A 198,124-nucleotide genomic window follows, 5' to 3' on the forward strand; every position below is an offset into this window, starting at 1 on the left:
AGCATGCGCGTGCCGTCATCGTGCGGCCCGCCGAGCCCGCCGACAAAGGCGATATCGAACTGCTTCTCGGCCGGCGCGAGGTGCTGCAGCACGCGCGGCTCGAACGCCAGCCGCACGAATTCACTTCGCAGGCCCTGGGCGCGGAAGTGATCCACGAGGTTCGGCAGCGACGAGAGCATGAGGTCGTATGCGCCGAGGTCATGCGTGGGCAGCGGCGCGGCATGCTGACCGATGACCAGCCGGCAATAGCGTTTGGCGACGCGCACGAAGTCGCTGCCCAACGCCTCAATCGCCATGCTGTAGAGCACGTCGGGCCGGTAGTGCTTGAGCTGGGCTTCGAGAATGTCGTACAGCCAGCGCCGGTTGACCGCACGCGTCGGCCAGGGGACGAAGCCGCGCCGCCAGCGCAGTTGCCACTGCGTGTCGCGTGCGCAGCGCAGACCTTGCTCGCGGGCCCACTGCTTCTGCATGGGCTCGGCGTTGATGATGACGTCCCAGGCCTCATGGTCGAGTTCGCGCAGGTGCGTCGAGTAGAAGTCGGCTACGCCGAAGAGGCTGTCAACGCGGGACTGCCACTGCTCGGCGTAGCTCCGCCGGGCCAACGTCTCGTCCGCCGCGTACAGTTGCCGGAGGAAATCCGGGTAGTCGGTATTGACGATCAGCCACCTCATGACGGCGCACCCGCGGCGGTGGCGAACGGCTGGGTCCAGGGCAGCCACTGATCGACGAGTCGGCGACTGGCGTCTGAACGCAAGTCCGGCAGTTCCCCGCCCAGCACACCCAGGGCCGTCGCGATGAGATCGCGATGCGTGAGGCAGCCGAACAGGTGGTGCCAGAGGAGGTAGTCTTGGCGGGAGGCGCGCGGGCTGGGCCGTGCGCCGCACCACATCTGGCGCCAGAGGCTGGTCACGGGAGCGGCTGTCGGTTTGCCGCTGGCACGTTCCGGCGGCAGGCCGAGGTAGCCGCGGTAGTACTCGCGATAAGCCCGGACGGCGACGTCCTGCCAGAGCGCCGTCAGCAGCTTTCGGTCCACGAGCGGGCGGTTGCAGTCGGCCAGGTAGGCGGCATGCTCCGCCGATTCGCGGGCGGTGATCGCAAGCCGCTCGCCGCTGGCGGTGAGGTTGATCTCCAGTGCCCGCCATTGGAGCGGCCGGCGGCCAAGCTGGATGTCCACACCGAGAGACCAGAGCGCGTTGGGGTAGGCCTGCCACTCATGCGGGTTCACCGCGAGGTTGCCCAGGCCGTAAAAGATGAGCCCGTCATGGTACTCCTCGAGTCCCTGCGGCACGTGCGGATGGTGGCCGTGAACAACCGCCGCACCCGCGTCGATCCATGAGCGGTACAGGTCTTGGATAGCCGGCGCGGGCCAAGGCGAAACCTCCGCGCCGGCGTGCACCGAGACGATCACTGCGTCGGCCTGGGCTGCGCACGCGCGAATCGCCGCATAGACCCAGGGGCCGAAGGCGGCTACGCCGGGCTGCGCGGCGACGGCGACGCCGAACTGGGCCTCGCAACAGGCGAGGATGGCGACGCGCGTGCCGGCGTCGTCGAGGAAGAGCGGCTGGCGGGCAACGTCCAGCGTGTCGCCGGCGCCGACCGCGTGGATGCCGGCCGCCAGGAGTGCGGACAGCGTCTCCGCCAGACCGGCCGGGCCGAAGTCCATGATGTGGTTGTTTGCCAGCGCGCAGACCAGCGGTCGCGCGGGCGGCGGGGGCGCGACCGTGTGCAAGTGCGGCCCGGCCTTCGGTGCCGGTGGCAACTGATGGCCTGCTGGCAGGAGCGGCCCTTCAAGATTCAGCAGTGCGCAGCCGGCAGGCCACGACACATCGCAGTGCAGAGAGCCGGGGGCCCAGTCGCCGAGCAGGATCATGGTTGTGCCACTATGCCGGCGCGCCTGCGCCGCTCAAGTTCCATCGGTCATCACAGCGGGCCTGCGCTTGTCGCCGGAGGAGATTGTCGATCGGACGCAACGTCAGGTACGCGCAATAGGCCTCCATCTGGCGGTCGACGAATCCGCGGCGGCGCAAGGGTCGTCCCCAGCGTCGCTGGCGCACCAGGCACCACCAGAGGTCGGCGAGCGCGCCATGGTCCCGAGCCGTGTCGTTGATCCATTGAACATAATCTGGGCGGACGAGGGCGCTGAGGAGCTGCGTGTCCAGCGGGCGCAGGGGCCGCCGCTTTAGCGCCTGCTGGTTGAGCGTGTTTCGCCGGTCCGCGGAGAGATCCGTGGATTCGAAATCCAGCCTGTGGCGGGCGAAGAAGTCGCGTTGCCAGCGGCGCTCGGCCCGGCGTTCATCCGGCAGCGTCAGCATCGCGAGGGCGAGTTCGGGCACCAGGAACGGCGACCAGGGTCGAAAGCCGAGTGTGGCGGGCACACGCAGCAGATAGTTGAGTAGGATGATCTTGAAGCGCATGGCCTCGACGACGCGGAAGCGTGCAGCGCGGAGCCGGTCGCGGTGCTGCTCGAAGTAGGCGCCGGCCAGTGTGCCATCGTCGCGCAGCAGGCTCATACGGGCGTCCGCGTGCATGCCGTGGGCGTACCCGAGTCGGGTCAGGTCGGCCGGGCGTTCGAGCGGCTCGATCTCGACGTCTCCAGCCCAGGCGTCGCCGATGATGCCGCTGAGCAGCGCATGCGGGCCGGAGTGCACGGCGGCAATCCGACGATAGAACTCGATCTGGTACATGCCGTGCGCGTGCGTGGCGGGACCGAACAGCGCGTCCCAGTCGTCGAAGTAGCGGTGGAAGTCACCGAGTGGAACCTGCTCCCAGCGTGTGCCGAGGCGCTCGGCCAGCCGGCGGGCGTAGACCACCTCACTGGACTCGGCCTGGCGTGCGGCGAGCCCATAGGTGAAGGAGCGAATGCGGCGCTTGTCGCGCAGCAGGACGTTCAACAGGCGCGAGTCATAGCCGCCGCTGGTGGGGACGATGATGACCCCGTCGACGTTGTGCTCCCATTCACGGACCGCGGCTGTGAGCGCCTCGATGACCTGGTGCTCGTCGCTCGTCCGGCCGAGCCAGCGCTCGACGGGGTCGGGCAGGGCGCACACGTGAAATCGGCCGGATGCATCGAGCGTGAGCCGGCTGGACGCGGGCAGGACCTTCACGTGGCGGATGGGCGTCTGGCCGAACACGGAGTAGCCGAAGCGTAGATAGTTGTTGAAGCCCTCGGGGTGAAACTGCAGGTCGTCGAGGTCGATGACGTCATGAATGTTGTGGCTGGCGCGGGCGGTGCGCTCGTTGTAGAACACGGGTTGTGAGCCGAGCCAGTCGGTTTCGTAAAGCGTAGTCGTGCGTTCGGTGGTGAGTGTCGCGGTCATGGTTTTTCACCCCCGACGCCTACGCACTCCGCGGCCTGGGCGATCGACGCGGGGCTGTGGCGCGGCGCTGCCGGGCGCACGAAGCGTTCATGCCAGAGGAAGATGTTGAGCGCTTCCCAGATACGCGTGGTGTCGTGCCAGGTGAAGCCGTCGCGGGCGCAGCGCTCGACGCCGGCGGATAGCGCCGCTGCGTCGATGAAGCCGCATTCCCGCATGGACCGGCTGCCGCAAACATCGCGGAGGTAATCGCGCACAATCGGGGCGTCGAACCACTCGCGTTCGGCGATGGAGAAGCCGAGCTTGGCTCGCCGGCGGCGGACGGCGTGCGGCACGACATCGGCCGTCGCGGCCCGCAGGATGTGCTTCGTCTCGCGGGCGACCTTGTCCTCGTCGGGCAGCGAGAATGCGAATTGGACGAGGCGGTGGTCGAGCAGGGGGGCGCGCGATTCGACACTGTACGCCATCGTCGCGCGGTCCACGACCCGCAGCACGATTGGCAGGACGCGCTGTGTGAAGGCGGTATGAAGCTCCGTGCCCAGCGGACTTAGACCGTCCAGCGTGGGGACGCGCATGGGCGGGCAGGCGGAACGGATGTCCGGTGTGACGTACGATGTCGTCTGTACCGGTGATGGTGCAGTGCGTTCACCCACGACGCGTCGCGATTGCCACTTCAGCCAGCGCCGCAGGTACGGCGCGCGGGGCAGCTTCGCGAGAAAGATGCGCCACGCAGGTGACCCGACTTCGTCGATGTCCGGGTTGCGCGTGTCGGCGAGGCAGCGCGCGGCCTGCCAGGTGCGCCGCCAGTCGCCGCGGGCAGCATACGTATCCACGGCCGCCTGGGCGAAATACGGGTAGCCGCCCAGCAGCTCATCGCCGCCGTGACCTTCGAGGATGACGCGCGTGCCCTGGCTGGCCACGTGCGCGTACATGATGTGCAGCGCGAGCACGGAGGACGACCAGACCGGCGCCTCCTGGTGCCAGATCAGGTCATCGACGAGCGCCGGCAGGCGGTCCGGCTGCGGGCGGACGATGGACACCTGCTCATCGTCGTGCCAGAAGCGCACACACCGCTCGACCCACGGGTACTCATCCACCGGGCTGCCGGGGTGTGAGAGCGAGAAGACGCGGAAGTCCTTGGCCGCGCCGGACGTCGCACTGCGCACCTGGCCGGCGGCCCGCAAGGCGCGCGCGACGCCATACACGGCGGACGAATCCATGCCACCGCTCAGACATACGCCGGTCGGGACGTCGTTACGCAGGCGGAGCCGCACGGCGTCGGTCAGCAGGTTGCGGAACTCGGCGACGCGATCCTCGAACCGGCGGGGTACGTCGATGCGCTGCTCCAGCACGTCCCACCAGCGTGTCAGACGCACGTGCCGGCCGTGGACTTCGACGTAGTGACCGGCGGGTACGCTGGCCACGCCGGTGTAAACCGTCGCGCTGTCCGCGTCGCAGCCCCAGCCTTGCAGGTAGCGGCCGACCTGTGGCCAGTGGGGTTGGGCGGCCGCACCAAGTGCGAGCAGGGCTTTCATCTCGGAGGCGAAGGTGAAGCCCCCGTCGGCCTGCGCGTAATAGAGCGGCTTCACGCCGTAGCGGTCGCGGGCGGCGAACAGGCGGTGCTCACGTGCGTCGTAGAGCGCGAAGGCGAACATCCCGTTGAAGCGCTGCAGGCACGCCGGCCCCCAGCGCTGATACGCGGCCAGGATGACTTCGGTGTCTGAGTCGGTGCGGAACACGTCGCCGGCGGTGGCCAGCTCGCGGCGCAGCTCGAGATAGTTGTAGATCTCGCCGTTGAAGACGAGGTGGTAGCGGCCGGTGGCGTCCGCCATCGGCTGGTCGGCCGCGTCGGACAGGTCGACGATGGCGAGCCGCGTGTGGCCGAGGATGATGCGGCCGTCATGCCAGCAACGGGTGCGGTCGGGGCCGCGATGGGTGAGCAGTGCGAGCGCGCGGCGGAAGTCCTCGACGTATTCCGTCGTCACGACACGTTCGTACGTACCCAGGATGCCGCACATACCGGTACTCGCTGGCGCGCGCTCAGCCAAGCGCGATGCGCGTCAAAGGCAGCCAGAGCTGGTGGTTGCGGCGCCAATGCGCACGCAGCCGTCCCCAGAATTGCCGCAGGCCCGCGGCGCAGAGGTTCAGCGGCACGTGATGTACGTGGGCCGGCGTCCGGTCGACGTAGCCCAGCAGCCGCATCAGCTCCGCGACGCCGCGATGAGCCACATGCAGGCGGCGCCGGCCCCAGTGTGAGAGGCGCAGGCGCCAGAACAGGGCCTCGACCGCGGGTGTGAGTTCGGTCTTGTAGCGCCCGATGGACTGGGCCGACACGCCGCCGCTGAGCGGGCTGTTGCTCCAGGTGGCGTGGATGCTGACGGGCGCGCAGTTTTTCCAGTAATCATCCTGCGACGCGGCGAGCATCTGCGGCTCGAACGCGACGTCCAGGTGCTGGCAAATGCGCTCGAGCGTGGCCTGCGGCTGCACAGCGAGGGCCTCGTATTTCACTTCCAGGTACGCCGGATGGTCGCGCCACGCGATCGCCGCCGACACGTTGTAGAGCCAGTGGCTGACGGCGTGGTAGGGGCGCGGGTCGCGCTTGAGCAGCGAGCAGACGACGTCGCGGCCGTCGCGGACCAGGTGGATGACGCGGGCGTCAGGGTACAGTTCGAGGATGTGGCCCAGGTAATAACCGTTCGAGCCGGTCTTCTCGACCCAGCGCGACTTGCCCCGCTTCTGCAAATAGTTCGTGAAGAACGCGTCAAAGAAACCGCGCAGGCCCGTGGCCTCCTGCGCCAGGCGGACCAGCATCTCGGCGTCGCAGAAATAGGCGTCCCGGCTGTGGAAGAAATCCGGCGTGTCGATCTGGCCGTCGGAGAGCAGCCCACGGCGCAGCCAGCGGCCGATGTTCCGCTGCACGTGGGGCCACGGCGCGTACAACTGCCGCTTGTCGAACGCGTAGACCTCCGGACCGCAGGCGAACTGCGCGTGCCGGTCCAGCATCACGCCCAGCAGCGTGGTCCCCGAACTGGCGGAGCCGACGATGAAGACCGGCCGATCGACGCGCAGGACGCTCATGGGGCGGCCTCGCGGCGGGCCAGCGCCAGGTTCGGGTCGGGTGTCTCGACCGGGCCGAAACCGCCCAGCTCTTGCACGCTGTCGTCCACGGCCCGCTTGACCTCGGGCCAGTCGTAATCGTGAATCGCGATCACCCCGCCGGGCGTGACCCAGCGGCCCCACCTCAGAATGTCGTGTCGGCAGGCGTCGTAGTCGTGCCAGCCGTCGATGAAGAGCAGCCGGATCGGCGTGCCGGGCCAACTGGCGGCGGCCGCCTGACTGGTGACGGTGAGCGGGACGACGACGTCGTCCAGCTTGAAGCGGGCGATGTTCTGCATGAACGCCCGGAGCGACGAGAACGCCGCGGCGAGGGCGCCATATTCCTCGACCAGGCCGATGCCGCCCGTGTGCGGATCGACGGCGTACACGCGACCGGCGCCGCGCATCCGCGTGCCCAGCGCCAGGCAGACAGTGCTGCGGCCGAAGGCGCTGCCGATTTCGACTACGTCGCCAGCGGCGTCGGTGTTGCGCGCGAGGTCAAATAGGCGCGCCCCCTGAGACGGTGGCAGCCAGCCGGTGATCCCGTTCCAGCGCGGCAGATAGCGCTCGAAGCGCCCGGGCGGGTAGCGCCAGCGGGCGACGAGGGCGGCGACGTGCTCGGCGGCGGAAAGGTGAAAGCCGTCAATGACGAGTTGCTGCCCGCCGGTCTGGCGATCCGTGATGACGTGCGTGCGCGTGCGGACGTCCATGTCGGCTCATCCCGCGGTGGCGGGCTCCATCGTCGGGTGCGGTTCGGCGTTGGGTAGCGGCTCCGGATTCAGGTCCCAGCGGGCGTCGGGGACGACGTAGCCCTGGCTGTTCGGGTCCGGCAGCGCGCCCGTGCCGTAGACGTCGCGCGGCAGGATCGTCAGCGTGCGGCAGTCGGTCAGCGTCTCGACGTCGCTGGTGCGGCCCCACAGCGCCACGTCCACGCGATAGCGGTACGGCGCGAGGCGCGCATTGTGCCAGACGGCCCGGATCGTGCGCCGTCCTTCCACCGCCCAGCGAGAGTTCTGCTGTATGTCGGTGTGAATGGTAACCAGACGCTGGCCGGCGGCGTTGTGGATACCGATGCCGACGCGCGGGTGTTCGAGCACGGGCTCGTGGAACAGGTCCAACTCGAACACGATGTCCGCGCCGATCGGAAAGGCGTCACTGGCGCGGCCGTCGGGGGTCATCATCCGCACGGCGCGAATGTGGCGGGTCCGGCCGGCGTCGAGGGCACCGCGCGACTGGGCGAGCAGGCTCGACATGTAGCCGGCGACGACCTGCGCGGCGGGTCCGATGTCCACGATCCGCCCAGCGTTGAGCATAACGGCACGCTGGCACAGCGCCTCAATGGCCAGCGTATTGTGGCTTACGAACAGGACCGTGCGGCCCTGCTTCGCGACCGTGCCCATCTTGCCGAGGCACTTCTGCTGGAAGCCGGCGTCGCCCACGGCAAGCACTTCGTCCACGATCAGGATTTCCGGGTCGAGGTGCGCGGCGACCGCAAAGGCCAGCCGGACGTACATGCCGCTGGAGTAGCGTTTCACCGGCGTATCGAGGAAGCGCTCGACCTCGGAGAACGCGACGATCTCGTCGAACTTGCGGCGGATTTCGGCGCGGGTCATGCCGAGGATAGCGCCGTTCAGGTAGATGTTTTCGCGGCCGGTAAGCTCGGGGTGAAAGCCGGTGCCGACCTCGAGCAGGCTGCCGACGCGGCCGCGGATGGTGGCCCGGCCGCTGGTCGGGCAGACCACGCGGGAGAGAATCTTCAGCAGCGTGCTCTTGCCGGAGCCGTTGCGGCCGATGATGCCGACCACCTCGCCGGGCTGGACGCTGAAACTTACATCGCGCAACGCCCAGATGAACTCGTCCTCACTGCCGGTCTCGCTGAGCAGGCGCAGGCGGCGCAGGTGCGACTGAAAGGCCGCCGCAAGGGCTGCCGTCCAGGTGCGGGCCGGCGGCGCGGGGCGGCCGATCTTGTAGCGCTTCGCGAGGTTCTCGATGACGATCGCCGGCTGACTCATTCGCGCACTTTCTGCACTCCGGGTGGGCGGCGCGCAGCGTCGCTTCCGGTTGTTCTTGGATATCGGGTCTGGGTGGAGGTGCTCTGAACCGCACGGGGGCCGCGCAAGACTTGCCGCCCCGTCGCCTGCGGACACCGGCTCGCGAGCGTCAATTGGGTGCTACTCGGACCCGATAGAAGTAATGGAGTATCACAATGAACTTGCCATCGGGTTCGACCGCCGCGGCCCGAGCCGAGGGTCTGTCTGTGCCCTCGACGGCCGCCTGGCGGGCGCGATATTGGCAATTGCGCGGGCGCGGGCGCAAGGCGCTGCGCGCGCTGGTAATGGCGCGCCGCCTGGCGCAGTTGCGCCGCCGGGCGCTGGCGGCCGAGCGCTACCGGCCGGGCTGCCTGACCCTGGACGGCTGCCGCGTGCACTACGACGACCTGTTGTCGCTGTACATGGAATACAAGCACATCTTCGCGTGGGGCATCTACGACTTTCAGCCGACGGGGCCCCGGCCGCGCGTGCTCGATTGCGGCAGCCACGTCGGCCTGAGCGTGCTGCGCTTCAAGCGGATCGCCCCGGATTGCCGAGTGACCGCCTTCGAGCCGGACGCAACCGTGCTGGAGCTGCTCACCCGGAACATCCAGGAGAACCGGCTGACGGACGTGGAGGTCGTGCCGGCGGCGCTGGCCGGCGTGGGCGGCACGGCCCGGTTCGTCGCCGACGGCGCGGACGGTGGAGCGCTCGCGCACGGCGACTATGCACCGCCCTCGGCCGCGGTCGTGCCGACAGTGCGGCTGGCGGACTACCTGGGTGAGCCGGTCGACCTGCTGAAGATGAACATCGAGGGGGCGGAGTGGGACGTGCTGCAGGCCGCCGCCGACCGCCTGCAAAACGTCCGCCAAATGGTCATCGAGTACCACGGATTTCCGGAGTGCGGGCAAAAACTGCACGCCATCCTGCGCCTGCTGGATGAGTGTGGGTTCCGATACCTGCTCAACCATTTCGACTATGAAACGAACGGCCAGGTGGCGCCGCCGTTCCGGGTGGGCGCAACAACGCGGTTCTTCCAGCTCATCGCGGCGACGCGGCTGTGGGAGCGACGATCAGCGCGCGTGGCCGCGCCCGCCGCGCCACGCGTGACGGAGAGCGTCGCAACGCCGGAGCCGGCGAGTCGCGTGTTCGGCCTCGACCGCGGAATGCCGATCGACCGGCACTACATCGACGCGTTCTTGCATGCGCAGCGTGTAGACGTACATGGCCGGGTGCTCGAAGTGGGCGGCAACGAGTACACGCGCCGGTTTGGGGGGACGCGCGTCGCTGTGCGCGACGTGCTGAACCTGCATGATTCGCCAGGCACGACGGTCGTGGCAGACCTGACCCATGCCGACCACGTCGCGGACGACACCTACGATTGCTTCATCCTGACGCAGACGCTGCCGTTTATCTTCGACGTGCCGGCGGCGCTGCGCCACGCGTGGCGGATTCTCAAGCCCGGGGGCGTCCTGCTGCTGACCGTACCGGGCATCAGCCAGCGTTCGCGCTACGACGCCGAGCGCTGGGGCGACTATTGGCGGTTCACGCCGCAATCGGTGCGGCGGCTGCTGGCCCGGTGTTTCGACGCGGCGGATGTGACGGTGCGCAACTACGGCAATGTGCGGTCGGCGACGGCCCTGCTTGACGGTCGCGCGGCCCAGGAGCTGACGCCGGGCGAACTGGACTCGGTTGACGACGATTACCCCGTGCTTATCGCGGCGCGGGCGGTGAAGCGGGTGACGGTGGATGACTGAAGTGCTGGCGCCAGCCTGGGATGTGGCGGCAACGCGGCTCGACGAGTATCCGGTCGCGACCGAGCGCATGCGCTACGCCGTCGGGATTCAGCCGCTGCTGCGTCTGCCGCGGACGGCGGCGATCCTGGAAGCCGGCTGCGGCAGCGGGCGGGTGCTGCGCACGCTGGCGGCGCTGGGCTTCACGCGTCTCACGGGCTTGGAGATCAGCGCGCAACGCCTGGAGTACGTCCGGGCGCGCGGCCCGTACAACGCGGAACTGGTGTGCGGTGCGGACGTCCCGTTCGAGGACGCGCGGTTTGACGCCGTGATTTCGACCGGCGTGATCGAGCATGTGGAGAACCCGCGCGCCTGGCTGCGTGACCTGGCGCGCGTGGTGCGCCCCGGCGGCGTGGTGTCGCTAACCTCCGACACGTATATGTGGCGCTGGCTGCAGCACCTCGGGCTCTACCAGACGATTCAACCGCTCGACCGGGCGATCTGGCCGCCGACGCTCATTCGCTGGGCCCGGGCCGCGGGGCTGCGTTTGGAGGCCTACGGCGGTTTCTGCAACACGCCGGACCAGCGCAGGTTCTTCCTGAAACAACTGGCGCGCCTGCGGCCGGGGTGGAGGCGGCTGCGCTGGTATTTGTCGCGTGGCGACGCGGTGCCGCGCGGGCCGGCCGACGAGACCGTCGCCATTCGGGAGGCGTTCGACCTGCTGCCGCGGCACGTGCGCTACGGCCTGTGGGCGAGCGTGTGGTCGTATGAGAGTTTCTACTGGTTCAACACAGAGGGAGCCGCGCGATGACGCCTGCGCCGGACAAAGACCTGATGGCCTCGTTGCCGGAAAAGATGCGCGCGGCGCTGCGCCGGCGCGTGGCCCCGCCGACGATCGTGCTGCTGTATCACCGCGTGCTGCCGACGGTCGGCCGCGACGTGAACGAGCTGGTGACGAGCGTGGACCATTTTGCCGCGCACCTGAAATGGCTGGCGGAGAACACGCGCCCGCTGCGGCCGCGCGAGTTTCTGAAGGCGGCGTGCCAGACGACGCGCTCCACGCTGAACCTCGACGGCAAGCCGCGCGCGGTCATCACCTTTGACGACGGCTACGCGGACAATTTCCACCACGCGCTGCCGGTGCTGGTGGACGCCGGCTTCAGCGCGGCGGTCTTCGCCGTTACCGGGGCGATCAGCACGGGCGCGCCATTCTGGTGGGATGCGCTCGAGACGATCGTCTTTGACGGCAAACCCGACGGCGATGCCTGGCGGATGCCCGACGGCACGGTGGTCGCGCACGGGGCAGACCGCGCCGCGACGTACCGCACCATGCACGCGGTGCTCAAGCCGATGGCGGAGGAAACGCGGGCCAACGTACTGACGGACCTGGCGTGGCAGGGCGGAGTGGCACCGCCCGCGGCCGACGAGGACTCGCGGCCGATGAGCTGGGAAGAACTGCGCGCGTGGGCGGCGGCCGGCATGACGGTCGGGGCGCACACGCGCTCGCACGCGCCGCTGGCGGGTCTGGCGCCGGATGCACTGCGCGACGAGTTGATGCTCAGCAAACGCGACCTCGAGAAACACCTGGGTATTCCGGTGGAGATGCTGGCGTATCCCTACGGCGGACGGAACGACGTGGGGGCGCAGGGCGAGGAGGCGGCCCGCGCGGCCGGCTTCCGCTGCGCATTCGCGAACCGCATCGGCAACGCGCGCTGGGCGCGCAGCCCGTTCGCGGTGCCGCGCTGCCTGGTGCGCAACTGGTCGGTGGACCAATTCCGCGCGCGCTTCCAGGGCTGGTGCGACGAATGAGGCACCCCGCGTTGCCCGATGACCGGCTCCACGTGCTGATGGTGAACACCCACCAGACCGGGGGCGGCGCCGGACGTGTCGGCGAGCTGCTGGCCGAGGGCCTGCGGCGGGCCGGCGACGACGTGCGGGCGTTCGTGCGGGCGTCCGTCACCGGGCACCCGTGTCAGTGTGCGGCCGGATCGTGGCGCGAGACGCGTGCGGCGGCGTGGCTGGCGCGCCAGGGCTTCACGGACCTGGGACACGTCAGCTCCTTTTGCTGGCGAAGCCGCCCTGACTTTGCGGCGGCGGACGTGGTTCACCTGCACAACCTGCATGGCGACTTCGTGTCGCTCGCGGCGCTGCCGCTCTGGGGCTGGCAGAAGCCGCTGGTCTGGACGCTGCACGACTGCTGGCCGCTGACGGGCGGCTGCGCGGCGCCGGCGACGTGCACCCGCTGGCGGCGTGTGTGCGGGCGCTGCCCGCAGACGGGCGTGTACCCGGTGAGCGGCGTGGACCGCACCGGCATCTATCGTCGGGTCAAGCCGTGGCTCTGGCGCTGGGCGCGGCCGCGGGTTGTCACGCCTTCACACTGGCTCGGGCGACGTGTCGCGGAAATCCCGGCGTTGCAGTCGTTGCCGCGCCGCGTCATCCGGCCGCCGATCGACTGTGATACGTTTGCGCCGCGTTCCGACCGCGCGGAATTGCGTCGTCGGCTCGGCCTGACACCGGAGCGGCCTACGGTCGTGCTCGCCGGCAACAACTGGAGCGACGCGCTCAAGGGCGGCCCGGACGGCATTGTAGCGCTGCGGGGGGCGGCGGCGGCCGTGCCCGATCTGCAGGTGCTGGCGATTGGCCGGGGCAGCGCGGCACTGCTAGCCGCGACGCGTCTGACGGGGCGCGCCCTGGCGTTCCAGCACGGGCGGCAACCGCTGGCGGCCGCATACGCCTGTGCCGACGTCTGCCTGTTCCCGTCGCGCGCGGAGAACTACCCGCTGACGGTGCTGGAAGCGCTGGCCTGCGAGACGCCGGTGGTGGCGTACGACGTGGGCGGCGTGCCGGAGCAGATCGAGCATTCGCAGACCGGATACCTCGCGCATGATGGGCAGCCGGCGGAACTTGCCGCGGGGTTGGTATGCCTGCTGCGCGCACCGAACAACCTGCGGGCGATGGGCCGCCGGGGGCGCGCATTCGTGCTGCGCACGTCGTCGATTCCGGCGGTAGTGGCCGAGTATCGCGACGAATACCGCCGGGCGATCGCGTCGTGGTGCCGGCGACGCGGCCGGAGCGTGTCCCGCAGCAGTGTTGGGTGGTGGGGACAGCGTTTGGCTCGGGTGTTGGGCTGGGAAGCGACTGAACGTGAATCGCCAGCCGGGATGCCGGCGCACCGCGAGTGCGCGATGGTCGAGGTGTCGTGAGCATGGCGCGCGTTCTGTTTGTGTTCTCGATTGACGGACACCGGCGGTTTGATCGCCGGCCACTCTCGGCCGCCGCCGTGCAGCTCGGCATTTCGTACATCTCCGCGCTGCTGAAAGCGCACGGGCACGAGACGCGCCTGGTCGTGCTGGAGAGTCGCCGCGGCGCGGCCGAGTTCCCACTCGTCACGGAGCGGCTGCGCGCGTTCGAGCCTACGCTCGTGTGCCACACCGCGGTCGCGACGCAGTACCCGTTCATCGTCCGCGTGGCGGAGCACGTGCGTGCGCTGCGGCCGAATCTGCCGCAATTGATCGGCGGCGTCCACGTGTCGCTGAATCCGGAGCAGGCGCTGCGCGACGGTTTCGACGCGGTGTGCGTCGGCGAAGGCGAGCACCCGACCCTGGAACTGGCCGCCGCCCTCGACGCCGGGCTGGTGCCGACCGGCATCGCGAACCTCTGGCTGCGACGCGGCGGCGACGTGCAGCGCAACGCGACGCGCCCGTTCGTGCGACCGCTCGATTCACTGCCCCCGCCGGATCGTCGCATGTGGGACGAGTGGCTGGACCACTCCAGGCCGCCGGTGCACACGGTGCTGCTCGGCCGCGGCTGCCCATACCAGTGTGCGTACTGCTGCAATCACGCGCTGAAAAAGCTCGCGGCGGGGCCGTATGTGCGGATGCGGACGCCGGAGGCCGTGGTGCGCGAGATCGAATCGCTCGCGGCGCCGTCCGACGCCGCGCAGAGCATGTACCTCGAGGTCGAGACGTTCATGCTCGATTCGGACTGGACCGAGAGCTTCTGCGACCGGCTGGCGGCGTTCAACGCCCGGCGCCGGCGGCCAATCCGGTTTGGCGCGAACGTGCGCGTGACGCCCCATATTGAAGTTGAACGGTTCTTCGCGGCGTTCGCGCAGGCGAACATCCAGTCGGTGAATATCGGCCTGGAGTCCGGCAGCGAGCGCATTCGGCGCGACGTACTGCGGCGCTACTACAGCAACGACGACGTGCTGCGGACGGTGCGGGCGGCACGGACCCACGGCATGCAGGTGGCGCTGTACAACCTGATCGGGCTGCCGGGCGAGACCTGGCGGGATTTCCTCGAGACAGCCCGCATGAACCGTCTGTGCCGGCCCGATGCGCACCGCACGTCGATCTTCTATCCCTATCCCGGCACCGCGTTGCACGGCGTGTGCCGGGAGCAGGGATTGCTCGGGGCGGGGCTGCCGACGGATCGCGAGCGCAAGCAGGCGGCACTGGATTTGCCCGGTTTCCCCCGCCGGCGGATCCAGGAGTGCCACGACTACTTTGACGTCTACGTGGCGCATGCCAACCCGATGTGGTGTCGGCTCCACGTTCTGTGGCGGCGCTGCACGGAGTGGGTCGACCGGCACACGCGCGGCCTGCCCGGGTACTGGCGCGTGCGGCGCGGCATCGCCGCCGGGCAGCGGCTGGTACGCGGTGGTGTGCGGGCGACGGTGGATGCGGTGGCGTCCCATGTGCGGACGCCGCGGGAGCTGGGCGGATGAGCGTTTCGCCGGGCACGTTACTGCGACCGCCAGCCGTGCACCGCGCAGAGCCGCGTGCCGCCGCGCTGCCGCTCATCTCGGTGGTGACACCGTCGTTCAACCAGGGGCGGTTCATCGAGCGCTGCATCCGGAGCGTACTGGCGCAGAACTACCCGCGCTGCGAGCACATCGTTCAGGACAACTGTTCGACCGACGAGACGCTGGCGGTGCTGCGCCGCTATCCGCACGTGCAGTGGGTGAGCGCGCCGGACCGCGGGCAGAGCGATGCCTTGAACCGCGCGCTGGCCCGGGCGCGGGGCGAGATCATCGCCTGGATCAACGCGGACGACTATTACGAGCCCGGCGCGTTCACGCTGGTGGCCCGCGAACTGCGGCGCGAAACGGGCCTGATGGTGTTGTTGGGGCGGCTGCACGTGGTGGACGCGGAAGGACGCCTGTTGCAGACCACGTCACCGCGCTATCACGGGCACGAGTATCTCGTGGACGTGTGGACGCACGATCATGGCCTGTCGCAGCCCGGCATGTTCTTCCGCCGCGAGGCGTTGGAGCGCGTCGGCCCGCTCGACCCGCGCCTGCACTACGCCATGGATTACGACCTGTGGCTGCGGCTCACGCGGCACTTCCCGATCAAGGTCGTTGACGATGTGCTGGCCGGCTTCGTGCTGCACCCGCAGTCCAAGACGGGGCAGACGCGCTACCTCGCCGGCTTCATGCGCGAGAAGGAGCAGGTGTCGCGCCGCTACTGGGGTTCGGTCTTCACGCCGCGCTATTGGCGCCTGCGGCAGGCGTGCAACCGGAGCCTGGCGACGGTGTTGACGCACGCCATCCTCGACTCACACAAGCACGACACCGACTTCAAGTGGCGACTGGTGGCGGAGCTGCTCTGGCGCTGGCCGCCCGCGCTCGCGAACCGGTACATCTTGGCGGCGCTGGCGGAGCGCATCGCCGGAAGGGGCGTGCCGCGCGCGGCGAAACAACTTTCCACGCTGCTGCGGCCGGCGCCCGCGCCCGTGGCCAATACGCCGCCCTGCAAGGGCCGCGTCACGGTCGTAATCCCGACCTACAACCGCGCCGCGCTAGTCGAGCGCGCGATCCAGAGCGTCCTCCGGCAAACGGCCCGCGAGCGCTGCGACATCGTCGTGGTCGACGACGGGAGCACCGATCACACGCCGCAAGTGCTGCAGCGCTATGCCGGGGAGATTCGATACATCCGACAGGCGAACGCGGGCGTGGCGGCGGCGCGAAACGCTGCCATTCGCGGCCAGCGCAACGAGTACGTGGCGTTTCTGGATTCCGACGACGAGTGGCTGCCGACGAAGATCGAGCGTCAGCTCGCGATGCTGGAGCGCTATCCGGAGGCCGTACTTGTGGCCTGCGACGGCCGGCGGCGCGCGGTGGACGGTCAGGAATGGCGCTCGGAACTCACGGGGATCGAGTTTGGCCGGCCGATTGACCTGGCCCCGCACCTGTTCAACGGGCTGTTCCTGTTGACGCCGGGGATCGTAGTGCGGGCTCGCCATCTGCCGCCGGCCGGGCCGTTCTGCCGGAGCGTGGATTCGTGCGAGGACTACCTGCTCTGGGTGCAGATGGCATGTCGCGGGCCGGGCATCGTGCTGAACGAGGAGCTCGTTCGCTGCGGTTGGCACGCGCCCCACAGCCTGACGGACAACGTGGCCCACGTGGCACGCACACAAATCCTGGCGCGCCACCTGGCGTGGCGCGCGCTGCGGCACCGGCCGGATTGCCGCGCGGCCTGGCGCCAGGGGCTGGCGCGCATGCTGGCGATGCAGCGCGACGCGGCGTACCGCGCCGGCCGTTTCGGGCTCGCGGCGCGGCTGGGCTTTCGTTCGTTGATGCTGGTGCCGCGCGGGCGGCCACGCTGGGAGTGGGGCCGGCTGGTCACGTCCCTGCTGCGCTGCGTGAAGAGGTGAGGACAAGCGTGGCGGACGAGCCGCTCATTTCCGTAGTGACGCCCTCCTTCAACCAGGGGCGCTACATCGAGCGCTGCATCCGCAGTGTGCTCGCGCAGGACTATCCGCAGTTTGAGCACATCGTGTTCGACAATTGCTCGACGGACGACACACCTGCCATTCTGCGGCGCTATCCGCACGTGCAGTGGGTCAGCGAGCCGGACCGCGGGCAGAGCCACGCGCTGAACAAGGGCCTCCGCCGGGCGCGCGGCGACATCATCGCCTGGATCAACGCGGACGACGCCTACGAACCGGGCGCCTTCCGCGTCGCGGCCCGGGAGCTGGCGAACGGGACCGGCGTGCGTGCCATCGCCGGCCGCGTGCACTTCGTCGATGAGCAGGATCGCATCCTGCGCACGGGGACGCCGAACATCGCCACGCTCGACCAGATGATCGCCTTCTGGACGCTCGGCTTCAGCCTGGAGCAGTGCGGCGTGCTGTTCCGGCGCGAAGTGCTCGACGAGATCGGGCTGCTGGACGAACGATTGCACTACGCGATGGATTACGAATTCTTCCTGCGACTCGTGGCTCGGCAGCCGCTCAAGCTCGTGGACGACGTGCTGGCGCGGTTCACATTGCAGGCGGACAGCAAGACGGGGCGGCTGCGGCGCGGGCCGGCGTTTGTGTACGAGCGGCGGCGCGTGTCCGCGGCGTACTGGGGGTCGCCGGCGAGTCGCGGTTACTGGCGCCGCCGCTGGGCGTGCGACCGCCATCTTGCGGACCACTTCGCGAACACGGTTCTGCGGGCGCACCAGGACGAGGACCGCCTGGACTGGCGGGCGCTGGGGCGAATGGTACGGTGGTGGCCGACGCGCTTGCTCGAGCGGCACGTACTCGGCGTCTTGGCTGAGCGAGTGCTGGGACGGCGGATGGCCGCCGCGATGCGCGGGGCCGTACTTCGTAGCACATGAGGGGCGCGGTCAGTTCGTTCCCGACAACACAGGTGCCGCACCCGCGTCCGCGGCGGCCCCCGGCTGTTGACGTTGCCACGTCTTGAGCGGTCGTGCCAGGCGGAAGAAGACGCCGTCTACCTGGAGCAGTTGGCCGGTCCGGTCGTTAGCGAAGCCCGGTTCGAGCGACATGAGCGTGAAGCCGTGGTCGGCGATCAGCTCGCAGAGTTGCGGAAAGAGCATCTGGCCACCGTAGAGCTCGACCAGTGACATTTCCAGTTGCAGCCCGGCGATCTGGGGTAGGGTCCGGGCGGCGCCCGCCAGCACGTCCTGCTCGTAACCCTGCGTATCGATCTTCATGAACACGTTGGCGGCGTCGCGGCGATATTCATCGAACAGCGCGTCGAGGCGACGCACGGTCACCGTTTCGGTGCCGACGTACGCCGAATGCGGGGCGGCTTCCAGGTGCGCCGGCTGCATGTCGCGCAGTGAGCTGCTGTGCATGTTGCCGGCCACGTGCATGACCGCGCGGCCGTCGCGGTCACCCAGCGCGACGTTCACCGTCTCCCACCGCGGGTCGTCGGCCGCGCTTTCCCGCAGCTTCGCAAACGACGCGGACAGGGGCTCGAAGGATACGACTCGCCCCGTGTATCCCCGCGCGCGCAGCGTCTGCACGTACTCACCCGTGTCGGCGCCCACGTCCAGCAGCAGGTCGATCTCGAAATTCGCCAGCAGCCGCGCCCGCCGGCGGATCGTCAGCGGCGGATACTCGACGAGGTCGTAACCCTGTCGGCGAGCGAAGCGACGAACCAGGTGTCGAAGCGGTGTCTTCCAACTCACGTTCGCGCACTCCCGACGACGCATTCTGGCCGGCGGTCCGCCGCGCTGTCCGCGCTTGACCTCCGTGCCATGCCGTCGCCGGGCGACGCTTCCTGTAAGTCGGGCCAGATGCTGTCAATGTCCACGCGCGTCCGCGCGCGGCGCTCGCAGATTTCCGCAGCCTCGCGGCCCCACGCCAGCCGCGCGGATGAATCATCGATCAGTCGGTTCATCGCCGCGGCCAGGGCGCCCGGCCGGCTGCGGTCGAAGAGCACCCCGCCCCCCTCGGCCGCCACGATCTCGGCGAAGCCAGCGTAAACCTCCGGCGGCGCGTGCCGGGGAACCAGCGCCGGTCGTCCGCAGCTCAACCCCTCCTGCAGCACATTGGGGAACGTGTCGTAGTGACTGGTCGAGAGCACGCAATCCGCCGCGGCGTACCACGGGGCCATGTCGCGCTGCGCGCCGACCAGGTGCACGCGACCCGCCACGCCGAGCGCATCGGCCAGCCGCGCCAGCCGCATGCGTTCCGGCCCGTCGCCGGCGATGACCAGGTGGCCGCGGCCGTGCACGGACGGCAGGGCGCGAATCGCGAGGTCAAACGCCTTGTTCAGATCGCACACGCCGGCGGCCAGGAAGGCGAGGACATTGTCATTCAGGCCGAGGGTGCGGCGCTGCGCGGCGCGCCGGGCCGGATCCACGGGCTGGGGTCCGGGGCCGTAGGGCAGCACTGCCACCCGCGCGCGTGCGGACGGGTGAAACGTGAGCACCTCATCGCGCGTGGATTCTGTCGGTGTGAGAACCAGGTTGGCCAGCGCGAAGGCCAGGTGCTCGGCGTGGGTGATGCCCGCGAAATCGACCCGCCGCCAGAACGTCGGCGGCCGGTGTAACAGCCAGGTGAACGGCAGGCAGTTGTGCAGGAGGCAGGGCAGCTTGTAGATCACTGGCACGTCGGGCCAGGCGCGCTTCGCGGCGATGACCCAGTGCGGGCTCAGCGCCAGGAACGCGACCCGCGGCGCGGGCAGACGTCGTAACTGCCGCAGAAGTTGCGCTCCCACCCGCCAATGGCGCACCCGCCACAGCAGGGGCTCAACCGGCACCGGCACGTTGAATTCCCGAGCGTCGTCCGGCACGGCCGCGGGCGCGTCGGGTGCCGTCGTGGTCCCCAGCAGGAGCGTGCTGCGGCGAGGCTCCGAGGCCGCGATGACGCGGCGGGCGAACGCAAGGGCGCCGCCCCAGCCGTCCACGTCGGTGAAACAGCCGACGTAGAGGTCTCTGGGCGTCATGGTGCCGGGGGACCGCATCGAGCTCGCTTGCCCTCTTGGGTGCCGCGGTTCGGTGTAGAGTACATCCGCTATATCGACCCGCCCGGCATGCGAGTTCGTTTGGCGGAGCGGATCAGGTGCGGTCGCCAGCCGCCGCGCTGCGGGCCCGATATAATGTGCTCTGACGCGGCGCCGACGGAGTGCCGCCGTCGTCCGCGCCGCCAGTTGTGCGCAGGCGTCGCCGTGGTGCGCGGTCCGCCGCGGCCAATGTCGCTCGCGAGCTTGGAATCCCCGCATTATCCTCCGCCCGAGAGGTGCATGACCAAGCCCATCACAGTTCGACCCGGCCCGACCCTGCAAGCGGGCGAAATGCCGGTCGTGTCGCCGGTCCCGGCGGCGCCGGACCGGCCGTCGCGCCTGCCGGCGGAGTTGGTTCGCGCGAGCCTGCGCAATTCGATCAAGGACGCGGTGGCGTGGTCGGTCATGTACGGCGCGGGCACGAGTTACGTGACACCCTATATCGTGTTGGGCGGCAAGGACCTCCTGTACATCGCAGCGTTTGCCGGACTGCCCGCGCTGGCGGGGGCGCTGCTGCAGTGGCTGTCCGCCAACGTGACCGACATGGTCGGGCACCGCAACCGCATCATCGTTCCCACCGCGTTCCTGCAGGCGCTCACCTGGCTGCCGATGTGCATGGCGATCTTCCTGCCGTTCGACGCCGTGGGCTACTGGGTTGTGCTGGCGGCGTTCGTGGTCAATATTGCGCTGGCGAACTTCGCCGGTCCGCCGTGGCAGAGCATCATGGGGGACCTGGTGCCGCCCGAGCGGCGGGGGCGCTATTTCGGGATCCGTACGGCGTTGTCCGGCGCCGTGCAGGTGGGCGCGTTTTTCGGGGCGGGCGCCTGGCTGACCTGGTGCACGGAGCGCGGCGGGTGGGCCCCGTGGGGGCTCAGCGGCCGTAATTTCGGCTTTCTGGTGCTGTTTGCGATCGCCGGCGTGGCGCGCTTTGTCTCGGCGTGGTACTTGAGCCGCGTGCACGAGCCGGAGTACCGGCAGGTGGCGACCGATCGCTTCAGCCTGCTGGATTTCATCCGCCGGGCACCGCGGGCACACTTCGGGCGGTTCGTGTTCTACTGCATGATCATCAACGCCGGACTCGGCGCGGTCGTACCGTTCCTCGGCTGGTACCTGCTCGGGCAGTTGCAGTTCACGCCGGCGGCGTTCGCGGCCGTGCTGGCGATGAGCCAGCTCTCCGGCGTGCTCACGCAGCCGCTGTGGGGGCGATTGGTGGACCGGCTTGGCAGCAAGCGCGTGCTGGCCATCGGCGGGATCGGTCTGGTTTTCGTGCCGCTGCTGCTGCTGGTTTGCCGCGACTTCTGGGCATTCATGGTCGTGATGGCGTACGAGGGGGTGCTGAACGCGGCCTTCTCGAATGCGGTGGGTAACTACCTGTATGACGTGGTCACGCCGCCGAAACGGGCGCGGTGTGCGGCGTACTACAGCATGTTCGTCGCCCTGGGGACGCTGGTTGGGAGCTTCGGCGCGGCGCTGCTGGGGACATATGCGCCGGTGCCGCTCGACGTGGGCGGATTTGGCATTGTGCAGCCGTTCACGTGGCTGCTGCTGTGTTCCGCATTGCTGCGTCTGGCCGCGAACGTACTGCTGCTGGGCACGTTCGAGGAATTCCGGCTGCGGCGGCCGGCGTTTGAGACGTGATCGGAGCAAAGCGGCGTGCGCGCGCACGGCATGGGTCGCGTCAGAAGTTGTCGCGCACGGGCGGCGGAGCGGCTTGCGGGCGTGTCTGAGCGGATAGTATGGTGCAGGGCGTGTGCGGCGACGCGGTGCGGGCCGCGCGGGATGAATTGCGCAGCAGCCAAGGAGAAAACATGAGCGCGTTGCGTGGTGGTCTGGTGGCATTGGTGGCGGTGGGGATTCTGGCGGCGCCAGCCATGGCGTTGGACCTGGGGGACGCGGCTCCGCCGCTGAAGGTGGAGAAGTGGGTGAAGGGTGGGCCCATCGATCTGAAGGACGGCAAGGACAAGTCGATCTATCTGATTGAGTTCTGGGCGACGTGGTGCGGACCGTGCCGGGCCACCATCCCGTACATGGCTGAATTGCAGAAGAAGTACAAGGACAAGGGCCTGGTGGTGATCGGCGTGAGCGTGGACAACGAGAAGACGCGCGACAACGTCAAGCCGTTCGTGGACGACATGGGCGACAAGATGGGCTACGCCGTCGCACTGGACCAGAAAGAAGACGGCACGAGCACTGCCTACATGAAGCCCTTCGAACTGGACGGCATCCCGAGCGCGTTCCTGGTCGACAAGGCGGGCAAGCTCGTGTGGCTCGGGCAGGGCTATCCGCTGGTCGGCGTGGAGGAGGCGATCGATCAGATCCTGGCCGGTAAGTACGACCTGAAGGCTGCCCAGCAGGCGGAGAAGACCCGGCGCGCCGAGGCCGGGAAGCGGCGCCAGCTCATGGAGGAGATTCAGAAGTACTTCGAGCTGGTCAGCGAGAGCGAGAAGCCCGAGGGCGCCGACAAGCTGGGTCGGGAGGTCTTCGCGGCGCTTGGCAAGGACGCGATGCTGCTGAACGAGTTTTCCTGGGAGATTCTGACGGGCGAGGAGATCAAGTATCGCGACCTCAAGCTGGCGCTGGATGTCGGCAAGGCGGCGTACGACGCGTGCGAGGGCAAGGAGGCGGCCATCGTCGATACCTACGCCCGTGCGCTGTTCGACAACGGTAACGTCAAGGACGCGATCGAGTACCAGAGGAAGGCCGTGCAACTCGCCGGGGACAGTCCCGAGATGAAGAAAGAGCTCGAGGCCACCCTGAATAAGTATGAGGACGCGGCCAAGAACAAGAAGTAGCGCGCCCGTGCCGCGCGAAGCTGGCGAACACCTGCCCCGGCCGCTCGTGCCGGCCTGGAAAGACGTGCGGTGGCCGGTCATCGGCATGCTGCACCTGCCGGCGTTGCCCGGTGCGCCGCGCAACCGGCACGATCTCGCGGCGATCAGCGCACACGTGCTGCGCGATGCCGATGTCCTGGTCGGCGGCGGCGCGCAGGGATTGCTGCTCGAGAACTTCGGCGACAGTCCGTTCTATCCAGACCGCGTGCCGGCGAGCGTCGTCGCCCAGATGACGGTGCTCGCCGGCGCTGTTTTGCGCCGGTTCGACGTGCCGCTCGGGATCAACGTGCTGCGCAACGACGGCAGCAGTGCACTGGCGGTTGCGCACGCCGCCGGTGCGCAGTTCATCCGCGTGAACGTGCTCTGCGGGGCGCGCGTCACGGATCAGGGCGTGATCGAAGGCCGCGCGCATGAAATCCTGCGCGCGCGCCGGCTCTTAGGTGCGGACGACGTACGCATTCTGGCTGACGTGGACGTGAAACACTCGGCGCCGCTGGGCACGCCGCGGCCGATCGAGGACGAGGTCGCGGACCTGCTCGAACGCGGCGGGGCGGATGCGATCGTGGTTTCGGGCAGCGCCACCGGCCGGCCGACCGACCTGGAACAACTGCTGCGGGTGCACGCGGCGGCCTGCGGCGCACCCGTCTTCGTCGGCAGCGGTGTAACGCCGGAGTCGATCGGCACGTTGGCCGCACACGCCGATGGCTTCATCGTCGGAACGGCGCTCAAGATGGACGGCGTCGCGACCAATCCTGTGGACCCGGCGCGCGTCCGGGCCTTATTGAGCGCGCTCGGCTGACCTCGCCGCGGCGGCGACTACGTGTCGAACAGGCCGCCATCGCGCGGCGAACGGGCGAGGGCGGCCAGCCGCGGGTAGGCGTCCAGCAACTCGCGCGGCGCTGCCACGGGTGCGTTCTCGAGCATGGCGCGCAATTCGAGGGCATTCACCGCCCCCTGCCCGCGATAGTGGTTGTTCGCGAAGACGTACATGTTCTCCGTCTCGGTGCACATGGCATCCAGCCGTGCGACCCACTCGCGCAGCTCATCCGGGCTGTACAGGTAGTTGTAGCGCTCGAACGCCGGCACACCCTCGGCGAACCAGTTGCGTGCGTTGCGCCCATGCAGCCGGACGTACGCGTTGCGACCGAACGCATGCTGCGTCGGCCCCAGGCAATCCCGCAGGGCCGGCTGATCAATATTGCAGTAGCCCCCCACCTTCCGCAGCTCGGCAAGCGCTTCCGGCGCCGCCCACGACGCGTGCCGCACCTCGATGAAACGATCGTACGCCGCGAAACTCTCCGCCAGGCGGTGCAGCCACGCGATCGCGTCCGGCGTATACCGGAACGACCAGGGGAACTGCACGAGCAGCGGCCCGAGCAGATCGGCCTCGCGCAGCGGCGCGATGCCCGCGTTGAATTCGTCCACGGTGGCCGGCGACGGAAACGTGCCGCGCTCATGCGTGAACACCTGCGTGAGCTTGACCGCGAAGCGGAAGTCCCGCGGCACGAGCCTGGGCCACGCGGCGGTCATGCGGGCCGTGGGGATGCGGTAGAAGCTGGTATTGACCTCGACCGCATTGAAGTAGCGCGCCAGGTACGCCAGCGGCTTGAACCCCCGGGGTGGCTTGGCAGGGTAGACGATGCCCGCCCAGTCCGCATAACTCCACCCGGATGGGCCGATCCAGAGCTTGGCTCGTGGCGCGGTGCTCATACCCCTGGTGTAGCCAAACGCGGGTCGCACGACAAGATCCGACCGCCCCAGCCGCGCGGGCTGCGTTGTGGGGGCTGGTTTGCCGTTCTAAGATATATGGGGCCGTGGTTGTCCCGGCCGCCCGGGAGGTGTGTATGTCCGCGCTCGACCGACAGATTCAGACCGCTCGCCGCCGGCTCATGACCGATGTGTTCGCGCAGCGGCTGAGCGTCGGCGTGCTGGTGGCGGCGGGGTTGTGGACCGCGGTGATCCTTGTCACGCGGGCATTCGCGCTACCGCTTCCACTTGGGCACGGGGCTTGGATCGCTGCGATCCTGGCAGCGCTCGTTGGCGGGATCGGCACGGCGCTGTCGCGGCCGAGCCTGCTGCGGGCGGCAGTCGCGCTCGATACGGCCGCCGGGTTGAAGGAGCGATTGAGCACCGCGCTGACCGTGCGGCAGTCGCCGGACGAGTTCGCGCGGGCGGCCGTGCGGGACGCGGAGGGTGTGGCGGCGAAGGTGCACGTGCCAACGCACCTGCCGCACCGGGCGCCGGTGTTGTGGCCGTGGTCGGCGGCGACGGTAGCGGTGGCACTCGTCCTGCTCCGTTTCATGCCCACGCTGGACCTGCTGGCTGGGCAGAAGAAGCCGGAGCCGATCGTGCCGCTCGCGGAAGTGCAGGCGGAGCAGCGCGCGATCCAGACCGAATTCGAGGAGCGCGCGGCGAAGCTGCGCGAGCTGGCCAAGGAAAACCCGAACCTGAAAGACATCAGCGAGGCGCTCGAGCCGCTTGAATTGCCCGAGACGCCGGGCGTGACGCCGGAGGACGTGCGGCGTGAGGCGGTGAAGCGGATCGACGACGTGGGGGACCGGTTGAAGCGCGAGCTGGCGGCGACCGAGCACAACGCACTGGGCGAGATGAAGCGCCTGTTGAATCAGCTCCAGCCGCAGGGCGGCGACCGCGCCGAGGCGAAGCTGTCGCAGGCGCTGGCGGCGGGCGATTTCGAGGGCGCCAAGCAGGCGATGCAGAAGCTGCGCGACGAGTTGCAGCAGGCCGCTCAGCAGGCCCCCGACCCCGAGACGCAGCAGAAGCTTGCCGAAATGAGCGAACAACTTACCAAGCTCGCGGACCAGGTCGCGAAGCTCAGCGACACGACGCAGTTGCAGAAGGAGCTGCAGAACAAGGGCGGTCTGTCGGAGGAGGACGCGAAGAAGCTGCTCGACCAGTTGTCAAAGATGGACCCGAAGCAGCTTCAGAAGGAACTTCAGAAACAGCTCGGCGGCAAGGGACTGAGCGAGAAGCAACTGCAGCAGATTGCGCAGAAGATCCAGCAGAGCAAGCAGGCACGCCAGGCGTGTCAGAAGCTTGCGCAATCGCTTGCCAAGGCCGCGCAGGCGGCCCAACAGTGCAACAATCCGGGCAGCGCCAACTCCAGCGCATCGCAGGCCAGCAACGCCCTCTCGGACGCGGCCGGCCAGCTTTCCGACATGGAAATGGCCGAGCAGATGATGAACGAGCTGCAGGCCCAGCTCTCCGACCTGGACAACCTGCGCGACAGCGTGTGCCAGGGGAACTGCCGGCGTCCCGGCGACGGACAGGCGCGTGGTATCGGGCAGCAAGGCCCCAACTACGGCCGTGGGCTTGGCGAGCGGATCGGCAAGGAGAAAGTCGCGTACGACGTCGATCCAACCAAGGCCAAGACGCGCTTTCAGGGCGGCACGATCACGGGGCAGATGCTGGTCGATGGGCCGCAAGTGCGGGGCGCTGCGTCGGCCGAAGTGCTGACCGCGGCCGAGTCGCAGGTCCGCGACGCACTCGATGCGATCGAGCACGAGGAAGTGCCGCGGCAGTATCGCAAGGTCCTGCAGGAGTATTTTGAGCGACTGGCCGGTCTCGTGCGCGATAAGCAGGATGCCGAACCAGGGGAGACCGCCGCACCGGCGGAGAAGAAGGCTCCGGAATCGGAAGACTGATCCGGGGGAGTGTGAAGCTCCGCTATTGCAGTAGCAAACCAGGGGAGTGCAAAGCTCCGCTTTTGCAGTAGCAAACCGGGGGAGTGCAAAGCTCCGCTTTTGCAGTAGCAAACCGGGGGAGCGCAAAGCTCCGCTTTGCAGAAGCAAACCAGAGGTTTGCTCTCCCCAGAAGATGGGAGGGGTGTGCCCCCGCCTAGAAGCTGCTCTCGCGCAGCACGACGCCTTGCACGTACCGCCACAGATCAGCCAGACGCGAGCGCGGCGACGTGCGGAGCCAGAGTGCGCCGGTCTGACCGACGCGCAGCTCAGGCGGCGGGGCATCCAGCGCGACTTCCACCTTGTAGTAGCTGTCGAGCATCTCGAGTCGGCCGCGCGCATCGGGCACGACCGCAATGTCGCCGCGCGCCACGGAGGCGAGACCGCGTTGCTCCAACACCGTGCTGCGCACCGGCTCCACGAAGGTCACGGTGCCGGCGAGGCGGCCCGGCTCGGCGTCGGAGCAGAAAGCCAGCCGCGTCCCCAGCGTTACGTCGCCCGCCAGATCGTCACGCACGTAGCCGACGATGCGCGGTGCGCGGCCGTCGACGATGCGCCCCAGCACCTGGTCGGCGCTGATGGGTGTGCCCTCGCGTACGCTGTCGTCCCATTCCATCACCACGCCGTCCACCTGCGCGACGCAGCGATTCCGCTCGATGGCGGCCCGCAGCGAGTCGAGCCGGGCTTGTGCGCGCGCCAGCTCCTCGGTCTTCTGCGGCAGCAGCGCCCGCTGCCGGGCATCGCTCTTGATCACCGCCAGCTCTACGTCCAGCCGCTCGATGTCGAGCCGGGCGATCTCCGCCTGCGCGTTGAGGTCCGCGGATTCGACGACGAAGAGCGTCTGACCGGCCTTGACCTGATCATTGAGCGCCACGTGCAACTCACGCAGAACGCCGGCGCCCGGCGCATAGAGCACCTGCGTGTCGCCGGCCACCGTCGTCGCCGGCACACTCTGCCGGCGGGGCAGCGGCAACGCGGCCCAGAGCAGGATCAGGAGCACGAGCGCCGCGACCAGCGGAGCCCGCCAATTCCAGCGCCAGAGCGGTCGCAGCCGCCAGAGCTGCACAGTCTCGTGCACAATCGGCCGGATGATGAACGTGTAGAGCGCGGCGCAGAAGACGATGACGCCGAGCGCTTTGGCAAGCCAGTGATAGAGCATGAGCGCAATCGCGGCGTAGAGCACGGCGCGGTACGCCGACGCGCCGAGCGCGTACGCCACGAGCGTCACCAGCCGGCGGCGCGGCAGGGGGGCTTCAGGCGGCGGCAACGGCAGCCCAAGGAGGTGCCGGCGCGCCAGCCACCGAAGCACGGCGAGCGCGCGGCTCTGCAGGTTGTCGATGCCGAGCAGGTCGCTGAGCACATAGTAGCCGTCATAACGCCGGGCGGGATTCAGGTTCAGCACCAGCGTTGAGACCAGCGTGACGGATGACACGACGAAGCACAGGCTCTTCAGGGTGCCGGGCGGGCTGATGCCCCAGATGAACAACGCCAGGCCGGCCAGCACCAGCTCGGCCAGCACGCCCGCCAGCGCGATTGGCAGGCGTCGCCGGCGGCTGCGCATGCGCCAACTGTCGGTGACATCGGCGTACGCGACCGGGAACAGGAAGATCAGGGCCACGCCCATCGATGGCACGCGGTTACCGAGCGCCTTGGCGACGTAGGCGTGACTGAATTCGTGGATCGTCTTGATGGCGATGATGGCCAGCGTGAACGTGGCGGCCCCGGCGGCGTTGAAGAAATACGGAAACGTCGCCAGGTACGCGTCGAAGCGCTGCACCAGCCAGATCAGCCCCGCGAGCGTGAACGCGAGGTACAGCGTCAGGGCCGCTGGCGACGCCAGGTGCCGCACGGTGCCCACCGTGCGCGCGAGGAACGCGTCCGGCCGGCACAGCGGCACACGCAGGTAGACGAGCCGGCGAAACAGCGTGGCGATTCCGCCCAGCGACGTACGGCGTGGCGTGGCCAGTTGGCCGCAGGTCAGCCCGCGACCGGCGGCGTCGGCACATAACCGGGTGATATCGTCGGCGGACACGCGGATGGTGGATTCGCTGCGCAGGTGCGCAAGCAGGCGGTCGAGCGTCCAGGGAACGCGCAGCCGCCTCAGAATCTCGGCCTGCACCCAGGTGAGTTTCTCGAACGTCCCGCGCAGAGGATCATGGAGGACGTAGGTCGGTGCGCCGTCGCATTCAGCGGGGCCAAGGTGAAACTCGATGTCCGGTCGCAGTACGGGCAGCGTCGTGGGCAGGGCGTTCGGGCTCATGGCTCGTTACACCCCGCTCCAGCGGCGCACCGCGGCGAGCGGTCGGCGCAAGAGCCAGTAGCCCAGCGGCACGTTATCGCCGTAGAGCACGGCGGTGCCTTGCAGGCCGGTCTTCACGTTCGGGGCCGAGGTGGCCCATTCGGCCTCGGCGCGGAAGCAGACCTGCCCGGTGCTGGTCGTCTGGCTGTGATTCGCGAGGAACCGCAGCGTGGCCGGGTGGCTGGTCCGCGGGTCGGCGTCGAGAATCACGTGCAGCGGACGCTGCTCGTTGAAGCGCAGATTGTCTTTCTCCGGCAGCCAGATGCGGAGCCGGGTCTGCTGCGGGTCGACGACCATCATGAGGCGCTCGCCGACCTGCACGGGGCGACCGCGCCACTCGTGCGGATCGGTGAGCATGACCGTGCCAGACACGGGCGCGCGGATTTCGAGTTGATCGACGTGGTGCTGCGCCAGGCCCAGCCGCGTACGTTCCTGGGCGAGGCGGTTTTCGAGCAACGCAACGGTGGAACGAGCGGTCGCATCCTGGAACGCCTGGACGCGAGCACGCTGCAGGTCGGATTCGACGATCTGCACCTGCTGCTGTGCGACCTTGAGTTCTTCTTCCGCCACGCGCTTGTCGTAGACTGCCAGCAACGTGCCGGACTCGACCGTGCGCCCAGGCAGGACGACGACCTCGGCGATGACGCCGGCGAGCGGGGCGGTGATTGCCACCGGGTCTTTCGGCACGACCTCGCACTGCGCGACGATCCGCAACGGGACGGACACGAAGACGAGTGTGCCGAGCAAAGTAATCAGGACGCCCGCGGTCACCATGCGCGGACGCGTCGCCAGCGCTCTCCGCCACCAGGCCGGCCGCGGTGCGACGCTGCGCCACGCAACGGCGTACGCCAGTGCGAGCGCGTCCAGGCACTTGCGATCCGACTCGGTGAACCGGCCCCCGGCCCAGCGTTCCAGCCACAGCGCTGCGACCGGGCGGTTATCGACGACGATCGGCAGCCACAGCGCTGCCAGGCCGCCGGTGCGCCGCATCAGGCATTGCCACGCTCCTGCGCCGCCGTCCGGCACCTGCGGGCCAAGCTGCATCGTTTCGCGCCTCGGCAAACCGGCGACCACGCGCTGCCATTCGTCGACCAGCGGACCGTGTGCCTGTACGTCCGCCTGGCCAGAAACACCGAGCAGCCGCGGTTGCCGCCCACGCAGGTCCCAGAGCGTGGCGCGGTCGTAGCGGCAGTAAGCGACTGAGCGATTCAGCATGCGGAACTGCAACTGCTTGAGGTCTTCGCTCAGGCCGGCCTCCAGCGTGAGCTGCTGGAGCGTGGCCAGCGACTCGAACGCCTCGACGGGCACCGCGGTGGGAGGGGCCTGCGTGCTCATACTAGGGGGTCCGCAGCTCCGACAGTTGCAGCGTGCCGTTCATGCCGGCCCGCAGTTCGCCGGCCGCGTTGTCCAGCTCGGCGTAGACCTCGAACGTCTCGCTGGCGGCGTCGAGCACGGCGGCGATGTGTGAAATGCGCACCACGACGGTAGCGCCGGTCTCGCGGACGTCCAGATGCAGCTCCTGCCCGAGGCGCACGCCGCGAAACAGCGTGGACGGCAGCAGGAATTTGGCCCGCAGGACGCGGTCATCGACGATTTCGATCGCCGGCGTGCCGCGCTCCACCAGCTCATTCTCATTGATGAGCACCCGCGCGACGCGTCCGGCGTACGGCGCCTTCAGCGTGCAGCCGCGCAGCTCGCCCTGCGCGAGGTCACACCTGGCCTGAGCCACGGCGACATCGCGCTCGGCCTTGCTCAGTTCCTTCGCGGCACTGGCGGACACCAGCTCGCACTCGGCTTGCGCGGTTTGCACATCGCGACGGGCATTCTCGAGGTCGACCAGCGAAGCGTGCCCGTCGTCGTGCAGGCGCTGGGTGGCGTTCAGGTTCGCCTTGGCCGCGGCCAGGACGGCATCGGCATGGCGTTGTCGCGTGTTGGCCTCGGTCAGCTTGCGGGCCTGGACAAGGTCCTGTTGGGCACCGGCCAGCTCCGCCTGTGCAATCTGCAGGTTGACGCGGTACGTCAGGTCTTCGAGTTGTACGAGGACTTCGTCGGCCTCGAAGCGCTCACCCAGTTCCTTCTTCACGGCGGCCACGCGCGCGGAGACCTCGGCGGAGAGAATCGCCTGGTGTTGGGGCGTGAGGATCGCCGTGACGATCCGCGCTGCGTCGGCGTGTGACGCGGCGCGCATCGTCGATGCGTCTTGACCGCGCGCTTGCACGGATTGTGCAGCGGACGGGACCAAGAGGGCCGCCAGGATTGCCGCGCTGCATATCAACGCCCACCCGAACCGTGCCCTGAGCGGGCGAGTGGCTTGCGACATTGCTGTCATGACGCGCCTCCCTCAGCCGGCGGTGACAGCTGGAGCGCGTCCGGCAGCAGCGGCGGATTGAACTCGTCATCTCCCAGGTCATCGCCGGGGTCGCGGCCGAGCGTGTTGCGCAGCCGCGCCTGGGCAATGCGAAACTCGGCGTAGGCGGTCAGGTAGCGTGCGCGGGCCTTGAGGTAGCGCATGCGCTGATCCACCGTCTCGCCATCGTGTGACTTGCCCTCGCTGGCGGTGGACTCCACGGCCGCGAGCAGGGCGCGGTGTTTGGCGGCGATGACGCCGGCGAGGCGGCATTGCGCGGCGGCTTCCGCGCAGTCGATGAGCGTCAGGTGCAGTTGCGTGAGGATGCCGACGGCCAGCGCCGTCCGCCGGCGCGCGACGAGCTCGGTCTGGAGGGTCAGCGCATGGTGCTGCATGAGGTGCTGCGGGATGGCCAGCAGGTCCCACGCGGCGCGGAGGCCGAGCGTGTGCCACTGGTTGAAGACCAGGAAGCGATTGTCGTCGATGTCGAAGCGCCACGAGAGGTTGAGGTTCGGGAACAGCTGCGCGATGGCCACGTGGGCGTCCGCCCGGCTGATTTCCTCTTCGCGGTCCTTCTCGTAGAGCTCGGGCCGGTTGCGCAGGGCCTCGTCTTCCAGCGCGGCCACGTCCGTGTCGGGCGGGACCAGCGGCTGGTCGAGGTCGATCTCGGCCAGTTCGACGGTCGTCCCCGGCGCCAGGCCCATCAACGTGGCCAGCTCGGTGAGCGCCACCCGGTGAGCGCGCTGGTAGCGGCGCAGCTCTTCCTGCTGCTCCAGGAGCTTGGTCTCGTTCCGCAAACCGTCGATTTGCGAGATGGCCTGCTCCGCAATCTCTGCGCTGCTCAGCGCGATGCGAGTCTCGACTTCGGCGCCGATGCGTTCGGCCTCGCGCGCCGACTCGCGGGCGGTGACTGCCTGCCAGTACGCGCGCGTGACCTGCAGGGCGAGGTCCTGCTTCACCCGCCGGACGCGCTGCGCGGCGATCCACGCGCGGTCGGCCTGCTGCCGGGCGCGGAAGTACGAGATGCCGAAGTCCAGCAGGCTCCAGGTCATGGAGATATCGAAGGTGCGGGCGCTCTGGTCCGCCGAGAAGGACGGCTCCAGCGACTGCTTGTGCCGCCGCAGGCTTTCCGAGCTGGCCGCGTCCAGCTCGGAGCGCCAACTGGACTCAGCGCCGGCGAGCAAAGACGGCAGGAGCTTCAGGAGCGATTGCGTGGAAAGCTCGTGCTGGAACTGACGCTCGTGCTCGGCGATCCACACCTCGATGTTGTGATTCAGCGCGCACTCCAGTGCACTGCGCAGCGTGACCGATGGCGCGCTCTGCGGTGCGCGGGCCTGGTAGGCGGCGAGGTCCAGCGCGGCGTGGCGGGCGCGCAGTTCCTCGTGGCCGGGTTGCGTCGCGCAACCGGCCAGGACGGCCAGCGCCACCAGCGCTGCCAGACGTTGGCGGTGCGTGCTGCGGGTACGGGAATCAGACGTCACGTTGATGCTTTCAGTCCATGCTACCGATCTTGCATTGCTCCACGAGGCAACCGCCACGCCCCCAAGTCAAAGCGTTTATCGGCACTGGCCGCGCGCATGGTGAACGCCGGCCCAGCGGATGGCCGGCGGGGCGGGGGCGGGCGAAACATTACCGGAACCAACGGCCGGAATTGCCAGTGGCGCGCAAGGTTGGGCGTGGGCCGCCGGAGTACGCACCCGCCGGTCAGCCTCACAGCGCAAATGCACGATGAAGAAGGTAGCGGGCTTCGCGCGGGGCCAGTGGTCCGATAAGTCATCCGCCCCAGTTTGCGCGATCCCGAACGCGATGAAGTGGCACAACCCGCCAGCCGCGAACCCTACCCCGCCAGAGGGCCGGTCCATCCTGCCGTGGACGCTCATGCGCCTGGAAGAGCGGATCGTGCTCGAGGGCAGCGGTGCCCCCGAGGGCGCGTGTGCTGCGCACATCGACGCTGTTGCTGAGCCCGCCGATGCGGTTCCACCAGATGCCTTGCACGCCGTGCAGCATGCCATCGAGCACGCCCTGGGGGTCGCCCTGGACACGGATGGCCGCGCCTGCGGGGCGGAGCGCGTGTTGGCGGTCTCATCGGATGTCGAGGACGCGCACACGTTGCTCACCGCCGCTACCCCCGATGTGCACGGGGTCGTCTTCGATGCGCAGGCCACGACGCTCGCGGGGCTGCTCGCGCGAATCCGCGCGGAACTAAATGGGCAGGCCGCGGACAGTATTGCCCTCGCCACCCATGGGGACGTGGTGGGCGGCTTCCAATTGGTCGCGGGCCACCCGGTGAACCTCGAGACGATTCACCACCCGGAGATGCGGGCATTCTGGGAGGGGCTGGCTGAGCTGGTTCACCCGGGCGGCCGGATCGACGTGCTGGCGTGCGACGCGGCGGCGGGGCTGCACGGGCAGGTGTTGATGGCGGCGCTGGAGCAGGTGACCGGCGTAGATATCGCGGCGTCCGTGGATGCGACGGGGGCGCCGGGGCGCGGCGGCGACTGGGTGCTCGAAACCGACGGCGTGGACGTCGGGTGCCTGTACTTCGTCCCAACGCACTTGGCGAGGTTCACGGAGCTGCTCGCGGGTCCCACGATCGCGGACACGAACCCCAGTCACACGGTCGTCGGCGGTTCTGGCCCCGTGGTGCTGGACCCGGGCATTACCGTAGGCGACGGTGGGGGCGGCCTGCTGCTGGGTGCCGCCGTGCGCATCAAGAGTGGGTTTGTGCCGGGCGAGGACTGGCTGTCGCTGGACGCCGATCTGGCTTCGAGCTCGATGGTCACCTGGTCCTACGACGCGGCGACCGGCGTGCTGACGATCGCGGGAGACAACTCGGCCACGGCGTACCAGGCGCTGCTGCGGACGGTCACGTACGAGAACACGAGCACGACGCCGAGCACGACGCCGCGCGAGTTCATGTTCGTGATCGGCGACACGTTCGACACGTACCGGTACCTGACTTCCAACGGCCACTACTACCAGTTGGGCGATCCGCCCGGGCCGGCGACGATCACGTGGGCGGCCGCGCAGGCGGACGCCGGCGCACGAACGCTGTTTGGCCTGCAGGGGTACCTGGCGACGATCACATCGGGCGCCGAGAACTCACTGGCCGCGATACTGGTGCCGGCGATGCCGGTGAACAAGGAAGCGTGGCTGGGCGGTAGCGACGTGGCTGCGGATGGGGTGTGGACCTGGGTCACGGGTCCGGAGGCCGGCACGCAGTTCTGGCAGGGCGACGGCACTGGTTCGGCCGTCAACGGCATGTACACGCACTGGAACGTACCGACGTACCCAAACGTGGCCGGCGCCAGCCAATTGACGATTGTGCGTTCGAGCGCATGGTGGCACGACGCGGCGGACGGCATGGCCCACGACTATTTCATCGTCGAATATGGCGGGCTGGCATCAGACACCGAGGGGCAGCTCGCGGCGTGCATCACCGTCGATGTCGTTGCGCCCAATCACGCACCGGTGCTCGACAACACCGGGCTGATGCGCCTGACCGCAATCAACGAGGACCACGTCACCAACGCCGGCACCAGTGTGGCGAGCATCATCGCATCCGCCGGCGGCGACCGGATCACGGACTACAACGTCGATCCGGAGGGCATCGCGTTGACGGGGATCGACACGACGCACGGGAGCTGGCAGTACTCGATCGATGGTGGCGCGACCTGGCACACGGTCGGTGCCGTGGGCGAGGACCATGCACTCTTGTTGCGCTCGACCGACCTGCTGCGCTTTCGGCCTCATGCGGACTGGAACGGCACGGTTGCCGCCGGAGTGGCGTTCCGTGCCTGGGATCAGTCCGCCGGCTCAGCGGGCGGTTTTTCCGATGTGACCACGAACGGCGGCCAGACGGCCTTCAGCACGGCCAGCGAGACGGCCAGTATCGCGGTGAACGCGGTCAATGATGCGCCGGTGCTGGATAGCTCCAGCCCGCTGCACCTGACCGACCTGGATGAGGACGCGGTCGGCAACGGCGGCATGACCGTCGCCGACTTGCTGAATTCCACGGGCGGCAACCGGATCACCGACGTGGACGCGGGCGCGCTGCGCGGCATCGCGGTGATCGGTCTGGATGCCGCGTACGGCACATGGCAGTATTCGCTCGACGGGGGTCTGACGTGGCTGAACATCGGCGCTGTGTCGTCGAACCACGCGCTGTTGCTGCGCACGACCGACCTGCTGCGCTTCCAGCCGGCAGCCGACTGGAACGGGGTGCTCGATCCGGCGCTGGCGCTGCGGGCCTGGGACCAGACCAGCGGCGTCGCGGGCGGCTACGCGGATGCGAGCATCACCGGCGGCACCACCCCGTTCAGCGCCGCCGCGGTTGGGGCTGACCTGCTCGTGCACGCGGTGAACGACGCGCCGCACGTCGCGCATCCGCTGGTCGATCAGCACGTCGGTGATGACGCCGCGTTCAGTTTTGGTTTGGCCGTCGATGCGTTCCGCGATGTGGACGCCGGCGACATTCTGACCTATACCGCGACGCTGGCCGACGGCAGCGCGCTGCCCGAATGGTTGACGTTCGATTCCGCGACGCGCACGTTCTCCGGGCAGCCTGGCCCGGGGGCAGTTGGCATCTGGAGCGTCCGGGTGATCGCCACGGACGGGCATGGCGAATCCGCGGCCGATGTCTTCGACATCGTGGTGGCCCACGTCAATCATGCCCCGACGCTGGTCCAGCCACTCGTGGACCAGAGCGTGACGGCGGGAACGCCGCTGGCGTACCAGCTACCGCCCGATGCGTTCCACGACGTGGACGCGGGCGACACGCTGACGTATCGCGCGACGCTGACGGACGGAGGCGCGTTGCCGGCGTGGCTGGTGTTCGACAGCACGACACGTACGTTCCAAGGTACGCCGCACGCGATGGATGCCGGCGTGTACCAGGTGCTCGTGACCGTGGAGGACGGGCAGGGCGGGGCGGTTACAGGTGCGTTTGTCATCACGGTGGCGCGAACCGCGCCGGTGGAGCCGTTCGACCCGACTGATCCGCCGGGGGCGGACACGCCGGTCAAGCCGCCGGCGCACAACTCCGGCGGCCGTGACACGACTCCGCGCGGGTCGAATTCGTCCGGACCGTCTGGAGGCACAACGACGGCGGGTGGGACGACGAGCGGTGCGGAGCATGCGGGCGGCGGTCCGGCGGCCGCGGACCCCGGCGGCGCCGGCGACGCGACCAGTACTTGGGACGCTGACGCGCCGGCCGCGAGTGGTGACAGCGCACCCGGAAGCGCGGGCGATGGTCCGCATGCCGTTGGCGCGGCCCCGGTCGCGGACATGCCGGCCGCCGGGGCATCGGGGACGGCCGCGGCCGGCCGCGTGGACGATGAGCACGAGGCTGACGACGCGTGGTATCGGCGTCGGCTGGAAGAACCGGAGTGGGCCAGCGCGCAGCAGGCCGCGGACATGCAAAGTGCCATTCTGAGCGGCGAGCTGTTCGACGATGCCGCGCAGCCGGCAGAGTTCCGCGCGGCCTGGGACACGATCCTGGGTGCCTTGGCGGACAGCAGCGTGGAATTGACCGCGTACCTCCAGTCGGCGTTTCGCACGGTAACCGAGGCGGCGCATCTGTATCAGGCGTCCGAGCAGGCGCTGGCCACCCTGATGGACGAGCTGGCGCTGGCGGATGGGATGAACGCGCGCGGCCACCTGGACGAGTTGCTGGCCGCCGCCGGTGAGGCCCGCACGCTGGTGCGCGTGACCAGCAGCGAGCTGCAGGCGGTGATCATGGCGGCGGCGGAGGCGGGGCGGCAGGGCAGCTTCGACCGTGTGCTCGATGACGTCATCGGCGCGGCGCTGCACCGCCTGATCACGGCGAACGAGCGGCTGTTCATCGAAACACAGGCGGTCGCCGCGGCGACGGCAGTGCTGCACGAAGCCCGCGTGCACGGTGAACGGGAGATCGATGCCGACGTACTGCCGATCGAGCTGGCCGAATCGCGCGTGGCGGCCGAGTCCGCGTTCAGAGAGATTCGCAAGAGCTGGGACCGGGTGGCGGAAGACGCGTTCGCCGCATTCGTGGCGCAGCTCGTCGCCCAGCACGGCACGCAGGCCCAGGGTCCCGCGGCGCAGTGAAGGGCGGAAAGGGAACAGGGAACAGGGAACGGGGAACAGAGAAGGCACGGAGGCACGCAGGCACGAAGGTAGGAAGGGGGAACGGAGAAGGTGCCACGGCGCGGACGGGAGCCGACGCAGCCGGGCAGTCAGAACCCCGGGCGCGAGCGAGGGCCGCGCGCAGCGCGCTCCCAGTCAGGCCCCGAGCGCGGGTCAGGGCCGCGCGCAGCGCGCCGCGAATCAGAGCCCCGAGCGCGAGCGAGCGGGTCCGCAGCCCCGCAGGGGCGTCTGTCGGTAGCCCAGGGCGCAGCCATGGGACCGCGGCGACACCCAGCTACCTCTTCTCTTCCTGAGCCCCGCAGGGGCGCTGGAGCATCGCAGGGCATGGCTGCGTCCCAACGCCGGGCCGTTCGATAGTCGGCGGCGTGTTGTGATCCGGCGGCGGCCGCGGGAGGATGGCGATATATATCCGTGGCACGCCGGCGGTTGAACTCGGGTCCAACGCGGCATTTTGTGGAAGTTCTACAGCGCGTGGTTGTTCCGGTGCCGCACTGGCCTCAGTGACTTGACGAACCGGAACTGTGGCGCGGAGCGCCGGCAGGCCGCATCGGAGCGAATGCAATGTCCAGGCCATCGTACAAGAGCGAGTGGACGGAACACGATTTCGACAGCCTGTCGTGGCACGACAACCGTGTTCATGGGATGCGCATCTGCAATCCGAAGGATGCGTATGACTTCGATCTGCTGCTCGACATCGATTACATTCTCGACTGGATCAAAACGGGAGACGGCCGACTTCTTCAGTTCGTGGTGGCACCCGCGGTACTGACCTTTCACGGAGTGGACAAGCTGCTGATTGATGTCAGTCTGTCGTACAAGGAGGAGTTTACAATCGATGAGATTCGGCGGTCAGACGTCGGAGCAGGGTCAAAACACAAGGCGGGTTCACGCGGTTGGCACATCGCCCTGCAATCCATCGTCGGCCGCCGAAACAGAATCTGCTTCGAGGCACAGGGATTCACGCAGCGACTCACGAAGGGACCCAGGGGTCCGAGCACGAACCAGTCGCTTGAAGACGAGGTGCGCTGACCCGCGCTGGATAGTGGACAGGACGGGACAGCCGCTGATATAGACGATCTATACCGGGCCGTGCCATCAGCCCACCGGCGGGACGCCGGTGCCACAGGGAGCGAAGCTGGAGCTTCGCTCTCCCCAGCTCAGCGGGAGCTTTGCCCTCTCGAGTGCGTGCTTCCTCTTGTGGGCGGCGGCCGCGCTAGTCCCCGCAGCGGGGGACGAGGGCCGGGCGCACGCCGACGAACTCGTAGCGATTCTTCTGGTACATGTAGCTGCGGAACGCCGAGCGGCATTGCTCCGCCGTGTTCAGCACGCTGCCGCCGCGGACGACGGCGAACTCGCTGGGGTCCGGGCCGGTGGGGTCGTCGATCGGCGACACGAGATAGTAGTTCGCGTCGTAGGCATCGGCACACAGCTCGCTGGCGTTGCCGTGCATGTCGTAAAGTCCGAAAGCGTTCGGTGCCTGCACGCCGACTGGCTGCACCTGCCGCCCGCTGTTGGCGAGATACCAGCCGGTGGTCGCGAGAGTCTCCGGCTCGTCGCCCATGTAATACGCCGTCGTGGTCCCGGCGCGGCAGGCGTACTCCCATTGCGCTTCAGTCGGCAGGCGGAACTCTAAGCCGGTGGGGGCGTAGGGCTGTAACGCGGGCAGAAGTTGCGTCATGATTTCGTCGTAAGTGAGGCCCGTGGCGGGCAGATCGGCGTTGTTCGGTCCGGTTGTCGCGGTGCCGCCGAGCGCGTGCCACTGTGCCTGCGTCAGCTCGCACCGGGCAAGGTAGAAGGCCGCGGTGTGCTGGACGCGGTGCAGGTGCTCGTCGGCCGAGCGGCGTTCTTCCTTGGGCGGGCTGCCCATCACAAAATCGCCGGGCGGGATCAACACCAGGTCAAGGGGCGTAGTGCCGGCGAGCATGATCGTGATCTGCGCCGGCAGCGCCAGGGCTGCGGCCGCTTCCGCTTGTCGCCGCTGGGCCTCGGCCGCGTCGAACGCCCACCACGAGTTGTCCAGCAGCATGCCCGAGCGGGCCAGCTCGTCCCGCGTTTGTACGGCGACGAGATCGGCGGCCTGGGCGCGGGCGACGGCGCGCTCTTCCTGGGTCTGGGCGGCGATCATGGCCGCGACGGCCTTTTCGAGATCGGCGAACGCCTGCACCGCGCGGGCTTCCTCTTCCTGTGCGCGGGCACGTTCCAGGTCGGCCAGCCGCCGCTGCTCGGCTTCGGCGAGTTGGGCCGCGACGGCGGCTTCCTTCGCGCGAACCGCCTGCCGCTTTGCCGCCGCGATCCAGATGGCCGCGACGGTCAGGATGACGATGACGGCGGCGGTGAGCGCGATGGCCGTGGTGCGGAAGATGCGGAGGCGGCGGCGGGCCTGGTCGCGTCGCTGGATGGCGCGGCGAATGTCGGCCGCCAGCTCCAGGTGCGCCGGCCAATCCGGATCGAGCATGGTGCCCGCGAGGTCGAGATCGCCTTTCTCGAACGCGCAGCGCGCGTACTCCAGTTGTGTCTGCCGCAGCCCGGCCTGCGCGTCGGCGTTGTCGGCCCAGCGCGTCAGGGCAGCACGGAAGCCGAACAGCGCCTGGGCGAACAGGTCATAGTCGCGGCGTGCGATGGCCTGGCTCAGGTGGCCGCGCGACTGCTCGGCCAGATTGATGCTCTCGGCGTGAGTCTGGTAGTCGCGGAGCGCTTCGTTGAACGCGGCTACCGTGGGATAGCGGTCCGTTGGCAGCGTTTGCATCGCGCGGCGGGCGATGTCCACGAGCACGTCCTGCCGGTCCGTCGGCTCGATGATGTTGAACAGCGCGTTCTGCAGGCAGTCGAGCACGCGCTGTCCGCCGTGCGGCGGCTTGCCGGTGACGATCTCGTAGAGGATGGCGCCGAGCAGGTACACGTCGCTGTGGACGCCGACCGGGCCGTCCTCGCCGGTCACCATCTCGGGGGCCATGTACGCCGGCGTGCCACCGGCGGCCTGGGTCTTGGAGATGTCCGCGACGCGGCCGTCCGTGGAGAGCAGGGCCCCGAGTCCCCAGTCCATGACCTGGACTTCGCCGAACTCGCCCAGCATGACGTTCTCGGGCTTCAGGTCGCGGTGGATGACGCCGCGGGCATGGGCGAAGCTGACGGCGTCGCACACGGCAATCAGGATGTGGAGGTTTTCGGCGAGGGAGAGCGCGCGGATCTTCTCGCTCCACGGGGTGCCGCGCACCATTTTCATGGTGTAAAAGGGCTGGCCGTCGGTGGTCGTGCCGAGGTCATGGATCGGGACGATGTTGGGGTGGTCGAGCTTGCCGGTGACGACCGCCTCGGTGAGGAACTTAGCGCGTTCCCGGTCGCCGGGGCCGATGTCCGGCTTGATCATTTTCACGGCGATCGTGCGGTCGATCGATTTCTGAATGGCCTGGTAGACGACGCCGACGCCGCCTTCGCCGAGCACGCGCAGCAATTCGTAGCCGTCCAGGGTCACGTCGGGAAGTGGCGCGCTGGTGAGCGGGCGCTGGGCCCCGTCCGGGGGGAGCTGGGTCTGGCCCGGGCCCTTGAGCGTCATGCCGGGCGTGAACTTGTCGAGATCGGTGCCCCAGACGTCGGCGACAATGTGCGTGCCACTGTCGTCCGGGGCGCGCGGTGGGTCATCCGTGGGGCTGGGGCGCACGGTCGTGTCGGGCGTCGGCTGCAGGCGCCGGGGGGCGGGTGGAGTCGCGGTGCCGTGTCGAGTGGAGCTCATCGCGTTATCGCGCCTGTCAGCGTGCTCGCGGCGCCGTCTGTAGGCGGGCGCCTACTGCACGACCTGCCTCCCTTGGCCGATCAAGGCAACGGAGGTGTGTTCCTCGAAGCTTATCGTCAGCGGACCGAGCCCTGCTCAGTACAAGTAGTGACGGACGTTGGACGCGGAGGAGCCATGAACCCCACCAAGCCGAACGCGGTTTCGCCAGGGTTGCCGGCGGATGCCACCACGCCGCAGGCCCTGGTCGCCGATGAGGCCCGCCCGTTGGAGACGCGCCCCTATTTGCGGATTTTTGGTCCGGATACCGGGGTCAATGAAGTTTATCTGACCAACCAGACGCTCACGATCGGACGGTCCGATCACGCGGACATCCAGCTCCGGCACCACACGGTCTCGCGCATTCACGCCACGATCGCGCTGTGCGACGGCGAGTACGTGATCGAGGATGCGGATTCGAATTTCGGTGTGCTGGTGAACTCACGGCGCGTGGAGCGCAGCGTGCTGCGGCACGGCGACACGATTCAGATCTCGCTGTACGTCGTGCAGTTCCGCACGCATCCGGCGCCGCCCGGGGCCGCCGCCGCCGCCGCCCGCGCGAAATTCCTGCTGCGCAGCGATTTCTGCATGCTGCCTTCGACCATGCGGTTGCGGTTTCGGATGCTGCACGTGGAGCCGCGGGAGATCTTCCGGCGCGGCGACACGCTACGCGTCGGCCACGGCGGGCTGCTGGTGCCGACCGACGGTGTCTGGGACGACACGCCGTGCACAGAACTTGAGCTCTGCTGGCCGACGGGACAGACCAAGCGCTACCTGGGGGAGGTGCTGGGGCTGATCGAGGAGGGCGCGCTGCACTGGGGCTGCATCAAGCTGCACATCGTCCCACGGGAAATCCACGACGCGACGGTCGAGGCCGGCGAGCCCGGGCCCTGGATCGATGTGACGGCGACTTGAGACCGGCGCGCGGGGTGCCGCCGACTGGACCGGCACCCGTCGCTGGCCGATGTAACGAGGGGCCCGCGGTCCGGGCCGGGGGGCCTGCCGGGGCAGCCCGGTCCGGACGGCGATTTTCGGACGCACCCGGCGCGCCGTTTTGAAGGACTGGCCAGATGAACCAGGGTCTGCCGCCCGACAGTGCCAGCGCCCAGCCGGACTATGTGCCGGGCGCCGAGATCATGGTCGACGGGGAGCTGCATCCGCCCCGTTGCCCCCATCTGCAGATTTTCGGTCCTGGGACGGGGCCGTTCCAGTTCAAGCTGCCGGCCGGCAGCGTGACGATCGGGCGTTCGCAGCACGCGGACATTCATCTGCCGCACCAGACCGTGTCTCGGGTCCACGCTACGCTTTCCCCGTGTAACGGCGGACATGTGCTCGAAGACGCGAACTCGCGCGCGGGCACGACGGTGAACAGTCAACGCATCGACACGCACCGGCTGCGCCACGGGGACAGCATCCAGATCACGCTTTACGTGCTGGAGTACCGCACGCACGCCGCGCTGCCCGGGGCGGCCGCGGCCACGGCGCGGGCCAAGTTCCTGCTCCGCACGGATTTCTGCCTGTTGCCCTCCACGATGCGGCTGCGGATTCGGACGCTGAAGGTGTCGCCCCGGGACGTGTTTCGCCCGGGCGATACGCTCAAGGTCGGCAACGGCGGCCTGCTGATTCCGACGCCGACGCCGCCTCCGGACGCGGTTTGCCTCGAGCTGCGCATGTTCTGGCCGAACGACCATAACAAGCGTTACCTCGGGGAGATCATGGGCGTGATCCCGGACGAGCATCTGCACTGGATGTGCGTGAAGCTGCACACCGTGCCGAAGGACACGCACCGCCTGGTGGTCGCCGCGTCGAGCCCGGGGGCGTGGACCGATATCCCGGCGACGTAACGCGGGCCGATCTCCGCGACGCGTCCGGGAATAGATCACAGCGCACGTCGGGGCCTGGGGCACACAGGCTATGCGCCGTTTCCGGCGCTCAGCGCGCCCGTTTATTTCGCATTATTTACTGTGAGGGATGGTGCCGTCGTGCGCGGTCGTGGCCGCGCACGCCGCCGGCAGGGAGAGAGGAGCGCCCCGTGTCCCCCCGATGGCTGGTTCAATTGACCGTGCCGCTGCTGCTGTGCGTGCTGTGCAGTTGCCTGCCGGACGGCGGTGACGGCATGTCGTTTATCGATCTGCTACAGCAACTGCTCGAGGCCACCCAACATCAGCACGGCTCCGACCCGAACGATGCCGAACCGGCGGCCGACTGTGACGGTGACGGCATCTCCGATGAGGAGAGCATCGCCGACGGTACTGTGGCGGACTGCAACGGGAACGGCGTGCCGGATCTCTGCGATCTCAGCGCGGCGACGAGCGTGGACGCAAATGCGAACGGCGTGCCGGACGAGTGTGAAGGGGACTGCAACGACAACGGTGTGCCGGATGATCTTGACCTGAGCGCCGGCACCAGCGCGGATTGCGACACCAACGGGATTCCGGACGAGTGCGAGCTCGACAACGACGGGGACGGCGTGATCGATGCGTGTGATGACTGTCCGGCGGACCCGGCGAAGACCGCGCCGGGCGCGTGCGGTTGCGGCGTGTCGGATGTCGATTCGGACGCCGACGGGACGCCCGATTGCCAGGAAGTGCCTGAGACGCAACCGGTGGACTGCAACGGCAATGGCACGCCGGATTCGTTGGACGTGGGCAGTGGGGCCAGCGCTGATTGCGATACGAACGGCGTGCCCGATGAATGCCAGACCGACGGCGACGCGGACGGCGTGATCGACCCATGCGACGGTTGCCCGGACGACCCGGACAAGCAGGCATCGGGCGCCTGTGGCTGCAGCGTGACTGACGCGGACAGCGACGGCGACGGCGAGCCCGATTGCCGGGACGATTGTCCGGACGATCCGATGAAGACCGCCGCGGGCGCGTGTGGCTGCGGCGTGCCCGATGCAGACGCCAACGGCAACGGAACGGCGGATTGCCTCGATCCGCCGGTGCCGTCCGTAACGGAATGCACGGTGACGTACTTCGCGCACGATGGGCATGCCGCGCGCGACTTCGAGCGCTGCTTCACGGCGGAGGGGCGCATCGGCGACGCGGCGGCCGGTCATCCGCACACGTACGAGCTGGCGGTGAGCACGAACGCCAACCAGCCGGAGAACGAGCACGACTTTGACTGGCAATGCAACACGGCCTACGACTTCACGCTGACGTGGGACGGACAGGCGGCTGTTTTCCAGGTCGGCGACGTGGTCATAGCGCAGGATTTCGCCTGTGGCACGCTTCTGAATGCGCTGCAGGTCCGCTGCCGGGCAGTTCAGGGCCGCGTCCAGGTGTATGACCTCGAAATCAACGCCCAGCCCTTGACGCAGGAGGTTTCGGCGTCGTGGCGTGAACCGCACGACCCGCTCAACATCCTGCAACTGGCGTGCAACTTCGACGATGCGTTTGTGCTGGCCGGCAAGGCGCGTTTCTTCTGGAGCGGCCCGCCTCTGCCGCGCAATTCGCAGCTCGGGTTCCAAGTTACGGCGGGGCGCGTCGACCAGGAGCATCCACCGACCGACTGCAATGCAAACGGCGTTCCGGATGACCAGGACATCGCCGCCGGCACGAGCACGGACTGTGACGCCAGCGGCGTGCCCGACGAGTGTCAGCCCGATGGCGACGGCGACGGCGCGATCGATGCATGCGACGGTTGCCCGGACGACCCGAACAAGGTCGAGCCGGGTTGGTGCGGCTGCGGCGTGTCGGACGCGGATAGTGACGGTGACGGAACGCCGGATTGTGACGACGGATGTCCGGATGACCCGGAGAAGGTCGTGCCGGGTTTGTGTGGCTGCGGCGTGGTGGACACGGATAGTGATGGCGACGGCACGTCGGACTGTGACGACGGATGTCCGGATGACCCGGAGAAGGTCGAGCCGGGTTGGTGTGGCTGCGGAATCGCGGACACGGATAGTGACGGCGACGGCACGCCGGACTGCGACGACGAATGCCCGGAAGATCCAAACAAGGTCGCGTTCGGTGTGTGTGGTTGCGGCGTGGCCGATGTCGACAGCGACGGCGACGCGACGCCGGACTGCAGCGACGGATGTCCGGATGACCCGGAGAAGGTCGTGCCGGGTTTGTGTGGCTGCGGCGCGGCGGACACGGATAGTGACAGCGACGGCACGGCGGACTGCAACGACGAATGCCCGGAAGATCCAAACAAGGTCGCGCCCGGTGTGTGTGGCTGCGGCGTGGCGGACACGGATGGTGATGGCGACGGCACCCCGGACTGCAACGACGGCTGTCCGGACGACCCCGACAAGGTCGCGCCGGGGCTGTGTGGCTGCGGCTTGGCGGATACCGACAGTGATGGGGATGGCACCCCGAACTGCAATGACCAGTGTCCCGACGATCCGAACAAGATCGAGCCGGGTGGTTGCGGTTGCGGCATGCCGGACACGGACTCCGACGGTGATAGCACGCCGGATTGCAACGATGGCTGTCCGGGTGACCCGGCCAAGGTCGAGCCCGGCGTCTGCGGGTGCGGCGCGCCGGAAACCGACACGGATGGCGATGGTACGCCGGATTGCGCGGACCAGTGCGTGGACGATCCGGGCAAGGTGGAGCCGGGCGTGTGCGGCTGCGGCATGCCGGACACGGACGGCGACGGCGACGGGCTGCCGGATTGCGTGGATGCGTGCCTGAACTCGACGCCCGGCGCGGTCGTCGATGAGTACGGCTGTGAGGACGTGGTGGCGGACGCCGGCCCGGACGTGACGCGGACGGAGGTCGGCCTCGTCACGCTGCACGGTTCGGCGACGGGCGGCACGGCCGGCTACGGCTATGTATGGACGGCGCCGGGCTGGGCCGGTTCGACGGACCAGGAGCCCGTGGTAATGCCGACGCAGACGACGACGTACACGCTGACCGTGACGGACGACTCGCCGCTGGCACGGGTCGGCGTGGACACGGTGACGATCACGATCGAGCCGCAGTTGCGGCAGTACACGATCATCAACCTGGACGCGGGCCGGAGCGACACGAGCTATCCGTACGGCATCAACGACGCGGGCGTGGTGGTGGGCTACTACTACACGCCGACGTTGGAGCAGCGCGCGTTCCTGTACGACGGCGGCACGCGTGTGGACCTGGGGTCGCTGGGCGGCAATGTCGCGGTGGCGCACGGCGTGAACAACCTGGGCCAGGTGGTTGGCGAATCCATGAACGCCAGCGGTGACCTGCGGGCGTTCGTCTGGGAGAGCAGCACCGGGATGCGGGACCTGGGCACGCTGGGCGGACCGTCGAGCGCGGGCTATGCCATCAATGAGTCCGGCGAGGTCGTAGGCTATTCGGACTTCGCGGCGAGCTATCATGCGTTCGTGTATTGGGGCGGCGTGATGTCGCAACTCGGTACGCTCGGGTACGCGTACAGCGGGGCGTTTGACATCAACGAGAGCAGCCAGATCGTCGGCGTGCTCGTTGACCACATGGGCGATGCCACGGCGTTCCTCTACGAGAACGGCACGCTTTACGACTTGGGCGCGCCGCTGCTCAGCCAGAGCCAAGCCTGGGTGATCAATGACGAGGGGCTGGTGGCGGGTTCCGCGTGGGGGCCGGGCGAGGACCAGTCATTCCTGTGCGCGGGAGGCCTGGTGGTGAACCTCGGCGCGCTCGCCGGCCTGCCGAAGACCTACGCGGTGGGCATCAACAATGCCGGCCAGGTCGTCGGGACCTCGCGCGACGCCACGAACACGGTGTCGCACGCGTTCATCTACACGGGTGGCCAGCTCCACGATCTGAACACGCTGTTGGTGCCGGGCCACGGCTGGGACCATCTGGCTGAGGCGTACGATATCAACGAGCAGGGTCAGATCGTCGGGTACGGTGTCTTGAACGGCCAATACCGCGGGTTCATCCTGACGCCGGTGCCGTAGAGACGCACGCGAGACCGGGGCCCCCTTCCGCGATGGAAGGGGGTCGCGGGGGCGGGGGTTCGGCACGCACGGGCAGCCACTGCGGCGGGCCACGGCGGTGCGGGCGGCGTAGACCGTCTGCGCCGGGCGGTGTATGCTTCTGAAGCGCCGGTGGCATGTCCACCCGCGGCGCGACAGTGGCGCACGACGAGCATCCCAGACAGCCAGCCGTCGGCAAGACACCCGAGCCTGTGTCTGCGCGCCAGCACCGACGGCACCAGGAGACGCACAGCGTGAGTACTACGACCCGGTCGCGGGCGACGCAGCCGACGCCGCCCCCCAGCACCGCCCCCACGGCAGGCCCGACGAGCCGTGTCGAGCAGGTCGCGCTCGAACGCAGCGGTTACGAGTTCATCTACGGTCCGGAGGAGAAGATCCCGTCCATTGTCGTGCCGAATTTCCCGGCGCTGGGGCGGCTGACGGCGGTGCGCTTCCTCGAATGGGTGCAGGACAATCCGGAGGGCGTCATCTCGCTGCCCACCGGCAAGACCCCGGAATATTTCATCAAGTTCGTGCAGTACTACCTGCGCACATGGACCCGCAAGGAGACGGCCGCGGCGCTGGCCGACCTGGGGCTGGACACGACCCGCAAGCCGGACCTGTCGGGCCTGCGTTTCGTGCAGATCGACGAGTTCTACCCGATTGATACAAAGCAGCACAACAGCTTCTACTACTACGTCCACAAGTACTACATCAAGGGCTTCGGGCTCAGCCGGGCGCGCGCGCTGCTGATCGACCCGCTGCACATCGGCCTGCCGAAGGGCATGACGCTGACCGACGTGTTCCCGGATCTGACCGTGGACCTGGCCCTGCGGATTCGCCGGCCCGCGACGCTGCTCGAACGCCGGCAGCAGGCTGTGCTCCGCGCGGTCGATGCGTTCTGCACGGAGTACGAGCGTCGCATCCGCGAGCTGGGCGGGATCGGCTTCTTCCTCGGCGGAATCGGTCCCGATGGCCACATTGCCTTCAACATCCGCGGCTCGGACGTGTTCTCCACGACCCGCCTGCTCGACCCGAACTACGAAACCAAGGCCGCCGCCGCCACCGACCTCGGCGGCATGGAGGTGGCTCGCCACAAGAGCGTGATCACGATCGGCCTGGCCACCATCACGCTGAACCGCAACGGCGTCGCGCTGATCATCGCGGCCGGGGAAGCCAAGGCGAAGATCGTCGCGAAGACCATCCACAGCGAGATCTCGAACGAGTTCCCCGGCTCGGTCCTGGGCCTGCTGCCCAACGCGCGGTTCTACTTGACGACCGGGGCGGCCTGCCGGCTGTGCAACCGCATCCTCGTCGACCTGGTGCGGCGCGAGGGGGTGAGCGACGAGCAGAAACATCGCATCGTCATGGATCTGTCGCTGTCCACCGGCAAGCCGATCCGGCACCTGACCGAAGTCGACTTCCAGCAGGACCGCTTTGGCGCCGAGCTGCTGCGCAAGACGCAGCTCGACTGCCAGACGCTGAAGGAGCAGGCCGAGCGGCGCATCCTCGAGAACATCCACCGCGGCCACGCACCGGTGGAGAACAAGACGCTGCTGCACACGTCGCCGCACCACGACGACATCATCCTGGCATACCTGCCGTACGTCACGAACGCGGTCCGGCGGCGCAGCACGAAGCACTGTTTCGCGTACCTGACGTCGGGCTTCAACGCGGTCACGAATGATTACATGCTGCACGCCGTGACGGACCTGCTGGAGCGGCTGGACGACGCCGAGTTCTGCACGCGTTTCCGGCCAGAGATCTTCGAGACGGACAGCGCCCTGGCGCGGCGGAGGGACACGTCGCACTACTTCCAGGGGGTGGCGCGTTACCACGAGGAGATGAAGCAGGAGGCCGCGGCCCTGCGTCTGCTGCGCAACCTGACCGAAGTCTACGAGGATGACAACCTCGACAACGTCAAGCAGCGTCTGCACGAGCTGATCAACTACTTCCGGACGCAGTACCCCGGCAAGAAGGACATGACGGTCGTGCAGCAGCTCAAGGGCCGGGTGCGCGAGTGGGAGTCGGACCTGAAGTGGGCCTACTACGGGTTCACCGGCGAGGCCGTGCGGCACCTGCGGCTGGGGTTCTACAAGGGCGACATCTTCACGGAAGTGCCCACCGTGGACCGCGACGTGATGCCGATCCGCGATCTGCTCATGGAGATCAACCCGGACATCATCACGGTGGCCTTCGATCCCGAGGGCAGCGGGCCCGACACCCACTACAAGGTCCTGCAGGCGGTCTCGCACGCCGCCCGGCTCTACGAGGAAGCGACCGGCCGGCACGATGTCCGCGTGCTCGGCTACCGCAACGTGTGGTTCACGTTCCACCCGGCGGAAGCCAACCTGTACGTGCCGACTTCGCTCACGCACATGAACGACCTGGAGGTGTGCTTCGACACCTGCTTCGCGACGCAGCGCACCGCGTCGTTCCCCAGCCACGAGTACGACGGCCCGTTCTCCAAGCTGGCCCGCCGAATCCAGGCCCGCCAGTTTGAGCAGGTCAAGACGTTCCTGGGCGAGGACTTCTTCGTCTACAACGCCGACCACGGCCTGCGGGCCTGCTGCGGCATGGTCTACCTGCGCGAGATGGAACTGGCGGAGTTCTACACGAAGTCGGCCGAGCTGAAGCAACTGGCCGAGGCGCTGTAGCGTCAGGCCCCCGCGCCCGCCGCGGCGGGCAGCAGTTGCACGATCCGCATGATCAGCCAGTACACGCCCGCGGCGATCGCCGCCGACACGGGCAGGGTGAGCACCCACGCCATGGCGATCTCATAGCCCACGCCCCAGCGCACGGCGGACAGCCGCCGGATCGCGCCGACGCCGAAGATCGAGCCGGTAATCGTGTGCGTGGTGCTGACGGGGATGCCGAAGTGCGAGAGCGCCAGGATCGTCACGCCGCCGCCGGTCTCGGCGCAGAACCCGTCTACCGGCGTCAGCCGCGTCACCCGGTTGCCCAGCGTGTGCACGACGCGCCAGCCGCCGAGGTAGGTGCCCAGGGCGATGGCCGCGTGACAACTGAGGATAATCCACCACGCTAACTTCCCGTCGGGAGTACCGTCGTGGGTCGCCCAGCTTTGCAGCGCCGGCACGCTGATCAGCAGCGCAAAGATGATGCCCATCGTTTTCTGCGCGTCGTTGAGCCCGTGGCTCAGGCTGTAGACGGCTGCCGAAAGCAGTTGGAGCACGCGGAAGGTGCGGTCGACCCCGCGGGGCGTGCGCCGCCGGCAGATCCACATCGTCGCCGTCATCAGCAGCGCCCCGAGCACCAGTCCGATGATCGGCGAAAACACGATGAACAGGGCGATGATCCCGATCTGTCGCCAGACGAGCGCCGTGCTGCCGCCCCCCACGAGGGCGGCGCCGGCCAGCGCCCCAATCAGCGCGTGCGACACGCTGATCGGCAGACCTTGCCAGGTGCAGACCACCGTCCAGAGGATTGCGGACAGCAGCGCGGCCAGGATGAGATGGGGCGAGACGATCTGCGGATCGATCAGACCCTTGCCGATGGTCGCGGCCACGTGCGTTTCGAATCCGAACGCCGCGACGAAGTTGAAGAACGCCGCCCACAGCACCGCGGCGCGCGGCGAAAGCACGCGCGTGGCGACGACCGTGGCGATCGAGTTGGCGGCGTCGTTCAGGCCGTTGCTGAAGTCGAACAGCAGGGCGACGGCGATGATGCAGATGACGTAGATGGTCATGGGCGCCGGCGGGTCAGGCGTTCTTGAGCAGGATGCCGTGGATCACGTTGGCGATGTCCTCGCAGCGGTCGATGGCCCGTTCAGTGAGGTCGTAGATCTCTTTCCACTTCAGCACCAGCAAGGGGTCGCCACCGCGTTCGAACAGGTCCGCCAGGGCTGCGTGGTTATTGTCGTCGCCCACGTTTTCCAGGAAGTGGATCTCGACCAGCTCCTCGTGCAGGCCGTTGGGCTTCTTCAGGTTGCGGAGCCGGCCGACGGCCTGCTGCACCAGGCGGGTGGCTTTGACCAGGACTTCGGTCTGCTTGGCCAGCCACGGCGTCGGCTCCGGGATGCGATAGAGCGTTAGCCGCTTCGCCGCCGCGTCGATCTCGTCAATCACGTCGTCCATCCGCAGGATCAGCGTCTCGATGTCCTCGCGGTCGAAGGGCGTGATGAACGTCTGGTCGAGCCGGTCGAAGGTCCGGTGCGCGACTTCGTCGCCGTCGTGCTCGAGCTGCCGAATGCGGGCCACGTGATCCGTGCGGTGCTCCCAGTCGGTCGCGAGGGCGGCGTACGCCTCGGCGGCCCGGACGATGATCCCAGCGCCCTTCTCGAACTGATCGAAAAACGTCCGATCGCGGGGGATGATACTGAACATCGGGTCTCCTCCGGATCCTGCGCCGTTATCCACCTTCCCGAAAGCGCGCGTATCCTAGAGGCGTCGCCCGGGCTCGCCAAGGGCCTGCGCGGGAGTTCTGCCCCGCCGGCCAGGTAACGTCAAGTCTTGTGTGTAATGGTTGGCGGTCAAGGAGCGTACCTCAGGCCACGTGACGCTTTTTGCGGAAGGCCGGGCAGATACGGGCGGCGTACTTGCGATTGAAGTACGCCACCAGCCCATACATGATCCGCTCAATACTCGCATCATTGACGAACGTCCCGATCGAACGCGTCCGCCGCCGCACCTCCCGGAACGTTCGCTCGATCGGGTTCGTCGTCCGCACCATCCGCCGATGCGCCGCCGGCAGGTCGAACACCGCCAACAGCTCCGGCAGGTCGCGCTCCACGCAGCGCACCGCCGCGGGATAGCGGGCCTGCCAACGGCGACCCCAGGCCGTGTAGGCCGCCAAGGCCGCACGCCGGTTCGGGGCGCTGTACACGGCCCGCAAGCCCTGTAAGACTTCCTCCTGATCACCCCGCCGCACTTGGTTGGCCACGTTCTGCATCTTGTGGAACCAGCAGCGTTGCCGCGCCACGTGCGGGTAGACCAGCTCCACCGCCGCCTGCACGCCGCCACCGCCGTCGGTGGTAATCAGACTCAGCGACTGGCCCTGCAACCCCCGCCGGTACAGGCCCTGCAGAAAAGATTCCCAGGCCCGCGTGGTCTCGCCGTTGGCGACCCGGAAGTCGACGATCTCCTTATGCCCGTCGACCGTCACGCCCAGGGCCACCCGCAGCACACGTTTGCGGCTGCGCCGCAGGCCGGTTTGAAACAAGCGCGGCGTGCCACGGGCCTTCAGGTGAATGCCGTCCAACAGCAGATAGCGATAACGATCCGCCAGCGGTCGCAGGTGATAGGCCCGCACGTCGGCGTCCAGACGCTTGGCAATCCGGCTGACCTGGCCGGCCGAGACGGGCAGGTCCAGGATCTGGTCGAGCAGCTCACCGACACGGCGGGTGCTAACGCCGGCCAGCAGCATGTCGAGCGCCGACTGGCTGAGCGCCGCGTCGTGCCCAGCCAGGCGTTGGAACATGTGGGCGGTCAGGCCCGGGTCCCGGCAGCGGGGCACGCGGAGGTTTTCCAGCGGTCCCAACGTGGTGGCCCAGCGTTTGCGGCGGTAGTAGCCATTGCGGGACGTCTGGCGGTCGGGCGCGGGCTGATGCCAGGCGACTTCGACCCACTGGTCGCGCCAGGCCTCCAGCGTGCCCTCCAGGAGGGTTTTGAGCAGTTGCCGGCCATGGCGGGCCAGGTCGCCCCAGAATTCTTCGGGCTCCTTGACCAACGACCACAGGTTGGGCACGGTAGTGCGAACCTGATCCAAGTCGGCTTCCACGAATCTCATGGGCGTGTCCTCCTTGCTCGTTCCAATCTCAACCTGAGCCGGAGGATACGCTCTTCTTTTCCGCCGAACAGAGATTACACACGACAGGATACGTCACCGCCGGCCAGCGGCCGTTGCAGAGCGTCCCGCCGTATGCGACAATTGTCCAATCGCGCGCGGTTCGCGCGAGTGCATCACCGGCCCGGCGGGCGGCGCCCGCACAGTGAGATTGACATCATGAGCAACCCAACCCCTGCACGTAATGAGACCACCCGTCGCACGTTCATCAAGGGCGCGCTGAGTGCCGGCGCCGCGTTCGCCGCCGCCGGCCCACTCGGCTGTGCCCAGACCGGAACCACCCCGCAGGTGGAACCGACGCCGGCCCCCGCGGAGCCCGGCCAGCCCAAGCCCGTGGTGCACCAGCCCAAGTCCGCCACGCCCTACAACCAGATCAACGTCGCGTTCATCGGCACCGGCGGGATCGGCAAGATGCATCTCGAGCATGCCGCCGAGCTGGGCTTCGGCTGCCAGTGCTTCTGCGACGTCGATACTGCGCAGCACGCGACTGCCGCCGAGATGTACCCGCACGCTCGGCGCTACCAGGACTACCGCGAGATGTTCGACAAGGAAGCGAAGAACATCGACGCGGTGATGATCGGCACGCCGGACCACCATCACTACCCGGCGACGATCATTGCCATGCAGCTTGGCAAGCACGTCTACACGCAGAAGCCGCTGACGCACACGCCGTGGGAGGCCCGGCAACTGACCGAGGCGGCGAAGAAGTACAAGGTCGTCACGCAGATGGGCAACCAGGGGCACGCGATGGAGGGCTGGCGGCTGGTGTACGAGTGGATCCGCAGCGGCGCGCTCGGCCAGATCCGCGAAGTGCACACCTGGACCGACCGGCCCATCTGGCCGCAGGGGATGGAACGGCCCGAGGGCTCGGACCCGATTCCCTCGACGCTGAACTGGGACATCTGGCTCGGCCCCGCCCCGGAGCGCCCCTTCAAGAAGGACGTGTATCACCGGTTCGCCTGGCGCGGCTGGTGGGATTTCGGTGCCGGCGCCCTCGGCGACATGGCCTGCCACACGATGGACGGCGTCTTCTGGGCCCTCGATCCCGGCTACCCGACCTCGGTCGAGCCGATCGCGGCCACGCCCATCACGGCGGACGCCTTTCCGAAGAGCGCGGTGATCAAGTGGGAGTACCCGGCCAAGGGTGACCGGGCGGCGTTCGTCTCGTACTGGTACGATGGCGGCCTCATGCCCCCGTTCCCGCCGGAGTTGGAAATCGGGCGTAAGATGAGCCCGACGGGCAACCTGTTCCTGGGCACGAAGGCGTCCATGCTGGTGCAGGGCGACTACGGCGACAGCCCGCGGATTATCCCGGAAGCGAAGATGAAGGAGATCGGCAAGCCGGCGCAGCTGCTCGAGCGCTCGCCGGGGCAGATCCAGGAGTGGATCATGGCGGTGGCGGGCGAGAAGCCGCAGGACTTCACGAAGTCGAACTTCGGCTACGCGGGTCCGTTCACCGAGAGCATTCTGCTGGGGAACATCGCGTTGCGTGTCGGCCGGCGACTGGAATGGGACGGCGCGAACATGAAGTTCACGAACGTGCCGGAAGCGAACCAGTTTGTAAGCAAGGAATACCGGTCCGGCTGGAAGTTCTAGGAAGCCCGGACGGTACCCGTTGCGGCAATGGCAGACGATGTGGCCGCGCTTGGATGGCCGGGGTCGCCTTGTCTCTGTAGCTACGCCGGCGGACGCTCGCCCATCGGCCCGCAGAACGCGTAGCCTTCGTCCGCGACCGCCTGGATGTAGCCGGCCGCCGGGCCCATCTTCCGCCGCAGGCCCTCGACGTGGCCCGCGATGCTGCACTCGCTGGGTGGCGGCTGCTTGCCGTAGACGACCGACTGCAACTGGTCGCAAGCCAGCACATGCCCGCGGGCCGCGATCAAAGTTGCCAGGATCTTGTACTCCGTCGTCGTCAGCTTCACCGGCGTCTTGTCGACGTAGACCTGCGGCTGGCGGCGATCCAGCATGATCGTTGCCGTCGCGGGCGCCTCGCCATGCTGCTCGAGCACTTCCTGCCGGCGGAGCTGGGCCGCGATCCGGGCCAGGAGCAGCTTGGTTGAGAACGGCTTGGCGATGTAATCATCGGCCCCCAGCGCCAGCCCGACCAGTTCGTCACTTTCCTCCGCTTTGCCGGTCAGCATGATCACCGGGATGGCCCGGGTGCGGGGGTCAGCCTTCAGGCGGCGGACCACCTCGTCGCCGGTCATGCCCGGCAGTACGCGGTCGAGGAGTATGAGGCTCGGCGCATGCTCGCGGATGCTGGCCAGCGCCTTCTCCCCACTGATCACGACCTGGCAGTAGTAACCCTCGCGCTCCAGATGCTTCTGCAGCACGTCCCCCACGCCCGCGTCGTCCTCGACGACGAGTATGAATTGTCCGGCTGACATATGCGTCTCCCAAACCCTGTCAGCGCAGATGGAAGCCGCCTGAAACCAAACCGCATTCGCTGGCTTATTCTATCGACGTCCGAGCGGGGCAAGTTAGGTTGGAAACCGCTCCCAGCCAGAAATGCCCCCGCCGGTGGGCGGCGCGCGCACGGACCAGACGCGCCCAATCCTAAAACGCCACGCCGCCGGCCCGCAACAGCCACAGCGCCGCCCCGGTCGACAGCGGCACCGTCAGGTTGTCGTTCATTTCGAGGCGCCCCACTCGCAGCGATGGCACAGCCTCGGCCAGCGTGCCGACCAGCGCGACGAACAGACCCCACGCCCCGATGCCCGGGGTACGCAGCCACACGATGGCCAACGCCGTCACGAAGAACGCGCCGCTGCCGGCGAAGCTCTTGCCCAGGAAGCGCCGCCGGCCGAAGTGCAGGCCGATGAGCGAGGCGGCGGAGTCGGAGATGGCCTGGATCAGCAGGGCGGTGATGGCGTCGGTTTTCGGAAACAGGGCGACGGCGAGAAGCGCCCCGACGAGCACGTAGGTGGCGCCGGTCACGCGATGCCACTCGCTTGCCCGCACCATGAACCCCACATATTGGCGGAAGAACTTTCGAAACGGGGGGCTCAGGTAGCGCGCGGCCTCGACGAGAATCGCGAACGTCACGCAGCCGACCAGCAGGCGGAGCATGAACGGGCGCTGGACGAACATGTAGAACACGGGCAGGGCGGCGGCGAGCACGTGGAGCACCTTGCGGCTGATCTCCGCGCGCTGCCCGGGTACATACCGCATCCGAGACTCCCGAGGGTGTAGAAATAACGCCGGAGCATATAACGGCAAAATCGCGCTCGCCAGAAGACGTTATGCGTATACCGGAGTATCCTGCTGGCGTCGTATGTCGGATGGCGGAGTTTTTCTGATGTGTCCGCAATGTCGCCAACCGCTGATCGTCCTGGAATTGCGGGGCGTGGAAGTGGACTACTGTCTCGAGTGCCACGGCACCTGGCTCGACGCCGGCGAGTTGGAGCTGCTGGTCGAGTTGGCGGGCGGGAGAGTGGGAGCGCTCCCGGACGCGATCCGAGAAGCCGGCGCGGGGCGCGCAGGCGGGCGTCGTTGCCCGCGCTGCCGGCGAAAAATGCGCTGCGTCGTTTTCCCGGGGTCGCCGGCGGTGGAGATCGATCATTGTCCCGGCGGGCATGGTATCTGGCTGGACGCGGGTGAATTGGCGGCGATTGTCAGGACGCACGCCGGTCAGGATGACCTGGGCGTGGCGGAATTTCTTGGCGAGTTGTTTCATGACCGGTTGGCTGGACCAACGGAGGCGAGTTGATCATGGGAACGACGACGATCGGGCTGTTGATCGCGCTGGGTGTGCTGCTGGTGGTGCTGTTCTGGCTGATCGGCATCTACAACGGGCTCGTGCGGCTGCGCAACGAGGTCAAGAATGCGTGGTCGCAAATTGACGTGCAGCTCAAGCGGCGGCACGACCTGATTCCCAATCTCGTGGAGACGGTGAAGGGTTACGCCGGTCACGAAAAGGGCACGCTCGAAGCGGTGGTGGCCGCGCGGTCGCGCGCGGTCGGGGCGCAGGGGATATCGAACCAGGTGGTCGCGGAAGGGGAGCTGTCGCAGGCGCTGGGCCGCCTGATGATGCTGGTCGAAAGCTATCCGGACCTGAAGGCGAACCAGAATTTCCTGGCGCTGCAGGAGGAGCTGAGTTCCACGGAGAACCGGATCGGCTTCGCGCGGCAGCACTACAACGACTCGGTGATGACCTACAACACGCGCATCCAGTCGTTCCCGCCCAACGTGGTCGCGGGCATGTTTAACTTCACCGAGTCGCCGTTCTTCGAGCTGGAGCAGCCGGCGGAGCGGGCGGTGCCGCAGGTGAAGTTCTAGTCGCGCGCCATGTGGGAGGCGATTGCCAGCAACGCACGGCGTTCGTGGGTGCTGGTCACCCTGATGGGTGTCCTGCTCATCGCGCTGGGCGGCACGATCGGTCTGGCTATCGAGCCACAGGTCGGCGGGTACTTCGGCATCAGTGCGGCCGTGCTGGTGTGGCTGGTGTTGTGGGCCACAGCGGCGGGGGCCGGCGACAGCATCCTGCTCAGCACAGCCAAGGCGCGCGAAATCCAGAAAGAGGATGCACCGCAGCTCTGGAACGTCGTGGAGGAAATGACAATCGCGTCGGGCCTGGGGCGCATGCCGCGCGTCTTCATCATCGACGACGCCGCGCTCAATGCGTTCGCCGTGGGGTACCGGCCCCAGAAGGCGGCGGTGGCGGTCACGGCCGGGTTGCTGAAGCGGCTGAACCGGGACGAACTGCAGGGGGTGATTGCGCACGAGCTGGGCCACATCCGCAACCAGGACGTGCGCTTCATGACGCTGGCGTCGGTAATGGTCGGGGCGATCGTGCTTATCTCGCACGGCTTCTTGCGGGGGATTCTCTACGGCGGCGGGCGGCGGTCGTCGTCGCGCGGCAGCGGCGGCGGCCAGGCGCAGCTCATCTTTCTCGCGGTCGCGCTGGTGCTGGCGATTCTGGCGCCGCTGGCGGCACAGGTACTGTATTTCGCGTGCTCACGCCGGCGGGAGTTTCTGGCGGATGCCTCGGCGGCCCGCTTCACGCGGTATCCCGAGGGGCTCGCCGCGGCGCTGGAGAAGATCGCCGGCCAGGCTGCTCCGCAGACCGAGATCAGCCGGGTCGTCGCGCCCCTGTGCATCGTCAATCCCCTGCAGGGCCGGGCTCTGGTCAGCCTGTTCGCGACGCATCCGTCCACGGAGGAGCGCATCCAGGTGCTGCGGCGGATGGGGGGAGCGAGCTTCGCGGCGTACCAGGCGGCGTTTCAGAAGGTGCACGGCGGCCGCGCGCGGTGCATCGACGCGCGGACGCTGGCGGAAGATGCCGACGTCGCGGTGCGCGCCGCTAGTGCGGAACCCGCCGGGCACGAGGCCGCAGTCGTGCGAGCCCGCGAGGTCGGCGAATTGCTGGACCGTGTGGCCAGTTTCGTTGTCATTCCCTGTGCCTGTGGCGTACGTTTGAAGCTGCCGCCGGGCTTCCCGCGCGACACCTTGAAATGCCCGCGTTGTGGAACGCAACACGCCGTGCCGAGGCCCGCCGCGGCGCCGCCCGAGCCCCGGCAACCGGCCCGGCCGCTGCGCTATCGGCGCCGCACGGGCGGCTGGGAGTCGTTCCAGTGCACCTGCGGCCAAACGGTCCAGCTTAGCCCGACCTTCGGGGCACCGGACGTTGCCTGTCCGAAGTGCCGGCAGCGGATCGAGGTGGTGCCGGCGGGGCCGGCGTAGTTCGTGCCCCCGGCCTGCAAAGATCGCGCGCGGCCGCGCTTTCACTGGACCCGCTGGTCCGCTAGAATGCGGGCAGTCCCGGCACGTGCTCTGCGTGCCCAAGTCCGAATCGCCAAACACAACTGCACGGGTCGTCGCTATGGATTTTAAGCTATCCGAGGAGATTTCCGCCCTCCGCGAGGTGGTACGCAAGTTCGCCGCCGAACGGTTGCGGCCGAACTCACGCGCTTGGGATCGCGACCAGACGCTGCCGGACGAATTGATCTTCGAGCTAGGTGAGCTGGGCCTGCTCGGCATCCTGACGCCGGAGGAATACGGCGGTGCGGGCCTACCCTACCTGGCGAACGCGGTGGTGATGGAGGAGATCGCGCGGCAGGATGGCGGCGTGGCGCTGCTGCTGGCGGCGCACAATGGCCTGTGCCTGTCGCATCTGAACATGGCGGCGAGTCCGGGACAGATGCAGAAATACTTGCCCAAGCTCGTCACGGGCGAGTGGATCGGGGCGTGGGGACTGACCGAGCCGTGCAGCGGTTCGGACGCCGCCGCGCTGGAAACGCGCGCCGAGCGGGACGGCGAGGGCTGGCGGCTGACCGGGCACAAGATGTTCATCACGAACGGCGCGCGGGCACAGGTCTTCGTCATCATGGCCCGCACGGACCCGAGCAAGGGTGCAAAGGGTATCTCGGCATTCATCGTCGAGCGTGGTCGGCCGGGGTTCACCGTCGGTCCCAAGGAGGACAAGCTGGGGATTCGCGCGAGCGACACGGTGCCGCTCGACCTGGACGGCGTGTATTGCGGCCCCGAGGACCTCGTCGGCGAGATAAACATGGGCTACATCGACGCCCTGCGCGTGCTGGAGCGCGGCCGCGTGGGCATCGGGGCGTTGTCGCTGGGCCTGGCGCGCGGGTCGCTCGAAGAGTCGATCGCCTACGCCAACGCGCGGATCGCCTTTGGCAAGCCGATCGCGGCGCAGCAGGCGATCCAGTTCATGTTGGCGGACATGGCGACGGAGCTGGAGGCGGCCCGGCTGCTGGTGTGGGACGCGGCGCAAACGCTGGACCGCGGCGAGGACGCGCGCCAGAAAGCGTCGATCGCCAAGCTGTTCGCAAGCGAGATGGCGACGCGGGCCGGTTTGAAGGCGATCCAGATCCACGGCGGGTACGGCTACACGAAGGACATGCCGGTGGAGCGCTACATGCGCGACGCGAAGCTGTGCGAGATCGGCGAGGGCAGCAGCGAGATCCAGCGCATCGTGATTGCCCGGCAGTTGTTGGAGCAGAAGTAATTGCCCAAGCCGGCCCGGCGCTTGCGCGGGGCGGCCAGCACGAGGGTTGCAGACGTGGACTTCCGATTCGACGACGATCAGCGGCAGCTACGCGACGCACTGCGCGACTTCTGCGACAACGAGATCGCTCCCAAGGCCGCCAAACGCGACGAGGAGGGGCGGTTCGAGGAGGGGCTCATCGAGCAGCTTGGCCGGATGGGACTGTTCGGGATGTACGTGCCCGCGGAGTACGGCGGTACGGGCCTGGACTGCGTCTCGTACGCGATGGCGGTCGAGGAGTTGTCGCGGGCTTGCGGCGCCACGGGCATCCTGGTGTCGGCGCACCACTCGCTGTGCGTGGATCCCATTTTGAATTTCGGCACCGAGGCGCAGAAGCAGAAGTACCTGCCGAAACTCTCCACCGGCGAGTGGATCGGCTGTTTCTCGCTTACCGAGCCCGGCAGCGGCAGTGACGCCGGTGCGGCCCGCTGCATGGCGACCGAGACGGCGGACGGGTGGGTGATCAACGGCACCAAGAACTTCGTCACGAACGGCGGCGAGGCCAGTGTCGTCGTGCTCTTCGCGGTGACGGATGCGGACAACCCGAAGCATCGGATGTCCGCGTTCATCGTGGACAAGCGCACGCCGGGCTGCACGGTGGGGAAGCTGGAGAAGAAGCTGGGGATCAAGGCGAGCAGCACGGCCGAGTTGATCTTCGAGGACTGCCATTTACCCAAGGACGCGCTGCTGGGCGAGCGCGGCAAGGGGTTCAACATTGCCCTGGCGACGCTTGACGGCGGGCGCATCGGCGTGGCGGCGCAAGCGGTGGGCATTTCGCAGGCCGCGCTCGATTGCAGCGTGCAGTACGCCAACACGCGCGTGCAGTTCAACCAGCCGATCGGCAAGTTCCAGGCCATCCAGTGGAAGTTGGCGGATATGGCGACGGGGATTGCGGCGGCGCGGCTGCTCATGTATCGGGCGGCGGCGCTGAAGCAGGCGAAGGAGCCGTACTCGGCCGAGGCCGCGATGGCCAAGCTGTTCGCCAGCGAGATGTCGAGCCGCGTGACCGGCATGGCGATCCAGGTCTACGGCGGCTATGGCTATTGTGCGGACTATCCGGCGGAGCGCTTGTTGCGCGACGCCCGCATCACCGAGCTCTACGAGGGCACCAGCGAAGTGCAGCGGCTGGTGATTGCCCGCAAGCTGATTCAGGAACCCGCCTGGGTAACGAGAGGGTGACTCATGGCAGACAAGCACGCATACCTGATGGCCGGCAAACGCAGTCCCGTTGGCAAATACCTTGGCATGCTCTCCAAGCTCAGCGCCGTGGAGATCGGTGCACAGGTGGGCAAGGCCGTATTGGCGGAGGCGCGTGCGGAGCTCGCGGCGTTCAACGAGGTCTTCGTCGGGCAGGTGCTGCAGGCGGGGTGCGGGCAGAACCCCGCACGACAGGTCGCGCTGGGCGCGGGGCTGCCGGACACGATCTCATGCTGCACGGTCAACAAGGTGTGCGGCAGCGGGCTGCAGGCCGTGATGTTCGCCGACCAGGTGATTCGCGCCGGCGATGCCGATCTGATCCTTGCCGGCGGGATCGAGTCGATGAGCCAGGCGCCGTACTTGGTGCGGACGCTGCGGGCCGGGAGCAAGTTCGGCCACACGGAGCTGGTCGACGAGATGCTCTACGACGGCCTGACGAACGTCTACACCAACGAGCTGATGGGTGAGCTGGCCGAGTACACGGCGGACAAGGCGGGCATCACGCGGCAGCAGCAGGACGAGTGGGCGGTGCGCAGTCAGCAGCGCGCGGCGCAAGCGACGCAGGAAGGCAGGTTCAAAGCGGAGATCGTGCCGATCACCGTGCCGAAGACGAAAGAGCCGTTCGCGGCGGACGAGACCTTCCGCGCGGACACGACGCTGGCGTCGCTCGCGGGGCTGAAGCCGGCGTTCAAGAAGGACGGTACGGTCACGGCCGGCAACGCGTCGCAGCTTTCCGACGGCGCGGCGCTGGTCGTCGTCGCGAGCGAGAAGGGGCTGGGCAAGTGCGGGGCCAAGCCGCTGGCCCGGGTCGTGGCGACGGCGACCGCGGGCGGCCCGCCGCGCGAGCTGTTCTTCACGCCGCCGAAGGCCGCGCAGATGGTCTGCCAAAAGGCCGGCTGGAACGTGCGCGACGTCGAGATGTGGGAGCTGAACGAGGCGTTCGCGTCGCAGACGCTGGCCGGGCTGAAGGCCCTGGAGATCGATACCGAGCGGGTGAACGTGAACGGCGGGGCGATTGCCCTGGGACACCCGATCGGCGCGAGCGGGGCCCGCGTGCTGGTCACGCTGCTGCACGTGATGAAGGAGCGGGGGGCCAAGCGGGGCGTGACCGCGGTGTGCCTGGGCGGCGGGAATGCGGTGGCGATGGCCGTCGAGACCGTGTAACGAAAGAACACCACAGAGACACAGAGGACACTAAGGAAGTCAGAAGTGTTAGGTCAGAAGTCGGGCCGGACTGCCGAGCGTCGTTCCCGGGCGGCACGTTTGGACGCTCCTTCACACATCCCGCTGTGTGCTTCCGTGAGCTCTGTGCCTCTATGGTGATCAGTTCAGCGGAGGCGCGTGATGAACATTCGGACGAATATCAAGACCGTGGGCGTCATCGGGACCGGCACGATGGGCGCGGGCATCGCCCAGACGTTTGCCCAGGCCGGGCGGACGGTGCTCATGCACGATAGCATCCCAGGCGCGGTGGAGCGCGCGTTGGGCACGATCAAGAAGTCGCTTGACAAGCTGGTTGAGAAGCAGAAGCTCGCGGCCGACGTCGCACAGGCGGCCCGCGCCGGGCTGAGGCCGGCCGCCTTGTCGGACATGGCCGGCGTCGATCTGATCGTCGAGGCCGTGTTCGAGGACGTCGGGGTCAAGCGCGACCTGTACACCGAGCTGGCCAAGAGCGTGGCCCCGGAGGTGATCTTCGCCAGCAACACGAGCAGCATCTCGATCAGCCAGCTCGGCGCGGTCAGCGGGCGGCCGGAGCAGTTCATCGGCATGCACTTTTTCAACCCGGTGCCCATGATGAAGCTCGTGGAGGTCGTCGTCGGGCTGCGCACCGCGGAGCCGGTGGTGGCCGCAATCAGCGCGCTGGCCAAGGAGCTCGGCAAGACGCCGTTGCGGGTCAAGGACCATCCGGGCTTTGTCAGCAACCGCGTGCTGATGCCGCTGATCAACGAGGCGATCGCGTGTTTCGCGGACGGGGTGGCGGATGCGGCGACGATCGACGAGGTGATGAAGCTGGGCTGCGCCCACACGATGGGGCCGCTGGCGACGGCGGACCTGATCGGGCTGGACGTGTGCCTGAACATCATGGAGGTGCTGCACCGGGACCTGGGCGAGGACCGCTACCGGCCGACGCCCCTGCTGCGCACAATGGTGCGGGCGGGCGTGCTGGGGCGCAAGTCAGGAAAAGGATTCTTCGACTATGGCCAATGAGAAATCACAGACCGAAGTCCAGCTTACCAAAGAGGGCGCGGTCGCGACGATTCGGTTCGTGCCGGCGGCGGGCGTGAACATCTTCTCGTCGCGCGTGATCGGCACGCTGGGGACGGTGGTGGAGAAGGTATCGGCCGATCCGCACGTGCGCTTCGTGGTGTTCCGCGGCGACGGGCGCGTGTTCCTGGCCGGCGCGGACATCAGCGAGATGCTGACCTTCACCGAGGACCAGGGGCGGGCATTCGCGAAGAACGGCCACAACGTATTCAACGCGATCGAGGCGTTGCCGCAGATCACGATCGCGGCGCTCAACGGGCACGCGATGGGTGGCGGCTGCGAGCTGGCGATGGCCTGCGACTTCCGCGTGATGGTGAAGGAAGGCAAGATTGGCCAGCCGGAGACGCGCCTGGGCCTGATCCCGGGCTGGGGCGGCACGCAGCGCATCACGCGTTACGTCGGGCTGGGCTGGGCCCGGCGGCTGCTGTTCTCCGGCGAAGCCATCTCCGCGGACGAAGCGCTGCGGATCGGGCTCGTGGACGAGGTGGTGCCGTCGGCCGAGGAGCTGGACGCGGCGCTGGCGCGCTGGTTCAAGCTGCTCGCGCCGGGTTCGCCGGCCGCGATCACGCGCGTGAAGCGGGCACTGCTGCAGCGCGACGAGATCCAGGAATTCGGCAAGTGCTTCTGCTGCTCGGACGCGAAGGAAGGCATGACGGCGTTCCACGAGAAGCGCAAGCCAGGCTGGGCGACATAGGAGTGTTCAGACTGCCGTGCGCGGCTCCGGACGTGTACGCTAGGCGCGCATGAAACGCAAGGACCGCAAGCAGGCGAAAGCCGGCGAGTCGCGACCCGCGGCACAAGGTGTCCCATGGCCGGCCCGGGTGTCGCTGCTGGCGCTCGGTGCGGGTTTCGCGCTCGTGCTCCTCGTCGTCATCTTCTACCTGCCGGCTACACGATGCGGCTACATCTGGGACGATGACACCTATGTCCGTGACAACCCGGTGCTGCGCTCGGTGAGCGGGCTGGGGAAGATCTGGTTCGACCTGACCGCGTCGCCGCAGTACTACCCGCTGGTGTATTCCAGCTATTGGCTGGAGTTCCGGCTGTGGGGGGCCGCGCCGCGCGGGTATCACGTTGTCAATATCCTGCTGCACGCCGGCGTCGCGGTCCTGCTGTGGCGCGTGCTGCGGTACGTCCGGGTGCCCGGGGCGTGGGCGGCGGCGGCGCTGTTCGCGCTGCACCCGGTGCATGTCGAGTCCGTCACGTGGATCACGGAGCGGAAGAACGTGCTGTCCGGCGTGCTGTATCTTGGCGCGGCGCTGGCGTACCTGCATTACGCGCTGCCGGGCGAAGGTCGCGTGGCGCGTGGGCGCGGCAGGTGGCTGTACGCGCTGGCGCTGGTCTTGTTCATCGGTGCGCTACTGAGCAAGACGGTGACGTGCACGCTACCGGCAGTGCTTGTCCTGGTGCTGTGGTGGCGTCGCGGCCGTCTGCGGTGGCGCGATTGGCTGGCGCTGGCACCGTTCTTCGTGCTCGGGATCGCGGCGGGGCTGCTGACGCGCTGGGTCGAGAAGTACTACACCGGGGCGGCCGGCGCGGAGTGGACGTTCAGCTTCGTGGAGCGCTGCCTGATCGCGGGCCGGGCGTTATGGTTTTACGCCGGGAAGCTGCTCTGGCCGCACCCGCTGATCTTCATCTATCCGCGCTGGGCGATCGACGCCGGTGCGTGGGTGCAGTACGTGTTTCCGATTGCCGCGGTGGCGGTGCTGGTCGCGCTGTGGCTGCTGCGGGGACGTTTCGGGCGCGGGCCGCTGGTGGGGGCGCTGTGCTTCGCGGGGACGCTCTTCCCGGCGTTGGGTTTCTTCGACGTCTACTTCATGCGGTATTCGTTCGTCGCCGATCATTGGCAGTACCTGGCCAGCGCAGCGCTGCTGGCGGTGTGGGCTGGAGCGGGCGCGACGCTGGCGGCGCGCTATGGCGTGCGCGGCCGCACGCTTGCCGGCGGCGTGCTGGCGGTCTTGCTGGCGCTGCTGGGCGGGCTGACGTGGGTGCAGAGCTGGGTGTACACCGACTTGCAGGGGCTGTGGCGCGACACGTTGCGCAAGAACCCGGACGCATGGATGGCCCACAACAACCTCGGCTCCGTGCTGCAGCGCAGCGGCCGGCTGGACGAGGCACGGGCGGCGTACACGCGGGCGCTGGAACTCAACCCGCACTTTGCGCAGGCGCACGCGAACCTGGGTGCGCTCGCGCGCCTGACAGGGCAGCTTGACGAGGCACGCCAGCACTACGAGGAGGCCCTGCGGATCGATCCGCAGTACCCGACGGCGCATTACAACCTCGGTAATCTCTACAAGGACCAGGGCCGCTACGCCGAAGCCCAGGAGGCCTATCGGCGGGCGCTGGTGGCCGCGCCGGCGGACGCGCAGGCGCACGTCAATCTCGGCTGGGTGCTGATGACGCTCAACGATAACGATGCGGCCGCGGAGCACTTTCGGGCGGCGCTGCGCATCCAGCCGCAGCTCGCGCCGGCCCATCTGAATTTGGGCATCATCCAGGAGAACCGCGGCGACGCGGCGGCGGCGCTGGCCAGTTACACGGCCGCGGTGCGCAGTGATCCCAACATGGCGCAGGCGCACTACCGGCGGGGCGTCGCGCTGCTGCGACAGAACCAGCTTGAGGCGGCGGGAGCGGCTTTGCGCACAGCCCTGCGCCTGCAGCCTAATTACCTCGAAGCGCAGGCGGCGTTGAAGTCGGTGGAGCTGCAACAAGGGCAGCGGCCGCAGTGAGGTGCGGCGCTGCGCGTGGCGGTCAGCGGGCCGTCAAAACGGGCGTGGTCGGCGGGCGGGCAGCAGTCATGACGCGGCGCTCGAGATCGAGCAGGAATCGCTTGCGCCACAGGCCGCCGCCGTAGCCGCCGAGCTGGCCGCTCTTGTTCACCACCCGGTGGCAGGGGATGACGATGCCGATGCGATTGCGGCCGTTGGCGAGACCGACGGCGCGCTGGGCACCGGGCCGACCGACGCGGCGGGCGAGCTCCTCGTAGGAGATCGTCTCGCCGTAGGGGATCTTCAGGAGTTGTGACCAGACGGCGCGCTGGAACGGCGTGCCGGGATAATCGAGCGGCACTGAGAACGCGCGGCGCCGGCCGGCAAAGTACTCGGCCAGTTCGCTGCGCAGTTGCTCGACGAGCGCGTTGCGCCCGGGCACCACCGCGCAGCCGAAGCGTTCGCGGAGGGCTTTGAGCTGGGTCTGAAACGCGCGGCGATCGGTGAATTCGAGCAGGCAGAGCGCGGCGGGCGTGGCGCAGATGAGCAGGGGGCCGAGCGGGCTTTCGGCGAGGTCGGTCACGATGCAGTTCGCAGCGCGGCTGCGGCCCGGGGTTTTGCCAAAGACACGCTCGAAGGCGTCGCGGAAGCCGCTGTTGGACTCGTAGCCATGGTCGAACGCGACGCCGGTGAGATCAACGCCGTCGCGAATCTGGTGCAGCGCGACGCCGAGCCGGGCGGCGCGCTGGTAGGCTTGGAAGGTCATGCCGTAGTGCTCCTGGAAGTAGCGGCGGGCGCGGGCCGGGTTGATCGCACGCGTCCGCAGGTCGGTGTCGCGCAGCGGTGACTCAGGTGATTGCTCTATATGGGTGAGCAGGCCGCGGACCCACGCGGGCGGGCGTCCGTCGGTGTCGAGCGGCCGGCAGCGGCGGCAGGCGCGGTAGCCGGCGCGGAGGGCGTCGGCCGGTGTCGCGTAGTATTCGACGTTGGCGGGTAAGGGTTTCCGCGCGGGGCACGATGGCCGGCAGAAGATGCCGGTGGTGCGTACCGCGAGGAAGAAGACGCCGTCGTAGGAGGCGTCGCTGTGCAGGTACGCGCGCTGCATTTCACGGCGCGTGGGCAACGTGGTCGTGGTCATGTCCACATGCTAACTGGATGCGTGGGTGGTCTCTACCGATTTTTGAGCGCCGAAGTCGAGTTCGGGCATTGGAAGTGGTCACGCCGACGCACTGTCCGCAGTGAGAGGAAGGTGGAAGGGAGCAGGTCGGTTGAGATTCGACGCGACTCGTTGTACAAGTGGCGGCACGCACAATCACGCGCCCGGGCGCGCCATCGCGGCGCTCGAGATGGTGAGAGGAGCCAAGCAACATGTCATCCAACTGGATGCCGTATCTGTCGCACGTTGGCAACCAGCCCGCCACGATCGTCGTGGATCTCGGCGTGGAGGAGGCAGACATCAGCCGCTTGCCCTATCTGGTTCGCGTGCGTGTCGCCGTTCGAGAATGGGGCGACACAGGTCTTCCTTCCCGCGAAGACAGCGATGAAGTGAACGCACTCGACGATAGTCTCAATGCCGCCTTGACCTCGGACGAACGCTACGTGGGCCGAGTCACGACGCACGACGCATACTTCCTGCACATCTACACGTGCCGACCGGAGCAATGTGAGGCCATTGTGCGTGAAGTCGCAGGCGGTTTCAAAGGCCGATCCGTCGAAACACGTGTCGTAAACGACGAAGGCTGGAGCGTGTACTTCAAGCAGCTTTATCCGGGCCGCGTTGAACTGCAGGCGTTCCAGGACGACGCGGTCCTGCGTACACTTCAGGAGCACGGTGACAGCCTCTCCAAGCTGCGGCCAGTAGATCACTGGTTCTATCTCCCAAACACAGCCGCGCGCGCGAAGCTCGCCGAGCGTCTGTGCAAGTCGGGCTTCAGCGTGCTGAGTCAGCCGGATTCGGACTCGCCGAGCACGCCGTTCGGGCTGCACGTTGTGCGCGAGGAATCCGTGCAGCCCGAGCGGATCAAGCCAGTCACAGCCTGGCTGTTGCAGCTCGCCGAGGAGCACGGCGGAGAGTACGACGGCTGGGAGACGTCGATCGAGAAATGAGTTCGGATCATCCTGCAGACTGCCCAAGCTGGAGCTTGCCACCGTGCGCGGCGGGATCGTTACTGCAAGGAGATTGAGATTGCGCACGCCTCGCCCGGTGACCAGGCGCACTTCGTTGTCCAGGGTGATCACGGTTTCCCGGTCCCAGGGTCGGGTACGTAAGCCATGACCCTGCTCGTGGTGTCCGGGGAGTGCCGTGGCGGTGTTGGTGCCGGAGAGCTTCGTGCGGCGCGTGGCCGGTCGCGACCCGGACTGAGTGCGGCAGCCGGTGCGGGCTATTTACAGGCCGCCGCTGTAATAGGCCGCCGTCGGCGGCGTTCTGCCCTAGGCGGGCACAGTGATCTCCGAGCGCGCTCGGTCGATCGTGCATGCGCAGGAGGCTCGGCACCATCATGCGACGTCAGGTACTGAACTTCGTGATCGACGCCGCCGCACTGCTCGTGATGCTGGCGATGGTCGCGACCGGTTTTCTGCTGAAGTGGATACTCCCGCCGGGCAGTCGTGGCGGCCAGGGCCTGCAACTCTGGGGCCTGACGCGCCACGACTGGGGCGACGTTCACTTCTGGCTGGCCATCGCGCTGCTGGTGCTGGCCCTGGTGCACGTGGCCCTGCACTGGGCCTGGGTCTGTGCGCTCGTGGCCCGCTGGCTGGGTCGGCTGACCCCGGGCAGTCCACCGATCACCGACGCCAAGTTGTGGCTGTTCGGGATCGGGTTCCTGCTGGCGTGCGCCCTGCTCGTCGCTGGGTTCCTGTGGGCGGCCCGCGCACAGACCGAAGCCGGTACGGGCAACGAAGAGCGTGGCCGCGGAGGTTACCGCGGCGGGCGTGGCGCGGCGGTCATGGTCGTGCCGCAGCGGCAGGACCGGCGTTGAGCCGTTGTAGCAGTTGCCCGTCGGACGCGATCTCGCCCACCTCGTCACGCGCGCCTTGCCGCACGAAGGTCAGCACGAGCTGAGCCTCCGCCAGGTCATCCGCGCTGACGAGTCCCGCGAAGTGTGAGCCGTGATACACGGCCGCCACCCGACTCTGCGCCTCGCGCATCTGCTCCATTACCGCGTGCAGCGGCATGCTGGCTGGCACACGCGGCACATCCCGCAACATCAGCCGGTCGACCGTCGCGTGCACCGGGAGGGTGCGCAACGCTTCGAGCACTTTCTCGCGGAGCACGACACCTACCAGCTCACGTCCGCGCAGCACCGCGAAGTCCGGCTGGTAGCTCGTCAGCAGGTAGTCCACGACGCGGCCGAGGTTGTCATGCTCCGTCAGCGTGAGCGCGTGCTTGTTGTACGCGTCGCCCACGCGCCAGGTCGAGAGCACGGAGCGGGCCTGCTCCTCAGCATAGGTTGAGCCGGCGGCCAGGAAGATGAACGCCGCGATGATCCCGAGCATGACCTGCCCGCCGAAGATCGCCAGCAGGAACATGCCGATCGCAATGACCTGGCCCGTGACCGCGGCGATCCGGGTGGCGCGGCCCCAGTCGGTCACCAGTCCGAGCAGACCGCGCAGAATCCGCCCGCCGTCCATCGGAAAGGCCGGGATCAGGTTGAACAGCACCAGGAAGATGTTGGCGTTCAGCAGCCAGATCAGCGCGGTCGCCAGCGACGGGCCGGCCCCGAATGCCTTCAGCAGGTGTTCGGGGGACAGCTCCCGCCAGGCGACGTGCAGACCCAGTGCCAGCGTCAGGACCGCCGCCAGCACGACGTTCGCCGCCGGTCCGGCCGCGGCGATCAGCAGCTCGTGCCGTGGCTTGGAGGGGTTGCGCGCGAGCGCCGCCACGCCGCCGATCGGCAGCAGCACGATCTCGCGCACCGGGATGCCGAAGCGCTGCGCGACCAGGCCATGGCCGAACTCGTGCAGCGTGACACAGGCAAACAGCGCCAGCATGAGCAAGGCGCCAAACGCCATGCCGGGCAGGCCCCAATGGCTCCACTGCATGGCGCCGAGCACCACGATCAGCAGGAACGTGGCGTGAATCTTCACGTCGATCCCCGCCAGCCGCGCGATAGTCCAACTCCACTTCATGTCGTCAGGTCCTCTGTCCGGTTTCCAACTGCTTCCGGCGGACAATGCCCGCCATGCACCTGGAGTATGCGCGCGCGGCGACATTAACACAAATAGAATCCGCGGCATATCTATATAGGTTTTGTTTATATGGCGCGGGGTGCCCGTTCCGGGCGGGGCTAGCGGAACAACTCGCGTTTGGCGGCGCCGGAAATGGCCATCACCGCGGGATGCCGGACCCGGCGCTCGACCGAGATCGCGTAGAAGCGCTCGCGGACCTGGTTTACCACTCCGACCTGCTCGACACCGTACTGCTGCTCGATTTCGCTGGCGATGGCCGCCGGGGCGAAAAACAGGCCGCGGCCCGCCTGCCCGAAGGCCTTCAGTAGCGCACTGTCGTCGAACTGTCCCACGACCCGCGGCATGAGGTCCTGGGCGAAGAACCACTGGTTGAGGGCCCGGCGCGTCGTGCAAACCTCGGATGGCAGGAGCAGCGGTGCGTCCCGCAGTGAGCGGGGGAATTCCTTGCGGTACTTGCGGGCCAGCGCGGCCACGCCGAACACGATCAGGCCGCACTCCCCCAGCAGGTGACTGAACGCCCGGATGTTCGCGTTGGGCCCGAGGGGCGCATCGGTGAGGACGACATCCAGATCGTGGACCGCGAGGGCCGCCAGCAGTTGCTCGGACTTGCCCTCCCGGCAGAGCAGCTCGACCGGTTCCGGCAGCTCCAGCGCCGGCTCGAGCAAGCGATACGCGATCAACTTCGGTACCACGTCGGCCACGCCCACGACGAAGCGCAGGGCGCGCCCCGCCGGTCGCCCGCGGACCGTCTCCGCCAGCTCACGCCCGAGCGTGAAGATCTCATCGGCGTAGCGCAGCACGACGTGGCCCAGTTCCGTCAGCTCGAGGCGTCGGCCCCGGCGCGTGAAGAGCGGCTGGCCGAAGGAGCGCTCCAGGGCCTTGATTTGCGCGGAGATGGTCGGCTGCGAGACGTAGAGCTTGGTGCTAGCCGCCAGGATGCTGCCCTCGCGGGCCACGGTCCAGAAGTACAGCAAGTGGTGGAAGTTGGGCCATTCCATGCCGCACAGTGTATATCGACCGAATCTATAAGCAAGCGTCTCTCTTTCTATTTGTCTATGAATCGCGGCGCGGCAATACTCGAAGTGCGATGCCCGGGGAGGCGACCCCGGGCCGTTCAAGGAGCTGACCGATGCGACTGCACCTGAAGAGCTTCGGGACGAAGCTGACCCCGGTGGAGACTAACGCCATCGAGCGGCGTGTCCACTTTGCGCTCGGGCGCTTCGGCCACCGCATTCGTCGGACCGAGATTCTGCTGGTTGACACGAATGGGCCGCGCGGCGGTCGGGATCAGCATTGCACGATTCACGTGGTGCTGGGCGGGCTGCCGCCGGTGGTCGCGGAGGTCGTGGATGTCGAGCCGCTCGCCGCCGTCAGCCGCGGGCTGGAGCGCGCCGCGCGCCGCATCCGTGACGCGGCCAATCGGCAGCGCGAGCTTGGGCGCCGCGGCGGCGGCGACCACACGGACGCCGCGTGACTGGAACCGCAAACAAACGAGGGAGTGCGACATGAGCACGCTTAATCAGATGAAGACCGCTGTACTGCTCGCTGCATTGATTGGCCTGTGCATGCTGGTGGGACACGTTTTGGGTGGCCCGCAGGGGCTCCTGCTGGGGCTGGTCTTCGGCGGCCTCGGGAACCTCGTCGCGTACTGGTTCTCTGACCGCATCGCGCTGACCGCCATGCAGGCCCAGCCGGTCAGCCGCGCCGAAGCGCCGTGGCTGGTCGATGCCGTCGAGCGTTTGGCGCTGCGGGCCGGAATCCCGACCCCGCGTGTGTACGTGTGCCCGCAACCGGCCCCGAACGCGTTTGCGACCGGTCGCAACCCGCAGAACTCGGCCGTGGCGATCACGGCCGGCATGCTGCGGGGTTTCCCGCAACGGGAAATCGAGGCGGTGCTGGCGCATGAGATCGCCCACATCCGGAATCGCGACGTGCTGATCACGACGGTCGCGGCGGTGTTGGGCGGGCTGATTAGCTATGCGGGCTATTCGCTGATGTTCCTCGGCGGCGGCCGCGAGCACCAGAGCCCGCTGGGTGCGGTGGGTGCGCTGGCGGCCGTACTACTGGCCCCGGTCGCTGCTTTGTTGATCCAGCTCGCGATCTCGCGGCAGCGGGAGTATGCGGCGGATGCCCTGGGCGCCGAACTCTGTGGCGATCCGCGCAAGCTGGCCGACGCGCTCCAGCGGCTAAGCACCGCCAACCAGCGCGTGCCCACCGACGTGAACCCGGCGTTCAACAGTCTCTTCATTGTCCAGCCGCTGTCGGCGCGCGGCATGGCGTCGTTGTTCAGCACGCACCCCGCACCGGAAAAGCGGATCGCCGCCCTGCTGAAGCAGGCCGAGGAAATGGGTTTCCACGGCCGCCGTGCCGCTTGATGAGGTGCGGCGATCGGCCTCGTGACCGTAATGACCAGATGAAATGGAGCGAATGACGACCATGACCCAGCTTCAGAACCTACCGAACATCGCGGACCGGTCCGGCCGGTCCGCTCCCGAGTTGGCCGAGCCGCTCGCTGGCGTGTTGAAGGATGCGGTTGCGCAGGACGCGACCGACGTTCACGTCGATACGTGGGGCGAGTACGCCGCCGTCAGATACCGTGTCGATGGCGTGATCCGTCAGCCCATGACGCTGGATTCTGAGCAGGCCCGGCGGCTGCTGAACCAGTTGAAGATCGCCGCCAGCCTGGATTTTGAGGCGACTCGGCGTCCCCAGGAAGGGCAGTTCCGCTGGAGTGACGGGCAGCGCGTGCGGGACATCCGCGTGACGCTGATCCCGGAGGCGCCGCGGAACGAGTCGGCCCACCTGCGCGTGCTGACCCGGCCCGAGGACTGGCGGCACATGGAACACTTGGGCTTGCGTCCTGCGCAACTGGAGGCCGTGCGCAAGGTGATGCGCTGGCCGCACGGTCTCATTCTCATCGCCGGTCCGACCGGCTCCGGCAAGACAACGACGCTCTACGCCCTGACGGATCTGGAGGATCTGCGCGGCCAGGTCGCGGCCTCCATTGAGGATCCGATCGAGTTTGATCTGCCCCTGGTGCGACAGCTCGAAGTCGACGAGAAACGTGGCATCACCATGAAAGAAGGACTGCGCACCCTGCTGCGCATGGATGCGGATGTGCTCATGATCGGCGAGATCCGAGACGCCGAGTCAGCCATCGTCGCGGCGCGCGCGGCACTCGCGGGACGTCTCGTGCTCGCCACGATCCATGCCCGGGACGCGGCTGCGGCGGTGGCGGCCATGCGCTACCTCGGTGTGCCGGCCTACGTGCTGGCGTCGTCGCTGCGGATGGTGCTCGCGCAGAATCTGGTGCGCAAGGTGTGTGTGCACTGTGCGGAAACGCGCGCCCCCGGCGCGGCGGAACGGCGCCGGTACGAGCAGGCGGGCTTGCCTGTTCCCCAGACAGTCCGCGTTGAGCAGGGCTGTGTGCAGTGCGGTCAGTCGGGCTTCCGTGGTCGTACGGGCGTCTTCCAGGTCGGCGTCTTCGATCAGTCCCACAGCGAATGGCTGGCTGGGGACCCACCCGAGCACGTGATTCGCGAGCGCCTCAGTAGTGAAGGAATGGAACCGTTGGCGTCCGAAGTCTTGCGGCGCGTGGCCGACGGCACGACCTCGCTACGGGAAGCACTGCGCGTGGCCGGCTTCGACGACGCGGAGCTCGAAAACGAACCGACGTCGGAGCGTTCAGGGCCGAGTTAGTGTGAACGGTGGCGAACACCAGGGACGACTGCACGTGGTCGTGATTCACTCCTGGGGTCTCGCGCTGTCGCGGCCGGCCAGCAGCACGACAAACGGATTGATGTCGCTGAATGACGGGAACAGGCCATCGCCGTTGATGTCGCCGACCGTGGGTGGGCAGTCCGCGTACGCTGTCCGCCAGGCCGAGATGTTCGACAGGTAGAGCACGAACGGGTTGATGTCGGCGAAGTTGACCGCACCGTCACAGTTCAGATCGCCTGGCAACGCGACGCGCGCCCCGCTGAGCGCGAAGATGCCCGTGGTCCGGCCCGAGTCGTTTCCACTGGCCAACTGGAACGTGAGGCTCCGGACCGGTTTCGTGTGCAGGCCCAGCGCTGCCAGGTCCAGCGTTGTCTGGTAAATCCGCGGGTTGCCGTTGGAATCGTCCTCGAAGCTGGCGCTGGCCAGTCGCACGCGGCCGAGATCGTACAGGCCGTTGCTGCTGATGACAAAGAACCAGTCATAGCCCTTGTACGTCAACGCGTCGGACGCGGTGTTGTCGGTGAACGTGATCGTCACCGTCCCGACGGAGCTCGATGACGCGTTCGTCGAGGCCGCGAAGATGGCCAGCCGCTCATACGGCCGCTGGGCTGCGGCGTCCAGCGTGAGCGTGCCGGTCGGCGTGGCCGCATCCAGCATGAGCACGTTCGGCGCGTCGTATGACTGCAATTGCCCCTGCGTAGTCCCGTCCACGCGGCTGACGAAATCTCCGCCCTGCGGCAGACCCTTCACGGAGCCGGGCAGACCCCGCTCGTAATAGGCGTATCCGTTGCGCACGTCGAAGGACGCCGCGAAGTTGCCCAGCGGCGGGACGGCGGTGCGCTCGACGATGACGTCGCGGTTCCAACCGGTCGCGGCCAGCGGCGTCATGATCGGTTTTGCCGCGACGTTGCGCTGCAGCTCATCCAGCAGCGGTTGAGCCGGGAAGGTGCCGGTCGCGGGGTCGTACGCCGCGGTCGCCGCCAGGATCTGAACGTGGTCGTCCATCGGCAGCGTCAACGTGGTCGCGCCGGGCGGCAGGTCCAGTGTATAGCCGAAGAGATAGCAGTAAGTGTATACCTCGTTCACGCCGGCAGGCGTGTGGCGATGCGAGCAGAACCACGCCACGGGATCGGGCCGGATGTACGCCGGATCGAGGCCCACATAGGGCCACGGCCACGAGAAAGCGACTTCCTGGACACCGCCGTCCCAGAGGCGGTTGTCCCACTGCCCAATGTAGCCGCTCCAATCCTGGATCGTCAGGTGCATGGGAGTGCCGTTAACAGCGAATGTTGCGGTCCGATCGCCGTTGGTCGCGGCTGCGAGCAGGTAGAGTCGGTTGTACGTGCCGGTCGGCAGGGTGATGCTCTGCCCGGCGCACGTCACCGCATTCAACTGGCCGCCGGCGACCGGACCGAGCGCGAACGTAATGCCGCGATAGTCGATTTCGTCGGCGAGCATTTCAGCGGGGAGGCAGCGTCCGCCGTCGTCGAAACCGTCCGTGGCCGACTGGCCGTCGCTGCTGGTCACGGCACGGTTGTAGGGCAGCGCTACCACCTGTTGCTCAATAGCCGGCAATTGCGTCGGCGGGGCACCGGGCGTCAGCGCGAAGGCGCGGAGCTGGTAGGGATTCAGGTTTGTGACGAGCGCACCATTCATCACGGTCGCTGCGCCGACTGGCTGTTCCTGGCCATCGACCTCGCGTGCCGCGGCGATGGCCGTGGGCAGCGAGACGTGCACGTTGGTGGCCGGCTGGCCGCTGAGCTCGACGAGCCGCACGATCACTTCGTCGCTGTCCTCAGCCCTCTTGACGGCCATGACGCGCACCCGGGAATGATTGACAGTCAGCAGCGAAAGCCAGCGTCCGAGGGCCCCACTATGCGCTGTAGTCTGGAAGGCGATCAGCGGCTGACTCAGGCGCAAGGCTTGCCAATCGGTTTGGCTCGCGCGCCAGTCGCCGACGTGCCCGGTGAGCCCGTAGAGGATTTCGTGCCGACCCCAGTCCTGCGTGGCCTGGTCCTCGTAGCCGCCGGCCGCGCCCGGCGTGCGGACCAGCGTGAGTCGGAGCGTGTGGTCGTCGGGCTTGTCCGAGCCGTACTTGCAGTCGCTCAGCACCGTGACGCCGTAGGTCCCGTTCGCGGCGGTCAGGTCGAACCACTGGTGCGCGGGCACTTCGTACTTGCTGGCGTTGTTGTTGCCGCGCTGGAGTGTGCCCACTTCCCAGTTGTACGTGGCATTGGGGTTGGCGACGGTGAGCGGAAAGACGGCTTTGAGGTTGCAGATCGAGCTCATCCAGTCGATCGTGTTGGCGAACTCGACGCGGTTGGCCGCGCCGCCGGCCGCCAGTCGGATCGTCTGGACGAAATGCGAGCCCTGGCTGTCGCGCGTCACCTGCAGGGCGACGCGGGCCGCGCCGTTCTCGATGATCTGCACGGTCGCCGGCCCGGAGACGTACGCCTGTGGCGGCTGCTGCGCGTCTTCCCAATCAATGTTCCAGGCGGGCCACGCCGCGGGGAAGTCGTGCGAGAACGCCTGGCGCGCCGGTGCCGTCAGCAGTTCGCGCCCCGCCGTCTTGTCGTAGATGTTCGCCACGTCGCCGTTGCCGTCCAGCGTGATGATGTAGCGCGCATTCTCGAGCGACGATGTGGTGACGGAGAGCGTTGACGTCGCGGCAGTGGCTGCGGCTTGCACGTCGTATACGGCGAGGCCGACCGACGGCACGGTCGCCAGGAAAAGGATTCTCAGTTCGCCGTCAGCCGCGCTCACGATCTGCGACGGCACCTCTACGCCGGACGGGTTGAGCACGCGCACCGCGGTTGGCAAGACGCCGGGCCAGGCGATGCGCGCTTCGACCACATCTTCGCGCGTGATGGACAGCGGGTTGTAGACGACCAGCGGCACGCCGGTGGCCTCCGTGTCCAGGCCGGTGGCGATGGCCCCGATCGAGCTGTCCACGACGCACGCGAACTGGTTGAGGGCGATGATTTCATCGTTCCACGAGTACTCGTACGCCTTCGGGTGGCTCGTTCCGGGCAGAATGTCGTGGAATTGCCCGCCAAGGACCAGCGTCCAGGCGTCGTTCAGCCGCTTCTGCGGATAGGCGGGGCCGCCCAGCCAGTCGGCGAAGACCGCGGCCCGTTCGGCCGCGTCGGCCAGCCGCTCGTTCTTGAAGTTCCAGCGCTTCATGTAGCACTGCGACGTGATCGAGCCGGCGGAGTGCTCAGTGAGCAGCAAATCGCCCTGGTAGTGCGGCAGCGTGGCCATGTAGGCGGGCGGAATGTCGAGGAACATCTGCTCGGCGGTGGATGAGATCACGTCTACCGGCCCCGTGCCGTTTGCGCTCGTCTCGACCCACTGCACACAATCCGCGCTCGGCGCCCCGCCTACGTCGCCCACGCCGAAGTAGTGGTAGTCGGCGTAAACACCGGACGCCGCCCCGTTGGCGTTGATCCGCGCGAGCCAGCCTGCATCGTAGCTCAGATCGTGGTCGACGCAGGCGCTGTAGCTGCCGGGGTTGAAAGCAGCGATGATCGGCGTACCGTCCAGACCGTCCCATACGCCCACGTTGAAGGGGATACCGACGGCCGAACCCCACGACAGCTTCTGCGTCGAAAAGCCGATCAGACCGCAGTGGCCCAGCAGACTCGGCAGCGACGCCGGAAAGCCGAAGCAGTCCGGCAACATGAATTCAGAGCTGGCCGTGCCCAGTTCGCTGCGGAAGAAGTGATTCCCGTAGAGCACCTGGCGGATGATGGACTCGGCCCCCGTGACGTTGACGTCGCACTCTTCCATCGAGGACCCGGCCGGGAACCAGCGGCCGGCGGCGACGTACTGCTGGACGGTCGCGAACGCGGCCGGGTAGTACTCCTTCATCATGCGATAGCGGTTGGCCCCGCTGAAGTTGAAAATGTAGTCCGCATAGTCCTCGATAAGGTCGAAGTTGTCGTACATCGTGTTGGGGATGTACTCGCCGATAGTGGCGGCGTAAGTCCAGCGCCACTGCGTATCGAGATGCGCGTAGCCCACAACGTAAAGTGTCGGGTTGCTGGTCAGGTCCCGCGGTTCATCGCCCACCGCATTGGCCGGCGGCAGGAGCAGCAGCAGCGCGAGCAGCAAACCACGGCGTGAACTCATCCCGCGCATCCTCAACCTCCTTGGCAGGCACCGACGACGGGGCGGTTCCGAGTTGCCGCGGGAGCAGCGGCGGCGTCAGAACCGCCGGTGCCATGGCGAGCACGGCGCGGTGGTCCCGTGCACAGGCACATTCAGCCGCACGAGTCGGCGGTGCGCAAGCCACTGTGTCGCGCGTGGATCGGAAAGGCAATCAGAATGTCATTGAATGTTACAATAGTGCAATGAATGCCACGCGCGCACCCGTGGCGACCGACTCTCGCCGGCCTCGGGCGCGCCGGTTCACCCGGGACGGTAGGGCAGTGGTTCGCACAGGGCGCGGAGGTTCTCGGGCGGTGTGCCACTGGGGATCTCACAGCCGGCGTTCACCAAGTAAGGGTTGCCGACCTGGTCATAGGCGGCAGCGAGGGTCTGGCGGATCGTGGCGGGAGTGCCGCGCAGGACACCCGCCGCCGGATCGATGTTGCCTGTCAGAGCGGTGCGCGGGCCGACGTGGGTGCGGACGGTTGCCAGGTCCACCAGGTGGTCCACGTCGAGGATGTCGACGCCGAGGTTGGCGATGCCGGGCAGCAGGTGCGTGATGTCGCCACAGATGTGCAGCTTGACGAAGGCGCCGAACTGCTGAATGGCGGATACCAGGCGTTTCTCGCGGGGTTGGATCAGCGTTTCGTACACGCGCGGCGAAACCTGGCTGGCGATGGCGTCGCCGATGCCGATGGTGTCGGCACCGGCATCGACCTGGACACGGGCGAACGCGACGGCGACTTCGACGCACCGGTCCAGCAGCGCGGCGGCGAAGGGGGGATCCTTCAGGAGGTCGACCAGGAACGCCGTGACGCCGCGCAGGTCAGCCGCCTCGGCGGCCGGCCCTTCGATCCAGCCGAGGATCGAGTACTGGTCACCGAATTGTGACCGGTACGCGCGGACGGCCTCGATGCGGTCGCGCATGCGCGTGGAAGTCAGCGGGTCCGGGCGGCTCAGGCGCGCGAGGTCTTTTGAGTCTGCCAGCGGCTGCGTGGCGCGTGGCACGCCGTCGCGGACGAAGGTGATGCGGGCACCAAACCCCGCGGTCTCCCGATACGGATCGGAAATGCAGCTCAACTGGTCGAAGCCGAAGTCACGCGCGCATGCGGCGTTGGCGCGCACGAGCGTGCGATAGTCGGACGCAAAGGCACCGTAGTTCGACCCGATGTACTCGGCCGCAAACCGCATCAGGATCGGTGTGCGCGGCACACAATCCGGCACGCCGCCGCGGAGCATCGCCAGATATCGTTCCAGGCTGTTCATGGCTGTGGGGCGCGCTCGTCAGAGGCTGCGGGCCGCGCGACCGGAGCTGCGCAGCGCTTACTCCGCGGGTGGATACAGCTCGATCTCGCTGATCTGCGCCGCATTGGGCAGCGCCGGGTTGGCCGAACTGCGGATCACGAGTCGGAACGTGTCGGTCACGACCGGTGCGATCTGCGCACGATACACGCCGGGCTCCGCGTTTTCCGGCACGTTGAACACCTCCTGCAGCTCGGTTGCACCGACCGGCAGCACGAAGCCCTGGAAACTGGTCGGGTAATCCGCGGGATCGGCGAAGCGAATGACGACGCGGCCGAGCGCGGCGGCTTGCGGCAGCTTGATTTGCAGCCAGTGCGGGTGTGGCGTCGTCAGCGAAGAATGCCAGCGGTTGGAGAAGTCCTCGGGCGTGGCCTTCAGACCGTCAATGACTTTGTGAGCGCACGGCGCTTCGGCTGCGTACTCACTGTTGCAGGTCACCTGTGCGCCCTTGGATGCCAGCGCCAGGTCGTCCGGCCCGATCTCGTCCGGGCGGATGAGGGTGACCGGGATGCTGACTCGGCCGTTGGTGTCACCGATCTCCAGCTTCATCGGATAGGCACGCAACTCGGGCGCCGGGGCCGTAAACGTCAGCGTGAAATCGGCGGATGCGCCCGGCCCGACGGCCAGCGCGCGCTGCGGGAGGCCCGTGAGGGTCCAATCCGCTGGCAGATCGCGCAGCGCGACGTTCAACGCCCGGGGCTCACGGCTCCGGTTGTGAACGCTGACCCGCAGCGGACGCGCGTTTGCGGGCGCGATCACTGGCGCGCTGATGTAATCCACGACCACCCCCAGATCCGGCTCGCTCCACACCACCTGGTAGGGCGACAGTTCCCAGAGCGACTTGGCGGCGACCGGATCCCGGAGCGTCAACTCAGCGACGCGGCGCATGTCCGTGGGACCCTCGGTGAGCGCCACGGGAGCATGGTGGTGCGCCAGCACGACCTTGGTCATCGCCACGGTCTGGTCGGTCAGCGTGTTGATGTCCTCCGGGTGCCGGAAACCGCTGATGGCGACCGTCTTGATCTTCAGGCCCACCGGCTCACTCCAGCGTTCCGGGATGCCCCTGGTGCCTTCGAGGATACCGAAGAGCGCACCCAGGGTCGCACCCGTGCAGTCCGTGTCATCGCCGCAGTTCACCGCGCGGCACAGGCTCCGGCCGAAATCTCCCTCCCCGTAAAGCCAGCCCAGAACCACGTATCCCAGGTTGCGCGGTGCCTGGAACCACCCCGTCGCCTCGCTGGCGTCGATCACGTCCTGCCGCGCCGCCTGCCAGTCCTTGCCGGCCTGCCGGGCTGCGATGGCCGCGCGAATCGCGCTGGCGACCTGGCTCTCGCGCGGGATCATTGCGAGCCCGATGTCCAGGAGCTTGTCGCGGTCGCGCTCGACGAACGCCGCGCTTTCCACGGCGGCGGTGAAGATCTCGGCGAGCGTGCCTTCCGCAGCCCCGTGGTCGACGCAAGCATCCTCGCGGGCGAGCTGAGCGGCGAGCACCGGGCAGCCCGGTGCCAGGCACGCCCAGAGCTCGGAACGAATCCACGCGCCGTTGCTGTGCTTCCAGCGCGCGTTGTCGTACTCCCCGGACAGCGGCGGCAGCAGCCCCAGGCGCATGTTCCGCTTGCCCACGCCGTACTCGTTCCAGTCCACCGGCACGTACTTCAGCCAGTATTCGCCGAGAATGCGCGCGTCGACCCGACCGGCGTGGTCCTGCATGGCGCGCAGCCAGAGCAACTGCAGGTCGAGATCGTCGTTGGCGGCGGGCTCGCCGGGTTTGAGGTCGGTATAGAAGGTAATGCTGCGCGGCCCGCGTTGGCCCTCGAAGGGCATGCCCAACGTGCCGCCGATGTTCTTGCCAAGCCAGCAGGCGAAGACGCGATCGCGAAACTCACCCTCGTTGAGCAGCACCTTGGGCTCGTCCGCCGCCCAGGTTGTGCCGACCAACAGCGTGCTCACGAGGCTGATCCAGCCGTGACGAAGCCGACGTGTCATATGCGCCCAGCCTGGTTCCGTTTGACCACCTGACCGTCGAGGCGCAGCAACTGCCCGACGTCGAACGGCGGCATTGTAGCGTGTTGGGGCTGCGTGTGCCTGGCGCGACCGGCGAGCGCGGCGGGCCGTTGGCTGGCTTTTGACCCGGAGGGCCCAGGTGCGTCGTCAGGGTGCGGGGAACGACTCGATCAGAAACTCGGCGGAGTCCGCGCCGAAGTACTTCTTCGGCAGCTTCCAACGCGTGCACGTGACGTGGACGAAGCAGCGCCGGCCGGGAAAGACCAGCGTCTCGTCGACGGCGGGTCGGTACTCGATGCCGTCGACTTCGTAACGAACCTGGCAGTCGCCGACCTTATGATCCTTGAGCACGAGCAACCGGCCGTTGGGCAGGCGAAACGGCCGCTTTTCCGCGAGGATCACGAAGTGGGGCGCGGGCAGGGCACGCGGTTCGACGGGAGGCCGAGGGCGGTACCGCGGCCGGACCACCGCCGTGCGGGGTGGTTGCGGGACGGAGGCCGGCGGCGGCGCCACGGCATCCGACTCGGACGGCAACGGGCGTGCTTCGGAAGTCGGCGAATGCGGCCTGGCATCGGCGGGTCCCGCCGGGGCGGGCCGCGGCACGCACTCAATCTGGAACTCCGCCGAGTCACGACCGTAGTGTTTCTTCGGCAGTTTCGATCGTGTGCAGGTGACCAGCACCACGAAGTCGCGACCGGGGAGGGCGACGGTCGTGCCCACGCGGGGCTTGTACTCGATGCCGTCCACCTTGTACCGGACTCTGTGGTCACCGCTCTTGTGGTCCAACAGAACGAGTGTCTGAGCGTTGGGCAGCTCCAACGGCACTTTCTCGGCGATCAGGATGCACTCGGCCGGCGCCGGCCACTCGGCTTCGACGGGCGGAATGTCGCGGACGGTTACGGACGGGTCTTGCGTGTTCTGATCGTCGGGATTGACCGTGGCGGGAGCAGCCGGGCCGATCAGCGCGGCGCAGAGTACCAGGGCTGCGAGGCGTGGCATGGCAGCACTCCTGATTGCGTGTCAGGTGCGGCGACGCGGCCGGGTCGCCATGTCGCACGCGGATTCTCAGACCGGTGTCACGGCGGACGGCGCCGCGCCGCAATGCAACTTACCCGAACAACGCTCGGGCATCTGCATAGATAGACAGCCAGGGTCGTCGGGCGTTAGCGGCACTGAGGGTCCGTGCCGTACGGCAGATGGCGGTGGGGCGGCGGTTCACGCGGGGCGTGGAGGTTCACGTGCCGGCGGCCGCGTGCGGGGACAACGGAAAGGCGGGTGTAAGCCCATGACCAGCAATGTGTTGGGCATCGTCGGGCGTGAAAAGCGCGCGCTGCGGCTCGTGTGATGCGTGTGCCGACGTTGGTGATCGGGGACCGGGTCGGAATCTGTAACTGCCGCTGGCGTGGGGCGTTGCATGGACCGTGTTCGTGTGAAGGGCGTCTCGCGGCGGCCTGGCACACCGCGCTTCTGTTATACCGACGCGACAGGACTGCAATGTGAAAGTTCCGGATGCCGAGATGAAGAAGCAGATCGAAACTCAGGCCGTGGAGCAGATTCAGGCCGTGGTGTGCACCGAGCTGGCCTGCCAGGTCACTCGCTCGGACGGCGATAGCACCTGGGTCTTCCAGGCGAACGGCCCGGAGATCAGCTCGGCGACGCTCAAGCTGAGCGGGGAGCGCCTGGAACTCGTCGTCACACTGGCGAGTACGGCCGGTGTGACCAGGGCCGCGGCGGTCGAGCTGTGGCGTATTGTTGCCGGCTTGCAGACGGGCACGGACCGGGCCGGCACGGTCTTCGGGCCGATCGAGGCGCGGAACGGCTGCTTCGAGCTGCCGGTGAAGCTGGAGCTGCATAATGCTCCGCTCGATCTGCCGCGTCTCACCAAGCTGCGGCAGGCGCTGCGCGCCGTCCGCGAGGCGGGGGCCGCGCTGCGGGCGCTGCCGGGTTTTGGCAATCCATCGCCGCAGGCGCAGATCCCGCCGGAGCTGGCCGACTACCTCGTGCCGTTGGAAGCCCGCGCCTACCCGGACACCGGAACCGGCAGTTGTGCTGATGTCATCGGCCGGCGTTTGGGCGCGGGGCTGCCGCTGGCGCTGGTGGCGCCGCCGCTGCGCGTCCAGCTCGAGCTCGACCGGATCGTAGCGCGGACTCCCGCAGCACTCACCATGCCCAAGGGAGTCGTGCGTGTGGACGAATTGCCGCGGCTGCTGTGCGCCATGCGCCCATACGATCTCGTGCTGGCGATGCACAGTTCTCTGTTGCGGGCGTCCATGTCGGTATACGAAATGGGCCGCGACCTCGACGCGCTCTTTCACCAGCTCAGGGGCTTGGATGTGGGGCTCATTCTTCACGGGACCCGCGAGGAACTCGAGAGCGCGTTGGGCGTCGGCCAGGGCCGCACGTTCTCGCCGCTGTACCCGTTGCTGGAGACGCTCGCGCCGGCGGCGCCCGTCGATCTGGCGTGGTGCGCCCTCGGACGGCACGGCATCGCCCGACAGAACCGGGGTCCGGACCTCGGGGCCCTGCTCGTCGATGTGATCACCGCCGAGGCCGACGGCACTTTCGACGAGCGGTACGTGACGCCGCTCGCGGCGACGGCGGCGAAGCTCGGGCCGGGTCACGCGGAGCTCGCGGACCGCCTGCACGGGCAGATGTGCGATCTCACGGGCTCGCGCGACACTCTCGGGACCGTGGGTGACGGCTCGGCGACGCCGCGCCCGCCGTGGCTGCAGGAGCGGCTGCACGACCGGCTGCGGGGCAACGCGTTTGAGCAGTTCCTCAAGCGGGCGCTGGTGGGTCAGGACCGGGCGGTGGCGGAATTCGCGGCGCGCGTCTTTCAGGAGACGGTGAGCCGGCCGCCGACGGCGCCGCTGCGCGTGCTCCAGGCGGGGCCACCCGGGACTGGCAAGAGTCTTGGCGCCAAGTTGCTGGCCGAGTATCTCGACCTCGCGTACCACTACATCGACGCCGCGGGCTACAGCAGCTCACACTCCGTGATGGCGAGCCTCACGGGTGCGGCGCCGGGGCTGGTCTCGTCGTACCAGGACGGCACGCTGGCGCGGATTGCGCGGCGCCCCGCGGTGCTGGAAATCGCGGACCTGGATCACGCGCCGCCGGACGTGCGCCAGGCCCTGACGGACTGCTCGCTGCGGCTGCTGCAGGAGGGGACCTTGCAGGCCGGCTCAGGGGCCACGATCCGCAGCCTGAGCAGCGTGATCTTCATCTACACCTCCAACATCGCCTACGCCGACCAGGGCGGGCCGGTGCGGCAGTTCGGGTTCGGCCAGCGCGCGCCCAGCCCGGCGGAAGTCTGCGAGCGCGTCCGCGAGCGGATGATCCGCGAACTCGGCTACGCGTTCGTGAGTCGCGTGGGAGAGCCGATCGTGTATGTCGAGTTCACGCCGGAGTCGGCCGCCGCGCTGGCGCAGCGCGAGATCCGGCAACTGGTCGCGCGGACGACGCGTGCCGCCAGCGTGGAGGTTCCGGACGAGGCGGCGGCGCTGGTTGTGGAGAGCATGCCGAACTTTGCGGGTGGCGCGCGGCGGATCATGGACGAGGTTCACAAGTGGATTGTGCCGGCGCTGGGCGAATTGAACGACGAACGCGGGCAAGCGCTCGAAGTCGTGCGCGCCGGGCGCGCCCAGCTGATTGTGCGCAGGAAGGAAGGTTGAGCGATGCGTCCCATCGTGAGTGTCACTGACATTGCCAGGGCGTCGAGCGGCTCGCTGGTCAAGCTGGGCGGGCGCCGGGCGTACTATTGCGAGTACGACACCCTGGTCTCGGTCGTGGATGCGATCCAGAACCGCACCCCCGTGCACATCAGCTCGGAATCCGGCTCGGGCAAGACCCACCTGCTCAACGCGCTGCTGTTCGAGGAGCACGGCGCCAACTTCACCGCGGTCGTGCGCGGGCTGCGGCAACGTCCGTGGCCCGGGCTCAAGTGCTTCCGGATCTTCGCCAGTGAGCACGAGCTGCCCCGCGACCTGTGGTACAAGACCGAGGTGCGCAGTTTCACCACGATCGAGGTGGCCCAATCGATCCTGGCGATTCTCGCGGAGGCCGAGCAGCAACCCGACACGCTGTTCGTGATCTGGATCGTCGAGGCGGGGCGCGGAGTCTCGGACAAGATCCAGGGCGCCTGGCTCGAAGTCATCGGTCAACACCCGATCCGTGAGCCGCGCGGCCGCGAATTCGAGCTCGATAACCTGACGTTCGTGACCGACTCGAACCACGTGGCGAACCAGGCCGGGCAGTTCGCGATCTGGGACTTGGACCATGCGTACGGCCGGCGCTTTCTGCGCCGCATTCACCTGCGGCCGCTGTTGCCCGAACAGGAAGCGGCCATCCTGCGGGAGCTGGCGCCGCAGGCCAAGGACCGGCACATCGAGCAGGTCGTGAATCTGGCCGCTGCCGTCCGGCACCGGCAGCGTGAGGGCGCGCTGGCCAGCATTCTGCCCCCGACTCTGGATCTCGAGCTCGATCTGCTCGGGTGCCTGCAGCGGCTGAACAAGGTCAATTCGCGGCGACTCGTCTTCGACACTCTGCTGGGACACTGCTCAGACCAGGACCTGGATGACGCGGAGAGCGTTTACGCGCAGGTGTTCGGCGTCAAAGTCACCAGTTCCACGCCCGCCGGGGAAGCCGTGGGCATTCTGTGAGGAGCGACCGTCGTGGCGAAGTTCGACTCCGCTGACAACGAAGGGTTCAGCCGGTGGGACTACGACGACCGGGAACCGTTTCTCCGACCCTGGCGCAAAATCTCGATCGCGGATGCGCGGCGCTGCACGGCGTCCTGGAAGAAACGCGTGGATGCGGAAGAAATGCTGGACAATCAGATCCATGAGGCCCAGCTCCTGGCCGCGAGCTGCGCGCTCGGTCGTCCGGCCCAGGCGGCGGACCTGAAAGCCAAGCCACAGAAAGGGCCGCTCTACACGCAGTATCCGGGCTATCCCGCCGCCCGCGCCTGCATCGGACACACGGCCATTGCCGAGACGCTGGCGCAACTGCAGGCCGGCGCGCTGCCGCCGGTGGATTCAGCCACGCTCGGCCCGAGAGCGGCCCGGGTCGACCCGACGGCCCTCGCGCGTACGGCTCAGTATGTGCAGGAGCAGGTCGGCTACCGGCAGGTGCTCGACCATCTGACACATTTCCGAAACCTGACCGCGGCCGAATCGTACCGCCTGTTTGCCTGCGCCATGAACGACTTCAGCTTTCCCCTGCTGCGCGACGTCATCTGCGCGGCGGTCAATCTCGGTGAGTGCCTCGCCGGGTGGGTGAGCCGTCCCGCCGTGCGGGCGCAACTGCACCCCCTGACCGTCCGGGTCTTTGACGCCCTGACGCCGGTGGTCGCCGAATACACGGCCGCGCTCAACCATTGTGAAGCCCACGAACTTCCCGCCCGCGGCGCGGCGCTCCAACGGGCCCTGCTCACGGCGTTGCTGCCGCTGCTGCCGCCGCCCGCAGCACCGACCGACGAAAAGCACCCGGCTACGGCGGCGCCCCAGGATGTGAACCGGGTTCCGCTGGCACGGGAGGGCCGGCCGCTGCAAATTTCCGCGGCGGACCCGCTGCGCGGGCTCGATGAGCTTGGCCCGCCGCTGATCGATCAGCCTGCGAATCCCCTGGCACTGCTCTGTGCGCGTGCGGGCGGGGAGGCGGTACTCCCGTCCGGGGTCGACGCCGGCCACTCCGATCTCCAGATGCTGCTGCAGGCTTTGGGCCAGTCGTTGTCCGCGGCGACGCAGGATGACGCCTGGGGGACGCCGCGCACGGACGCGGTCAGCCGGACCATTCAAACCAGCCTGTTCAGGCCGGGGGTGATGGAGGACAAGCTGGCGACGGAGAAGCACCGCGTGAAGCTGTTCGGCACCAACCGCGAGGAGCTGATTGCCGAGGAGATTCTGCCGCGCGCCCGGGATGCCGCGATTGTGGACCGCGTCCGGCGGGGCGCCGCGCCGATCGAACGCAAGCTGCGCCGCTTCCAATGGTTCGGGAATCGCAAGGAGCTTGCCGTCGACCGGCACCACAGCCAGGGCAGTCTGGACGCCCGGCGGCTCCATCGAATCGGCACTTCCGCGCTGCTGTACCGTCAGTGGCACGAGCACGTGGTCACCGACTATCACGGTGAGCCGCTGGTCGTGCTGGCCATGGATGGCAGCAGCTCGAATACCGTCCATACGAGCTTTGCCGGGCAGATCGTGACGGCGGCGTTCCTGAAGATCGCGCGGCTGGCGCGCATCCGCGTCTTGGCGGCCGAGTACTCGTCAGGGTCCGGGGGGGCCCTGGTGCGCTGGCTGCATCATCCGCGCAAGACGGCGGGCGCACGCGGTGAGGACGCGCTGGAGGTGATCGCCAGCCTCCCGCTCGGCGGACAGGGCTGCAATCACGATGTGGGGAGCATTTCCTACATCATCCGGGTAGCGCTGCCGCTGCTGGCGCCCGGCCAGGTCGTCTACGTCGTCAACATTACGGATGGTCAATACAACAGCCCGCTGCCCGAAGTCCGCGCGATGATCCGGGCACTGCGCGAGCAACTCCGGCTGGTCTACACGGTGGTCGTGCTGGGCGAGCACGTCGTGGACCTCCCGGAAGCCCACCACGTGGTTCACGTGCCCGCGGCCGAGTTGCAGGACGCACACGCGATCGCGGAACGGATCGGGATACACGTGCACGGCCTCGTACAGAACATGCGCACGAAAGGAAAACGCGGCCATGTGGCGCAAAGACTCCGACGACGAGCCCCGGTGGGATGATACTTACTGGAGCAGGCGCCGCCGTCGCAGCCAGTCCGAGCTGCTGGCGCTGCTGGCCCCGCTGATCCGCCAGCTCGAGCGCGTCGATGGACTGACAGCCCGGTTCAGAAGCGGCGCGGCGTGTGTCGCGGACCTGGGGCGGCTGAATGACCTCCTGGCGCAGGAGTTCACGCTGCTCGAGGACGGGCGTCCGCGCAAGGTGTCGCTGGTCAAACCGGCGGAGCTGCGCGACGCGTTGCACTGGATCAGCACGGATCTCCACCTGGAGATCCACCAGTACAAGGACCTGTTGCCCTGCTACTTGCTCGGCCGCGTGCGCCGGCACTGGAGCGCCGATCACCTGCTGGATGAAATGTACGTGTCGCCGCGCAATGATTTCTTCCTCGATGCCTGCTTCGTGACGCTCAAGCAGGGCGGCCATCCGCAGGTGGCGCTGCGGCTGTCCGGGCTGCGGGCCCGGACGCTGGCGCTGCTCGGCGCGGACGGCGGCGGACGTGACCCCGAAGCCGACTGCGACGAGGTGCTCGAGGCGGTTGGTAACCTCGTGTTCAACGCGGCCTGGTACGAGGACCAGCGTCTGGCACTGCGGGTCGCGGAGGTTTTTTCGCTCGGCCATTTCCGGTCGACGCTGGAACTGGTCGCCTACACGCTGGGGGCCGATCTGCATCGTGTCGCCGCGGACCTGGGTACCGCTCCGGCGCTGACCGCGCGCTTTTTCGACGAGGTCTACGAGAATGCGTATCTGTCGCGGGTGCTCGCGCACCTCCGCGCGCGAAACGTACCCGACCTCAGCCGCCTGGAGGACGTTGCGCGCGCCGAGTTCGAACGGCTGAACGCGCTCTTCGGCGTGTTCCTGGGCACGCGAAACGCCATCCGGGACCTGGAGCGCGTGCCGCTGTATCACTGCGTCCTGGGCTTCTACTTCAACCTGCCCGAGGTGGCGAGCCCGGCGTACTGGACGCCCGCGTGCCGGCGGGCGGTGGCACGCGTCGAGGCGGGCGCCGCGCAGTGCGCGGAGCGCATCGTCCAGGTCTTCGAATGAGACGGCGTCACGCGGGCTCGTCGCCGTCAATGATCCGGCCCATGGATGTCAGCGCGAAGCGCGCCACTTGCTCCCGTCTGTCGGTCTGGACCAGGTACTTATTACTGTCGCCCCGCACCAGCGCGCGCCGGAGGCGGCAGATGTTGTTGCTCAGGACATGGATGGACGGCCGTCTGCCGGTGCGTGCCTGGATCGACCAGGCGAGTTCTTCGTATGGTTTCCACGGCACCAGCCCGTCGCTGGTCGTGGCTGCCCCCGGGTTGGCGGCGAGGGCGCGCAGCGTCTCCGCCACGGCGCGTCCGACGGTGAACTCGGGGAACTTGCCGATCGTCACGGCCACCCTGCGCTTGCCGAGGGCGCGCAGGACAATGCAATCGACGCCGAGGCGTGCGTGGTTCTGCGCGGCTTGTTCGGCCTCCGTCGGCACGTGCGGCGCCGACGGGTCCGCGGCGGGGCAATGCTCCACTGCGGGGACCGCCGGCGTTTCCGTGATCTGGTATTGCAGGGTGCTCAGGAATTCGTCGATCGTATCGATGCACTCCACGGAACGCTTGAGTTGCCGCTGGTCGACGGGCGTGATGACGCAGGTACGGTGTTTGGCGGCTGGGGCTGATGGACGACGTGGGCTGCGGTGTCGGTTCGCTTCCATGTGTTCGACCTCGCGCTCAGGGAGGGGACCTGGTTCCGGTCGGCGCTGGCATCCGACGTGGAAGCCCAGCGCCACGCGTGCGTCGGGAACGTGGACCTGCCGTCGGAGGAGTGCGCTGGGCAACGCTTGACGCGCGTGCTCCGCCGGTGTAAGCGGGCTGACTGCGTACCCTGCTTCTCCCGGTGGCGTGAGTGCAACGGACTGGCGTGCATGCTTCCCTGCTCCTGTACGCGGCCGGCGCTGCCACCGCGGGCGCCGCGCCGGTGGCGCGGCCGCTGGGTTACCGGGTCATTCGCCGGGCGCTGCGTGGCCGAATTGTGCTAAAGTGTGCAAAAATAACTGTAACTCTCACAGACAGTGTTTCCGGTCGCGGTGGCACTCCCGGCTAGTTTCAGCATAGAGCTTAACGGCGACCAGGGGGGCTTGTCAAGATGGAGTCTTGTAACCGTCTGTCAAATAAGATATTACAGCACAGTTTTGCGCGGCGCGCGTCCCGCTGTCTGGGTGGCCACTGCAGTTTCCCGCCGCCAGCCTAGAGGTGTGCCCGCGGCAACACGGAATGGTCGGTTTTGCCTCAAAGTGTGGTGACCAATCGACCCATGTTGACGTTTCTGTATCAAATGGTATGATGGTTAACATCCGGGCCCAGGGCGGCCTGGTCCCGCTGGGCCGCGGATCAGCCGCGTCTGGCCGGATGCCGGCGGCCGCCGGATGTTCCGGAAAGGAGGCGCAACTCATGGCGCGAAAACGCAGGACGGCGACGAAGGGGGGCGATGAGTCGATCCGGCCACCGCCGCCGCGGCGCGGACGCAAGCGCGCGGAGCGCCATCCCGGCGGCCTTACCGAGACGGAACTCATGTCTCTGGTCTGCGGCTACTTCTCACAGGGGTACACCGCGTCGGACATCAAGCGCCTGCTCGCCGAGCGGGACGGCATCATGGTCAACCGCGAGGTGCCGCATCAGCTCTTCAACAAGGCCGCCGCGCGCGGTTGGATTCAGTTCACGCCGCCGCGCGAGCATGTGCTTGGCGAGGCGCTGGCGGCGAAGTACGCCTGGCTGCAGGACCTGCGGGTGGTGGAGAGTCCGCTGGTCCCGGACGTGGCCCGCGTCGGCGCCAAGGCGCTTTACCAGTTGCTGCAGCAGAAATTTGCCGGCCAGGAGGTGCACCTCGGCTTTTCTGGCGGACACTGCATGCGTGATCTGGCCAGAGCCCTCGCCAGCTTGCTGCACGCGCCGACGCCAGATCTACCTCGGCGGATCGTCTTTCACGCGCTGGTGGCGGGCTTTGACATCGAGGACCCGACGACGGATCCAAACACGTTCTTCGCCTATCTCGTGAAGGATGCGGCGATGATGGTGGAGACGGGTTTCGTCGGTCTGCGGACACCACCGGTGGTCACGCGTGCCCAGTTCGACCAGCTGCGCACGCTGGAGGGCGTGAGCGAGTCGTTCGATCGCGCGCGGCAAGTGTCGGTCATCGTGACGTCGGCGCGCGACTGGCGCGACGCGCACAGCACGCTGCCCAAGTGGGTACGGGGCTCAACCGCCGACATCAGGAAACTGGAACAGTCGGGAGTGGTGGGTGACATCTTGTGGCGACCGCTGACGATGACGGGGCCGGCCGAGTGCGACACGGAGCGGCGCGCCATGACCATCATGGAACTGGCCGACCTGAGCCGGTTTGTCCGGGACGGCAAAGAAGTCCTGCTGGTGGTGGGGCCGTGCGCCGAACCGAAGTGCATGGCGCCCCAGAGCCGGATTGTGCGGGCGGTTCTGAACCAGGACCCGCGGCTGATCACGCGCCTGGTGGTTGACAGCCGCTGCGCGCGCGAACTGCTCGACGGCAGTCCGCAGTCCGCGCTGGGATGGTCCGGGCACCACCCGCGCGGCCACGCGAACTGACCGGTGCGGCCATCCGCTGAGGCGGCGGTGCGGTGCGTGCCGTGGCCGCAGGAGGCGCGTTTTCGGTCCTACGTATCGTGCCCGAGGAAGTGAGCAACAGCATGGGCCGCCGCCGCAGCTTGCTTGTCTTTGCTGGATCTGCCAGTCCGGCCCTGACGTGTGCCATCTGCCGCGCGCTGGGTGTGCGGCCCGGCGCGTGTGACACGCGGCATTTCTCCGAGGGCAACACGTTCGTCCGCGTACTCGAAAATGTGCGCGGCAAGGACGTGTACGTCGTGCAGTCTCTGACGCAGCCGGTGAATGACCACTTCATGGAGCTGCTGTTCTACGTGGATGCCCTGAAGCGGGCCTCCGCCGACAGCGTTACGGCGGTGATTCCCTTTTTCAGCTATGGCAAGGGCGACAAGAAGGACGAGCCCCGCGTCAGCCTGCGCGCCCGGGTGTGCGCCGACTGCCTCGAGACCGCCGGGGTGGATCGCGTGGTCACGCTCGATCTCCATGCACCGCAGATCCAGGGCTTCTTCCGCGTGCCGGTCGACCACCTCTACGCGCTGCCGGCGTTCGTCGCGCGCCTGCGCCGAAAGGTGACGCGCGACTGGGTCGTCGTGGCGCCGGACGCTGGCGCAATCCACATGGCCAACAGCTACGCCCGCGTGCTGGGCACGGAGACGGCGGTCGCCGAGAAGCGCCGCAGCGCCCACGATGAGCAGGCCGCCGTGCGACGCATTATCGGTGACGTGCGCGGCCGGGACGCGCTGATCGTCGATGATTTCACCACCAGCGGCGGGACGCTGGTCGCCACGGCCGTGCACCTGAAGGCGCAGCGCGCCAAGCGCGTTTGCGCGCTGGTCACCCACGGGGTCTTGGCTCCAGGGGCCGCGGCCCGGATCGACGCGAGCCCTATTGACCGCCTGCTGCTGACGGACACCGTGGCGGTGCCGCCGGAGCGGCTACCCCGCAACGCGCACGTCGTCACGGTGGCGCCGCTGCTGGCGCGCGCGCTCCGCAACATCCACGACCGCACGAGTATCTCGGTGTTGTTCCAGTCCTGACGCCCGCTGCCGGACACGAGCACGCGGTGTCAGGCGCGCATGGTCCGGCCCGGCTGTACGGAGCGATTACGGTCCGGGGTGGGCTGGGACTGCGAGCGGGTCTCGCCCTCGGCCGTGACATAGATCCCGCGACGATCCCCGACCACCGGGCAGGCGCGCTCACAGAGGCCACAGCCGATGCACAGATCGATGTCCACCCGCGGCGTCGGCACGCCCGACTCGGTCTCGGATTCATCCAACCACGGTTCGCCTTCCAGACGGCTGGCGCGTGCCTCGCGCCCCTGTCCGCGGCGGCCGCCTCCGCCGCCCCCTCCGCCTCCGCCGCGCCCCCGGCGCTGCCGTTGCCGCCCGACGTGAATCGCCTTGGGGCTTGTCGGGCAGACTTCTTCGCAGACCTGGCAGGCGATGCCAGCACTATGCGGCAAACAGCGATCGAGATCGATGTGGGCCGTGCCCAGGCGCACCGGGCCGCAGTCCGCGAATTCGGCGTGACCGAGCTTCTCGGCCACGGAGATCGGCTGAATGGCCGCGGTGGGGCAGACTTGCCCGCACGCGGTGCAATGCAACTGGCAATGCCCGATGCGGAAGTTGAGCACGGGGGTCCACAGCCCTTCCAGCCCCGCTTCGAACCACGCTGGCTGGATGACGTTGGTCGGGCACACGCGGGCGCACTGCTCGCATCGCAGGCAGCGGGCGAGGAAGTCCAGCTCTTCCAGGGCTCCGGGCGGGCGGATCAGGCTGCTGGCGAAGTCGCGCGTGGCGCGGCCGGTGGTGCGCACGAAGGGGTAGAACAGCAGGCCGGCCAGCGCGCCGACGACCAGTTGCCGGCGCGACGCGTCAGGGCCGGTCACCTCGTGGGCCCTCGGTGCGAAGGCGGCGAAGCGCAGCGCGCCTTCCGGACATTCCTCGATGCAGTTGAAGCACACCAGGCACTCCGCTTTGCGGAGCTTCGCGTGCGGGTCACTGGCGCCCTCGCAGTGCAGGCGACAGCGGTTGCAGCCGCGACATTTGTCCGGATCGCGCTCGATGCGCCACCAAGACCAGCGGCTGAGGACGCCCAGCAAAGCCCCCAGCGGACAGAGAACGCGGCAGAAGAAGCGCGGATACGCGAGGTTGGCGACGACCAACCCCAGGAGCATGAACCCGAGCAGCTCCGCCCCGCGATAGAAGCGTGGTTCACCCCGCCAGCCCGCCACGGGTAGCTCAACCGCCGGCAGCACCGCTCCCGTGACGGAGCGGTACAGCAGGCACAGCGGGTCGAGCAGGCCGATCTGCAGCGTGCCCCAGGCGGCGGCGAGCAGCAGGCCGGCCAGCACCGCATACTTGAGGCGCTGACTGGCGCGGTAGTCGTTGGGATGCGGACGGTCCGCCGGCGTCGTGGCGGCACGTCTCCGCGAACGTGACAACCAGCCGACGAAATGATGCAGGGTGCCGTAGGGACAGATCCACCCGCAGAAGAAGCGGCCGAGAAACAGCGTCGGAATCAGAACCACGAGCGACCACAGCAAGCCGGGGTAGATCGCGTGCGTCGTGAGCGCGGTCGCCAGGGCAATGAGCGGATCGATCTCCAGGAACTTGCCGAGCCAGAACCGCAGGCCGGGCAGGCGCTCCAATTGCGCGAACGTCGTCAGGACAACAAACGCGATGAACAGGGCGAACATGACGGCTTGCACGCCGATCCGTACCGTCGTGATGCGCAGGAGGTTCGACCCGGTGCGGCGCTGCGTGCCGTGTTCGAGTCGGGGTGTCTGGTTCATCGTGTTGCCCATGTTGTCACACGTCCGTCGTCACAATCCGGCCATCCGTCGCATACCGCCGCCAGTCGCGCTCGCCATGGCGCCGCACTCCAGCGGCTGTTTCCGCGGCAATCTTGGCGTGCGCCAGCTCCAGGTAGCGCAGCGTACCCGGGTTGCGGCCGAGCAGATTCTCGTAGCACCACGCATCGCAGGCCACGGGATCGACGGACGCGACCACCGCCGGCCGATTGAGCACGCCGCCGGGTTGCACATCGCTGAGGCGCCCGCCCGTCGGTCCGCTGCGCAGCATGACGCGCGTGCCGTCGGCGATGACCAGCGTCGGGCTGAACAGGAGGGCCACGTCGCTGATGACCTCGTGGATGGCCTGGTGGAGCTGGTTACGCCGGCCGCCGAGCAATCCGTACCAGTTCTTGAGCTGCATCGAGCCGCCCGCCAGGTTGTGATCCTTGACGGGGGCGATGCCGATGAGCTTGGTCGCCTGCCGCAGCGGTCGGGTGAAGATCGGCCAGCGTTCCAGGGCCTCGCCACGGTCCCGCGTCGCGCGCGCGCGCACCGTCAACAGCTCGAACATGCCGGGTGACGGCCAAACCAGGTCGGCGCCTTCGGCGGTGGCGACCGCCCCTAGGCCCGAGCGGGCAAAGCAGGCCTCCGGGGATTCAATCGGATAGTCGGTCACGATCACGCGCCGGGCACCGGCCTCGCGGCACAGCCGGATCACCGTCCGCAGCACCTCGGGGTGCGTTGTCGCGCCGAGGCTCGGCGGGCGGTCGAAGCCGGCGTTTGGCTTGATGACCACGGTGTCGTTCGCCGTGATGAAACGGCGCATGCCGAGCTGCGCGTCCAGACCACCGACCGCGGCACGGACCATGGCGTCAATGCGGGCTTCATCGCCCGTAGCGATGCTGAGGCGCGGACTTGCGTCAGGCAGGTCAATACTCGCGAAGTAGTTGGGCAGGCGCGGCGCCGCGGACGGCCGAGCAACCCCGCTGCGATGGGACAGCCAGTATGCACCGGTCGCCGCCAGCCCGGTCGCCACCACGGCGCCGGCCCCGCGTGCGAGGGCTTCGCGGCGTGTCAGGCCATCACTGCTCATGCGACGCTCGCTCTGTGCGGCCCGTGGGCACCGGCTGTGCGATGCTGGCGGCCAGACGCTCGGCGATCTGGCGGGCGACCTCCGCGTCGGCGGACTGTGCCGGCAACACCTGCACATAGTGGCGACCCACGCGGAAGAACGCCGCGCCGGCGCTTACGTAGGCAGCGTCGCCGATCGCAACGACCGTTCGGTCGGGCGGTTGGTCCTGCTGGAAAATTCTCCCCGCACTCTCCGGCGAGCCCATGTCGTACCAGTAAACGTCGATGGTCCGCGTGTCATCGTCGCGGCGGGAATACGTGCCGAAGTTGAGACCCACCACGCCGAGCGACAGGTATGCCTCGGCCTGGCCGTCGATCTTGACGTATAGCTCGTCAGCCGAAAAACGCTCAATGCCGGTTGGCGATCGCCAATCCGCGAAATCCAGCGCGGGGAAGGCGTGCGAGTCGGCGACTGTCTTGCGCGCCTGGGCATCCGACATGGTTGACGCCTGGAGTCGCGGCGCAGACCTGCGCGTAACGTCAGTGATGAAGGTAGCCACGAGGCCCACGACCAGCACTAAGATGACCACGCCGACGGTCTTTTCAGTCCGGCTGATCGCCGCGGCCGGGCGGGCGTAACGTCGGCCGAAAAGCGTGCTCATGGCGGCTACTCCATCGAGGCACGCGACAGTCTATCATGTGGGCGGTCCGTTCTGACAGAGGGCGGCGCGAATGACCGCTGTACAGCCGAGCGACGTGTCCGGCACTGGCGACAGCGGCGCGCGCGCCGGGCTGGGGGTGCTGGTATTCGCGTGGGGGGCGCAAGCGATCGTAGCCCAGTCGCTGCTGCTGCGCGAAGCGCTCGTGCTGATGTATGGCAGCGAGCTGGCCTGGGGCATCGTACTGTTCGCGTGGCTGCTGGGGGTCGCGCTCGGCGCGGTCCTTGGGGGGCGCATGGCCGAGACCCAGTGTGGGCGGACCCACGCGGCCGGCCTGCTGCTCGCGGTGCTGCTTGGCCTCAGCGCTGCAACCTGCGCGGACTTGTGGATCTTTCGCGGCGCACGCGCGTGGCTGGGTGCCGGGGTGGGCGAGTTGCTGCCGCTACCGAGGGCGGCGTGGGCGGCGCTGCTTTTCATCACACCCGTCGGCGCGCTGGTTGGGGCGGCGTTTCCGTTGGCGTGCCGTGTCGGCCAGCGGCTGGGCGCGGCAGCCGTTGCGCGCGGCGGTGGCGCGTCGTCGGACCGCGGCGCCCCGTATCTGTCCTTCGCGCGGGTGTATGGGCTGGAGTCCGCCGGCAGCCTCGCGGGCGGTGCGGCCTTCAGCTTCTGGGCCGTCGAGCACCTGGCCCCGGTGCAGACGGCGCTGGTCAGCGCGGGCGTCACGGTACTCGCCTGCGGCGCGCTGTTGGCAACCATTAATCGGGTCGGGCGGCGATGCGTGCTCGCCGGATTGTCCGGCGTCCTGGCGACCGGCGTGTTCCTGGTTGCAGCGCTCGGTGGCGACCGGCTCAACCGGCAACTGGTGGCCCGTCGTTGGCAGACAGTTGCGCCGGGTTACGACCTGGTGGCCGAAGCGGAATCGAAGTACCAGAATCTGGCGGTCGGCCAGCGCGCGGGACAATACACGCTGTATTGCGACGGGCATGTGGCGGCGAATTTCCCGGATCCATACACGTCTGCACCGCTCGCGCACTTCTGGCTGTGTCAGCACCCCGCGCCGCGCAGTGTGCTGGTGCTGGGCGGCGCCGCCGAGGGCCTGCTGGCAGAAATCCTCCGGTACCCGGTGGCGCACGTGGATTATGTCGAGCCCGACGCGCTGCTGATCGGATTGCTTACCCCGCTGCTGACCGACACGGACCGCGCGGCCCTCACCGACCCGCGTGTGTCCGTGCATTATGCCGACGCGCGCTACTACATTAAGACGCAGCGCGCACGGTTCGACCTGGTCATCGCCCGCCTGCCGGAGCCGACCGCGGCACAGCGCGCCCGTTTCTATACGGATGAGTTCTTCGCCGAGCTGCGCCGCGCCATGACGCCGCACGCCGTGCTGGGCACCACGGCAGCCGCGACACCGACCGAGCTGTCTGGTGCGTCGCGCGAGTACCTCTCTGGGCTGCGGGCTACGTTGCGGCGACACTTCGCGCACGTGGTGATTGGATGGGGTGATCCGGCGCAGGTGCTGGCGGCGACCGCAGACGGCCTCATCACGACGGATCCTGCGGAACTGGCCGCCCGCTATCGCGCGCGACAGGTGGCAGCGCGGCTGTTCGATCCGGCGTGGTTCGCCGGCGCCACAGACTGGCTGGATGCGCGCAAGCTCGCACGCCGGTCGGCGGACCTCGACGCCGCCGGCCCGGTCACGCTCAGCACCGACTTGCACCCGGCCATCTACCTGCAGCGTTTGGCGCTGTGGGAGAGCTTGGCCGGCGGTGCTGCCGGCGGCGGACGACAATTTGTCGCCTGGCTGCGGACGTTGCGATTCGGGCCGGTCGCCGGCGGACTGGCTGTCCTCGGTCTCGTTACGCTTACAAGTGTCCGATTACGTCATCGCAACCGGCAGGGTTGGGTCGCCGGAGCCATCATGCTCACGGTGGCGACAACCGGCTTCGTGACGATGGCGTTGAGCATCGTGCTGTTGTTTGCTTTCCAGAACTTGTACGGGTACGTCTACCAGCGCATCGGCTGGATTGTGGCGCTGTTCATGGGCGGGTTGGTCGTGGGGTGCGTGTGGGCTGGCCGGCGCGCGGCGCGGCGCAATTCGAGCGTGCATGTCTGGCGCTCGCTCATTGCCGTGGATGTGCTGCTCGCCATCCTGGCGCTGGCGACTCCACCCGTGCTGCACGCGCTCGCGACACTTCAGCACGCGGCTGCTGTGGAATGGTCCATCTCCATGTTGGTGGCCGTGACGGGTTTGTTCGGCGGGGCGACGTTCGCGCTGGCCGGCCACCTGCAACTCACACTGTCCGGCCGGGCCGGCGGCGCCGCCGGCAGCGTCGTCGGCGCGGATCACGCCGGCGCATGCCTGGGCGCGCTACTCTGCGGCGTGCTGCTGGTACCGGTGTTTGGGACCGTGATGACCGCGTGGTTGCTCGCGGCGCTGAAGCTCAGCTCGGCTGCGACGCTGGCGGCGCTGCGGCGGCCGGCTCCGCGGGCTTGAACGCCAGCGCCTGCTCCTGCGTCCACACCCCCGGAATCGCCACCCCGCATTTCGGGCACCTTCCGTCCTTGAGCTCGTTCGCCGCCACCTGAAAGCCGATCCGCCGAATCAGCAGCCGCTGACAGCCGTGGCAGTAGGTGTTTTCGCCGGGGTGGTTGGGAACGTTACCCGCGTACACGTACCGCACGCCGGCATCCAGCGCCACCCGGCGGCAATTCTCCAGTGTCGTCACCGGCGTCGGCGGCAGGTTCGTCACGCGATACGTGGGATGAAACCGCGTGAAGTGCATCGGCACGTCCGGCCCGAGGTGCTGCACGACCCACTTCGCCATCTGCTCGATTTCTGCCGGTGAGTCGTTGAGTGTCGGGATGATGAGCACGACCAGCTCGAGCCAGATGCCGGTGCTCTTCAGCACTTCCAGCGCGCCGAGCACCGGCTTCAGCTCGCCGGCGCACATGTCCTGGTAGAACTTCTCGGTGAACGCCTTCAGGTCGATCTTGACGCCGGTGAGCTGCCGGCACAGCTCGCGCAGCGGCTTCTCCTGCATGTACCCGTTGGAGATCATGACGCTGCCGAGGCCCTGCTGGCGGCCGGCGGCGGCCACGTCGTGCATATACTCGTAGCACACCGTCGGCTCGGAATAGGTGTAGGCGATCGTTGGGGCGCGCCGCGCCCGGCACGTCTTCACCAGCTCCTCGGGCGTCACCACGATGCTCTCGACCTGCTCCGGCCGATACTGGCTGATCTCCCAGTTCTGGCAGAATTTGCACTCGATGTTGCAGCCGGCGGTGGCGATTGAGAACGCGGTCGTGCCCGGCAAATAGTGAAACAACGGCTTCTTCTCAATGGGATCAACGTTGGCAGAGCATACCGCGCCGTACACGAGCGTCTGGTACTGGCCGCCCTGATTCTCACGTACGCCGCAGTAACCGCGCTCGACGTCCGCGACTTCGCAGCCACGCGGGCAGAGCGTGCACTTGATCCGCTTGTCGGGCAGCGCCTGCCAGTGCCGTGCCGGATGACGGGCGACGCCCTTGAGCTTGGGTCCGGAAAGCTCGCTCGTGCCGGGAGTGTCCTGCGCGAGCACGCGCGCGGCCGGTCCGAACGCACATGCGGCGCCGCACGCGAGGCCCAGACGCAGCACGTCGCGGCGCGTCGGGCAACGGAACACGTTGGTGAGGTCGTCCATCCTATACCTCGACCAGCTCGATCCGGCTCAGCGTGCCTTCGCCCAGGCCGCGTGCCGTTGCCGTGGCGATGTATTTCGCCGGACGATCTTCATCCGCGAGCGTCTTCAGCCCCTGCGCGACGCGCTGCTTGTCGAGCAGGTCGGCCGCTACCGCGTCAGCCGCGACCACGTCGTTGCTCACGATCAGCCCGCCGAACGGCCACGCGAAGCCCGGGTGCTGTCCCGGGCCGGCGTTGTATTGGGCACGCACGCCGTCGCAGATGGTCAACCGCCACTTGGCGCGGATGTGCGGATGCGCCACGACGTCGACGATGTAGGGGTCGCAGTTGTGGTCGTGATACTTGTTCGGGTTGTGGATGGCGCCGTAGAAGTTCTTCATGCCCAGCGTCGCGCCGGCGAGGTTGTGGTCCTTGAGAACCGGCACGGAAATCAGCACGTTGACATCTTCGGTCACGATGCGGGAGTACGCCGAGCCGATCTGACCGCTGGTTTCGATCCGGGCGTCGTAGCCGCGCCCGGGACCGTCGGCCGCGGCGCGCCGGCCGGCGTGCTCGGCGTCGGTGCCCCGGCACTGCACGCCGCTGCCCGAATGGTTGAGCTTGAAGCCGGCCTTGACCAGTTCGGCATCGAGGCGGTCCCAGACGATGATCTGTTCGGCGGGGACCCCGGCCTGGCGCAGCCCGGTGATGATGGCGTCGACGACCGCCGGTTGCGTCGACAGCCCGAGCGCGTTGACCTTGATGCCGACGCGATCCTTTGGGCCGAAGAACTTGCGCCAAGCGGCGGTCGCATCCGGCGCGTCCGTGAGCTTCTGGATGGTAGCGTTGAGGAGCTTGACCAGCAGGTCGCGGTGGTCGTCCGGCTGGCCCTGAGTCAGCGCTTCATCGCGCGCCACCACGACGCGCGCGCGACCGCGGTTCGGCTCTGCACTCTGGCCGAAGAGCCGCGCCCCGGGCAGCGTTATCCCGGCGGCAAGCGCTCCGGCCTGGGCAAGAAAGCGCCGGCGGGTCGTCCGCGACCAACTCTGCCGCCGTTCAACCGTGGTGTCGCTGTCGCGCGATGCGTGCATGGTTGTGCTCATTTCTGCCCTTCCGGCTCGCCAAACACCTCCGCCTCGAACACGTCCAACCGGGCTTCCGGCCGCTGCCACGCGTCCGGCGGCAGGCCGGCCTTGCGGCAGGTCTGTGCCAGGAACTCCGCCCGCGTCCAGCCGCGTTCGTAGGCGACCTGCGGCAGCAGCACGCCGCGGTCATTGCCCAGCGTGATCAGCAGGCCATGCCGGCCGACCACGATCTCATTGGGATTGCCGATCCGCTTCATGGGCGTTAGGTAGCTGATCTCGATATGGAGCTCGTCGACCTCATCCGGCCGCACGGGCTGGAAGCGCGGGTCCGCGCGGGCTGCGCTGATGGCATTGCGGACGACCGCCTCGTGCAGTGGCCCGTCGGCCACCATGTTGCCGATGCAGCCGCGGAGGTCGCCGTGTTTTTCGAGTGTGACGAAGCAGGCGCCGTCGGCCCGCAACGCCGGGGGGAGCTTGTCTGCGTCCACCGGGGGCAGCTTTTCGCCCTTCGCGGTGGCCGTCACCGTCTGCCGCGCGAGCCGCAGCAGTTCCGCGCGCTCGGTGGGGTTCAGCGTCCCGGAGCGGCGCGTGAAGACGAAGGACTGGTACGTCACGCTGTTACGATAGTCGTTGAGCTGGCGACCGGACGTGTCGTACGCGGCCCGCACACCTGTCGCGCCACCCTGCGCCGAGAGGACGCGCAGGAGCAAGAGCACCGGGTTGCGCCCGCAGATCGTGTCGCCGGTCTTGTCCAGGTGCTCGGCGAAACCGTCGAAGTCGCAGCGGATCAGCGGTGCGGCGGCCTTTTCCGCCAGCTCCCGGAGCTTGTCGGGTACGTCTTCCTGGAACGGTACGTAACCGTAATCGGGGCCGAAGTGCGTGCAGTCCGTGCTTGCGACGAGCAGCGTGTTGGCGTCGACCAGCGGCAGGAGCGCTTGCGCGGCCTGGGCGTATTCCGCGGCGCGCAGCTGCCCGATCAGCAGCGGCACGAGCTTGAAGTCGATCAGTGTGCGCTGCAGGAACGGCAGTTGCAGTTCCAGCGAGTGCTCGCCTGCATCCACCGCGGGATTCGACGTGAACAGGGCGTTGCCGAGCAGCCGGGCACACGCCGCGCGGTCGATTGGGACCTCGCCCAGCGGGGTGCGGTAAGCGGTCAGTTCCCCCGGAACTTCGATGCCATGATAGCGGTTGGCGTGGCGGTGGCTGAACGCGAGCACGATGACGCGCTTGAATCCGTGGCCGCGCACCGTTGCGTACGCGGCCGCGGCCGTCGGCGCGCTGAAGCGATAGCCCGCATGCGGGCAGATGAGCGCCACCGGCGGACCGTCAATCGCGGGCGGCTTGGCTTGTGCCAGCAGTTCGTCGAGGAATTTCGCGAGTTCGCCCGCATCCGCGGGATACCAGGTCCCGGCACAGGCCGGGGCCCGCACCTTCGGATCATCGGCGCCGCGCGCGGGCAGCGCGCTCGGCCACGACCCCGTGATCCCCGCGACGAGTGCCAGGAGCAGTACACGTGGTGCGCGCATGTCGGCGTCTCCAGCGTGGTGTGAGCCGGGATTGTACCACACCACAGCCGGGTGCGCCCCGCTGCAAGTTGTGTTTGCCGCGTCTGGCGCGGCTGTGGCGCGGCAGGCTGGATCAGCCTCACCCGCCCGCCCTGGCGGTGGTATAATGGGATCTCAGAGTCGAACGCGCAGCGGTCCGGGCTGGCCGGCGCGGAGTGGAGGAAGTCCGCATGTCTGGAAGATCATCTTGCCTGGCGGTCTTGATGCTCGTTGCCGGCGTTCACGTCGCCGCGGCACAGCCGGAATGTGCCGGCCTGGGTGACCTGGACGCCAACGGTCTCGTCGGGTTCACGGACCTCGGGGCCTTTGCCGCTTGCATGGCTGGGCCGGGCGTGACGCCGGCCTGCGATCCGGTCGTGGCGGAGCGCGCCGATTTCGGCCCCGACGGCGACGTGGACCTCGGTGACTTCGCCACTTTGAGTCCGCTCGTCGGCCGCCAGTACTTCGACTACGGTCCGCACCGCGCGAGTCTCGAAGCGGAAATGCTGGCCATGCAACTCACCGGTCAGTTGCGGGCGCCGGACGCGCAGTACGACCGCATACTTGGTGACCTGGCGAGGATCCGCGCGGCGTACCCGGTGCTGGTCACCGTGACCGATGATCCGGACTACGTTCCGAACGAGCTCATCGTCAAGCTGGTCGCGGGTCAGCCGCTGGACGAATACAACGCGTTGAATGCGTACTACCTGCTGACGGGCCAGGAGCTGATCTTCGGCACCTGGTGGACGCTCTCGTTTTGCGACAACCTGAATGCGAACGCCCTCGGACCGATCTACGCCGCGCTGGCCGCCGTCGAGTTCGCGGAACCGAACTACCTGATCGGCATGGACGATCAGATCACGGTTGCCGCTTTGGGCGGGACGTATCGCTACACGATCGACGACGGCTTCCTGGACTGCTTCGACGGCTGTGACTGTCACCGCGTGTGGGTCTTCGACGTCTCGCTCTTCGGCTCTGTGACGCTGGTATCGTACCAGGAATATGGCCAGCCTTGGTGCGAGTTCCGGTGAAGCGGAACGCCGCCGGTGCCCGCGGCAGGCTGCTCACGACACCCGCGGATCTCTGCGGGCGGGGTCGCCCCGGCTCCGTGAGTCCGTGTCTTCAGGTGTGACACGTGGCCGGCGTCGGAGTTCAGGTTTCCTTCACGTCCAGCGGCTCGAAGCGCCCCTGCAGTTTGGTCATGACCAGTGGCAGCGTGGTGTACTCCATCTGGTCCAGCGGGAGACGATGCGGCTCAAAGGGCCCCATGCGGCGCATGTAGTCGCCGACGAAGTTGGCCAGCCGCCGCGTCTCGTCAAATGACACGTCCTTGAACATGTCACGCGGCCCGATGAGTTGGCCGTTCGAGACCTGGAACCCGGCCGCGATCACGCGTGGCGGCCCGTCGAACCGGGTCGGCTGCGCGTCCTCGAAGCTCACCGGCATCAGCGGCCCGCCGTGGCTTCCGCGCATCCAGCCCTCCACGAGGTGCGGCAGGGCGAAGGCTTCCAGCACCTCGCCCACCGCCGGGAACCCGCTCTGGGTGCGCACGATCATCACCGGGTCGTCCTTGCCCACGTAGCGCCCGGCGATGTAACCGAGGCGCTGCACCGATGCCACGCCGGCGATTTCGTCGTCCTTCTTCCGATAGACTTCCTTGACGGCGTAGCGCGACGGCGAGCCGATGAAGACCAGCATGTCGTACAGCTCTTCCGGGCACAGGAAAGTGACGGCGGCGTTCTCCTTCAGGTTCAGGATGCGGAACTTGAAACCATCGTGCAGCGCCGGATCGATGACCAGCCCGGCGGTGTTGAACGGATCGGCGAAGATCTTGTAGAAGGGCAGGTTCCAGGCCCCCGGTGATGTCTTGTCGGCCATGAAGATAATGACCGGCTCGGACTTCCGCTCCTCGAACGTCATCTCCGCGACGCCGGGGCCCATCCCTTTGACGTTTCCCGCGAACGCGTCCGCCAGCAAGTCCTGGCCAGCGCCGTATAGCTTCATGCTGGCGGCCGTCTTCGTGGTCGCGACGAACACGTCCCAGGCCAGCCGGTGGACGTCCATGCTCTCCACGCCCTGCTGGTGGGTCATGATGAGTTCCAGGTCGTCGCCACAGTGCATGACGCGGAAGTCGATGAGCTGGCCCTTGTCGCGGGCCGCGCTCAAGTGCCGCTCCGCTTCTTCCATGAGCTGGGGGTGCATGCTGGAGTGTCCGACGTAGCCACCCACATCCGCTTTGATGACGCTCACCGTGATCTTCGACATGGCACAGGTCTCCTTTGCAACGTCGCCTACCTGGCTTCGCAGCGGGATGCGGAGACCGCGCGGCAATGTGTGCGGTGAAGGGCCCAAGGACCATGAAAGCACGTCACCCCCTGAGTGTCAACAAAAACCTGCCCGCCGGGCGTCGAAGCGCTCGTAATTCGCTCGCCCGTCGGCGCGCGGGGTCTGAGTCCCTGCGGCCGGGTCCGGGCACAGTGGCCACTACGCGCGTCCACGCTGTGCTGAGCTGCGATGGCGGCCTGGCGGACGGCGTTGTGACCGAAGCCGTGCCGAAGCCGATCGACGCCATGCGCGACGACACGAAGCGGGCAGGGGCGCTGTTGCTGGCCGCTGGCCGGGATAGAATGAGCCCGCCTCGGGCGGGTCGGTTTTGTCGGCCCGGCTGCCCCTGTGCGGTCCCGTCGTCGCAGCAGGCGGCGCCTCTCCAAGGGAGTTGGCATGCACCCAGTCGACTGGGCCGTGGTCGCGCTGCTGTGTGCGATCTCGCTGGCCGTCGGGCTCTATTTCACTCGCCAGGCCTCGCGGCACGGAGCCGAGGGGTACTTCACAACCGGTCGCAAGCTGCCCTGGTGGTCGATCGCCGTATCCAACACCGCCACGTACCAGTCGGGCAACGGTGGGTTCGTGATGCTCGTGCTGGTCTACGGCCTGGTCGGCAACTGGCTCTGGTGGGGGGCCTGGATCATCTGGATGCCGCTGGTGGCGGTAATCTGGGCACGGCTCTGGCGCCGCATGCAGGTCATGACCACTGCCGAGTTGATTTCACTGCGCTACGGCGGTCGGCCGGCGCGGTTTGCCCGCACGGCTTACGCGGCGGTGTGCTGCTTTGGCTTCTCGGTGATCCAGATCGGTTACATCACCGGCTTCTTCGTGAAGACCATCGCGCCGGTGGTGGGCCTGTCACCGACGGTGATCCTGCTGCTGTTCGGCGGCGTCACGGCCATCTACACCATGTTTGGCGGTCTGGCCGGCGTGGTCTACACGGACGTGGTGCAGTTCCTGATTCTTATCCTGGGCAACAGCCTGTTCCTGCTACTGGCCGTGCCGCAGTTCGGGGGCTGGGGCCACATTCTGGAGACCGTGGCCGCGGTGCGGCCGGCCGGACTCGTGCAGACGCCGCCAACCGCGGGTGTTGATCAGTGGACACTGCTGACACTCATGGTGTGCGGGCTGTTTCTGGCCGGGTCGCCGACCGCTGGCGAGGGGATGACGGCGCAGCGCTTCATGGCGGCCAGGAGCGAGCGGCATGCGGTTGCGGGCCAGCTCTTCAACGCGTTTCTGGCCCTGACGCTGCGCACGTTGCCGCTGATCGGCCTGGGTGTGATCGCGATGTCGCTGTTCTGGTCGCCGGATGTAAAGGGCGCGGCGCCGGCGGGCGTGCAGATGCTCGACGATTCCGCACACGCGTGGGGCGCGGTGGTGCGTGCCTGCCGCCTGCCACTGGGCCTGGTCGGCATCCTCATCGCGGCGGAGGCCGCGGCCTACATGTCCACGCTCAGTTCGCTGATCAACTGGGGCAGCAGCTTCGTGGTGAACGATCTCGCGCCGCAGTTGCGGACCAGCCCGACGCGGCAGGTCTGGATCAGCCGCCTGACCACGGTCGTCCTGTTTGGGCTGGCGGCGGGCCTGACGGTGCTGTACGTGGACAACATGGTCAGTTGGTTTATGTATATCAACAATGCCATGGTGATCTTCCTGCTGCCGCTAGCCTGGTTGCGGTTCTTCTGGTGGCGGTTCAACGTGTGGGGCGAGTTGGCGGCGGTCTTGCTTACACTGCCCGCCTCGTGGATCGTGTGGTTCAACCTGGGTTTCGGGGACCCCGGCCGGCATCCGTTCTGGCAGGGGTTGGCGCTGCTCTTCGGTCTGGCTGCGGTGATCCAGATCGGCGTGACGCTGCTTACGCCGCCCGAGTCGCTTGAGACCCTGAAGCGCTTCTACGCACGCTGCCGGCCGCCCGGCTGCTGGGGTCCGGTCCGTGCTGGCGTAGGGCGCGCAGCGGGCGAGGCGTCGGTCGGGCGCCTGATCTGCGATGCGATCCTGGGGATCCTGGCGTGCCTGGGGCTGGTACTGGCCACGAACGCCACCTTCGCTCGAGATTGGACCACGGCAGCGCTTGGCGCCGCTGCCGCTCTGGCTCTAGGCCTCTGGGTGATCGCGCGGGTGGTAACGGCGGAGCCGCCGGTGGCCAGGGAGGAAGTGACATGCGACCGTTCTATCTCGGATTGCTTGCCACGGTGACGGTGCTGCCGGTGCCGCGTCCGGCTGCCGCGCAGGCGCAGGCTGCGCCGGCGTCCAGGCCGGACATCACCAGCGACTTTCAGGTGATCCTGACTGAGACGGTCCGGCCGCTGCCGGAGCCACTGGCCGAGGGACAGTCGCCGGGCTTCCGTATCCGCGGCATCAAGGGCTGGATGTGGCGGCCGGAACAGTACCTGGCCGAAATCCCGGTGCTGGTAGAATACAAGCTGAATTTCCTGATGAACTGCTACGGGAGCATGTGGGACCTGGAGCACTTCGCCGCCGGCGACCCGCGTGTGAACCGCTGGTGGGAGCCGCTGCCGCCGGCCAAACGCGACGCCTACGAGCGGATCGTGCGCGCCTGTCAGCAGGCCGGCCTCCAATTCTGTTTCAGCCTGAACCCCGGTCTGTCTTCCAGCCGCCCGGTGAAGTACGACGACCCCCAGGATCTCGAAGCGTTGTGGCAGCACTATGCCTGGATGCAGGGTCTCGGCGTCCAATGGTTCAATGTCGCCCTGGACGATATCACCCAGGGCATTGACGCCAGCGGGCAGGTGCGGTTGGTCAACGCAGTCTTCCGGCGGCTGCGCGCGGCCGACCGGGAGGCCAAACTGATCTTCTGCCCGACTTGGTACTGGGGCGATGGGACCGGTGCGCAACAGCGCCCATACCTGGAAATCCTGGCGCGCGAGCTGCACCCGGACATATACGTGTTCTGGACGGGCGATCAGGTGGTGGGCCGCGTGACGCGCAAGGCCGCCGAGTCATATCGTGAGATTGTCAAGCACCGGCTGTTTCTCTGGGATAATTACCCGGTGAACGACAACCAGCCGACGATGCACCTGGGTCCGGTCGTCGGCCGCGATCGGGATGTCTGCGAGGTCGTCGACGGATACATGAGCAACCCCCTGTGCACTCAGAACGAGGCTAACCGAATTCCGCTGCTGACCTGCGCCGACTACGCCTACAACCCGCGCGCTTATGATCCGGCGCGGTCGATCAGCCAGGCCATCCTGCACCTCGGGCAGTCGGAGGCGCAGCGCCGCGCCTTGAAGGACCTGGTCGAAGCCTATCCCGGCATGTTGCTTCATGGGGGCGGCACGGGATACAACCCCGTCCGGGAACAATTCAACCGGCTGATCGCCGCGCCGCACGCGCGCTACATCGGTGAACTGTACATTCGGCACCTGGAGGACCTGCAGGCGCGCCTGGAGCAGGCCTTTCCCGATCGCTACGCGGCCACGCGCAGGACCCTCGGCGATGATATCGCATACCTCCGGCGTGGGCTGGCGGACAAGTATGGTCAGGTGGAAGCACGATGATCGTCGGTGCCGCGCAGGTTGAAATCACCCCGGCGCCGGGGCGCGAGCTGTCCGGGTTCGCCGCACGCACCCAGCCGGCCGTGGGCGTGCTCGATCCGCTGTTGGCCCGGGCGCTGTACCTGGCCGACGGGCCGGAACGCCTGCTGTGGGTGCATGTCGATCTGATCGGGCTGGAACGCGACTTTGTTACTGAATTCCGCCAGTGGGCCGCGGCGCGCCATGGGCTGGCACCTGCCCAGGTGATGTTGTCGGCGACGCACACGCACTCGGGGCCGCCAACGATCCATCTCCAGGAAGCTGGCACGTATGACGCGTCCTACGTCACGTCGCTGTCGACCAGGCTTCAGCAGGTGGCCAGCGCGGCGCTGGCTCAGCCGGAGGAATGCCAGGTGATCCGGGTGGAGGGCCATTGCGATCTGGCGATCGATCGACGGCGGCGGCCATCGGCCCACACCGATCCACGCGTGGCCGCGGTGGGCTGGCGCCGCGCTGACGGGACGTTCGCAGCCGTGCTGACCAACTACGCCATGCATGGCGTCGCCCTGGGCGCCGGCAACCGTCAGATCAGCGCCGATGTGCCCGGCCAGGTGGCGCACGCCGTGACGCGGCAACTGCCGGGGCGGCCGGTCGCGCTGGTCACGAACGGGGCCTGCGCCAATCTCAACCCGCCCGCCGAGAATGTGCCGTTCAGCCAGATTCAGGCCTGGGGGGAACAGATCGCGGGCGCAGTCGTGCCAGCCTTGCGGCGTGCCGCGCCAGAGCCGGGTGCCGGTTTGCGCGTGCGTGCGCGGATCGTGCCGTTGCCAATCGAACGCCTGAGCCTGGAAGAAATCGAGGCGGCGGCGCGACGGGCGCTCGACGAGGAGAGTGCTTTCCCGGAGTGGGGCGCACGCTACCGGCGCGCCGTCGAGAACTGGCGGCAGACCATGAGTCAGGCTGTTCGCGATGGGACCGCGAGCGACACCCGGGAGGTCGAACTGAGCGCGGTGCGTATCGGCGGCGCGCTCTTCCTGGGATTGAACGCGGAGATCTTTTCGACGTTCACGGATCAGGTCCGCAGCGCGGCGGGCGGCGCGGCGTACACGGTCGGCTATGCCAACGGCCTGCTTGGCTATCTGCCGACCGCCGCGGCGTACGATGAGGGCGGGTATGAAGTGGAGACCGCGCACTACTTCTACAACAGCTTTCGCGTACGGCGCGCCGGCTTTGAGCTGGTGGTGCAGCACGCGGCGGCGCTGGCGCGCGAAATGGTGCCGTAGGCCGCCATGAGCAGCGGCAGGGTTGCAGGCACGGACCGGAGGTGTATGCAATGGCCAGAATCTACTACGTGGGCGACTGGGCTGTCCTGACCGGACCGGTATTCGCGGAGACACCGTTCCACCACTCGCCCAAGGGCCTGGAGATCTTCAACTACGGCGTCTGGCTCAAGGATGCGCTGGAATCCACCGGCCGGCACACGGTTGAGTCCGTGCCGGCCTGGGATTTCTACAACAAGCTGGGCCCGGGGGACTACGAGCGGGTTCTGGACCAGTACGACGTGCTGATCTTCAGCGACGTCGATGCCAAGCTGTTCCAGTTGGCGCCCAGCTTCTTTGATCGCCGGCAATTCGGCCGCCAGGTGCTCACATTCCCCGACCGCATCCGTCTCACGGTGGAGGCGGTGCGCGCCGGCAAGGGGGCGATGTTCCTGGGCGGCTGGTATTCGTTCACCGGCGAGCTGGGCAAGGGGGGGTGGGGCCGCACGCAGCTCCGCGAGCTCCTGCCCGTAACGTGCCTCGAACACGAGGACTTGATCGAGAGCACGGAGGGATTCACGGGGGAGGCTACTGCCAGCGGCCGGCAATGCCTCCCGACGATCGACTTTGCCCGCCTTCCGCCCGTCCTCGGCTACAACCGGACGCTGCCGAGCCCGGAGGGCGAGGTGCTGGCGTGCTGGCGCGAGACCGGCGATCCGCTGCTGGCGGTGCGGCAATGCGGCCGGGGCCGGGTGCTCGCGTATACGTCCGACCCGGCGCCCCACTGGGGATGCAATTTCGTGTTCTGGGATCAGTACCCGGCGTTTTGGCTGGCGTGCCTCGACTGGATCAGCGGCGCGGAGGAACCGTTGGGGGGCGGCTGACCCCAGCCTGCTTGGGTGCAAGCGGGGGGGTGATCCGCCGGGGCGGACCACGCCCGGCCGATAGCGGGGCGTAGCGCCCGCCTGTCGCCCGATTCTGGAATGTCCTTGACTATATGTGAACCAGTGTTCATAATATGAATATCGCGCCCGCGACCGGCACGCGCGTGCCGGGTTCTGCGGTGGGCGCGTGTCCGTGCGCGACTCGCGCGGCGCTCCGGCCGTAGCCGGCCGCGAGACCTGCGCGGTGTTCGCGAAAGGAGTCCAATCAGCATGAAGTCCAAGAGACTGCGTGGTCGTGCCGCTCTTGCGCTGGCGTTCCTGATGGGAGTCCCCGTCGTGGCGCAAGCGGGCTGGGACGGCCTCAGCGGCATCATCGGCAGCGCGCTCGCCCTCGCGTTCGGGATCGTGGACATCGCCGGCGACAGCTAGTGCGACGGGGGGCGCGCTCAGGGTTCGCCCGCGGGTTGGTCGCTGGGCTTCGGCCGCCCGCGGGTGTGTGCCCAGAGGTATTGCGTCGGGTCGCCGAGCACGAGCTGTTCCAGGGCGGCCACGTACCGCTGCGTGATGTACGTGACCGGGTCAGCGACGTGACTCCACGCGCTCGGTTCGAAGAAGTCGACGACGGCGAGTTCAAACCGGAACGGCGTTGCCTGCCGTCGAATTCCGGCCACGGTCACCACGGCTCCGTAGCGTGCCGCCAGCAGTCCCACGGTGCGCGGCACGGCCGTTGGCAGACCGAGGAACGTGACCGGCACGCCATGCACGGCGGCGTGGTCGGCGAGGATCGCCACTGTGCCGCCCGCGCCGAGTATCTCCGGCAGCCGGACGAGCGCCTGGCTCACCGGGATCAGCTCGCAACCGCTGGCTGCACGAATGCTGCGACGGTAGGCGTCAAAATCGGGGTTGGCGTGTGGACGATACACCACGCCGGCGCGGAGACCGTTGCAGCCCAGGAACAACGGCAGCAGGTCGAACGGCCCGTAGTAGGCAGTCAGGAGCATGACCGGGTGCCGCTGCCGCTGGGCGGCGAGCAGGAGCCCGAGGTAGGGTTCAGGAATCACGCCCCCGTAGCGTGGCAGCGTGGCGGGGCGGATGCGACGCCTGGCGAGCATCAGGTCGGTGAGATTCCAGGCGCGATGGATAAATGCGCGCTGCGCGATACGGCAAATTTCGGTCGCCGGATAGCGCGCCCCCAGCGCCGCGTGGCATTGCGCCTCGCTACGAGCACGCAGCGGATCGTGGAGCTGGTACACGCGCCGGGCGAGCATGGCCACGAAGGCGTAGGCCGCCCGGGGGCCGAGCGCATTCAGCAGCGCGGTCAGCCCGCGCCGATAGGTGTCGGCGAGCCACAAGAGCACGCGCGCGGATGCCGGGCTCACGAATGAACCCGTTGCGGCGCCAGGCCGAAGCAGGGCAAGGTCATCGACGGTGCTTCCCTGAAGGCGCGACTGCGGACGCGGGCCGGGTACGGCTGACATCGGGTGGTGCTGCGACAGCCCGATTCCTGATAGCGCGGGTTGTCACCTGCGAATTGCACGTATAAAACATGAGCCTAGGTTCTCAGTCTGTCAATTGACTTATCAGATCGTGCCGGCCGCGTCGGCGCGCCGCGAACAGGAAAATGGCCAGCAACAAACGCCGCGACCGGGAGCGAGAGCGTCATCGCCGCGAGATTCTCGCGGCGGCGCTCGACCTCTTCTCCCGCAAGGGCTTTGCGGACACGAGCATGGCCGAGATCGCTGCGCAGGCGGAGTTCGCGGTCGGCACGCTGTACCGCTTCTTCCGGGACAAGGAGGCACTGTACCAGGCCCTGATCGCCGAAACGGTCCGGGAGTTCGCGCAGGCGGCGTCGGCAGCGCTCGACGCGCCCGGCACGGAGATCGAGAAGCTCGAACGCTATATCGAAACGAAGGCCCGACTGTTTGTGCAGCACATACCGGCCGCCCGCCTGTACTTTGCGCAGACCGCGCTCGCCGCGTACTCGCCGGCACTGGGGCTGAATCGCGAAGTCCGCGCGATCTACGACGGGGTCGTAAACCGCCTGGAATCGCTCATCCGCGGCGCGGTGCGCAAGAAGCTGCTGGTTGACATCGAGCCCCGGCTGCTCTTTCTGGGCCTGGAGGGGGTCAGCAACGCCTTCCTGCCCGCGCTGGTGGAACGCCCTGAGGATTTCACCGCCGAGGACATGGCGCAGGCGACCAAGCGCATCTACTTTGAGCGCGTCAGGCTGCGCCCGCCCCCGGCCGAATGAGCACCTCCGCTGCGCGCCGCGTCCAGTCACGCACTTGCCGGGCTGCCTGCCGTACTGAAGAACAAGCCGGAGAAGTACAAGTAGGCCGCCAAAATGATCGCGAGGACGATGCCGGTGTGGATCACGTCCCATTTGGTCCAGGACCGGCCCGCGGCGCGATCCGTCGGGTGCCGGTGCGTCATGGTCAGCCCGAGCGTCTTCTCGACCGGCGGCGGGGCGGTCACCAGGCTTACGACCACCATGATCGCCGCGCTGACCAGGAACAGGTACACCGCGAACAGCAGGAAGTTGATGTTGCCGAACATGACGAGTGGGTGCGTGGCCCACGTCGCGGCGGCAACGATGTCCTTGTCAAGACCTCCGGCGTAGACCTGGCAGCCAAGCTTGGCGAGCCCCAGCATGAAACCGACAATGAGCGACGCCAGCGCTCCGTGGGCGTTGATACGCCGGATGAACACACCGAGGAAGAAGATCGCCGTGAGCGGCGGCGCGAGATAGGCCTGCACGCTCTGGAGGTATTCGTAGAGGCCGGAACTGATGTTCTGCATCACGGGGATCCAGGCGATCCCGGCGAGCACGACGACGCTGGTGGCGAGACGGCCGACGGTCACCAGTTCGCGTTCCGGCCGATTCGGCCGTAGTTTCTCGTAGATGTCGACCGTGAACAGGGTGGAGCACGAGTTGAAGACGGATGCCAGCGAGCTCATCAGCGCAGCGAGCAGGCCCGCGACAACCAGTCCGCGGAGGCCGATCGGCAGGAGCGTTCCGACCATCGCCGGAAACACGGAGTTGGTGTTGGCGTAGCTTAGCAGGCCCTTCTGCCGCAACGCCGCCCCGATCATGCCCGGCACGATGAAGATGAATACCGGCGTCAGCTTGAGGTAGGCGCCGAAAATCGTGCCGCGCCGCGATTGCTTCAGATCCTTGCCGGCGAGGGTGCGCTGCACGATGTACTGGTCCGTGCACCAATACCACAGGCCGACGATGGGGGCCGCGAAGAGCATGCCCGGCCAGGGAAACCGCGGATCGTTTGCCGGCTTCCAGAGATTGAACATCTCGGCGTCGAGTGTGCTGGTCAGGACGCCCCACCCGCCGAGCTTGACCAGCCCGATGATCGTCAGCGTCAACGATCCGCCAATGAGCACGATCGCCTGGGCTGCCTCGGTGTATACGACGGCCCGCATACCGCCGACGATGGTGTAGATTCCGGTCAGCACGACGGTCGACAGGGCCCCGACCCAGAACGGCCCCATCTCGCCGATGTGCAGGTCGGGCAACAATGTGGCGACGACCGTGCCGCCGGCGAAGACCGTCACGCTCACCTTGGTGAATACGTAGGCGACGAGACTGACCAGCGACACCACCCAGCGCGACGCGGGGCTGAAGCGCTTCTCGAGAAACTCGGGCAGTGTGAACACGCGGCTGCGCACGTAAAACGGCAGCAACACCCAGCCGAGCACGAGCAGACACCAGGCGTGCAGCTCGTAGTGGGCCATGGCGACGCCGCTGTCAGCCCCGGCGCCGGCGAGTCCGACCAGGTGCTCAGACCCGATGTTGGATGCGAAGAGCGAACAGCCGATGACAAACCACCCGACGTTGCGCCCTGCCAGGAAGTAGTCTTCGCTCGTCCGCTGCCGCCGGCTGGACCAGAACGCGATCCCGGCCACCAGCGAGAAGTACAGCGCCACCCCGACCCAGTCGAACGCACTCAAGCCCGGTAACGCGGCCTGCGCCAGTACCTGGAGCCCCCCGCACGTCGCGAAGTCCATCATGTGGTCACTCCACCGAAGCGTGGCGCCAGCTCACGCCGCAGCCGTTCCAGATCCGTCGCTCCGTCGATTACGCAGCACTCGATGCCGGTCATCTCCGCGAAGTCGCGGAGCATCTCAGCGGTGACGGCATAGCTGTACGCCGTGTGGTGGGCGCCGCCGGCATAGATCCACGCGGCGATGCCGGCTTCGAAGCTCGGCCGCGGCACCCACACGGCCCGCGCCACCGGCAGCCTTGGCAGCGGCGCGTCCGGCGCCACCGCGTCGACCTCGTTCACGGTCAGGCGCAGCCGCCCGCCCAGGTCGACGAGCGACGCGTTGAGGGCCGGGCCCGGGGGCGCATCGAACACCAGCCGGACCGGGTCGTCGCGCCCGCCGATGCCCAGGGGATGCACTTCGCACGACGGGCGCCCCGCGGCGATCGACGGGCAGACCTCCAGCATGTGCGCGCCCAGCACGCGCTCACGTCCGGGTTCCAGGTGGTACGTGTAGTCTTCCATGAAACTCGTGCCGCCGGGGAGGCCCGCGGCCATGACCTTCAGGGCGCGCACCAGGGCCGCGGTCTTCCAGTCGCCCTCGGCGCCGAAGCCGAAACCGTCCGCCATGAGCCGTTGCCCGGCGAGGCCGGGAAGCTGCGGGAGGCCGTGCAGATTCTCGAACGTATCGGTGAACGCCTCCGCCCCGAGCTCGGCCAGGAACGCCCGCAGGCCCAGCTCGATCCGCGCGGCAGCACGCAGGGCCTGGCGGCGCCGGCCGTCCGCCCGGAGTTCCGGCGCGAGCGTGTACTCCTCGCCGTAGCGCGCGCACAGCGCGTCTACGTCCTGATCGCTGGCGGCCGCGACATGCCTGGCCAGATCGCCCAGCCCCCACCCGTCCACGCGATATCCGAAGGCGCACTCGGCTGCAACCTTGTCGCCATCGGTCACTGCGACACGTCGCATGTTGTCGCCGAGGCGCGCCACGAGCAGCGTCCGTTGGTCGTGCAGCGCGCGGGCCGCCCGCTGCCAGGCGTCGAGGCGTGCGTGCGTGGCCTCGGCCTGCCAGTGCCCGACGACGACCTTCCGACGGAGTCCGAGCCGCGTGCAGATGTACCCGAACTCGCGGTCGCCGTGCGCCGACTGGTGCAGGTTCATGTAGTCCATGTCGATGGACGCCCACGGCAGGTCGCGCTGCATTTGCGTGTGCAGGTGCAGCAGCGGCCGGCGCAGCGCCCGCAGCCCCCCGATCCACATCTTCGCGGGGCTGAACGTGTGCATCCACGCGATCACGCCGGCGCACTGCGGGGCCGCGTTGGCCTCGGCGATGATCTGCTCGATCGCCTCCGCGCTAGTCAGCACCGGCTTGGCGACCACCGGCAGCGCCAGCCGTCCTGACCCGTTCAGCCCGGCCGCGACCGTGCGGCTGTTTTCCGCAACACTGCGCAGCGTGGCCTCCCCATAGAGATGCTGGCTGCCGGTCAGCAGCCACGTCTCCGCCGCTTTTCCCCGCGGGATACTTGTGCTCACGTGCCTCTCCTGCGCGCTCGTGATCCTGCCGCGCTACTGTCCCTGCCCGTAATACGCGCTCTTCCCGTGCCTGCGCTCGTGGTGCTTGTGGAGCAGGTACGGCTCCAGCGGCGGCGGTGCACCGGTCTGTATTCCGGCCAGAAGTGCCAGGCGGGCACAGGCCTCGAGCGCCACCGCGTTCTCCACGGAATCCGCCGCGTCACGCCCCCAGCAGAATGGCCCGTGCCCGGCCACTAGCACCGCCGGCACCTGCATGGGATCGACCGGTGGCGACCCCGCGGCAGTTCGCGTGAACGCCTCGACGATCACCGCGCCGGTGTTCGCCTCGTAGTCCGCCGCCACCTCCTCTGGCGTGAGCTGTCGCGTCACGGGCACGGTGCCCATGAAATGATCCGCATGCGTCGTGCCGAGGCAGGGCAGCGCGCGGCGGCACTGGCACAGCACCGTGGCGTGAGGACTGTGCGTGTGCGTGATCCCGCCGATCTGGGCGAGCGCGCGGTACAGCGCGAGGTGGGTCGGCGTGTCGCTGCTCGGCCGCAGTGTGCCCTCGGCGACCGTGCCAGCCAGATCCACGAGCACGATGTCGGCGGCCCGGAGCCGGTCGTAGGCAACACCGCTGGGCTTGATCGCGACGAGGCCCGCGGCGCGATCAATGCCGCTGACATTTCCCCACGTGAGCGTGACGAGCCCGTGCGTGACCAGCGCGCGGTTCGCGTCACACACGGCCTGCCGCAACTCGCGCAGCTTCACTTCGCCGCTCCCGTCACCCGCTCGCGCAGCGCCAGCAGTGCCGGCATCACGCGTCCGACCGTCCGCAGTGCCGCGCCCTCGTCATGGCCCGGCACGCCGCCGCAGGCGTCATGCAGCACGCGATACAGTGCGAACAGCTCGTCGTACACGCGCTGCTCTGCCGGGCGCGGCTTGAACGTCAAATCCTTGAAGCCCACCATGGCCCTCTGCGCGGCCGTCACCGTCGGGTGCGCTCCGCCCACCACCGCCCCGAAAATGGCGGCGCCGAGCGCGCAGGATTGCGAGGACCGGCTGATGCGGATTGGCCGGCCCAACACGTCCGCGTAGATCTGGTTCACAAGATCGTTCTTCTCGCCGATGCCGCCGCAGTGCGTGATCTTTTCGATCCGCACGCCGTACTCCTCGTAGCGCTCGACGATAATGCGCGCCCCGAATGCGGTTGCCTCGATGGCCGAGCGGTACAGGTCCGCGAGCGTCGTGCGCAGCGTCTGCCCGACGACAAGGCCGGACAGGCGCGGGTTCACCAGGACCGTGCGGTTGCCGTTGTGCCAATCGAGCGTGAGCAGGCCGCACTGGCCCGCCCGCAGGCGCGCTGCCGCGGCCGTCAGCTCGGCGTGCCGGGCGCGGCCGCCGGCCAGTGTGGCGACCCAGTTGAAGATGTCGCCGACCGCGGACTGCCCCGCCTCCAGCCCGTACATGCCCGGGATCACCGAGCCGGGCACGATGCCGCACAGACCCGGGATGTCCGGCAGCGGCTCATCCGCCGGCCACACCGTGATGTCGCAGGTGCTGGTTCCGATGATCTTGACGAGCGTACCCGGTGCGACCCCGCTGCCCACCGCGCCGTGATGCGCGTCGAACGCCCCCGTCGCCACCGGCAAGCCGGCCGGCAGCCCGACGCGGCGCGCGATGTCGGCCGTCAAGCGTCCGGCCGGCACGCTCGACGGCGCCGCCCGGTCATACAGTCGTCCGCGCAGGTCTGCGAGGTCGGGATGAAGGGCCCGCAGAAAATCCGCGCTCGGCAGTCCGCCCCAGGCGGAATTGTACATGGCCTTGTGTCCCGCGGCACACACGCTGCGCACGATGTCGCGTGGCGCCATGTTGCCGGTGATGTACGCCGGCACGAAGTCGGCCAGCTCCACCCACGACGCGGCGTGCTTGAACACCGCCGGAGCCACGCGCCGGCAGTGCAGCACCTTTGACCAGAACCACTCCGAGGAGTACACGCCGCCGCACTTCGCGAGGTATGGTTCCCCGCGCCGACGGGCCAGTTCGGTAATTTCGGTGGCCTCCGCATGCGACGTGTGGTCTTTCCAGAGCCAGGCCTGCGCGTCCGGGTGCTTCGCGAACTTCGCCGTCAGGGCCAGCGGGACCCCATCCGCACCGATCGGCAGGGGGGTCGACCCGGTCGTGTCGATGCCGATCCCGACGACGCGGTCCGGCGAAAAGCCCTTCACGCGGGTAGCCGCCCGCACCGCGCGCCGCACGCTCCGCACCAGGCTGGGTACATAGTCGCCGGGATGCTGTCGCGCGAGGTGGGGCTGGGCCGCATCCATGATCACGCCGCGCTCGCCGCTCGGGTAGTGAACCACCGTCCCGGCGATCTCGGCGCCGGTGCGGCAGTCGACGACCAGGGTCCGCACGGAATTGGTGCCGAAGTCGACGCCGAGTGAGAATGACGGAATGCTCAAGTCTGAACTCCTCAACCCAAAGACGCCGGACGAGTTGTGCGCGACCGAAACGCTGCGCCGGCGCCCGCGCGTAGCAGGCTCGGCGGGGTGCAGGGCAATGTAACGGGCGGCGCGCGTTTGATCCAGTGCGGCTGCTATTCTCGCAACGCCCTGCAGCACGCGGTGGCGGCTGCGCGGTGCGACGGGGGCCCGCGCGGTGGACGCGCCGCACGGGGCCCGTTAGAGTTTCGCCCGTGGACCATCATGTCCGCAGGATTCACAGGCGGTACGTGTGATCCGCCGCTCGACATTGAAGGAGTCGCTCGCATGAAAGTCCGCGCTGCAATCATGAGTTGGAAAGGCGCTCACGTCGCAATGGCACTGACGCTGCTCGTTTTCAGCACGCAGTTGCTCGGCTGCGCGCTCGCGGGGCCCGTGCCCGGCACGACCGTCGAACCGTGGGGCACGATCGACGGCCGGCCGGTGCGCCTCTACACGCTGAAAAATGACCACGGGCTCATGATGCGCGTCACCAACTACGGCGCGACGATCACCGAGCTGCACGCGCCCGACCGTAACGGCCAGCTCGCCGACATCGTGCTCGGCTACGACTCCCTGGCGGGCTACATCGCCTCCTCACCTTACTTCGGCTGCATCGCCGGCCGCTGCGCGAACCGCATCGCGGACGGGCGGTTCAACCTGGACGGCACGGCGGTGCAGCTCGCCCGCAACGACGGCCCGCACCACCTGCACGGCGGTGTCAAGGGCTTTGACAAGCACGTTTGGGAAGCGCGGCTGCTGCCGACCGCCGACGGGCCGGCGCTGCGCCTCGCGCGCACTTCCCCCGTGGGCGAAGAGAACTACCCGGGCGAGCTGCGTGTCGTCGTCACGTATACACTCACGCAGGGTAATGAGCTGATCACCGACATCGAAGCACACGCGAACGCGCCCACCCTCTGCAACCTCGCGCAGCACACTTACTGGAATCTCGCCGGTCATGCCAGCGGCCCGGTCGACAACCAAATCCTCACGTTGCATGCCACCCATTACACGCCCGTCAGCGCTGCGCTCATCCCCACCGGCGAGCGCGCCCCCGTCGCCGGTACGCCGTTCGATTTCACCCAGCCCAAGCCGATCGGCCGCGACCGCGCGGCCGTCGGCGGCAATCCCGTCGGCTATGACCACAATTTCGTGGTCAACGGATCGCCGCGCGAAATGCGCCCCGTTGCCCGCGTGCTCGATCCGGCCTCCGGCCGCGTCATGGAGCTGTCGGCGAATCAGCCCGGCGTGCAGTTCTACGGCGGCAACTTCCTCGATGGATCTCTGGTTGGCAAGGGTGGCGTGAAGTACCCGCAATACGGCGGCTTCTGCCTGGAAACGCAGTGCTTCCCCAACGCCATCAACACGCCGGCGTGGGTGCAGCCAGTCCTGCGGCCGGGCGAGACGTACCACCACCGCATGGTGACGCGCTTCACGACGGACAAGGCGGCGCAGTAGCGCGGCGCCGCATCCGTTCCGACATCGCCGCCGCTGAGGCGGCCACAAGACCGACGGTGGACTTGCGGGTGACGGCGCGGCCGCCGCGCGGGCTACATGTGCGCCGCTGACCTGTAGCGCGCGGAGGAGCCAAGTCATGAGCGGGATGTACGTCGGACGTTGCGGTCAACCGGGAATTGCCTGGGTCATGGTGCTGTCGCTCGCGGCGGCGGCGTTGGCCAACGAAAACCTGCTCGACAACGCGGACTTCGAGGCGCTGGCAAACGGGCAGCCGCGGGGCTGGACACCGCATACGTGGGCCGGCGCCGGCGAGTACACAGTCGTGGAGCCGGGGCGCGCGGGCGGGCACGCGCTCCAGATCTCCGCGGCGTCAGGCGGTGACCTGTCGTGGCAGGCGCAGGTCACGGTGAAGCCGGCCGGCGTGTATCGCCTGAGTGGGTGGATTCGCACGGCAGATGTGAACGCCGGCAGCGGGCGCGGAGCGCTGCTGAACGTGCACGAGCTGCCGGGGGCGGCAACGCGGGCCGTGACGGGAACGCAGGACTGGACACACGTTGAGAGCATTGTCCGGGTCGGGGACCGTGAGCAGATCACGGTGCATTGCCTCTTCGGCGGCTGGGGGCAGTCCACCGGGACGGCGGCCTATGACGACCTGCGGCTTGAAGAGCTTGACCTCCGTGACGTGCAGCCGCACGTGACCGTCTTCGCACAGCGCAAACGCGCGCCGATCGACCCATTCATCTACGGGCAGTTCATCGAGCACCTCGGGCGGTGCATCTACGGCGGGATCTGGGCGGAGATGCTGGAGGACCGCAAGTTCTACTTCCCGATCGAGGTGGAGTACCGGCCGTACCGCGCCGAGCCGCACGACCGGGTCATGTTGTTTCCCGTGGTGGCGCGGTCGCCGTGGCAGATCATCGGACCGGCCGCGGGGGTGACGATGGAGCGCGCCGGCGCATTCGTCGGTGAGCACACGCCGCTGCTGCAGCCGGGGGCGGCGATTCAGCAGAATGATCTCAACCTGGTCGCCGGGCGGCAGTACGCCGGGTACGTCTGGCTCAAGTCGACCGGCACGGCCCGGGTGACGGTGACATTGTCAGGGGCGGACGGTGTGGTGGAGATTCCTGGGGTAGCCGGCAATTACGCCCGGCATCCGTTTGCGTTCACCGCGCGGGAGACGACGGACACGGCGAGCTTGCGGATCGCCGTGGCAGAGGCGCCGGCATACGTCGGCACCGTGTCGCTCATGCCGGCGGACAACGTGCAAGGACTGCGGAAAGACACGCTGGAGCTGATCCGGCAGCTCAATGCGCCCATCTATCGCTGGCCCGGCGGGAATTTCGTCAGCGGCTACGACTGGCGCGACGGAATCGGCGACCGCGATCGCCGGTCGCCGCGGAAGAATCCGGCCTGGAGCGGGGTCGAGCACAACGACTTCGGCATCGACGAGTTCATGGTCTTCTGCCGCCTGGCCGGGACGGAGCCGCTCATCGCAGTGAACACCGGCTTCGGTGACGCGTACTCGGCGGCGCAGGAGGTCGAATACTGCAACGGCGGCGTGGATACGCTCGGCGGGCAGTGGCGGGCGGCGAACGGGCACGCCGAGCCGTACGGCGTGCGGTGGTGGTGCATCGGCAACGAGATGTACGGCGACTGGCAACTCGGCCACATGCGCCTGGAGCACTACGTGCTCAAGCACAATGCCGTGGTCGACCGGATGCGGGCGGTCGATTCCGGGCTGCAACTGGTGGGCGTGGGTGCGGTGGGGGACTGGTCGCGCGGGATGCTGCGCGCGTGCGCCGGGCACATGGACTTCCTCAGTGAGCATTTCTACTGCGGCGTCATGGACGACGTGGTCAGCCATGTGCAGCAGATTCCGTTGAACATCCGGCGGATCGCCGACGCCCACCGCGCGTACCGGCGGGAGATCCCCGGGCTGGTGGAGCGAAACATCCGCATCGCGCTGGACGAGTGGAACTACTGGTCCGACCGCGACGGATACGTGTATGGCGACCTCGGGGCGCGCTACCGGCAGCGCGACGCGCTGGGCGTGGCGGCGGGCCTCCACGAGTACTTCCGGCAGTCCGACGTCTTCAAGATGGCGAACTATGCCCAGACAGTAAACGTCATCGGGTGCATCAAGACCACGAAGACCGCGGCGTTCCTGGACACCACCGCGCTGCCGCTGATGCTCTACCGCGCACAGTTCGGGACAGTGCCGCTCGAGATCGAGGGCAATGCCGAGCTGCTGGCGCTCGACGTCGCCGCGGCGTGGACGGAGGCCAGCGACGCGCTGACGATCGCGGTGGTGAATCCCAACGCCACGGCGGTGGCGCTGCGCGTCGATGTGGACGGGGCGAACCCGGACGGTGCGGGTGCGATGTGGCAGATTGCCCACGATGACCCAAACGCATACAACGATGCCCAGAACCAGCGTGTGAAAATCGTGCCGGGGCCGTTCACGTTTGATGGCCAACTGCGCGTACCGGCGTATGGCGTCGCGCTGTACCGCGTCAACGCGAAGTGACTTGCGGCTTGATTTCGCGGCGCGTGGGTTGCGCTCTGACACATCTTCGGCACCGCGCCGCGCGCATCGTGCGCCGGTGACCACGGACCCTAGCATGGAGAGACGGAACGGGTGATGCGCCAGGCAATGGACCGGGTTGCGCGCCAGCCTCCGTCCACAAGTGGGAGCCGCGGTGATGCGGCTGCCTGGCGCGCCCCGCCAGCGGAGTCAGGCCGAGCGGCGCGCGACGTTGGACGTCTCAGCGCGCGCCGTGGTCACCGGAGTCGGCCAGGCACGTGCTTGACCTGCCGGCGCGGTTTCATAAGATCGTCGCAACCACGGGCAGGCTGCGCCACGAGTTCGACGACCACGGTGACCGCGCGTACAACCCGACCGGGTGGCTCCACGTCGTGCGCGGCGCGCTCAGGACGTTGCGGAGGTAGCCGCAGGATGAAACGTGCCGCCTGGACGATGAGCACGCTGGCGTCGGTTGGCATGGCGCTGTGCGGACTGGCGGCGCGGGCCGGGACGGACACCGCCAATGATGGTCCGGCCGGCGAGAGCTTTCGCCGCTTCACGCACGACGGGGCCTGGTGCTGGTTTGCCGACCCGCGGGCGGTGCATCACTCCGGCCCGCCCGCGCACACGTACGTCGGCTGGGTGAACAGCCAGGGCGACATCGTCGTCGGCGCGCTGGATCTCACGACGCAGGCGATCGACACCGTGATTCTCCAGCGGAAGTTTGAGTGCGACGACCACGCGGCGCCCGCGCTGGTGGTCCTGCCGGACGGGCGGCTGCGGGTGTTCTATTCCAAGCACGCGGATACGGTCATGCGGACGCGCATCACGGAGCGTGCGATGGACATCAGCGCGTGGGAGCCGGAGCAGACACTCGCATTGAACAACCCCGCCGAGCTGAAACCTGAACATCCCAACGCGGTGTGCTACCCGAATCCGGTCATGCGTGCCGACGGTACGCTGTTGCTGTTCTGGCGCGGTACGAACGGGCGACCCTGCTTCGCCGTGTCGACCGACGGTGGGGCCACCTTCGGGCTGGGCCGCATCGTGTTCCAGGCGCCGCAGGCCGACGCCCATAACCGCCCGTACCTGAAGGTGGCGAGCCGCGATGGCCAGATAGTGCACCTGGCGTTCACAACCGGGCATCCCCGTGACGAGGAGACCAACAGCGTCTTTTATTGTTCGTTTGACGGACAGGTGTTTCGCCGTGCTGATGGAAGTGTGATCGGCAGCGTCGACACGCTGCCCATTGACCCGTCGGCGTGCGACGTCATCCACGACGGGCCGGCGACGGGCGTGCGTGCATGGCTGTGGGATATTGCCGCGGATGCGGTGGGCCGCCCGGCGATTGCGTACACGCGTCTCCCGGCCGAGACACGCCACGTGTACTACTACGCGTGCTGGGATGGAGCCGGGTGGAGACAGACACCCGTCGCGGATGCCGGCGCCTGGTTCCCGCGATCGGCCCGCGCCGGGGTGGAGCGCGAGCCGCACTATTCCGCCGGAATCGTGCTGGATCATGCTGACCCGCGCCGCCTCTACCTGGCCCGGCCGCGGCAGGGCGTGTTCGAGCTCGAGCGCTGGGAGCTGTCCGCGCAGAACGGCCAGTGGCAGCACGCGGCGCTGACCGCGGGTTCGCAGTACGACAACGTGCGCCCGGTCGCAATCCGCCAAGCGCACGCCGACGGTCCCCGCGTCTTGTGGATGTGTGTCGATCGCAGCTACGAACACTACACGCAGTACGCCTGCTCATTGCGGATGGACCGCCCCGAGCCGCCGCGCACCACGAACGCGCTCGACCCGGACACGATCGTGCGGACGATGGAGCGGGTGGGGCGCTGGCAACTCGCGAATCCGGCGGTGCATCCGGCGTGGGATTGGACGCACGGAGCGTTTTACGCGGGGTTGATGGCCCTGGTGCGCACCACGGCCGACCCGGCGTTCGAGCGGGCGGCGCTGGAGATCGGGCGGGCAGCCGAATGGAAGCCGGGCCCGCGCAAGTACTTCGCCGACGACCACTGCGTCGGGCAGATGTACATCGAGCTGTACCTGCGGCACCGCGACGAGGCGATGCTGGCGCCGATCCGCGCCGCGCTCGACGACTTCGCCGCTCAACCCGCGGATGAGCCCCTGGACTGGCGCAACGAAATCCACCTGCGCGAGTGGGCCTGGTGTGACGCGCTGTTCATGGGGCCGCCGACACTGGCACTGCTCTACGAGGCCACTCGCGACGCGCGCTACTTGCGAGAGCTCGACCGGCGGTGGTGGAAGACAACCGATTTCCTGTATGATCCGGGCGAGCATCTGTACTTCCGCGACGGCCGTTTCATCGCGAAGCGCGAGTCCAACGGCCAGAAGGTCTTCTGGAGCCGCGGCAATGGCTGGGTGCTCGCGGGTCTGGCACGCGTGTTGCAACACCTGCCGGCCGAGCATCCGACGCGCCCGCGCTACGAGCAGCTCTTCCGGAAAATGAGCGCGCGGATCGCGGCCCTGCAACAGGCGGACGGGCTTTGGCGCGCGAGCCTGCTGAATCCGGCCGGCTATCCGTACGCCGAAACGAGCGGCTCTGGCTTCTACTGCTTCGCGCTCGCGTGGGGCGTGAACGCCGGCCTCCTGGAGCAACAGCAGTACCGGCCGGTGGTCGAGCGAGCGTGGAGCGCGCTGGTCCGTTGCGTCGATTCGAACGGAATGCTCGAATGGGTGCAGCCGGTCGGCGACGACCCGCGGCGCGTCCGAGCAGCGCACACCGATGTCTACGGCGTCGGCGCGTTGCTGCTGGCGGGCGAACAGGTGCGGCGGCTGGTGCAAGAGTCACCGTAGCGGCAACGGATGATCACGACGCCGCGGGCGGTGCCCGCGCCAATTCCGCGACAGGACGTTCCGGAACAACTAGTGAGTGAGTAGCGAGGACATGTGATGGCACTGCGTGCGGCAGCAGACGTGAAGGCGGATTTTGAGCGGCGCATGGGGCGACCGGCGACGGTGGTAGCGCGAGCCCCGGGCCGCGTCAACATCATCGGCGAGCACACGGACTACAACGAAGGTTTTGTGTTCCCGATGGCACTCGAGCAGTGCACGTGGGTGGCCGCTGCGCCCCGGACGGACGGACAGGTTCGGGTGGTCGCCGCGGAACTCAATGACGAGCAGCAATGGCCGCGCGGCGGGTGGTCCAAACAGGGCTTTCCGGGATGGACGAACTACGTCGCGGGTGTGGAAACGCTGGTCGGCGCCCTGCGCCCCGGCGCGCCCGGCGCCGACGTGCTTATCGCGAGTGACGTGCCTGTCGGCAGCGGCCTTTCCAGCTCCGCCGCGCTCGAAGTATCCACGGCCCTCGCCTTCGCGGCGCTCGGCGGCGTGACGCTGGAAGGGCAGCCGCTCGCCGACCTGGCCCGCCGCGCGGAGCACGAGTACGCACACGTGCCGTGCGGCATCATGGACCAGTATGTCAGCGTGCTGGCCCGGCGTGCGCATGCGTTTCTGCTCGACTGTCGCAGCCGGACGTGGGAACACGTGCCGCTGCAGCTTGGCGACGCGGTGGTGCTGGTCGTGAATTCCGGCGTACGGCACGCACTGGCGTCGGGCGAGTACGCCGTGCGCCAGAAGCAGTGCCAGGCCGCGGTCGCGTATTTCCGCCAGCGCAACCCGGCCGTGCGGGCGCTGCGCGACGTGACGTCGGCGGACGTCGAGGCGCACCGGCGGCAGCTCGAGTCGCTTGTGGCCGCCCGGGCACGGCACGTGACGACCGAGGATGAGCGGACGCGGGCGGCGGCGGCCGCGCTGCGCAAAGGTGATCTCGAGACCCTCGGCCGGCTGCTGTACGCGTCGCACGAATCCCTGCGCCGGGATTACGAGGTGTCGTGCCCCGAGCTGGACCTGCTTGTCGACATCGTCCGCGGCGTGCCGGGTGCTTACGGCGCGCGCATGACCGGCGGCGGGTTCGGCGGCTGCATCGTGGCGATCGTCAAGCAGACGGCCGTGCCAGCGGTGACCGAGGCGGTGCGGGCGCGCTATGACGCTGCGGGCCACGGGCCCTCGTACGCGATCGTCACGCAGCCGGGCCCGGGCGCCGCGCTGGAGTTTCGCGCGTAGCGTCGCGCCGCCGGCAGGGCGTTGTGCCGGTCACCAGAACACGATGTACAGCACGACCGTGAGGATGCAGACTCCCACGCCGAAAACGACCGCCGAGCGCGACGGCGACACGTCCATCTTCGCGTTGACCGGCAGCACCACGGGTTGCTTGAGCGGCGCCGCGAGCGTGATCACCGTCAGCACCGCCATCACGATGCCAAAGCAAAGGGCCATGCGGTCGAGGAAAGACCAGCCGGCGATCACCCGCAGCACGCTGGGCGTGCCGTCGCCGAACAGCGTGGTGCTGTACTTGAAGAGGCCATAGAGCACCGGATTCAGCAGGAGACCGACGGTGCCGACCGAGCGCGGGGCGCGGTGCACCAGGACGCCGAAGAGGAAGATCGCCAGGATGCCCGGCGAGATGAAGCCCTGGAATTCCTGGATGAACGTGAAGATCCCGCCGAACATCGGGCTGCCGAGGAACGGGGCGATCGACATGGCGATGAGCACGAACAGCACGACAAACACGCGTCCGGCCGTCACGAGCTCGAAGGAGGACGCGTTCTTGCGCAGCTTGTGATAAATGTCCATCGTGGCGATGGTCGACGCGGAGTTCAGCATCGAGGCCAGCGTGCTCACGACCGCGCCGAAGATCGCGACCAGCACGAAACCCTTGAGGCCGACGTTGACCGGCAGCAGCCGGCGGATAAGCGTGGGAAACGCATTGTCGTAGTCATACGCGGGCAGCGTCTCGACCGCGAGGCCCGCGGGGCCGGCTTTCAGCAGGCGGTCGTTTGCGGCCGCCAGCGCCGCACCCTGGGCCGTCGCGTCCAGCGTGCCGCCGACGAGGCGGGCGTTGTGTGCGGCGATCCGGGCGGCGTCCGCGGGGTGCAGCGCGGCGAAACGGTCGTTGAACCGGTACGCGCGCGCCGTGGCCGGTGCCGTCGCTCGCAGGTTTGCCTCGATCTGGGCGATAATGCGCGCGTTGCGCTTGTCGGCCGCGGGCTTCAGCCCGTCGGACAGTTCCGCGTACAGTTCCGGCGAGCTGGCCGAGACCACCAGGGCATTCCGGTTCACCGCGTCGCTTTGCAGGTCGGTGCAGAAGAGGTTGAAGGCCAGGATGCCGGGAATCACGACGATGAAGGGGATGATCAGCTTCAGGAACGCGGCGAAGACGATGCCCTTCTGGCCCTCGCGCAGGCTCTTGCTGCCCAGCGTGCGCTGCGTGATGTACTGGTTGAGTCCCCAGTAGAAGAAGTTCGGAATCCAGAGGCCCACGACGAGGGCCGTCCACGGCACCTCCGGATCGCGCGCGTCGCGGACCATGTGCAGCTTGCCTGCCGGCAGCGGCCCGGAGTTGAGCTGCCAGAACCGCGACCAGCCGCTGCTGCCCTGCAGGTCGCTGGGCTGCACGCCGTCCGTGACCGCGGTGACCGCCAGGGCCGCCGGGTCCGCGCTGCCGAGCGCCCGCAGCGCCAGGTAGGCGATGATCGCGCCGCCGATGATGAGGCCGGAGCCCCACAGCAGGTCCGTCCAGGCGCAGGCCTTCAGGCCGCCGGCGAAGACGTAGATGGCGGCGACGATACCGATGATCCAACAGCCGACGGTGATGTTGCCGAAATCCAGCGGGCCGAGGATGGCGCCCTGGAAGTTGCCCGTGACCACTTTTGCGCCGGAGAAGATGACGGACGCCGTCGGCACGCCCACCAGGATGATCAGCGTGGCCACGGCCATGACGGTGCGCGCGAAGGTGTTGTAACGGTACTCGAGAAACTCGGGAATGGTATAGATGCCGCTCTGCAGGAAGCGCGGCAGGAAGATGAACGCCACCACGACGAGCGTGATCGCGGCCATCCACTCGTAGCTCGCGATGGCCATCCCGAGCCACGCCGCCGCCTTGCCGCTCATGCCGACGAACTGCTCCGTCGAGATGTTGGCCGCGATGAGGCTGAAGCCGACGAGCCACCAGGTCAAGCCGCGACCGGCGAGAAAGTAATCCTGGGCACCCTGCTCGCTGCGGGTCTTCTCGCTGCGGCCGGCCCACATGCCGATGCCGATCACGATCAGCGCCAGCACCACGAAGACGATGATGTCCACCAAGCCGATGAATTCCATGAATCTTCCTTTCGCGCCGCGGTTCTACTCACACTGCCGGGAGGCCTGGGACGCTAGTCGGCCCCCGTGGTTGGGTCGTCCGGTTGAAGTCGCGCCGGCTCCGGGAGCCGCGCGCGCCAGTGCGGCCGGCGTATCGACCGCGGGGTCAAACGTGCGCAGCCGAAACGAGTACACATACGCCTGGGCGGGCAGGCGGAATTCCGGGTGGGGCAGCGCGCCCCAGCTGTCATCGCCGCCCACGCCCATCTGCCGCAGGTCCAGGTTGAGTGTCACGAAGTCGCGCACCGCCAGCTCGTGTGGATGCTTGGGGCCCTCGAGGTCGGCCGTCGTGAACGGCAGGGCGTTCACGCTCAACAGCGGCTGGCCGACCGCCAGCAGCCCTGCGTGGCCGGCACCGTGCAGCGCCACCCAGCGCACGTCCACCTTGTTGCCGGTTTCGCCGGGCTCGCTGTAGTCCACGCAGAACTGGGCGGCCACCGCGCCGGTGTACTGACCGATGCGCGCGTCGCTCCGGTCGCAGTACGTCTCATGTGGGCCGCGACCGAACCAGGTGAGCTGGTCCAGTGCGCCGGCGACGCTGGCCTGCATTCCCACACGCGGCAGGTCCGGCAGACCCTCGGCACGTGGCTCACAGCGCAGTTCGACCACCGCGTCGCCCGTGCCGTAGAACCGGTAGGTCAGCGCGAGCTCGATCGCGGGGGACGCGAGCGCGCCGCGCGCCTGCACCGTGACACACCGCGGGGCGGCGCGGTCGACGAGCACCGTCTCCGCCTGCCAGCGTGCGCCGGCGTCGCGCCAAACGCCCAGCCGACCGGCCATCTGGCTCCCGCGATCGTTGTCGATCGGCGCCCGCCAGAAATGCGGCCGCAGCGGGGCGACGAGCAACTCGGTCCCGTCCCGCCGGCAGGACGTCAGCAGGCCGGTGGTAGCGCTGACCGTCCAGGTGGTTTCGCCGGCGCGCAGGACCACGCTGGCGTCATCGGTTGTGAGCTCGACCGCGGGAATGTCCGCGAGTGGGCGCGGCGGCGCGGGCCTCTCAATGGGCAGATTGAACTGCTCCCAGGCGACTTCGTAGCCGCGCGGGGCCCACCACGCGTCGTGCTTGAGGCGGAACGAGAGATCGAGGAAGTACTCGACGCCGGGTTCGGGTGTCACCGGCGTGAAGGGCACCGTGATATCGCGTGTGACGCGCGGCGCGAGGTCGAGTTCAGGCAGACGACCCCGCTGGATCACCTGGTTGTCCTCCCGGACCTCCCAGTAGCCTTCAACGACGTCGCTGAGCGTCGTGAAGTCGTGCCAGTTGGTCACCTGGACGGTCCCCTGCGCCAGATCGACCGGACGGGCGTGCACGTACTGGTAGACCTTCTTGAGTTCATACAGTCCCGGGTGCGGCACGCGGTCCGGACTGACGAGCCCGTTGCAGCAGAAATTGTCGTCGCTGGGCGTGCCCGGCGGACCGAGATCGCCGCCGTAGGCCCAGTACCACCCCTGGCCCGGCGACGGCCCGGTCCACGCACCGTGCTGCACCGCCAGCGCGGCGGACGCGAAGTCCAGGACGACGCCGGCTTCGGGCCGGGTCGGGGCGGCGACTTCCGGGGCGCTCAAGGCCCGATCGTAGACGCGGGCCGCCCGAATCAGACCATTGGAACTGCGATTCGGGTTCTCGGCGTCGGCGCCGACCGCGACGGGGGCGCTGTTCGAGTGCGGTCGCCCAACCATCGGCTCCGCGGCCTGCTCCTGGCCGTTGATATAAAGGCGGAGCATCTGGCCGTCGAAGACGCCGGTCAGGCGCTGCCAGTGGCCGAACCAGTCGACGGGCAGCGGCGCGCGGGCGCTGATCCAGCGGCGGTCGCTGTCAATGGTATAGATGAAGAACTCCAGGTGGTCGCGCGTCTGCTTGAGTGCATACTGCGTGTCGCCCTTGGTAATGTAGGGCGCGTGCTCCGCAGGCTGCAGTGGCTTGACAACCGCTTCGAGCGTCAGCGGTCCGGTGAGGTCGAGCGCGGGTGCGGGCGCAAAGACGACGCTGCCGGCGAGCGCGTCGTCGCTCAATACCCCGCGCAGCTCGGCCACCGCGGGCCGCACGCGGGCCTCGTCGCTGATTACCAGCGTGGTGCGCGGCGGGATCGGCTGGCGCAGCCCTTGGTCGACCCAGTCCCAGATGAAGCCGCCTTGCAGGTGCTTCTGGCTGTAGATCAGCTCCCAGTACTTCCACAAGTTGCCATTCGAGTTGCCCATCGCGTGTGAATACTCGCACAGGATGAAAGGTCGCGTCTGGGGTTCGCGCGCGTACTCGGCGAGCTGCGCCGGGGCCGCGTACATCGGGCAGACAATATCGGTCGCCGGGTCGAGTCCGGCGCGCTCGTAGTGCACGGGACGCGTCGGATCGCGGCCGCGGATCCACTGCGCGGTCGCGACGAAGTTCGGCCCGAAGCCCGCTTCGTTGCCGAGTGACCAGATGATGACCGATGCGTGGTTCTTGTCCCGCTCCACCATCCGCACCGTACGGTCCAAGTGGGCGGCGGCCCACTCCGGGCGCTTGGCGAGCGTGCGCTCCCCGTAGCCCATGCCATGCGATTCGATATTGGCCTCGTCAATCAGGTAGAGGCCGTATTCGTCGCAGAGGTCATACCAGATCGGCTGGTTCGGATAGTGGCACGTGCGGACGGCGTTGATGTTGTGCTGCTTCATCAGGCGAATGTCTGCGATCATCGAGGCGCGGGTGATGGCCTGACCGAGATCGGGGTCGTGCTCGTGGCGGTTGACGCCCTTGAGCAGCACGGCGCGGCCGTTCACAAGCAACTCGCCATCGACAATCGCGACGTTCCGGAAGCCGATCCGGACTGGAATCACCTCGGTCGCCATGCCTGTGTGGTCGTGCAGGGTCAGCAGCAGCGTGTACAGGTTGGGCGTTTCGGCGGTCCATTTCACTGGCGCCGCCAGCGCGCCGCGGAGCACAAACGTCGACGTTTCGCCGGCCGCGACGGCCTGGTCTTCCGCGTGCAGTGCGAGCACGTGCTGGCCGGCCGGGTCGAGCAGCTTCGCGGTCACGGTGGCTTTCTGCACCGCGGACCCGAAATTGCGCACGCTGGCGTCGATTTCGAGCGTGCCGTCTTCCAGCGAGTCGTCGAGCCGGGGGCGCGCGTCCACGTCCCACACATGTAGGTCGCCCACCGCGAGCAGATAGACGTCACGGAATATGCCGCTCAGCCGCCAGAAATCCTGGTCCTCGAGGTATGAACCGTCGCTCCAGCGATACACCTCGACCGCGAGGAGGTTCTTCCCGGCGTGCACGTACGGCGTAATGTCGAATTCGGCGTCGGTGCGGCTGCCCTTGCTGAAGCCGACGCGCGTGCCGTTCACCCACACGTAGAACGCCGAAGCCACGCCTTCGAACCGCAGGAGAATGTGCCGCCCCGCCCACGCCTTCGGTAGCTCGAACCATCGCCGATACGAGCTCACCGGGTTGTTGTCCGCGGGAATGTGCGGCGGGTCGGGCGGGGTGCCCCACGGATACGTGATGTTCGTGTAGATCGGAATCCCGTAGCCGTGCAACTCGACGTTCGCCGGCACCGGGATCGTTGCCCAGGTGCTGTCGTCGAACTCCCGGCGGAAAAAGTCCAGCGGACGGTCGGCTGGCTTGGGGACCCAGTGGAACTTCCAGGTGCCATTGAGCAATTCGAAGTACGGGGAGCGCAGCGGGTCACGGCTGCGGGCCGCCTCCGCGTCCGGGAAGGTGCAGCGCACGGCGCGCGGACCCAGCCGGTTTACGTGCGTGCACGTCGGGTCCTGCCATTCGAGCGGTGTCTGTCCGGACGCACACGGCGCCAGGGCGAGCGCGAGCATCAGCGGCAGGACGCCGCGCGGATGTCCGCAGTCCGCCGCGCCGGCCCCCCTGCGGCGGTACGGCGTGCTGCAATGCGGCGATCGACCATGCACGAGGTGCACCTTCGCTCTATCGGGTGGAGAACCGGTACACCGCCGTGTGCCGGTACTGCTGCCCGGGCCGCAAAACCGTCGACGGAAAGTGCGCGTGGTTCGGCGAGTCCGGGTAGTGCTGCGTTTCGAGGCACAGGCCGGCCCGGCGCTGGTACGGATGCCCGCCTTTGCCTATGTGACTGGAATCGAGAAAGTTGCCGCTATAGAACTGCAGCCCGGGGGTCGTCGCGAAGAGCTCGAGCCGCCGGCCGCTCGTCGGATCGCACAGCGTAGCGGCTGGTTGGCGTTGTATGTCGCGCTGGTCGAGTACGAAATTGAGATCGTAGCCCCCGCCATACTGCAACTGGGCGTGCTCGGCATCGATCCGCAGCCCGACGACGGTCGGCGTCCGGAAGTCGAATGGCGTGCCGGCGACCGGCACATACTCGCCGGTAGGGATCAGGCCGGCGTTCACCGGCGTCAGCCGCTCCGCGGCGATCATCAGCTCGTGGTCGAGAATCGTCCCGCGGTCGTGTCCGCCAAGATTGAAGTACATGTGCTGCGTGAGGTTGACGACGGTGGGCGCGTCACAGGTCGCGTCGTACTCCACGCGCAGCTCGTTGCGGTCCGTAAGCCAGTATTCAACGGTCACATCGAGGTTGCCGGGGTAGCCCTCTTCGCCGTCCGGGCTGCGCCGGTGAAACCGGACGCCGGCGGCGCCCGCCTCGGTAACCGGCTCGGACTCCCAAAGCCGCTTATCGAAGCCCAGCCGGCCGCCGTGCAGGTGGCACGGCAGCCCCCCCGATGCGCTGTTGGTGGCCAGCGTGTATGTCCGGCCGTCCAGCGTGAAACGGCCGGCGGCGATGCGATTGGCGTAGCGTCCAACCACGCAGCCCATGTAGGCCGAGTTCGCCATGTAGTCAGCCAGACGATCGTAGCCGAGCACAACGTCGGTCGGTTGTCCGTCACGATCGGGCGCCGTCAACGACACGATCGTGCAGCCGTAGTCCGTCGCGCACACCTGCAGACCCGCGCGATTGGCCAGTGTGTAGAGGCGCACCGGACGGCCATCACGCATCTGGTCCCACGCAGCCGCCGAGACACTGACCTGGTCGCGCTGCATGTCTGTTCATCTCCTCGATTCGCGGGTCGCGGTGGACGGTGCTGGGCAGCGGTCGCGCGCGTCACCGGCGCCGGCTTAATCCAGGTGAAACACCTCTTCGAGTCGCAGCAGGGCCCGGTCGGCCGCGCGCCCGCCGGTATGCTCGAACAACGGCGCCATCTCCGCCTGCCAGCGCGTGTTGACGTCGGTCCGCGCCATGCCCGCCAGAGCGGCGGCAAAATTGTCCGTCTCCAGGTATCCGAAAAGCAGCCCGTCCTCGCGCAGAAACAGGGAGTAATTGTGCCAGCCCGTGCTCCGCAGCGCAGCGCGCATCTCCGGCCATACTTCGCGATGACGCCGCTTGTATTCGTCGAGGCACTCGGGCCGGACCTTCAGGACGAACCCAACGCGTTCCATGCGCATCCTCCTGGGACATCGCGCATCCGTGCCCTGCGTGCGTCGCTCGGCAGCGTCCAGGCTGCCCGGCACGTCAACCGCACCGGGCCGGCGGGAAGTCCCGGCGACCCGCGGGACGCTTCGTCGTGCACCCGCCGCGGGTCCGCTGTCATGATGCAGGGCCTAGTCTAATGAGTCGTCCGCGTGTGGTCGACCCCCGTCCGGCAGAGTGCGCGCCGCACTGCGAGCCCACACGCCACGGCGCGCCTCGCGGTGGTGGTCAACGCGCGCATCCTGATTGGTCACGCGCTGCGACGCTTTCGAGAGAGTGGGCCGGCGCCGGGTTCGGCGCCGAGTGTCAGCAGTTCGTCCGCCGCCTCGCGACGTTCAACGGCGGCCTCGTCGTCGTCCTCCGCCTCCCGCAGCCAGCGGATGACGTCATCCTCGGTCGGAGGATGCGGAACGCGCTCGCCAACGCGGAAGGTAGTCCCGCAAGCGCGGCACCGGGCCTGGCGCCCGAGCGCCTTGGCCGGGATGTGGTAGGCCGTGTGACAAGCCGGGCAAACACATTTGATTCTTTCGGGCCACATCGTCCACCGCCTTTCCGGTCGGATGAGGGCACCGGGCTTGCGCGCCATCGCGCCCACATCCTGACCAGCCGCAAGCGTTGCGTTCCTGCACCCTGGTAGACACGTGCGAACCGGTTACGTTGGGGACGAATCGAGTTGCGCGAGAACCCGGCAGCGCTGCGGACTCAGTGTGGGCGCCAGTGTTGGCGCTCAACGCATCGCGCGGCCGCGCTGCTGATGACGCCGCGCGGCGCACGCGCGCCGCTTTGGCACTTGCTGATAGGCGCCCGTCGGTGGTAAGGAATACCCTTCAGTGCCGCCGATCCCGCTTGTTCCGTGCGAGCCGAGAAGTAGCGCTCGCCTCCCCGGCCACGAGGTGCATGCATGGCCAGCCGTGTCAGCCGCATCTTCCTGCCCGCCCGCGAGCACCTGGGCAACACCAATATCATGCGCTGCCAACCCATCGACGCCGCCGCGTGGATCTGGCACGGACAGGTCCCCGACGACGAGCCGGTGTTCCTCCGTTTCCGGTGCGTGTTCGCGGCGGCCGATCTGCCGCTGCTGCTGCACGTCAGCGCCGACGAACGCTATGTGCTGCTGCTCGATGGCCAGCGCATCAGCCGGGGCCCGGATCGCGGAGATCTTGACCACTGGCATTACGCGACCTACCGCGTCGCGCTCGATCCCGGCCCGCACACGCTGGAGGCCTGGTGCTGGCGGCTGCTGAACGCTGCGCCCCTCGCGCAACTTTCGTGGCGCGGCGGGTTCATCCTCGCGGCCGAAGGACCGTACGACGCCGCTCTGACGACGGGCAAGGCCCCGTGGCAGGTCGTCCGGCTGGTCGGCCAGCGGCCCGTGGACGCGGGCAATCCGGACTGCTTCGGGGTCGGCGCAGCCCTGGAGTGGGACGCGCGTATGTACCCGTGGACCAATGACGGCGCGGTTGCGGCGGTCGTCGTCCGCGAGCCGGTGCGCGACAAGCCGTGGGGTGTGGTCACGCCCGGCTGGCGCTTGACGCCGTCGGCCTTGCCGGACCAGTTGGATCGTGGCATCCGGGCCGGCCGAATAGTGGCGGGCGGGGCGGGAATTCTGGACCGTGACACCCCCGTGTCGGCGGAGGCGTTGCAGTGGTCGGAGCGGGCCGCCTGGCAGGCGGTGGTCGCGGGCACGCACCCGGTCACTGTGCCGCCGCACACGACGCTCTACGTGATCTGGGACCTTGACGAGTACTACTGCGCGTATCCGTGTCTCGAAGTCGATGGTGGGCGCGACGCGCGGATTACCTGGGGCTGGAGCGAAGCGCCCTATGCGGCTGACGGCCGGTCGAAAGGACACCGCGGCGAAATTGCGGGGAAGCGCTTTGTCTGCTTCGCCGACCATTTCATCGCGGACGGCGGCACGCGTCGCTTCACGACCCACTGGTGGCGGTGTGGGCGCTACTGCGTGATCACTGTCGTCACCGCGGCGGCACCCCTCACCATCAAGAGCCTGTCGCTCGATGAAACCCGTTATCCGCTGGAAATGACCGGCCGGCTCGAGACGCCCGACGCGGGCCTGCCAGCCGTGGTCGCGCTGTGCGTGCGCGGCCTGCAGATGTGTAGTCACGAGACGTACCTGGACTGTCCATACTACGAGCAGCTCATGTACGTCGGCGACACGCGGCTCGAATTGCTCACCACGTACGTAACGACTGACGACGACCGGCTGGCGCGACAGGCGCTTCGTTTGCTGGATGCGTCGCGTGTGAACTGGGGCTTCGTCAACGAGCGGTATCCCTGTCGCGAGCCGCAACACAGCGTCACGTTCGCGCTGCTCTGGGCTCTCGTGCTGCGCGACTACGCCTGGTGGCGCAACGACCCGGCGTTTGTCTGCGACCGGCTGATCGGGTTGCGCAGCATGCTGGAGCACTGCGCGCCGTACCGCAACAGCGATGGACTGCTGGAAGGTCTACCCGGCTGGTCGTTCATCGACTGGGTGCCTGAATGGGAGATGGGTTGCGCGCCCGACGGCCAGCCGGGCGTATCGTCGTTGAACAACCTGCTGTACGTGCTGGCCTTGCAGGCTGCGACCGACCTCGAGGCGCTCGCAGGCGAGCCGCTGCTGGCCCGGCGCTACACCCAGCAGGCGCGCGTGACCGGCCGTGCCATCGTCGCACGCTTCTGGGACCGCCGCCGCGGCCTGGTTGCCAACGAGCTGGCGCATGCGACCTTCAGCGAGCATGGTCAGGCGCTGGCGCTGCTGAGCGGCGTCGTCACGGGGGCGCGGGCGTGGCGCGTGCTGCGCGGGTTGCTGGAAGCGTCGGATCTGCACCGCGCCAGCCACTACTTCAGCTTCTATGTGTTCGAGGCCCTGCGTGCGACGGGACAGGGGCAGCGCATCCTGCCGCAACTCGCGCGCTGGAAAGCGATGGTTGCCCAAGGCTGCCGGACGCCACTCGAGACGTACGAACCCAGCCGCAGCGATTGCCATGCGTGGTCGAGCCAGCCGCTGTTCCACCTCTACGCCACGGTCGCCGGCATTCGGCCGGCGTCGCCCGGGTTCCGCACCGTGCGAATTGAGCCCCAGCTCGGCGACTGGCCGCGCATCGCCGGGGCCCTCCCGCACCCCAACGGGGCCATCGAGTTTGATTTCGATGCCCGCCGCTGCCGCGCGAGGGTGACTCTGCCGGCCGGCATTCATGGGACGCTGCTGTGGCAGGCCTGCGAGGTTCCGCTGACGCCGGGACGCCAGGAAATTGACCTGTAACGGGCGAGCCGGCGGCCCACGCGGCTAACCGGGCGAATCAGCGACCGCCTGGCTTGCCGCGGGGCTGAGGGTGCGGGAGAATCGCGCGCGGCGCGGCGGGTGTCGGGTTGTCCGCTGGCCCGGACCCGGTACGGCGCACCGTGAGAGTAAAACCGTGGATTCACGCACACGCACACTCGACGCCCTCAACCACCAGCAACCCGACTGCTGCCCGATCTGGGAGACGACGATCTGGCCCGAGACGATCGTCCGCTGGCACAGCGAGGGGTTGCCCGCGGACATCACCGGCACCGATCAGCGGCAGATCGAGGACTTTTTCGGCTTGGATCATCTGGCCTGCGTGAACGACCTCTTCGACCCGTCGTTCGGCTTTCCGGGCGGAACGTTGGAGGAGTCGGCCCAGCACCGCATCGTCCGCGACGGCTACGGCAAGGTCGTCAGGGAATGGACGGACCGCAGCAGCGCGCCGCACGTGGTCGAGCCGGCGCTGCGGACGCACGGCGACTGGGAGCGGCTGCGCGCGCGGCTGAACGTGAGCGACGATCGTTTCCGCAATCCCGCCGCGGAAGCGTTCTATCGCGCCGCCAGCGCGGCCGGGCACTTCACTGCGATCACGCCCGTGGATCCGGTCTGGTTCGTGCTCTATCAGACGCTGGGCTTCGAGCTGGCCCTGCGGGCGATGGCCAAGGAGCCGGACTTCGTCGCGGAATTGACGACGGCGTACACGGACTTCCTGCTGGCGATGCTGGACCGCACGTTTGCCCGCGGATACCGCTTCGATGCGATCTGGTTCTGGAGCGACATCTGCTACAAGGGGGGGCTGCTGTTCTCGCCGCGCGCGGCGCGGCACTGGGCCGTCCCGCAGTGGCGGCGGATCGGGGAGTACGCGCGGGCGCACGGGCTGAAGTTCATGTGGCACTGCGACGGCGACGTGTCGCCGCTGATCCCGCTGCTGCTGGAGGCGGGCGTGGACGCGATTCATCCGCTGGAGGCGCGGGCCGGCAACGATGTGCGGGCGTACAAGTCGAAGTGGGGCGACCGGCTGACCCTGATCGGCAACATCGACGCCGACGTGCTGGCGACCAACGACCGGACCCTGATCGAGGCGGAGATCGCCGCCAAGGTGCCCGTCGCGGCGCGCGGTGGCGGCTACATCTATCACAGCGACCACTCGATTCCGCCCACGGTGTCCCTGGAAACGTTCCGGTTCGCGATCGAGTGCGCGCGGATATACGGGCGTGGGTAGGGGGTGGGTGCAGCGGGGAGCGCGTCGCGGCGGGGCCAGCCGGTGCCCGCGCATTGCGCTGAAATTCCGCTAAACACGCCGGACGGGACGCGCATATACGAGGATAGGTCGCAGCGGGAGCGGCCCGTGAGTTGCCGGCCGAACTCCCGGCGTAGGTGCCGGTGCCACGGTGGGCAACGTGACGGCCGGTGTTGCGCACGCGGAGGCGGCGTGCCGCGCGGGTGCGACGCGCGTGCCCTCGCGCAACTGTTGGAATCAGAGTAGCGACCAGCCGCACATTGCCCCGGTGGCCGGGCAGACGCTACGATATGCGCGCACGCAGGCGGCCACGCGCTGACGCGCGACGGAGGACCCGCATGAGCGCCGCGCCCAAGCTCCTGATCCAGCAGATGTGGGACGTAACCGTGGTGGATATTCAGGAGCCCCGGCTCCTGGAGGCCCAGCAGATCGACGCCGTCGGCCGCGAGCTCTTCCGGCTGGTGGACGAGATGGACCGCAAGAAGCTGATCCTCGATCTCACCAAGGTGCAACTGCTCGCGTCGGCGGCGATCGGCATGCTGATGACCCTGCACAAGAAATCCGTCGCGATCAAAGGCAACCTCATCATCTGCGGCCTGCGGCGTGAACTCATGCGGCTGTTCGAGATCATGAAGCTGACGAAGGCCTTCCAGTTCGCGGCCACCGAGGGCGAAGCCCTGGAAAAGATGGGCTACAAGGCCGCACACTGACCCGGGGCGGAACGCGGCCAGAACCGGCACGGGAAGGTCGCACCCAAGCTGGTCGCCGTTCTCGGGGCGTGTAGGCGTGCCTCCAGAGCCGCGTCGATCGCCTGCAAACCACCCACCGCCGGACCTGGGAGCTGAAGGATGCTTGGATTGAACATGCTGGCGGCATTGCTCGCGGGCTGTGCGGTCCAGAGCGCACCCACGCAACCGTCCACCGTCGACGCCTACAACGTCGTCTGGACGTCGGCCAGCGCAGACGCCTCGGGCGCGATGCCGATCGGCAACGGCGTGGTGGGCCTGAACGTCTGGGTCGAACAGGGGGGTGACCTGCTGTTCTATATCGCGCGCGTTGATGCCTGGAGCGAATGCGACCGGCTGCTCAAGCTGGGTCGCGTGCGCGTGTCACTGGCACCGAATCCGTTCGCAGCCGGACAGCCGTTTCGCCAGGAACTGCTCCTGCGTGAGGGCCGCATCGCGATCACGGCGGGCGCCGGTCGGGAGCAGGTCGAACTCTCGCTGCTGGTCGACGCCCAGGCGCCTGTTGTCCACATCGCGCTTCAGTCCGGATCGCCGGTGAAGGTCACGGCGTCCCTTGAGATGTGGCGCAACGAGCGCCGCGTGCTGACGGACAAGGAAGAGCTGCAATCCTCCTGGACCATGCGCGATGCCCCGGATGAGATCGTGCAGCGCGAAGCGTGGGAATCGGCCGACGTGCTGGCGGACGATCCGTCAGCCGTGGTCTGGTACCATCGCAACGAGCGTTCGATCGTGCCGTTCACGCTCCAGCACCAGGGGCTCGAGGAAATCGCCGACCGGTTCGACGACCCGCTGACTGGCCGGACTTTTGGTGGGCGCATGGAGAGCCCCCAGCTACGCAAGGCCGGGCCGGCCGCGTTGGCGGCGGAAGACGTGACGGCCGCGACAATCCGGATCGTCACGCATTCGGCCCGGACGCCGACGGCCGAGGATTGGCTGAAGGCCGTCCAGCAGATCGCCACACATGCAACCGACGAAGCCGGCGCTCGGGCGGCGACCGGCCGGTGGTGGCGCGAATTCTGGGATCGCAGTTGGATCTTCGTCGCGGGTGACCCGGTCGAAGCCGCTGGCGCTCGTGACCCCGTGCCGCCGTCCCGTATCACCCATGCGTATATTCTCCAGCGCTGGATGATCGCCGGCGCCTCACGCGGTGAGTTTCCGCCGAAGTTCAATGGCTCGATCTTCACGGTGGAGCCGAAATTCGCCGGTGGTCCGGCCTTCAACCCCGACTGGCGCCGGTGGGGCGGCTCGTACTGGTGGCAGAATACGCGCTTGCCGTATTACCCGATGCTCGCGGCCGGCGACTTCGATCTCATGCAGCCGCTGTTCAGTTTCTACGAAGCGGCCGTCCCGGGCTGCAAGGCCCGCGCCCAGGTCTACTACCGCGCCGACGGGCTCTACTTCCCGGAGACCATGACCACTTTTGCGACCTATGCGAACAGCGACTACGGCTGGAGTCGCGCCGGCGTCGACCGCGCGGTCATCCAGAGCCCGTGGTGGCAGTATGCCTGGCAGCAAAGCCTGGAGCTGACTCAGCTCATGCTCGACTACGCGGCGTACACGGGCGACGAGCGGTTCCTGACCGAGCACGCGCTGCCCATGGCGTACAACGCACTCCGGTACTACGACACGCGTTTCCGGCGGGACGAGCACGGCAAGCTCATCATCTCTCCCACGCAGGCCGTGGAGACGTACTGGGAGGATGTCGTCAACGATGCGCCGTCCGTCGCCGGCCTGCACGCCGTGTGCGACGCATTGCTCGCACTGCCGCGATCCGTCGGCACGCCCGAGGACCGCGCGCTGTGGCGCCGCATGAAGCACGCGACGCCGCCGCTGCCGACGCGGCGCGTGGACGGCGAACTCGTCATGGCGCCGGCGGAGAAGTACACAGACAAACGCAGCAACGTCGAGACCCCCGAGCTCTACGGGCTCTTCCCGTTCCGCGTGCTGGGAATCGACAAGCCGCACTACGCCGCTGCCGTCGCGGCGTATCACCGCCGGCACGACAAATCGCATGTCGGCTGGACGCAAGACGGTGCGTTCGCGGCGCTGCTCGGCCTGACCGCGGAGGCTCGTGCGGACCTGCTTGCGAAGTGCGCCAACAGCCATCCCGCCTTTCGCTTTCCCGCCATGTGGGGGCCGAACTTCGACTGGCTGCCCGACCAGGATCACGGCAGTAACCTGATGACGCTGCTGCAACTGATGCTACTGCAATGCGACGGCGACAGGATTCGTCTGCTGCCGGCCTGGCCGAAGGACTGGAACGTGCATTTCAAGCTGCACGCGCCGCGGCGCACGATCGTGGAATGTGAGTATCGTGATGGCGCGATTGTGTCGCTGAAGGTTGCGCCGCCGGCACGCCGGACCGATGTGATTCTGCCCTCCGACCGACCGTGAATCACTCTCAAGGAGCTCGGCGATGGGATTGATCGCACTCGTGCTGCTGGGCGGCTTGGCCTGGACGCCGGAGTCGCATCCGCGTGCGGAGGAGCTGGCGACAGCCCAGCGCTGGGCGGCGGCGCAGTTTGCCGGCGAGTACACGGACGTGCCGGCACCTGTTGGGATCACAGTCATCGCGAACCACGACGCGGTGCAGCGTAATGCCCGCAACGGTCGACCGATGCGGCTTGGCGACCGGCAGTACACGCGCGGACTCTACTGCCACGCGCCGAGCAAGCTGGTCGTGCGACTGCCGGGGGCGGGGACGACCTTCGAGGCGGTCGCGGGTGTGGATCATAACGAGAACACTGGCGCCGGGTGCGGGAGCGTCGTGTTCACCGTGCACGTCGGTGAAAAGGAGGCCCTGCGCTCCGATGTGATGCAGGTGACGACGCCGGCCGCGGACGTGCACGTCGAACTTGCCGGCGCCACGGAGTTCATCCTCGAAGTCGGCGACGCGGGCGACGGCATCTCGTGCGACCAGGCGGACTGGGCGGACGCCCGCGTCACGTTGAGCGACGGACGCGTAATCTGGCTGGGCGAGCTGGACCTGAATGCAGCACCCGAGCAGGTTCCCACCGAGCCGCTGTTTTCATTCGTTTACGATGGCCGGCCGTCGAGCGATCTGTTGAAGATGTGCCAGCTGGAGCGCACGTCAAACCCGCTCGGTGATCACCAGACGCAGTTCACGGAGACGTGGACCGATCCCGCGAGCGGGCTCGTCGTGCGGCGCGTGGGCGTGGTCTACGATGACTTCCCCACCATCGAATGGACGCTGCATCTCAGGAACGCCGGCACGGCTGATACGCCGATCCTCTCGCAGATTCAGGCGCTTGATCTGAGGCTTACCCGCGGCGGCGACGCCGAGTTTGTGCTGCACCACAATGTCGGCAGCCCCTGCACCGCCGGAGACTACCAGCCGCTCCAAACTGTGCTGCCACCGAAGACTCGGAAGACGATTACCGCGGCCGGGGGACGCCCGACCAACAGCGACCTGCCGTATTTCAATCTCGCGTGGGGCGGTGGCGGGCTCATCGTGGTGCTCGGCTGGCCGGGGCAGTGGGCGGCCACCTTTACGCGCGATGAAAGTACGGGTTTGCACGTGGTTGGCGGGCAGGAGCTGACGCATTTCAAGCTGTTGCCGGGCGAAGAGGTGCGCACGCCGCTGGTCGTGCTGCAGTTCTGGCGCGGCGACCGTGCGCACGCGCAGAACGTCTGGCGCCGCTGGATGATCGCCCACAACGTGCCGCGCCCGGGCGGCAAGCTGCCGCCGCCGCACATGGCGGCGTGCAGCTCGCACCAGTTTGGCGAGATGATCAACGCGAACGAGGAGAATCAGAAGCTCTTCGTCGATCGCTACGTCGAAGAGCAGCTCGGGCTCGACTACTGGTGGATGGACGCTGGGTGGTATTCAAACAAGACCGGCTGGCCGAATACGGGCACCTGGGAGGTGGACCCGCGGCGCTTCCCCAACGGGCTGCGCGCCATCAGTGATCACGCCCGGGGCAAGGGCATCCGCACGATCGTGTGGTTCGAGCCGGAGCGGGTTACCGCCGGCACGTGGCTGGCCGAAGCGCACCCCGAGTGGATTCTCGGCGGCGCGCTGCTGAACCTGGGCAATCCCGACGCGCGGCTGTGGCTCACCGACCATGTGGACGGCCTGCTGAAGAGCGAGGGGATCGACCTCTACCGCCAGGACTTCAACATGGACCCGCTGGACTACTGGCGCAAGAACGACGCCCCGGACCGCCAGGGAATCACCGAAATCAAGCATGTCGCCGGCTACCTGGCGTACTGGGACGAGCTGCGCCAGCGGCACCCCGACCTGCTGATCGACACGTGCGCGAGCGGCGGGCGGCGCAACGACCTCGAGACGCTGCGGCGGGCGGTGCCGTTGTTGCGGAGCGATTACATTCTCGAGCCGGTCGGCCAGCAGAATCATACGTATGGCATCGCCCAGTGGATCCCGTTCTACGGCACTGGTTACAACCAGTTCGACGCCTACAGCGTGCGGAGTTGCCTGTGCCCGTTCAACAACATGTGCTACGACATGCGGCGCAAGGACCTGGATTTCGCCGCGGCCCGGCGGCTGGTCACCGAGTGGCGTGAGAAGATCGCGCCGCATTACGCCGGCGACTTCTACCCGCTGACCACGTACAGCCCAGCGCAGGACGTTTGGATGGCTTGGCAGTTCGACCGCCCGGAGGCCGGCGGCGGCGTTGTGCAGGTATTCAGACGTGCTGAGAGCATCTACGAAGCGGCGCGCCTCAGGCTCTGCGGGCTGAATCCGGACGCAACGTACCGCCTGGCCGATCTGGATCGCACGGATGCGGGCCTGGAGCTGAGCGGGCGGGAGTTGATGGAGACCGGGCTGCTCGTGGTCTTGAGAGCCCAACCCGGGTCGGCGGTGTGGACCTACGAGCGGATTGGGTCCGTCCAGTAGGGTTGCCGGCGACCGGGCGCGGCGCGAAAGCCACCCGCCGCGCTCTTCCCGTACCCCGTGGCTTTACGGTACATTGCTGCCATGAACACGCAACTCAACCTCCGCAACCTCGTCCTCTTGGTCATTTCAGGTCTCGTGCTCGCTGCGGCGCCCGGCGCATTGGCGCAACAGGCCGACCGCGAGAAACCGGTGGGCAAGGCCGTGCTCTTCAACGGCCGCAACCTGGATGGCTGGAAGCTGCGTACCGAAGACCGCAAGGACACCTGGAAAGTCGTCTCCGAGGTCGCCCTCGACAAGGCCGACCCCAAGCGGCTGGTCGGCACCGGCGAGGGCGGCGCTCATGACGCCGTTCTGTTCCGCGCTCCGGTCGAGCACGGCAGCGATCTCATCACCGAGAAGACCTTTGGTGATTGCGCGCTGCACATCGAGCTGATGGTGCCCAAGGGCAGCAACTCCGGCGTGTACCTCATGGGCCAGTACGAGGTGCAGGTCTTCGACAGCTTCGGCAAGCCCGACGACAAGATCGAGCATAGCGACATGGGCGGCATCTACAGTGTGAAAGCGCCGGCGACCAATGCGAGCAAGGCTCCGGGCGAATGGCAGGCCCTGGACATCGTCTTCCGCGCCCCGCGCTTCGACGCTGCCGGCAAGAAGACCGAGAACGCCAAGTTCGTGAAGGTGACGCTGAATGGCAAGGTGATTCAGGAAAACGTCGAGTTGCAGGGGCCCACCGGCGGCGAGCTGCCGGGCGGCGAGAAGGCCGCCGGGCCGCTGATGCTGCAGGGCGACCACGGCGTGGTGGCGTATCGGAACATCATCGTCGAGCCGGCGAAGTAGCGCTCGACCTGTGGTGGGGGTGTCTGGCCGACGGGCGACGATCTGGCCGCGGATCGCGCCCGGCGGTGAAGGTCTGTTCAGCCGGGTCGCCCGGGAGCCGGCTGACTGAGACAAAGGAAGCCTGTCATGTCGGACAACACGATTACACGCCGCACGTTGTTGGGCACCGCCGCTTCGGCCGCCGCATTCACCATCCTGCCCGGTCGCGTCTTCGGCCGCGGGCGCACCAAGCCGCCGAGCGAGAAACTGAACATCGCCGGGATCGGCGTGGGCGGAATGGGCAGCGTCAACATGAACAACCTTGCGACCGAGAACATCGTGGCACTCTGCGACGTGGACCCGGAGTACGCGGCCAAATGCATCACCAAGTTCCCCGACGCGCGGGTCTGGACCGACTATCGCGAGATGCTGGAAAAGCAGAGTGACATCGACGCGGTGATGATCGCGACGCCCGATCACACACACGCGGTGATCGCGATGGCGGCGCTCCAGGCCGGCAAGCACGTGTATCTGCAGAAGCCGCTCACGCACGACATCTACGAGGCCCGCGCGCTGGCCAAGGCGGCCCGCGAGTCCAAGGTGATCACGCAGATGGGGATTCAGGGGCACTCGGAAGACGGGGTGCGGCTCCTCTGCGAATGGATTGCGGACGGCGCCATTGGCGAGGTCCGCGAGGTGGACGTTTGGTGCAACGACTCGTACTACCCGTGGGGTCACGCCGGCTGGAGCCCCAGGAGCCCCGAGCGGCCCAAGGACGCGCCAGCGCCGCCCAAGGACATGAACTGGGACTTGTGGATCGGGCCTGCCCCCATGCGGCCATACCATCCCAGCTACCACCCCATGGCTTGGCGGGCGTGGTGGGACTTCGGTTCCGGTTGGATGGCCGATCGCGGCGCGCACCAGATCGACCCGGCCTTCTGGGCGCTCAAGCTCGGCTTGCCGACCAGCGTCGAGGCGACCACGCTTGGTCAGACCGAGGAAACGCACTCGATCGCGGGGATCGTCACGTTCCAGTTCCCCGCCCGCGAGAACCTGCCCCCCGTGAGGCTGACCTGGTACGAGGGATTGCGGGCGCCGCGGCCGGAGGAGTTGGAGCCGGAGCGCATGATGGGCGACAGCGATGGCGGAGCGCTGTTCAAGGGGACGAAAGGCAAGATCATCTGCGGCACGTATGGGAACAGCCCGCGGCTGATCCCCGAGAGCCGCATGCGTGAGTACCAGCGACCGGCGCAGACGATTCCGCGCGTGGCCGACGGACACGAGCAGGACTGGGTGCGCGCCTGCAAGGAAGGCCGGCCCGCCGGTGCGCATTTCGAGTATTCCGCTACGCTGACCGAGATCTGCCTGCTCGGGGTCATCGCCAAGCGGATGGGCACCCGGATCGAATGGGACGCGGCGAACATGCAGGTCATCAACCTGCCTGAGGCGAACAAGTACGTGCGGACCGAGTACCGCGACGGGTGGAGCCTGTAGCGCGGCCAGCGCACCGGATTCGGGCACGCCGGTTGAAACGAGGGCCACGCCGATGGTGAGAGTGGGCATTGGCATCAACCTGGAGTTCGTGCGGCACGAGGACAAGCCGTTTGAGTGGGGTGTCGAGAAGGCGGCCCAGCTCGGCTACGAATACGTCGAGCCAATGGTGCACTGGGGCCGCGAGCTACTCAGCGAGGCCGGCTACTTTCACAGCGTTTCGATGCTGGACGATCCGAATCGCGTCCGGCGGGCCTGCGAGAAGGCGGGCGTGAAGCTGTCGGGGCTCTCGGCGCACTGTCCGCTGTGCAAACCCGAAATCAGCACGGAGTATCTCAAGCAGGCGATACGCTTCGCCGCGGAGTGCGGGGCGCCGGTGGTCAACACCGACGAAGGTCCGAAGCCGACCTGGACGACGGCCGAGGAAGACCACGTGCTGATGCGCTACGTCCTGCACGAGGCCGCTGCCGTCGCCGCGCCGCGCGGCATCCTCATCGGCCTCGAGCCGCACCAGCAGTACTCGCAGGACCCGGCCGGCCTGGACCGGATCTACGGGCTGGTCGAGTCGCCCGCGCTCGGGATCAACTTCGACACCGGCAACAGCTACCTGTGCGGTCACGACCCGCTGAAATGGCTCGAGCGCGTGGCCCCGCGCCTGGTTCACCTGCACGCCAAGGATATTTCCGTCGCGCAGTCCGGGGCACAGCGCGGCAAGGTCACCGGTACGCCGGTGGGCTGTGCCTGCGGCGACGGCGTGATCGCGTGGCAGCGCGTGATTGAGATTGTGCGCGGCACGGCGCGCCGGGACATCGTTTTCAGCGTGGAGTGCGGCACGGTGGAGCAGGCGCAGCGCAGTATCGCGCACCTCAGGCCGCTGCTGCGGTAGTCTGCTGGCGCGGCGCGGAGCGTGCGGGATGAGCTGATCGGAGGCGCATGGTGAATTTCACGGCGCGCTGCGTCATTTCCAAAACCGTGGGTCTGGTTGCGCTGGTTCTCGCGACGGCGGAGTGCGCTGCACAAGTGCCCGCGTCGGCTCCGGCTGACGCTGAGCTGCGACTGCGGGTCGAGCCGCAATTCGTGACGGTAACTGTTGGCGAACGGCCGGTGCTGCGATACCGCTACGCGAAGACGCCGTTCAAGCCATACATCAAAGAGCTGTTTACGCCCGCTGGCGTGAACGTCCTGCTCGATTCCCCGCCCGATCACGTTCATCACCGCGGCCTCATGTTCGCGCTGGCGGTGAACGGCGTCGACTTCTGGTCGGAGACTGACAGCTCCGGCAAGGAGCTGCATCGGGAGTTGGAGCCAGGCGCACCCGATGCAGCGCAGCGTGTCGTCAGCGCCGCGTTCAGCGAGACGTTGGACTGGCAGGCCCCGGACGGGAAACTGATGTTGCAGGAGCAGCGGACGATCCGCGTATACGGTTCGCGGGAAGTGGCCGCCTCGAACGTCACGCTGCTGACCTGGCGGACGCGCCTGTCGCTGCCGCCGGGCGTGGCCACGGGCACGCTGACGGGCAATCACTACTTCGGGCTGGGCATGCGTTTTGTCCCCGCGATGGACAAGCAGGGCACGTTCATCAACGCGGCCAAGGCAGCCGGGGAGGTGTTTCGCGGCGACGAGCGTTTGACCCCGGCCCGGTGGTGCGCGTACACCGCCGCGCTGGATGGCCAGTCGGTAACGGTGGCGATGTTCGATCACCCCACGAACGTCCGGCAGCCGGCGACCTGGTTCACGATGAAGGACCCGTTCGCCTACCTGTCGGCGACGATGCAATTGCACAAGGAGCCGCTGACGCTGAAAGCGGACGGGCCGCTCCATTTGCGTTACGGGATCGCCTTGTGGGACGGTGCGGTGAGCGCGGAGCGCATTGACGAAACCTTCAAGCTCTGGTTGACCCTGGAAACGAAGTAAAGGGAGACGGTGCACATGTCACAGGCCATACGCCGCGAAGAGGGCAGTCTCACTCGCCGGGAGTTCCTCCGCACGACCGCGGTCGCCGGGGCCGCCGTCGCGCTCCACGCCCGCCCGGCGCGGGCGCGAGGCGCCAACGACCGGATCGGCATCGGATTCATCGGCGTTGGCGGGCGCGGCAATGCCCATCTGCAACTGGTGCATTGGCTGAAGACGCAGGGGCATGAGAACGTCGAGATCGCCGCGGTCTGCGATGTGTACCGGCCACGACTCGCCGCGGCGGCCGAGGGCTACCAGGCCCAACCGTACATGGACTACCGCGAGCTGCTGGCTGATAAGAACGTGGATCTCGTGTGCATCGCGACGCCGGACCACCATCACGGGTACGCCGTCATCGACGCGGTCAAGGCCGGCAAGGATGTGTACTGCGAGAAGCCGGTCACGCACTGGCGGCAGTTCGACCTGCTCAAGCGGATGACGGAGGAAGTGCGGAAGTCGGGCCGCGTCTTCCAGCTTGGCACGCAGGCGATGTCGGACGGCGCCTGGCGGCAGATGAAGCAACTGGTGAGGGAGGGCGCGATCGGGCAGCCGCTGTTCGGCGAGACGGGCTTCTTCCGTACGGGCGACTGGGGCGAGAAGGGCATGCCCGTGGATGATCCGAACGCCAAGCCCGGCGTGGACCTGGACTGGGAGGCGTTTCTCGGCGATGCGCCCAAACGCGAGTTCAACGTCGATCGCTTCTTTCGTTGGCGCCTGTTCGAGGATTACGCGGGCGGACCGGCGACTGACCTGTACCCGCACTGCCTGACGCAGGTGGTCGACATCCTCGGCGTGAAGTTCCCCGAGACCGTCGTCGCCGTGGGCGGCATCCACCGCTACAACTATGAGCTGCGGGAAGTCCCCGACACGTTCAGCCTGCTCGCGACGTACCCCGAGCAGATCACGATCTCGCTCATCGGCACACAGGCGAACGACTTCCAGGGCACCGGCGACCGGGGCAGCGGGGCGCGCATTCCGATCATCCGTGGGTGGAACGGCAGCCTGACCATCCAGGGCAACGAGATCGTGCTCACGTACAACGCCGAGCTGAAAAAGGCACCGCAGAAGTTCCCGATTGAGCGGGGCGAGGACATGATCGAGCACTGGAAGAACCTGCTGGCCTGCTGTCGCAAGCGCGACCAGGCGACGAACAGCGCCGCAGAGTTGGCCTGCTGGACCCAGACAGCGCTGATCATGGCAAGCTGGGCCTATCGCCAGGGCAAGGTGGCCAAGTTCGACGCCGCCGGCCAGCGCATCGTCATGTAGCCGGATGTGCACCGAGGTCCGTGGCCCCGCACGCCCCGCCGAGGAAGCGATCAGGCGGGTGGCTCGCTGTGCGCATCGCCTGGCAACTGCGTTTCTGGCCGCGTCGCCGCCGACCCGGTAACGCGCTGCACGCGGCGCATCAGGTTGCCAAAGTGCCCAAAGTTGAGCGACTGTGGTCCGTCGCTGAGGGCTTTTTCCGGCTCGGGGTGGATTTCGATCATCACACCATGGGCCCCGCTGGCCAGCGCCGCCACCGCCAGGTCGGCCACCCACCGCCACGTGCCGCAGGCATGAGACGGGTCCACGATGATCGGCAGGTGCGTCCGCTCGCGGACAACCGGCACGGCCGACAGGTCGAGCGTGCTGCGCGTCGCGGTTTCAAACGTGCGGATGCCGCGCTCGCACAGGATCACCTGCTGATTCCCCTGGGCGAGGATGTACTCGGCGGCGGCCAGCCATTCGTCGATCGACGCCATCATGCCCCGCTTCAGCAGGACGGGCCGATCGACGCGCCCGACCTCCTTGAGCAGCGCGAAGTTCTGCATGTTGCGGGCTCCGATCTGGAGGATGTCCGCCTGGGCGGCGACACCCGCGACATCGGCCGGGTGGAGAACTTCCGTGACGATCGGCAGCCCGCAGGCACGCCCGGCCTCTGCCAGCAGGTCGAGCCCCTCGTAGCCGAGCCCCTGGAAGTCATACGGCGAGGTGCGCGGCTTGAAGCAGCCGCCGCGCAGGACGTGACCACCCAGTTCCCGCACGCACTGCGCACACGCCAGTACTTGCGCGCGCGACTCCACCGAGCACGGTCCGGCGATGATGACCGGCCGCTCGCCGCCGATGATTACGTTGCCGACCTGTACGCGCGTGTCTTCGGGCCGGTTGATGCGTGAGACGAGGCGGTACGGCTTCCTGCCCAGCGTTGCCAGCACCGCCGGCGCCGGGCCGGCGCTGCGTGGTTCGTCGCCGCGCTCCACCGGCGGCTGGGCTGCTCCGGCGACGTTGCCGGTCTCACCGCCGGCGCGAGGTTCCACCGCGGCGGTGGGTGCAAGCCCCGCGGCCCGCGGGCCATTCGGCACGCGGGCCGGATACGAGCCGAGGACTTTCAGGTAGTTCGCCCGCGCCGCGAGTTGGCGCAATGCCTGTGCCGCGGGCTCCTCGGCGACGTTGCCGTCGAAGTCGGCGTAGAACAGGTATTCCCAGGGCGTGTTCGGCCGCGGCCGCGATTCGAGCTTGCTGAGGCTGAGGCCTTGCTCAGCCAGGACGTTCAGGCACGCCGCCAGGGCGCCCCGCTCGTGCCGCGTGGTGAAGATGATGGAAGTCTTGCAGGGGATGCGCGGGTCGTAGCGGACCGGCTCGCGGGCGACGACGACGAACCGCGTGTAGTTCTCGCGCTGGTCGGCGATGTCGCGCCGGAGGACGGTCAAGCCGTACAGCCGCGCCGCCTCCTCGCTGGCGATCGCCGCCGCCGAGACGTCCCGTTCGTCCTGCAGCCGGCGCGCGGCCAGGGCGGTGTTGGCGCACGCGTGGACTTCGCAGTCGACGAGTGAGGCCAGGAACACGCTGCACTGCTGCAGCGCCTGCGGATGCGAGTAGATGCGGCGCACCAGGTTGAGCGCCAGTGGCTCGATGGCCACCAGGCAGTGCTCGACCTTGAGGACTTCCTCGCCGACCAGCGCCAGGTTCATGCACGCGAGCAGATCGTACGCTTCGTTGATCGAGCCGGCGGTCGTGTTCTCGATCGGCAGCACGGCGCAGTCCAGCCCGCCGTCACGCACGGCCTCCAGCAGCGCGCGAAACGAGTCATAGCCCTGGTAACGCACCGCCACGGCGCGGGCCGCGAAATGCTGCCGCGCGGCGCTGTAGCTGTACCCGCCCTCGATGCCCTGGAATCCGACGACCACGGCCTTGGCCGCCCGCCGCGCGGGCGACTGCGCGTCCAGCAGGTGCTCCTGCTGCCGGCGGACCGAGTGGCTGAGAATCTCGCGAAACAGCCGCGTCACGAACCGCTCGTCCAGCCCGCCGGCGGTTGCCTGCCGGGACAGGCGGGCCATGATTTCCTGTTCGCGCCGGGGGTCCTGCAACCCGCCCGGCTGCCGGAGCTTCTCCCCGGCCACGCTGTCAACCAGCCGCTGGCGCTCGGCGAGCGCGGCGACGATGCCGTCGTCAAGCCGGTCCAGTGCGGCCCGCAAGCTGTCCAGTTCCGCGGTCATGTCGGCGGTCTCCGTGTGCGGCCATAAAAAACGCCGGCTCGCGTGGGCCGGCGTCGCTGGTCATCGTTCCTAAGTCTGGTTCGTGGAACTATGCCCTCACCGGCCTCCCGCGCGGGGCGCGAAAGCTAGAAAAGAAGTACCGGCGATCGGCGGCAAGCAAATTCCACATAACTCCTGGTGATTATTACGGCGCGGCTGCGGAGAGTCAAGGATGGGCCGACGCCGCGATCGCCCGGTAACCGCGCGGCGCGTGGCTACCGCGCCGGGCCGCCACACCTATCGGGCGTGCACCGCATTCGTGCGGGCAAGGCGAATTGGCAGCGCGCCAAGTACCCGGCCGGCTGTTATGATGCCCGCGCGGCTCACCGCCGCGCGCCCGGGCAACGGTGCCCGGGAGTGCTCGGATCAGGAGTCCACGCATGTCGACTGCGGCGTGTCAGCTTCCCGGCGGGCGGCACGCGAACGTCGCCGGCGCGCTCCCAGGCGGCGCGCCGTGGTGCGTGTGCTAGACCGGAGGCAACGTGTCTCACCCGCTCGACTCGGCAATCGTCATCGGTTACTTCGTGGCGGTGTTCTTCGCCGGTGCGTTGCTGGCCCGGCGCTTCGCGCGGCGCGCGACCAGCGAGTTTCTCACCGGCGGCCGGACTTTCACGTGGCGGCAGACCGGGTTGACGCTGGTCGCGTTCGCCGTGGATCCGACTTACATGGGCATGGCGGGCGTGGCCTTCCTCTGGGGCATGTATCTCTCGCAGTGGATCGCCGTGCACATCTGGTTCACGAGCTGGGTGGCGGCGATGTTCCTGGTGCCGATCTACTGGCGCACGCGGATCGTCACCACGCCGGAATACCTGGAGCGGCGTTTCAACCCGCAGTGCCGGGCGTTGTTCTCGTTGCTGATGGCCGCGATTCTGGTCATTATCCTGACCAGCGCGGTGTACCTGGGCGCGCTGCTGGTCTCACGCATGCTTGGCTGGCGGCTGTACGTCAGCGTGGGCGCGATTGTCGTCGTCTGCACGTTCTACGTCGTGGTCGGTGGACTCCGCACGGTGCTCACGCTCGATGTGTACCAGGGGGCGATCCTGCTGGTCACGCTATTCGTTGTTGCCTGGCGCGTCCTGGCGGAGGTCGGCGGCCTGCGCGGGCTCGCGACCCTCACTGTACCGGGTAATGCGGGCGTGCCGGTCGGCAGCCTCGTCCCGCCGTTGAGCGATGAGCTACGTTTCAAGACCATGTTCGCGGCGCCGGCGATCCTGGTCTGGGCCACGGTGGCCGGGCTCTCGTGGATCGCGTGCAACTTCGGGACCGTCCAGCGCCTGCTCGCGTCGCGCTCGGAGCGCGATGCGCAGAAGAGCCTGCTGTTCCTGGCCGTGCTGGCCAACATCGCGTGCTTCCTGACGTTCGCGGTCGGTGCGGGGATGCGCAAGCTCTCGCCCAACAGCGTGGCCGATGAGGCGTTCATGGAAGTGATGCTCACGATGTTCCCGGTGGGCGTCCGCGGCCTGCTGGTGGCTGGCATCATGGCCGCGCTGCTCTCGACCGCGGACGGATTGCTGACCGCGTCCAGCACGCTGCTCACGCGCGACATCTACGCGCGGTTCATCCAGCGCGGCGCGCCGGAGCGCGAAATCAAGCTCGTGACTCGCGTGCTCGAAGCCGCCGTGATGCTCGTGGCGCTGGCCCTCCTCCCGGTCGTGGCCCGGGCGCAGTCCGCCGTGACGTTCGTCCAGGACTTCTTCGGCGATCTACTGGGGGTCGTCGTGGCCCTCTATGTCGTCGGCATCTTCTCGCGCCGCGCGACGGCCCGGGCGGCGCTGGTGGCGATGATCACCGCCCTCCTGCTCGTGGTCGGGCTGCACATCTGGAGCGACTGGAACTTCGCCTACCGCGGCTTTCTGTCGTTCCTGTGCGCCGTCGTCATGACGCTCGTGTTGAGTCGTTTCGAACCACCGCCCGAGCGTGCGCAACTGACAAACCTTACCGTGCACACGGTCGAAGACGCGCCGGGTCCGTGGGTGGGGCTGAAGGCCTGGCCGGGTCTCTGGAAATGGGCGCTGGGTATCAGCCTTGGCTGGTTCGCGTTCACCGCGCTTTGGGAGTGGTACGGCCGGACGCGCTGAGCCCACGTCGCGATGCGGCACGCAGGCCCGCGCCGTGCACGTCCCCGGCCGGGAGCCCGGCTACGGCGGGCACGTCCGCAGGTGTTTGAGCAGTTGATCCAGCGGGCAAGTCGCCAGCGCGACGAAGCGGTCCGCGCCGCCGTAGTACACGTGCAACACGCCATCGATGACGACCTTGCCGCACGGAAACACGCAGCCGGCGTACATGCCGTCGACCTCGTAATCCATCTCGGGCTGCAGCAGCCAGTCCGGCGTGCGATGCAGCACCCGTGTCGGTTCGTCGAGCTTCAGCAGCAGGGCACCGAGTCGATACCGGCTGTCGGGGCCGACCGCGTGGTAGAGCGTCAGCCAACCGTACTCGGTTCGCAGCGGTGGCGTGTTTGCCCCCATCTTCTGCTCCCAGGGCTGCCTGGCCGTGCAAAGCAAGCGCGAATCGCGCAGGCTCAGCAGATCCTGCCCGTGTGCGATCCAGATGGACGGGTAGTCGGTCCCGAAGCCGCGGCCTATCCATTCCATTGGCCGATGCAGCATCCAGAACTCGCCCCCGATCTTCTCCGGAAACAGAATTGCGTCACGGTCGTCAACCAGCGCGTCGGTGATCCGGCCCGCGCGGATGAATTTCTTGAAATCCCGCGTGATCGCCAGCCCGGTCCCGGTCGCGTTCGACCGCAACCGGCGCGGGAACTCCGGCGGGCACTTCGGCGCGCGGTAGGGGGCATGATCATTCAGCCAGTACTGCCCCGGCGGAAACGGGCGGCTGGCGTAGGTAATGTAGAAGTAGTCGTGCATCTTGACGATGCGCGCATCCTCGACGCAGCCCGCGTCGAACCCGTCGCGGCTCGGCTCGAAGACCGGGTCGGGCTCGCACTCGAAGTGGCGTCCATCGCGACTGTGGGCCAGCCCCAGCCGGATGACGTGCTGCTCGTCGAAACCCGCGGCGCGGTACAGCAGCAGCACTTCGCGCCGCTGCTCGTCGTACCACGCCCCGGGATTGGTCGTGACCATGGATTCCCAGGGGTGCGCCGGGTTCGGCCGCAGGATCGGGTTGCCTTCGTAACGCTCTAACTTCATGACACGACTTTCTATGCCTCCGCGGCCACAGGCGCTGCCGAATCGGGCCCGGTAGCCGTGCGCGGGGACGGGGACGGGAGGTTGCGGTACCAGAATACATACAGGCCCGCACAGCTCAGCACAAACAGCGCAGTCGAAATCCAGCCGGCCGCATACCGGCCGATCATGAACTGCATCGGCGCCAGGTACATCGTGATCATCCACACGAACGCGATCGGCAGCGCGATGAGGTCGTTGCGGTGCTCGCGGCGGGTCGCGGCCCGCAGTTCCGGCGTGAGGAGCTGCAGATGCTGGCCCCAGAAACCGAACGGCCGCGTCATCCGGTAGAAGCGCTCGAGCACGGGCGCGGGCGTCGGATCGCCGAGGTACGTGCCGAGGATCGCCAGGACCAGCGAGATCGGCGTGAGCACCAGGAACTGGGTGACCTCGCTCAAGGCCTGCTCGGGGTATTTCGTGTTGTAGACCATGACCAGCAGGGCGGCGACCAGGCCGCCGAACATGCCAGCGGCGAAGCCGGTCCCGTTGAAGCGCCACCAATAGAAGCGCAGCAGCAGGGGCATGCCCATCCCAGAGGCCAGGCCCATCGTGATCCAGCCCCAGATGGAGTTGATGTCAGCCACCAGGTACGCCACCGCGAACGAGACGCCAATGAGCACGGCGCAGAACGCGTACGTACTCATCAGCAGCTCGCGCGTGTTCGCCAGCGGCCGCAGGAACGGCTTGTACAGGTCATTCGTCCACATGGCCGCGGCTTTGTTCACCGTCACGTTGAACGTCGAGAGCGACGCGGCCATGAGGGCCACCAGGATCAACCCACGCACGCCGGCTGGAATGGTGTGGATGATGACGGCGGGGACGATACGCTCGGCGTTCACTGTGCCTTCGTAGCTGAGCAATTCGAGCCGGTCGGCCCAGCCAGCGCCTAGCACCTGCTGCAGCGACGCCACCAAAGCGGTGTGCTGGTCGGGGTGCAGCTTGATCTGGCTGAGGACCTCGCGCCAGGTCGCCGGATTGGCCGGCACGTGCTCCTTGATCAGGGCGGTGGCCTGGGCGATCTGACCCGGGTCGGGGAAGAAGCTCTGGACGAGGTAGATGCCCAGAATGGCGAAGGCGATCATGAACGGCCAGCGTGCCAGCATCAGCGTGGACCACAGCCAGGCGAGCAGCCCGCATTCGCGCTCGTCGCGCGCGGCGAAGAACTGCGGCTCGTGGCCGGTCCCAAAGCCGCTGATAATGAGCTTGTTAATGACCAGGAAGACCATCGTGTAGAGGAACAGATGCTCGTATTGCCCGTAGCCGGGCGGGACCGTGGCTTGCCAGTTCGGGAAGGAATACGCCCATTCTTTCGCCCCGGTCACCGTCTGGGCAAGCTGCGCGAACGTTCCCGGATCGTCCATGCGCGCGATGGCCAACACGCTGATGATGACGATCCCGATCACGATCAGGGCACACTGGAACAAGTCTGCAAACACGACGCCGTACAGCCCCGACGCCACCGTGCTGACTGCCGCCGCCAGGACGAGCACGAGTGAGCACTGGAACGGCGTGAAGGGGACGAACTGCGAGATAAACATGCCCGTGCCCACGGCGAGGTACGTCAACATGCTGGCCGTGAAGACGATGAACACGATCGCCGTCGCGACACGGGCAAACTTGCCGCCCTGCCCGTCACCGAACCGAAACGTCATCCACTCCGCCACGGTCATGCACCCGGACCGGCGATGCCACTTCCCGGTCCAGATCATCTGGCAGAGCATCGCCAGCGACAGGCCGCCGCGAAACTCGATGAACAGGCCGCGCGGCCCGAAGATGTACAGGAGCGAGATGATGAGCATCGTTCCGGCCAGGTCGAGGGAGTAACCCATGCCGGAGATGCCGAGCATCCACCACGGAAGGCTCTTCTCGGCGAGGAAATAGGAGTTCATGTTGCGCGAGGCGAGCCGGCGGAACCACAGGCCCAGCGCCACCAGGCCCACGATGTACAGCCCGATGATTGAGTAATCCAGGGCATTCAGCGTCGTCATCGCACGCAGGGCCTCTTACTTTGCACCCGTTGTCAGGATCACCAGCGCGCCGGCGGGAATCTCCACGGTCAGACCCTCCGCGAGCCGCACATCCGCCTGCTGGCCCGCGGGGCCGGGAAAGATGTCATGCCCGTTGGCGTCCACGGTCTCGGGCCAGCAATCCACGCGGTTGTCATTGTCCGCGTCGATGTACTTCCATTCTTCGAGCGTTACGGCGTCCGTCGCCGCCGGGGCCTCGATCCGCAGGCGCCGCGGCCATTGGTCGTGGTTGACGATCGCGATCGAATAGCCGCCTGCGGACGCGAGCTGTGCCGCCGCGACGCGCAAGCCGGGGATGCCCGTGGCCTCGACCTCCACCGGCCGGCAGCCGGCCGGGAAGGTGCGGGCCAGCGCCGCCCACGCGAAGAACCAGGGCCGGAGCTGCTCCTCCTCCGGGTGGCCGTGCTCCGCGCCGAGGATGTTCCACATCCCCCAGATCTTGCGGCGCTCGTAGGCGTCGGCCGGAAGCTGCTCGTCCAGGCTGTTCATGCACTCCTCGCCGTCGCCCAGGAAGTACATGGCGTCGTCGAGGTCCCACGCGATCACGCCGCTGACGCCGGCCCGCAGCGCCTGGATCGCGGCGTCCGCCATGGCCAGGCCATACCAGAAGCGGAAGACGTCCGGGTTCTGGTCGCGCTTGGTCTTGCCGTCCATGATGCCGAGTTCGCCGAGGATGAACCGCTTGCCGGGATCAGCGCGGTTGATCTGCCGCAACTGCTCGCGGGCATAGAGTTCGAGCAGTCCGCGGCGGATCTCCTCGCGAAACACGTACCAGTGCTCGTCATAGATCCCGGTGAGCCGCCGCAGGGCTGGGTCGCGCAGCGCGCGCGTCGTCAAGTCGCGATCGCCGTCGGGTGCGGCAATCCGGATGTCGCGCTCCAGCCCGCGCTGGCGCAGTTCCTGCTCCAGGTTCAGCAGGGCCGCGCGCCAGTCCTCCGGCGTGATGTTGCTCCACGACCCGTGCGGCTCGTTGATCAGGTTGTAGTAGCGGATGCAGGTGTACTTGCGCTCCCGGAGAAAATAGGCAATGGACTCGCCCACGATCTGCGTCCAGCGCGGGTCGGCGCTTGCCAGGTTGAGTTCGCGACCGCTGGGACGCGCCCACTCGCCGAGCAGCACCGTCGTTCCGTTCCGCTCGCAGAAATCGAGCAGCCGCTGGAGCTTCTGCATGTACAGCGTGTTCCAGTCGTACACCGGCTGGCCGCGCGCATCGAAGCCGCGGCAGTACCAGAACGCATCCAGCATCACGCGGCTGAGCGGCAGGCGCAGGAACTCAACCCGCCGAAAGACTTTGGCCCAGTCCTCCGGTGACAGGTCATGCCAGGGGTACGACGCCCACTGCACGCCGATCCCGAGAAACTCGGTGGTTACCGGCTCGGCAAATTCGATGCGGACCGTGGCGTCGAGCTTGGCGCCGTCGGCGGCGGCGCCCGCCGCGCCGCGCGGCGCGGCGCAACCGTGGTTGGTAGCGGCACAAGTCAACACGAGCGCGATTCTCCAGGCGTGCATCACGGTCCCTTGTGTCTTGAAGGTCTACGGCGCGAGCGCACGCTGCAGGAGCGCATAGTCGCTCAGGTCTGTGTCGGCGTCGCCGTCTGCATCCATGCACACGCAACCCATGCCCGGTGGCACCGCCGGGCCGGACAGGCAGGCGGCGAGCACGAACAGGTCCCCCGCGGCCACCGTGCCGTCGCCGTCGAAGTCCAGCTCCGCCTGTGTCACGGTCGCGACAACCGTGAGCGTGCTCAAAGCGGGCAGGGTGACCGTCAGTTCGAAGTTGGCGTCGAATGCCACGCTGCGAGCTTGGGCTTCGCCGACATCCGGTTCGCCGATCGCCGGATCGCCGGCGTAGGTCTGCACGAAGGCCGTCGCGGACCGAACGTCGACGCACGCGACATTGGTCAGTCGGACGGTGGCGGTCTGGGTCGTGGCGGTCTCGTTGGCCAGGCCGATCACCAGCCGGTTGCCGAGCAGGTAAGCCCCGGTGTATACGCCGGGATGCTCACCGGCGGCCACCAGCGGTGTGCCGCCCACCGGGATCTCCGGGTAGAGCGTCTCCAAGGCGCCGTACACGGGCTTCGGACTGGCCCACAAGTCGATCAAACCCCACGCCTTCCCGACCTGCTGCACCGCCGACGGAAAGTCGAGCAACTGCCAGATGAACGGCGCGTTTGTCCCGGCGTTCAGCAGACCCAGCGTGTTCCCGAAGACCCGCACCGCGTAGGGCATGGTGTTCGTCACGCTGTAGTAGGGGAACACGGCGTTCGGGTCCCACTCGCCATAGTCATCGGCGTTGGGGTACGTCACGCCGAACCAGGTGCGGTTGTGCGTGGCATACTCGGTCACGAACTGCGGCAGGTTCGGGTCGCGGGCCGTCGCGGCGTTGCCATACGCGGGCCACGCGTACTGGATGCACGCCGGTCCGCAACTGTCGTAGCTGCCCCACGCGTGTGCCGACCAGATGTCGTGCGCGGCCACACCGGCGACATCGAGGGCGTTGAGGTAATAGGGCGCGTTGCTCAGGTTCGACGTGCCGGGGCCGACGATGCCGACGCCGCGCAGGTCCGGCGTCCCCCCGGCGCCGTCGTAGCTGTCTAGGCCCGCCCGCACCTGCTGGACGAGCAGGTTGTACTGTGCCGGCGTAATGCCGGTGCTCCACTGCCCGCCGCTGTCCGGCTCGTTCATCAGCTCGATGTATTCGATTGGGATGGCGTGCAGGTACAGGTCGTACACCTGCGCCACCCACCATTGCGCGAACGCCGGCAGCTGGGCGTCCAGCAGGCGGCCGTTGGCGTCCACGAACTGACTCGGAGCGCGCCAGATCATGTAGATCCACTTGATCCCGAGCTGGTCCGTGACCTGCCGGGTGGACTGCATCTGCGCCCACGTCGCGCTCTCCCGTTCGATCCGGATGTAGCGGATGTTGAGATTCTGCAGGGCCTGATACTGCTGGACCGCGTTGTAGCAGTACCCCCAGAGCTGCGCGCCGAAGCCCGCGAAGGCTGGCCCGCGAACGGCCAAGTCATACGTGATTGGCCCGGCCTCCACGCGCTCCAACACCGCGTCGTCAAAAATGCCCATCCCGCCGTCTGTCACGTTCGGCTGCATGAACACCAACACAATGCCCGCGGTCGTCGTACCGGCCGGCGCAACGCCTTGCGGCCCCGGCGCCGGCCGCCATACATCGGCGGGCGGCGTGTTCGCGTCCAGAACTTTCAGGGATTGCGACGCCAGGATTGTGCCGCTGGCATTCTTGAACTCGAGCTTGATCCACAGCGAGCTGCTGCCGGTCAGGGGGGCACTTAGCGGGTTGTACACCCAGCACTCGGTGCGGAAAGTCTGCCCGCCGGCCGCCGGCACAAACTGGTGCACGCCGCCGGCGTGATAGGCGTCGTTGTACACCCCCGCCCCGCGCAGCACGCGCTCCCCGCCGTGCGCCGCGAAGCCCAGCTCAGCGGCCGCCACGCTCTGCATGTGGCCCCAGCCGCCATAGCCGGTCGGCCAGCCGGCGCTGTGCTGCTCGAACCCGGGATTGTTCAGCAGATTCTCTGCCGCAGCCAGCGCCGGCGTTAGCCAGCCGACGATGAGCACAATTCGCCACGCACGCGTCAAGACGCACTACTCCATACAGCGAGGGCGGGTCGCGTGAACAAACGCGACCCGCGACCTCCATCACCACCACGTGTCTCTGCCCAGCCGGTCGTTACTCGGGACCGCTGGCAAACAGGAAGTACGCCTGAACATCCACGAAGTCGACGTCACCATCGCCGTCCGCGTCATACAATTGACACGGCGCGCTGGCTGGCGTGCCGGCGCCGCTGAAGCAGCGCTGCACGGCCGCGAAATCGACCAGATCGATGTCCGTATCGGGGTCGCTGGACGTCGGGATTGGCGCAAACGACAGGTTGTCGGCGGTCAGCGCACCGCCGGCGCCCCAGGTTGCGCTGCCCTGTTCCATGCCGACCCCGATGCGCAGCCCGTCCGGCTGACCAGAGTCATCGAGGAAGCCGGGCGTGGGCCCAATGCAATCCTCGAAGTCCTCGAAGATCACGGTCTGCCAGCCGTTGGTGGGGTCGTTGTACTCCAGCTTGAAGTTATCAAACCAGACGGTGGCATTCGCGTCTTCGTACGACTGATCGTGTGTGTAGAGGATGATGGTGAAGTTGTACTTCCCACGGTTCTTGTTGAACGGGGTGCCGACCGGAGTGGCCGTGTTCAGCGTTCCGCCAACGGCGTGCCACTGGTTGTCCGCGTCGCATTGGAACTCCAGGTTGTGCCCCTGCGTGTCCTCGGCCCGCAGGATGATCGGTCCGGGCGTGACGCCCCACGTGCCTTTCAGGTCGCACGTCAGACGCACACGACTCAGATCCGTGAGGCTGATCACGACGTCCCGCCAGACCGAGCCGGCCCAGAACCACGTGCCGGTGATGCCGCTTACGTCAAGGCGGCCACCTTTCGTGCCCAGCGTCCCGCAACCCTCGCAGCCCTGCACGCTCACTGGCCCCAGGGTGCCGTACGACGTGCCGTAAAATGCGCCTTCGCCAGTGATCCCGCGGTCCCAGTTGTAGACCACGGGGCTGGCCAGCACGCCACCGACCGGCGGCACGGTGCTCTCCGCCGCGCCGAGTTCGCCGCCGATGCGCTGGAAGTTGCCGTCCGCGGTGCCAGCAAACCAGAGCCGGCCCGTTTCCAGCTCATACCCCTCGGCGGCTGGCGTGATGTACAAGTTGTCGATCGTCAGCTTGCCGCCCCAGTCCCAGCTCGTCGCCGTACCCTTCATGTAGACGGCCACGGTGAACGGGCCTTTGTTCGGGTCGAACACACCGTCGCCGCTGCCGAAGGGACCCGCAACGTTCGTGTTGGACAGCGGGCCGCCCACGCTCTGCCAGGTGTTGTTGGCGAGCACGTCAAAACCGATGTAGTCCTGGTCTGCGTCCAGGATCCGCAGCTCATAGTGGCCGGCTTTTTCCAGCAGGCTGGTGGACCACGTGCCCTTGATCGTCGCGGTCAGGTTCACGTTGGCCAGGTTCGTTGAGGCGAGCAGTTGGTACCCGAAATTCGCCTGCACCCACCAGTACGACGCCGAGTCGTTCCGCGAGATCTCGTGGGCTTCAATCACCGCCGCCCCGCCCGGGTTGCCGCCCGTCGTCACGCCACGGGCCCAGATGCCACCGTTTGGCACCGTGACTACGCAGCTCTTGGTGCCCGCGACGGCGGTTTCATCTTGCAGCCCGCTGTCCCAGTCGCTGGAACTGCCGGAGCTGCCACCCGCGTTCACGAGCTGCGTCACCTGGCCGGTACCCGTCACCGTCGAGAAGTTCTGATTCAGCGGCGGGACGATGCGGTAGGCCTCGACCCGCACCTGGTAGGCGCCGCCTGGCTGCGTGCCCGCGACATCGGCCCACAGCGCGAGCTGCCGGGGGTCCGCCACGACCGGCGGGGTGATATCGCTCCAGCGCATCGTGTTCGCCCAGTTGCTGCCGTGCGTGAACGAATTGCTGAAGTAAATGTCATCCACCTGCAGGGCGCCACCGGTGCCCCAACTGCTGTCGTACCCGATGATGACGCGCAGCGTTGGGCTGCTGGGGTTGAAGACGCCCGTCGCCGGTTGGGAGTTGGCGTCCATCTCGATGGCTTCATCGAGCGTGCCGCCCAGAGTGACCCATTCACCCGTGGCCGCCCCCACGGACGGAAAGACCAGGCGGTTGCGGCGCGAGTCCTCGATGCGCAGGTTGTAGGTGCCATACTGCTCACCCTGGCCCGGGTCGACCACCCCGCGCACCCGCGCCGTCAGGCTGTACGCCGTGTAGTCGAACTGCGGCGCGCCGCTGATTGCCTCCAGCGACACGCTGTCGATGTAAACGGAGCCGCCGCCCGCGCCATCCACCTGGAACTTCGCCCGCACGTAGAATGTGCCCGGCGGTGCCGACAGCTGCAACGGCGTGTTGAGGAACCACTGCTCCAGGGGTGTGTTCTCGTCCAGGATGACCTCGCTGACGCTGTCCAGCTCCACACCGTTCACGTCCAGGAACGACAGGATCATGTCCAGGTGCTTGCCGCCGTACAGCGGCTCGGCGGCGCGATGCCACGAGTAGCAGGTCAGTTCCCAGGTCTGCCCGGGCGAAGCCATCACGTCCTGCCACAGCGCGCTTGTGCCCCACGTCTTGATGATGTAGGGCGGCGAGACCGGCGGCATCGTGTAGCCCGAGCTGACCGGGTCCATGATCACGACCGAGCAGTAGCCCGTCGTGCAGTTGCCCGACCACTGCCAGCCGGTGGGGGGCGGCCACCAGAAGTTCCAGTCAAACCCGGAATTCTGGAGCACTCCGCCGCCGCCGGGAAAACCGGTCGGCACCAAGAAACTCAGCCCGCCGTACCACGCGCCCGAGGCCCCGTGGACCACGATCTCGCCGGCGTGATCGCTGTAACCGCTGTTCAGCGCGGCCTGCGCGGCGACCGTGCCGTTCAGCGTGCCGCCGTCACGCGTGGCAAAAAACGCGCTTTCGGCCGCGACTCCGTCGTCCCAGTTCGGCGTGTTGCCGGATACGTTCGGGACGGTGCCGTCGCTCGTCAGGAACACGCCGCCGCCGGTGCCCGTGGCGGTCGAAAACGGCTCATCCAGCAGGTCGTGGCTGACGTTGCTGACGATGAGTTGCGCGGCCCCGGACCCGTTGACGCCGGCACCCGGCTGGCCGTGCACCTCCATGTCAGCCTTTGCATACCGCGCGGTGTAGCCCCACACGGTTTCGTTGAGCAGCCCGGAGTCCCATTCGTCCAGACCACCGGAGCCACTGCCGCTTAGAAAGACGCCGCCACCGCTGCCGGTGACGCTGTCGAAATTCTGATGAAAGACCTGTGCTACGGCGGGCAGGCCCAAGACCAGCGCGCCCAGCGCGGTGGCTAGCGTTTTCATTTCACCCTCTTAGCGGCTGCGCCGCAGGCACAGAACCAGCGCCAGCATGACCAGACTGCTGGGCTCGGGGGTCAGGTTTGCGGTGTCATACTGGAACCAGTGGGTCGTGGCGTTCGGCGCCGGCTGGCCCCAATGCTGCATGCCCAGCACCGCACGCACCGCCACCGTCCCGGGCGGTGCGATCCGCGTCATCTCGCGCGGCAGGAACGTGTACCAGTAGTAGAAATTGTACGTCTGCGAGCCGTTGTTCAGCATGTTCCAGTCGGCGTCGTAGAACTCGAGCTTCATGAACGCGCGGTCGCCCGGCGGGCCATTCGGGTGATCGTTGATCGTCCAATAGCCGCCGTACCGGATGTACGCCGACAACGTGTACGCGACACCCGGGTAGGCCGGCACGGTCTGATGGATCGCGGCGTAACCCTTGCCGGTGACGCCCAGCTCCTCGGACCACAGGCCGCTGTGCACTTCGTTGGGGTCGTTGGTCATCTCGGCCCACGCCGTGCTGCCCGTGTTCGGCTCAGTGTACAGCGCCTTCACCCAGCCGTCCGGCAGCATATCGCTGTCCCCGTCGATCTCCATGCCCGGGTTGTACAGCAGGTTTGCCGACACCACCGGGTTGCCCAGCAGCAGGACGAGCCCGCCGACCAGGCACCACAACGCTGTTCTTGTCCCTCGCATGTCTGCTCCTCTCGCGTGTCTCTCTTCGCCGCGGCGCGCCTCCTGCGGCCACCGCTGCGCCTCGGATGGTTCCGAGTCAGGTTGAAGTGACCTACACCTGTTTCCTCATCAAGGTGTCCTTGCGACTCGGCCCGGCGTACCAAACGCCGCGCCGCTTGTTGCCTAGTCCCGCGCGCCGCCGTTGGTGTACGGCGAAACGCGCACACGCGGCGTGTAGCGCTTCGGGAGCGCGGGCCGCTGCGTCGTCGCCCGCGACCACTCGCCCATTGGCTTGGCCCGGTCACCGTGACAATCCGCGTACAGGATGTTCACGGCGCCGTCCGGGTGCCGGTTGGTCGGGATCCGGGGCCCCATGAACTGCACGCAATTTCCCAGGTACGGCCCCACGGCGTCGTCGTTCGGCGCGCCCAGTTGCCAGCTATTGAACAAATTGGCGTCGTCGCCCACGTTCGCGGTCTGCCCGGGCTTGACGCCGTTGTTCGCGCCGGCATCGATGAGCAGCGCCACCGTCGCCGGCTGGTAGATCAGTTCCATGCGGCCGCGGAGACGTTCACCCGGAGCGCGGTAGCAGGGGCTGCTCGGGCCATACTGAATCCCGCCGACGCATTCGTAGCACTCGCCGGCCTCGTTTGTCGAGCGCCAGCAGGCCGGAAAGCGCACCGGGGTGGCCGTATCCTCGATACCGGCGATGTCCTCGTTCAGGCCGTAGCTCAGCCGGCCCCAGTATGAGACCCCGTTGCCCCCGCCGCCGTTCGGATCCGGCCCGATCAGTCCGGAGGCATCGCGCGGAAAGTAGGGGGTCGCCACCTGGACCTGGTCGGCCGGGCAGACGGCTACGGGGAACTGGTTGCTCATCCGGTCGCGCTTCGACGCCGCGTCGGGCCGCGTGGACCGCGCGCCCCAATCCCAATTGTTGCGGATGCCCAGGCCGCTGCCGCGTGCGAGGGCCACGGGCCAGGACAGCAGCTCGCCGCCGTCACCGTACATGAACTTGGTCTTGCCCGGGTCGGCCTGGACCAGCCCGTTGGCCGTGGACGCGATCTGGAACCGGCCCTGGCGCTCGAGCGAGAAAGTGTGGGTCATCTGACCGAGGCTGCGCACGTTCGATAAGCACACGGTGGACTTCGCCTGGTTGCGCGCCCCGGACAGCGCCGGCAACAGAATACTGAGTAGCAGCGCGATGATCGCCACCACGACGAGGAGCTCGATGAGCGTGAAGCCCGTCGCGCCCCTGCAACGACTTCTGGACCCCGTTACCCGAAAGACGCCTGCCATGCCTCGCTCCGTCTCGTTGCTCAAGAAGACCGTGTGCCGCGCTTGCCATTCCCCCCGGGCCCCGTGACCTCACCCGCGTGCCCGCTGTCCGGCCGTGGCGCTCCAGTTGACTCGTTGATCTCGAAGAACCCGGGCAGCGTGATCTGCAGCGGCGTCGCCGCCTGCCCGGCCAGAATCTGCTTCAGGGCCTGCCCGGCCTTGGCCCCGACGTCGAAGGCGTTTTGGCATACGGCCGTGAGCGTCGGGTGCACCGTGTGGCGCAGGTCCGTGTCGTCGACACCCATGATGGACAGGTCCTGCGGCACCCGGATGCCCAGCCCGTGGGCGGCCTTGAGACCGCCGATCGCCAGCAGCCAGTCCGCGAAGTAAATCGCCGTGGGCCGGTCCCGCATGCTCATCGTCATCTTCAGCACGGTGGCGCCGCCGGCCACGTCTGCCGGGTGCCGGAAGACCAGATCCTCCTCGAGCGGCAGGCCGTGCTTGGCGAGGGCCTCGACATAGCCGTTGTAGCGGTCCAGATGATCGTGGTCGGGCACGTTGTGCGTCGCGAACGCAATGCGTTCGTGCCCGAGCGAGATCAGGTACTCGATGGCCCGGATGCTGGCGGACCGCGAATCGCAATCCACATAGCTGATCCGCTGGCCGGCCTCGAACCGCTCCGAGATCACCACGTGCGGGAAGCCCAGCTCCGCCATCGCGGCGCACACGTCACGCGACTCCGACATCGTGCGCACCACTACGCCCAGCATGCCCATCCCGGCGATCAGTTCCGCGTATTCCAGGTCGGATTGCCGGCGCCGCTGCGGATTGAGAATGACGACGCTGTACCCGTCGGGCTGCAGACACTTGGACAGCCCGTCGAGCACGGCGGCGTCGAAGGGATGCGAGAGGGTCTGCTCGCCGATGTACACGAACCCCACGAGGGCGGCGCCCCGCTGGGGCGTCGCGCGGAAGTATCCGGAGCTGTTGGCCACCGCCAATACTCGCCTGCGCGTGTCGGGACTGATGCCGCGTTCGTTGTGGAGGGCGCGCGAGACCGTCGCGATCGACACGCCCGCACGGTCCGCGATCTTGCGTACAGAAGCCATAGTCTTCATCTACTTAAGGCGCGGACGGGCAACCCTGCGACGCGGCAGTTGCGTTACGCGCCCGCGTAACTGATACGGTACACGCCATGCTAACAAGCGTAACGGCCAGCGTCAAGGGGGTCGCGCAAGTTTTCCACTTGCCGCCCGCGCAATCCCGGATTGCTTATGGGAATCAGGCCCCAGCCCGCCGCCAGCAGGTGTATCGGTACTGTAACGGTACATGCGATCGTATCTAGGTACGGCGTACCGGCATTGCGGTCCGCAACCGGCGGCGCGAGACCCGATCCGCACGCCGCGGCGCTGACCTACGCCGTGACGCGCAGCAGATTTGCCTTCTCGTGGGCTGCGGCTAGTAGAACAGGAACGGCCACCAGTTCTTCATGGGCTGGCCCTCGTCGTCCTTGCACGCATTCCCGTGGCCCGGGATGTTCTGCCGCCAGTAGATCAGCCACGGCCCCATGCAGTCGGGCGCCAGCTCGCGGTAGCGCGCGAACTTCGCGCACGTCCACGGCTCGGCCAGGTCATGGCCATCCGGGCCGTCCCCCAGCCGATAGTGCTCAATCGTCGCGCGCACCGCGAACGGGCTGTCCAGGTCGTAGTGCCGCCGGCTGTTCGGCGTGAAGTGCACGTTGCCGCCCACGCAGTAGTAGTTCTCGATCCGGTATTCCTGCTTGCCGTCCGTGACGACGGCCGTCTTCTCGTCCGGGTAGGTGATGCCCTTGCCCTCGCCCCACAGCGGGTAGAACGAGATCCAGGGCAGCTTCCAGCGTTTGTCCAGGTCGTGGCTCGCGAACTCGTAAAAGTACTTGCGGTAGTACGGAATCACCGCGCTGTTGGCGGTGCCCTCCATCGCGTGCGACAGGCTTTCGACGTTGCAGCCGATGCCGCGCTCGCTGTTGATGAAGCTGATTCGCAGGCTGCGTCCGAACCACGGTTCCGCGGGGTCGCCGCCGTTGCCGGCGTGCCGGTGCTCGTCCCCCACACGTTCGAACCGCTCGTTGTAGACGGGCTTCCATTCCGTGCACTCGTACGGGGCGCCGGCCTCGCGCTGATACGCGAAGAACCACAATTCGTGGATGATGCCCCGCGCCACCAGCTCATTGAGTTTCAGGAACCGCTTGGGCTCCTGCGGATCGGTGTAGCCGTAGTACTCCGCGAACTGCTCGCTGTAGAGCTCTTTGTACGCGAAGTTCATCCCCTTCGCCGCCGCCCGCGGATATCTCGTCGAGTTGCCATCCGGGGTCGGCGTCTTGGGATCGGCGTCCCGCAGGTCCACGAGCCTGGCGATCTGCCATTCAATGAACGGCTCGGCCTTCTCGTCCTTGTAGCCGTGGTAACGCGTCCCCTCCGTCAGCGCCGCCGCCAATTGCCCGGCCATCTTCTCGGCTTTCTCCATGCCGAACCCGTTGGAGAAATTCAGCACCAGCACGCGCGGCCGCATCTTGCGCAACGAGTCGTGGTGCGCCACGAGCCACGCATCCGAATTGGCACGACTGGTCTTGTTCGGCCAGATTGTGAGATCGTTAGGGTACTCCGGCGCCGCCGGCTCGGCCTGCGGCGGCTCCGCTCGGCCCGGCGCGTGCGGGACCAGCAGACTGATGAGTAGCGCGCCCGCGAGGGAAAGCCGGGCGTTGGTGTGACCGAGTAAACCGCCGTGCATCTTCATTGTGCGACTCCCATCTCCCGCGTCATCCGCAGGCGACCGCGTGACGTTAGCACCCGCCGGCGCACCATTCGCCCGCGCCGGCACCATGGTAAACGACCAGCTTCCGGCCCGCCTGACTCACGGCTGTGACGCCGGCTGCCTCGCCACCTGCTCGACCACGCCACGCAGCCACTCGAGTGGCCGGCTTTCCGCGACCATCGTGACGTGCTCGGCCTGCGCGATCTGCATGAAACGCTCGAAAACCGCCCGGATGCTGTCGTCCACCGGCCACGGGGCCGCGCCGGCCTCCGCATCCTTCCGCAGTGTTTCCCAACGCACCAGCAGCGTGTACAGCAGCGGCAGCTCGGCCACCTGCACGCGCTGCCGCAACGCGACGTCTTCGCTGGCGGCCGTTTCGGCCTGCCCGAGCAGCCTCAGGCCCGCGCTCAGCATCGGCAGCGAGAGGAATTTGGCATCCGCCGGCGAGAAGCAGCCGAGCGCATCGCCGCTCGCCGCCACTGCGTCATGCGTCAGCTTCAGGTACTCGCGAATGGGGCCGGCCGCCGGGCCGTAGTAGCCGTCGAGGAACTCGTCGATCAGCTTCTGCGCGTCCAGCGTGGGGTCCCACAGCAGCTTGGCCAGCACCCACCCGCGCAGCTCCGCCATTTCCGAGCCGTACGACTGATACGCGCCCTGCTCGAACACGCCGCGCACGCCGTGCTCCACGAAGAACCGCACGTTCGGGCCGAGCACACGCAGGTTCGGGTGCGGCAGGATGTAATGATTGAAGTTCGTCGTGTAATCCCAGATGTAAAGCCGGTCGCAGATCTTCGACCAGCCTACGATGTCGTCGCGGAAAGCCCGGTTGCGCTCATCCGCCAGCGGCACACTGAACGAGCATTCGATGCTGCACAGCCGCACGATCACATTCGGCCGCGGCCGCACCTTCGCCGGCGGCCTGCGCGTGTACTGGTAGGCGAGCGTGTCGATCGCCACGTTCGGGAACTCGGGCTCGATTTCCGCGGCCACCGCATTGACAAAGCGCAACAACGCGCCCGCCGGGCTGCCTTCTTCCTGGTCCACGGCGGCACACCGCGCACACTGGCAGGGATTGAAGCAATCGTTCTGCGAGACAGATGCGATCGTCGCCGCCGGGTTCGCGCGCAGCCGCTCCTTCAAGTTCTTCACCAGCTCGGCCCGCATTTCTTCGTTCGTCAGGCAGAGCTGGGCATTCGCCGCCGTTCGCTGCCCGCCGATCTCGCTGAACCACTCGGGATGATCCTTGAAATACCGGTCCGGCGGAATGAGCCCGTAGAACGTGTGCACGAAGCCTTCGTAGGTGTGCTTGCCGCCGCGGGCCGCATCGAGCCGGTCCGAATTCCCATTGCACTTATTGCGGACTGCCCAGTCTCCATCCAGCGCGTCGAACCAGAATGACTCGCGATACTCCAGCCGCGGCACGAAGCGGATGCTCAGCGGCCCGACGCGGAGGGTTGGTTTCTTCGGAATCGTGCTGACCTTCGATGACCACCAGCGACACCCGACTGTGTCTTCGAGGAACGTATACACCGCGTAAAGCGTGCCCCGCGGCCGCCCGCCGGCCAGGATCAGGTCTTGCCCGGCCGTCCGGATCACGAGCCCCTCCGCGCCCAGTCCCTCCGTGGAGAACGCCGCGTCCGCGAGCTTCGCCGCACCCGGTCCGACCAGCAGCCGATTCTGCCCGGCGGCGGCCTGGTCGCTGACCGCAAAATCGCTTCCCGTGACCTGCTTGAGAAAGCTGGCCAGCTCCGCGGCTGCATGCCGCTCGGCCTCAGTGGCGTCCGCCGCGACCACGATCGCGGCCCGGTTGATGCCGTTCTCCGCAATGATGACGTCCTGCCCGTCGGCGTCAGCCACGCACCACGACGTCGCCATCCAAGCGACTGCCCCGATCAGCGACACACACTTGTTCATCCGTTGCACCTCTCCAGTAAAGGCCGCACCCGCGCAGGCTTCGGTCCGGCGGTTCATGCTTTCGGCAGCGGCGGGAACTCGACCTGCAAGTCCGGGTAAGTGCGTTGCATGAACTGAAGCGCCACGTACGTATGGCAGCGATCCACGCGCGGGTTTTTCTGGGTGGGGCAGCTACAGCCAAGGAAGACATCTGCCTCTCGGGCCTGGCGTGCCAATTCGTCGAACGCGGCGCGATCCGCGCGGAACCGCTGTTTCAGCAATGCGAGATACGCGGTCCGGAACGCGCGCCACGTCTTGTCGCCCGGTGCCGCGAGATACTGGGTCGCCAGCTCCTCGGTCGGCCGCAACGGGTGCGAAGTGTGCCAGCGTGTATCCATACGTGTGCCGCGCGGCAGTGGATCCGCCGGCGGCCGTTTGCCCCGATACATCCGGTAACGCGCCAACATGGTGGTCTTACTCCTCGCGCGCATTGTAGTGCCGGCCGCCGGCGCATGCACCTTGGCTCACCGGCGTGCAGAACTCTCACCGCTGGTCGTTGTCGGAGTGCAGTCCCGCCCGTGCTCGCCTGTGCACCGATATCCGAGATGCCTGTGCGTCAGTTCGGTCCAGCCGGCTGCGTGTATCGCTGCTGAAATCCCGCCAAGTCCGCCAGATCCACATCGGTATCGGTGTCCAGGTCTGCTGTCAGGCAACTGTGCCCGGGCGTGAACGCGACCCCCGGACCTCTGAGACACCAGAGCGCCGGCAGGAGGTCCGTGGGGCCGATCGCGCCATCGCCGTCGTAATCGCCGTTGGGCACCGGCTGCGGGGTGATCTCGATCACGCCGACCTCGCCGGCCGCGAGCACGACGGTGCAGCACAACCGCGGCGGATCGTCCAGCAGCACGAAGTCCAGCGGTGTGCCGGTGAGTACCGCACGGCACGCGAGCTGCCACGCGGTCGTCGCCAGGCCGCAGACCGGGAGATCCAACGTCAGCACGCTGGTGACGCCGGACGCACCACCATTGGGGCCGCGCATCGTCAGGTACACGGGCCCGCGTCCGAACGCCCCGAACCGCTCCAACTCCACTGCCGGCGCGCCGCTCGCGCCCGTCACTGGTTCCCAGCCGGCAGCGCCGAGGAGCTTGATCACCGGCATGTAGAACTGGAACAGCGGCCGGTCGCGCTCGTACAGCTCCGGATGCAGAAAGTAGCGGTCGGGTGCGCCGCCGTTCATCGGCCCGCCCGCGGAACTCACGGCCGGATAGAAGCCCCAGAAGAGCTGCCCGCGGATGAACTGCTCCATCTGCTCGTACGTGATGTACGTCGGGCTGCCCCAGCCCCACTGCAGCAGGTTGCTCACCACCTTCTGCCCCGCCAGCGCGCGGCGCAGACGGCTGGCCGAGCTCGCCTCCACGAGTTGCCACACCTCCGACCCCAGCAGGTCGGCATTCTGCGCATGAAAGCGCATCGCCTCGGGAAACAGGTTCAGCATCATGAGTCGCCCGCCGCCGCGCACCTCCGCCGCGATCGGATCCAGAAACTCGGCGTGTGCCTGCGGCGCGAGCTGCACCGCGCCGCCATCCGCCCACGAAAACGTCAGCGCACTGTCGCTCACCGCCAGATGTTCCGTCCGGCGGTTCTCCCAGCCACCCACGCCGTACGCCGCCGTCACCGAATCGATATAGGCGCCATCGGTCTCCTCGATCCGGTGCAGCACCCAGCTTTCACGGTAGAGACTGAAAGCGCTGGGCGCGGGCAGGTCCGGATCCGGGTTCAGCGGCCAGGCCTGGTTCCATACGCCGGGCGTCCACTCGTGCCAGAAGTAGTCGTCGAAGTCGATCAGGTACTGCCCCCCGGCGTTGCGCGGCGAAGCGCCGAGCACCGCCTCGGCGGCCTGCTGCCGCGGCACGCGCAACCAGGTCGGCTCGGCGTTGTCCCAGTTGTCGTTGTGCGCCGAGACCCACGACCCGTCCTCCGACTCGAACGCCAGGTCGAGACAGACGGCGCCGCTGCCGGTGGCCACGACGCGCAGTTCGTCCGCGTGCACGTACGGATGACCACTGTTGTAGTAACGCAGCGCGAGCCGCGCGCTGCCGATGCCCGTGGGCACCGCGTACTGACGGGTGAACGGCTCCCACGCATCGGGCTGCGTCACATTGAACCCGAACACGACGTGGGCCGCCGAGACGGGCGACCAGAACCAGCCCGGCGGCGCCGGTCGCGTGGCCGTGATGTCGTTCCCCTCGGCGTCGTAGAGCCGCACTCCCAGAATCTGTGTCGTCTCGGTCGATGCGGCCCGGGCCTGCCAGGTGATGCTCACTGACTCGCCGCTCGGCACGACAAATGGGCCGGCCGTCGCCAGTCCAGCGCCCGTGCTCATCCCGTCGCCGAGCACCACGTGCCCGGAGCCGCCGACGCCTCCCTCCGGCTGCCATGTCGCCAGCCCCGTCCCGCCGCTGGCCCAGGTCTCGAGCCGCGCAACGCGCTCCGCGTACGGCGGCTTGTTCGGATCGCTCCCCCACGGCTGCCACGCCAGCCACGGCTCGGTGTAGTAGAAGATGCTGATCCCGAGCTGCGCACACAGGGCACGTTCCTCGGCAGTCAGGCCCCAAGTCTCCAGCCACGCGAACCCGAAGTCCTGGGGATTGGGAATCTGGCTTGGGAGGATCGGGTACATCCACGCGCCTTCGCGTGTCGCACGTTTGACGAACGCATCCGGAAATAGTGTCTGGTAGCGCTGCACGGCGGCGCGGAACCCCCACTCCGCCGCGTGCCGAAACAAGAGGAGCGCGACGGCGGCGCGCCCGGCACCGAGCTTGAGGGTCTGCGGCGTGAGCGACAGCTCCCAGACCGATTGCAGCCCGGCAGATGGGTCGTATTCGCAGCGCTGCGCCGTGGGTGGGCCCATCGCCACGCCCAACGCAACCCCGCGCGTAGTGCTCGTCATGCTGCCCAGCGGATAGAAGCCCACGTCGTGCCCGGCCAATACGAACGTATTCCGGCACCGTTCGCCCGGTCCAACGTAGCGCGCCGTGTCGAGATCGTCCCACCACGACCAGTTCGTCGCGTCGATCGGCAACGCCCACGTCAGCACCAGCGGCCGGTCCTGCGGTTCGGCCGACAGGTCCTGCGCGGCGATGTCAATCCAGATGGCACCGCGCTCCACGACCGCGCGCGTCTCGATCTTCAGCTCATGCGTGGGCAACTCCACGACCTGTTCGAAGCCACCTGGAACGGGCGTCAGCGGCCCCGCCGCCACGAGCGCCTCGGTCCAGCCAATCCCGCCGGTCGCGTCGAGCTGCAGGTCATCGATGTGCACGAACGCGTCGCCGCCAGTCCAGTACCGCAGTGACACGCGCAGCGCCGCAGCCGTACGCGGCACCGCGTAAGCACATTCAAACGCTTCCCACATGTCCACCGTGGTGCAGCTTAGCCCACAGACGGCGTGTGCCTGTGACGTACTGGTCCAGCCCCAGCCCGGCGGGGCCGCCACGCTGGCGGTGATGTCGACGCCGTCCGCGTCGTAGACGCGCACGCAGAGGATTTGCAGCGTGGCGCTGCTGGCCGTCCGGGCTCGCCAGCCGATGCGGACATGCGTGCCGCCGGTCACGGCGATCGGTGCCGCCATGGCCATACCCGCGCCGGTCGTTTGTCCGTCGCCCAGTCGCAGGTGTCCGCCGCCCTCGTCCGCGACCCACGTGACATACGGACCGGCCGAGTTCCAGTCCGCGTTATGCGCGCTGGTCCACGGTCCACCATCGGTCGTGAAATTCAGCGCCAGCAGCTCCCCGGGCGGCAGGGCCTGGCCGATGCACACGCGCGCCGCGCCGGGTGATCCCGGCAACAGCGGTACGGTTTCACCCTCGATCTCGACGCCGGTCACCGCTCCGCTGGCTTGGTCGAATGCGACGCGCAAGCCGTCCGTCGTCTCAAGCGCGATTTGCGCACCGGCCAGTGGCGTGACGCAGACGATGAATACGTATAGCGCCGCCCTGGACACGATTCGTGCGCTCCACGTATGTAAGATCGGCTCGGGCGCGGGACCAGCTTCACCCGCGGTTGGTCCGCCGCTGCTGATCCGGCCATGCCCGGCGTGGCTTCGCGCGGCTCCCTGGCGCATGCCGACCCCATTCTACCGCGCCGGACACCCCGCGCATGGCATTTCCCCGTGTGTCAGGGCGCCGCGCATGACAGGCGCGCGGTGGCTGCTGCGGCGCGGCAAGTTCCGCTGGGCGGTCGCGGCAATGCACCGGCGCGGTATAATCCCGTCCAATTCTTCCAGTCACTCTGCGAGGATTCAGACATGGATCACCCGAGCCCGCCGGTCGCGTTCCGTCTGCCACACTGTTGTCCTGGTCACCATGCGCATCAAGGCATCGCCGACCTCACCCGCCGCGAGTTCCTCGGCTGCAGCGCGGGTGCGGTCCTGGGCGGTATCGCCCTGGCCCATTTATCGTGGCCGGCGCTGGCCGGCGGACGCGCCGACGAGCCTGCGCCGCCCGACCGCCGTGCCCTGCGCGTCAAGCCAATCCTGGTCTACGAAACGCCCGAGCGGCGTGAGCGGACGAGTTGGCGCAGTTGGGGTGGCATCCAGACCGCGGACGGAGCCCGCGCGGAAGTGAGCCGCATCGAGGGCGAGCTGAAGGCCCTACGCGGGCAGGCGGATTTCCCGGTCGAGTTTCAGCCGGCGGCCGCGATCCGCGGCGCGGGCGACGTGGCCGGCGTCGGCGACTTGGCCAACGCAGACACGATCCTGGTCTACGCTGCCGGCGGCGGAATGGACACGTTCGATGTACTGGCCGAGTTCGGCAAGCCCCTGATCATCTTCTGCCGCCACAAGTCCGGGCCGGTGTATCTCTGGTACGAGATCATCAGCCCGCGCTATCTGCGGCAACACACGGACAAGCTGGCGGTCAGCGCGCTCGACGAGGACGACGTCGTCATCGATAGCCAGGATGAGCTGCTGTGGCGCCTGCGGTCGCTGTGCGGCCTGGTCAACACCGTGGGCACGCGCATCCTCGCCATTGGCGGACCGGGTGCCTGGGCCCAGCCTGCGGGCGTCGTGCCCAAGCTCGTCGAAGACAAGCTGAAGTTCGAGATCCGCACCGTGTCCTACGACGAGCTGGGCAAGCTGATCAAGCAGGCCCGCTCCGACGACCAGGCGGTGCAGCGCGCCAAGCAGCGCGGCGAGGAGTACCTTCAGTTGCCGGGCAGCACGCTCGAGACCGACCGGCCCTTCGTCCACAACGCCTTCCTGCTCGACGACATCCTGCGTCGCCTGATGCAGGAGGCCGGGTGCCGGGCTATCACGATCAACGACTGCATGTCGACGATCATGCCGCTGGCCGAGACAACGGCCTGCCTCACGCTCAGCACGCTCAACGATGCCGGGTACCTGGCGTTCTGCGAATCCGATTTCGTCGTCATCCCCTCCGGCGTACTGCTGGCGAACATCGCCGGCCGGCCGGTGTTCCTGAACGACCCCACCTATCCGCACGATGGGCTGATCACGCTGGCACACTGCACGGCGCCGCGGCGGATGAGCGGGCAGAAACTGGAGCCGGCGCGGATCCTGACGCACTTCGAGTCCGACTACGGGGCGGCGCCGAAGGTCGAGATGGCCAAGGGGCAGGTGGTCACCAACGTGCTGCCGGACTTCAGGCTCGAGCGCTGGGTCGGGCTGCGCGGCGAGATCGTGGAGGCTCCCTTCCTCGACATTTGCCGCTCGCAGATCGACATCCGCTTTACGTGTGACAGCCAGACCGTGGCCAAACGGATGCCCGGGTTCCACTGGATGACCGTCTACGGCGATTACCTGCGGGAAACGGGTTACGCGCTGAAGCGGATTCCGATCGCGTGGGAAACGCTGACCTAGCGGCGAGGCGTGCATATCCGCCGCACGCGCTGTCGGCAAGGATCACGGCATGAAAGTGCTGCTGACGACGGGCACGCGCGGGGCACGATTGCCGCGCGCTGCAGCACGCTTAATGCTGCGTGCGGCCCTGTGTGGCCTGGTGACGGCCTGCGCGGCGGGCCAGCACCCGCAACGTTTGCCCGCGCGCTGCCCCGACGAACACCCGACGACGCAACCGGCGACTGCGCTGGCGGCCATCACGCTGCATATCGCCCCCGATGGCAACGACACCTGGTCCGGCCGGCTGGCAAGGCCCACTGAAGCGCGGACGGACGGGCCGCTGGCCTCGCTGCCAGGTGCGCGCGACGCGATCCGGCGATTGAAATCGGACGGTGCGCTGGTTGGCCCGGTCACGGTTGAGATCGCCGGTGGGCGCTACCCGCTGCTTGAACCGCTTGTGCTCACACCGGCGGATACCGGCACTCCCGCGGCCCCGATCGTCTACCGGGCCCGCACCGGCGCGCGACCGGTGTTCGATGGCGGCCGAACCATCGCCGGGTTCACCACGGACGCATCCGGGCGTTGGGTGGCCCAGGTACCGGAGGTGGTCGCCGGCCGGTGGTACTTCGAGCAACTCTACGTGAATGGTCGCCGCGCCACCCGCGCGCAGTCGCCGGACACCGGCTACTTTCTCATGCAGGATGTCAACGAGGCCGTGCTCACGGCGGGCGAGCCGTTCGCCCGTGACGCGCGCCAGACGGTGACCGCGCGGCCGGAGGACTTGTCCGTTCTCCACGGACTGTCCGCGGCGCAACTCGCCGACGTGCAGTTGGTCGCGTACCACAAGTGGGACATCACCCGCCGCTTCATCGAACGTGTCGATCATGACCGCGCCGCCCTCGTTACGCGTGGCGAGGGCATGAAGCCGTGGAACCCCTGGACGAAGGACACGCGCTATCGGCTGGAAAACGTGCCGGCGGCGTTGAACGCCCCGGGCGAGTGGTATCTCGACCGCGGCGGCCGTCTCCTGTACATCCCCCGGGACGGCGAGGTGCTCGCCGACGCCACGGTCGTCGCGCCGGTGACGGAGAGGTTCATCGTCGCGGCGGGCCGCCCCGACGCCGGTGAGCTGGTTCAGCACATCCGGTTCGAGGGACTCACGTTTCGACATGCCGGCTACTCGCTGCCGCCGCACGGGTTCGAGCCCAGCCAGGCCGCCGCCACGATCGACGCCGTCATCATGCTCGACGACGCCCGGCACGTCGACATCGCCGCATGCACACTGGAGCATACCGGGCGCTACGGCATCTGGTTCCGGCGTGGTTGCCGGGACTGCCGGGTGGAGCGGACCTGCCTGCAGGATCTGGGCGCCGGCGGTATCCGCATCGGCGAAACCGAAATCCGTCCCCAGGAAGCCGAGCGCACCGGCCGGATCGTCGTCGACAACAACGTCATCCGCGCCGGGGGGCGCATCTTCCCGTGCGCCGTCGGCGTGTGGATCGGCCAGAGTGGTGACAACCAGGTCACCCACAACGAGATCAGCGACCTGTACTACACCGGCGTCTCCGTCGGTTGGCGCTGGGGGTATGCGGAGAGCCTGGCGAAGCAGAATGTGATCGAGTTCAACCACATTCATCACATCGGCCAGGGCATCCTGAGCGACATGGGCGGCGTGTACACGCTCGGACCGTCCGAGGGCACGCGCGTCAGCCACAACGTCATCCACGACGTTGACAGCGCGTCGTACGGCGGCTGGGGGCTGTACACCGACGAAGGCAGCACCGGCATCCGCATGGAATGCAACCTGGTCTACGACGTGGAGACCGGTGGGTTCCATCAACACTACGGTCGCGACAACGTCATTCGCAATAACATCTTCGCGTTCAGCCGCCTGTACCAGCTCCAGTGCACGCGCGTGGAGCCGCATCGCTCTTTCACCTTCGAGCACAACATCGTCTACGGCGTCGAGGGGGTCCTGCTTGACGGCCCCTGGACGAAGATCAACGTTGTCATGGACCGCAACTGTTACTGGGTGCCGGACGGGCCGGCCGCGAAATTCGCCGACCTGAGCTGGCAGGAGTGGCAAGCCGCCGGTCGCGACCAGCACTCGCTCATTGCCGATCCGGGATTCCGCGACCCCGCGGCGCGCGACTTCCGTCTCGCACCGGACTCACCCGCGCTCTCGACCGGCTTCCAGCCCTTCGATTTCACGCAGGCCGGCGTCTACGGCGCTCGGTGCGGCCCCTGAGCCGGTCGTGTGCACCTCCGCGCCAAGATTCCGCGACCATCGGCAGTGTCCGGCGGCACCCCGCGCCCGAATCGCAACCCGACGGTGCCCGGCGCGGCTTGGCATTTGAACCAGCGCGCTGGCCGCGGCGCATTCTGGTTGGTACACTCGAACAGTGGTCATCGCGACCGCGCGCGGCGTGCCTTGTGGCATTGGCTGATTCGCCGGCGCCTCACGACCACCGTCTGGCGTCCACTGATGGAGTGGCCGCGCCGGCGGCATCTCCGCTTTCGGCGTCGCATCGCGGACGCGGCCACGCCGGTACATGTGCCCTGCCCCATGACCATCCTGAGCGCCGGCGTATAGGGTGCGACGCTCGCCGCCCGCGTGGGGCGCCACGCTCGCCGCACGGACCGCGCAGCGCGCACCCGCTTCGCTACGCCATGCGGTATCTCGTCCCCGCGCCGAGCCGCGGCGCAGTCCGTGAGTGGGGCTCGCGCGCACGTCGGCCTGAGGCACGTTTGTGCGTACAATGCCCGGCGCCATCAGCTTGTCAGGAGAACGTGCATGAAGCGGCCGCCAGTACTGCTACTCATCGCCGGGCTAGCTGCGACGGGGCAGAGTTCATCGGCCCGCGCAGCGGCCGATTCGCCGCCACCACCACCTAAGGTCATCTCGCGCGGCGAAGTTGCCGGCGACTATCAGGCGTTTCCGGACGTCTGCCGCCTCGCCAACGGCGACCTGCTGTGCGTGTTCTACGGCGGCTACGGGCACGTGTCGCTCCCGAACGAGCGCTGGCCCCGCGGCGGCCGGCTCTGCCTGGTACGGTCGCGCGATGACGGCGCCACGTGGAGCCCGCCGGAGGTGCTCTTCGACGGTCCCCAGGATGACCGCGACCCGCACGTGAGCCAGCTCCGCGACGGCACCGCGCTGTGCAGCTTCTTCACCTACCGCCGCGAGGAGGGCCAGGTACGCTGCGACGTCTGCCTGGTCGGGTCGACCGACGGTGGAAAGAGATGGGACCGTGAACTGCGCGTCGTCGTACCGGGTTGGGCCTGTTCCGCGCCGGTGCGCCAACTGCCCGACGGGGCCTGTCTGCTGGGCATCTACCGCGGGGACGGCGACACGGCTTACGGCGGTGTGATCCACTCCACCGACGGTGGCCGGACGTGGACCGCGCCGATTCCCATCGGCAAGGACAGCGGCGCGCGGCTCGACGCCGAGACGGATTTCGTGCGGCTGAAAAACGGCACGCTGTACGCCGCCCTGCGCACGCACGGGCTGGACATGCACTACGCGACCAGCCCCGATGGCGGGCGCACCTGGTCGGGCGTGCGGCCCATTGGCTTCCCGGGCCATTGCCCGCACTTCACGCGGCTCAGCACTGGCGAAATCCTGCTGACGCACCGGCTGCCCCAAACCGAGCTGCACGTCAGCCGTGACGAGGCACAGACTTGGCAGGGGCCGTATCGGCTCGACGACGTGGGTGGAGCGTACGCGTCGACGGTCGAGTTGAGGGACGGCAGTGTACTCGCTGCCTACTACGAAGAGGGGGAGAATAGCGCCATCCGCGCCCGGCGGTTCCGGCTGGCGGCACAGGGCGTCGAGTTCCTGCCGCTCGGCCCAGCAACGACCCAACCGACGACGACGCGCCCTGGTGCAGAGATGCTTACACATATCGATGTCTTCAGTGCCGGCCAGGATGGCTACTTCGGCTACCGCATTCCCGCCCTCGCTGCCGCGCCGGACGGCACGCTGCTCGCGTTTGCCGAAGCGCGAAAGCACAGTCTCGCCGACCCCGGCGGAGACGGCCAGGACATCGACCTCGTGCTCAAGCGCAGCACGGACGGCGGCGCGACCTGGCTGCCGATGCAGGTCATCGAGGATCCGGGCGAGTACTGGTCGGCGGCCAACCCGGCCACGGTCGTCGATCGCGATACCGGCGAGCTCTGGCTCATCTACCTGCGGGCCAAGCCCAGGTGCGACACGCATCGGGCAAGCGCGGGCACGGACGATGTGCAGGTGCTCGCGCGCAGCAGCGCCAACAACGGCCTGACGTGGTCCGACCCAGCCGATCTGACGGCGATCACGCGCGACCTGGCCGATCCGCAGTGGCGCACGAGCGTCCCCGGCCCCGGCGGCGCCATACAGGATCACCGCGGCCGCCTCGTGGTGCCGTTCTGGCGCTACGCGCCATGGGGCGTGTTCGTCGCCTTCAGCGCGGACCACGGCCGCACGTGGCAGCGCGGCGGCATCGTTCCGGAAGTCGAGGGCGACGAGTGTCAACTGGTTGAATTGCCCGACCATCGGCTGCTGCTCGACATTCGCCAGCAGAAGGGGCCGCATCGCTGGCGCGTCATCAGCGACGACGGCGGCCTGACGTGGTCGGCGCCGCAACCCGGCGAGACGGTGACGCCGGTGTGCTGTGCGATCGAGCGCTGCCCGGCGTACGCCGCCGAGTACGACCTGCTGGTCTGGACCGGCCCCCGCGGTCCGCACCGCAACAACCTCGTAGCGCGCCTCAGCCGCGACGGCGGTCGGACTTTCGGCGACGAACGGCTGATCTGCGCCGGTCCGGCCGCGTACTCGGATCTCACGGTGCTGCCGGATGAGAGCATCGGCGTACTGTGGGAACGTGGCGTGACCAACGCGTACGAGTCCATCACCTTCACTCGCCTCGCGCGCCCCTGGCTCGACCAGCGCCGCTAGCGCGGTTGCCGCGTGGGTGTGGCGCGCGCGCCCGTCGGTGCCACGGCCTGGACATCGATCCACAGCGCGTCGTTCATGTACGCGCGGGCGTACTCATACGTCATGCAGCCGTCCCGCGTGTTCTTACTGGTGTTGCGGAAGATGAATACGCCGCCACCGGGTTGGGCCGGATCGTCGCGAAAACCAACCAGCAGCACGCTGTGGCCGTCGCGCACGCCTTCCGGCGGTGCCATCTGCAGGACATCATTCTCCCAGCGTTCGACCTTCGGCCAGCGCAGGCCGCTGCACACGGGCCACTGCCGGCTCAGCGTCTGTTTGATCTCGCTGAGCTGCTGCTCGGTCAGGCCCGTGGTTACGTCCCACGGCTTGATCCAGTGCATGCGCAGACTGCGGTCGCGCAGCGCCGCGGCGCGTCGCCGGACCTCCGCGCTGGGGGCGAGCTGCGGATCGAACTCCGGCCGGTAGGGCAGGTCCGCGTCCGGGCAAATGCCGTGTGCGACATAGCCGTTCCACAAATCGGAGAAGTAGCTGCCGTCATCCGCGTCGCCGGCCGCCTGGTTCGAAGCCCAGTTCAGGAATTCCACGCTCAGGCGCGGCCCCGCGCCCCTGCGGACGGCCAGCGCGTATTCCAGCGCGTCGGTGACCACGAACACCGAGCAGGTATTCCGCGCGCCTTGCGGACGCACGTCGAGGCCCCACAGCTTGAAGTTGTCGCGCAGATCGACTGCGTGCTGCGGCGTGTCGGGTGTGGTCGGCGCGCCCACGCGCCCAGCGCAGCCCGCGCTGACCACCACCGCAACCAACAGGATTGGAAAAACATACCGCACGCTGCCCCGGTACGAATGGCCCTGTGCCATGGAGCGCTCTCCTTTGTCGGGTTGACGACCACCGCGCAATCGGCGCAGATGATAGGGTGGCGCCCCGGCAGCGCAAAGGCGGCGCGTCGCCGGCTCCGCCCGGCCCTGCCGCAGGAGGTACAACGCTTATGCCTCGACGAACTCCCGTGCACACCCGCCGGCCACCTGCCCAGCTCGCGGCCTTCTGCGACACCGCCGTCCGGCTGGGCGCGAAACGGGCGGTCTTCGTCCGCCCGGCCGACGTGGTGACTGGTGGCTGGGTGCGCTGGAAATGCCAATTCGGCTGCGGCGGCTTCGGTTCCAGCCGCATGTGTCCGCCGCACACGCCGACGCCGGAGCAGACGCGTCGCCTGCTCGATGAGTACAAGCACGCCATCCTTTTTGAGGCGGCCCTCGGCACGTCGAAGAAGATCGCCGTCAAGCTGGAACGCGCGGTATTCCTGGCGGGTCACTACAAGGCACTGGGGCTGGGCGCCGGCCCGTGTCCGTTGTGCGCGACCTGCGCGTTCGAAAAGGGCTGCCGGCACCCGCAACAGGCGCGCCCGGCAATGGAAGCCTGCGGCATCGATGTCTACGCCACGGCGCGCCGGCACGGCTTCACCATCAATGTCGTGCGCAGCCGCCGCGACCCGCAACACTACTTCGGGCTTGTCCTGATCGAGTGACTTCGGCGCAGCGCCGGGCTGGTCGAGCAGCGCGCGGGTTGCTCACGCGCGGTAATTCCCCGTCGCCTGCGGCGGGTAGCGCCGCCCGTCAATCCGCAGATGCAGCCCCCCGCTCGGCGACCGGCCGTCATGCTGCGGCCTGCGCGCACTACGCTCCATGAGTGGAACAGGTGCTGATGGTCCAGCCAGTCCACGTCGGCAGTTCAGTTCGCTCCTGGCGGATGGGCAACCCCATTCATTGTGTGCAGCGAATTCAGCGTTCTCGCCCCGGCTGCGGGGTGCCCCCCTCCACCGTGTCCTCCAGCGGGCGTCCGAACAGGAGCTCCATGTACGCACGGTCCTCCGGCCGGCAGAACACGTAGACGTGGTCCTGCGACTGCAGCCGCGTGTCGCCGCGCGGCGCAATCAGCTCGTCGCCGCGCACCAGCAATACGGCCGACGCCCCCGGCGGGAAAACGACCTCCGCCAGCCGCGCGCCGCAAACCGCGAGCACGTCGGTGATGAAAAACGACAAGAGCTCGCCCCGTAACAGGCGGGTCGAGTTGATCTCCAGCACAGCGGCGGGCCGGGGCGTCTCCGGCACCTGCAGACCGAGCTTCCGCGTGAGCCAGCGAATCCCGGCCCCGGGGATGAGCGCATTGATGACCACGAAAAAGAACACGATGTTGAAGACGTTGAGTGCCTCCGGCACCCCGCTCAGCAGGGGAAACACGGCCAGGATGATCGGCACAGCGCCCCGCAGCCCCACACACCCGAGATACACGGTCTCTTTCGCCGGAAAGCGCAACGGCAGTACACACAGCGCCACAATCAGGGGCCGGATCACGAACGTCAAGCCGAACGCCAAAGCAAGGCCGGTTCCGGCGACGGGCCAAATCTGCGACGGAAACACCAACAGCCCCAGCATCAGGAACATCGCGATCTGACTCAGCCAGCCCAGCGCGTGATGAACGTGGTACAAGCCAGCGCGGTACGGCAGCGGCCCGTTGCCCAGAACGATTGCGCCCACGTACACCGCGAGAAAGCCGCTCCCCTGCGCCAGCGTCGCCAGGCCGAACTCGAGGAAGGCGGCGGCGATCGTCAGCACCGGCAGGAACCCGGATGCCGGCAACCGGGCGCGCAACAGCACCCGCCGGGTCAACCAGCCGACGGCGAGGCCCACCAGCAGTCCGATGCCCAGTTGCAGCGGCACATGCAGCACCACGGACCACAAGTGCAGGGGGCCCCCCATGATCCAATCCGTGACTATCGTCGTGAGGATCACCGCCATCGGGTCGTTCGCGCCCGACTCCACCTCCAGGGTCGTGGCCACGCGCGGGGCCAGGTTCAGACGCCCGCCCCGCAATACCGCGAACACGGTGGCCACGTCCGTCGACGAGACGATGGCGCCCAGCAGCGCCGCCGCGGGCCAGGCCAGCCCGAACAAGTAACCGCCGCCGGCGACCAGCGCGGCGGTCCCGACCACGCCGACCGTTGCCAGAATGCCCGCCGGCACGAAGCTGCGGCGGACAGCGTCCACGCTGGTGCACAGCCCGCCGTCGAGCAGGATCAGCACCAGCGCCGCCGTGCCCATGCGAAAGGCAAACCGGTAATCCTCGAACGCGATACCGCCGAGGCCCTCCGAGCCCGCCAGCATTCCAAGCACCAGAAACAGCAGCACCACCGGAATGCCCAGCCGCTCCAGCGCTCGGCTGAACAGCGCGCTGAACGCCAGCAGCACGCCGAAGGCGCCCAGCAGCAACGCGGTGTGCATGAACTCCGATTCTGGCAAGTCTCACCTCGCCAAGGGTTCTTTCGTGGCCCGCGGGGCGCGGGCCGGCGCGACCAAGTTAGCACCGGCCCGCCCGTCTGGAAACCGCGCCGGGCCTGCCGCGGTCACGCCCGCCGTGGCCGTGAATATGAACACGTCGATTAAACCGAATGATTAATGCGATATTATCTGTGTTGTTAACAATGGCGAAAGTGCCTATAGATCAGCAGCGGCGGCGGCGCCGGCGGGAACCAGCCGCCGGCGCACGCGAGCCGTTGTCGCCGGCCCGCCCGCGAGTCAGCGTCGACGCCGCGGTCGCCCTCCGGGGCTTCTTCCGGCGCGCTCGCTGCGGCGGGCCGGCCCGCGCCCCACTGTGCAGAAGGGAGCCGACCATGCGGATCGAGATCACCGCGCAGAACATGGTACTGACCGACGCGCTGCGTGAACTGGTGCACACGCGCCTGCACTACGCCTTGGGCCGCCTGGCCCGCCGGATCGCGGCGCTGCAGGTCAGCTTCGAGGACGTACACGGCCCGCGCGGCGGCGTCGACGTGGAATGTCGCATCCAGGTACGGCTGCGGCCCGGCGGCGCGGTCAATGTGTCGGCCACCCGCGTCCACCCGGGCGCGGCCCTCGGTGAGGCGGCGCAGCGCGCCGCGCGGTGCGTCAAATCCCGCCTGCGGCGGCGCTGGATGCTGCGCCGCCGCCCACAGGCGGCACTCACCGGTGGTTCCGCCGTGTAGGGTGCGTTTGGAAATCTGCAGCGGCTTGCGTTGGCGGCGCTGATCAGGGCGCGCCGCGCGGGGCCGCATACCGGAGCAGTGACATGGCGAAACGGACGATCTTCATCACGCAACAGGATGCACGACGGCTGCGGGAATGGCTGTGCATCGCGGAAAAACGGTACGAGAAGGACCGGGAGAATCTGGAGTTGCTGCGCCGCGAACTGCGGCAGGCCCAGGTGGTCGAGCCGGACGAGGTCCCCCCGGATGTCGTCACCATGCACTCCCAGGTGCGCCTCGCCGACCCGCGGACGGAGCATGAGAGCTGCTGCACCCTCGTGTTTCCCGAGGACGCTGTGGCCAACCACAATCGCATCTCGGTCCTCGCCCCGCTCGGCGCAGCCATCCTGGGTTGCCGGGCCGGCGACGTCATCCGGTTTCAGGTGCCCGGCGGCCGGCGCACCATCCGAATCCTGGAAGTGCCTTACCAGCCCGAGGCGGCTGGACACTTCCACCTGTGAGCATGCGCGGGCCGCGGCCTGCGGGAGGCTGGTCATGAAGGTCATCATTGCCACGCAGGAACCGCACCTCCGGGCTCCGGTCGCCGCGCGCTTCGAGACCGCGCCGTACTACCTGGCAGTGGACACCCTCGCCGGCCGCGCGACGGTGTTTCCGCATCCCGTGCAGTACCAGATGGCCTGCTCGCCCGCGGCACTGGTCCAGCGGTTGCGGACGTTCGCGCCGGCGACGGTCGTCGCGGGGAGTTTCACCGCCGAGGCCCATGACGCCGCCGCAACCCTGCGAATTGCCCTGCACGTGGCGCGCGGTCGCGCCGGGGATGTCGTGGATTGTTGCGTCGGCGCCGGCGTGCCGGGGCTGATGAGCCGATACCCGCCAGCCCAGCATGCGGGCTGACGCGGCCCGGAACAGTCCGCACGCGCGTCCAGCGGCCCGCGGAGCACACTCCGCGTCTGCCCTCCATCGCTGCCGCCCATCGTCGTGAGACGCATGTTACAGCGGGATAGACGTTGCTTGACGTGCCATCGTTGCGCAACTAAGGTCGCGCTAGTTGCGCGCGGTGTGCGTAGCGCGCCAATGGTTCTCACGGAGCTGTGAAGCCGGGGCCCGGCGAGCTGGGCTCCGACGTAGGGAGTGTGCCATGCCGTTGTGCCGAAAGTCACTCGTAGCAATGCTGGTCCTGACCTGTGGCGTCGGTGCCCTGGTGGCGGACGAGCGGCGTGAAATCCGCTTCCCGGACATACCCGGGTACGTGACGCTGAAGTGCGACTTCCATACGCATACGGTGTTCTCCGACGGAAACGTGTGGCCGACCGTACGCGTCAACGAGGCCTGGCGCGAGGGCCTCGACGTACTGGCCATCTCGGACCACATCGAATACCGCCCGCACAAGCAGGACGTCAGCGACAATCTCAACCGCTCGTATGAATTGATGGCGGAACGCGCCCGGCAGCAGGGCCTCCTCCTCATCCGCGGCGCCGAGATCACGCACGACACGCCGCCGGGTCACTTCAACGCCATCTTCCTCTCCGACATCACGCCCCTGAACACAACCGATTTCTATGCGCAGTTCGAGCAGGCCGCCCAGCAGAAGGCGTTCATCTTCTGGAACCACCCCGGCTGGCAGGGCGTAGAGCGCGGCCGCTGGGGCGAGGAACAGACCCGGCTCTACGAGAAGGGTTGGCTCAAGGGAATCGAAATCTGCAACGAGTTTGACTACTATCGCGAGGCCCACGAGTACGCGCTGGAGAAGAACCTGACGTTGCTGGGTAACTCCGACATCCACGACCCGTCGCCTACCACGCCGTGGACGCCCGAGCAGCACCGCACGCTCACGCTCGTGTTCGCCCAGGAACGCTCGCTCGATGCGGTTCAGGCTGCCCTGGTGGACCGACGCACCGCCGTCTGGTGTCAGAACCGTCTCTACGGCCGTGAGCCGGAAGTGGCCGCGCTCTTCGCCGCGTCCGTCCGCGTTCATGCCCCGCACCATCGTGCCGGCGACGATGTCTGGCTCCGGATCGACAACGCCTGCGAACTCGATCTGGAGCTGGAGCGGAGCGGCAGCGTCGGACCGCAGCGCCTGCGCCTGCCCGCCCGCGCGAGCATCAACGTTCGGCTGCGCAGCACGACGTCCGCCCCTGTGGAGGGCCTGGCCTACAAGGTCACCAACATGTGGATCGGCCCCGATCAGCCGCTGCCCGTGCAACTGTCCATCCCGCGGCCATGAGCACTGGCCGGCGTTTGCTCGGCCCGCCGGATCGCGTGTGCTCAGTCGGCTACTGCTTCACCCGCACAACGATTCCCGCGCCCTCGTCCCGCCCGAGGTCGAACCCGGAGTCCAGAAATGCTTCGATGACCCGCACGTTCGTCTCGGCGTGACGCGATAGTCCCGCCGTTCGAAAAGCGCCTCCGCCCGCCAGCACGAACGGCAGCAGAAGCTGATCCGTCAGGTACTCGCCGACCGGCACGTCGTCTGCGAGATACCGGTGGGTTTGCTGGGCGACGCGGTCGGCAACCGCCTCGGCGGGGCGGCCCCGCTCGCCGAAGCCAGTGAAAACCTCTGTCACGTGCGCCGACCGTATCTCGACCACGACCACGTTGCCCGGCCCCCGTGAGTCCGCGACTTCCTCGACGATGAGGTGCTCGTCGCCGATGCCGAGCGTTTGCCCGATCAGTGTCAGCTCGCGCTCGGCGATGTGGCGGGGGAGCCGCGCAACCCTCGCCGTGGCGCTGACGCGCTGCGTTTCCCCACGCGTGAGCAATTCCAGCGGCCGCAAGGCGGTGCTTGGCGTGACCGTCACTTGAAAGGCGCCGCCACCCGCGGGGTAGAAACCTGGGCGCAGCAGCGTGGCCTGCACACGCGGCCCCATGCGCTCGATGAGCGGCAGGAACGCGCTGGTCAGGAAGTCGAACGGCGGGGCCCACGGATTGTGCGTGCCGCCCTCGAGATGTAGCGTGGATGGCCCCGCCGCGCACAGCAGCGCCGGCAGAACCGCCTGGAGCACGAGCGTGGCGCTGCCGGCCGTCCCGACCGCGAAGTGATACTCGCCCGGACGCACGCCACCGGGGACGAACGTCAGCTCCGACGCACCGAGTTTGCCGCCCACCACATCGGCCTGACCGATGGCGGCCGCGGCCTGCAGCGCGGTGAGATGCTGGCGCAGCAGTCCTGGCTGCTTGCGGCCGGCACGGATCCGCTGGATCTTGAAGGGCTTGCCCGTCGCCAATGCCAGGGCGAGCGCCGAGCGCAGGATCTGCCCGCCGCCCTCGCCCTGTGAACCGTCGATCGTGATCAGCCTGTCAGCCATTCGAAACCCTTGCCTCGCTGCACACGCGCCAGATTGTGCCGGCCGTCGCGGCTACGCGCTGCGACCGCGTCGCGCGCTTGCGCCGCGCGCTCGGTTCGCCTCGGCGAACTGCCGCCCTCTACCACAACCCGGGCACCAGGCGGCAACGCACGCGCCGGCCGTACTCAACGTACCCGTCCAGGTGCGCATGCAGAAAGCGGTCTTCAATGAGCAGGCGGCGCAGCAGGCACGCGGCCGCCGCACACCCGGGTAGCAACGCCCACCACGATCCCAGCGCCGGGCCAGTCGCGAGGATCACGAGCAGAGACCCCGCGTAGCCTGGATGCCGGACGTACGCATACGGACCGGACGTGATGAGCTGGTGACCGCGGTCCGTTTGAATCCGGACGACCGGCGAGTAAAAGCGATTCACCGCCATGGCCCAGATGGACAGACCATAAGCCGCCGCCACGGCTGCCAGGGCGAGGAGCTGGACCCACGGCGGCACGCACGACCACTGGAACCGGCCGGCATCCAGGCCCGCGACGACGAGCAGGGCGGCGAAAATCGGCAGGATGAAGAAGCGCAGCTGCCGATCTGTGCCGCCGGGGCCGGGTTGGCGGCGTTCCTGCATCAGCCCGCGGTCGATCACCGACAGCGCGAGGAGCCACGCCGCGATCACCACCCCAAAGAACGCCCAGAAGAACGGCAGGTCAAGCCGACCGGCACTGCCGAAAAGCAGCGCGGCGGTCACACCGAGGAACAGGACGACACGAACGAGCAGCCCCAGAGACACCCGCGCAGCATAGCGCCCGCCCCCCGGTCGTCAAGGGCGGGTATCGGCAGCCGTCTTCGCCATCGCGTCCGCATACCCGGTCACGGCAGCCCGCTCTCAGCCACGCGGGCGGCCTCGGTCCGCAAACGCGTGGAACTTTCCGGTGGCCCCAGGCGTCCAACTGTGCAGAATGACGAACGGCCAATTGAAAGGACTTCCCATGCACCGGTTTTGCGCCTGCCTCTGTGCCCTCGCGTGGCTGATCACCGGCCTCACCGACGCGACCGCCCGCGCGGACGGCTTCATCGTGATTCACGATCCGCCGCCAGTCCTGCCGCCGCACCCGCACCCGTATCCGCCACGTCCGCCGCACTACCGCTTTGCCCCACTCGAGGTGAAGTACCATCACGTGACCGCCCGGATCACTGACCAGTTGGCGGTGACCGAAATTGACCAGGTGTTCTACAACCCGAACCACCAGCAACTCGAGGGCACGTACCTGTTCCCCATCCCCGTCGGCGCGCAGATCGACCGGTTCTCCATGGACATCAACGGCCGTGAGGTCGAGGCCGAGCTGCTGGACGCTGACAAGGCCCGGCAGATTTACGAGGACATCGTTCGTAAGGCGCGCGACCCGGCCCTGCTCGAATACGCCGGTCAGGGCCTGTTCAAAGTGCGCATCTTCCCCATCGAGCCGCGCAGCGAAAAACGCATCCAGCTCAAGTACACGCAGCTCCTGCGCAGCGACAGCGGCATGGTGCAGTACCTTTATCCGCTCAACACCGAGAAATTCTCCGCCGCCCCGTTGCAGAGCGTCTCGATCAAGGTGGAGCTGGACTGCCAGCAGCCGATCAAGTCGCTCTACTCGCCCAGCCACGCGGTCGAGATCCAGCGCCACGGCGACCGGCGGGCGGTCGTCGGCTTCGAAGCGCGCGACACGAAACCCGACACGGACTTTCAGCTCTTCTTCGCGGCCGAAAACGCCGCCGACGTCGGCCTCAGCCTGCTCACGTTCCACGACGGCCATGACGCCGACGGCGGTTACTTCCTGTTGCTCGTGTCGCCGTCCAGGCAAATGGCCGCCGAGCAAGTGGTCGCCAAGGACGTGGTCTTCGTGGTGGACACCTCCGGCTCCATGGCCGACCGCAACAAGCTCGAGCAGGCCAGGAAGGCACTGCGCTTCTGCCTGCAGAACCTGAACGACCGCGACCGCTTCGAGATCGTCCGCTTTGCCACCGAGACGCAGCCGCTGTTCGAGCAGCTTGTCCCGGTGAACGCGACGAACTTGGCCCGGGCCGAGGAGTTCGTCCAAAAGCTCAGGCCGATCGGCGGCACTGCGATCGAGGAGGCCCTGCTCAAAGCGCTGCAGCCTGCCAGTACTTCCGGCGAGCGCGACCGGCCGTACTTCGTGGTCTTCCTCACCGATGGCCAACCGACCGTGGGCAACACCAACGTCGACCAGATTCTTGCCACGGTCGGCAAGGCCGTCGGCGACCGCTCCATCCGCATTTTCTGCTTTGGCATCGGCACCGATGTCAACACGCACCTGCTTGACCAGGTCGCCCAGACGACGCGCGCCGTCAGCCAGTACGTCCTGCCGGACGAGGACATCGAGCTCAAGGTCTCGAGCTTCTACACCAAGATCAGCCAGCCGGTCCTGGCCAACTTGAAGCTGACGGTCGGCGGAGACCTCCGGCTGGCAAAGTTGTACCCCACGGACCTGCCCGACCTGTTCCAGGGCGAGCAGCTCGTGGTGCTCGGCCGCTACACCGGGGCCGGCGATACGGCCCTCACGCTCGCTGGCTCGGTCAACGGTCAACCGCGTTCATTCAGCTACGACGCCCGGTTCGCGCGGCAGTCGACCGAGCACAGCTTCATCCCGCGCCTGTGGGCCACGCGCCGGGTCGGCTTCCTGCTGGACCAGATTCGCCTCCACGGCGAAAACAAGGAGCTCCGCGACGAGGCCGCCGCGCTCGCGCGCCAGTATGGCATCGTCACGCCATATACCGCCTATCTGATCGTCGAGGATGAGGCCCGTCGCGACGTCCCGACGTCGGTCCGTACGCTGCAGCTCATCGACCGCGATGAGACCATCCGCGCGCGGGCCGGCCGGATGTACGAGGAAGTAAACAAGGTCGCGAGCGGCGACGCGGCGGTGGGCGGCGCGCAGGCCCTCGACGCGCTGAAGGGGGCCGAGACGCCCGCCGCGGCCCCTGCGATGGCCAACTTCCACGTCCTCCAGGGTCAAACGGGCGCTGTCGCGGCTGAGGGCGCGCGGGTCCAGCAGGCGCTCCAGGCCCAGCAGACACGGTTCATCCGCGGCCGGACCTTCTATCAGAACGGTACGCTCTGGGTCGATGCCCAGGTGCAGAGCCGCTCGAACGTCCAGCCCGTGCAGGTGAAGTTCAACTCCGACGAGTATTTCGCGTTGCTGCACAAGCACCCCGACGCCGCCCAATGGCTGTCCGTCGGCACGCACGTGCAACTGGTCCTGAACGACACGGTGTACGAGATCGTCGAGTAGCGGGCGGCACACGCGCCGCGCATCACACCGCAGTTTGAAAGGGACATCCCATGAACCGTCACGCGCTGCTCCGCGCACGCGTAGTCGTAGTCGCGCTGCTCGCGCTTCCGGGCACCGGCCTGCAGGCTCAGCAATCCGCGGCCGCGCTCGGGTCACAATCCGCCGCGGCACGCACCATCGAGGTCTGCTTCGTGCTCGACACAACGGGCTCGATGACCGGCCTGATTGAGGGCGCCAAGGCGAAGATCTGGTCGATCGCCAACCAACTGATCGCGGCCCGGCCCACGCCGCGGCTCAAGCTTGCCCTGATCGCCTAACGCTGGTTCGGTGTGCGGCGTTGCCATTTCCCAATCCGCCGCCCGTTGTCGTGGCCCGGGCGCGCGGGTACACATACGCGCACTGTCACCGATCCGGCGCCCGCGTCCTGGAGGACCGGCCATGAGAACCACGCTCCGCGCGTTCCTCACCGTGCTGTTGATGCTTGCCTGGCCTTTGACCATAGCCGCCGCTCAGCCAGGCAACGCTCTCGTGGACGAGTCGTTCGACGGCCCCGCGCTCGCTCCGGCGTGGACCGTCGACAAGTCCGCGGGTAACGCGATCGAGTTACGCGACGGCGATGTCGAAATCCGCGCCGCCGAGAACACCTACGCGCACCTGCAGCGTCCCCTGACGCACGATCACATCCGCGCGAGCTGCGTTCTCCAGCCCGGCAACGGCATCAGTTGGTGCACGTCCCTCTTCCTGTACTGGCAGCCCGCCGATTGGTGCCAGATCGGTGTCATCCCCCGCGGCGACGGGCGGTACTACGTGTGCGTCACCACCCGGGGCCAGCGTCACGAGCGCGACCTGACACGCTGTCGCTTCGCCGCCTGGCACCACGTGGGGATCGAGCTCGGCGAGGATTGCCTGCGTTTTGTCACCAGTTCCGACGGCACGACGTGGAAAACCGAGCTGTTCCTGCCGCGCCCGCCGGAACTCATGGGCCCACCCACCCTGCTCATCGTCGGCAAGGGCTTTGGCGTCGACGCCGACACACCGGATCTGAACGGCGACTACGGCGACCGTGGCCCGGAAGCGGTCTCACGCATCCGCCGCGTCCGTGTGGAGCCGCTGCCTACCGAACGCCTCAGGATCACGGATGCCGAACGCCGCGCGCGCGAGTTGTCCGACGCCGATCCCCTGGGCACGGCCATTCTCGAACGCCCCGGCGATCCCGACTACGACACTGTCGCCGCCCAGCTCCCGCCCCTCAACAAGCCCCGCGAGGCGGTCGGCGTGAAGGACCACCCCTACGAGATCGGCGTCGAGTACGACGGCACCGTCCAACTGGCCGAACCGGGCGATGGGTGGGAGCAGAAAGGCCCCACGGCGTATTTCGAGCTGGGCACGCCGCCAGCACGCTTCGGGACCACTGCCGTGCGCAAACGCCTGCTGCACGGCTACCTGCCGATCGTCATCACCGAGTGGGAGCACGATGGCCTGTCGTATGAGCAAACCGTGCTCGGCTGGTCGGAGCAGCAGAGCCCGGATCGCGACCTGTGGGCCTGCGTGCAGCTCCGGGCGTCCAACCCCGGCACCGCGGCGCGCCGCGTCGACGTCGCGCTGCACATCCGTCCCGAGTCGCCGGACTTTCCGCCGCTGCACCGCACGCTCGATCTTCCACCCGGCGGATCGGCCACACTGTGTTTCGAGGTCCCCTCGCCGCTCGCGGGTCGTCACCGCGCGGAAATCGCGCCGGCTGAGTTCGCGCAGCGTCGTTCTGAAGTCACCGACACGTGGACCGATCTGCTCAATAGCGCGATGTCCGTTGACGTGCCCGAGCCGCGCGTCAACGACGCCTACCGGGCTTGGCTCGCGTACAACTACCTCAACGTGGACAAGACGGACGGCCGCTTCGAGCCGCACGACGGCGCCGGTTTCTACGAGGCCGTCTTCGGCTACAGCGCCGCGCTCTACTGCCACGCCCTCGACCTCTGGGCCCGCCACGACGACGCCCGCCGCTACCTGGAATCGATGCTCACGCTTCTCAAGCCGGACGGACTGTTCTATGTGAACTATGGCCTGCCCGATCACGGCGCGCTGCTCTTCGCGCTCGCCGAGCACTACCGCTTCACCCGCGACGCCGACTGGCTACGCCGCGTCGCGCCGCAGATGCAGCGCATGACGGCCTGGCTGCTCGACCAGCGGCAGAAGGCCCTCGCCGAACACGACCAGCGCGGCCCGGTGACCCGCGGCCTCATCAAGTTCGCTCCCTACGCCGACTATCAAAACCCCACCTTCAGCTACTACGGCGACGTCTACAGTTGCCTCGGCCTGCTCCACGCCGCCGACGTCTTCAAACAAGTGGGCCTGGCGGACGACGCCAGCCGGTTGGCCGCCGCTGCGGATGCTTATCGCCGCGACATCATGGCCTCGATGGACGCCGCCCAGTTTGAGCGCGACGGCGCCACGCTCATGCCACTGGAGCCCGACACCCGCCGACACCTCATCCAGTACCAGTACAAGTGCAAGGGCTACTACGGCCTGGTCGCGTCCATGCTGCTGGAGGCGGAACTCTTGCCGGCGGCCGACCCCCGGGCACTGCTCTATGTTCGCGGCCTTGAGCGCCGCGGCGGGCTGATCATCGGCATGTGCGAGTTCGACGACGGGATCGACCACGCCTACACGTATGGTTACTGGCTCAACTGCCTGCGCCGCGACGACATCGACCGGGTCCTGCTGGGCTTCTACGGCACCCTGGCCTACGGCATGGGCCGCGACACCTACTGCGGCGTCGAAGTCACGCAGCTTATGACCGGCGAGCCGACGCCGACGACGCCCCACTTGTACTCGGGCACGCAGCAGCTCCGCCTCCTGCGCATGATGCTGCTGCATGAAGAGGGCGACGAGCTGGTCATCGGCCGCGCGATCCCGCGCGCCTGGCTGGCACCCGGCAAGCGCGTTGTCGTCCGCAACGCGCCTACCACGTTCGGCCCCGTGTCATTCACGCTTGAGTCGCCGGCGGATAGCAACGTCATCCGCGTGCACTTGGAGCCGCCCACACGCACCACGCCGCGCGCGATTCGCCTGGTTGTGCGGCATCCGCGCGGGCAACCGATTGCATCGGCCCGGCTGAACGGCGAAGGGGTCACCGGCTTCCGTGGCGAAACCCTCGTCCTGCCGCCGCCCACCGCGCCGGCGCACATCGAGTTGTCGTATTAAACCCCCCGGTGGGTAGGACCGGCGCCCGCCCGGATCAGGCCTCTTCGACCGTCGCCACCAGGGCCTCGCGCGTGCTGGCCGTGAGCAGGAACCGCCGGCTCTGCTTGTTCTCGAAGAAGGCGAGCAGACCCGTCAGCACGGCGGCGTATTCCGGCGACGTGTCTTCCGGTGCCAGCACGAGCGCGAACAACTGCACCGGCTTGCCGTCCAGCGCGGCGAAGTTCACCCCCTTCATCGAACGTGCGATGCCGAACGCGATGCGCGGTACGGCCGCGTGCTTGATGTGGGGCAGCGCGAACCCCCGTCCCAACGCCGAGCTGCCGCGGCGCTCCCGCGCGCTCACCTGCCGCGCGATCTCGCCGGCCGTGGCCTCGTCGAGCTGGAGCGGCCCCGCCATCGCCGCGACCATCTCCGCGACGACCGCGTCACTGCGCTCCGCCTGCAGCTCGGGGATCAGCGCCTCGTTCACAAAGTAATCGCGCAATCGAATCGGCGTGTTCACGTTTCACTCCGCATGCGCCCTGGTACGTCCCGTCGGACCCGCGTGCACGTGCGGACCGGGCCTGGCAGCCGTCCTGGTCATTCGCTCTCCGTCGCGGGTGATGCCGGTGCCGGTTCCACGAAAGACGCCTCGACGCGCCGCGCCTCGCGGAAGACCTCCTCGCGGCAGGCTTCGCGGCGCAGGGCGTCCTTGAAAGCGGTGTCGCGCAGCGCAAACGCGAGCTGCGACATCGCGTGCAAATGCGCGCGAATGGTCGGGCTGATTAGCGTGAACAGGGTCCGCACGGGCTGCCCGTCCAGCGCGCCGAAGTCGACCGGCCGCTCCAGAAAACACAGCGTGATCGTCGGGCGTGGCACGTGCAGCACGATCGGATTGCGGACGTGCGGAATCGCGATCCCGTCGCCGATCGCCGTTGACCCCAGCATCTCGCGCGCCACCAGCACCCGCAGCAGAAACGCCCGGTCCACCTCGTCCGGCAGGCGCATCACGCCCACGACGGCCCGCAACGCCGTTTCGCGGTCGTGGCCCTCGACGCGGTAGAACACGCCGCCCGCTTCCAGCGCCTCGACCAGTCCCGGACAGGCGGTGTAGCTGCTCTCCGGCTCTTCGAGGATGTCCACCGAGACTCGGATGCGGCGGGACGTGGCCCACTCCAGCAGCTCGGCGCGATTGAAGCGGTATTGGCCGTTGATCAGGTAGGCTGGGACGGTGCGCTGGTTGATCCAGCGGTACACGGTCTTCTCAGAGACCGCGAGCAACTTGGCAGCGTCGCGCACCGTCAACCGCATGCGTCACCCACACGCCCAACCGCAACGGGTACTGCACATTGATAGACATGTTACCGATCGTGTCCAATGATGTCAATCCGCCAACATACTTTTGTGAAGCCCGGGCCGGAACGCCGGGCTTTCTGGAGCTGACATGTTCTATGGGCCATCTGAAAAGTCGGATAACCCGGACTCCCGCGCACGAGAAAAAAGCGACTGGCCTACAGTACGCTTTGTCAGGCGTGTGCAATTATTTACTGGCGGTGACGATACAGGTCAGCTCTGCTACTGAGTTGTCGGCTGTCGGCGCAAGCAGGCGAGGGCAAGCGACCCCAAGGTGCCCCGCGTGGCCGGCGGTCGCTGCCGACCCCGAATCGGACTTCGGGTGCGGCGTGGCGCCGGCTGAGCCGCGGTCGGCGCTAATCTCGGGCGGCTTGGTGTCCGCGTGTCTTGGTGGTTAGGTCTTTTGCTCCTTCGCATTGGCCTTCGGCGCAATCAGCGATCGCCAGTGATGCACGAGGGTCACGACACCCCAGACGGTCGTGATGGCGTACACGCCGGCCGCTCCGGCAACCCAGTACCAGCCGGGGTCCGACGGTCTCAGCAGCGCCTCGGAGACCAGCCGGTCGAGCGCGAAGACGACTGCAAGAAAGTAGTACAGGAAGAACAGCACCACGAAGCACGACGAGAAGTGCTTGTCGACCAGCCGCAGCTCGGCGTGCTGCGCGAGCCACGCTTCCCAGGTGGGGCTGAACCCGACCTCTGGCTCGATGTATTCGCGGATGTACCGTCCGGCGCGGATCATGTGGTTTTGCTCCGCCAGGTACAGGATGACCAGCACGAGAACGAAGAACGGCAGCGTCAGCCACATGTAGGTGGTTGAGCTGAGCAGGAAATAGCCGAGCGCGGGCATGCCGAGCAGCCCGATGATGATGATCCAGAAGATTCGCGTCTGCTGGCCCTCGATCTCGCGGCGCAGCGTGGCGAATTGGTGATTCAGGTAATCCTCGCGGGTCATGACGCGCCTCCGTGACGATCTGCCGAACGCGTGCCCGCGGCGCCGGGGGCTTCCGCCACCGCGTGCGAACCGCACCCGTCGCCCCGTGGGCCTCGCATCCGCGCCGCCATTGTCCGCGCGCCGGCGAAGGACGCAAGGGTGCGGCGGAAGGCAGGGGGAGGAGGGGTGGACAGGGAACAGGGAACAGGGAACAGGGAACAGGAAACAGGGAACAGGAAACAGAACGGCGACGAAGCTACGAAGCCACCGAGGGGGGAAGCGACGAAGGCGAGCAATCCGAGCCCGAAGCGCGAGCGAGGGCGTCGCGCGGCGCGTTCAGAATCAGAGCCCCGAGCGCGAGCGAGGGGGTGCGTGCAGCGCGCCGGAATCCGAGCCCAAAGCGCAAGGGAGGGTCCGCGCGCGCGTCCGCCAACCGAGCCGCGAACGGCAGTGAAGACACGTTCCGGGCGCCGTCGGACGTCAACCGGAAATCGGTACGATGTCCCAATTCTGTTCGGCACGGCAATTGCTTACGGGGTGTAGCGCGTCATGTGTCGCGACGGACGGGGCTCGGTTTTTAGGGGTGGAGTACGTTCGAAGGTGGGCGACGATCTCAGCGCAGCGTGA

138 protein-coding genes (1 of these 138 only partly in view) are annotated in these 198,124 nt (G+C 67.8%); 73 read left to right on the forward strand and 65 right to left on the reverse strand.

Annotation, left to right across the window (positions count from 1 at the left end):
* The 7 genes in view from KA383_05915 to KA383_05945 are tightly spaced (at most 22 nt apart) and all read right to left on the reverse strand, a layout consistent with a single transcriptional unit that may run on beyond the window.
* Positions 1-671 carry the 5' portion of a glycosyltransferase gene (locus tag KA383_05915; protein ID MBP7745650.1) on the reverse strand. It extends 448 nt beyond the left edge of the window, so only the first 671 of its 1,119 coding nucleotides appear in the window; it begins with the start codon at positions 669-671; its stop codon lies off the left edge, out of view.
* Positions 668-1,870 carry a CapA family protein gene (locus tag KA383_05920; GenBank protein ID MBP7745651.1) on the reverse strand — a complete coding sequence of 401 codons (1,203 nt, stop codon included), beginning with the start codon at positions 1,868-1,870 and terminating at the stop codon, positions 668-670. Before KA383_05920 ends, KA383_05915 begins: the two co-directional genes overlap by 4 nt.
* A gap of 10 nt (positions 1,871-1,880) precedes the next feature.
* Positions 1,881-3,317 (reverse strand): hypothetical protein, encoded by a 1,437-nt coding sequence (locus KA383_05925; GenBank protein ID MBP7745652.1) that lies wholly within the window; start codon positions 3,315-3,317, stop codon positions 1,881-1,883.
* Positions 3,314-5,332 carry an asparagine synthase (glutamine-hydrolyzing) gene (asnB, locus tag KA383_05930; protein ID MBP7745653.1) on the reverse strand — a complete coding sequence of 673 codons (2,019 nt, stop codon included), beginning with the start codon at positions 5,330-5,332 and terminating at the stop codon, positions 3,314-3,316. Before asnB ends, KA383_05925 begins: the two co-directional genes overlap by 4 nt.
* 22 nt (positions 5,333-5,354) lie before the next feature.
* Positions 5,355-6,392, reverse strand: a complete 1,038-nt coding sequence (locus tag KA383_05935) for a sulfotransferase (GenBank protein MBP7745654.1) — start codon at positions 6,390-6,392, stop codon at positions 5,355-5,357.
* Positions 6,389-7,120 (reverse strand): class I SAM-dependent methyltransferase, encoded by a 732-nt coding sequence (locus KA383_05940; protein MBP7745655.1) that lies wholly within the window; start codon positions 7,118-7,120, stop codon positions 6,389-6,391. The genes KA383_05935 and KA383_05940 overlap by 4 nt, the downstream gene beginning before the upstream one ends.
* A gap of 6 nt (positions 7,121-7,126) precedes the next feature.
* The gene (locus KA383_05945) at positions 7,127-8,422 is read right to left on the reverse strand and encodes an ABC transporter ATP-binding protein (protein ID MBP7745656.1); all 1,296 of its coding nucleotides are present in this window, start codon (positions 8,420-8,422) and stop codon (positions 7,127-7,129) included.
* A gap of 194 nt (positions 8,423-8,616) precedes the next feature.
* Here KA383_05945 and KA383_05950 point away from each other — a divergent pair, with 194 nt between their 5' ends.
* The 7 genes from KA383_05950 to KA383_05980 are packed head-to-tail and all read left to right on the forward strand — an operon-like array spanning position 8,617 to position 17,780.
* Positions 8,617-10,197: an FkbM family methyltransferase gene (locus KA383_05950; GenBank protein ID MBP7745657.1), complete on the forward strand. Its 1,581-nt coding sequence runs from the start codon at positions 8,617-8,619 to the stop codon at positions 10,195-10,197.
* The gene (locus KA383_05955) at positions 10,190-10,984 is read left to right on the forward strand and encodes a class I SAM-dependent methyltransferase (GenBank protein ID MBP7745658.1); all 795 of its coding nucleotides are present in this window, start codon (positions 10,190-10,192) and stop codon (positions 10,982-10,984) included. Before KA383_05950 ends, KA383_05955 begins: the two co-directional genes overlap by 8 nt.
* The gene (locus KA383_05960) at positions 10,981-11,982 is read left to right on the forward strand and encodes a polysaccharide deacetylase family protein (protein ID MBP7745659.1); all 1,002 of its coding nucleotides are present in this window, start codon (positions 10,981-10,983) and stop codon (positions 11,980-11,982) included. The genes KA383_05955 and KA383_05960 overlap by 4 nt, the downstream gene beginning before the upstream one ends.
* Complete coding sequence (locus KA383_05965; protein ID MBP7745660.1) at positions 11,979-13,376, forward strand: glycosyltransferase; 1,398 nt, start codon at positions 11,979-11,981, stop codon at positions 13,374-13,376. The genes KA383_05960 and KA383_05965 overlap by 4 nt, the downstream gene beginning before the upstream one ends.
* A 2-nt stretch (positions 13,377-13,378) precedes the next feature.
* Entirely contained in the window at positions 13,379-14,899 is a 1,521-nt protein-coding gene (locus KA383_05970; protein MBP7745661.1) for a B12-binding domain-containing radical SAM protein, read from the forward strand.
* Positions 14,896-16,830 (forward strand): glycosyltransferase, encoded by a 1,935-nt coding sequence (locus tag KA383_05975; protein ID MBP7745662.1) that lies wholly within the window; start codon positions 14,896-14,898, stop codon positions 16,828-16,830. Before KA383_05970 ends, KA383_05975 begins: the two co-directional genes overlap by 4 nt.
* A gap of 8 nt (positions 16,831-16,838) precedes the next feature.
* Positions 16,839-17,780 carry a glycosyltransferase gene (locus KA383_05980; GenBank protein MBP7745663.1) on the forward strand — a complete coding sequence of 314 codons (942 nt, stop codon included), beginning with the start codon at positions 16,839-16,841 and terminating at the stop codon, positions 17,778-17,780.
* Positions 17,781-17,789: 9 nt separating this feature from the next.
* Here KA383_05980 and KA383_05985 read toward each other — a convergent pair whose 3' ends face one another.
* Positions 17,790-18,599: an FkbM family methyltransferase gene (locus KA383_05985; GenBank protein ID MBP7745664.1), complete on the reverse strand. Its 810-nt coding sequence runs from the start codon at positions 18,597-18,599 to the stop codon at positions 17,790-17,792.
* Complete coding sequence (locus KA383_05990) at positions 18,596-19,861, reverse strand: glycosyltransferase family 4 protein (protein MBP7745665.1); 1,266 nt, start codon at positions 19,859-19,861, stop codon at positions 18,596-18,598. Before KA383_05990 ends, KA383_05985 begins: the two co-directional genes overlap by 4 nt.
* A gap of 297 nt (positions 19,862-20,158) precedes the next feature.
* Between KA383_05990 and KA383_05995 the strand changes: the two genes are divergently transcribed.
* The 3 genes from KA383_05995 to KA383_06005 all read left to right on the forward strand — a co-directional run bounded on the left by KA383_05995 (position 20,159) and on the right by KA383_06005 (position 23,548).
* On the forward strand, positions 20,159-21,556 hold the full coding sequence (locus KA383_05995; GenBank protein ID MBP7745666.1) for an MFS transporter: 1,398 nt from the start codon (positions 20,159-20,161) through the stop codon (positions 21,554-21,556).
* A 170-nt stretch (positions 21,557-21,726) separates the two neighbouring features.
* On the forward strand, positions 21,727-22,710 hold the full coding sequence (locus KA383_06000) for a redoxin family protein (GenBank protein ID MBP7745667.1): 984 nt from the start codon (positions 21,727-21,729) through the stop codon (positions 22,708-22,710).
* Positions 22,682-23,548, forward strand: a complete 867-nt coding sequence (locus KA383_06005; GenBank protein MBP7745668.1) for a BtpA/SgcQ family protein — start codon at positions 22,682-22,684, stop codon at positions 23,546-23,548. The genes KA383_06000 and KA383_06005 overlap by 29 nt, the downstream gene beginning before the upstream one ends.
* Before the next feature lie 17 nt (positions 23,549-23,565).
* Here KA383_06005 and KA383_06010 read toward each other — a convergent pair whose 3' ends face one another.
* Positions 23,566-24,489: a DUF72 domain-containing protein gene (locus KA383_06010; GenBank protein ID MBP7745669.1), complete on the reverse strand. Its 924-nt coding sequence runs from the start codon at positions 24,487-24,489 to the stop codon at positions 23,566-23,568.
* 104 nt (positions 24,490-24,593) lie between these two features.
* Here KA383_06010 and KA383_06015 point away from each other — a divergent pair, with 104 nt between their 5' ends.
* Complete coding sequence (locus KA383_06015; protein MBP7745670.1) at positions 24,594-26,411, forward strand: hypothetical protein; 1,818 nt, start codon at positions 24,594-24,596, stop codon at positions 26,409-26,411.
* A 193-nt stretch (positions 26,412-26,604) separates the two neighbouring features.
* Here KA383_06015 and KA383_06020 read toward each other — a convergent pair whose 3' ends face one another.
* The 4 genes from KA383_06020 to KA383_06035 all read right to left on the reverse strand — a co-directional run bounded on the left by KA383_06020 (position 26,605) and on the right by KA383_06035 (position 32,574).
* Positions 26,605-28,707: an HlyD family efflux transporter periplasmic adaptor subunit gene (locus KA383_06020; protein ID MBP7745671.1), complete on the reverse strand. Its 2,103-nt coding sequence runs from the start codon at positions 28,705-28,707 to the stop codon at positions 26,605-26,607.
* A gap of 6 nt (positions 28,708-28,713) precedes the next feature.
* Complete coding sequence (locus KA383_06025; protein ID MBP7745672.1) at positions 28,714-30,081, reverse strand: HlyD family efflux transporter periplasmic adaptor subunit; 1,368 nt, start codon at positions 30,079-30,081, stop codon at positions 28,714-28,716.
* 1 nt (position 30,082) lies between these two features.
* Entirely contained in the window at positions 30,083-30,934 is an 852-nt protein-coding gene (locus tag KA383_06030) for an HlyD family efflux transporter periplasmic adaptor subunit (GenBank protein ID MBP7745673.1), read from the reverse strand.
* A gap of 137 nt (positions 30,935-31,071) precedes the next feature.
* On the reverse strand, positions 31,072-32,574 hold the full coding sequence (locus tag KA383_06035) for a TolC family protein (GenBank protein ID MBP7745674.1): 1,503 nt from the start codon (positions 32,572-32,574) through the stop codon (positions 31,072-31,074).
* Positions 32,575-32,821: 247 nt separating this feature from the next.
* Between KA383_06035 and KA383_06040 the strand changes: the two genes are divergently transcribed.
* Both KA383_06040 and KA383_06045 read left to right on the forward strand, forming a co-directional pair.
* The gene (locus KA383_06040) at positions 32,822-37,177 is read left to right on the forward strand and encodes a DUF4347 domain-containing protein (GenBank protein ID MBP7745675.1); all 4,356 of its coding nucleotides are present in this window, start codon (positions 32,822-32,824) and stop codon (positions 37,175-37,177) included.
* Between the two features lie 600 nt (positions 37,178-37,777).
* Positions 37,778-38,245: a hypothetical protein gene (locus tag KA383_06045; GenBank protein MBP7745676.1), complete on the forward strand. Its 468-nt coding sequence runs from the start codon at positions 37,778-37,780 to the stop codon at positions 38,243-38,245.
* Positions 38,246-38,429: 184 nt separating this feature from the next.
* Here the strand turns inward: KA383_06045 and KA383_06050 are convergent, their stop codons facing one another.
* Positions 38,430-40,946: an SUMF1/EgtB/PvdO family nonheme iron enzyme gene (locus tag KA383_06050; protein MBP7745677.1), complete on the reverse strand. Its 2,517-nt coding sequence runs from the start codon at positions 40,944-40,946 to the stop codon at positions 38,430-38,432.
* A 174-nt stretch (positions 40,947-41,120) separates the two neighbouring features.
* On the opposite strand from KA383_06050, the gene KA383_06055 reads away from it, so the two are divergent.
* From KA383_06055 to KA383_06070, 4 genes are all read left to right on the forward strand, one after another.
* Positions 41,121-41,897, forward strand: coding sequence for an FHA domain-containing protein (locus tag KA383_06055; GenBank protein ID MBP7745678.1), 777 nt, complete (start codon positions 41,121-41,123; stop codon positions 41,895-41,897).
* Positions 41,898-42,052: 155 nt separating this feature from the next.
* Positions 42,053-42,826, forward strand: a complete 774-nt coding sequence (locus KA383_06060; GenBank protein MBP7745679.1) for an FHA domain-containing protein — start codon at positions 42,053-42,055, stop codon at positions 42,824-42,826.
* Positions 42,827-43,014: 188 nt separating this feature from the next.
* A complete protein-coding gene (locus KA383_06065) occupies positions 43,015-46,854 on the forward strand; it encodes a hypothetical protein (protein MBP7745680.1) in 3,840 nt (1,279 codons plus the stop codon).
* Positions 46,855-47,126: 272 nt separating this feature from the next.
* Positions 47,127-49,529, forward strand: a complete 2,403-nt coding sequence (locus KA383_06070) for a glucosamine-6-phosphate deaminase (protein ID MBP7745681.1) — start codon at positions 47,127-47,129, stop codon at positions 49,527-49,529.
* Between the two features lie 2 nt (positions 49,530-49,531).
* Here the strand turns inward: KA383_06070 and KA383_06075 are convergent, their stop codons facing one another.
* From KA383_06075 to KA383_06085, 3 genes are all read right to left on the reverse strand, one after another.
* The gene (locus KA383_06075) at positions 49,532-50,578 is read right to left on the reverse strand and encodes an inorganic phosphate transporter (protein MBP7745682.1); all 1,047 of its coding nucleotides are present in this window, start codon (positions 50,576-50,578) and stop codon (positions 49,532-49,534) included.
* A gap of 13 nt (positions 50,579-50,591) precedes the next feature.
* On the reverse strand, positions 50,592-51,215 hold the full coding sequence (locus tag KA383_06080) for a DUF47 domain-containing protein (protein MBP7745683.1): 624 nt from the start codon (positions 51,213-51,215) through the stop codon (positions 50,592-50,594).
* 160 nt (positions 51,216-51,375) lie between these two features.
* On the reverse strand, positions 51,376-52,617 hold the full coding sequence (locus tag KA383_06085; protein MBP7745684.1) for an IS256 family transposase: 1,242 nt from the start codon (positions 52,615-52,617) through the stop codon (positions 51,376-51,378).
* A 216-nt stretch (positions 52,618-52,833) separates the two neighbouring features.
* On the opposite strand from KA383_06085, the gene KA383_06090 reads away from it, so the two are divergent.
* The gene (locus KA383_06090; protein ID MBP7745685.1) at positions 52,834-54,270 is read left to right on the forward strand and encodes a Gfo/Idh/MocA family oxidoreductase; all 1,437 of its coding nucleotides are present in this window, start codon (positions 52,834-52,836) and stop codon (positions 54,268-54,270) included.
* 80 nt (positions 54,271-54,350) lie between these two features.
* Here the strand turns inward: KA383_06090 and KA383_06095 are convergent, their stop codons facing one another.
* Positions 54,351-55,061, reverse strand: coding sequence for a response regulator (locus tag KA383_06095; GenBank protein MBP7745686.1), 711 nt, complete (start codon positions 55,059-55,061; stop codon positions 54,351-54,353).
* Positions 55,062-55,230: 169 nt separating this feature from the next.
* Positions 55,231-55,845, reverse strand: a complete 615-nt coding sequence (locus tag KA383_06100) for a hypothetical protein (GenBank protein ID MBP7745687.1) — start codon at positions 55,843-55,845, stop codon at positions 55,231-55,233.
* Positions 55,846-55,972: 127 nt separating this feature from the next.
* On the opposite strand from KA383_06100, the gene KA383_06105 reads away from it, so the two are divergent.
* The 9 genes from KA383_06105 (at position 55,973) to KA383_06145 (ending at position 65,871) form a co-directional block, all read left to right on the forward strand.
* The gene (locus KA383_06105) at positions 55,973-56,383 is read left to right on the forward strand and encodes a zf-TFIIB domain-containing protein (protein ID MBP7745688.1); all 411 of its coding nucleotides are present in this window, start codon (positions 55,973-55,975) and stop codon (positions 56,381-56,383) included.
* Positions 56,384-56,385: 2 nt separating this feature from the next.
* Positions 56,386-56,952, forward strand: coding sequence for a LemA family protein (locus KA383_06110; protein MBP7745689.1), 567 nt, complete (start codon positions 56,386-56,388; stop codon positions 56,950-56,952).
* Between the two features lie 9 nt (positions 56,953-56,961).
* Positions 56,962-58,356 (forward strand): M48 family metallopeptidase, encoded by a 1,395-nt coding sequence (locus tag KA383_06115; GenBank protein ID MBP7745690.1) that lies wholly within the window; start codon positions 56,962-56,964, stop codon positions 58,354-58,356.
* Positions 58,357-58,495: 139 nt separating this feature from the next.
* Positions 58,496-59,641 carry an acyl-CoA dehydrogenase family protein gene (locus tag KA383_06120; protein ID MBP7745691.1) on the forward strand — a complete coding sequence of 382 codons (1,146 nt, stop codon included), beginning with the start codon at positions 58,496-58,498 and terminating at the stop codon, positions 59,639-59,641.
* A gap of 54 nt (positions 59,642-59,695) precedes the next feature.
* Positions 59,696-60,859, forward strand: coding sequence for an acyl-CoA dehydrogenase (locus tag KA383_06125; protein ID MBP7745692.1), 1,164 nt, complete (start codon positions 59,696-59,698; stop codon positions 60,857-60,859).
* 3 nt (positions 60,860-60,862) lie between these two features.
* Positions 60,863-62,041, forward strand: a complete 1,179-nt coding sequence (locus tag KA383_06130) for an acetyl-CoA C-acyltransferase (GenBank protein ID MBP7745693.1) — start codon at positions 60,863-60,865, stop codon at positions 62,039-62,041.
* A 180-nt stretch (positions 62,042-62,221) separates the two neighbouring features.
* Positions 62,222-63,085 carry a 3-hydroxybutyryl-CoA dehydrogenase gene (locus KA383_06135; GenBank protein MBP7745694.1) on the forward strand — a complete coding sequence of 288 codons (864 nt, stop codon included), beginning with the start codon at positions 62,222-62,224 and terminating at the stop codon, positions 63,083-63,085.
* Positions 63,075-63,836 (forward strand): enoyl-CoA hydratase/isomerase family protein, encoded by a 762-nt coding sequence (locus KA383_06140; protein ID MBP7745695.1) that lies wholly within the window; start codon positions 63,075-63,077, stop codon positions 63,834-63,836. Before KA383_06135 ends, KA383_06140 begins: the two co-directional genes overlap by 11 nt.
* Before the next feature lie 49 nt (positions 63,837-63,885).
* A complete protein-coding gene (locus tag KA383_06145; protein ID MBP7745696.1) occupies positions 63,886-65,871 on the forward strand; it encodes a tetratricopeptide repeat protein in 1,986 nt (661 codons plus the stop codon).
* 22 nt (positions 65,872-65,893) lie between these two features.
* Here KA383_06145 and KA383_06150 read toward each other — a convergent pair whose 3' ends face one another.
* A complete protein-coding gene (locus KA383_06150) occupies positions 65,894-66,955 on the reverse strand; it encodes a bifunctional transcriptional activator/DNA repair protein Ada (GenBank protein ID MBP7745697.1) in 1,062 nt (353 codons plus the stop codon).
* Between the two features lie 263 nt (positions 66,956-67,218).
* Here KA383_06150 and KA383_06155 point away from each other — a divergent pair, with 263 nt between their 5' ends.
* Positions 67,219-67,956 carry a DUF695 domain-containing protein gene (locus tag KA383_06155; protein ID MBP7745698.1) on the forward strand — a complete coding sequence of 246 codons (738 nt, stop codon included), beginning with the start codon at positions 67,219-67,221 and terminating at the stop codon, positions 67,954-67,956.
* Positions 67,957-68,348: 392 nt separating this feature from the next.
* A complete protein-coding gene (locus KA383_06160) occupies positions 68,349-68,828 on the forward strand; it encodes a DUF4405 domain-containing protein (protein MBP7745699.1) in 480 nt (159 codons plus the stop codon).
* Here the strand turns inward: KA383_06160 and KA383_06165 are convergent.
* Together KA383_06165 and nhaR are read right to left on the reverse strand one after the other, a co-directional pair.
* On the reverse strand, positions 68,794-69,978 hold the full coding sequence (locus KA383_06165; GenBank protein ID MBP7745700.1) for a site-2 protease family protein: 1,185 nt from the start codon (positions 69,976-69,978) through the stop codon (positions 68,794-68,796). The two genes, KA383_06160 and KA383_06165, sit on opposite strands and share 35 nt — an antisense overlap.
* Before the next feature lie 158 nt (positions 69,979-70,136).
* A complete protein-coding gene (gene nhaR, locus KA383_06170; protein MBP7745701.1) occupies positions 70,137-71,036 on the reverse strand; it encodes a transcriptional activator NhaR in 900 nt (299 codons plus the stop codon).
* A gap of 131 nt (positions 71,037-71,167) precedes the next feature.
* Here nhaR and KA383_06175 point away from each other — a divergent pair, with 131 nt between their 5' ends.
* From KA383_06175 to tadA, 3 genes are read left to right on the forward strand one after another with little or no spacing between them, the layout of a single operon-like run.
* The gene (locus KA383_06175) at positions 71,168-71,512 is read left to right on the forward strand and encodes a hypothetical protein (GenBank protein ID MBP7745702.1); all 345 of its coding nucleotides are present in this window, start codon (positions 71,168-71,170) and stop codon (positions 71,510-71,512) included.
* A gap of 31 nt (positions 71,513-71,543) precedes the next feature.
* Positions 71,544-72,413 carry a M48 family metalloprotease gene (locus KA383_06180; protein ID MBP7745703.1) on the forward strand — a complete coding sequence of 290 codons (870 nt, stop codon included), beginning with the start codon at positions 71,544-71,546 and terminating at the stop codon, positions 72,411-72,413.
* Between the two features lie 52 nt (positions 72,414-72,465).
* Complete coding sequence (gene tadA, locus KA383_06185; GenBank protein ID MBP7745704.1) at positions 72,466-73,737, forward strand: Flp pilus assembly complex ATPase component TadA; 1,272 nt, start codon at positions 72,466-72,468, stop codon at positions 73,735-73,737.
* A gap of 45 nt (positions 73,738-73,782) precedes the next feature.
* Here the strand turns inward: tadA and KA383_06190 are convergent, their stop codons facing one another.
* The 3 genes from KA383_06190 to KA383_06200 all read right to left on the reverse strand — a co-directional run bounded on the left by KA383_06190 (position 73,783) and on the right by KA383_06200 (position 81,159).
* The gene (locus KA383_06190) at positions 73,783-77,889 is read right to left on the reverse strand and encodes an alpha-mannosidase (protein MBP7745705.1); all 4,107 of its coding nucleotides are present in this window, start codon (positions 77,887-77,889) and stop codon (positions 73,783-73,785) included.
* A gap of 279 nt (positions 77,890-78,168) precedes the next feature.
* Positions 78,169-79,173: a uroporphyrinogen decarboxylase family protein gene (locus KA383_06195; protein MBP7745706.1), complete on the reverse strand. Its 1,005-nt coding sequence runs from the start codon at positions 79,171-79,173 to the stop codon at positions 78,169-78,171.
* A gap of 57 nt (positions 79,174-79,230) precedes the next feature.
* A complete protein-coding gene (locus KA383_06200; protein MBP7745707.1) occupies positions 79,231-81,159 on the reverse strand; it encodes an ADP-ribosylglycohydrolase family protein in 1,929 nt (642 codons plus the stop codon).
* Between the two features lie 29 nt (positions 81,160-81,188).
* On the opposite strand from KA383_06200, the gene KA383_06205 reads away from it, so the two are divergent.
* Positions 81,189-81,338 (forward strand): hypothetical protein, encoded by a 150-nt coding sequence (locus KA383_06205; protein ID MBP7745708.1) that lies wholly within the window; start codon positions 81,189-81,191, stop codon positions 81,336-81,338.
* A gap of 22 nt (positions 81,339-81,360) precedes the next feature.
* Here the strand turns inward: KA383_06205 and KA383_06210 are convergent, their stop codons facing one another.
* Positions 81,361-82,212, reverse strand: a complete 852-nt coding sequence (locus tag KA383_06210) for a hypothetical protein (GenBank protein MBP7745709.1) — start codon at positions 82,210-82,212, stop codon at positions 81,361-81,363.
* A gap of 518 nt (positions 82,213-82,730) precedes the next feature.
* Here KA383_06210 and KA383_06215 point away from each other — a divergent pair.
* Genes KA383_06215 through KA383_06230 form a run of 4 tightly spaced genes read left to right on the forward strand, consistent with a single transcriptional unit; the run spans position 82,731 to position 89,007 of the window.
* Positions 82,731-84,884: an ATP-dependent Clp protease ATP-binding subunit gene (locus KA383_06215; GenBank protein MBP7745710.1), complete on the forward strand. Its 2,154-nt coding sequence runs from the start codon at positions 82,731-82,733 to the stop codon at positions 84,882-84,884.
* A gap of 3 nt (positions 84,885-84,887) precedes the next feature.
* A complete protein-coding gene (locus KA383_06220; protein MBP7745711.1) occupies positions 84,888-85,871 on the forward strand; it encodes a hypothetical protein in 984 nt (327 codons plus the stop codon).
* A gap of 12 nt (positions 85,872-85,883) precedes the next feature.
* The gene (locus KA383_06225; protein MBP7745712.1) at positions 85,884-87,965 is read left to right on the forward strand and encodes a VWA domain-containing protein; all 2,082 of its coding nucleotides are present in this window, start codon (positions 85,884-85,886) and stop codon (positions 87,963-87,965) included.
* Positions 87,925-89,007, forward strand: a complete 1,083-nt coding sequence (locus KA383_06230; protein MBP7745713.1) for a hypothetical protein — start codon at positions 87,925-87,927, stop codon at positions 89,005-89,007. Before KA383_06225 ends, KA383_06230 begins: the two co-directional genes overlap by 41 nt.
* A 7-nt stretch (positions 89,008-89,014) precedes the next feature.
* On the opposite strand, the gene KA383_06235 is transcribed toward KA383_06230, so the two are convergent.
* Positions 89,015-89,656 (reverse strand): hypothetical protein, encoded by a 642-nt coding sequence (locus KA383_06235; GenBank protein MBP7745714.1) that lies wholly within the window; start codon positions 89,654-89,656, stop codon positions 89,015-89,017.
* 736 nt (positions 89,657-90,392) lie between these two features.
* Here KA383_06235 and KA383_06240 point away from each other — a divergent pair.
* Together KA383_06240 and KA383_06245 are read left to right on the forward strand one after the other, a co-directional pair.
* Complete coding sequence (locus tag KA383_06240; GenBank protein MBP7745715.1) at positions 90,393-91,559, forward strand: hypothetical protein; 1,167 nt, start codon at positions 90,393-90,395, stop codon at positions 91,557-91,559.
* Positions 91,560-91,660: 101 nt separating this feature from the next.
* A complete protein-coding gene (locus KA383_06245; GenBank protein ID MBP7745716.1) occupies positions 91,661-92,611 on the forward strand; it encodes a ribose-phosphate pyrophosphokinase in 951 nt (316 codons plus the stop codon).
* 29 nt (positions 92,612-92,640) lie between these two features.
* On the opposite strand, the gene KA383_06250 is transcribed toward KA383_06245, so the two are convergent.
* The 3 genes from KA383_06250 to KA383_06260 are packed head-to-tail and all read right to left on the reverse strand — an operon-like array spanning position 92,641 to position 96,101.
* Entirely contained in the window at positions 92,641-94,380 is a 1,740-nt protein-coding gene (locus KA383_06250) for a 4Fe-4S dicluster domain-containing protein (GenBank protein MBP7745717.1), read from the reverse strand.
* A gap of 4 nt (positions 94,381-94,384) precedes the next feature.
* Entirely contained in the window at positions 94,385-95,461 is a 1,077-nt protein-coding gene (locus KA383_06255; GenBank protein ID MBP7745718.1) for a DUF362 domain-containing protein, read from the reverse strand.
* Positions 95,451-96,101, reverse strand: a complete 651-nt coding sequence (locus KA383_06260) for a hypothetical protein (protein ID MBP7745719.1) — start codon at positions 96,099-96,101, stop codon at positions 95,451-95,453. The genes KA383_06255 and KA383_06260 overlap by 11 nt, the downstream gene beginning before the upstream one ends.
* Positions 96,102-96,171: 70 nt before the next feature.
* Between KA383_06260 and KA383_06265 the strand changes: the two genes are divergently transcribed.
* The gene (locus KA383_06265; GenBank protein MBP7745720.1) at positions 96,172-98,595 is read left to right on the forward strand and encodes a hypothetical protein; all 2,424 of its coding nucleotides are present in this window, start codon (positions 96,172-96,174) and stop codon (positions 98,593-98,595) included.
* Here the strand turns inward: KA383_06265 and amrS are convergent.
* From amrS to amrB, 3 genes are read right to left on the reverse strand one after another with little or no spacing between them, the layout of a single operon-like run.
* The gene (gene amrS / locus KA383_06270) at positions 98,543-99,784 is read right to left on the reverse strand and encodes an AmmeMemoRadiSam system radical SAM enzyme (GenBank protein ID MBP7745721.1); all 1,242 of its coding nucleotides are present in this window, start codon (positions 99,782-99,784) and stop codon (positions 98,543-98,545) included. The two genes, KA383_06265 and amrS, sit on opposite strands and share 53 nt — an antisense overlap.
* A 1-nt stretch (position 99,785) precedes the next feature.
* The gene (locus tag KA383_06275) at positions 99,786-100,853 is read right to left on the reverse strand and encodes a DUF362 domain-containing protein (GenBank protein ID MBP7745722.1); all 1,068 of its coding nucleotides are present in this window, start codon (positions 100,851-100,853) and stop codon (positions 99,786-99,788) included.
* A gap of 8 nt (positions 100,854-100,861) precedes the next feature.
* Positions 100,862-102,373: an AmmeMemoRadiSam system protein B gene (gene amrB / locus KA383_06280; protein ID MBP7745723.1), complete on the reverse strand. Its 1,512-nt coding sequence runs from the start codon at positions 102,371-102,373 to the stop codon at positions 100,862-100,864.
* Between the two features lie 209 nt (positions 102,374-102,582).
* Between amrB and KA383_06285 the strand changes: the two genes are divergently transcribed.
* Positions 102,583-103,422, forward strand: coding sequence for a hypothetical protein (locus KA383_06285; protein ID MBP7745724.1), 840 nt, complete (start codon positions 102,583-102,585; stop codon positions 103,420-103,422).
* A 121-nt stretch (positions 103,423-103,543) separates the two neighbouring features.
* On the opposite strand, the gene KA383_06290 is transcribed toward KA383_06285, so the two are convergent.
* Positions 103,544-104,656, reverse strand: a complete 1,113-nt coding sequence (locus KA383_06290) for a fructose 1,6-bisphosphatase (GenBank protein MBP7745725.1) — start codon at positions 104,654-104,656, stop codon at positions 103,544-103,546.
* A 456-nt stretch (positions 104,657-105,112) separates the two neighbouring features.
* Between KA383_06290 and KA383_06295 the strand changes: the two genes are divergently transcribed.
* The 5 genes from KA383_06295 to KA383_06315 all read left to right on the forward strand — a co-directional run bounded on the left by KA383_06295 (position 105,113) and on the right by KA383_06315 (position 110,782).
* Complete coding sequence (locus KA383_06295) at positions 105,113-106,912, forward strand: sodium:solute symporter (protein ID MBP7745726.1); 1,800 nt, start codon at positions 105,113-105,115, stop codon at positions 106,910-106,912.
* Positions 106,876-108,234 (forward strand): beta-N-acetylglucosaminidase domain-containing protein, encoded by a 1,359-nt coding sequence (locus KA383_06300; GenBank protein ID MBP7745727.1) that lies wholly within the window; start codon positions 106,876-106,878, stop codon positions 108,232-108,234. Before KA383_06295 ends, KA383_06300 begins: the two co-directional genes overlap by 37 nt.
* Positions 108,231-109,493, forward strand: coding sequence for a hypothetical protein (locus KA383_06305; GenBank protein MBP7745728.1), 1,263 nt, complete (start codon positions 108,231-108,233; stop codon positions 109,491-109,493). Before KA383_06300 ends, KA383_06305 begins: the two co-directional genes overlap by 4 nt.
* Positions 109,494-109,543: 50 nt before the next feature.
* Positions 109,544-110,353, forward strand: a complete 810-nt coding sequence (locus KA383_06310) for a hypothetical protein (protein ID MBP7745729.1) — start codon at positions 109,544-109,546, stop codon at positions 110,351-110,353.
* Between the two features lie 270 nt (positions 110,354-110,623).
* On the forward strand, positions 110,624-110,782 hold the full coding sequence (locus KA383_06315) for a hypothetical protein (GenBank protein MBP7745730.1): 159 nt from the start codon (positions 110,624-110,626) through the stop codon (positions 110,780-110,782).
* Between the two features lie 17 nt (positions 110,783-110,799).
* Here KA383_06315 and KA383_06320 read toward each other — a convergent pair whose 3' ends face one another.
* On the reverse strand, positions 110,800-111,732 hold the full coding sequence (locus KA383_06320) for a lysophospholipid acyltransferase family protein (GenBank protein ID MBP7745731.1): 933 nt from the start codon (positions 111,730-111,732) through the stop codon (positions 110,800-110,802).
* A 242-nt stretch (positions 111,733-111,974) separates the two neighbouring features.
* Here KA383_06320 and KA383_06325 point away from each other — a divergent pair, with 242 nt between their 5' ends.
* Entirely contained in the window at positions 111,975-112,604 is a 630-nt protein-coding gene (locus KA383_06325; GenBank protein MBP7745732.1) for a helix-turn-helix transcriptional regulator, read from the forward strand.
* Positions 112,605-112,630: 26 nt separating this feature from the next.
* On the opposite strand, the gene KA383_06330 is transcribed toward KA383_06325, so the two are convergent.
* From KA383_06330 to KA383_06345, 4 genes are read right to left on the reverse strand one after another with little or no spacing between them, the layout of a single operon-like run.
* On the reverse strand, positions 112,631-114,316 hold the full coding sequence (locus tag KA383_06330; GenBank protein MBP7745733.1) for a sodium:solute symporter: 1,686 nt from the start codon (positions 114,314-114,316) through the stop codon (positions 112,631-112,633).
* 56 nt (positions 114,317-114,372) lie between these two features.
* A complete protein-coding gene (araA, locus tag KA383_06335) occupies positions 114,373-115,866 on the reverse strand; it encodes an L-arabinose isomerase (protein MBP7745734.1) in 1,494 nt (497 codons plus the stop codon).
* A gap of 45 nt (positions 115,867-115,911) precedes the next feature.
* Positions 115,912-116,622, reverse strand: coding sequence for an L-ribulose-5-phosphate 4-epimerase AraD (gene araD / locus KA383_06340; GenBank protein ID MBP7745735.1), 711 nt, complete (start codon positions 116,620-116,622; stop codon positions 115,912-115,914).
* Between the two features lie 2 nt (positions 116,623-116,624).
* Complete coding sequence (locus KA383_06345) at positions 116,625-118,313, reverse strand: ribulokinase (GenBank protein MBP7745736.1); 1,689 nt, start codon at positions 118,311-118,313, stop codon at positions 116,625-116,627.
* 360 nt (positions 118,314-118,673) lie between these two features.
* Between KA383_06345 and KA383_06350 the strand changes: the two genes are divergently transcribed.
* From KA383_06350 to galK, 4 genes are all read left to right on the forward strand, one after another.
* Entirely contained in the window at positions 118,674-119,795 is a 1,122-nt protein-coding gene (locus KA383_06350) for a galactose mutarotase (GenBank protein ID MBP7745737.1), read from the forward strand.
* 136 nt (positions 119,796-119,931) lie between these two features.
* Positions 119,932-122,322 (forward strand): alpha-N-arabinofuranosidase, encoded by a 2,391-nt coding sequence (locus tag KA383_06355; GenBank protein MBP7745738.1) that lies wholly within the window; start codon positions 119,932-119,934, stop codon positions 122,320-122,322.
* A 429-nt stretch (positions 122,323-122,751) separates the two neighbouring features.
* Positions 122,752-125,139 (forward strand): glycoside hydrolase family 88 protein, encoded by a 2,388-nt coding sequence (locus tag KA383_06360; protein ID MBP7745739.1) that lies wholly within the window; start codon positions 122,752-122,754, stop codon positions 125,137-125,139.
* A 96-nt stretch (positions 125,140-125,235) separates the two neighbouring features.
* The gene (gene galK / locus KA383_06365) at positions 125,236-126,408 is read left to right on the forward strand and encodes a galactokinase (protein MBP7745740.1); all 1,173 of its coding nucleotides are present in this window, start codon (positions 125,236-125,238) and stop codon (positions 126,406-126,408) included.
* 30 nt (positions 126,409-126,438) lie between these two features.
* Here galK and KA383_06370 read toward each other — a convergent pair whose 3' ends face one another.
* The 5 genes from KA383_06370 to KA383_06390 all read right to left on the reverse strand — a co-directional run bounded on the left by KA383_06370 (position 126,439) and on the right by KA383_06390 (position 134,556).
* Positions 126,439-128,502, reverse strand: coding sequence for a sodium/solute symporter (locus KA383_06370; GenBank protein ID MBP7745741.1), 2,064 nt, complete (start codon positions 128,500-128,502; stop codon positions 126,439-126,441).
* Between the two features lie 24 nt (positions 128,503-128,526).
* The gene (locus tag KA383_06375; GenBank protein ID MBP7745742.1) at positions 128,527-132,441 is read right to left on the reverse strand and encodes a DUF4981 domain-containing protein; all 3,915 of its coding nucleotides are present in this window, start codon (positions 132,439-132,441) and stop codon (positions 128,527-128,529) included.
* A 16-nt stretch (positions 132,442-132,457) separates the two neighbouring features.
* A complete protein-coding gene (locus tag KA383_06380) occupies positions 132,458-133,543 on the reverse strand; it encodes a galactose mutarotase (protein ID MBP7745743.1) in 1,086 nt (361 codons plus the stop codon).
* Positions 133,544-133,618: 75 nt separating this feature from the next.
* Positions 133,619-133,939, reverse strand: a complete 321-nt coding sequence (locus KA383_06385; GenBank protein MBP7745744.1) for an L-rhamnose mutarotase — start codon at positions 133,937-133,939, stop codon at positions 133,619-133,621.
* A 281-nt stretch (positions 133,940-134,220) separates the two neighbouring features.
* Positions 134,221-134,556, reverse strand: coding sequence for a hypothetical protein (locus KA383_06390; protein ID MBP7745745.1), 336 nt, complete (start codon positions 134,554-134,556; stop codon positions 134,221-134,223).
* Between the two features lie 315 nt (positions 134,557-134,871).
* On the opposite strand from KA383_06390, the gene KA383_06395 reads away from it, so the two are divergent.
* The 10 genes from KA383_06395 to KA383_06440 all read left to right on the forward strand — a co-directional run bounded on the left by KA383_06395 (position 134,872) and on the right by KA383_06440 (position 149,647).
* Positions 134,872-137,232: an alpha-L-rhamnosidase gene (locus KA383_06395; protein ID MBP7745746.1), complete on the forward strand. Its 2,361-nt coding sequence runs from the start codon at positions 134,872-134,874 to the stop codon at positions 137,230-137,232.
* 154 nt (positions 137,233-137,386) lie between these two features.
* Positions 137,387-138,478 (forward strand): hypothetical protein, encoded by a 1,092-nt coding sequence (locus KA383_06400; GenBank protein ID MBP7745747.1) that lies wholly within the window; start codon positions 137,387-137,389, stop codon positions 138,476-138,478.
* A 356-nt stretch (positions 138,479-138,834) separates the two neighbouring features.
* Positions 138,835-139,206: an STAS domain-containing protein gene (locus tag KA383_06405; protein MBP7745748.1), complete on the forward strand. Its 372-nt coding sequence runs from the start codon at positions 138,835-138,837 to the stop codon at positions 139,204-139,206.
* A 138-nt stretch (positions 139,207-139,344) separates the two neighbouring features.
* The gene (locus KA383_06410; GenBank protein MBP7745749.1) at positions 139,345-141,636 is read left to right on the forward strand and encodes a hypothetical protein; all 2,292 of its coding nucleotides are present in this window, start codon (positions 139,345-139,347) and stop codon (positions 141,634-141,636) included.
* Positions 141,637-141,658: 22 nt separating this feature from the next.
* Positions 141,659-144,121, forward strand: a complete 2,463-nt coding sequence (locus KA383_06415) for an NPCBM/NEW2 domain-containing protein (GenBank protein MBP7745750.1) — start codon at positions 141,659-141,661, stop codon at positions 144,119-144,121.
* Between the two features lie 81 nt (positions 144,122-144,202).
* The gene (locus KA383_06420) at positions 144,203-144,958 is read left to right on the forward strand and encodes a DUF1080 domain-containing protein (GenBank protein MBP7745751.1); all 756 of its coding nucleotides are present in this window, start codon (positions 144,203-144,205) and stop codon (positions 144,956-144,958) included.
* Positions 144,959-145,084: 126 nt separating this feature from the next.
* Entirely contained in the window at positions 145,085-146,431 is a 1,347-nt protein-coding gene (locus KA383_06425) for a Gfo/Idh/MocA family oxidoreductase (protein MBP7745752.1), read from the forward strand.
* A gap of 52 nt (positions 146,432-146,483) precedes the next feature.
* Positions 146,484-147,314 carry a sugar phosphate isomerase/epimerase gene (locus KA383_06430; GenBank protein MBP7745753.1) on the forward strand — a complete coding sequence of 277 codons (831 nt, stop codon included), beginning with the start codon at positions 146,484-146,486 and terminating at the stop codon, positions 147,312-147,314.
* Between the two features lie 47 nt (positions 147,315-147,361).
* On the forward strand, positions 147,362-148,342 hold the full coding sequence (locus tag KA383_06435; GenBank protein MBP7745754.1) for a PmoA family protein: 981 nt from the start codon (positions 147,362-147,364) through the stop codon (positions 148,340-148,342).
* Between the two features lie 15 nt (positions 148,343-148,357).
* Entirely contained in the window at positions 148,358-149,647 is a 1,290-nt protein-coding gene (locus KA383_06440) for a Gfo/Idh/MocA family oxidoreductase (protein MBP7745755.1), read from the forward strand.
* Between the two features lie 50 nt (positions 149,648-149,697).
* Here KA383_06440 and KA383_06445 read toward each other — a convergent pair whose 3' ends face one another.
* Positions 149,698-151,857, reverse strand: a complete 2,160-nt coding sequence (locus tag KA383_06445) for a bifunctional 3-deoxy-7-phosphoheptulonate synthase/chorismate mutase (protein MBP7745756.1) — start codon at positions 151,855-151,857, stop codon at positions 149,698-149,700.
* Between the two features lie 521 nt (positions 151,858-152,378).
* Between KA383_06445 and KA383_06450 the strand changes: the two genes are divergently transcribed.
* Complete coding sequence (locus tag KA383_06450; GenBank protein ID MBP7745757.1) at positions 152,379-153,974, forward strand: sodium/solute symporter; 1,596 nt, start codon at positions 152,379-152,381, stop codon at positions 153,972-153,974.
* 60 nt (positions 153,975-154,034) lie between these two features.
* On the opposite strand, the gene KA383_06455 is transcribed toward KA383_06450, so the two are convergent.
* The 12 genes from KA383_06455 to KA383_06510 all read right to left on the reverse strand — a co-directional run bounded on the left by KA383_06455 (position 154,035) and on the right by KA383_06510 (position 174,642).
* Positions 154,035-155,045, reverse strand: coding sequence for a glycosidase (locus KA383_06455; protein MBP7745758.1), 1,011 nt, complete (start codon positions 155,043-155,045; stop codon positions 154,035-154,037).
* A gap of 11 nt (positions 155,046-155,056) precedes the next feature.
* Positions 155,057-157,069, reverse strand: coding sequence for a sodium:solute symporter (locus KA383_06460; protein MBP7745759.1), 2,013 nt, complete (start codon positions 157,067-157,069; stop codon positions 155,057-155,059).
* Positions 157,070-157,084: 15 nt separating this feature from the next.
* Positions 157,085-158,617 (reverse strand): hypothetical protein, encoded by a 1,533-nt coding sequence (locus KA383_06465; protein MBP7745760.1) that lies wholly within the window; start codon positions 158,615-158,617, stop codon positions 157,085-157,087.
* Between the two features lie 24 nt (positions 158,618-158,641).
* A complete protein-coding gene (locus KA383_06470; GenBank protein MBP7745761.1) occupies positions 158,642-160,720 on the reverse strand; it encodes a hypothetical protein in 2,079 nt (692 codons plus the stop codon).
* A gap of 91 nt (positions 160,721-160,811) precedes the next feature.
* The gene (locus tag KA383_06475; GenBank protein ID MBP7745762.1) at positions 160,812-164,021 is read right to left on the reverse strand and encodes a hypothetical protein; all 3,210 of its coding nucleotides are present in this window, start codon (positions 164,019-164,021) and stop codon (positions 160,812-160,814) included.
* Between the two features lie 9 nt (positions 164,022-164,030).
* Complete coding sequence (locus KA383_06480; GenBank protein MBP7745763.1) at positions 164,031-164,699, reverse strand: hypothetical protein; 669 nt, start codon at positions 164,697-164,699, stop codon at positions 164,031-164,033.
* A gap of 162 nt (positions 164,700-164,861) precedes the next feature.
* A complete protein-coding gene (locus KA383_06485; protein ID MBP7745764.1) occupies positions 164,862-165,974 on the reverse strand; it encodes a prepilin-type N-terminal cleavage/methylation domain-containing protein in 1,113 nt (370 codons plus the stop codon).
* A 20-nt stretch (positions 165,975-165,994) separates the two neighbouring features.
* Entirely contained in the window at positions 165,995-167,062 is a 1,068-nt protein-coding gene (locus tag KA383_06490) for a LacI family DNA-binding transcriptional regulator (GenBank protein ID MBP7745765.1), read from the reverse strand.
* A 349-nt stretch (positions 167,063-167,411) separates the two neighbouring features.
* Positions 167,412-168,728, reverse strand: a complete 1,317-nt coding sequence (locus KA383_06495) for a hypothetical protein (protein ID MBP7745766.1) — start codon at positions 168,726-168,728, stop codon at positions 167,412-167,414.
* A gap of 117 nt (positions 168,729-168,845) precedes the next feature.
* A complete protein-coding gene (locus tag KA383_06500) occupies positions 168,846-170,660 on the reverse strand; it encodes a DUF4838 domain-containing protein (GenBank protein ID MBP7745767.1) in 1,815 nt (604 codons plus the stop codon).
* Between the two features lie 53 nt (positions 170,661-170,713).
* Positions 170,714-171,106 (reverse strand): hypothetical protein, encoded by a 393-nt coding sequence (locus KA383_06505; GenBank protein MBP7745768.1) that lies wholly within the window; start codon positions 171,104-171,106, stop codon positions 170,714-170,716.
* A gap of 149 nt (positions 171,107-171,255) precedes the next feature.
* Positions 171,256-174,642, reverse strand: coding sequence for a hypothetical protein (locus KA383_06510; GenBank protein MBP7745769.1), 3,387 nt, complete (start codon positions 174,640-174,642; stop codon positions 171,256-171,258).
* A gap of 513 nt (positions 174,643-175,155) precedes the next feature.
* On the opposite strand from KA383_06510, the gene KA383_06515 reads away from it, so the two are divergent.
* From KA383_06515 to KA383_06525, 3 genes are all read left to right on the forward strand, one after another.
* Positions 175,156-176,517, forward strand: a complete 1,362-nt coding sequence (locus KA383_06515; GenBank protein MBP7745770.1) for a sugar isomerase — start codon at positions 175,156-175,158, stop codon at positions 176,515-176,517.
* 49 nt (positions 176,518-176,566) lie between these two features.
* Positions 176,567-178,744, forward strand: a complete 2,178-nt coding sequence (locus tag KA383_06520; GenBank protein MBP7745771.1) for a right-handed parallel beta-helix repeat-containing protein — start codon at positions 176,567-176,569, stop codon at positions 178,742-178,744.
* Positions 178,745-179,290: 546 nt separating this feature from the next.
* On the forward strand, positions 179,291-181,432 hold the full coding sequence (locus tag KA383_06525) for an exo-alpha-sialidase (protein MBP7745772.1): 2,142 nt from the start codon (positions 179,291-179,293) through the stop codon (positions 181,430-181,432).
* Here the strand turns inward: KA383_06525 and KA383_06530 are convergent.
* On the reverse strand, positions 181,429-182,289 hold the full coding sequence (locus tag KA383_06530; protein ID MBP7745773.1) for a hypothetical protein: 861 nt from the start codon (positions 182,287-182,289) through the stop codon (positions 181,429-181,431). The two genes, KA383_06525 and KA383_06530, sit on opposite strands and share 4 nt — an antisense overlap.
* A gap of 128 nt (positions 182,290-182,417) precedes the next feature.
* Between KA383_06530 and KA383_06535 the strand changes: the two genes are divergently transcribed.
* Positions 182,418-182,954 carry a DUF2284 domain-containing protein gene (locus KA383_06535; GenBank protein MBP7745774.1) on the forward strand — a complete coding sequence of 179 codons (537 nt, stop codon included), beginning with the start codon at positions 182,418-182,420 and terminating at the stop codon, positions 182,952-182,954.
* Between the two features lie 253 nt (positions 182,955-183,207).
* Here the strand turns inward: KA383_06535 and KA383_06540 are convergent, their stop codons facing one another.
* Entirely contained in the window at positions 183,208-184,707 is a 1,500-nt protein-coding gene (locus tag KA383_06540) for a potassium/proton antiporter (protein MBP7745775.1), read from the reverse strand.
* Between the two features lie 389 nt (positions 184,708-185,096).
* Between KA383_06540 and KA383_06545 the strand changes: the two genes are divergently transcribed.
* From KA383_06545 to KA383_06560, 4 genes are all read left to right on the forward strand, one after another.
* Positions 185,097-185,447 carry an HPF/RaiA family ribosome-associated protein gene (locus KA383_06545; protein ID MBP7745776.1) on the forward strand — a complete coding sequence of 117 codons (351 nt, stop codon included), beginning with the start codon at positions 185,097-185,099 and terminating at the stop codon, positions 185,445-185,447.
* 83 nt (positions 185,448-185,530) lie between these two features.
* Positions 185,531-185,947: a nucleoside diphosphate kinase regulator gene (gene rnk / locus KA383_06550; protein ID MBP7745777.1), complete on the forward strand. Its 417-nt coding sequence runs from the start codon at positions 185,531-185,533 to the stop codon at positions 185,945-185,947.
* A gap of 34 nt (positions 185,948-185,981) precedes the next feature.
* Positions 185,982-186,341, forward strand: coding sequence for a hypothetical protein (locus tag KA383_06555; GenBank protein ID MBP7745778.1), 360 nt, complete (start codon positions 185,982-185,984; stop codon positions 186,339-186,341).
* Positions 186,342-186,585: 244 nt separating this feature from the next.
* Positions 186,586-187,671: a histidinol-phosphatase gene (locus tag KA383_06560; GenBank protein MBP7745779.1), complete on the forward strand. Its 1,086-nt coding sequence runs from the start codon at positions 186,586-186,588 to the stop codon at positions 187,669-187,671.
* Positions 187,672-187,720: 49 nt separating this feature from the next.
* On the opposite strand, the gene rtcA is transcribed toward KA383_06560, so the two are convergent.
* Entirely contained in the window at positions 187,721-188,740 is a 1,020-nt protein-coding gene (rtcA, locus tag KA383_06565) for an RNA 3'-terminal phosphate cyclase (protein MBP7745780.1), read from the reverse strand.
* Positions 188,741-188,870: 130 nt separating this feature from the next.
* Entirely contained in the window at positions 188,871-189,527 is a 657-nt protein-coding gene (locus KA383_06570; GenBank protein ID MBP7745781.1) for an isoprenylcysteine carboxylmethyltransferase family protein, read from the reverse strand.
* A gap of 199 nt (positions 189,528-189,726) precedes the next feature.
* Between KA383_06570 and KA383_06575 the strand changes: the two genes are divergently transcribed.
* The 3 genes from KA383_06575 (at position 189,727) to KA383_06585 (ending at position 195,231) form a co-directional block, all read left to right on the forward strand.
* Positions 189,727-192,030 (forward strand): VWA domain-containing protein, encoded by a 2,304-nt coding sequence (locus tag KA383_06575; GenBank protein MBP7745782.1) that lies wholly within the window; start codon positions 189,727-189,729, stop codon positions 192,028-192,030.
* A 50-nt stretch (positions 192,031-192,080) separates the two neighbouring features.
* Complete coding sequence (locus KA383_06580) at positions 192,081-192,347, forward strand: hypothetical protein (GenBank protein ID MBP7745783.1); 267 nt, start codon at positions 192,081-192,083, stop codon at positions 192,345-192,347.
* A gap of 121 nt (positions 192,348-192,468) precedes the next feature.
* On the forward strand, positions 192,469-195,231 hold the full coding sequence (locus KA383_06585; protein MBP7745784.1) for a hypothetical protein: 2,763 nt from the start codon (positions 192,469-192,471) through the stop codon (positions 195,229-195,231).
* Between the two features lie 34 nt (positions 195,232-195,265).
* Here KA383_06585 and KA383_06590 read toward each other — a convergent pair whose 3' ends face one another.
* The 3 genes from KA383_06590 to KA383_06600 form a co-directional block, all read right to left on the reverse strand.
* Positions 195,266-195,733 (reverse strand): PTS sugar transporter subunit IIA, encoded by a 468-nt coding sequence (locus KA383_06590; protein MBP7745785.1) that lies wholly within the window; start codon positions 195,731-195,733, stop codon positions 195,266-195,268.
* 77 nt (positions 195,734-195,810) lie between these two features.
* The gene (locus KA383_06595) at positions 195,811-196,521 is read right to left on the reverse strand and encodes a PTS sugar transporter subunit IIA (GenBank protein MBP7745786.1); all 711 of its coding nucleotides are present in this window, start codon (positions 196,519-196,521) and stop codon (positions 195,811-195,813) included.
* Positions 196,522-196,957: 436 nt separating this feature from the next.
* Positions 196,958-197,518: a hypothetical protein gene (locus tag KA383_06600; GenBank protein ID MBP7745787.1), complete on the reverse strand. Its 561-nt coding sequence runs from the start codon at positions 197,516-197,518 to the stop codon at positions 196,958-196,960.
* Between the last annotated feature and the right edge of the window lie 606 nt (positions 197,519-198,124).

It is taken from the genome of Phycisphaerae bacterium (assembly GCA_017999985.1).
Lineage (GTDB): Bacteria > Planctomycetota > Phycisphaerae > UBA1845 > Fen-1342 > JAGNKU01.

Bases quoted from the DNA above. Each gene is read 5' to 3' on its own strand.
- KA383_06275 (MBP7745722.1), bottom strand. From the start codon at position 100,853: ATGCACGCATCGCGCGACAGCGACACCACGGTTGAACGGCGGCAGAGT.
- KA383_06190 (MBP7745705.1), bottom strand. From the start codon at position 77,889: ATGAGTTCACGCCGTGGTTTGCTGCTCGCGCTGCTGCTGCTCCTGCCG.
- KA383_05960 (MBP7745659.1), top strand. From the start codon at position 10,981: ATGACGCCTGCGCCGGACAAAGACCTGATGGCCTCGTTGCCGGAAAAG.
- KA383_06505 (MBP7745768.1), bottom strand. From the start codon at position 171,106: ATGTTGGCGCGTTACCGGATGTATCGGGGCAAACGGCCGCCGGCGGAT.
- KA383_06385 (MBP7745744.1), bottom strand. From the start codon at position 133,939: ATGGAACGCGTTGGGTTCGTCCTGAAGGTCCGGCCCGAGTGCCTCGAC.
- KA383_06460 (MBP7745759.1), bottom strand. From the start codon at position 157,069: ATGACGACGCTGAATGCCCTGGATTACTCAATCATCGGGCTGTACATC.
- KA383_06525 (MBP7745772.1), top strand. From the start codon at position 179,291: ATGAAGCGGCCGCCAGTACTGCTACTCATCGCCGGGCTAGCTGCGACG.
- KA383_06390 (MBP7745745.1), bottom strand. From the start codon at position 134,556: ATGGCGCGCAAGCCCGGTGCCCTCATCCGACCGGAAAGGCGGTGGACG.
- KA383_06050 (MBP7745677.1), bottom strand. From the start codon at position 40,946: ATGAGCTCCACTCGACACGGCACCGCGACTCCACCCGCCCCCCGGCGC.
- KA383_06520 (MBP7745771.1), top strand. From the start codon at position 176,567: ATGAAAGTGCTGCTGACGACGGGCACGCGCGGGGCACGATTGCCGCGC.
- KA383_06235 (MBP7745714.1), bottom strand. From the start codon at position 89,656: ATGGAAGCGAACCGACACCGCAGCCCACGTCGTCCATCAGCCCCAGCC.
- KA383_06465 (MBP7745760.1), bottom strand. From the start codon at position 158,617: ATGCACGCCTGGAGAATCGCGCTCGTGTTGACTTGTGCCGCTACCAAC.
- KA383_06405 (MBP7745748.1), top strand. From the start codon at position 138,835: ATGAGCGCCGCGCCCAAGCTCCTGATCCAGCAGATGTGGGACGTAACC.
- KA383_06110 (MBP7745689.1), top strand. From the start codon at position 56,386: ATGGGAACGACGACGATCGGGCTGTTGATCGCGCTGGGTGTGCTGCTG.
- KA383_06310 (MBP7745729.1), top strand. From the start codon at position 109,544: ATGGCCAGAATCTACTACGTGGGCGACTGGGCTGTCCTGACCGGACCG.
- KA383_06555 (MBP7745778.1), top strand. From the start codon at position 185,982: ATGAAGGTCATCATTGCCACGCAGGAACCGCACCTCCGGGCTCCGGTC.
- KA383_06115 (MBP7745690.1), top strand. From the start codon at position 56,962: ATGTGGGAGGCGATTGCCAGCAACGCACGGCGTTCGTGGGTGCTGGTC.
- KA383_06560 (MBP7745779.1), top strand. From the start codon at position 186,586: ATGCCGTTGTGCCGAAAGTCACTCGTAGCAATGCTGGTCCTGACCTGT.
- KA383_06150 (MBP7745697.1), bottom strand. From the start codon at position 66,955: ATGCAGCGCGCGTACCTGCACAGCGACGCCTCCTACGACGGCGTCTTC.
- KA383_06325 (MBP7745732.1), top strand. From the start codon at position 111,975: ATGGCCAGCAACAAACGCCGCGACCGGGAGCGAGAGCGTCATCGCCGC.
- KA383_06600 (MBP7745787.1), bottom strand. From the start codon at position 197,518: ATGACCCGCGAGGATTACCTGAATCACCAATTCGCCACGCTGCGCCGC.
- KA383_06220 (MBP7745711.1), top strand. From the start codon at position 84,888: ATGCGTCCCATCGTGAGTGTCACTGACATTGCCAGGGCGTCGAGCGGC.
- KA383_06095 (MBP7745686.1), bottom strand. From the start codon at position 55,061: ATGTCAGCCGGACAATTCATACTCGTCGTCGAGGACGACGCGGGCGTG.
- KA383_06090 (MBP7745685.1), top strand. From the start codon at position 52,834: ATGAGCAACCCAACCCCTGCACGTAATGAGACCACCCGTCGCACGTTC.
- KA383_06045 (MBP7745676.1), top strand. From the start codon at position 37,778: ATGTCCAGGCCATCGTACAAGAGCGAGTGGACGGAACACGATTTCGAC.
- KA383_06585 (MBP7745784.1), top strand. From the start codon at position 192,469: ATGAGAACCACGCTCCGCGCGTTCCTCACCGTGCTGTTGATGCTTGCC.
- KA383_05955 (MBP7745658.1), top strand. From the start codon at position 10,190: ATGACTGAAGTGCTGGCGCCAGCCTGGGATGTGGCGGCAACGCGGCTC.
- galK (MBP7745740.1), top strand. From the start codon at position 125,236: ATGGCACTGCGTGCGGCAGCAGACGTGAAGGCGGATTTTGAGCGGCGC.
- KA383_06370 (MBP7745741.1), bottom strand. From the start codon at position 128,502: ATGGAATTCATCGGCTTGGTGGACATCATCGTCTTCGTGGTGCTGGCG.
- KA383_06085 (MBP7745684.1), bottom strand. From the start codon at position 52,617: ATGAGATTCGTGGAAGCCGACTTGGATCAGGTTCGCACTACCGTGCCC.
- KA383_06255 (MBP7745718.1), bottom strand. From the start codon at position 95,461: ATGAGCAGTGATGGCCTGACACGCCGCGAAGCCCTCGCACGCGGGGCC.
- amrS (MBP7745721.1), bottom strand. From the start codon at position 99,784: ATGGACGACCTCACCAACGTGTTCCGTTGCCCGACGCGCCGCGACGTG.
- KA383_06300 (MBP7745727.1), top strand. From the start codon at position 106,876: ATGCGACCGTTCTATCTCGGATTGCTTGCCACGGTGACGGTGCTGCCG.
- KA383_06025 (MBP7745672.1), bottom strand. From the start codon at position 30,081: ATGAGCACGCAGGCCCCTCCCACCGCGGTGCCCGTCGAGGCGTTCGAG.
- KA383_06210 (MBP7745709.1), bottom strand. From the start codon at position 82,212: ATGCCACGCCTCGCAGCCCTGGTACTCTGCGCCGCGCTGATCGGCCCG.
- amrB (MBP7745723.1), bottom strand. From the start codon at position 102,373: ATGCGCGCACCACGTGTACTGCTCCTGGCACTCGTCGCGGGGATCACG.
- KA383_06395 (MBP7745746.1), top strand. From the start codon at position 134,872: ATGGCCAGCCGTGTCAGCCGCATCTTCCTGCCCGCCCGCGAGCACCTG.
- KA383_06530 (MBP7745773.1), bottom strand. From the start codon at position 182,289: ATGGCACAGGGCCATTCGTACCGGGGCAGCGTGCGGTATGTTTTTCCA.
- KA383_06545 (MBP7745776.1), top strand. From the start codon at position 185,097: ATGCGGATCGAGATCACCGCGCAGAACATGGTACTGACCGACGCGCTG.
- KA383_06480 (MBP7745763.1), bottom strand. From the start codon at position 164,699: ATGCGAGGGACAAGAACAGCGTTGTGGTGCCTGGTCGGCGGGCTCGTC.
- KA383_06175 (MBP7745702.1), top strand. From the start codon at position 71,168: ATGCGACTGCACCTGAAGAGCTTCGGGACGAAGCTGACCCCGGTGGAG.
- KA383_06540 (MBP7745775.1), bottom strand. From the start codon at position 184,707: ATGCACACCGCGTTGCTGCTGGGCGCCTTCGGCGTGCTGCTGGCGTTC.
- KA383_06410 (MBP7745749.1), top strand. From the start codon at position 139,345: ATGCTTGGATTGAACATGCTGGCGGCATTGCTCGCGGGCTGTGCGGTC.
- KA383_06305 (MBP7745728.1), top strand. From the start codon at position 108,231: ATGATCGTCGGTGCCGCGCAGGTTGAAATCACCCCGGCGCCGGGGCGC.
- KA383_06290 (MBP7745725.1), bottom strand. From the start codon at position 104,656: ATGTCGAAGATCACGGTGAGCGTCATCAAAGCGGATGTGGGTGGCTAC.
- KA383_06130 (MBP7745693.1), top strand. From the start codon at position 60,863: ATGGCAGACAAGCACGCATACCTGATGGCCGGCAAACGCAGTCCCGTT.
- KA383_06105 (MBP7745688.1), top strand. From the start codon at position 55,973: ATGTGTCCGCAATGTCGCCAACCGCTGATCGTCCTGGAATTGCGGGGC.
- KA383_06260 (MBP7745719.1), bottom strand. From the start codon at position 96,101: ATGAGCACGCTTTTCGGCCGACGTTACGCCCGCCCGGCCGCGGCGATC.
- KA383_06060 (MBP7745679.1), top strand. From the start codon at position 42,053: ATGAACCAGGGTCTGCCGCCCGACAGTGCCAGCGCCCAGCCGGACTAT.
- KA383_06075 (MBP7745682.1), bottom strand. From the start codon at position 50,578: ATGACCATCTACGTCATCTGCATCATCGCCGTCGCCCTGCTGTTCGAC.
- KA383_05950 (MBP7745657.1), top strand. From the start codon at position 8,617: ATGAACTTGCCATCGGGTTCGACCGCCGCGGCCCGAGCCGAGGGTCTG.
- KA383_05920 (MBP7745651.1), bottom strand. From the start codon at position 1,870: ATGATCCTGCTCGGCGACTGGGCCCCCGGCTCTCTGCACTGCGATGTG.
- KA383_06140 (MBP7745695.1), top strand. From the start codon at position 63,075: ATGGCCAATGAGAAATCACAGACCGAAGTCCAGCTTACCAAAGAGGGC.
- KA383_06145 (MBP7745696.1), top strand. From the start codon at position 63,886: ATGAAACGCAAGGACCGCAAGCAGGCGAAAGCCGGCGAGTCGCGACCC.
- KA383_06475 (MBP7745762.1), bottom strand. From the start codon at position 164,021: ATGAAAACGCTAGCCACCGCGCTGGGCGCGCTGGTCTTGGGCCTGCCC.
- KA383_06360 (MBP7745739.1), top strand. From the start codon at position 122,752: ATGAAACGTGCCGCCTGGACGATGAGCACGCTGGCGTCGGTTGGCATG.
- KA383_06245 (MBP7745716.1), top strand. From the start codon at position 91,661: ATGGGCCGCCGCCGCAGCTTGCTTGTCTTTGCTGGATCTGCCAGTCCG.
- KA383_05945 (MBP7745656.1), bottom strand. From the start codon at position 8,422: ATGAGTCAGCCGGCGATCGTCATCGAGAACCTCGCGAAGCGCTACAAG.
- KA383_06265 (MBP7745720.1), top strand. From the start codon at position 96,172: ATGACCGCTGTACAGCCGAGCGACGTGTCCGGCACTGGCGACAGCGGC.
- KA383_06435 (MBP7745754.1), top strand. From the start codon at position 147,362: ATGGTGAATTTCACGGCGCGCTGCGTCATTTCCAAAACCGTGGGTCTG.
- KA383_06100 (MBP7745687.1), bottom strand. From the start codon at position 55,845: ATGCGGTATGTACCCGGGCAGCGCGCGGAGATCAGCCGCAAGGTGCTC.
- KA383_06055 (MBP7745678.1), top strand. From the start codon at position 41,121: ATGAACCCCACCAAGCCGAACGCGGTTTCGCCAGGGTTGCCGGCGGAT.
- KA383_06240 (MBP7745715.1), top strand. From the start codon at position 90,393: ATGGCGCGAAAACGCAGGACGGCGACGAAGGGGGGCGATGAGTCGATC.
- KA383_05970 (MBP7745661.1), top strand. From the start codon at position 13,379: ATGGCGCGCGTTCTGTTTGTGTTCTCGATTGACGGACACCGGCGGTTT.
- KA383_06355 (MBP7745738.1), top strand. From the start codon at position 119,932: ATGAGCGGGATGTACGTCGGACGTTGCGGTCAACCGGGAATTGCCTGG.
- KA383_06440 (MBP7745755.1), top strand. From the start codon at position 148,358: ATGTCACAGGCCATACGCCGCGAAGAGGGCAGTCTCACTCGCCGGGAG.
- KA383_05925 (MBP7745652.1), bottom strand. From the start codon at position 3,317: ATGACCGCGACACTCACCACCGAACGCACGACTACGCTTTACGAAACC.
- nhaR (MBP7745701.1), bottom strand. From the start codon at position 71,036: ATGGAATGGCCCAACTTCCACCACTTGCTGTACTTCTGGACCGTGGCC.
- KA383_06020 (MBP7745671.1), bottom strand. From the start codon at position 28,707: ATGAGCCCGAACGCCCTGCCCACGACGCTGCCCGTACTGCGACCGGAC.
- KA383_06030 (MBP7745673.1), bottom strand. From the start codon at position 30,934: ATGCGCGCCGCGTCACACGCCGACGCAGCGCGGATCGTCACGGCGATC.
- KA383_06350 (MBP7745737.1), top strand. From the start codon at position 118,674: ATGGCACTGACGCTGCTCGTTTTCAGCACGCAGTTGCTCGGCTGCGCG.
- KA383_06575 (MBP7745782.1), top strand. From the start codon at position 189,727: ATGCACCGGTTTTGCGCCTGCCTCTGTGCCCTCGCGTGGCTGATCACC.
- KA383_06005 (MBP7745668.1), top strand. From the start codon at position 22,682: ATGAGGACGCGGCCAAGAACAAGAAGTAGCGCGCCCGTGCCGCGCGAA.
- KA383_06195 (MBP7745706.1), bottom strand. From the start codon at position 79,173: ATGAACAGCCTGGAACGATATCTGGCGATGCTCCGCGGCGGCGTGCCG.
- KA383_06155 (MBP7745698.1), top strand. From the start codon at position 67,219: ATGTCATCCAACTGGATGCCGTATCTGTCGCACGTTGGCAACCAGCCC.
- KA383_06165 (MBP7745700.1), bottom strand. From the start codon at position 69,978: ATGAAGTGGAGTTGGACTATCGCGCGGCTGGCGGGGATCGACGTGAAG.
- KA383_06040 (MBP7745675.1), top strand. From the start codon at position 32,822: ATGAAGAAGGTAGCGGGCTTCGCGCGGGGCCAGTGGTCCGATAAGTCA.
- KA383_06160 (MBP7745699.1), top strand. From the start codon at position 68,349: ATGCGACGTCAGGTACTGAACTTCGTGATCGACGCCGCCGCACTGCTC.
- KA383_06580 (MBP7745783.1), top strand. From the start codon at position 192,081: ATGAACCGTCACGCGCTGCTCCGCGCACGCGTAGTCGTAGTCGCGCTG.
- KA383_06445 (MBP7745756.1), bottom strand. From the start codon at position 151,857: ATGACCGCGGAACTGGACAGCTTGCGGGCCGCACTGGACCGGCTTGAC.
- KA383_06180 (MBP7745703.1), top strand. From the start codon at position 71,544: ATGAGCACGCTTAATCAGATGAAGACCGCTGTACTGCTCGCTGCATTG.
- KA383_06380 (MBP7745743.1), bottom strand. From the start codon at position 133,543: ATGCAGCGCGACCAGGTCAGTGTCTCGGCGGCTGCGTGGGACCAGATG.
- KA383_06495 (MBP7745766.1), bottom strand. From the start codon at position 168,728: ATGAAGATGCACGGCGGTTTACTCGGTCACACCAACGCCCGGCTTTCC.
- KA383_06000 (MBP7745667.1), top strand. From the start codon at position 21,727: ATGAGCGCGTTGCGTGGTGGTCTGGTGGCATTGGTGGCGGTGGGGATT.
- KA383_06535 (MBP7745774.1), top strand. From the start codon at position 182,418: ATGCCTCGACGAACTCCCGTGCACACCCGCCGGCCACCTGCCCAGCTC.
- KA383_06420 (MBP7745751.1), top strand. From the start codon at position 144,203: ATGAACACGCAACTCAACCTCCGCAACCTCGTCCTCTTGGTCATTTCA.
- KA383_05940 (MBP7745655.1), bottom strand. From the start codon at position 7,120: ATGGACGTCCGCACGCGCACGCACGTCATCACGGATCGCCAGACCGGC.
- KA383_06135 (MBP7745694.1), top strand. From the start codon at position 62,222: ATGAACATTCGGACGAATATCAAGACCGTGGGCGTCATCGGGACCGGC.
- KA383_06315 (MBP7745730.1), top strand. From the start codon at position 110,624: ATGAAGTCCAAGAGACTGCGTGGTCGTGCCGCTCTTGCGCTGGCGTTC.
- KA383_06500 (MBP7745767.1), bottom strand. From the start codon at position 170,660: ATGAACAAGTGTGTGTCGCTGATCGGGGCAGTCGCTTGGATGGCGACG.
- KA383_05975 (MBP7745662.1), top strand. From the start codon at position 14,896: ATGAGCGTTTCGCCGGGCACGTTACTGCGACCGCCAGCCGTGCACCGC.
- KA383_06215 (MBP7745710.1), top strand. From the start codon at position 82,731: ATGAAGAAGCAGATCGAAACTCAGGCCGTGGAGCAGATTCAGGCCGTG.
- KA383_05990 (MBP7745665.1), bottom strand. From the start codon at position 19,861: ATGACGCCCAGAGACCTCTACGTCGGCTGTTTCACCGACGTGGACGGC.
- KA383_06015 (MBP7745670.1), top strand. From the start codon at position 24,594: ATGTCCGCGCTCGACCGACAGATTCAGACCGCTCGCCGCCGGCTCATG.
- KA383_06425 (MBP7745752.1), top strand. From the start codon at position 145,085: ATGTCGGACAACACGATTACACGCCGCACGTTGTTGGGCACCGCCGCT.
- KA383_06250 (MBP7745717.1), bottom strand. From the start codon at position 94,380: ATGGGCAACACGATGAACCAGACACCCCGACTCGAACACGGCACGCAG.
- KA383_06595 (MBP7745786.1), bottom strand. From the start codon at position 196,521: ATGCGGTTGACGGTGCGCGACGCTGCCAAGTTGCTCGCGGTCTCTGAG.
- KA383_06230 (MBP7745713.1), top strand. From the start codon at position 87,925: ATGTGGCGCAAAGACTCCGACGACGAGCCCCGGTGGGATGATACTTAC.
- KA383_06120 (MBP7745691.1), top strand. From the start codon at position 58,496: ATGGATTTTAAGCTATCCGAGGAGATTTCCGCCCTCCGCGAGGTGGTA.
- KA383_06415 (MBP7745750.1), top strand. From the start codon at position 141,659: ATGGGATTGATCGCACTCGTGCTGCTGGGCGGCTTGGCCTGGACGCCG.
- KA383_05995 (MBP7745666.1), top strand. From the start codon at position 20,159: ATGACCAAGCCCATCACAGTTCGACCCGGCCCGACCCTGCAAGCGGGC.
- KA383_06455 (MBP7745758.1), bottom strand. From the start codon at position 155,045: ATGAAGTTAGAGCGTTACGAAGGCAACCCGATCCTGCGGCCGAACCCG.
- asnB (MBP7745653.1), bottom strand. From the start codon at position 5,332: ATGTGCGGCATCCTGGGTACGTACGAACGTGTCGTGACGACGGAATAC.
- KA383_06295 (MBP7745726.1), top strand. From the start codon at position 105,113: ATGCACCCAGTCGACTGGGCCGTGGTCGCGCTGCTGTGTGCGATCTCG.
- KA383_06285 (MBP7745724.1), top strand. From the start codon at position 102,583: ATGTCTGGAAGATCATCTTGCCTGGCGGTCTTGATGCTCGTTGCCGGC.
- KA383_06490 (MBP7745765.1), bottom strand. From the start codon at position 167,062: ATGGCTTCTGTACGCAAGATCGCGGACCGTGCGGGCGTGTCGATCGCG.
- KA383_05965 (MBP7745660.1), top strand. From the start codon at position 11,979: ATGAGGCACCCCGCGTTGCCCGATGACCGGCTCCACGTGCTGATGGTG.
- KA383_06430 (MBP7745753.1), top strand. From the start codon at position 146,484: ATGGTGAGAGTGGGCATTGGCATCAACCTGGAGTTCGTGCGGCACGAG.
- KA383_06080 (MBP7745683.1), bottom strand. From the start codon at position 51,215: ATGTTCAGTATCATCCCCCGCGATCGGACGTTTTTCGATCAGTTCGAG.
- KA383_06485 (MBP7745764.1), bottom strand. From the start codon at position 165,974: ATGGCAGGCGTCTTTCGGGTAACGGGGTCCAGAAGTCGTTGCAGGGGC.
- rnk (MBP7745777.1), top strand. From the start codon at position 185,531: ATGGCGAAACGGACGATCTTCATCACGCAACAGGATGCACGACGGCTG.
- tadA (MBP7745704.1), top strand. From the start codon at position 72,466: ATGACGACCATGACCCAGCTTCAGAACCTACCGAACATCGCGGACCGG.
- KA383_05935 (MBP7745654.1), bottom strand. From the start codon at position 6,392: ATGAGCGTCCTGCGCGTCGATCGGCCGGTCTTCATCGTCGGCTCCGCC.